The sequence below is a fragment of the Mycobacterium ulcerans subsp. shinshuense genome (assembly GCF_002355775.1).
Classification (GTDB): domain Bacteria; phylum Actinomycetota; class Actinomycetes; order Mycobacteriales; family Mycobacteriaceae; genus Mycobacterium; species Mycobacterium marinum.
Window position 1 is genome coordinate 2,939,353 of record NZ_AP017624.1, and the last position, 230,686, is coordinate 3,170,038.

The following is a 230,686-nucleotide window of genomic DNA, read 5'->3' on the forward strand; positions in this document are numbered from 1 at the left end:
GCCCGCTGTTGACCGGGTAGGTCGCTCAGGGTTTGTGCGATGAGCCGCCGGTGGGAGGGCGGATCCGGTTGCGCCGGTGTGGCTAATTACACATGCTCACGAGTTGGGCTTGCGGGCCTGGTTTGACTAGCGTGTAGCTAACTGCAGTGCGCCCGTCAGGAGATCCGTCAGGAGCAGCGTCACATGAGCCCCCAGCCAGAAACCACAGCACAAGCACGTCCGCGCCATCGTGTTGTCATCATCGGATCTGGCTTCGGCGGACTCAACGCGGCAAAGAAGCTCAAGCGTGCCGACGTCGATATCAAGCTGATTGCTCGCACCACCCACCACCTGTTCCAGCCGCTGCTCTACCAAGTGGCTACCGGAATCATCTCCGAAGGTGACATCGCGCCGCCGACACGCGTGGTCCTGCGCCGGCAACGCAACGCGCAGGTGCTGCTGGGCAACGTGACCCACATCGACCTGGCCAAGCAATCCGTCGTGTCGGACTTGCTCGGTCACACCTACGAAACCCCATACGACACCCTGATCGTCGCCGCGGGCGCGGGCCAGTCCTACTTCGGCAACGACCACTTCGCCGAGTTCGCACCTGGCATGAAGTCGGTCGATGACGCGCTGGAACTACGCGGACGGATCCTGAGCGCCTTCGAACAGGCCGAACGGTCGCGTGATGCGGAACGACGGGCCAAACTGCTGACGTTCACAGTCGTCGGGGCCGGACCCACCGGTGTCGAAATGGCCGGGCAGATAGCCGAATTGGCCGAGCACACGTTGAAGGGCGCGTTCCGCCACATCGACTCCACCCGGGCGCGGGTTATTCTGCTCGATGCCGCTCCGGCGGTGCTGCCGCCGTTTGGCGACAAGTTGGGTGAGCGGGCGGCGGCACGGCTGCAGAAGCTGGGGGTGGAAATCCAGCTCGGCGCGATGGTCACCGACGTCGACCGCAACGGCATTACCGTGAAGGATTCCGACGGCACCATCCGGCGCATCGAATCCGCGTGCAAAGTGTGGTCCGCCGGTGTCCAGGCCAGCCGGTTGGGCCGGGACCTTGCCGAGCAGTCCGAGGTTGAGCTCGATCGAGCCGGCCGGGTCCAGGTGCTGCCCGACTTGTCGGTCCCGGGACACCCCAACGTATTCGTCATCGGCGACATGGCTGCGGTCGAGGGCGTGCCCGGGGTAGCCCAGGGCGCCATCCAGGGCGCGAAGTACGTCGCCACCACGATCAAGTCCGAGCTGGCCGGTGCCAACGCTGCGGAACGCGAGCCGTTCCAGTACTTCGACAAGGGCTCCATGGCCACGGTGTCGCGTTTTTCCGCGGTGGCCAAGATCGGTCCAGTGGAGATCAGCGGCTTCATCGCTTGGCTGGCCTGGCTGGTCCTGCACCTGGTGTACCTGGTCGGGTTCAAGACCAAGGTCAGCACGCTGTTGTCGTGGACGGTGACCTTCCTGAGCACCCGGCGTGGTCAACTGACCATCACCGAACAGCAGGCTTTCGCCCGGACGCGGCTGGAGCAGCTGGCCGAGTTGGCTTCCGAGGCGCAGAGCACCGAGGCGCGACAAGCCAGCTAGGCCGGTGTGGTCGCGGCCGACTCGCAGCGTGACTATCCGACTCCGCGGCGCCCGGTGACCGCAATGGCCTCTAGCCGATCAACCGTTCCGCTTGCCGCGTACTAAGAGTTCCGCCCTCGGCGAGCTGCAGCACTGTCGAACCGGCCTCGATTGCATCAGTGAACTCCCCTGTGGGGTAGCGTAATTCGCTGACCGTCGCGCGGGGAGCGCAAATCACGTCATCGGCCAGTGATCCAGCGCCCAGTTCCATCCGGTGTCGCAGCATCGGACGACCGTCCAGGTCCGCATGCAGCGATCCCGACCAGAATCCTTCCCGCTCACCACATCTGCCGATCTGGATGCGCTCGCGCAGACGGACCCGGCTAGCGCCATCCAACTGCACCGTGACAGACGACAGATGCCGGGCGGCAGCGGCGACGATTGTCGGCTCGAGGTCCACATCCAGCTCCCCAGCAACCTCGATTTTCCAGCGGGCTCGGGAAGTCATGGTCTGTGCGCCGGGCAACACCACGGCCGCGGCCGCACTTCGCAATCGCAGCGACGCCCCCTCCTCAACGATGATCTGGAGGTCGAAGCTGTCGCCCCCTAGCGGCGTTGCCGCAGCCGACACCAGAAAAACGGTGTCGGCTGCGGTGCAACGGGCCGCAATGCCGCCTCGGCATCGGATGCGCGGCAGCCGGTTTCGCGACGCGACCAGCAGAACCTCGGAGTGCATCAGCCTGCGGCGGCCAACTGACTGCGCACCCAGTCCAGTACCTTCGTCGCGGCGGGGTCCTCGGTCAACGACTGCAACACGGTCGGACGTCCGTCGCGTACCGCTTCGGCGTCGCGAGCCATCACCTTCAGATCGGCGCCCACCAACGGGGCCAGATCGGTCTTGTTGACCACCAACAAGTCTGAAAAGGTCACACCGGGCCCGCCCTTGCGGGGAACCTTGTCGCCGCCGGCTACATCGATGACGAAGATCTGCACATCCACCAGGCCCGACGAGAAGGTGGCGGTGAGGTTGTCACCACCGGATTCGACCAAGATCAAGTCCAGCGCGTCGTGTGCGGCGATCAAGTCGTCGATCGCATCCAGGTTGGCGGTGATGTCGTCGCGGATCGCGGTGTGCGGACAGCCACCGGTTTGCACCGCGGTTATCCGGCTGTCTGGCAATACCGCATGCTTGCGCAGAAAGTCGGCGTCCTCGGTGGTGTAGATGTCATTGGTCAGCACCGCGAGCGACAGCTCGTCTCGCAACTGCCGACATATCGCCGCCACCAGTGCGGTCTTGCCGGATCCAACTGGGCCCCCGACCCCGATCCGCAACGGCTCCCCCGGCTTTCGAACCCGCCGTGGCCGGTCGTGATGGTCGTGGGTGTGATCATGGGAATGCTTGGCCATGCAATACCTTTCATGAGGCGAACAAGGGCCGCTCGCGTTCGGCGTGATGTTGCGCCAGCGTATCGAGCAGTGGGTCGGACAAATCGGCCAGTCCGATTGCCGCTTCAGCGGCGGTAGTCGTGCACAGCTCAGAGAGCTGGAACGTGAGCACGGCCACGTCGGTGGGATCCAGCGCGAGCAGCCGCTGGGCAGCGGTAGCCGAGCCGGTCATCGTGGTGTAGACAAGTTGCAGGGCAAGGTGCTCGGGGGTTAGCCCCGCCAGTGCTCCCACTCGGCCTGCAGCCACCGCCAGATGGGGTTTTGCGGCGAGGGCGTCCCAGTCCGCTTCCGGCCAGATCGCCCGAGCCAGCCGCACCAGCCCTCGTCCCTGGCTACGTGAGGCATCCCGCGCCGCGGGCGAAGGTGTGCGGGCGTCGGTTTCCCGATCTGCGCCATCGGGGGCCAGATCGCCTCGCTGCACAGCGGCAGCGATGGACGCGGTAACCAGGCCGTGGCTGCGGATGCGTCGCTTGAGAAACGCCTCCAGGCTTGACAGGTTGGTCACCAAGCCGGCGGTGATGGCCTCCTCGACGCCGCCGGAGTGCACGTGGGCACCGGTGGGTAGCCGAGAATCGGCCAGGGTCAGGAGCATCGCGAGCGTGGTCACTAGAACAAGAAATACCGTTGCGCCATAGGGAGGTCGGTGGCCGGCTGCTGCTCCCATACCTCGCCATCGATACGCACGGTGAACGTATCGGGGTCGATCTCGATGCGCGGCTGTGCGTCGTTGAGTGGCATGTCGGCCTTACCGACGGCCCGGACATCGGCCACCGGAACTAGTCGGCGGTCGACGGCGATCTGATCTGCCAGACCGGCCTCGATGGACTGTGCTGCGACGAAATGCACGGAGGTCGCCGCTGCCACGGCCGGCGACGCGCCGAACATCGGGCGCGGAAGCACCGGCTGAGGCGTGGGTATCGAGGCGTTCGCATCGCCCATCGCGGCCCAGGCGATGGCGCCACCCTTGACCACCGCGTGCGGGCGTACCCCGAAAAAGGCCGGCTCCCACAACACCAGATCGGCGAGCTTTCCCACCTCCACCGAGCCGACCTCGTGGTCGAGACCGTGCGCGACGGCCGGGCAGATGGTGTATTTGGCGACATAGCGCCGTGCTCGATTGTTATCGGCCGAATAGCGGCCCGACGGGTCGCCCTCCAAGGCGCCGCGGCGCTGCTTCATGACGTGCGCGGTCTGCCAGGTCCGCATCACCACCTCGCCGACCCGGCCCACCGCCTGGGAGTCACTGCCGATCATCGAGATCGCTCCGATGTCGTGCAGCAGGTCTTCGGCGGCGATGGTGGATGGCCGAATCCGACTCTCCGCAAATGCCAGATCTTCAGGAATCCGTGGGTTGAGGTGATGGCACACCATCAACATGTCGAGGTGCTCGTCGAGGGTGTTGACGGTGTGCGGGCGAGTCGGATTGGTGGAGCTGGGCAGCACGTTGGGATGTGCCGCAACGGTGATGATGTCGGGGGCGTGCCCGCCTCCGGCTCCCTCGGTGTGGTAGGTGTGAATGGATCGCCCGGCGATCGCGGCCAGCGTGTCCTCGACGAAGCCCATCTCGTTGAGAGTGTCGGAGTGTAACGCGACTTGAACACCGGCGGCATCGGCGACGGTCAGGCACGCATCGATCGCCGCCGGTGACGAACCCCAGTCTTCGTGAAGTTTGAAACCTGATGCCCCACCACGCAATTGCTCCCACAACGCGTCGGGATTGACGGTGTTGCCCTTGCCCAGCAGCGCGGTGTTGACCGGCCAGGAATCGAGGGCTTCCAGCATCCTGGCCAGATGCCATCCCCCGGGCGTGACGGTGGTGGACTTGCTGCCTTCCGCTGGGCCGGTGCCGCCGCCGATGATGGTGGTGATACCCGAACCGAGGGCCTCGGCGATGACCTGAGGACAGATCAAGTGCACATGGCAGTCGATGGCACCCGCGGTGACGATGCGCCCGTTTCCGCCAATGATCTCGGTGGACGGTCCGACCACTAAGTCGGGATGAATACCCGACATGATGTTGGGGTTGCCGGCCTTGCCGATTGCGACGATGCGCCCGTCACGAATGCCGATATCCGCCTTGATGATTCCCCAGTAGTCAATGATTACCGCGCCGGTGATCACGGTGTCGGGCGCGCCCTCGGCCCGCGTGACACGCCCCTGGCCCATGGACTCGCGCAGCACCTTGCCGCCGCCGAACACCGCCTCGTCCCCCGCCAGTCCGGGCCCCCCGCAACGGTCTTCGGTGATTTCGACCAGCAGATCGGTATCTGCGAGCCGGATCCTATCGCCAGTGGTCGGACCGTAGAGCTGTGCGTAGCGCTCCCTGGACAGCCGCGCCATCAGTCGTCCAATCTTCCAGGTGGATTCAGCGTCAGCCCGTACACCGCGCGTCTGCCCTCTAGCGGCACCAGGCTGACGGTGTGGGCAACGCCCGGCTCGAAGCGGACCGCGGTGGCGGCCGGAATGTCGAGACGGTAGCCGTGGGCGGCAGCGCGGTCGAACGACAGCGCCGCATTGGCCTGCGGAAAATGGACGTGACTTCCGACCTGTACCGGGCGGTCGCCGGTGTTGACGACATTCATCTCGATGCGCTGGGCAGTCGTGTTGATTTCGATATCGCCTCTGCCGTAGTGGATTTCACCGGGGATCATCGGATCGGATGATGGACGGTGACCAATTTGGTGCCGTCCGGGAAGGTCGCCTCAACCTGCACGTCCGCGATCATCTCGGGCACTCCTTCCATCACCTCGTCTCGACCCAGGACCTCACAACCGCTGGCCATCAGCTCGGCCACCGTGCGGCCGTCGCGTGCACCTTCAAGGACGTGGTCGGTGATGAGCGCTACGGCCTCGGGGTGATTGAGACGCAAGCCGCGAGCCTGTCGGCGGCGGGCCACCTCGGCGGCGTAGGACAGCAGCAATCGCTCCTGTTCGTGCGGCGTCAAGCGCATGCTTTGGGATCCTGCCACGCCGTGACGGTTCTGGCCTTTCGAGGCGAGAGTGACTGAGGTCACCCGTCGCTGGGCGGCGCCTCGAGATTCTGCAGCCGCACCTGCCCGCGAGCGATCACATGATCGGCGTCGTCGGTGATCACGACCAGCCACAGCTGCTGGCGTCGGCCGCGGTGTAGTGGCTCGGCGGTGCCGTAGACGGTCCCCGAGCTGATCGCGCGCAGAAAGTCGGTGCTGTTGTTGACGCCCACCACACCGCCGCCGCCGCGGGTGCTCAGCCAGGTGAACGCGGCCATGCTGGCCATGCTTTCGACCATCGAGCAGTAGACACCCCCGTGGACTAGGCCCATTGGCTGCAGGTGCTTGGGCTTGACCTCGAGCTGCGCACGGGCGCCATCGGCGGTGAGTTCGGTGAACTCCAGGCCCAGTTCAACATCGAAAGGTGGAGAAACTGTGGGCGGGATGGCTACGGCGGGGTCCGCCTCCGGCGACGATGGCACGTTCTTGTGTCTACACCATCGGCGTCTGACCAGCGTTGCGGATCTACCAGACGCCTGCGGACCGCTCCGGGCGCGGCTATTCCGGCCGCAAAAACGGGCGAGCCCCGTGCACTAGGCACGGGGCTCGCCGATCGAGTAGACCGGGGGTCACTGCAGCCCTCAGGACTCCGGCACGGTCATTGTTGCTCGACCAGAACTACAATAGGCAAGGCTGCCCTAATTTCGCAAGCATCGACTGCGTAACATTGTCGACGTGTCGTCCCTACGCATCCCGGGTACCTGTCCTGGGTCGGCTGTCTCCCGATTGCTCGGACCGCGGATGTCTCCGGATTTGCCTGGAACTAATCGCGGTTGGTTACGACAGCCGGTAGTAAGCCGGAGTACTCTGGATTCAAAGCTGATGGAGCCGATGGAGCTAAACGAACTATGGCCAAGCTGACGTGCCTGGGGGATCTGGAACGCGCGGTCATGGATCACCTGTGGTCCACCCCCGAACCCCAGACAGTTCGACAGGTCCACCAAGCGCTCTCGGCGCGGCGAGACCTCGCCTACACAACCGTGATGACGGTGCTGCAGCGGTTGGCTAAAAAGAACCTGGTTTCTCAGATCCGCGACGACCGGGCGCACCGGTATGCACCGGTGCACGGCCGTGACGAGCTGGTCGCCAGGCTGATGGTGGATGCGCTGGCCCAAGCCGAGGACTCGGGTGGCCGGCAGGCCGCGCTGGTGCACTTCGTCGAGCGTGTCGGAGCCGACGAGGCGGACGCGCTTCGCCGAGCGCTCGCCGAATTGGAAGCAAGTCATCGCATTCCGCCATCTGCTGGCGCTCCGGTGGACAGCTGAGGGAGACTAGCAGCGTGTCCGCGCTGGCCTTCACCATCCTCGCGGTGCTGCTGGCCGGCCCGACACCGGCCTTGCTGGCACGCGCCACGTGGCCGTTGCGCGCACCTCGCGCCGCAATGGTGCTCTGGCAAGCGATCTCCCTGGCCGCCGTACTCTCCGCCTTCAGTGCCGGAATCGCGATTGCGACCCGATTGCTCATGCCCGGTCCCGACGGGCGGCCCACGGCCGGCATCATCGACGCCGAAGGCCGGCTCGGTTGGCCGCTGTGGGCGGCCTACGTTTCCGTCTTCGCGCTCACCGTCCTCGTGGGGGTACGGCTGGTGGTCGCGGTGGTGCGTGTTGCCATCGCCACCCGGCGACGGCGGGCCCGTCACCGCATGGTCGTCGACCTGGTCGGAGTGGGGCACGAAGCGACCTTGGCCCAGCCTTGCGCGCGGACTCGCGATCTGCGCGTGTTACACGTCGCGCAACCACTCGCCTACTGCCTGCCCGGGGTACGTAGCCGGGTGGTGGTCAGCGAGGGGGCGCTCACCACGCTCAGCGACGAAGAAGTCGCGGCAATACTTACCCACGAACGGGCCCATCTACGGGCCCGCCATGACCTTGTGCTGGAGGCGTTTACCGCCTTCCACGAGGCCTTTCCGCGGCTGGTTCGCAGCGCCAACGCATTGCGCGCGGCGCAGCTACTGGTTGAACTGTTGGCCGACGACGCGGCAGTGCGCGCCGCGGGGCGAACCCCACTGGCCCGGGCCCTGGTCGCCTGCGCGTCCGGGCGGGCACCGTTGGGCGCCCTAGCCGCGGGCGGTCCCAGCACGCTGGTGCGGGTGCAGCGGTTGTCGGGGCGAGGCAACAGCCTGGCGCTGGCCGCGGCCGCCTACGCGGCCGCTGCGGTGGTGCTGGTGGTGCCCACCGTGGCGCTGGCCGTACCGTGGCTCACGGAATTGCAGCGGTTGTTCGACCTCTGACGCGCCGCGACACGCCTCGGAGTTTCTATGCCACAGTGGGCCGGACTAGCGTTCGGAAGAGCTTTGGCATGAGTTCTCTAATCTGAGTGGCCTCACCGAAAGGCAAGATATGAGTTCGTCGGAATCGAGCACCGCTACCGCGCAGATCGGTGTTACCGGCCTGGCCGTGATGGGTTCGAACATCGCCCGCAACTTTGCCCGACATGGCTACACGGTGGCCTTGCACAACCGCTCGATCGCCAAGACCGACGCGTTGCTCAAAGAGCATGGAGCTGAAGGCAAGTTCGTCCGAAGCGAGACGATCAGCGAGTTCCTCGCCGCGCTCGAGACGCCGCGCCGGGTGCTGATCATGGTCAAGGCGGGCGAGCCCACCGATGCCGTGATCAACGAACTCGCAGATGCCATGGAGCCCGGCGACATCATCATCGATGGCGGGAATGCGCTCTACACCGACACCATTCGCCGTGAGAAGGCGGTGCGTGAGCGCGGACTGCATTTCGTCGGCGCGGGGATCTCCGGCGGCGAGGAGGGCGCGCTCAACGGGCCATCGATCATGCCCGGCGGCCCCGCCGAGTCCTACACCTCGCTGGGCCCGCTGCTAGAGGAGATCTCGGCACACGTCGACGGCGTTCCGTGCTGCACTCACATCGGGCCGGACGGGTCCGGGCATTTCGTGAAGATGGTGCACAACGGCATCGAGTACTCCGACATGCAGCTCATCGGCGAGGCCTACCAGCTGCTCCGTGACGGGCTGGGGATGAGCGCCCCGCAGATCGCCGACGTGTTCAGCGAGTGGAACAAGGGCGATCTGGACAGCTATCTGGTGGAAATCACTGCCGAGGTGCTGCGCCAAACCGATGCGAAGACCGGAAAACCCCTCGTCGACGTCATTCTGGACCAGGCCGAGCAGAAGGGCACCGGTCGCTGGACCGTGAAATCCGCCCTCGACCTCGGGGTGCCGGTGACCGGCATCGCCGAAGCCGTCTTCGCGCGAGCGCTGTCGGGGTCGGTGCAGCAGCGCGCGGCCGCGGTTGGGCTGCCTTCGGGGCGGCTGGGCGACAAGCCCGCCGATCCGGACACCTTCACCGAGAACGTCCGGCGGGCCCTGCATGCCTCGAAGATCGTGGCCTACGCGCAGGGGTTCAACCAGATCCAGGCCGGCAGTGCCGAATTTGGCTGGGACATCACTCCGGACGACTTGGCCACCATTTGGCGTGGCGGTTGCATCATTCGGGCCAAGTTCCTCAACCGGATCAAAGAGGCGTTCGACGCGGAGCCGGCCCTGGCCAGCTTGCTGGTCGCGCCCTATTTCCGCAGCGCCATCGAATCGGCCGTCGACAGCTGGCGCCGCGTGGTGTCCACGGCGGCTCAATTGGGTATACCGACCCCCGGGTTCTCGTCGGCCCTCGCCTACTATGACGCGCTGCGCACCGAACGGTTACCCGCCGCACTCACCCAGGCCCAGCGCGATTTCTTCGGCGCACACACCTACGGGCGGATCGACGCGGCGGGCAAGTTTCACACGCTGTGGAGCGCAGATCGCAGCGAGGTGCCGGCCTAGCCCGGCGAGAACGGCTCAGCGAAGGGCAACCATGAGGTTCTTGGACGGGCATCGGCCCGGGTACGACCTGACGTACAACGACGTATTCATCATGCCGAATCGCTCCCTGGTGGCGTCCCGGTTCGACGTGGATCTGTCGACCGCCGACGGTTCGGGTACCACCATTCCCGTGGTGGTGGCCAACATGACCGCGGTGGCCGGGCGGCGGATGGCCGAGACCGTGGCCCGCCGCGGTGGCATCGTGGTTCTGCCGCAGGATCTGCCCATCCCGGCGGTGCACCAAACCGTGGAGTTCATCAAGAGCCGCGACCTGGTGCTAGACACGCCGGTGACGCTGGCCCCCGAGGATTCGGTATCCGATGCGATCGCGTTGATCCACAAACGTGCCCATGGGGTCGCCGTTGTGGTCTCCGAGGGCCGCCCAATCGGCTTGGTGACCGAAGCGTCCTGCGTGGGCGTGGACCGCTTCGCCCGGGTGCGCGATATCGCCGCCCTGGACTTTGTCAGCGCTCCGGTGGGCACCGAGCCGCGAAAGGTCTTCGATCTGCTCGAGCACTCGCCCATCGAGGTTGCGGTGCTGACCCGGCCCGATGGCACGCTCGCCGGCGTGCTGAGCCGGACCGGGGCGTTCCGCGCCGGGATCTACACGCCGGCCACCGACGCGGCCGGCCGGCTGCGCATCGCGGCGGCCGTCGGTATCAATGGCGACGTGGCCGCCAAAGCGGGCGCCCTGGCCGAGTCAGGGGTGGACCTGCTGGTCATCGACACCGCCCACGGGCACCAGGTCAAGACACTGGATGCGATCAGTGCGGTCGCATCGCTGGATCTGGGCCTTCCGTTGGCGGCGGGCAACGTGGTGTCTGCCGAGGGCACGCGGGACCTTCTGGGCGCCGGTGCCGACATCGTCAAGGTGGGCGTTGGTCCCGGCGCCATGTGCACGACCCGGATGATGACCGGTGTCGGGCGGCCGCAGTTTTCCGCCGTGCTCGAATGCTCCGCTGCGGCAAGGGAGCTTGGCGGGCACGTATGGGCCGACGGCGGGATCCGTCATCCTCGCGATGTCGCACTGGCGCTGGCAGCAGGCGCGTCCAACGTGATGATCGGATCCTGGTTCGCGGGCACCTATGAGTCCCCCGGCGATCTGATGCGCGACCGCGAAGACCAGTCCTACAAGGAGAGCTACGGCATGGCTTCCAAGCGTGCGGTAGTCGCTCGGACCACCACCGACAGCGCGTTCGATCGGGCCCGAAAGTCGCTGTTCGAGGAAGGCATTTCGACGTCGCGGATGGGGCTCGACCCCGATCGCGGCGGAGTGGAGGACTTGATCGACCACATCACATCCGGCGTGCGCAGCACTTGCACCTACGTCGGCGCGTCGAATCTGGCCGAACTTCATGAACAGGTGGTCATCGGCGTGCAGTCAGCGGCCGGCTTTGCCGAGGGGCATCCCCTACCCGCCGGCTGGTGAGCAGCGCCACACGGCGAGGGCTGATCTGTGCGGGATGGTTTCGTTACCATATGGACTTCAATCCTGCGATGCCCTACCGCGGGATCTAGCGAAAGGGATGACGTGCCGCAGGCACCCGCCGAGGCCGCTGGCTTCCAGGGCGGGCGGTCCCCCGCATCCGCGCCGGGCGCTGCGGCCGCGCCACTGAGCCGCACATGATGTTCACCGCCACCACCGTGAGCATCGTGGCCATCCTGGTGCTCACCCTAGGCACCGCGGTTTTCGTCGGCGCCGAATTCTCGCTGACCGCGCTGGACCGCAGCACCGTCGAAGCCAACGCCCGCGGCGGAGACAGCCGTGACCGCTTCATCCGGCGCGCCCAGCACCGGCTGTCGTTCCACCTCTCGGGTGCGCAACTGGGCATCTCCATCACCACCCTGGCCACTGGGTATCTGACCGAACCCCTGGTCGACGCGTTGCCGCATCCGGCGCTGACCGCAATCGGAATATCCGACCAAATGTCGGACGCCATCACGGTGTTCTTGGCGCTGGTGGTCGTGACGTCGGTATCGATGGTGTTTGGCGAGCTGGTCCCCAAATATCTTGCGGTGGCCCGTCCCCTGCCGACCGCTCGAGCGGTGGTCCTTCCCCAGTGGCTGTTTTCGGTGCTGCTCACCCCGGCGATCCGACTGACCAACGGCGCCGCGAACTGGATCGTGCGCCAGCTCGGCATCGAGCCGGCCGAGGAGCTGCGCTCCGCCCGTACCCCGCAGGAGCTGGTGTCGTTGGTGCGCAGCTCCGCCCGAAGCGGGTCACTCGATGATGTCACCGCGTCGCTGATGCGCAGGTCGCTGCAGTTCGGGACCCTGACCGCCGAGGAGCTGATGACGCCGCGCTCAAAAGTCGTGGCGTTGCAGACCGATGACACCATCGCCGACCTGGTCGCCGCGGTGGCTGCGTCGGGATACTCGCGATTCCCGGTTGTCCAGGGGGATCTGGACGAGACCTTCGGCATCGTCCATGTCAAGCAGGTGTTCCAGGTTCCGGCCGCCAAGCGCGCGCACACGTTGCTGAGCAGCATCGCCAAGCCGGTTCCGGTGGTGCCCTCGACGTTGGACGGCGACGCGCTGATGGCCCAGATCAGGGCCAATTCGCTGCAGACCGCCATGGTGGTGGATGAATACGGTGGCACCGCGGGCATGGTCACCGTCGAGGACCTGGTCGAAGAGATCGTGGGCGATGTCCGAGATGAACACGATGACGCGACGCCGGACGTGGTGGCGGCCGGCAACGGATGGCGGGTATCGGGGCTGCTTCGCATCGACGAGGTGGCCATCGCCATCGGCTATCAGGCCCCGGAGGGACCCTACGAAACGATCGGCGGCTTGGTGTTGCGCCAGCTCGGACATATCCCGGTGGCCGGCGAAACGGTCGAACTTCCGGCGCTGGACGAAGACCGGGTGCCCGATCAATCGGTACGCTGGCGCGCCACCGTCGTACAGATGGATGGTCGCCGGATCGACCTGCTGGAGCTCACCGAGCTGGCCGGTGCCGAGGACGGCCAGGATGATTCCGACCCGGAGCGGGGCGGCCGATGAACCCGGTGCTGGCTGTGGCCCTTGCGGTGTTGCTGATTGCGGCCAATGCGTTCTTCGTCGGCGCGGAGTTCGCCCTGATCTCGGCCCGGCGCGATCGCCTCGAAGCACTGGCCGAACAGGGCAGGACCAGTGCGGTCACCGTGATCCGGGCGGCCGAGCAACTTCCGTCGATGTTGGCGGGGGCGCAGTTTGGGGTCACGGTGTCTTCGATCCTTCTCGGACGGATCGCGGAGCCGGCAGCGGCCCAGACCCTGCAGAGATGGTTCGGCTTGGCCGGTTTGGATCCGAGGTTGCTGCACACCTTGTCGTTCGTGGTCGCGCTGGCCATCGTGGTGACGCTGCACGTGCTGCTCGGCGAGATGGTGCCGAAGAACATCGCACTTGCTGGTCCGGAACGCACCGCGATGCTGCTGGTCCCGGCATACCTGCCGTATGTGCGCGCCGCCCGCCCAATCATCTTCTTGTACAACAAGTGCGCCAACGCGATCCTGCGCATCTTTGGGGTGCAGCCCAAAGATGAACTCGACATCACCGTCTCCACGGTGGAGCTCTCCGAGATGATCGCCGAATCGGTATCGGAGGGTCTGCTCGATCCTGAGGAACACACCCGATTGACGCGGGCACTACGGATTCGTACCCGGGTGGTGGACGATGTCGCGGTCCCCTTGCCCAATATTCGAGCGGTGCCCGTTGCTGCCGCAGGGTCCGGACCCACGATCGGTGCGGTGGAGCAAGCCTTGGCCGAGACCGGGTATTCGCGCTTCCCGGTGCTCGGTCTCGACCACCATTTCATTGGGTACCTGCACATCAAGGACGTGTTGGCACTTGGTGACGACCCAGCAACGGTTATCGACCTGGCCTTGGTCCGCCCGCTGCCCCAGCTGGCGAAGTCACTGCCGCTACCCGATGCGCTATCCCGGATGCGTCGCAGCAACAGCCATCTGGCACTGGTCACCTCCGACGACGGCGCTGTGACCGGCATGGTCGCGCTAGAGGACCTAGTGGAAGACCTGGTCGGCACCCTCAGCGATGGGAAACACCGGAACTGACGGGCGGGACGCCCTATGGCTGCGGCCGCCCCTGATCACCATTTCTGAACCAGTTGGCCAAACGGCGCAAGCCGCAGTCGGATGACGATACGTTGTGGCTGCGAGGACTTTGTCGCTTTTTCGCGATTGGTGTGGCGCGCATATTGGGTCGTCCGGGAGAAGTGGGTCGTTAGCGGGGGTGTGAGGAGCACGTGATGTCGTTTGTGGTGGCGGCCCCGGACGCGGTGACCGCGGCGGTGCAGGACTTGGCCAGCATCGGCTCGGCGATCAACGTGGCCAACGCGGCGGCCGCGACGCCCACGACGGGGGCGCTGGCCGCGGCCGCTGATGAGGTGTCGGCGGCGGTTGCGGCATTGTTCGACGGACACGCCCAGGCCTATCAGCTGATCGGTGCGCAGGCGGCGGAATTTCATGAGCGGTTTGTGCGGGCCATGGCTGCGGGTGCGGCGTCCTGCGCCACCGCGGAGGCCGCGAATGCTTCGCCGCTGCAGGCCGCGCTCGACGCGGTGAATGCGCCCGCCCAGGCGCTATTGGGACGCCCCCTGATCGGCGACGGTGCCGATGGAGCCCCGGAGCAGCCCGGCGGCGCCGGCGGATTGCTCTACGGCAACGGTGGTAGCGGCGGCAACGGTGGGATCGGCCAAGCCGGCGGGGCCGGCGGGGACGCGGGTTTGATCGGTAACGGCGGTAGCGGCGGCATCGGCGGGCCCGATTCCACCGGTCTGCCCGGTGGCGCCGGTGGGGCCGGTGGATGGCTGTTGGGTGACGGTGGCAACGGCGGCATCGGCGGGGCTGGGACTGGCGTCGGCGGCGCGGGAGGCTCCGGAGGTCAGGGCGGCGCCGCCGCCGGGCTGTTCGGCAGCGGTGGCACCGGTGGGGCAGGTGGGTTTGGCAATTCCGGGACCGGCGGGCCTGGCGGCGCCGGCGGCACCGGTGGGCTGCTGATCGGCAACGGCGGAAACGGCGGCTACGACATCCAGGGCGGTGCTTTCGGCGGAGACGGGGGCAACGCTCGGCTGATCGGCAATGGCGGGGACGGCGGCGTCGAAGCCTGTGGCCCCGGAACTACCGGCGGCGATGGCGGCAATGGCGGGTGGTTGCTGGGCAATGGCGGCAACGGTGCCGCTGACGGTGGTGGCGCCGGAAGCGCTGCCGGGGCCGGAGGCAACGCCGGGCTGATTGGCAACGGCGGTCACGGCGGCTTGGAACACATTGACGGCACCGGCGGCGCCGGCGGCAATGGTGGGCTGCTGTTCGGCAGCGGCGGCAACGGCGGCTTCAACGGGTACCAGGGGGTCGGCGGTGCCGGCGGCGCAGGCGGGAAGCTGTTCGGCGACGGTGGTGACGGTGGCGACTGCGCGGAGAGCAACGGCGGCATCGGCAGTGGCGGTCGCGGCGGCAGCGCCGTCGGGCTGATCGGCAACGGTGACGCCGGCGGCGTCGGCGGGGTGGGCCGCAATGCCAATGCCGGGGGCAGCGGCGGGAGCGGCGGCAACGCCGCCTGGCTGTTCGGTGATGGTGGGGCGGGCGGTTCGGGTGGATCCAGCGATACCGCTGCCAGCGGCGCCGGAGGCAACGGCGGCACGGCCGCTCTGATCGGCAACGGCGGTGCCGGCGGGGACGCCGGCGTCAGCTTTGCCGGTATGGCGGGACCAGGTGGAAACGGCGGTGACGCCAGGTTGATCGGCGACGGCGGCGACGGCGGGCGCGGCGCCCCGGGCGGCGCCGGCGGTATGGGTGGGTCGCTATTCGGGCAGGACGGATCCAACGGGGCTTAGTCGGAAGCGCGGCCCGGCCCGTATGATCTCAGCGGCTACGGCAACACGCACGGATCGCCAATTGAGCTCAACGAGTTGCCAGAGCGCGATCGTGCAGCGCCATGCGCCGCGGTGGGCAACTTGGCTAGGCCATTGTGACCTGGTGCTGCGCGCCGCCGGATGCGGCAGTCGCGCTGTCGGCCGGTAGTCTGACCTAATTGCCAGTAAGGGAGGAAGCAATGACGGATCGCGTGTCGGCGGGGAATTTGCGCGTCGCTCGGGTGCTCTACGACTTCGTAAACAACGAGGCCCTGCCCGGCACCGACATCGACCAGGACAGCTTCTGGGCGGGCGTGGACAAGGTGGTCACCGACCTCACCCCGCAGAACCAGGATTTGCTGAAGACTCGCGATGATCTGCAGGCCCAGATCGACAAGTGGCATCGCCACCGGGTGATCGAGCCGTTGGACCCGCAGGCCTACCGCGAGTTCCTCACCGAGATCGGGTACCTGCTGCCGGCACCCGAGGACTTCACCATCACCACCTCCGGGGTTGACGACGAGATCACCACGACCGCCGGCCCGCAGCTGGTGGTGCCGATCCTCAACGCGCGGTTCGCCCTCAACGCTGCCAACGCCCGCTGGGGCTCGCTCTACGACGCCTTGTACGGCACCGACGTCATCTCCGAAAGCGACGGCGCCGAAAAGGGCCGGGGCTACAACAAGGTCCGTGGTGACAAGGTAATCGCCTACGCGCGCCAGTTCCTCGACGACAGCGTGCCGCTGGCGGGGGCCTCCTACACCGATGCCACAGGCTTCAAGGTGGAAGACGGACAGCTGGTGGTGTCGCTGGCGGACACGTCCGCAGCGCTGGCCGATCCCGGCCAGTTCGCCGGCTACACCGGCACCGCCGAGAACCCTAAGTCGATCCTGCTGGCCAATCACGGGCTGCACATCGAGATCCTGATCGACCCCGAGTCGCAGATCGGTGCCACCGACGGCGCCGGCGTCAAGGACGTGATCCTTGAGTCCGCCATCACCACGATCATGGACTTCGAGGACTCGGTGGCCGCGGTCGACGCTGACGACAAGGCGCTGGGCTATCGGAACTGGCTCGGACTGAACCGGGGCGATCTGTCCGAGGACGTCACCAAGGACGACAAGACCTTCACCCGGGTGCTCAACGCCGACCGCACCTACACCGCCCCGCACGGTGGTGAGCTGACCTTGCCCGGCCGCAGCTTGTTGTTCGTCCGCAACGTGGGCCACCTGATGACCAACGACGCCATCGTTTCGGACGCGGAAGGCGCCGAGGGCGCCCCGGTGTTCGAGGGCATCATGGATGCGCTGTTCACCGGCCTGATCGCCATCCACGGTCTGCGAAGCACCGATGCCAACGGGCTGTTGACCAACAGCCGCACGGGCTCCATCTACATCGTCAAGCCCAAGATGCACGGTCCCGCCGAGGTGGCGTTCACCTGTGAATTGTTCAGCCGCGTCGAGGACGTGCTGGGGTTGCCGCAGGGGACCATGAAGGTCGGCATCATGGACGAAGAGCGGCGTACCACGCTCAACTTGAAGGCATGCATCAAGGCGGCCGCCGACCGGGTGGTGTTTATCAACACCGGCTTCCTGGACCGCACCGGTGATGAGATCCACACCTCGATGGAAGCCGGCCCGATGATCCGCAAGGGCGCGATGAAGAACACGGCGTGGATCAAGGCCTACGAGGACGCCAACGTCGACACCGGGCTCGCCGCCGGCTTCTCCGGTAAGGCGCAGATCGGCAAGGGCATGTGGGCGATGACCGAACTGATGGCCGACATGGTGGAGCAGAAGATTGCCCAGCCGAAGGCCGGCGCGACCACCGCGTGGGTGCCATCACCCACCGCGGCCACCCTGCACGCGATGCACTATCACAAGGTGGATGTCTTTGCCGTGCAGAAGGAGCTGCAGGGCAAGACCCGCACCAGCGTTGACGAATTGCTGACCATTCCGTTGGCCAAGGAACTGGCCTGGGCGCCCGAGGAGATCCGCGAAGAGGTCGACAACAACTGCCAGTCCATCCTCGGTTACGTGGTGCGTTGGATCGACCAGGGCGTCGGCTGTTCGAAGGTTCCCGACATCCACAACGTGGCCCTCATGGAGGACCGCGCCACCCTGCGGATTTCCAGCCAGTTGCTGGCCAACTGGCTACGGCATGGCGTGATCACCAGCGAGGATGTGCGGGCTAGCCTCGAGCGCATGGCACCGCTGGTGGACAAGCAGAACGCCGGAGATCCCGAATACCACGCGATGGCACCCAATTTCGACGACAGCATCGCATTCCTGGCGGCCCAGGATCTGATCTTGTCGGGGGCACAACAGCCCAACGGATACACGGAGCCGATCCTGCACCGCCGTCGTCGTGAATTGAAGGCACGCGCTGGTGCCTGATTCTCGCTGGCCATCGGTCAATCTTCGACGGAGAGGACGCTGATACCGGTATGGGTAGGCACAGTTTGCCCGACCCCGAGGACTCCGCCGACGAACCGTCCGATGATCACGATGCGGAGAATCAGGATTGGGACGATGAGCTAACCGGGCAGCCTGGTGGGGGTGCGGATTCGGCGGCCGCTGATCCGGGGGCCTTCGCGCACCCCCAGACTGCCGATTCGGCCGGCGGCTATCCCTACCCCGGGTGGGAGCAGCCGGGTGACACCGTTGGGCATTTCGGTGATCAGGAGGCTGACGAAGACTCCGCAGACGAGGACGGCTACTGGGCCGACGAACAGGTCTTCGACGAGAGCCAGTACCTCGAACAGGATCCCTACGGCGCCGACGATCGGCATCCGGAGCTGGGGGCCGAGGAATACCCGGACTTCGGGACGCACCCGGATGGCCCGGAGCCCAGTGACCCCAAACCGGCGGCAACTCCCCCGCCGCCGCTATTTCGTGTTGCCGGCCATCGTGGATTGCGCGGCTGGCAGGGCGGCCACCGCAGCGCCGACGGGCGGCGCGGAGTCAGCGTCGGCGTGATCGTGGCCTTGGTGGCCGTCGTGGTGGTGGTCGTCGGAGTGATCGGGTGGCGCTTCTTCGGTGACGTGTTGTCCAACCGCTCGCAGACCGCCGCGGCTCGTTGTGTGGGTGGAAACGATACCGTCGCCGTCATCGCCGACCCGTCGATCGCCGATCAGGTCAACGATTTTGCCGACAGCTACAACGCATCGTCGGGACCCATTGGTGACCGGTGCGTGTCGGTGGCTGTTAATGCCGCCGACGCCGACGCCGTCATCACCGGCTTCATTGGCAAGTGGCCATCCGAGCTGGGTGCTCAGCCCGGATTGTGGATTCCCGGCAGCTCCGTCTCGGCGGCGCGGCTTGTCCAAGCCGCAGGTAAGGAAGCCATCAGCGACAGTCGGTCGTTGGTGACCTCGCCGGTGTTGTTGGCGATCCGGCCCGAGCTGCAGCAGGCGCTTGGCAACCAGAACTGGGCCGCGTTGCCCGGTCTGCAGTCGGATCCCAATTCGATGGCCGGCCTGAAATTGCCGCCTTGGGGTTCGCTGCGCCTGGCGCTGCCGGTCGGGGGTAACGGGGACGCCACCTTCCTGGCCGGTGAAGCCGTGGCGGCGGCGTCGGCCCCCGCTGATGCGCCGCCGACCGCCGGCATCGGTGCGGTGCGCACGCTGATGGCCACCCAGCCCAAGTTGGCGGACGGGTCGCTCAGCGAAGCGATGGACGCCCTGCTCAAGGCCGACGACGTGGCCGCGGCGCCGGTGCACGCGGTGATCACCACCGAGCAACAGCTGTTCTTGCGAGCACAATCGTTGTCCGACGCGAAGAAGAAGTTGAGTTCATGGTTGCCGCCCGGCCCGGTCGCGGTCGCCGACTACCCGGCGGTCCTGCTCAATGGATCATGGTTGTCGCAGGAGCAGACCACGGCGGCCAGCGCCTTTGCCCGGTACGTGCACAAGCCGGAACAACTCGCGAAGTTGGCGAAAGCGGGATTCCGGGTCGACGATGTCAAGCCGCCCAGCAGCCCTGTCACGAGTTTTCCGGCCTTGCCCGCTCCCCTTTCCGTTGGTGACGAGGGAATTCGCGCCACACTGGCCGATGCCGTGGCCGCACCGTCGATGGGAGTTGCCGCGACCATCATGCTTGACCAGTCGTTGTCCACCGACGACGGCGGCAAGACTCGCCTAACCAATATCGTTGCGGCGCTGCAGAACCGAATCAAGACGCTGCCGCCCACCTCGGCTGTTGGGTTGTGGACGTTTGACGGGCGCGAGGGCCGAACCGAGGTGCCCACCGGGCCACTCGCCGACCCGGTAAACGGGCAGCCCCGCTCGGCGGCGCTCAACGCCGCGCTGGACAAGCAATATTCGTCAAACGGTGGCGCGGTGTCGTTCACCACGCTGCGGATGATCTATGAGGACGTGCAGGCGCATTTCCGTGCCGACCAGGCCAACTCGATCTTGGTGATCACCGGGGGACCCCATACCGACCAAAGCCTCGATGGCCCTGGCCTGGAGAATTTCATCCGGACCAGCGCGGACCCGGCCAAGCCAATCGCGGTCAACATCATCGACTTTGGTGCCGATCCGGACCGCAAGACGTGGGAAGCCGTTGCTCAGCTCAGCGGTGGTAGCTACCAGAACCTGGCGACCTCGACGGGCCCGAACCTGGCCGCCGCGGTCGACACCTTCTTGAGCTGACCCGGCTACCCGCGCGGATCGATACGGGCCTAGCCGACCAGCAGATCGAGTGCGGCTTGCGTATACGCTTTGGGATCCTCCACCTGCGGGTAGTGGCCCAAACCGGGTAATTCGATGACCCCGGCGTTCGGGCGCAGTTCACGCAACCCATTGAGCACGTTCGTTGTGGCCACCGGGTCATCGAGGCCCCAGACGAACCCCAGCGGCTTGGGCCAGTCCCGTACCGCGTTGTGCCAGCGCTGCGCGTACCGCTCCCGCTCTTCGAGGTAGCTGATCAGAAGATGCGCGATGCGATGACCGTTGTTGTGGGTCAACAGTTCCCACTGCGCCTCAGCTTCTTGGGCCGACAACGGGTGCTGCGCCGAAAACAGTTTGCCGAAACCCCGCGTGAACCCGCCCCGGTTGACCAAACGAGCCGCGATCGGCCCCAGCGGACCACGCAACACCTTCTGAATGGGACGTAGGCTGGCGCGTTCGAGGATCACGCTGCCGTTGCTGAGGACCACGCGTTGCAGCTCGAATGGGAGCCGGCCCTCGAGGTCGCGGGCAAGCAACTCGGTCGTCACCGAGGTACCCATGTCATGAGCCAGCACCACCACCGGTCCGGTGACGTTCTGGGCTACTACGTTTTGCACCAAATCGGCCTGTTCCAGCAGGCTGTAGCGGTGCGGACGGGGCTTGTCCGACAGACCGAAACCAAGAAAGTCCATGGTCAGCCAGGCCTGACCCGCCAGGTACGGAATCGCCGACCGGGAGTCGAACGAACTGGATGGGAATCCGTGCAGGAGCAGGACCGTGGGTGCAATGCCCTCACCAGATCGCACGAACACCTTCCCCGCAGCCGTGTTTATCCAGCCGCCACCCGCACGCCAGTCGCTAACACTCGCTGATGTCACCCTTCGGGCATACCATCGTGAGCACCACGACAGGAGGGTAACGAGGGTAATGGGCCGGCAATTCACTCCGGATTTCACTCCGGATCCGAAGTTGTACCCATTCGCATCGCGCTGGTTCGACAGCTTCCGGGGGCGCCTGCATTACATCGACGAGAGCGACGGCCCGCCAATCCTGCTATGTCACGGCAACCCGACCTGGAGTTTCCTGTACCGCCACATCATCGTGGCGCTGCGGGATCACTTCCGTTGTATCGCTCCGGACTACCTCGGTTTCGGCCTGTCCGAGCACCCCGGCACGTTCGGGTACAAGGTCGACGAGCATGCGCAGGTGGTTGGCGAGTTCGTCGACCACCTGGGTCTGGACAACTACTTGACCATGGGCCAGGACTGGGGCGGACCGATCAGCATGGCGGTCGCGGTCGAGCGCGCCGAACGGGTGCGCGGAATCGTGTTGGGCAATACCTGGTTCTGGCCGGCCGACACGCTGACGATGAAGGCGTTCAGCACCGTGATGTCCAGCCTTCCCATGCAGTACGCGATCTTGCACCACAATTTCTTCGTGGAACGGCTGATTCCGGCCGGAACGACCCATCGCCCGAGTAGCGCGGTCATGGAGCACTACCGTGGCGTGCAACCAACCGCGTCAGCACGTGTGGGTGTCGCGGAGATGCCCAAGCAGATCCTGGCCGCGCGTCCATTGCTGGCCAGGCTTGCCAGCGAGGTGCCGGCACAGCTGGGTACCAAACCCGCCCTGCTGGTATGGGGTATGAAGGACTTCGCATTCCGGCCCGAGCCGATGCTTGCGCGGATGCGCGCGGTGTTCGCTGATCATGTCCTGGTCGAACTGCCCGAGGCCAAGCATTTCATCCAGGAGGATGCCCCCGACGAGATCGCCGCGGCAATCATCGCGCGGTTCGGCTGACCTGTGGGCCCAAACCCCGGCGGTGCGCCGGGGCTGCCCCGAGGCGTGCCTCCAATTGTTCCGGACATGATGAATTCCACCTGCAATTTTATGACTATTGTGGTGAATTAAATGCGCCAAGTGTAAATGTTCTCTAATATCGTCAATTCATCACGATGCGAATTGTTAATGTTGCGATAAGTCGAATCAGTTGCGGTGAATTGCGCGGTCTGAACAGGGTGTTTGTCCTGCTGAAATGCGACATTGTTCCGTCGAATCGATGTTTGAGAGGAAAGCATAATGTCGTTTGTGGTGGCCGCTCCCGAAATGGTGCAAGCGGCGGCGTCAGATATAGCAAGCATCGGCTCGACCAGGGCTCCGGCGTTGTTGATTAGCAGGCTTGTGAGCTGGGGAATTGTGGATTGAGGAGGTCTAGGCGGCGGTTGGCGGTCAAAGCGGTGATCCGGCAGGCTTCGGCGATGTTGTCGGCGCCGTTGAGGCGGTGCAGATTGATCGCGGTGTTGCGTAGCGTTGCTAGGACCTGTGCGCCGTTTCCGGTATGTGCCCTTTGACGGTCTTCGTCGAAGGTGACGTCGCGTATCCAGTGCAGGCTGTTCTCGATTCCCCAGTGTTGACGCATCCAGGTCATGATCGCGGTAGGGCGGGCGTGCTCGAACGGCAGGCTGCAGATGGCATAGACCACCTCCACGCTGCGCTGGTCGGTGGCGGTGATCAAGCGTTCACGAGTGATCCGGATGATTTGTTTTGCGTAGGGGAAGCCGATTCCTCGTGCAGCGGTGATGATTTGCAGGGTGCGGGTCTCGACACGGCCGTGGCCGCGGGAGTCGTCGGTAGCGACTGCGGGCACCTCGGCCCAGGGCAGCGCGGTGATACGCGCAAGTATTTTGGCTTGGTTGGACTTGACGATCATCAGGTAGTGCGACTTCAAGGTGGCGCAGATCAACTTCGCGGTGACGACCTGGGTATGCATCGCATCCACGGTGACCAGCCACCGCAAGCTACCCGGCAGCAGCGTGAGCAGGGCACGTACGCAGGGAATTTCATTGCTTTTCTCGGCGACAGCGAGTTGACCGAGCACCAATCGGGCACGGTGGGCGAACACCGACACGAGATGCGTGGCTGTCGCTTTGGCGCGTAAAGCACCACGCAGCATCTTGCCGTCCAACGCGATCGGCACCAATCCACTGGGGTCGCTGCTGGCCACGTGTGCAGTGAAGTAACTGCCCATCCTGGCGTTGAGGTCGGCGGGGTCTAGCCGAGACAAAACAGCACGGAAGGTCTTCTCACTGGGCCGCCGGAACCGGACCCCTAATTGGGCCAACACATCATCGGGAGCGGTGGCCGCCCATGTGGCAAAACCAGCATAGCCGCGCATCCCCGCGGCAGTGGCCAGAACCGCGATCGCCAACAAAGCCATCAGCGAATACCTCCGACCGCGTGGGTCCCTCGGGTCTGGCACCGAGGCCAACACATCGAGAAACTCCGATCCGATGAGCTCGCTGCGCCCACCAGGACTCCAGCGGTCGAACACCTCTGGAACCGACGACACAGGCAATACTGAAACGGTAGGCACGGGCAACTCCAGACCAACGACGAACAGTAACCAACTCGATCGTTCTCCAGATAGCCCGTGCCTACACTCCGGCCCCAATAGCGCGGCACCAAAGATCATCAACCCAGCTCACAAGCCTGCTAATCAACAACGCCGGAGCCCTGGGTGATCGGCGGCGAGCTGACGCAGGATTCGCGTGGTGGTAGCGGTGTAGGCGCGCAGGCCTATTCGGCCTGGTGCGTGGTGGTGTGGCGGCGGATCATGGAGAGAAACGCCTCCTCCAGCGACATGCATCCGGTGTCCTTCCGTAGTTGGGTCGGGGTGGTCTGCGCCACTAGGCGGCCGGCACGCATCAGCAGCAGATCGCCGCAGTGCTCGGCTTCATTCATGACATGACTGGAAATCAGCAATGTCGTTCGGGCGCGGGCTAGCTCGGCAAACTGCTGCCAAAGATCTACGCGCAAAACGGGATCCAGGCCCACCGTAGGTTCGTCGAGGACAAGCAAGGTGGGGTGGCACACCAGCGCGCACGCCAGCGACACCCGGGTTCGCTGTCCGCCGGACAGGTTGGCGCAGTAGTCGGTGCGGTGATCGGTCAGGCCCACTCGCGCGATCGCATCATCGGCGGCTTGCCTGTTGTAGCCGTAGAGGGCGGCGAAGTAACGGACGTTGTCAATGATTCGCAGGTCGTGGTAGATCGCTGGATCTTGTGGCAGATATCCGACCTGGCGGCGCAGCACGGCAGAACCGGCCGGATGACCCAGCACGGTGACGGTTCCCGACGTCACGATCTGGGTGCCGACGATGCTGCGCATCAGGGTGGTCTTACCGCACCCGGATGCCCCGAGCAGGCCGGTGATGGTGCCGCGCGCAATGTCGACCGAGAAGTCGTGCAGCGCGGAGTGTTTGCCGCGGATGACCCGTAGGTGCTTGATGCTGACAGCCGGCTGTGACCCACCTGTTAGCGATTCAACGATTGTTGAAGTCACCATGCGATGAATAGTCGACCTAGAAGTGGGGGTTTGTCAACAGGAAGGGCACAATCGCTGCGATGAGCGCTGAGCAACTGCTGGTCGACCCGGTATCTGCCGCACATCGACTGCTCGGGGCGACCATCGCCGCGCGGGGGGTGTGCGGCGTCATCGTCGAGGTCGAGGCCTACGGCGGGGTTCCCGACGGCCCGTGGCCCGACGCGGCGGCCCATTCCTATCGCGGACCCAGTGCGCGCAACCGCGTCATGTTCGGTCCACCCGGTCGGCTCTACACTTACCGCAGCCACGGAATCCACGTATGCGCCAACGTCGCGTGTGGTCCCGACGGTACGGCCGCGGCGGTGCTGCTCAGGGCGTGCGCCATTGGTCGCGGTACCGATGTCGCCCGGTCCCGCCGGGGTGGGCTGGTTGCCACCGCCGCGCTCGGGCGTGGTCCGGGAAACCTGTGTTCGGCGCTAGGGATCACCATGGATGACAACGGGATTGATTTGTTTGACCCGGCCAGTCCGGTGACGCTCCAGCTGCACGAACCGATCGCGGCGGTCTCGGGGCCGCGGGTGGGAGTCAGCCGCGCCGCCGACCGGCCCTGGCGGTTGCGGTCGGCCGACCGTCCGGAGGTGTCGGCGTATCGACGAAGTCCACGAGCACCCGCCCTCGGGGCCAGCGACTAGAGTCTTGCGCGATGTCTTCAAACTCTTCTGGGTCAGCTGGGATCCTCGACGAGCTGGGCTGGCGCGGCTTGATCGCCCAGTCCACCGACCTTGACGCGCTGGCCGCCAACGCACAGCGCCCGCCGCTGACGGTTTATGCCGGTTTCGACCCCACCGCGGCAAGCCTTCACGCCGGACACCTGGTGCCGCTATTGACGTTGCGGCGATTTCAGCGAGCGGGCCATCGTCCCATCGTGTTGGCGGGTGGGGCCACCGGGATGATCGGCGACCCTCGCGACATCGGTGAGCGCAGTCTCAACGACGCCGATACCGTGGGCAACTGGACCGAGCGGATCCGCGGCCAGCTGGAACGCTTCGTCGACTTCGACGGATCTCCCACCGGCGCGATCGTCGAGAACAACCTCGAATGGACCGCCGCCATGTCGACCGTCGAGTTTCTGCGTGACGTCGGCAAACACTTCTCGGTGAACGTGATGCTGGATCGGGACACGATCCGGCGGCGGCTGGAGGGCGAGGGGATCTCCTACACCGAGTTCAGCTACATGCTGCTGCAGGCCAACGACTACGTCGAACTGCACCGGCGCCACGGCTGCACGCTGCAGATCGGCGGATCGGATCAGTGGGGCAACATCATCGCCGGAGTCCGCCTGGTGCGCCAAAAGTCGGGTGCGGCGGTGCACGCCCTCACGGTCCCGCTGGTGACCGCCGCCGATGGCACCAAGTTCGGCAAATCGACCGGCGGCGGCAGCCTTTGGCTGGACCCCGAGATGATCAGCCCGTACGCCTGGTACCAGTACTTCGTAAACACCGCCGACGCGGATGTGATCCGCTACCTGCGGTGGTTCACGTTCCTGGTTGCCGAGGAACTGACCGAGCTGGAGCAGGCCACCGCCGAGCGGGCCCACCAGCGCGCCGCCCAACGCCGGCTGGCGGCCGAACTCACCACCCTGGTGCATGGGGAGGCGGCCACCGAGGCCGTCGAGCACGCCAGCCGAGCGCTTTTCGGCCATGGCGAGTTGAGCCGGCTCGACGAGGCGACTCTGCGCGCGGCACTGCGCGAGACGAGCATCGCCGAACTCGAGCCGGGCACCCCGGACGGCATCGTGGATTTGCTGGTGGCCACCGGGCTTTCGGCCAGCAAGGGCGCGGCGCGGCGCACCATCGGCGAAGGTGGGGTGTCGGTCAACAACATTCGGGTCGAGACCGATGAGTGGGTACCGCAGACATAGGACTTCCTGCACGGCCGCTGGCTGGTGCTGCGCCGTGGCAAGCGGAACATCGCCGGAGTGGAACGCGTCGGCTGAGCCGCTCTTTCCCGGTGAGTGAAATGCATAGTCCAGCATTTCTCAAAGCACTGGCAGGGCTCCGGCGTTGTTGATTAGCAGGCTTGTGAGCTGGGTTGATGATCTTTGGTGCCGCGCTATTGGGGCCGGAGTGTAGGCACGGGCTATCTGGAGAACGATCGAGTTGGTTACTGTTCGTCGTTGGTCTGGAGTTGCCCGTGCCTACCGTTTCAGTATTGCCTGTGTCGTCGGTTCCAGAGGTGTTCGACCGCTGGAGTCCTGGTGAGCGCAGCGAGCTCATCGGATCGGAGTTTCTCGATGTGTTGGCCTCGGTGCCAGACCCGAGGGACCCACGCGGTCGGAGGTATTCGCTGATGGCTTTGTTGGCGATCGCGGTTCTGGCCACTGCCGCGGGGATGCGCGGCTATGCTGGTTTTGCCACATGGGCGGCCACCGCTCCCGATGATGTGTTGGCCCAATTAGGGGTCGGGTTCCGGCGGCCCAGTGAGAAGACCTTCCGCGCTGTTTTGTCTCGGCTAGACCCCGCCGACCTCAACGCCAGGATGGGCAGTTACTTCACTGCACACGTGGCCAGCAGCGACCCCAGTGGATTGGTGCCGATCGCGTTGGACGGCAAGATGCTGCGTGGTGCTTTACGCGCCAAAGCGACAGCCACGCATCTCGTGTCGGTGTTCGCCCACCGTGCCCGATTGGTGCTCGGTCAACTCGCTGTCGCCGAGAAAAGCAATGAAATTCCCTGCGTACGTGCCCTGCTCACGCTGCTGCCGGGTAGCTTGCGGTGGCTGGTCACCGTGGATGCGATGCATACCCAGGTCGTCACCGCGAAGTTGATCTGCGCCACCTTGAAGTCGCACTACCTGATGATCGTCAAGTCCAACCAAGCCAAAATACTTGCGCGTATCACCGCGCTGCCCTGGGCCGAGGTGCCCGCAGTCGCTACCGACGACTCCCGCGGCCACGGCCGTGTCGAGACCCGCACCCTGCAAATCATCACCGCTGCACGAGGAATCGGCTTCCCCTACGCAAAACAAATCATCCGGATCACTCGTGAACGCTTGATCACCGCCACCGACCAGCGCAGCGTGGAGGTGGTCTATGCCATCTGCAGCCTGCCGTTCGAGCACGCCCGCCCTACCGCGATCATGACCTGGATGCGTCAACACTGGGGAATCGAGAACAGCCTGCACTGGATACGCGACGTCACCTTCGACGAAGACCGTCAAAGGGCACATACCGGAAACGGCGCACAGGTCCTAGCAACGCTACGCAACACCGCGATCAATCTGCACCGCCTCAACGGCGCCGACAACATCGCCGAAGCCTGCCGGATCACCGCTTTGACCGCCAACCGCCGCCTAGACCTCCTCAATCCACAATTCCCCAGCTCACAAGCCTGCTAATCAACAACGCCGGAGCCCTGGGCCAGGAACGCAGCACGCTTTGCCTCGGCGCCGATATCAAGGTAATTCGGTAGCTCATCGGCCACCCCGATGGCAACGACCTCCACCGCAAAATTCGCCAACAGTTACCAAAGTCAATGGCGCACATCATTTATCCCATATTCAACCCATCAGAAGGGCACGACCGAATGTCCACAGAGGCCCTTCTCGCGCCGCTATCGCAATGCGCTAAAATATCCTTTAAACGAATATCACGGCAAATGGGTTGTCGAAACCATCTTAATGTCAACGAATTGATCCGCTCATCACTTCAATCCGGGTCCGACCATTACCCGGAAGGCACCACATCACACCGGCGTCCCCCTGTTGCTGCCAGGCCGCTGCAGGAGCAAGTCATCGTGTTCACGGCGACGGCAAGCCTCGATGAAGGCAATTGCCGCCGAGCTGTCGCGCAAGAAATTGTCGTATTGGTCTCGAGTAAGCTCGTAATACTCCTCGTAGTCAACGATCCCGTTGCTGACCGGTATCGATGCGTAGTACCGGCTCGAAGTGGATTCGATGCCAATCGAGTATCTGTCTTCTCGTGAAAAATATGTGTCATCAAACTTCATTCGATCTCATTTCTCCTCGAAGACATCCGTCACAGTGTAGTCACCCTGGGGGATTCTTCCGCCGTCCACAACCGCTTCTGAGGCGCCAGTGGGCAGGCGCCCTCCCGAAATCCATTGTTCGTTGGCACCCGCTTCATTACCGGAAGGAATCCGGAGGTTAAATTGCCGAGGATCCTCGATGTCGATCCTGACGATCTGGTTTGAGTCGAGAAAGCCCTCGGGCAAGCCCAATTCTTCCTCCATAAGACGCAAGTCACCGCCCGTGCCCGCGATCATAGCGTCGGCTTCGCTTTTTGGCATTACAAATGAGGTGCCGTCGCGTTGCGCGATCCCATATTTATCGAGATTGCTTTCCGGCATAAAGCGGGTCGCGCCGTCGGCGAATCTGTCAAGATGACCCTGAATATATTCGGGTGATAAGTACTCGGATGGGTCGGGGCGACTCCCCTTTGGCATCGCGATGATTTCGTCACGCTTCTCCGCGCTCAATCCGTGACCTGACACATCGTCCCCGTGGGCATCACCTCCATCTGCAGTCCCATGAGCCGTGCCGTCGCGCGGTGGTTCAGCGTGGCGAGCGCCGTGGGACGCGTCGCCCGGTCCATGTGGACCACCGCCGTGCGGGGGCAATCCGTGCGGATGTCCCCCGGACGGACCGGCGTCGCCAAGCCCGTGTGGAACACCGCCGTGCGGCGCTGATAGCTCGGCCGGGCGACCCGCGCCGGTCATCACGTGGGCCCCGGGCGCGGCCGGTATTGCGGCCGGTGCCGAATGCGCGCCAGCAGGTACCGGCCCAGCGGCAGCGCCGACGGGAACACCCGGCGCTCGTGCCGGTTCACCCACGTGCGGGGTGACCGGCGACACCCGCTCACCCGGCGTCACCGCCGTTGCTGCTGGATGAGATACGGCCACTGGCGCCGATGCCGGGTCATGCGGGCCGAACGCAGGTTCGGACCTGCCAGGGACGACCGAACCGGGCGCCCCGGAAGGCGCCTCGAGGGCCGGCTTGCCGGGTGGCACCGATTCCACTGGACGCGGCGTCGGCTCGATCGGGGCACCTGCCGGCTTCGGGGGCGGCAGGGCCACCGGGCGACCGCCGACGGGGGGATCAGCCTTGGGTAGATCACCGCCCAGATTTGCCAGATCCTCGGTCAGACCACGACCGGTCTTGCCGATGTCGCCCAGTGTGCGGCCGGCGCCCGCGAGGTCACCAACCTCACCGGCCAGTCGACCACCCCGACCGGCTGCCGCAGCGGCATCGGCCGCCTCGCCACCAACCTCGGCTGCCCGCGCGGCTCCCGCAGCGCCCTTGGCACCCGCGCCGGCTCCCCCGGCTCCCGGAACAAATAGTGTCGCGACGTCGAACAGGTTTCCCCCGAAACCCAGTCCCGGCCGATCGCGGCGCCAATCCTCAAGGTGCAGAAGCCCTTTGACCATCTCTTTGTCCGCGGCGACTGCCTCCTCGGGGTTGAGCAAGTGGTTGATCAATCCCGTCTTGGTCATGGCTTTCCAGGTTTCCGCCGCCCCCTGCGGGTCGATCAGGAAACGTTGCGGGTTGAGCTGCTCGATGCCTTCCACCATCCCGACAGCGGCTTTGAAAACTCCTTCCTGCGTATTGGTGTAGGTGTCGAACACGGTCGCCAGTGGATTGCCGACATCTGGACCGAGGAACTGGGTGAGCTGACCGCGCACGTAGCGCTGCATTCCCACCACCAAGCCGTCGATGGCCTGCATCCCTTGCTGCATCAGCTGCTGTTGAGCGCGGGCCTGACGCCCCAGGTTGCTCAGCACGGCCCGGATGTCCTCGGCGATCTCTTTGATCTCGTCGAGCGCATCACCCTCGAAAATGGCCACCACCTGATTCCACAGCCCCGAGACGGACCCGAATCGATCCAACAGATCCCGGATCGCGTCCTGGGTGTCGGCCACCTCATCGGCGAAGTCGTCGAGTGCACCGGCCAGTTTCCGGCACTGTGCCCCCACGCCGGCCAGATCGGAGCCGATTGCCGATAGGACCTGTTGAATCTGTACGCCTTCGGGAATGTCTTGTCCGGCCACCACCGATTTCGGAGAGTTCAGTGCGCCCTGCACGCCGTTGAGGGCCGCCGCGAAGTCGCGCCAGTGCCCCGCGGCCGCGTGCAAGCCCGCGACATCCCCGTTGGGCCACAGGTCACCGACGAAGGCCTCGACCACCGACCACAACGCCGGAGCAAGTACCCCGGAACCTAGCGTCCCCGGCGCTCCGGGAGCCGTGAACTGCGCCGGTTCCGACGGCGCAGGCAAGACGCCGGCTCCCCCGCCCAGCGTCGAGGCCGCCTCGGCAGCCGAGTAGTTCGACGCGGAGAGCTGAATCTTGGCGCCGTTGTGGCGCAAAGCGTTGATCCCGGCCCCCGCCGCTTTCACCAACGACTCCGCCGCGTCCTGATAAGCCAGCCCGAACACCTCGCCGGCCGTATCCTGACCGGTGTTGGCCGAAAAGCCCGTGGTCAGCGAGCTCAATGCCGCCGCCAAGGCATCGCCCGCGGCGGCCACGGCACTGCCGGCACCCGACAGCGCCTCGGGATCAACCGACAACGGAGCCACGCCCGGATTTTTGCCCAAAGCGCCGCGTCGCGGTATTCACCCTGTTTTTGCGCGCTAAATCTAGCGACGACTGGTGGGGAGCACCAGCCACCAGTCCACAGCCCCTAGCAAGGGGTGCGCAGACAACGCGTGGCCGATGACGTCAACGCCAAGGACGCCACAATGAAGGCCCGCTGCGCCGGCGGCTAGCCGACCCATCACCGGCCGCGACGCGTCAGCTACGCGTCAACGTAATACTGTGCCGCCCAATAGGAACCGACACCGTCGTACCTACTGGCTGATCATCCAGCTTCACCTCCACCCCGGCGGGCAACGCGCCAAGCGTGATCTGTGCGGCGGTGTCGGTAGCCACCTGAATCGTCGATGACGGCAGCGAGGCCAACCCCGCACGCTTGACGTCGACGGTCAGGCTGGCCACCCCGGTGAGCCGCAGGGTGAGATACGGCAGCTCGTCCACGGGCCCTCCCACCTGCCAATCCAGCTCGGTGTAGAGCCCGGGTGTGGGATCGAAATGCGGAACGAAACCGCGATGGCGCCGAATGCTGTGCATCGGGTCAGGTCGGGCATAGGAACGGGCATCGACCTCGGCGGTGGCCCCGCGGCGCGCCGTCACCGCGGGGTCGGCGGTCAGCTCCGACAACCACCACACCTGGTGCGGCCCGATCCCCAAATCGGCCCGCACCAACTGCGGATACCACGCAAAGGTGATGTGCCCCGGATCCGCTTGGCGCAGGCCGGTTCCCATGTGCGCGATCGGATCGTTGAACTTGTCCTGCAGGATCCAGGCGATGTGGTCTTCGAACGGATAGACGGTAAATCGGTGCCGGTAGCCGAGGCGGTCCAGCTCGAGCACCTGCTCGGCCACCGACGGGAACGGCACCAGCTCGTCGAGCAGGCCATGGGCGATCACAAGCGGCAGCCAGCGCGCGTTGCCCAGTAGCTCCCAGCTATCGCCCTCCCGGGCGCAGGGCGAGTCCAGGTTGAAATCGGCCGGGATGTCGACGTTGGGCACCAGGCGCACCCCACACGTCGGCGGCCCGGCCAGCACAACTGCCTGGGCAAACACCTCGGGGTAGGTCAAGCCCAGCTTGTAAGCGCCGTAGCCGCCCATCGAATAGCCAGAAACCACCGTGCGGTTGGGATCGGTCCCCAACTGCTCGGCCACCCGCGCCCAGACCTCCCACGCGTCGAGTTCACCGGCGCCGAAGTACCAAGTAGACGGACCACGCGCCAGCGGGGTGACCACCACCGAGCCTCGGGTTTCGCAAACCTCGTGCAGCAGGCGCGGATCGATCGAAGCGAACTGGTTTTGCCCCAGCGCAAGCGAATGCAGCAGCAAGGTAAGCGGCATCGCGCGGCCGGGAGCATAGGTCGAGGGCAAGCACACCGAGTACGGCTGCATCCGGCCCAGAAACTGCGGATCGGTGTCCAGAACGTTTCCCGCAGCCACACCCTGCCCGAGCTCCACCGAGGACACATACCAGCGCGTCGAGGGGCCGGTGATCACCGGTTCGGGTGCGGTTTCTCGGCCTGCCAACTGGTCCCACGCCACGGCTACCGCGAATTCCGAAACGTCACCGCTGGTCAGCGCGGCGGCTTGGGCCTCGTCAGACCAGATGTTCAGATGCGGCTGCTCCTGATTGTGGGTGCGAAACGCCACGTTGTAGACGTTGGGCTGGCCCGGCAGGGCACCCCGTTCGGCGGGCACGTCGGCGAACCCGTCCCCCGCCGAGTTGGCCAATCCGGCGGCCAGCCGAACGGTCCAAGTCCCTGACGGCTCCACTACCGACCGCGGCACCCGCGCCAGAAACGACCGTGCCGGCAGGTCGACGCTGTGTTCGACGGGAGTCTGCACGTGCGTGACCAGATCGATCAGCCGGGCGCTGCGCCCCGAGATCAGCAGCGCCATGTCGATGCCCTCCGAGCGCACACCGGCCCCAGCCGGCCAGTCCGCTGACGCGCTACGGCTGCGATCGGTGTCGAAGGTGAACAGCGCGATTGGCACGGTGGCGTCCTGCAGCGTGTTCCAGTCGACGCGCCACCAGGTGTGCGTCTCGGTGAGCCCGATCGCCACGCGAAAGATGTCGGCGCCGTTGCCGGCCGCGGGACCATCGGGATAGACGTAAGTGCCCCGCGGCGGCGCCTGGATCTTCAGATCGCCGACCGGCAGACCCGTCGCGCCATGATCGTCGTAGATGAAGTCGGTCCAAAACAGCGCCCCGCCGGCCAGGCGAGTGGCGCCACACGTACGCGGGAATTCCTCGCCGAACGGCCATCCCGCCGGTACCGGAAGCGTCGGCTCAGGCCGTCGCGCGGCCGGTGGCACCCCCTCGGGCATCCCGTCGACCACGATGAGTTCGGCCGGGGGTGTCGGCGAACGTTGCCCCACGGGCACCACGGCCTCGGCAACGCTACGCGCGATACGAAAAGGAAGCAGCGCTAGATCCACCAATGACACCCCGCCAACCTACTTGGCGCAGCCGACATCTGGACGCTAAGACACCGGCACCACCATCAGCTCGTGCGGCCGATTGTTGACCGATAACGCACCGTTTTCGGTAACCACCACAATGTCCTCGATGCGGGCTCCCCACCGGCCCGGAAAGTAGATGCCCGGCTCGACCGAGAACGCCATGCCCGCGACCAGCGGCAACTCGTTGCCGGCGACGATATAGGGCTCCTCATGCACACACAGCCCGATACCGTGTCCGGTGCGGTGCACAAAGTACTCGGCCAATCCGGCGTCGGCCAGCACGTCACGGGCGGCAGCGTCGACCTGTGCCGCCGTAACCCCCGGACGGACCGCATCAACGGCCGCACGCTGAGCCCGCTGCAGGGCCGAATACTGTTGTGCCACATCAAGACTAGGATCGCCGATGCTGTAGGTTCGGGTCGAGTCCGAGTAGTATCCGGGCTCGTATGTCCCCCCGATATCGACCACGACGATGTCGCCGACCTGCAACTTTCGGTCCGAATATCCGTGGTGCGGATCGGCGCCATGTGGACCGGATCCGACGATGACGAATGCCACTGCCGAATGCCCCTCGGCAACAATCGCTTCGGCAATGTCGGCGGCAACCTGCGCCTCGGTGCGGCCGGGCACCAGAAACGCCGGTACCCGGGCATGCACCCGATCAATGGCGGCTCCGGCCTTGGCCAGCGCGTCCACCTCGGCCGCCTCCTTGACCATCCGCAGCTGACGCAGCACATCGGTAGCCAATACCGGCAGCACCCCCAGCGCATCGGCCAGCGGCAACAAGTGCAGGGCCGGCATCGAATCGGTAACTGCGGTAGCTGCGGGCGCACCCCCCAACGCCTCGGCCACCAGCTGGTACGGGTCATCGCCGTCGACCCAATCGCGCACGCACACTCCCAAATCCGATGCGGCCGACTCCTTGAGCGACGCGAGCTCCAAGCGCGGCAAGACGATGGTCGGCACCCCAGAAGCGGGCAGCACCAGCGCGGTGAGCCGCTCGAACGTATCGGCGCGCGAGCCGATGAGATAGCGCAGGTCATAGCCCGGAGTGATGACCAGACCGGCAAGGCCGGCCTGCTCGGTCGCGGCCGCCGCCGCGGCCAAACGTCGCGCGTACACCGCGGTGTCGAATCGCCCAGAATCCATGCCAGCCAGGCTAATGCCCGGCGACTGGCGGATGCGCGGTTGCCCGGCTCCTCCTCACCCGCTGCGCGCCCACATCGTCGCCAGGGTGACCGCCCCCGCACCGGCGCTGGCAGGATAGCCCGCATGCCTGCACCCCTGCTGTTGCTGGATGGAGCCAGCATGTGGTTCCGCTCCTACTTCGGCGTTCCTTCGTCGATCACCGCTCCGGATGGCCGGCCGATCAACGCCGTCCGCGGATTCATCGACTCGATGGCGGTGGTGATCACCCAGCATCGGCCCAGCCGGCTGGCGGTCTGCCTGGACCTGGATTGGCGCCCGCAATTCCGGGTGGACCTCATCCCGTCCTACAAGGCGCACCGGGTCGCCGAGCCCGAGCCCGCCGGACAGCCCGACGTCGAGGAAGTGCCAGACGAGCTGACTCCGCAGGTCGACATGATCATGGAACTGCTTGACGCCTTCGGAATCCCGGCCGCGGGCGCAGCGGGTTTTGAAGCCGACGATGTGCTGGGAACGCTGGCAGCCCAGGAACAGCGGGACCCGGTGGTCGTGGTCAGCGGGGACCGCGACTTACTGCAGGTCGTGGCCGACGACCCCGTCCCGGTTCGGGTGCTCTACCTGGGCCGCGGGCTGCCCAAAGCCACGCTGTTCGGGCCCTCCGAGGTCGCCGAACGGTACGGGTTGCCCGCGGAGCGGGCCGGGGCGGCCTATGCCGAGCTGGCCTTGCTGCGCGGCGACCCCTCCGATGGCCTGCCCGGGGTGCCCGGGGTCGGTGAAAAGACCGCGGCTACCTTGCTGGCCCAGCACGGCTCACTGGATCGGATCGTGGCCGCCGCGCACGACCCCAAGTCCACGATGGCCAAGGGTGTGCGGACGAAACTGCTTGCGGCCTCGGCCTATATCGATGCCGCCCGCTCGGTAGTACGGGTGGCCACCGATGCGCCGGTCACCTTCACGACGCCCACCGACGCGCTGCCGCTGGTTGCCGCCGACCCTCAGCGCACCGCCGAGCTGGCTACCGAATATGGCGTCGGATCGTCGATCGCGCGACTACAGAAGGCTCTGGACGCGTTGCCTTCGTGACGCTTCCGACCGCTATTGCGGTCGGCCAACCTCGTAGGTGCCCTTGTTGTCCTGGAAAGTCACGGTCACGTGCTTGGATGCGCCGTCGATGCTGACGGTGCAATCGAAGGTGGCACCCTTCTTGACGGTGGGGTCGGTGCCGTCGTTGCACTTGACGTCTTTGACGTTCTTGGCGCCGTAGCCATTGGTCTCATCGGTCAGAACCTGCTGCACACCGGCATTGGCCTTGCTGACGTCGAGCTTGGTAGTCACGAAGAATCCCGGCACCCAGAACCCGAGCACCAGAATGACGACCACGAAGAGCAGCGCAATTCCGCCGACCACCCCGCCGATGAGCGCCATCGAGCGCTTGGATCCCTGACCCGACTGGTCGTACGGGCTGAATTGGCCCGGGTACTGACCCGGCTGACCGTATTGCCCCGGTTGCCCTGGCTGCCCCGGCTGGCCATATTGGCCGGGCTGGCCGTATTGACCGGGCTGGCCGAACTGTGGAGGCGCCCCGAACTGGGTGGGCTGGGAACCGAAGTCGGACTGCCCATAGCCGGGTGCGGCCGGGTACTGCTGCGGATAAGCCGGCTCGACAGGTTGCTGGTACTGCTGGTAGTCAGCGGCCGGATACGACGGCGGTTGCCACGACCCTTCCTGGCCTGGCTGCTGCCAAGGCGATCCGGCAGCCATGGTCGGGTCTGAGGAATGGTCACCGCCCTGGTCGGGTGGTTGCCACGACTGTCTAGGATCTGGTCCCTGCGGTCCGCTCATCGTTTCTCCTCAGTTCGTTCGTCTGTCCTGGCCACGAACTGGCCCCAAGTGTCCTCTGGTGGTCCTGCGATCACATTTCCGGATCTAACCGTAGCTGCGGCCCAGCCTACCCGGCGTCAACTGCGACGACGCCGCGCCGGATGTCATTGATCGCGCGCTTTGCGGCGGCCCGCACTTCGGGGTTCGGGGCGGCGTTGCGCACCTGGTCAAGCAGGTCGAGCACCTGGCGGCACCAGCGCACGAAATCCCCCGCTGACAAGGGAGAACCGGGGCCCTCGATGTCCGCGGCGGCCAATGCCGCCGACAGGTCCCCGGTGCGCGCCCAGCGATAAACGACGTTAACAAAACCATCGTCGGGTTCGCGGCTTTGGCCGATCCGGTGCGCTTGTTCGTCGGCACGCAGCGCCACCGACAGCCGCGACGTCTGGATGAGCGCCTGACACAACCGCGGCGTCGGCGCCTCGACCCCGGGACGGCCACCGCCACCGTCACTGCCGCGCGTTTCGTAGAGCACGCAGGACACCACCGCCGCCAGCTCCGGCGGCTTCAACCCCGCCCACGCGCCGGTGCGCAAGCACTCGGCCACCAACAGATCACTCTCGCTGTAGATCCGCGCCAACAAGCGGCCATCATCGGTGACCCGAGGATCATCGGCTGGGCCGTGGATGTACTCACGCTCGGTGAGCAGGCCGACGATCCGGTCGAACGTGCGAGCCAACGAATTGGTGGCGGCGGCGACCTTGTTCTCCAGCTGCGCGTTGTCCCGTTCGATGCGCAGGTAGCGCTCGGCTTGACGGATCCGGCTTTCGACTCCGGGCGCGTTGTGGCAGGGATGCCGGCGCAGTTTTTCGCGGAGCGACGCCAGATCGGGATCGTGCGGCGCTCGCGTCTTCTCGCGGCGGGCCGCCGGCGCCGTCATACCCGCGGCGGCCGACCGCAGTGCCGAGGCCAGATCGCGGCGGACCCGCGGCTGGCGATGTTCGACACGCTTGGGCAGTGTCATCGATCCGACCGGCGGCGACTCGCCGGTGTAGTCGGCCGACGAAATCCGCCCAGCCCACCGGTTTTCGGTCAGCACCAACGGCCTCGGGTCGGAGCTGTCGCGGGCGGATTCCAGCACCACTGCCAGCCCGCCACGGCGTCCGTGCGTGATGGTGATGATGTCTCCCTTGCGCAGCGCGGCCAGCGCTTCGCTGGCCTCCTGCCGACGCTGCAGCCGGGATGCACGGGCCTGGGATCGCTCCATCTCGGTCACCCGCGCACGCATCCGGGCATAGTCCAGGATCGGCGCGTCGGGCCCACCGAGCTCGGCGGCCAGCTCGTCGAGCGTCTCCCTGCCCCGCTCAATGCCGCGGACCAGGCCCACCACGGATCGGTCGGCCTGGTACTGGGCGAACGATTGTTCCAACAGCCGATGCGCCTGCTCCGGGCCCATGTGCTGCACCAGGTTGATCGTCATGTTGTACGACGGGGCAAACGAACTGCGCAGCGGGAAGGTGCGGGTCGAGGCCAGCCCGGCCACCGCCGACGGATCGGCGTTTTCGTCGGTGGGATGCCAGAGCACGACGGCGTGGCCCTCGACATCGATACCGCGACGACCGGCGCGCCCGGTCAGCTGCGTGTACTCCCCCGGCGTCAGCGGGACGTGCTGCTCACCGTTGAACTTCACCAACCGTTCCAGCACCACGGTGCGCGCGGGCATATTGATGCCCAGCGCCAAGGTCTCGGTGGCGAAAACGGCTTTGACCAAGCCGGCGGTGAACAGTTCCTCAACGGTGTGCCGAAACGCCGGCAGCATCCCGGCATGGTGGGCGGCCAGGCCGCGCAGCAGCCCCTCGCGCCACTCGTAGTAGCCCAGTACCGCCAGGTCCTCGTCCTCAAGATCGCCGCACCGGTGATCGATCACCTCGGCGATTTGGGCGCGTTCCTCCTCGCTGGTCAACCGCAGCGGTGAACGCAGGCACTGCTGGACCGCCGCATCACAACCAGCCCGGGAGAATACGAAAGTGATCGCCGGCAACAAACCCGCCGAATCCAGGGTCGCGATGACGTCCGGACGTGGCGGCGGGCGGTAAAACCGCGGCCGGCCCCCTCTGCCGTATTCGCCGCGTCCAGACCGACGCGGCTCCCAGTCCGACATCCGATCCGCCTCGCGGCGATGCGCGATGTGACGCAACAGGTCCGGGTTGACGCGCGCCTGACGGCTCGAACCCGCCGGTTTGTCAGCCTGGTAGTCGAACAGGTCGAACAGGCGCTTGCCCACCAAAACGTGCTGCCACAGCGGTACCGGCCGATGCTCATCGACCACCACGGCCGTGTCGCCCCGAACGGTTTGGATCCAACCGCCGAACTCCTCGGCGTTGCTCACGGTCGCGGACAGGCTGACCACCCGCACCTCGTCGGGCAGATGCAGGATCACCTCCTCCCACACCGGGCCCCTCATCCGGTCGGCGAGAAAATGCACCTCGTCCATCACCACATAGGACAGCCCCGGTAGCGCGGGAGAATCCGCGTAAAGCATGTTGCGCAGCACCTCGGTGGTCATCACGACCACGGGCGCGTTTGCGTTGACCGCCAGATCACCGGTCAACAACCCGATCTTGTCGCGGCCGTAGCGCGCCGTCAGATCGGTGTGTTTCTGGTTGCTCAGCGCCTTGAGCGGCGTGGTGTAAAAGCACTTGCCTCCCGAAGCCAGCGCCAGGTGCACCGCGAATTCGCCGACCACCGTCTTTCCCGCGCCCGTCGGGGCGCACACCAGCACGCCGTGCCCACCTTCCAGGGCAGCACAGGCGCGCCGTTGGAAGTCATCGAGCGCGAAGGGTAAGTCGGCGGTGAACCGGGCTAGCTCGACCAGCTCTGTCACGCGGCCGCCCGAGGGCGCGAGGGTGCGCAGTTGCACGGCCAGTGCGGCGTGTCGCTGTCGCGACACGCACGCTCGCGGCGAGGTGGCCTAGGTGATGTCGTCATGGGATCCGCCGGGGGCCGACGGCGTCGGTATCGGCTCGGGCTCCTCGATTGACGATGCTTCGTCATCGGCAAGCAACACCTCGCGCTTGGCTTTGCGCTTGTCGTGCAGCCGGGCGATCTGGATGGCGAACTCGAGCAGCACCGTCAGGGCCACGCCCAGTGCCGTCATCGAGAACGGATCCGACCCGGGCGTGAACACCGCCGCGAACACGAACATGGCAAAGATCAGACCGCGCCGCCAGGACTTGAGCCGCTGGTAGGTCAACAGGCCAGCCATGTTGAGCATGACGATCAGCAGGGGGAATTCGAAGCTGACCCCGAACACCACCAGCAGATTGATCAAGAAGCCGAAATATCGGTCGCCAGACAGCGCCGTCACCTGCACGTCGCTACCGACGGTGAGCAGGAAGCTCAACGCTTTGGACAGCACCAGGTAGGCCAGCACGGCGCCGGCCACAAACAGCAGCGCCGCGGGGATGACGAACGCCACCGCGAACCGGCGTTCCTTCTGGTAGAGCCCAGGGGTGATGAACGCCCACAGCTCGTAGAACCAGATCGGGCACGCCAGCACAATCCCGGCCGCCATCCCGACCTTGAGCCGCAACATGAACTGGTCGAACGGCGCAGTGGCCAACAACCGGCACTGCCCGTCCGCGCTGATGTCCGCACGCGCCGACTGCGGCAACGAGCAGTAAGGCTGACGCAGCCACTCGCCCAGACTTTCTAGTCCGAAGACCGGATGCGAGTACCAGATGTACCCGAAAATCGTCGTGAGCAGGATCGCGGCCAACGAGATCAGCAACCGGGTACGCAGCTCGGTCAGATGATCGACCAGCGACATCGTGCCGTCAGGATTGACGCGGCTACGCCGCATCCGAGGATTGAGTCGTTTGAAGAGAGCCCCGGCGCGTGCTGAGGCCCGGAAACCGTTCACCACGGTAGGTCAGTAAAGCTCAGGCAACCCGACGGTGCTGCCGGCCTAGGCAGGCCGCGCCTCGGTCTGGTCCTGACCTGTGGCCGCTGCAGGGTCGATCCGCTGCGACTGCACCGGCGTGGGGTTTGCCGTGTTGGTCTCGATAGCAGAGGGTTCCGCTTTGGTCTCGCTCTGCATTTCCCGCATCTCCGACTTGAAGATTCGCATCGACTTGCCCAACGAGCGCGCCGCATCGGGAAGCTTCTTGGCACCGAACAGCACGATCACCACAACAGCGAGGATCGCCCAATGCCACGGACTAAGACTGCCCACTTTGATTACCTCCAGACGTCAACCCCCGATGCTACCGCAGTAGGGGCTGCTCGCCCGGCTAGGCAAACAACACTCCGTGCCGCGCGCCGCGGGTACGGGCCGCACATCGACGGCTTGAATTCGGCCTTAGGCCAGCTCGGCGGCCTGATACGCGTTTAGGGCAGTCGCCGCGGCGGCCCGCACACGCTGCGCTAGCGACTCGGGCTCCAGCACTTGCACCGTCGACCCGAAGCCCAGCATCAGACGGGTCATCCAATCCTCAGAGGCGTAGGTCATGGCAACCTCGCAGGATCCATCGGCGAGCTGGCGCAGCTCCCGGATCGAGTAGTACTCGAACATCCACGACGCCGAGGGCGCCACCCGCAGCGTCGCCGACGGCAGTGCCGGGTCGCCGTCGAACATCGACGTGTCGGGGGGCGCCTGCACCGCGGGCTCCGGCGGCATCGCGGGTTCACCGAGTTCGACGGCGTCCACGATCCGGTCGAAACGAAACAGTCTGACCCCTTCGGACTCGCGTGACCAGGCCTCCAGATAGCTGTGGCCGCCGATCAACAACACCCGGATGGGATCGACGGTCCGGGTGGTCAACGTGTCGTGCGATGCGGAGTAGTAGTCGATGGTCAACGCGCGCTTGTCGAGCACGGCGGAGCGCACCGCGGCAGCGACGGGGCTCTCCAACGGAGCGGGCTCGTCGACCGCCGACAGGGTGCTGCTATGCTCGGCCGCGCCGGCCGCCGCCGCGATCTTGGCGATCGCGCTGCGCGCGGCCTGCGGGTCGACCACGCCTGGGATGTCCGCCAGCGCCCGCAGCGCCACGAGCAGGCCGGTGGCCTCCGGTGACGTGAGTTTGAGTGGACGGTCGATGCCGGCCGAGAACGTCACCTCGATGGTGTCGCCGGAGAACTCGAAATCGATCAGATCTCCAGGGAAATAGCCGGGCAGGCCACACATCCACAGCTGGTTGAGGTCCTCCTCCAGCTGTTTGGCCGACACGCCTAGCTCGGCGGCGGCCTCAACGCGGGTGATCCGCGGGTTGGCTTGGAAGTACGGCACCATGTTGAGCAGCCGCACCAGCCGAGTGGATACGGGACTCATCAGCGCCGCTCCTTCTCATCGCTTCGCCGCGCATCGTCGTCGGCGGGGTTCACGCAAGCGCCTCTTCGACCCCGGCCAGCGCCCGCAGCCGGGCCAGCACATCCTCGCGCAGCGCGGGCGGCTCGAGCACGATGGCGTCGGCACCGTGACCGGTGATGTCGCGGGCCAGCCGATCGCTGGATCCGATTTCGAGTTCTATGACTTCGCCGTCGCGGCCGGCCAGTCGCCGTGGCCCCATCGACCGTCCGGCACGCCGCAGTGCGGTGGCACGCCCGTCGGCGACCCATACCGTGGCCTGCATGCCGGTCGGTGACTCAGCGACGGTCCGGGCGACAATCTGTCGCAGATCCACGTCCTCGGGTATCTTCGATTCCCCGGGCGCACCGACCGGTGCGACGTCGGCGCCGATCCGCGACAGCCGGAACGTGCGGGTCGCTCCCCGGTCGCGGTCGTGGCCCACGAGATACCAGCGCCCCTTCTCGGTCACTACCCCCCAAGGCTCGACGGTGCGGGTGACGTAGGGCTCGTGGCGGGACGCCCGGTGCGGGAACCGCACCGCCTGACCGGAGTCAATGGCCGCCAACAAAATTCCGAGGACGTCCTCGGAGCCGCGCAAACCCGGCACCCCGGCCGGCGAGGCAATGGCCACCGGCGCGTCGGGATCGACGTCGACCCCGGCGGCCCGCAGCTTGAGCAGCGCGCCCTGGGTGGCGGTGATCAGCTCAGGGGACTCCCACAGTTGGGTGGCCACCGCGACAGCCGCCGTTTCATCGGGAGTCAACTCGACCGGCGGCAGCGCGTACGCGTCGCGGTTGATCCGGTAGCCCTCGGTGGGATCGGTACTCGATACCCTGCCAACCTCGAGCGGGATACCCAGGTCGCGCAGCTCGTTCTTGTCGCGCTCGAACATCCGCGAAAACGCCTCAGCGGTCGGGCTGTCCGAATAGCCCGCCACGCTAGACCTGACCTTCTCAGCGGTGATGTAGCCACGAGTGGACAGCAAAGCGATGACCAGATTCACCATCCGCTCGACTTTGGAAGTCGCCATTTACACCAACCTAGATTTGCCCAGCTTCACCGATCACCCGCGCGCGGGCTCGGCTACATGCTCGCGATCAGCCGCTTGACCCGCTCGTCGACCGCCCGGAATGGATCCTTGCAGAGCACCGTGCGCTGCGCCTGGTCATTGAGCTTGAGGTGCACCCAGTCGACGGTGAAATCACGACCGGCCGCCTGTGCGGCGCTGATGAACTCACCGCGCAGCCTGGCGCGGGTGGTTTGTGGTGGGTTGTCGACGGCGTCGGCGATTTCCTCGTCGGTGGTGACGCGTGTCGCCAGGCCCTTGCGCTGTAGCAGATCGAAGACGCCGCGCCCGCGCTTGATGTCGTGGTAGGCCAGATCGAGCTGGGCGATCTTGGGGTCCGACAGCTCCATGTTGTAGCGGTCCTGGTAACGCTGGAACAGCTTGCGCTTGATCACCCAGTCGATCTCGGTGTCGACCTTCGCGAAATCCTGGCTTTCGACGGCGTCAAGCTGGCGGCCCCACAGATCAACGACCTGCTCGACCTGTGCGTTGGGCTCCCGGGTTTGCAGATGCTCGACGGCGCGGGAGTAGTACTCCCGCTGAATGTCGAGCGCACTGGCCTGACGCCCGCCGGCCAGCCGAACCGGACGCCGACCGGTGACGTCGTGGCTGACTTCACGGATCGCACGGATGGGGTTGTCCAGCGAGAAGTCGCGGAACGGCACTCCCGCTTCGATCATCTCCAGCACCAACGACGCGGTGCCCACCTTGAGCATGGTGGTCGTCTCGCACATGTTGGAGTCGCCGACGATCACGTGCAGACGCCGGTACTTCTCCGCGTCGGCGTGCGGCTCGTCGCGGGTGTTGATGATCGGACGTGAGCGGGTGGTCGCGCTCGAGACGCCCTCCCAGATATGTTCGGCGCGTTGGGACAGACAAAATGTTGCGGCCTTGGGGGTCTGCAACACTTTTCCCGCCCCACAGATCAGCTGACGAGTGACCAGGAACGGCAGGAACACGTCGGAGATCCGGGAAAACTCGCCGGCCCGCACGATCAGGTAGTTCTCGTGGCAACCGTAGGAGTTGCCGGCCGAGTCGGTGTTGTTCTTGAACAGGTAGATGTCGCCGCCGATGCCCTCGTCGGCCAACCGCTGCTCGGCGTCGACCAGCAGGTCTTCGAGCACCCATTCGCCAGCCCGGTCGTGGGTAACCAGCTGCACCAGGCTGTCGCATTCGGCGGTGGCGTATTCCGGATGGCTGCCCACGTCGAGGTAGAGACGCGCGCCATTGCGCAGGAATACGTTGGAGCTGCGCCCCCAGGACACCACCCTGCGGAACAGGTACCGGGCAACCTCGTCAGGGCTCAGCCGGCGATGACCGTGGAAGGTGCAGGTGACACCGAACTCTGTCTCGATGCCCATGATTCGTCGCTGCACGTAATCGAGCGTACTGGTTGTCGCACCGCAGCGGTGCGCAGCCGCACCGGCGGGGCGCTAATCAGACGAATCGGCGTCGGATTTTTTGCCCGTTTTCTTGCCCTCTTCGGACTCTATGGGCTCTTCTGACTCGGCAGATTCCTTGGAATCCCGCTCCTGCAGCAGTGTTTCGAGGGTCGAGCGAGTCAGCCGGCGAAACGCGCGCCGCGGTTTGTTGGCGTCCAGGATGGCGGCTTCGAGGCTGGCCACACCGAGTACGGGCTGGTCATTGCTGGAATTCTCCGCGCTACCGGCGCGTAGCGCCTCCACCGCGATATCCAGCGCGTCCGGCAAATCGGCGTTTTCGGTGTAGGTGTTCTTGAGCGCCGTCGTGATCGGCTCGGTGGTCCCGCCCATCACCACGAAATGCGGCTCATCGGCGATCGACCCGTCGTAGGTGATTCGGTAGAGCTCGGGCGCCTTCGTTTCCCCGTAGTGCGCCACCTCAGCGACGCATAGCTCGACCTCGTAGGGCTTGGCCTGCTCGGTGAAGATGGTGCCCAGCGTCTGTGCATACACGTTGGCCAACTGGCGTCCCGTGACGTCACGACGGTCGTAGGCATAACCGCGGGTGTCGGCGAACTGAATCCCGCCCCGGCGCAAGTTGTCGAATTCGTTGAACTTGCCGGCGGCCGCAAAACCCACCCGGTCGTAGAGTTCGCTGATCTTCTGCAGCGACCGCGACGGATTCTCGGCAACGAACAGCACACCGCCGGCGAAGGCCAGCGCCACCACGCTCTTGCCGCGCGCAATACCCTTTCGCGCGAGCTCGCTGCGCTCGCGCATCGCCTGTTCCGGCGAGATGAAGTAAGGGAAGCTCACTTCTCACCACCGTCAGGGCCGAAAGTGTCAGCGCGTGAACGACTTCCGATGACTTCACGAGCCAGTTCGGCGATGCGGACCTCGGGTACGTCAACCGCACCGTCGGCATTGATGGTGACCGCTGTCGGGTATATCCCGCGAACCAGATCCGGGCCGCCGGTGGCCGAATCGTCGTCGGCTGCGTCGTAGAGCGCTTCGACGGCCACCCGCAGCGCGGAATCGGCGTCGGTGACTTGCGCGTACAACTTCTTGATCGACGATTTGGCGAAGATCGATCCCGAACCCACCGCTTGGTAGCCCTCTTCCTCGATGTTCCAGCCGCCGGCAGCGTCGAACGAGACGATGCGACCAGCGGACCTCGGGTCAGACGCGTGGATGTCATAGCTTGCCAGCAGCGGCAGGGCCACTAATCCCTGCATTGCGGCCGCCAGGTTGCCACGCACCATGATGGCCAGCCGGTTGACCTTGCCGGCGAATGTCAGCGGCACGCCCTCGAGCTTTTCGTAGTGTTCGAGTTCCACGGCGTAAAGACGCGCGAACTCAACGGCGATCGCGGCGGTGCCGGCGATGCCGGTGGCGGTGTAGTCGTCGGTGATGTAGACCTTGCGCACATCGCGCCCGGCGATCATGTTGCCCTGCGTCGAACGCCGGTCCCCGGCGATCAGGACACCACCGGGATACTTCAAGGCGACGATGGTGGTGGCGTGCGGCAACTGGTCACCCACGGCACCCCCACCATGTTTGATGCTCGCAGGTAATAACTCCGGCGCCTGGCGGCGGAGGAATTCAGCGAACGATGATAGGTCTACAGCGGATCCGGAAATGGCCGAATTTATGGACAGGCGATCAGGCAACGGCCAGGTCACTGGCCGCCCTTTTGGACGTACGCGCGAACGAAGTCCTCGGCATTCTCCTCAAGGACGTCGTCGATCTCGTCAAGCAGATCGTCGGTGTCTTGAGCTAACTTCTCGCGGCGCTCCTGGCCCGCGGCGGTGGTGCCGGTGACGTCTTCGTCATCGCCGCCACCACCGCCACGTTTGGTCTGTTCCTGAGCCATCGTCGCCTCCTGCTTCGTCATGGCCGATTAGATGCCGGGGGGTCGTGACTCACGCCCCCGCCGGTCTTTCCCTAACAGTACCGGCCAGCCCCGACGTTTCCCGGCTGAAGCCCCATTTGTCGGGCTATGCCGTCACCATCTCGCCTCACGCGCCTGCCCCATCAAGGGCCCTCAACTGGTGAGTTGTTCCACCAGTTCGACCGCGCTGTCCACCGAATCCAGCAGCGCTCCGACATGGGCCTTGCTGCCGCGCAGCGGTTCGAGCGTGGGAATACGCACCAGCGAATCCCCACCCAGATCGAAGATCACTGAATCCCAGCTCGCCGCGGCGATGTCGGCGCCAAACCGGCGCAGGCATTCGCCGCGGAAGTACGCGCGGGTGTCGGTGGGCGGGTTCTCCACGGCCTCGAGCACCTGGTGTTCGCTGACCAACCGCTTCATCGATCCGCGCGCCACCAGCCGGTTGTAGAGCCCCTTGTCCAGCCGCACATCGGAATACTGCAGATCGACCAGGTGCAGGCGGGGCGTCGACCAGTTCAAGTTCTCCCGCTGCCGGAAACCTTCGAGCAATCGCAGTTTGGCCGGCCAATCCAAGACCTCGGCACAATCCATCGGGTCACGCTCGAGCCGGTCGAGCACGTCTGCCCAGGTTTCCACGACGTGTGAAGCCCGGGGATCGGGGTCACGGCCATCGACCAGTTTCGCCACCCGTTCGAGGTAAATCCGTTGTAATGCAAAACCGGTCAGTTCACGGCCGTCGAGAAGCGCCACTGCCGTCCGCAGCGAGGGATCACGACTGATGGCGTGCACCGCGTGTACCGGGCGGGCCAGCGCCAAGTCGGTCAGGTCGATGCCGTGCGCCGGACCTTCCTCGATCAGGTCGAGCACCAGCGCAGTGGTGCCGAGCTTCAGGTAGGTCGACGTCTCAGACAGGTTGGCGTCGCCGATGATGACGTGCAGCCGGCGGTACCTATCGGCGTCGGCGTGCGGTTCGTCGCGGGTGTTGATGATGCCGCGCTTGAGCGTGGTCTCCAAGCCGACCTCGACCTCGATGTAGTCGGATCGCTGGGACAGCTGGAAGCCCGGCTCATCACCGGAAGGCCCGATGCCGACACGGCCGGAGCCCGTGACCACCTGCCGAGACACCAGAAAGGGCGTCAGACCGGCAATGATGGCCGAAAACGGGGTTTGCCGGCTCATCAGGTAGTTCTCGTGCGATCCGTAGGACGCGCCCTTGCCGTCGACGTTGTTCTTGTACAGCTGCAGCTTCGCGGCACCGGGGACGCTGGCGACATGGCGGGCCGCGGCCTCCATCACCCGCTCCCCGGCTTTGTCCCAGATCACCGCGTCGAGCGGATCGGTGCATTCGGGTGCGGAGTACTCGGGGTGTGCATGGTCGACGTACAGCCGCGCCCCGTTGGTCAGGATCATGTTTGCCGCGCCGACCTCGTCAGCATCCACCACCGGCGGTGGACTCGCGGAGCGGCTCAGGTCGAAACCCCGAGCGTCGCGCAGCGGTGATTCCACCTCGTAATCCCACCGGGTCCGTTTGGCGCGCTGGATGCCGGCGGCCGCGGCATAGGCCAGTACCGCCTGCGTCGAAGTGAGGATCGGGTTGGCTGTCGGGTCCGACGGCGACGAGATGCCGTACTCGACCTCCGTTCCGATAATCCGTTGCATGCCTAGAGCCTAGGCCCGCCGACCCAGAACATCTCAGCGGCCCGTGCCGCGGGCGAGGTGGGCGTCCCCGGGCTGGCATGCCGCGCTGGGACAGCAACCTCCGCAATTCGCGATACAAGTTGCCCGCACGCCTAGTGGTGCGGACCGCGCGGGGTTGATACGGTCTCGGCTGACCGTCGCATCGAGCCCCTCGGAGAATCTACGTTGACGTTAAAAGTCTTGCAGCCGTTACTATTTCCGATGAGTTTGCCAACTTCTCCTCGCACCGCCGGCACGGCTACCCGGGGCGGCCAACGGTGAGCCCGAACCCTTTTCAGCAAGGGCAGGACGTCACCGACCTGATTCCGGCCGGGCCGCTGCTCGACGGCGGGATTGCCTTCACATTCGCGATCTATTACCTGCCCATGCCTGCCGCAGACCCCTTCGACACCCTGGATGAACTGCTGGCGAACACAACCGCCGGATTTCACCAGGTGGAGTCCATCAACGGTGACGAGACGGAGCCGACGGTATGTGCCTTCGCCAACATCGATCCGCGAAACGACTATCCCCCGCCGGATCCGGAATTTGTTGAACTCTTCAACTACGGCGTCAGCCCGCAGTTGGCCGTCGCTCTACAGTCCACCCAGGCCGCGTTCATCCTCAACTTCAGCTGCCCGATTGAGCAGGCTTGGGATCGTCTTCGTGCCGCGCAGCAGCTAACGGGTAGCCTCGCCGCCGCCACTGGCGGACTGATTTGGGATGCCGAGACTCGGCAGATATTCACGCCGGGCGCCTGGCAGGAAATCAGGGTCGATCGATGGACCAGACCAACCCCAGATGTTGACGACCATACGATCATTCACGCCTACGAGATCAATGGCCAGATGCGAGTCGTCACGCTGGGAATGGCGAAGTTTGGGCTGCCCGACGTAGTCGTGAACCAGGTGCCGCTGTCGGTATGCAGCAACGTCGGACAGCTCGTGAGCGCGTTCTGCCAGGCGATCGCTGATCGGCCCGTTGTCGATCGTTCCGGAGAATTCGATCTGGATTACCGGCGTTTGAGGCCCAACGCGACCGGGGCCGCGCCGCTCACCGTGAGAATGGGCGAGCACCACGACGGCGATCCGATGAACCGGCTACTCGAGATCACCTTCGACCGAGGACCGGGCCAGGACGCTGGGGCCCGTCGGCACGCGATTCTCTGCGCCGCGTTCGACTCCGGAGCTTCGATCGTTCCCGCTGCCCACAACGACGCATTGGCAGCCGCCAGCCGATCCGCGCGAGCCGAGCTGCCCGCGCTGCGCGCCGCGTTCAACGAAGGGCTGCCGCCCGGCGAATTTATGCAAGTCAAGGCCGCTTTTGAGGGCCCGGACGGCACCCGGGAGTACATGTGGGTGGACGTAGTTACGTGGAACGGCGACGAGATCACGGGACCGCTGGCCAACAAACCGTTCAACATCGCCGGTCTGCACCCCGGGCAGGTGGTAGTGGTCGCGCAGTCCACCGTCTTTGATTACAAGCACAAACGCAGTGACGGCACGATCGACGGGAATGAAACCGAAAGACACATCATCAGCACGTTGAACTAGCACAGCAGCAACGGTGGGCCGCCGCTAGGGTTGAGCCGGCATGAACCCTTCCCCGCACCGCGCTCCGGCACGCCGAGACCCGTCGAGTGCCGCGGCGGAAAGCTGGTTTCTGGAACGGGGCTTGCCCGCGGTGCTGACCAAGCGGGCCCGTTGGCGGCGGCTGTGGTCACGGTCTGCCCCGGTGCTGGCCGCGTACGCGACACTGCACTGTTGGACACTCCCGATTCTGCTGATCACCCACGGCGACGAGGTCGTCATCGATGGGCAACCGACACCCCGCGAATGGGTGCTGGTGACCCTGGTCGCGATCGCACCGGTCTTGATCACGTTCGTCGGCTGGCTGGTGTCGCGACTGTCCGACAGCCGGATGCGTTCGGTGGCGGCGACCGTGGCGGTCAGCCTGGTGGCAATCGTCCTGATCGTTGAGACCTCGGTGTCTCATCTGCCGGACGCGGCCCTGGCCGCGTTGATGGTGCTGTTGCTCACCGGTAGCGGTATCGGATCGGTCACCGGGTGGTCGGTCCGAATGACGCTGTCGCACCTGGCGACGATCGGCGCCCTGGCGGTTCGAGCCTTGCCAGTCGTTCTGCTGACCACGTTGGTCTTCTTCAACAGCAACATCTGGCTGATGGCCTCCACAATCAGCGCGGAGCGGCTGGCCCTGGCCATCGCATTTCTGGTCGGTATCGCGAGCGTATTCGTCATCTCCACCACCGCGGAGCGAGTCAAACCCATGCTGCAGGCACCGACCGTGCAGCCCAAGAACTGCCAGGAACTGGCCGACACCCCGTTTGCGGCTATGCCGGATCCGCCGAGCAGCCGGCCGCTAACCCGAGCCGAGCGGGCCAATGTGGTCTTCGTGCTCACCGCCCACCAGTTGGTGCAGATCATGGTGGTGGCGATGCTGACCGCCACCATCTACGTCATCCTCGGGCTGATCGTGCTCAGCCCAGCCCTGCTCCAGGAATGGAGCCACAACGTGTCCAGCAACGCGACCGTGCTCGGGCTGACCGTGCCGGTGCCGGATTCGTTGATCCATCTCTGTCTGTTCATTGGCGCGTTGACCTTCATGTACATCAGCGCCCGCGCAGTTGGTGACGCCGAATACCGTGCAACATTCGTCGACCCGCTCATCGAGAACCTGCACATCACCTTGATCGCACGCGGCCGCTACCGCGCCAACATCGATCACACCGATGTTGACGCCAGTCCCGGCGGTGATTAACTTCACGCTGGTGTCCGTACCCGAGCAGGTAGAAGACTTATCCGGGAAACGCTACGCGAGGTGCTTCTCGTCGAAATCGGTGAATCCGGTCCACAAGCCACCGTCTACAACAGCTTTCCGCTCAACGATTGCCCCGCGGAACTGTGGTCCGCCCTGGACGCGCAAGCCCTGGCCGCCGAAAACGGGGTGGCCGCAGCCCTGCTCAACGGGCCCCGCTACTGGCTGATGAACAGCATTGAGAAGGAGCCCCAGGGGCTGCCGGAGAGCAAGTCATTCGGCGGAATCGAAATGCTCAAGCAGGCAACCGTGCAGATGTCGTCGATGAGCCCCGCCCCCTACACCGTCAATCGGGTGAACCGTCACACGGTGTTTGTCTTCAACGCCGGCGCAGAGATCTACGAACTCATCGACCCGGGTGGACAACGCTGGGTGATGCAGACCTGGAGCCAGGTGGTGGACCCCAACCTTGCCCGCGCCGACCTACCCGGCCTGGCCGCACGACTGGACCTGCCGGAAGGATGGTCCTATGAGCCGCGCGTGCTGGCCGAGACGCTGCGCGTCGACACCACCGACCGCCCCGCTCACGTGACGCAGGACGACCTGTCCAACAGCTACTCGCTCGAGGTCGACTGACCCTCTTCCAGGTAGCGCCCCTTACAGGTACTGGCCGAGGTTGGACTCGGTGTCGATCGCCCGGCTGGCACTCGACGACTTGCCGGTCACCAGGGTGCGGATGTAGACGATCCGCTCGCCCTTCTTGCCCGAGATCCGTGCCCAGTCATCGGGGTTGGTGGTGTTGGGCAGGTCCTCGTTCTCGGCGAACTCGTCGACGATCGAGTCGAGCAAATGCTGAATGCGCAGGCCTGGCTGGCCGGTCTCGAGCACCGACTTGATCGCATTCTTCTTGGCTCGGTCGACAACGTTCTGGATCATCGCCCCGGAGTTGAAGTCCTTGAAGTACATGACTTCCTTGTCACCGTTGGCGTAGGTGACCTCCAGGAACCGGTTGTCGTCGATCTCGGCGTACATCCGATCGACGACCTTTTCGATCATCGCCTTGATGCACGCCGGACGTTCGCCCTCGAACTCGGCAAGGTCGTCGGCGTGAACAGGCAGCGTCTCGGTGAGGTACTTCGAGTAGATGTCCTGTGCCGCTTCGGCGTCGGGCCGCTCGATCTTGATCTTCACGTCCAGTCGCCCTGGCCGCAGAATGGCCGGATCGATCATGTCCTCGCGGTTGGAAGCACCGATGACGATGACGTTCTCGAGTCCCTCCACCCCGTCGATCTCACTGAGTAGCTGCGGAACCACCGTGGTCTCGACATCGGAGGAAACCCCGGTGCCGCGAGTACGGAAGATCGAGTCCATCTCGTCGAAGAACACGATCACCGGTGTGCCCTCGGAGGCCTTCTCCCTGGCCCGCTGGAAGATCAGCCGGATGTGACGCTCGGTTTCACCGACGAACTTGTTCAGCAGCTCGGGGCCTTTGATGTTGAGGAAGTACGACTTCGCCTCGCGAGAGTCATCACCGCGGACCTCGGCCATCTTCTTGGCCAGCGAGTTCGCCACGGCCTTGGCGATCAGTGTCTTGCCGCAACCAGGCGGGCCGTAGAGCAGCACGCCTTTCGGCGGGCGCAGCGCGTACTCCCGGTACAACTCCTTGTGCAGGAACGGCAGCTCGACCGCGTCACGAATCTGTTCGATCTGGCGCGTCAGGCCACCGATGTCCTCGTAGCTGACGTCGGGCACCTCTTCGAGCACCAGATCCTCGACCTCGGCCTTGGGGATGCGCTCAAAGGCGTAGCCCGCCTTGGTGTCGACGAGAAGTGAGTCACCCGGACGCAGCTTGCGTGGCTTCGTGTCGTCGTTGAGCGCGTCGGGAAAACCATCCGGCAGGTCCTCGGCAACCAGCGGCTCAGCCAACCAGACGATGCGTTCCTCGTCCGCGTGGCCGACGACCAGCGCCCGATGACCATCAGCGAGCACCTCTCGCAAGGTGGAGATCTCGCCGACCGATTCGAACGTGCCGGCCTCTACGACGGTCAGGGCCTCATTGAGCCGAACCGTCTGGCCCTTCCGCAGCAACGAGATTTCGATGTTGGGCGAGCAGGTCAGGCGCATCTTGCGGCCGGAGGTGAACACGTCGACCGTGTCGTCGTCGTGCGCCGACACCAGAACGCCATAACCGCTGGGCGGTTGACCCAACCGGTCGACCTCTTCGCGCAGCGCCAGCAACTGCTGCCGGGCTTCTTTAAGAGTTTCCATTAATTTGGAGTTGCGGGCGGCAAGCGAGTCGATGCGGGCTTCGAGCTGATGCACATCGCGGGCAGGCCGCGCCGTGCCTTGCGGCCCAACTGCGCTCTCGAGTTGCTCACGCAGCACCGCGGCTTCACGCCGCAGCTGTTCTAATTCGGCAGCATCATTGCTGGACAAGGGAGTGTCGTCGGGTGTCCCGAATGCTTCAGAACGCCCTGAATCAGCCATGTTGCGCTCCTTTCCCACACCAGGAATGGTGCAGCGGATACCCCAACGCTACCGGCGATCGCGGCTTCATGTGCGGAACCAAATTCCGTTGAAAAGTTACAAGTTGAAGTCCACTGGTAATCTCGGCTACCACTTGGGCCGACAGAAAGGAGCGCCGCGACGTGAAATCCCTAGCCACAGCCGCCGCGGTCCTGATGCCGATGGGCGCCGCGCCCGAGGGTGTGATTTGCACTCCATCTTCGCGAGTGTCGTCTTCGCGAACTTCCCTGAAACGCCGATAGCCGACCCCGCCGCTGGATGCACCGAAACCGCCGCTTGGCCATCACCGCCATCACCGCCATCACCGCCGTGGCGACGTTGGGGGTCGCGGGGTGTTCACCGTCACCGGACAACGCCGAGAGCTCGACGTCGGCCGTCGCACCCGCGCCACCGGCCGCACCCAGTGCCCTGCCGGTCCCACCGTCCGCTCCCCTGCCACCCCCCGAAGCCCTAGTCGATGTGCTGTCCCGGCTCGCCGATCCGAACATTCCGGGAGACAAGAAACTGGACCTGGTTGAGGGGTCAACCCCTGACACCGCTGCGGCCCTGGACCGGTTCACCACCGCCGCCCGAGATGGCGGGTACCTGCCGATGAACTTCGCTGCCAACGACCTCGCGTGGTCGGCGACCAATCCGTCCGATGTGGTGGCCACCGTCGTCGTCACCACCGCCCAACCGGAGAATCGCGAGTTCACGTTCCCGATGGAGTTCACGCCGATCCACGGCGGCTGGCAGCTATCCCAGCGAACCTCGGAGATGCTGTTGGCTCTCGGCAATTCCCGGGGATCCCAGACGGCTACGCCAGAGCCCAGTCCTGGCCCTGCCCCCAACCCAGAACCTGCCCCGGTCGAGCCGGCCCCCGAAGAAAGCCCACCAGCGACTGGGTCTGTCGCCCCGTCTTCGGGTCCTCCCGGCTGAGTCTGCGGATGTGGATCGGCTGGCTGGAGTTCGATGTGTTGCTGGGCGACGTGCGATCACTCAAACAAAAGCGGTCGGTGGTTCGCCCGGTTGTCGCCGAGCTCAGGCGCAAGTTCGCCGTGTCGGCCGCCGAGACCGGATCACTCGAGCTGCACCGACGGGCCGGAATTGGGGTGGCCGTGGTTTCCAGCGAGCGCAGCCATGCCGTTGATGTCCTCGACGCGGCCGAACGCCTGGTAGCCGCGCACCCCGAGTTCGAACTGTTGTCGGCGCACCGCGTCCTGCACCGCAGCGAGGACTGGCTCGGTTAGGCCTGTTCCCGGCTAGCCATCGCGCCCCTCGCGTTTGCGGCCCCAGTGGCGCGGGGGCTACCGCACCCCGCGCCAGCCGGCGTGCGGCGACCAGAAACGCGGTGTGTCCGCGCATGGAATGCTGCGGCCGTACGGCCAGCCCGACAACGTTCCAGCCCCGCTGCAGGGTCTCCCACGATCTCGGCTCTGTCCAGCACTGCTGGGTCCGCACGGCCTCGACAACCTTGGACAGCTGGGTCACCGTGGCCACGTAGATCATCAACACGCCACCGGCGACCACCAGCCTCGGAGACCGAGTCGAGCACCTCCCACGGCGCCAACATGTCCAGCACTACCCGGTCGATCGAGCCGTCGGGCAGCTCCGAGTCGGCGATATCGCTGATGATCAATTGCCAGTTTTCGGGCGCCTCGCCGTAGAAGTTGGTCACGTTGCGACGAGCATGCTCGGCATGATCGGCGCGCTGCTCATAGGAAATCACCTGCCCCTGCGGCCCGACCGCTTGCAGTAGTGACAGGGTGAGTGCCCCGGATCCGGCGCCCGCCTCGAGCACCCGGGCACCGGGAAAGATGTCGCCCTCATGCACGATCTGCGCGGCGTCCTTGGGGTAGATCACCTGGGGCCCGCGGGGCATCGACATCACATAGTCGACCAGCAACGGGCGCAGCACCAGAAACAGCGCGCCATTGCTGCACTTGACCACGCTGCCTTGCTCCAGGCCGATGATCACGTCGTGCGCGATGCGGCCACGATGGGTGTGGAACTCCGCGCCCGGAGTGAGGGTGATGGTGTAGTGACGCCCCTTGGCGTCGGTGAGCTGAACACGTTCGCCGACGTGAAACGGACCGGTCGCTGACACGTCGTCTAGGGTGCCAGCTGACGCGCCGTAGCCGGTGTCCGGGGTTGTCGGTGCCCAGTCATAGGCTGCGAATATGACGGACCAGCCGGGCTCCGTGGCGAGCGTGTATATCCGACCGGCGCTGTCGCCGTCACGGGCCGCCGATTTCAAACAGTGCCCACTGCTGTACCGGTTTCGGGCGATCGATCGATTGCCCGAGAAACCGTCAACGGCGCAGCTGCGAGGCTCTGTGGTACATGCCGCCCTCGAGCAGCTCTACGCTCTACCCGCGGTGCAACGCGGACCGGACACCGCCCGGTCACTGGTGGAATCCGCCTGGGAGCAGGTGATCGCCGGTGAGCTAGACCTGGCCGGAGAGCTGGCAGCCGACCAGCAAGCCCAATTGCTCGAGGATGCCCGTGCACTGTTGTCGGGCTACTACCGACTGGAAGATCCGAGGCGATTCGACCCGCAGAGCTGCGAGCAGCGCGTCGAGGTGGAGCTGGCAGACGGCACGCTGTTGCGCGGCTATATCGACCGGATCGACGTCGCCGCTACCGGTGAGTTACGGGTGGTCGACTACAAGACGGGCAAGGCCCCGCCCGCCGCCCGGGCGCTGGCGGAGTTCAAAGCCATGTTCCAGATGAAGTTCTACGGAGTAGCGCTGTTTCGGTCGCGGGGCGTGTTGCCCTCCCGATTGCGGTTGATCTATCTGGCTGACGGGCAGGTGCTGGACTATTCGCCGGATCGTGACGAGCTGCTTCGCTTTGAGAAGACCCTGATGGCCATCTGGCGTGCCATCCAATCGGCGGGACAGTCGGGCGACTTCCGCCCCAATGCATCGCGGCTATGCAATTGGTGCCCGCACCAGCAGCACTGTCCGGCTTATGGCGGGACACCACCGCCGTATCCCGGGTGGCCGGATCGGCCGCCCGCCGAAGCGGTTTCGTGCTCCGCAATCGAGCCGACGGCATGAACGGTTGCTACTACCGCCGCCTGCCCGGGGCCGACGGCGATTACCAGATGTTCGACTCGACCGACTTCACCCGCAGCAATTGGGATCCCGGCATTCAGCACGGATCTCCCCCGTTGGCGCTGCTGACCAAACTGATCGAAGAACTGTCGGCGGGATCGGGTTTGCGGATCGGCCGGCTCAGCCTGGACATCCTCGGGGCCATTCCGGTGGCTCCGGTCCGGGCCCGGGCTTGGGTGCAGCGCCCGGGGTCGCGGGTCGCCATGATGGTTGCGGAGATGGTGGCCGATCGCGTGCTGGCCCGGGTGACCGCGTGGCTACTGGCGGTCAGCGACACCACCGACGTCGCATCCGATCGGTATCCCCCGCTGGTGGAGGGACCGGCGCAACCCCGTCCGGCCGCTTTTGCCGGGGTCGGTGGCTACTTCGACGCACTCAGCTGGCGCCCGCAGGACACTGAAGGACAACCCGCCGCGGTGTCCTGGTTCAGGCCGACGGCTCACATCGTCGACACCGATCCGGCGTCACCGCTGCAACAGCTGGCCGCCGTGGTCGACTGCGCCAACGGCGTCGGCGCGATCCTGGATCCCAACCGGTTTCTCTTCATGAACACCGATACGGTCGTTCATCTGCACCGACTTCCGACCGGCACCGATTTCGCGTTGCGCGCTCGCGCCTCCGTCGGGCCAGATGGCCTGGGAGTGACGCCGGCTGAGATTTTCGATACGACCGGATTTATGGGGACGTCAGCGCAGACGCTGCTGGTGCGGCGCCGGTAGTCCGGCGGCGCAACGTCGGCTCAAGCTTCTAATAGTTTCTTGAGTTGTTCGTCGTACATGCTGAGCGATTCGGCGGTCAGCATCTCATGGTGTGTGCAGTCGACGGAGTACGTTGTAATGTCGCCGGCAATATACTTTCGCCAATTTTGCAGTTGGGACGAATCACTCATTTGTCCACTTCGCCCAGCGAGAAATATGGTCATATCTCCGTCGAACACGTCGGCCTTGTGTTCCAGAAGATACGACTGGACCGCCTTGGCATTTCGGGCTGCGAAGTCAAAGATTCCAATGGGTAGAGCGGTAAAGTCCACCACTTCTCGCAATTGGTTAATCAGCTGCTCCGCTTGCTCTCCAGGGCTCCGGCGTTGTTGATTAGCAGGCTTGTGAGCTGGGTTGATGATCTTTGGTGCCGCGCTATTGGGGCCGGAGTGTAGGCACGGGCTATCTGGAGAACGATCGAGTTGGTTACTGTTCGTCGTTGGTCTGGAGTTGCCCGTGCCTACCGTTTCAGTATTGCCTGTGTCGTCGGTTCCAGAGGTGTTCGACCGCTGGAGTCCTGGTGAGCGCAGCGAGCTCATCGGATCGGAGTTTCTCGATGTGTTGGCCTCGGTGCCAGACCCGAGGGACCCACGCGGTCGGAGGTATTCGCTGATGGCTTTGTTGGCGATCGCGGTTCTGGCCACTGCCGCGGGGATGCGCGGCTATGCTGGTTTTGCCACATGGGCGGCCACCGCTCCCGATGATGTGTTGGCCCAATTAGGGGTCCGGTTCCGGCGGCCCAGTGAGAAGACCTTCCGTGCTGTTTTGTCTCGGCTAGACCCCGCCGACCTCAACGCCAGGATGGGCAGTTACTTCACTGCACACGTGGCCAGCAGCGACCCCAGTGGATTGGTGCCGATCGCGTTGGACGGCAAGATGCTGCGTGGTGCTTTACGCGCCAAAGCGACAGCCACGCATCTCGTGTCGGTGTTCGCCCACCGTGCCCGATTGGTGCTCGGTCAACTCGCTGTCGCCGAGAAAAGCAATGAAATTCCCTGTGTACGTGCCCTGCTCACGCTGCTGCCGGGTAGCTTGCGGTGGCTGGTCACCGTGGATGCGATGCATACCCAGGTCGTCACCGCGAAGTTGATCTGCGCCACCTTGAAGTCGCACTACCTGATGATCGTCAAGTCCAACCAAGCCAAAATACTTGCGCGTATCACCGCGCTGCCCTGGGCCGAGGTGCCCGCAGCCGCTACCGACGACTCCCGCGGCCACGGCCGTGTCGAGACCCGCACCCTGCAAATCATCACCGCTGCACGAGGAATCGGCTTCCCCTACGCAAAACAAATCATCCGGATCACTCGTGAACGCTTGATCACCGCCACCGACCAGCGCAGCGTGGAGGTGGTCTATGCCATCTGCAGCCTGCCGTTCGAGCACGCCCGCCCTACCGCGATCATGACCTGGATGCGTCAACACTGGGGAATCGAGAACAGCCTGCACTGGATACGCGACGTCACCTTCGACGAAGACCGTCAAAGGGCACATACCGGAAACGGCGCACAGGTCCTAGCAACGCTACGCAACACCGCGATCAATCTGCACCGCCTCAACGGCGCCGACAACATCGCCGAAGCCTGCCGGATCACCGCTTTGACCGCCAACCGCCGCCTAGACCTCCTCAATCCACAATTCCCCAGCTCACAAGCCTGCTAATCAACAACGCCGGAGCCCTGGGCGGCCGACCGATTGGGCGCCAAACGGCTGTTCATGGGCGCGGTTGCGACGTTCACGCTCGGCTCAATGCTGTGTGCGAGCGCCCCGAACATTGGGCTACTGATCATATTTCGCGTGGTGCAGGGTATCGGTGGGGGCGTGCTGGGGCCGCTGGTCCTTGCCATCGTGACCCACCAGGCGGGCCCAAGGCGGCTCGGCCGCCTGCTCGCGGTAGGGGCCATTCCCATGCTGACTGCCCCGATGTTGGGACCGATTCTGGGTGGTTGGCTGATCGACTCGTACGGCTGGCAATGGATTTTTCTGATCAACGTGCCGGCCGGCCTGTTGGCATTCGGCCTTGCCGCGATCCTCGTCCCGGAGGATCCACCGAAACCGTCCGAACGCTTCGACTTCATCGGCATGCTACTGCTGTTGCCCGGCATCGCGATGCTCTTGTTGGGAGTATCAGCAATCCCAGGGTCGGGCACGGTAACCGATCACCGCGTGTGGGTACCGGCGATCAGCGGTGCGGTGTTGATTACCGCGTTCGCCCTGCACGCCTGGTATCGAACGGATCACCCGCTAATCGATCTGCGGTTGTTTACCGACCGAGTGGTCCGGCTGGCCAACCTGGCGCTGCTATTGTACGTCGCCGGGGCGGCGGATGCCAGCCTGTTACTGCCGAGCTACTTTCAGCAACTGCTACACCAGACTCCAATGCGGTCCGGGCTGATGATGGTCCCTATCGGATTCGGAGCCATGCTGACCATGCCGCTTACCGGCGCCTTCATGGACAGCCGCGGTCCACGCAAGGTGGTGCTGATCGGACTCACTCTGATTGCCACCGGAACGGGCACATTCGTCTTCGGAGTCGCCAACGAGGCAGATTATCTGCCCACGCTGCTGGCCGGCCTGACCGTCGCCGGTATGGGCTTGGGCTGCACCGGACTGCTGCTCGCCGCGTCGGTAATGCGAGTCCTGGCCCCGCATCAGATCGCCCGCGGATCGGCGCTGATCAGCGTCAATCAGCAGATATCCGGCTCGATAGGTGCGGCACTGATGTCGATGATCCTGACCAACCAGTTCTGCCGGAGCCACACCATCTCGACAGCAAACAACATGGCGGTGTTGCGCGAGAACGCCGAGCGCCACGTCGTGCCGATTGCCCCCTCGGCGGTACCGGCGCGAGCGGTTGGCCCCGATTTTTTGGTCGAGTTGCAGCATGACCTTTCGCATGCCTAAACGCTGACGTTCGCGGTGGCGGCCGTCCTGGGGACCCTGGCGTATTTTCCCGCGGCGCTCCTACCGGCAAAGCCAACAACGATTGCGCCAGGAGAGGTCGATGTCCCGGGGTGAAACCCGCTGTGCCCCATCCCGCTGCGCTGATGATCGCCGCTAGACCAGCGGCGCCATCTCCTGCAACATCGTGGGAACGAGTTCGCTGACCGTGGGGTGGATATGCATCGTTCGTGACAACGTGGTGTAGGGCGTTTTGGCCGACATCACGTCGAGCATCGCGTGAATGGCTTCGTCACCGCCCACGCCAAAGATCGTCGCTCCCAGGATCTCGTCGGTGTCCGCGTCGACGACCACCTTCATGAAGCCTTGCGTCTCACCCTTTTCCACGGCCCTACCGACCCTGGTCATCGGCCGCTTTCCGACCAGCAGCTTGCGCCCGGTCGCCTGGGCCTGAGCAACGCTCATCCCGGCCCGCCCCAGCGGCGGGTCGATGTAGAGGGCGTAGGTGGTGATGCGATCGCTGACCCGGCGTGGGTCGTCATCGAGCAGATTGGCCGCAACGATCTCGAAATCGTTGTACGACGTGTGAGTGAAGGCGCCCTTGCCGTTGCAGTCGCCCATCGCCCAGATGTGGTCGACGCTGGTCTTGAGCTGGTCGTCCACCACGATGTAGCCGCGGGCGTCGGTCTGCACCCCGGCGGCCTCCAGCCCCAGGTCATCGGTGTTGGGCCGACGCCCCACCGCCAGCAATAGATGGCTGCCCGCAATGGGGGCCGCGCCCGCGCAGGGAGTCAGCTCGAAGCCGCCAACGCTACTGTCGCGCTTAGTGATTCGCACGTCGTCGGCACCAACGACAACGTTGATGCCTTCGGCCTCCAGGATCTCTCGGATGGTGGCCGAGACGTCCTCGTCCTCGCGGGAAGCCAGCCTCGGTCCCCGCTCGACGACGGTGACCGGAGCACCGAAACGACGGTACATCTGGGCGAACTCCAGCGCGATATAGCTGCCGCCGACGATGACCAAATGCTCTGGCAGCGTGTCGAGTTCGAGGATGGACACGTTGGTCAGGAAATCGATGTCGGCAAGCCCCGGGATGTTCGGAGCCACCGCGCGGCCACCGACGTTGAGGAATATCCGGTCCGCACTCAACAGGTCGTCACCGACCCGCAGGGTGTGCGGATCCTCGAATCTGGCGTGCCCGCGGAACACGGTGCAGCCGTTCATGCCGACCAGCCAATCCTCGACACCCTTACGGTCGGCGAGCATGATGCCGTCTTTGCGTGCCTTGACTTTGGCCATGTCCACGCTGATGGGGCCGGTACCGACACCGTATTCGGCGCCACGGCGGGCCAATTGCGCGGCGTGCGCACTGGCGACCAGCGTCTTGGTCGGGATACACCCGGAGTTCACGCAGGTACCGCCGACATGCTTGCGCTCCACGATCGCAACGCGCTCGCCCGCGGCGGTCAGCCGACCCACTAATGGCGGGCCGGCCTGGCCGGCACCGACGACTATCGCGTCGTAATGCTGTGTCACAGGGCGGCCACTGTCGCAACGATGGCAAAACCACCCAGGACAGCGATCGAATCCTCCAGCAGTGCGATGGGCAGATCGTGGCCGCCGCGCGCGGCCACCAACTTGGTGCGCGCCTGGTAGCCACCCAGGGTGCCCAGGACGGCGCCGATGATTCCTGCCCCGAGCCCGCCCCACCGATAACCCCACGCCGTGCCGATGACTGCACCGGCGACGGCACCCAAGATGATTCGAACCGCGAACACCGGTGGCGCGGTGCGCGGTGGGGTCTTGGGGAGCTTGTCGTTGACCAGCTCGCCAACCGCGAGGACCGACAGGATGACGACCGTGATGAGGTTGCCCACCCAGGACGCCCATGTTCCATGAAGATTGATCCAGCTCAAGAACGCGGCCCAGGAGACCACGGCTGGAGCCGTCATCGACCTCAGGCCAGCGACAACGCCGATGAGCAGAGCCAGCAGCAGAACAACAAAGTGCGTCACAACGATCCCTCCTGGGACAGACGAACAGCCTGGCGACGTGAAGGGGAATGCCCATGCAACTAGCGGGCAATCGGCCCTAGCGGGACGCTAACACAGCAACGCCCCATAGCACATGCTCAGAACCGACAGAACCTGATATCGGAAGCCAGAATGGCTTTGGCCCCGATGGCGGCAAGTTCGTCCATGGTGCCGTTGACATCGCGGCGCGGCACCAATGCCCGCACTGCAACCCATTCCGGGTCGGCGAGTGGGGCGATGGTCGGCGACTCCAGGCCAGGGGTGATCAAGGTGGCCTTGTCCAGCACCGCGCGCGGGCAGTCGTAGTCCAGCATCAGGTATTGCTGGCCGAAGACCACGCCTTGCACCCTGGCGACCAGCTGATCGCGGGCCTCGACCTGGGCGGCGCCGTCGCGGCCGTTCCCCTCGATCAGCACCGCCTCCGAGTCACACAGCGGCTCACCGAATGCGACGAGATTGTGCAACCGCAGGGTGCGGCCCGAGCCCACCACATCGGCAATGGCATCGGCCACACCCAGCTGCACGGAGATTTCCACCGCCCCGTCGAGTCTGATCACCGTTGCTTCAATACCCTTGGCGGCCAGATCCTTTCTGACCAGATTCGGATACGCGGTGGCGATCCGCTTGCCAGCGAGATCGGCCATCGTCCAATCTCGCTGGGCGGGGCCGGCGTAGCGGAAACTCGACGACCCGAATCCCAGCGCCAAGCGTTCGCGCACCTGCGCATCGGAATCGTGGACCAGATCACGTCCGGTGATCCCGAAGTCGAGCTGTCCCGAGCCGACGTAGATGGCGATGTCTTTGGGCCGCAGGAAGAAGAACTCGACGTTATTCGCCGGGTCGATGACCGTCAGGTCTTTTGGATCGGTGCGCCGCCGGTAGCCGGCTTCCGCCAGAATCTCCGTGGCCGGTTCGCTCAGGGCGCCCTTGTTGGGAACCGCCACCCGCAACATGCTCACAGCTTCCGGTACACCTCGTCGAGAGACACTCCGCGCGAAATCATCAACACCTGGGTCCAGTACAGCAACTGGCTGATCTCCTCGGCCAGCGCCTCGTTGGATTCATGCTCGGCGGCCAGCCAGACTTCGCCGGCTTCCTCCAGAACCTTCTTACCCAAGGTATGCACCCCGGCATCCAGCGCCGCCACCGTGGCGCTGCCGGGCGGCCGCGTGCGGGCGCGGTCACCGAGTTCGGCGAACAGATCCTCGAAGGTCTTCACGGCCAGCGATTGTTTCATGCCTCACCAGGCAAAGTCACGGCGGTTTCACCTGGCGGCCGAGTTACCCCATCAGTGGCATGCCCACCGTCGGCCACTTTGACCACCTGGTGCTGCCGCAGCCCAGCCGCCGGCTTGCTCAGACAACACCCGGCGCGCCGCCACCACCGCCGGTACCGCCGCCGCCGCCGGTCTTGCCGGTCGGGGGATCGCCGTCGTCACCATCGCCGCCGACGCCGCCTGGGGCGCCGCCAGTGCTGGTCGAGCTCGCGCCGCCGCCACCGCCGTCAGCACCGCCGCCACCCTTACCGCCGATGCCGCCGAAGCTGTCGATGGCATCGCCACCTGCGCCGCCTTGACCACCGCCGCCGCCCATACCGCCGGTCCCGACGACTCCGTCACCGCCGCCGCCCATACCGCCCTCGCCGCCAGCGCCGCCGGCGCTGGGCTCGGCGTTTTCGGTGTCGTCCCCGCCGGTGCCGCCATTTCCGCCGGAACCGCCGGTGATGCCCTGGCCGCCGGCACCCCCTTGTCCGCCGTTGCCGCCGACGCCACCGCCACCGCCGAGCGAGTGGCCGACGGGCTCGGTATTGCCGTCACCGCCGGATCCGCCATTACCGCCGGCACCGCCGTCACCGCCGGGCCCGAGCGTGCCGATGCCACCGTCGCCTCCGGCGCCGCCGTCACCGCCATCACCCGCGTCGTTGGTCTGAGCTGCGGCACCCCCTGTCCCGCCTTTGCCGGCGGATCCACCGTTACCGCCGCCGCCACCGGTGGTGCCCTGCCCGCCCTTACCGCCGGCACCGCCGTCACCGCCGCGGCTCCCGACTGCACCATTTGCGGCGTCGCTGCTGCCGGCATTGCCGCCCATCCCGCCGTGACCGCCGGCCCCCCCGACGCCGTTTGTACCGTTGCCGCCGTCCCCACCGACACCGCCGGCTCCACCGGTCCCGCCTCCCCGCCCTGAATTGGCCACAGCATTCCCGCCCTCGCCCCCGTCGCCACCGTTGCCGGCAGCACCACCGGTGTCCCCGTCACCCCCGTCGCCCCCGCGACCACCGGCCCCGCCGCCGCCACCAGCTTTGCCGTCGCCGTAGGCGCCGTGACCGCCGTCCCCGCCGTCGCCACCCGCACCACCGACACCGTCGGATCCGGCCTGACTCCCGGCGCCACCCGCACCGCCTGCGCCACCACCCCCGCCGGCGCCGCCCTTGGAGCCCGCCTCACCATCGAGAAGGCCGTCGGCGCCCCGGGCCCCGTGACCACCGGCGCCCCCGGTGCCGCCGGCGCCGCCGGCGCCGCCGACACCATCAGAACCCACCTGGCTCCCGCCGCCACCCGCACCACCGGCACCGCCAGCCCCGCCGCTGCCGCCCAAGTAACCCGACTCACAGTCGAGCACCCCATCCGCACCCCGAATACCATCACCGCCACGACCACCGTTACCGCCACCGCCGCCGACGCCATCAGAACCCGACGAGATCCCGGTGCCGCCCACGCCACCAGCACCACCTGCACCGCCGATGCCGCCCGCGGTGCCCGACTCACCATCGCCGACCCCGTCGGCGCCACGAGCTCCGTTGCCGCCGATCCCGCCGTGGCCGCCATCGCCGCCCACCGCGAACAGTCCGCCGCGGCCACCCGATCCCCCGGTCCCACCGGCGCCGCCGTCTAGCGCGGCCGGGCTACCCACGACACCATCGCCGCCCGTCCCGCCGCTCCCACCGAAACCGCCGCGCCCGAACAGTCCCGCACTGCCGCCGCCGCCGCCCGTGCCGCCGGATCCGCCTGGCGTTCCCTCGCCGCCGTGCCCACCGTCGCCACCGCTTCCGACCAGTGACAGCGTCCCTGCGCCACCCCCCCTGGCCGCCCACTGCACCCAGTCCACCGGCCCCACTGGACCCGCCGTTGCCGAACAGCAGCCCGCCGGTCCCGCCTGCGCCTCCCGCCGCGAGTGCCCCACCGGCACCACCGATGCCACCGTTACCGACCAATCCGGCAGATCCGCCGGCACCGCCGGCAACCCCGGCGCTTGCGCTGTTGTCGTAGCCGTTGCCCCCGTTGCCGTAGAGCAATCCCCCGGCACCTCCGTTGGGGGCCGATGCGGTGCCGTCAGCGCCGTCACCGATCAGCGGGCGGCCGAGCAACGTCTGGCTGGGCAGGTTGATCAGGTCAAGCAGCTGCTCCAGCGGTGACGCGCTGGCGGCCTCGGCGAGCGAATAAGACGCACCACCGGCGGCGAGGGCTCGAACGAATTGGTCGTGATACGCCGCCACCTGGACGCTGAGCGATTGATATTGCTGGGCGTGGCTGGAAAACAGCGCCGCTATGGCGGCCGAGACCTCATCGGCAGCGGCGGGCCAAAGCGCGGTGGTCGGAACCGCGGCAGCCGCATTGACCGTGCTGACAATCGAGCCGACGCCGCGCAGTTCCGTTGCCGCCGCCGCCAACTCGTCCGGGGCCACCGATAAGTACCACATCGCTACGTCACCCACTCATCGCGCAACATTTGTCGAGCACTCGGCAAACTAACCACTCACACGGTCGTCTACGACGACCATTTCCATCGGCAACTTTTAGAGCTTTCCCTGGCGCTCATAGAACTTTCAAATATGTCTCACAAATATTTCCGCAAGCGGCAATATTCAACCGCGGTCGAATACCCGGGCAGCGCCCCCTTGGAGAGGGGACTTCAGCCAACCCGACCCGAGGCGCGCGGCGACCCCGCCCAAACCGGGCAAGCCAACTGACCCCCCCTCGACCGGGGCGCGCCAACGCTGACCACACCCCAACCCGCGCCAGCCCCCCTGGCCACATTAGGCCAACCTACGCTAGGTTAGCCTAATTTTATTCTGTGATGGAGGAGGCGGCTCATGACCTTCCCGATCTGGTTCGCGCTTCCCCCTGAGGTGCATTCGACCCTGCTCTCCACCGGCCCGGGCCCCAGCGCACTGTGGTCCGCGGCGGCAGCATGGCGGGCCCTCGCCACGCAATACACCGACATTTCGGACGAACTCACCCAGCTGCTCGCGGCCGTGCGGGCCGGTTCCTGGGACGGGCCGACGGCCGAGCGATTTGTTGCGGCGCACCAACCGTTTCTCGACTGGCTGGCCCAGGCCGCCGCGGTAGCCAACGCAGCGGCCACCGCCCACGAATCCGCGGCCGCCGGATACACCTCGGCCTTGGCGGCCATGCCCACCCTCGTCGAGCTGGCCACCAACCATGCGGTGCACGGCGCATTGGTGGCCACCAACTTCTTCGGGATCAACACCATCCCGATCGCGTTCAACGAATCCGACTACATGCGGATGTGGGTCCAGGCCGCCATCACCATGACCGGCTATCAGGCTGTCAGCCAACATAGCGTGACGGCGACGCCCCGGACTTCGCCCGCACCCCAGATCATGACGGCCGATGCCGCCCCCGCCGCGACTAGCTCCATGCCCGATCCCGTGAAAATCATCCTCCAAGCGCTTCTGGGCTTCCTGAATTTCCTGCGCAACCTGGCAGCCGAGACGCTCTCGGGGCCGTTGGAGAAATTCGTTGTCCACGTTCTGGACTCATTCATCTCCTTCGCGTCCGGGTCGGTTTTCAAGTTCGTCGCATACGCGGTGCTAGACCCGATGATCTACTTCGGCCCTTTCACCCCGGCAATCAGTCCGCTCGGGCTACCGGCCGTGACTGTAGGGCTGGCCGGGCTTGCCGGCATCAGCACCCCACCACAAACGGCGCCGCCCCTGCCCGACGTTGCACAGTCCGCACCCCCGAACCATCAGATCTCACCCGCGACCACCGGCGTCGCCGTTGCCGGCGTTAGCAGCGGCGCCACCGTTGCCGGGTCGACTCCCACTGCGCACGCGGCCGCCGCACCATCGGGCCCCTCCTCCGCTGGACCCGTTGCCGCCCAGAGCTTTTACGCCGTCCTCGGCCCCGACGGCGGCGGCCACACTCCGACGACAAACGGCAAAACGCTTGCCGGTGCCACCGCCGACGCCGTGGCACCGGCCGCCAGACTGCCCGGCGACCAGGCCCGAGCCGCCTCCCGCAGAGCCCGGACGGCACAAAACGCCTACGCCAGTACCGCTATGAATTCCTTGACGCCGACGGATACCCGACCACGGTGGACCCACCAGCAGCGGAGCCAAGCGCCGTCAGCGAACACGGCGCGAATGCGTCTGAATTTTCCCGAGAAATCTCCAAAACAATTGCTGGACAACCGGATAGGCTCACCGCGGGCAGGGAAACCAGATTCGCCGAAACCACAACGCTACCCATGCTGCCACGCACCTGGACCGACGCCGACCCCTGCTAGACATTGAAGTACTTCGCCTCATGGTGGTACAGCACAAAGGCGTCCGTCGACTGCTCGGGGTGCAACTGCAGTTCTTCGGACAAGGTCACGCCGATGCGTTCGGGCTCCAGCAGCTTCATCATCTTGGCGCGATCCTCCGGATCGGGGCAGGCGCCGTAGCCGAAGGCGAAGCGGGCACCTCGATAGCCGAGCTTGAAGTTGTCCTCGCCGTGCCTTTCTCCGAGAGGTCCCTGATCTCGTCGGCGATGTCGTAGTCGCCGAGGTTGGACAGGTTGCAGCCGAAGGTGTTGGTCTCTACCGCGTCGGCACCGGACTCGAATTAGTTCCGGTGGATGGTTTCCAGCACGTCAGGGCGGGTTTCGTTGAGGATCTCGCTGCAGCACGAGGAGATCAGTGTCGTAAGGGGGCCTGCCAGCGGCAGTCACACACAACAAACATAGTGGCGCTATGCAATTCCCTCAGCCGTTGACAGCGACCGACCGATTGCGCCCGCGATATCCGGCCGGTCAGGAGGCATGCGCTCAGCTAACCCACTCGAGGCCTTAGGCTGACCAGATGACCCCGTCCGATGCCAGCCGAGAGCTGCCTGAACTACACAAGACCGTGGTTGTGGCGGCGTTTGAGGGCTGGAACGACGCGGGCGACGCCGCCAGCGACGCGGTCGGACACCTTGCCGCCATCTGGAACGCGACTCCCATCGTGGAGATCGACGACGAGGCCTACTACGACTATCAGGTGAATCGGCCGGTCATCCGACAGATCGACGGGGTTACCCGGGAGCTGGAGTGGCCAGCGATGCGGATCTCGCACTGCCGCCCACCCGACAGTGACCGCGATGTCGTATTGATGTGCGGGTTGGAACCCAACATGCGCTGGCGCACATTTTGTGCGGAGCTGCTGGCGATCATCGAGAAACTCAACGTCGACACCGTCGTGATCCTCGGGGCCTTGCTGGCCGATACGCCGCATACCCGCCCGGCCCCGGTATCGGGCGCGGCCTACTCGGCCGAGTCGGCGCGGGTCTTCGGTCTGGAAGAAACGCGCTACGAGGGCCCCACCGGCATTGCGGGAGTGTTTCAGTACGCGTGTGTGGCGGCCGGGATCCCGGCGGTGACGTTCTGGGCGGCGGTGCCGCACTACGTATCGCACCCGCCGAACCCCAAGGCCACGGTGGCGCTGTTACGCCGCGTCGAGGACGTGCTCGACATCGAGGTACCGCTGTCGAGCCTGCCCGCCCAAGCCGAGGTGTGGGAGCAAGAGATCACCGAGATGACCTCTGATGACGACGAGCTGGCCGAGTACGTGCAGACGCTGGAGAAGCACGGTGATGAAGCGGTCGAAATGAACGACGCGCTGGGCAAGATCGACGGGGACGCACTGGCCGCCGAATTCGAGCGCTATCTGCGGCGCCGCCGGCCAGGTTTTGGACTCTAGCCCGCCGAGCTCTCGCCGGTCTGTCCCAGGCAGCGCCGCTGCGGCAAACCTAGTTGGACGCAATCGGGCTGTCGGAGTCTGACATCCCCTGGCGCAGCATGGCTATGACGGCGGTGGGCTCACCGGCCAAAGTTGTCTCAACGAATCGGTTGATCAGCGGGCGCCAGGTGAAGCGCAGCCCGGCGCGGCGAATCGAGAGCTGTGAGGACGACGGCGACAGCATCCAGCCGGAGACCGCGCGCGCTTTCCTGCTTCTCCTCGACCGTCGGACGCCAAAGCCGCTCGTAGAAGTCCAGCGCGCGCTCCACCGATGACGTTCTGCGCAGCTGCTCGGACAGCACGTATGCGCCGGCCAGCGCCAGCGAGGCACCCGGCCCGGTCAGCGGCGAGACCGCCGAGCACGCGTCGCCGACCAGGACCACACGGTTGGTGCTCCAGCGCGGCATCTCGACCTGTGCAACCTGCCCGAAGTAGATGTCCCCCGATGGCGGACATCTCTCGAGCACCTCGGGCACCAGCCAGCCCATGCCCGCAAATCGGTCCCGTAGCGCCGCACGGGCGTCGGGAGGCGGTTCGGGATCGGCAGCGCGATAGGCCGCAAAGACCGCCGTCTGGCCATTGCGCAGGGCGTAGAGACCCAGTTGCCGGTCGACGGTGTCGGTGATGACGACGTGATCGCCGGCCGTGTCGTCCATGTCAGAGGCGTCGAAGACGAAGGCCGCGAAATGAAAGCCCAGGTAGCGCAGATATTGCGCTTCGGTGCCGAACGCCAGTGCCCGCACCGTGGAGTGGATCCCGTCGGCGCCGACCAGTAGATCGACATCGAGGCGCGCACCGTCGTCCAGGGTCACCACCGCGCGATCGTCGCCGTGCGTCACCTCCGACACCGAGGTACCGAACCGCAGGTCGACATTGGTCGGAAGGTTGTCCAGGAGGACCTTGTGCAGCTCGGTTCGGGTTATCCGGCACAGCCTGTCTTCGAGTGCCTTGGCGATGCGCCCGTAGGGCAGACCGGCCCGACGTCGGCCCAGCTCATCGACCAGGCCGGTGTCACCGATGGGATAGGAGACGTCTCGAATCGCGTCCAGGATGCCAATCGCATCGGCCGCCTCGTATCCAGCTCCGAACAGGTCGATCATGGCGCCCTGATTCGGCGGACCGGGTGAGCGCTCCACGAGCACGACCTCGGCACCCAGCGCCGACATCCGCTCCGCCAGTGCCAGCCCCGCGATGCCGGCGCCGCAAACAGCCACCCTCACGGCGTCACCGACTTCCTTCTGCGCAGCCCGCGGCTACGGCTTTTCCAAGCCCTGGTTGTAGGCACTGGTGGAGCGCCCGAGCGCCGCCACCTCAGCGTCCATCTTGGGCAGTAGCTCGGCTGTGGTCTTACGGACGGGCAGTTCACCCAGCGGCGTCGAGAGCGCTGGCTTGAGCCAGCGGAACAGTCCCACCCAATCCCTCCAGTAGATACGGGTCTTGCGACCTTCGATGCCCTTGATGAAGGCGGCCGCGCACTTGTTCACCGAGGTGGTCTTGTTCAATGGCCAGGGCAGCCTGGACAGCAGCTCAGCAAACGCGGGCAGGTCGCCCTTGGTGTCACGAACCAAAGCGGTGTCGATCCACGACATGTGCGCCGACCCGACGCTGACGCCACGGTCTGCGACTTCCAGTCGAAGCGCGTTGGCGAAGATCTCGACCGCGGCCTTCGACGCGTTGTAAGGCGCCAGCCCGGGAGATGCCGCGTAGGCGGCCAGCGAAGAGACGATCAGCACGTAGCCGCGGCGTTCGATGACCGCCGGCAAGGTGGCACGCACGGTGTGAAAGACACCCATAACGTTGACGTCGAGCACCCGCTTGAACGCCTCCGGATCCACCTGCAGCACCGAACCGTAGCTGGCGATGCCGGCGTTGGCCATCACGATGTCGATGCCGCCGAATTTCTCGACGGCCTGATCGGCGGCCGCGTCCATGGCGGGCAGACCGCGTACGTCGGCAACCACGGTGAGCACTCGGTCGTCTCCACCGAGTTCGGCCGCAATCGTCGCCAGCTCGGCCTCGCTCAGATCCGTCAGCACCAGTTTGGCGCCCATGTTGTGGAGGCGACGGGCGACCTCTGCCCCAATGCCGCGAGCACCGCCCGTGATGAAGACGACCTTGTCCTGCACCGATGTCATGGCCGAAAACGTACCACCGTGGGCTACAGGACTACCCCCAGCAACGCATCAATGGTGCTGGCCACCAACCTTGGCGTTACCTCGTCATGGCCTCCGTAGTCGAGCGCATCGGTCGCCCAACCATCGAGTGCCGCAATCGCTTTGGGCGTGTTCAGATCGTCGGCCAGATACTGGCGCACCCGGGCCACAACCGCCGCCGCGTCTGGACCGGCCGGCAATGTCGTCGCGGCGCGCCAGCGCTGCAATCGACCGACCGCCTCATCGAGCACCTGCTGCGACCAGAACCGGTCGGCCCGGTAGTGCCCGGCCAGCAGCCCCAGCCGGAGCGCCGCCGGGTTGACTCCCTCGGCACGCAACCCCGATACCAGCACCAGGTTGCCGCGGCTCTTGGACATCTTGTGTCCGTCCCAGCCAATCATGCCGGCGTGTACGTAGTGCCGCGCGAATCGCCGCTCACCCGTGACGCATTCGGCGTGCGCGGCGGTGAATTCGTGGTGCGGGAAGATCAGGTCGCTGCCGCCGCCCTGAACGTCCAGACCGCTGCCCACGCGGCTGAGCGCAATGGCCGCGCATTCGATGTGCCAGCCCGGCCGGCCGGGGCCGAACGGTGACGGCCAACTGGGCTCCCCGGGTCTCGCCGCGCGCCAGAGCAGAGCGTCGAGCGCATCGTTCTTGCCTGGTCTGCCCGGGTCACCGCCAAGCTGCTCGAACAGGCCGAGCATGGTGTCGCGGTCGTAGCCGGACTCGTAGCCGAATTGCAGTGTGGCATCGGAGCGGTAGTAGACGTCGGGATGTTCGCCGTCCAGGACATAGGCGGCGCCGGAAGCGAGCAGTTTCTCAACGAGCTCGATGATTTCGGCAACCACCTCGGTAGCCCCGACGTAGTCGTGGGGCGAGAGGACCCGCAGCGCCGCCATGTCCTCGCGGAAGAGCGCTACCTCCTGGGCGGCCAGGTCACGCCAGTCGACGCCGTCACGGTCGGCTCGCTCGAACAACGGATCGTCGACGTCGGTGACGTTCTGCACGTAGCGCACCTCATGGCCGAGATCCAGCCACAGACGATGGATCAAGTCGAACGCCAGATAAGTCGCGGCGTGGCCCAGATGCGTCGCGTCATAGGGCGTGATCCCGCAGACGTACATGGTGGCCGTGTTTCCCGGCGCCACCGGACGCACTTGCCGGTCAGCGGTGTCGTAGAGCCGGAGTTCCGGCCCACGCCCCGGCACGATGGGAACCGGTGCAGACGACCAAGATTGCATGCCTCGACTCTAGGCTGGGCGACGATGCGGCCCGCGGTGCGGGCCGAGGAGGAGCCCGGCCATCGGGCTCACGCGGGCGACCCAAACCCACCCGCGGCCCGCGGTGCGGGCCGAGGAGGAGCCCGGCCATCGGGCTCACGCTGGGCGACCCGCGTTCCAGCGCGGCCCGGCGATCACGCGCAGCCGGGCAAACGCGGAGATTCTGGCCGCTGGGCATTGCCGAGGGGTTCCGCGCTTGTTCAAAATGGGCTCTGCAAACCCGGAAATTTGTGGTCTGCTGGGTACCGTACGAACAGCTCCGGTTGGCGCCGGCGGCAGGGCTCCGGCGTTGTTGATTAGCAGGCTTGTGAGCTGGGGAATTGTGGATTGAGGAGGTCTAGGCGGCGGTTGGCGGTCAAAGCGGTGATCCGGCAGGCTTCGGCGATGTTGTCGGCGCCGTTGAGGCGGTGCAGATTGATCGCGGTGTTGCGTAGCGTTGCTAGGACCTGTGCGCCGTTTCCGGTATGTGCCCTTTGACGGTCTTCGTCGAAGGTGACGTCGCGTATCCAGTGCAGGCTGTTCTCGATTCCCCAGTGTTGACGCATCCAGGTCATGATCGCGGTAGGGCGGGCGTGCTCGAACGGCAGGCTGCAGATGGCATAGACCACCTCCACGCTGCGCTGGTCGGTGGCGGTGATCAAGCGTTCACGAGTGATCCGGATGATTTGTTTTGCGTAGGGGAAGCCGATTCCTCGTGCAGCGGTGATGATTTGCAGGGTGCGGGTCTCGACACGGCCGTGGCCGCGGGAGTCGTCGGTAGCGGCTGCGGGCACCTCGGCCCAGGGCAGCGCGGTGATACGCGCAAGTATTTTGGCTTGGTTGGACTTGACGATCATCAGGTAGTGCGACTTCAAGGTGGCGCAGATCAACTTCGCGGTGACGACCTGGGTATGCATCGCATCCACGGTGACCAGCCACCGCAAGCTACCCGGCAGCAGCGTGAGCAGGGCACGTACGCAGGGAATTTCATTGCTTTTCTCGGCGACAGCGAGTTGACCGAGCACCAATCGGGCACGGTGGGCGAACACCGACACGAGATGCGTGGCTGTCGCTTTGGCGCGTAAAGCACCACGCAGCATCTTGCCGTCCAACGCAATCGGCACCAATCCACTGGGGTCGCTGCTGGCCACGTGTGCAGTGAAGTAACTGCCCATCCTGGCGTTGAGGTCGGCGGGGTCTAGCCGAGACAAAACAGCACGGAAGGTCTTCTCACTGGGCCGCCGGAACCGGACCCCTAATTGGGCCAACACATCATCGGGAGCGGTGGCCGCCCATGTGGCAAAACCAGCATAGCCGCGCATCCCCGCGGCAGTGGCCAGAACCGCGATCGCCAACAAAGCCATCAGCGAATACCTCCGACCGCGTGGGTCCCTCGGGTCTGGCACCGAGGCCAACACATCGAGAAACTCCGATCCGATGAGCTCGCTGCGCCCACCAGGACTCCAGCGGTCGAACACCTCTGGAACCGACGACACAGGCAATACTGAAACGGTAGGCACGGGCAACTCCAGACCAACGACGAACAGTAACCAACTCGATCGTTCTCCAGATAGCCCGTGCCTACACTCCGGCCCCAATAGCGCGGCACCAAAGATCATCAACCCAGCTCACAAGCCTGCTAATCAACAACGCCGGAGCCCTGGCGCCGGCGGCAAAGGCGGTGGCAGTGATGATGGATACGACAAATCAGGCAAACCCGGCCGAAGCCGACACCCGCGATGAAGTGGTGGTCAAATGTCCGGCCACCGGCGAGATCGTCGGAACCGTCCCAGTCACAACGGTCGATGGCGTTGCGGCGGCGGCGGCACGGCTACGGGCCGCACAACCCGAGTGGCAGCGATTGGGTGTGTCCGGCCGCCCGTGCTGGCTGGGCAGATGGCGCGACTGGATGCTCGACCACCGCGATGATCTGCTGACGCCGCTGCAGCTGGAAACGGGCAAGTCCTGGGGTGACGCGGGTATCGAGATCGCCACCGTGCAGGTCATCAACTACTGGATCGACAACGCCGCAGAGTTTTTGGCCGACCAGCCGGTGCGCCCATACGGCGCAGCCAACGCGGCCAAGAAGCTGACCATTGTCTACGAGCCTTATCCCCTGGTCGGCGTCATCACCCCGTGGAACGGTCCGTTGTCGGTACCGCTGCTCGACGTTCCCGCCGCCCTGTTGGCCGGATGCGCCGTGCTGTCCAAGCCCTCGGAATTCACGCCATTGGCCTGGCAGCACGCGGTGGAGGGGTGGAAGCAGATCGGTGCACCGGACGTGCTCGATGTGGTCTTCGGTTTCGGAGAAACCGGTGCGACCCTCGTCGACGTCGTTGATTACGTGATGTTCACCGGTTCGGTGGGCGCCGGGCGCCGGATCGCCGTCGCCGCGGCCGAACGGTTGATCCCGTGCGGGCTGGAACTTGGCGGCAAAGACGCGATGATCGTCTGCGCGGACGCCGACATCGACAGGGCGGTCGACGGCGCGGTTTGGGGCGGATTCGCCTACACCGGCCAAGTCTGCATTTCGGTGGAACGGATCTATGTCGAGGCCCCGGTATTTGACACGTTCGTGAGCAAATTGGTGGCCAGGACAGCGCAGCTGCGTCAGGGCATGGATGCCGGGCATGACTATTCGTGCGAAATAGGCTCGATGACTACCGCGCAACAACTCGAGATCGTGTCTCGACACGTCGACGACGCGGTCTGCAAGGGCGCGAAGGTTCTCATCGGCGGCAAAACGCGTGATCCCGGCGGGGACGGGTTGTTCTACGAACCGACGGTGCTGGTCGATGTCGACCATGACATGGACTGCATGCGTGAGGAGACATTCGGCCCGACCTTGCCGGTGATGAAGGTGCGCGACGTTGCGGAGGCGATCGAGAAAGCCAACGATTGCCGATTCGGGTTGTCCGGCAGCGTCTGGACACGCGACAAAGCAAAGGCAATTGACATTGCCCGGCGCCTGAATACCGGCACCGTGAACATCAACAATGTGATCACCGGCATCTTTCAAATTGGGGTTCCGATGGCCGGCTGGAAGGAGTCGGGGTTGGGCACCCGCTCCGGCGGCGCCGAAGGCATCCGCAAGTACTGCCACCCCAAGAGCATCGTCGCTGAGCGGGTCGCGATGAAAAAGGAGTTGCTCTGGTACCCCTATAGCCGCAAGAAGGGCAGCTTCGCGGAGAAGGTGGTCAGAATGCTGTCGGCCAGAGACTGGCGGCGTCGACTAGGTCGGTAGGACGGGGCCGATCCAACCGGTAGCGGTTTTACCGCCACACCTGCCGGATGGCATCGAGCAGCACAGGCGCCAGCTCGGGGCGACACATCACGAAATCGGGCAGGTAGGGGTCCAGCTGGTTGTACCGAAGCGGCGACCCATCCAATCGGGATGCGTGCATGCCGGCGGCCATCACCACGCCGGCCGGCGCCGCCGAATCCCATTCCCATTGGCCTCCGGCGTGCAGATAGGCATCGGCTTTGCCCTCGATGAGGGCCATCGCCTTGGCACCGGCCGAACCAATGGCGACTGGTTGGATGGCCAGCGTCCGACTGACGTGATAGAGGATTGCCGGCGGACGGGTGGTGCTGACCGCCACCCGAATGACATCCGGCACCCCGACCGGTGCGGCGTCGGCGGTCACCGTGTCGCTGCGGAAAACGATGTTGCCGCGGGCCGGCAGTGACACGGCAGCATCGGTGATCTCGGGCCTGCCGTTGGCGCGACGCTGCCACAACGCGACATGAACCGCCCAGTCGTCCCGGCCACGCGTGGAGAACTCGCGGGTGCCGTCCAGCGGATCGATGATCCACACCCGATCAGACTTCAGCCGCACCAGGTCGTCGTGAGCTTCCTCACTGAGCACCGCGTCACCAGGCCGCTCCGCCCGTAGCCGCCGTAGCAGCAGGGAGTTCGCCTGGAAGTCACCGGCGTCACCAAGCGCCCATGGATGGTCGAAACCAACCTCTTCCCGCACGGCCAGCAACAATTTCCCAGCGTCCACCGCGAGGTCGGCAGCCAGCTCCGCATCGGTCAGGTGGCGCGCGGGCGGGTGGCTCACCGCACAAGTATCGCCGAGTTGGCACGCGCGCTCATGCCGGACCAAACACGTCGCACCCACAACGGCGATCAGGAACGGTCAAACGCGCCGGATTGGCACGCGCGCTCATGCCGGACCAAACACGTCGCACCCACAACGGCGATCAGGAACGGTCAAACGCGCCGGATTGGCACGCGCGCTCATGCCGGACCAAACACGTCGCACCCACAACGGCGATCAGGAACGGTCAAACGCGCCGGATCGGACTCGCGACAACCTTCTAGAAGGCCGGCCACGGTATTGGGCGGTGGCGGTCCGGTCCAGGCATCACGGGATTGTCCAGCAACATCTCCGCCCGCCTGCCCAGAGCGACAATCTCGGCATGGGTGATCAAGCCCGCCAGCGTCTCGCCCAGCTTCCCACGCAGATCATCGATGAGCCCGGCAACCTTCTGCAGGGTCTGATCATCGATCGGCTTGCCCGCCCAGCCCCACAGCACTGTCCGTAGCTTGTCCTGGACATGCATGCTCACGCCGTGGTCGACCCCGTACACCCGGTCGTCGACGCCACAGAGGATGTGCCCGCCTTTGCGGTCGGCATTGTTGATCAGGACGTCGAACACCGCCATCCGCCGCAACCGGACATCGTCGGCGTGCATCAGGATGACCTCGTCGCCGGAGTAGTCGTACGCGCGAAGGACCGGCAGGTAACCCGGTTGCGGCTTGCCGCAGGGAAACAGGTCGACCAGGTCGGGCCCGGGCCGGGGATCGGTGCCTACCGCGTCACCGGGTTGCTGTACCCGCAGCTGCAGCATCCCGGGCCCGGCGGGTCCGTCTCGAATCACGGTGTAGGGCACGATGTTCCAGCCCAACTGGGCCGAAACGTGATATGCGCTGAGTTCGCGGCCGGCCAGGGTGCCATCGGGAAAGTCCCATAGCGGCTGTTCACCCGAAACCGGCTTGTAGACGCAGTGCACGGTGTTGTCGCCGAGGGTGGATTCGCACAGGAAAGTGGCGTTGCTGGCCGAACGAATACGTCCGAGGACCGTCAGCTCGCCGTCCCGCACTACCTCGCGTTCGTCATTCCTCGGGGTCATCGCTGGACCCGAGCAACACGTCGCGCCGATAGCCATTGGTGCGCGCACAAATATGTCCCTCGGGGTCCAGCGGCTCGTCGCAGAGCGGACACGGCGGGCGCCCCGCCGAGATGACCCGGTTGGACCGGGTGGCGAACTGCCGCGCCGACTCCGGCGTCAGGAAGACCCGCACCGCGTCGGGACCCTCGTCGGTGTCATCGAGCACCACCGAAGCGTCGAACTCCGCGTCGGTGACCGCCAACAATTCGACGACCACGGTCTGGGCTTCCGAGTCCCAGCCCAACCCCATGGTCCCGACCCGAAATTCGGCGTCCACCGGCATGATCAGCGGATTTAGATCGTCAACCTCGGCGGGTTCCGGGGGAACCGGTGTGCCGAACCTGCGGTTGACCTCGAGCAACAACGCGCCGATGCGCTCGGCGAGGACCGCGACCTGCTGCTTCTCCAAGACCACCGACACGACTCGTTTGTCGTGCACCGCCTGGATGTAGAACGTGCGATTTCCGGGCTGACCAACAGTCCCGGCCACGAATCGGTCGGGTGTACGGAATACGTGAATTGCGCGGGCCATGGCACCTCCAAAATACCGTGCAGATGGCGTTGTCGTGGGATTCGCAGGGGGTCCGCACCGCTAAACCACAGCGGTGGGGACCGCTCCCCTAGTCGGTCGAGCCGCCGACCACCGCGTCTCCGGACGGCACGCCACCGACTGACTCAGTCTGAACCTTGTCGGGCTCTTCGTCTGGCTTGTCCGGCGCCGCCTTCGGGGGAAGGCCCGCGCGCAGTCCTGCGGACAGCCGCGCACCGGTGTGGTTGACATGCAGCACGAACGGCCGCAGCTGGGTGTAGCGGATCACGCTCGCCGATGCGGGGTCGGCGGTCACCCGCTGGAAGCTATCCAGGTGCATACCGTAGGCATCGGCCACCACCGCTTTGATGACGTCGCCATGGGTACACGCCAGCCAGAGCGCATCGCCCCCATACTTCTCGGCCAGCCGTCGATCGTGTTCGCGAACGGCGGCCACCGCCCGCGCCTGCACCTGCGCCAAACCCTCGCCGCCCGGGAACACCGCGGCACTGGGGTGCGCCTGGACCACTCGCCACAGCGGCTCGTTGACCAGCTCAGCGATCTTGCGGCCGGTCCAGTCCCCGTAGTCCACCTCGGCGAGTCGCTCTTCGACCAGCGGCTCCAGACACAGCGCATCGGCCAGCGGCTCGACGGTGGTGCGGCACCTCAGTAGCGGGGAGGACACCACCGCACGGACCGGCAGATCGCCGATCCGGTCGATCAGCCCCGAGGCCTGCTGGCGCCCTTTGTCGTCAAGGTCGACCCCCTCGGAACGACCGGCCAGAATGCCTGCGGTGTTCGAAGTGGACCGGCCGTGGCGCAACAGGATGACGGTCATGTCGCCGCGACCGTACCGGTAGCCAGCAGAATCAGCACTACCACGCCAACCACCACCCGGTAGCCGACGAACCAATACATGCTGTGGCGCAGCAGAAACCGCAAGAACCATGACACCGCGGCGAGGCCGACCACAAAAGCGATGAGGGTGGCCACCAATAGCTGCGGACCGGTAGCGCTCATGCCCTCCGTCACGGGGTGGAAGGCATCGGGCAGGGAGAACAACCCGGACGCGAACACCGCCGGTATGGCGAGCAGGAAGCCGAACCGGGCGGCCAACTCACGGTCTAGCCCTAGAAACAGGCCGGCGCTGATGGTCGAGCCGGACCGAGAAACCCCAGGAACCAGCGCCAGGGTCTGGGCAACCCCGACCACCAGGCCATCGCGCCAGGTGAGCTGTTCGACGTGACGGCTCTGGCGGCCCAGGTATTCGGCAAGCGCGATTACCCCAGAGAACACCACCAGCGCCGTGGCCACCACCCACAGGTTTCGCACGCCCGACCGAATCTCGTCCTTGAACAGCAGCCCCAACACACAGATTGGGATGGTTCCGATGATGACGTACCAGCCAAGGCGGTAGTCCGCGTTGCGATGCGACTTAACCACCAGACCGTCGAACCAGGCCCGCAGGATGCGCACGATGTCGCGGGCGAAGTAGACCAGTACGGCGGCTTCGGTGCCCAGCTGGGTGACCGCAGTGAAAGAAGCACCGGCATCGTCGCTGAAGAAAACCCGCGACACCACTGCCAGGTGTCCCGATGAGGAAACCGGCAAGAATTCGGTCAGACCCTGCACGACAGCCAACGAGATGACTTGCCACCAGGACATCGCCGCAACTGCAGACACGACGACGACCGTACCTGGTGCGAGAGCCCGTTATGAGATGTGACTAGTGCGACGCAGGCAGGGCATGCGTGACAGAATCACGCACCGCCGCCGCCAGGCTGCGCTCGTCGGTGAGGTCGATATCGACCAAGCCGCGGACCGACCGTGCGACGACGTCTTCGGCCTGCGGAACCGGCCCGGTCAGACGGGGTCGGTAAATTTCGACAACGAGCGAGCGGTGTTCGATGCGGAAGGAGAAACTGTGGCCATCTCCGACTTGCCCGTACCCACTGGCGAAAATGCCCGTCAACATGTCTTCGATCGCAAACCCTTTGTCTGCGGTATGCCGGTCAGCAGCGACGGTCATGCCCAGGCAATACCTCGTCAGAAATACTTTCCGTGGGCAACATGACGAGATTGGATGCGACAACGTTCCTTAAATTTTCGAGTCCATGGCCGACATTCAGAGGGTAGACGTTGCTGCGAAATCATAGAAAACCACTTCAGCGCTATTTTTACGCACCAGTCATTTTGCTGACCCTGCTGACCCTGTTGACGGGTTGTTCTTCGGGCCCGCTGCAATCGGCGCCGCCCACGATCGAGCCCGCGCGGCCGGCCGTGTCTCCGCCGATTTCTCAGCCTCCGGCAGGTGTGGTTCGGCCGCTGGGCGGGCATCCGCAGGCGGCGGTGTATGACGTCGACTCCGGCAGGTTGGCCGTTCTGAGCCCGGGTTCGGACGCATCGGCGCCGGCCAGCATCAGCGTGTTCGCGAAGGAGCAAACCCCAGCTCGACCAATCACACTTCCCGGGCCCGCAACCGGGTTGACCGGTGACGGCCACGGCAAGGCCTACGCGTCTGCCCGTGGCGGCTACTTCGTGGTGGACCTGCCCAGTGGGGGCGTATCGCAGGTCAACGTGGCCGATTCGGCAGACACCGAATTCACCGCGATCGCACGCCGGATGGACGGGAAGCTGGTTTTGGGCACCGCCGACGGCGCCCTGTACACCCTGGCCTCACCGCAAACCCCCGCCTCCGCCGGCACCGCCCAGGTCCTCAGCCGGATCAAGATCTTCGCCCGCGTCGATGCGGTCGTTACGCAAGGAAACACAGCCGTCGTGTTGGACCGCGGACAGACTTCGGTGACGACGATCGACGCCGACGGGCGCGCCGAACAGGCACTACGCGCCGGTGAGGGGGCGACCACCATGGCCGCCGACTCGCTGGGGCGAGTGCTGGTCGCAGATACCCGTGGCGGCCAATTGCTGGTGTATGGCGTTGACCCGCTGATCCTGCGCCAGGCCTACCCGGTGCCACAGGACCCGTACGGGCTAGCGGGGTCGAATCAACTGGCCTGGGTGTCCCAGACCGCGGCGAACCTCGTTATTGGTTACGATCTCAGCACCGGAATACCCGTGGAAAAGGTGCGTTACCCAACCGTGCAGCAACCCAACTCGTTGGCCTTTGACGAAGCGTCAGGCACCTTATTCGTCGTGTCCGGGTCAGGCGCTGGGGTACACGTCATCGAGCATGCGGCAGGTGTCCCTTGACCAGCAGTTCCGTGTCGCGGCGGGGCCAGTTGCCCGCCGGCTGGGCCACCGACATGTCGGACGAGTATGAGTGGGCGCCACTGCGCCTGCCGCCGGAAGTGACCAGGCTCAGCGCATCCACCCGGCTGTCCATCGAGGCCGAGTATCGCGGCTGGGAGCTGACCCGGGTGCGCCTCTACACCGACGGCAGCAGACGTGTGTTGTTGCGTCGCAAGAAGTCTCGTCTGGATAGCCCGATGCCCGACCAGTCGGAACTGTGACGGTGGCCAACCCGCACCAGGACGGGTCTCGAATGTACTGCTTGCTGCGTAGGCTGCTGTTCCTGCTGCCGCCCGAGCGGGTGCACAAGTTGGTTTTTGCCGTGCTGCGCGGTGCCACCGCGGCCACACCGGTACGGCGGATGTTGACGCGATGGCTGGGCCCGACCGACCCGGTGCTGGCTTCTACCGTGTTTGGGGTGCGATTTCCCGGCCCGCTCGGACTGGCCGCGGGGTTCGACAAGGACGGCACCGGACTGGACACCTGGGCCGCGATGGGCTTCGGCTATGCCGAAGTCGGCACGGTCACCGCGCACCCGCAGCCCGGTAACCCGGCCCCACGGCTGTTCCGGTTGCCCGAGGACCGAGCGCTGCTCAACCGGATGGGATTCAACAACCACGGCGCGGGCGCACTCGCAATCCGGCTGGCCCGCCACCATCCCGAAGTACCCGTCGGGGTCAACATCGGCAAGACCAAGACCACCCCGGCCGACCAGGCGGTTGACGATTACCGGGCCAGCGCCAGACTGGTCGGCCCGCTGGCGTCCTACCTGGTGGTCAACGTCAGCTCCCCGAACACACCGGGATTGCGGGATTTGCAGGCGGTGGAGTCACTACGGCCCATCCTGGCCGCCGTGCTGGCCGAAACGTCGACACCGGTACTGGTGAAGATTGCGCCCGACCTCTCCGATTCCGACGTCGACGAGGTCGCCGACTTGGCCGTCGAGCTTGGCCTGGCCGGCATCGTTGCGACCAACACCACCGTGTCGCGCGATGGGTTGCTGACCCCTGGCGTCGGCCAACTCGGCGCGGGCGGCATTTCCGGGCCGCCGGTGGCAGAGCGCTCACTCGAGGTGTTGCGCCGGCTCTATCAGCGCGTCGGCGATCGACTGACCCTGATCAGTGTGGGCGGCATCGAAACCGCCGAGGATGCCTGGGACCGAATTACCGCCGGTGCATCGTTGCTGCAGGGCTATACCGGCTTCATCTACGGCGGGGGCCTGTGGTCCAAGCACATTCACGACGGCATCGCCCGCCGGCTGCACCAGGGCGGTTTCGGCTCACTGCACGAAGCGGTCGGCTCCAACGCCGCCGAGCGGGGACGCCCGCCCAGTTAGGAGCGACAGGCTTACGCCGCCCCGTGACCCTCGTCGTCATCGTCGGCGCTGTCGCGGAGCAGTTTTTCCGGGTGGTGGTAGCTGTTGGTTCTTGGCTGTCCGTGGTCGAGGTGCGGCGGTGGGAGCCATTCGGTATCGCCGTGAGCGTTCTTGCGGGTGCGCCAGCCTTGCTCGAGCAATTTGTGATCCGGGCCGCAGGCCAGGGTGAGTTGGTTGATATCGGTGCGCCCGCTGATGGCCCATGCGGCGACATGATGCACCTCGCACTGATAGCCCGCCACGTCACAGCCCGGGCGGGTGCAACCACGATCTTTGGCGTAAAGAACGATCCGCTGCCCCGGTGTGGCCAACCGTTTGGCGTGATAGAGCCCGATCGCCTCACCCCGATCAAACACCGCCAGATAGTGATGCGCGTGACGAGCCAACCGGATCACATCCGACATCGGCAGCAACGTGCCCCCACCGGTCAGCCCCCTGCCCGCGGCGGCCTCCAACTCCTTCAGCGTGGTCGACACGATGATCGACGCCGGCAACCCGTTATGCTGCCCCAGTTCTCCCGACGCCAACACCGCCCGCAACGCCGCATTGAACCCGTCATGTTGACGTTGACTCACACTGCGACTGTCACGATCAGCGGCGTCGCGCGACACCGGCCCATCCACCACCGCGGCCTCGTCCTCGGGGTTACACATCCCCGGTGCGGCCAGCTTGGCCCACACCGCCTCCAACCCAGCGCGCGCCTCCGGGGTCAGCCACCCGCTAATGCGCGACATCCCGTCCAACCCCTGCCTACCCAGGCTCAGGCCACGCCGCCGCGCCCGGTCCTCATCGCTATGGCGACCATCAGGATTGAGGCAATCCATCAACCGCCCCGCCAACCTGGCCAACTGATCAGGACGAAACTGGGTAGCCAGCTTCGCCAGATGAGCCTCGGCCCTGTCCCGGGTCCCCACGTCGACGCCAGCAGGTAGCTGCCGAAAGAAGTCACGAATCACCCGGACGTGACCCTCCCCCACGACCCCCTGCCGCAAAGCCGCGGCCGTGGCCGTCAACACCGGCCCCACCGGCTGACCGCTCAACGCGCGCCGCGGCCCCACCTCGGCAGCCTCAGCCACCCGGCGACCCGCCTCGCTGCGGGTGATCCGCAACCGACTGGCCACCACCGCCGCCAGTCGCCCACCCAACTCCGCCTCACCAGCCTGCTCATCAAGCTGGTTGAGCAACGCATACTGGGCCGCCGGCAACCGACGCGCCACCACCTCCAACCGCTCCAACACCCGCAACCGCTCCGGAGTGGTCAACGCCTCGAACGACACCTCAACCAACGCATCGACCGCACGATCGAGCCGGTCCAGCGTCGCGACCACCGACTCCCGATCCGAACATCCATTCGAATTCATGTTCGAATACTATCGGCGCACACCGGCAGAACTGCCACACCGGCATTCATGCCGATCAGGCGGCCGGATCAAGGACGGCGTAGTCTACCCGACCCGAAACCGCCGTGCCCGCGCGGGCCGTGACGGCTATGTCTGTTCGTAGGTCCCGTGGATGACCGCGCGCGCGATTGCGTGCTGGAACAGGTTGAACCCCAGGAAAGCAGGGCTGGCATCCTCGCTGAGTTCGAGCTTGTCGACGTCGACCGCATGCACCGCGACGTAGTAGCGGTGCACACCGTGCCCGGCTGGCGGCGCGGCGCCGATGTAGCGCCGCATGCCCGCGTCGTTTACCAGGGCGAGCGCACCCCCCGGTAGTTCGCGGCCGTCGCCGGCCCCGGCAGGCAATTCGGTGACGTCGGCGGGCAGGTTGGCCACCGCCCAATGCCAGAACCCGGACAGGGTGGGGGCATCGGGGTCATAGACGGTGACCGCGAAGCTGCGCGTCCCTTCGGGGAATCCCGACCAGCTCAGTTGCGGGCTGACATCCTCCCCGCCCGCTCCCATGATTCCGCTGACTTGTGGTGTGGCAAGCGGCTGCCCGTCGGTGATCGAAGCCGAGGTCAGGCTGAATGAAGGCAGTTTGGGTAGCGCGTCGTACGGGTCTGGCGATGTCATGGTCAGTCCTCTCCTGTGCTTTCCGACTAGCAGTGTGTCAGGAAGTGTGTCAGTACCTCGGTGCCGAACCTGAGCGCGTCGATGGGCACCCGCTCATCGACACCGTGGAACAGCGCGGCGAAATCCAGTTCCGGCGGCAACCGCAGCGGGCTGAAGCCAAAGCAGCGAATACCCAAGCGAGCGAAGGCTTTCGCATCGGTCCCACCGGACAGCATGTAGGGAACCGTTCGGCCGTCGGGATCGACCGACAGCACCGCGGCATTCATGGCATCGACAAGGTCCCCGTCAAAGCTGGTCTCATAGGACGCCAACTCGCTTATCCACTCCCGGCTCACATCGGGGCCGATCAGCTCGTCGACTTCGGCCTCGAATGCCGCCTGACGGCCTGGCAGGACGCGACAGTCCACCACCGCCTCCGCCGTCGCCGGGATGACGTTCGCCTTGTACCCGGCTTTGAGCATGGTCGGATTCGCGGTATCGCGCAGCACCGCCTTGAGCATGCGAGCGATCGGGCCGAGTTTGTCCAGAGTCCCTTCCAGGTCCGGTGAGTCGGGGTCGAGTTCGAGCCCGGTCTCCTCGCTCACCGCGTGGAGAAACTGGGCGACGGTGTCGGTGATCACGAGCGGAAACTGGTGACGGCCCAGCCGGGCTACCGCCTCGGCGACCGTGGTGACTGCGTTGTGGTCGTGCACCATGGAGCCGTGGCCCGCCCTCCCCTGGGCCGTCAAGCGCATCCACAGGATTCCCTTTTCGGCGGTCTCGACCAGGTACAGCCGGCGTTCACCCCCGTCCCGGCGCGGGACGGTCACGGAAAAGCCGCCAACCTCGCCGACCGCCTCGGTGACACCGTCGAATAGATCTGGGCGGTTATCGACGAGCCAGTGCGCACCGAAGTGGCCACCGTGCTCCTCGTCGGCGAGGAAGGCAAAAACCAGGTCGCGAGGTGGCACGATCCCGGCTCGGCGGAAGTGCCGGGCAACCACGATCATCATCCCGACCATGTCCTTCATGTCGACCGCGCCGCGGCCCCAGACATAACCGTCTTCGATCGCGCCGGAAAACGGGTGCACGCTCCAATCGGCGGCCTCGGCCGGCACCACGTCCAGATGGCCGTGGATCAGCAAGGCGCCCCGGGAGCTGTCCGCGCCCCGAAGGCGAGCGAACACGTTGCCCCGGCCCGGTGCGCCGGACTCCACGTATTCGGTCTGGTACCCGACCTCTGCGAGTTGTTCGGCTACCCAGCGGGCGCACTCCGCCTCGCCCTTGGTGGTCTCAGGTTCGCCGGTGTTGGTGGTGTCGAACCGAATCAATCTGCTGACAACCTCGGCAACGTCATCGCGCGAGTCGGTTGAAGTCCCGGTCTCCCCATTCTTTTGGGTCACAGTCACCTTTCCTACCACCCTCGGCCCAGCCGCTGACGCCCCCCGCACATTCAGGTTGCCGCAACCCCACCAACGGGTCGACGTCCGGCCAAGGTGGGTCCAGCCGCACCCATCCGATAGCCTTAGCTGCCGACCGATGCGGTTGGTTTGTCCGAGTGGCGGAAATGGCAGACGCGCTAGCTTGAGGTGCTAGTGCCCTACTAATGGGCGTGGGGGTTCAAGTCCCCCCTCGGACACATCCGGCGACACGACTCAAGTCGGCCGTCACCTTGACCCGTCCCAGGTAGGGGTCGTAGTCAAAGACGCAAACCTAGGCTTGCCTACGCCTGTGCGCGTTCCGCCCCGGTCGCGGCACCGAGCACGGCTGACAGCCCACCCAGTTCCTCGACTAATTCGCTGATCTGTGCGGCGGACATGACACGGGGCCGCTCCACTTGCTCAAGACGGGCCTTCAGCTCGTCACGCTCGGCGGTGCGGCGATGCAATGCGGCGGTCAAGTCCTCCACGGCCACGCCAGACTCCACGGCGGTAACCAAAGCAGCAACCTGGGCATTCGCCTCGCGAAGCTGGCGTTGCATGCCGGCGTAGCCAGTACCGGCTGCCGGGTCGACGTCCTGCCCGCGGCGAGGTCTTCCGGATTGGCCAAGGTGGCGATCCATTCATCAAGTCGCGCAGTCACCTCGTCTTCACGAACGATCAACTGACCAGCGAACACATTGGTACGAGCGTTAGCGTGAGACACAAGGACCTCCTACGGGTGCATGCAGACACATCCACCCCGTCAGGAGGCCCTCCCACTTTCAAGCAGCACGCCGTTAACAACCTCCCGGATCACGACAACTTGGAGACACGACGCTTCGGGCCTCCGCTTCCACGGCAGCGAACGGCTTTGTCCCACATCGAAGTAATCACCGATGAGGACCCCGCCATGCGGAGTGACCAGGTCGATGGCCCGCCGTTTCTGCCAGATTCGACTCGCCTCTGGGGCTTGAGCGTCCTCCGTGCTCACTCGGCCGTAGAAGGCGAACCGCCGACTCACGCCACTCCCCTCGCTGATCCAAGCATCCGGTCCCGTACAGCCAGTATGACCTGCATCAGCGCACGGTCGGCGTCCTGCGGAAGGCAATAGTTCTCGGGTACAACCATTTCAACATCTCCGTTCGACACGGCCGATGCGTCGATTCGACTGTCACAATCGGTGCTAGCACCCGCTGCTCGGGAATTGTCAGCCATCGCCGCCGTTGGGCGGATCTGTCTGTTGGCTGGGACTTTGGCGACGGGCTTCCACCAGGCCTACGCGGCGGGTATGGATGCGTTGCAGGGCAGCGGCGTAAATGAGGGTGCGGTCGCCGGGGCTGGTGGGGCCGGCATGGTCAAACTCCCACGCCACCAGCTCATCGCCATCGGCAGAGCCGAAATCGAGCACAACGTCTCTCGCGTAGCCCGCAGCCGTTCACTAGAGCGGCCGGCCGGGACATCCGTGCGCCGACCCGCTCTGGGCAAGGCGTTCGGCGGTCAACGTACCGGAGAAGCCGGTGGCGCCGTATACGACAATGCCGAACTCGCGCTCAGCTGGGTTCATCGGGACGCCGCGAAATCCTTAGTGAAGCAGTACATCCGGTACGAGAGTTCCCCGCCTTCCAGGTAGCGGGACAGCTGCCTACCTACCGCGCGGTCCGCGAAACGCAGGAAGGCTGGCAGATTGCGATCGGCCAGCACCCGTGACGTGTGTGAATTCTTCTCGATACCGCGCACCACCTCCGCATTGATTTCCCGTTGCGAGAGTTGCCGCAGCGGGCTGCCGGCCAGGTCAGCCTCCCATTCGACGATCTCATGCTAGGGCGCAGGTCGGTGTACAGGAGATATCCTCCCGGGCGCAGGACGCGCACTACCTCGGCGAGGAAACGACTAAAGTGCGGGTAGCAATGCGAGGCTTCGACATTGAGTACCACGTCGAAGGATTCGTCCTCGAAGGGCAGGTTTTCGGCGTCGCCCCGCACGAAATCCAAACCAGGGAGGTTGTGTCGTCGCTGGCACAGCTTGATGCCGGCCCGGTTCAAGTCCAGCCCCGTGTAGGAGGCCAGATGCAGGGTGCGCGTGAGGCAGGAGGCTCCGCCGCCGTGGCCGCAACTGACCTCCAAGACCCGTTTGCCGCTAAGCTCCACGTGGGTGGCCGTGCGGTGGTACATGTTGATGTGGTCTCGGTTGGGCTCGTCGGATACCTCCAACGTCAGGTCTATCGGCGGATCTTCCTCATAGGCCCAATTGAGGAATGCAATTTTGTCGGCACCGAGCCCGCGCGTCATCAACGGGTACCAGTACCGCCAAACTCTCTTGTAGATCGAGATGCTTCCCAAGCGGGCGAGGAGGCGGTGGGCGGGGCTCAGGGCTCCGGCGTTGTTGATTAGCAGGCTTGTGAGCTGGGGAATTGTGGATTGAGGAGGTCTAGGCGGCGGTTGGCGGTCAAAGCGGTGATCCGGCAGGCTTCGGCGATGTTGTCGGCGCCGTTGAGGCGGTGCAGATTGATCGCGGTGTTGCGTAGCGTTGCTAGGACCTGTGCGCCGTTTCCGGTATGTGCCCTTTGACGGTCTTCGTCGAAGGTGACGTCGCGTATCCAGTGCAGGCTGTTCTCGATTCCCCAGTGTTGACGCATCCAGGTCATGATCGCGGTAGGGCGGGCGTGCTCGAACGGCAGGCTGCAGATGGCATAGACCACCTCCACGCTGCGCTGGTCGGTGGCGGTGATCAAGCGTTCACGAGTGATCCGAATGATTTGTTTTGCGTAGGGGAAGCCGATTCCTCGTGCAGCGGTGATGATTTGCAGGGTGCGGGTCTCGACACGGCCGTGGCCGCGGGAGTCGTCGGTAGCGGCTGCGGGCACCTCGGCCCAGGGCAGCGCGGTGATACGCGCAAGTATTTTGGCTTGGTTGGACTTGACGATCATCAGGTAGTGCGACTTCAAGGTGGCGCAGATCAACTTCGCGGTGACGACCTGGGTATGCATCGCATCCACGGTGACCAGCCACCGCAAGCTACCCGGCAGCAGCGTGAGCAGGGCACGTACGCAGGGAATTTCATTGCTTTTCTCGGCGACAGCGAGTTGACCGAGCACCAATCGGGCACGGTGGGCGAACACCGACACGAGATGCGTGGCTGTCGCTTTGGCGCGTAAAGCACCACGCAGCATCTTGCCGTCCAACGCGATCGGCACCAATCCACTGGGGTCGCTGCTGGCCACGTGTGCAGTGAAGTAACTGCCCATCCTGGCGTTGAGGTCGGCGGGGTCTAGCCGAGACAAAACAGCACGGAAGGTCTTCTCACTGGGCCGCCGGAACCGGACCCCTAATTGGGCCAACACATCATCGGGAGCGGTGGCCGCCCATGTGGCAAAACCAGCATAGCCGCGCATCCCCGCGGCAGTGGCCAGAACCGCGATCGCCAACAAAGCCATCAGCGAATACCTCCGACCGCGTGGGTCCCTCGGGTCTGGCACCGAGGCCAACACATCGAGAAACTCCGATCCGATGAGCTCGCTGCGCTCACCAGGACTCCAGCGGTCGAACACCTCTGGAACCGACGACACAGGCAATACTGAAACGGTAGGCACGGGCAACTCCAGACCAACGACGAACAGTAACCAACTCGATCGTTCTCCAGATAGCCCGTGCCTACACTCCGGCCCCAATAGTGCGGCACCAAAGATCATCAACCCAGCTCACAAGCCTGCTAATCAACAACGCCGGAGCCCTGGGGGTGCGGCGCACGTATGGGCCGATTATCGAACTAGCCAGTCCGCCATATGATTCGGCCTCCATTATCGGATCAGGCTTGCGGCCGCACCGGCCGTGCCCGAGCGGGTCGGGTCCGTACATTGATCGGCCACCAGAACCACCGGCCGAGCAGCGCCGCGATGGAGGGCACCATGAACGACCGCACGATCAGCGTGTCAAACAGCAGGCCGAGCCCGATGAACGTCCCGATCTGACCGATGGTGCGCAGATCACTGACCACCATCGAAGTCATCGTAAAGGCGAATACCAGACCTGCCGCAGTCACTACACTGCCTGCTCCACCCATTGCGCGGATGATCCCCGTCTTCAGCCCGGCCGGAATCTCCTCTTTGAACCTGGCCACCATCATCAGGTTGTAGTCCGCGCCGACCGCCAACAGGATGATGACAGCCATCGACATCACCATCCACTGCAGCGGCAGACCCACGATGTACTGCCACAGTAGAACCGAGAGTCCAACGGATGCGCCCAGCGATAGCAGCACCGTGCCCACGATCACCATCGCGGCGACCAGACTCCTCGTGATCAACAGCATGATCGCGAAAATCAGGCAGACCGTGGCGATCACCGCGATTACAAGATCGTATCGAGTACCTTCCGACAGGTCGTGGTAGACCGAGGCAGTTCCGCCCAGTGACACCTTGGCATTCTCCAGCGGGGTTCCCTTGAGCGCCTCGATCGCCGCCAATTTGATCGGATCCACCCGCGATATCCCTTCTGCCGACGCCGGATCACCGCGGTGCGAGATGATCATCCGCAACGACTTGCCGTCCGGCGAGATGAACAGATCCATCGCGCGCCGGAAGTCGGGATTGTCGAAGACCTCAGACGGCAGGTAGAAGGAGTCGTCGTTGCGCGCCGCGTCGAAAGCCTTACCCATTTCGGCTGCGCCGTGGCTCAATTCGTCCATCTGGCGGTACATGCCGGACATGGTGCTGTGCATCGTCAGCATCATCTGCTGCATGCTCTCCATGGTTGCGATCATGGGGGGGAACTGCGCGATCATCTCCGGTATCAGGGCGTTCAAGTCGGTCATACCCTTGATCATCCGATCCATCTGGTCGGTCATCGCGTCGATCCCGTCGACGGAATCGGACACCGACCGCAGAGCCCAGCACACCGGGATGTCGAAGCAGTGCGGCTCCCAGTGGAAGTAGTTGCGGATCGGTCGGAAGAAATCCTCGAAATCCGCCAAACTGTCCCGCGCGTCGCGAACGGCGGTCTGCATGTCATCCATGTCGACGACGAGACCGTCGCCCACTCCGGCCATTCGGGACATCGAAGCCTGCATCCGCTTCATGATCGCCACCGTGTTGCCCAACGACTCGGCCTGAGCTTTCATATCGTCGATGCGGTCAAACATTAACTTCATGTTCTGTTGTAGACCGACGCCCTGAATACTCATCATGATGGGTATCGAGGTGTGCTGGATCGGTGCACCATCCGGCCGGGTGATCGCCTGCACCCGCGCAACACCTGGCACGCGGAAAATGGCTTTGGCGAGCTTGTCGATCACCAAGAAGTCAGCCGGGTTGCGCAGGTCGTGGTCAGCCTCAACCAGCAGAACCTCAGGATTCATCCGGGCCGCCGAGAAGTGCTGCTCGGCGGCCGCATAGCCCGCATTGGCCTCGATGTCGCCGGGGATGTATCGGCGATCGTTGTAGCTGGGTTGGTAGAACGGCAGTGCTATCAGTCCGACCAGGACCGCCGCCAGTGACGCGAGCAGAATCGGTGCGGGCCACCGCACCACCGCGGTTCCGATGCGACGCCAGAAGCGAATTCGTATGGCACGCTTGGGCTCCAGCAGGCCGAACCGACTGGCGACGGTGACCGCAGCCGGGCCCAGGGTCAACGCAACACTCAAGGCCACCAGCATGGCTACTGCGGTCGGCACGCCGAGGCTCTGCAAATACGGCATTCGGGTCAGGCACATACACAACGCGGCGCCGGCGATCGTCAGCCCCGAAGCCAACACAACGTGCGCAGTGCCGTGCCACATCTCGTAGTACGCCGATTCGCGGCCGACCCCCGCGGCGCGCGCTTCCTGGTAGCGGCCGATCAAAAAGATCGCGTAGTCGGTCCCGGTCGCGATAGCCATGGCGACCACGAGGTTGACCGCGAACGTTGACAGCTCGACGACCCCGAGATAGCCGATCACGGCGGCGACACCGGTCGCCGCCGACAGCTGAATACCGACCACACCGAGCAGCACCAGAACGGTTGGGACCGACCGGAAGAAGAACAACATCAGCACGATGATCACCGTGAACGTAGCAATCTTGATCGTTCTGACCGTGCGTTCAGCAGAGTGGATCAGGTCCGCCTGCAGTGCCGCCGGACCGGTGACATACACCTTCACACCGGGCGGCGGCGGGCGCGCATCCACAGCCGCCCACACCGCCCCGACCGACTCGTTGGCCAGTGTGTCGCCGATGTTCCCGGAGAGGTACAACTGAAGGTAGGCGGCCTTGCCGTCCGGGCTCTGAGCGCTGCCTTCGGTCAGCGGATCACCCCAGAAGTCCTGGACATTCTGGACGTGGGCGGTATCGGCCCGCAGTCGCGTCACCAGGTCGTCGTAGTACTCGTGAGCATCGGCCCCCAGCGGTTGTCGACCCTCCAGGAGGATCAGCGCGACGCTGTCGGACCTGGACTCGCCGAACACCCGGCCCATCTCCTTTATCGCCTGCAGTGACGGGGCGCCGGCGGGATTCATCGACACCGAGTTATCGGCCGCGACTTGTTGAAGCGAAGGAACCAGGATGTTGATGAGGACGATGATCGCCAGCCAACCCAACATGATCGGGATCGCCAGGCGACGGATCCAGCGCGCCAGCAATGCGGGCTCGGTGCGCACCTCTCGCGACGATGGGCGAAACACCCGGGTGGTCTCACGCGGACTTCGCAATGCAATACACGTATGCACTCACGGCGCTGGAGGTCCGTTCATCCTTGACCTCGCCGTCAGACGAGATACGGCAGCCGAGGAAATCGCTGTTTCCCTGCGCGATGATGTTGGCCACCATCGACGGTGCGTCCGTTTCGACCTCAATCGACCAGGGCAGTGCGACGTCGTTGAGCTGCTGAGCTTCGCCGGCCGGTTCCATGTAGTTGATGTCGGCGATGGTGCCTGGTGCGCCGAAGATCTCGTATCGCACGCGCTTGGGGCCCGAGCTGCTGACGCTACCCGCGGGCGTGCTATCAGCGTAGGTCGGCAGCTGCTGCGAGCCGAACATCTCGCGAACCCGCGACACCGCGAAACCACCGACGGCAAACACCACCGCCAGCACCAGCGGCAACCACGCTCGTTTCAGAACGGTGACGATCTCAGTACCCCCCCCAGGGCTCCGGCGTTGTTGATTAGCAGGCTTGTGAGCTGGGTTGATGATCTTTGGTGCCGCGCTATTGGGGCCGGAGTGTAGGCACGGGCTATCTGGAGAACGATCGAGTTGGTTACTGTTCGTCGTTGGTCTGGAGTTGCCCGTGCCTACCGTTTCAGTATTGCCTGTGTCGTCGGTTCCAGAGGTGTTCGACCGCTGGAGTCCTGGTGAGCGCAGCGAGCTCATCGGATCGGAGTTTCTCGATGTGTTGGCCTCGGTGCCAGACCCGAGGGACCCACGCGGTCGGAGGTATTCGCTGATGGCTTTGTTGGCGATCGCGGTTCTGGCCACTGCCGCGGGGATGCGCGGCTATGCTGGTTTTGCCACATGGGCGGCCACCGCTCCCGATGATGTGTTGGCCCAATTAGGGGTCCGGTTCCGGCGGCCCAGTGAGAAGACCTTCCGCGCTGTTTTGTCTCGGCTAGACCCCGCCGACCTCAACGCCAGGATGGGCAGTTACTTCACTGCACACGTGGCCAGCAGCGACCCCAGCGGATTGGTGCCGATCGCGTTGGACGGCAAGATGCTGCGTGGTGCTTTACGCGCCAAAGCGACAGCCACGCATCTCGTGTCGGTGTTCGCCCACCGTGCCCGATTGGTGCTCGGTCAACTCGCTGTCGCCGAGAAAAGCAATGAAATTCCCTGCGTACGTGCCCTGCTCACGCTGCTGCCGGGTAGCTTGCGGTGGCTGGTCACCGTGGATGCGATGCATACCCAGGTCGTCACCGCGAAGTTGATCTGCGCCACCTTGAAGTCGCACTACCTGATGATCGTCAAGTCCAACCAAGCCAAAATACTTGCGCGTATCACCGCGCTGCCCTGGGCCGAGGTGCCCGCAGCCGCTACCGACGACTCCCGCGGCCACGGCCGTGTCGAGACCCGCACCCTGCAAATCATCACCGCTGCACGAGGAATCGGCTTCCCCTACGCAAAACAAATCATCCGGATCACTCGTGAACGCTTGATCACCGCCACCGACCAGCGCAGCGTGGAGGTGGTCTATGCCATCTGCAGCCTGCCGTTCGAGCACGCCCGCCCTACCGCGATCATGACCTGGATGCGTCAACACTGGGGAATCGAGAACAGCCTGCACTGGATACGCGACGTCACCTTCGACGAAGACCGTCAAAGGGCACATACCGGAAACGGCGCACAGGTCCTAGCAACGCTACGCAACACCGCGATCAATCTGCACCGCCTCAACGGCGCCGACAACATCGCCGAAGCCTGCCGGATCACCGCTTTGACCGCCAACCGCCGCCTAGACCTCCTCAATCCACAATTCCCCAGCTCACAAGCCTGTTAATCAACAACGCCGGAGCCCTGGGCGCGGATCCGCGCCACCAACCGCGTCACCGACAGCGAATGCCCACCCAGATCGAAAAACCTGTCATCAATGCCCACCTGAGCGACGCCGAGGACCTCGGCGAACAAGCCCGCCAACACTGCTTCACGCTCATCACGCGGCCCGCGGTAGGCCGCCGTGCTGGTGAACTGCGGAGCCGGCAGCGCACGCCGATCCAATTTGCCGTTCGCCGTCAACGGCAACCCCTCCACCACCATCACCGCCGCCGGCACCATGTACTCCGGCAACCGCTCCCCCACCCACAGACGCACCTCGTTGGCCAACTCGATCGCCGAGGGGTCATTGACGTAACCGGCCAAAGAACCGATCGGCGCGCCGGGCAGATACAGATCCGACAACGCGGGCACTGGTTGAGCATCAAGCGAATCGATGAGCAACACGTCCATCAGACCGGGAGTCGAGGAGAAGGTGACCGCGACGCTGTATCCGGTTTCTTGCCCAAGCTGGTGCAAGTGATGTGGCAACACCGCATCAGATGGGGAAGGGTCTGCACCTATCTGGCTGACCAGCACGCGGTCGCCGGCCTGGGCCAGCGCGTGAGCCATCGCCACATCCGGCCACACCGCCTCGTGGGGTATCCCGCTAACCCGCAACCCCGCCGGGCGGTGCTCCTGCAAATACTCACCCAGCGCAGCCGGACCGCCAAACCGTTGCCACGGCAGCGCCGAAAGACCCGCCAACGACCGAACCCCTACCGGCCCTTTACGCAGCACCACCTCATAGCGGTAACAGCTGAGCTCGTTGACCGCCTGCATCCGCTTGAGCTGTATGTCCACCGCCGCGATATCGGGCAGATACTGCGGCAACCCGGTAAAGAACTCCGGCGCCAACAACAACTCTTGCTCGCCAAGCATCTCCCTGCGAACCCGCTCACGCATCACCGCGGCAGCATCGTTGACCCCGCCGGTTCCGGTGCACAGCACCTTGGTGGTAAACGCCCTCAACAACCCCAGATTGCGCACATCACCGATAAACAACGCCCCGCCCGGCGCCAACAACCGCATCACCACGGCCAACACATCAAGCAGATAACCCGCGCTCGGGAAGTACTGGATCACCGAGTTGAGCACCACCACATCGAAATGGCCCGCCGGCAACCCCTCGGCGCTATCGGCCGGCTGCACCCGTAACCGCACCCGATCACCCCACGGCCGCGACGCCACCGCCGCCCGCAACATCTCAATCGTCGACGCAGAAAAGTCGGTACCCCAATACTCCACACAGTCGGGGGCAAGCTGGGTCAGCAACAACCCCGTACCGACACCGATCTCCAATACCCGCCCCGGACGCAACCCCGCGATCCGCTCCACCGCGGCCGCGCGCCATTCACCCATCTGTTCCAGCGGGATCGGCGCCCCGGTATAACTGCTAACCCAGCTCCGGAAATCCTCCCCCAACACCGCCGGCACCTGCGACGTCAACCCCGAATACACCCCGCCATACACCTGTGCCCACTGCTGCACCAGCCCAGCCTCTCGCGCCGCGTCACGCGCGAGCGTCACCTCCCGATCGGGCACGATATAGCCCACCAACTGCTTCTCACTGATGCCTTCAAGACCACCCGAGGTGCTGTAGGCGGCGACCGCTGCCTGGGCCACCCGCGGATGAGCCGCCAGCACCGCCTCGACCTCACCCGGTTCAATCCGAAACCCGCGGATCTTGACCTGATCATCGGCGCGGCCCACAAACTCCAACACCCCCGAGCTGTTCCAGCGCACCAAATCCCCGCTGCGATACATCCGCGACCCAGCAGGCCCGAACGGACACGCCACAAACCGCTGCGCGGTCAACCCCACCCGACCCCGATACCCCCGCCCTACCTGCGCACCCGCAACATACAACTCACCAGCCACCCCCACCGGCACCGGACACAACCCCGCATCCAACACAAACACCCGCACATTGCCCAACGGGCCACCAATCGGGGATACGCCGCTTTCGGCGTCTTCGCCGGAGAGCTCCAGATACGTGGTATGCACCGTCGTTTCGGTGATCCCGTACATGTTGATCAGGGCCGGTGCGTGGCCACCCTGCCCCGGATACCAACCCCGGAGCCGAGACGGGTCTAGCGCCTCCCCAGCGAAAACCACCATCCGCAATGCGGAACTCTCTGCGGTAGCAGGGAGTTCGCGCTGCACACGGATCAATTCATAAAACGCCGACGGCGTCTGACTAAGCACCGTGATGCGCTCATCGACCACAAGCTGCCACAGTTCTCGCGGTGATCGCACCACATCCCACGCCACCGCCACAGCCTGGGCTCCGTGCAGCAGCGCTCCCCACAACTCCCACGCCGAGACGTCGAACGCCGGCGAATGACACCACGCCCACACATCGGTGTCGGTCAAACCGCGCCACCGGGACTGTCGCGGTAAGGGTGTAAGCGGCCTGATCGGCCCCGGTGTGTCGGGGCCGGAAAGGTCGCATGATGACCAAGACTGTCGTGGCTGTGCAGCCATCACAAAACCACGAAGATGAGGCCGGCGCCGTGGCGGCTATTGACGTTCCCAGTAGTCGCAATGTTGATGAGTTAGAAGTCGCCCGCGAGTTGGTGCGCCAGGCCCGCGAGGCCGGCGTTGGGTTAACCGGGCCTGGCGGATTGCTCAAGGCGATGACCAAAACGGTCATTGAGACCGCTTTGGATGAGGAACTGTCCGAGCACCTTGGATATGACCGCCACGATCGGGCTGGGTATGGCAGTGGCAACTCGCGCAACGGAACCTGCTCGAAAACGGTGCTCACTGATGCGTGCGGTTCCATTGAGATCGATGTCCCACGGGATCGGGCAGGCACATTCGAGCCGAAGATCGTCGAAAAACGCCAGCGTAGGTTGACCGACGTCGTTGAGGTGGTGTTGTCGCTGTATGCCCGCGGGTTGACCACCGGGGAGATCAGCGCCCATTTCGCCCACATCTACGACGCGGCGGTGTCCAAGGACACCGTTAGCCGGATCACCGACCGCGTTCTCGAGGAGATGACCGCCTGGCATACCCGCCCGCTAGAGCGCGTATACGCCGCGGTGTTCATCGACGCCCTGCACGTCAAGATCCGCGACGGCCAAGTCGGCCCCCGGCCGGTCTACGCCGCGGTCGGGGTCGATCTGGCCGGACACCGTGACGTGCTGGGCATGTGGGCCGGTGAAGGTGACGGCGAATCGGCCAAGTACTGGCTGGCAGTGCTGACGGAGTTGAAAAACCGCGGCGTGGCCGACATCTTCTTCCTGGTCTGTGACGGCCTCAAAGGACTGCCGGACTCGGTGAGCGCGGTCTTCCCCGACACCGTGGTGCAAACCTGCATCATCCACTTGATCCGCGGCACGTTCCGCTACGCCGGCCGCCAGCACCACACCGCGATCGCCCGGGCGCTCAAGCCGATCTACACCGCGGTCAACGCTGCTGCGGCCGCCGAAGCCTCAGATGCCTTCGACACCGAATGGGGACACCGCTACCCAGCGGCAATTCGATTGTGGCGCAACGCCTGGAATGAGTTCATCCCATTCCTGGACTACGACACCGAGATAAGGAAGGTGATTTGTTCGACCAATGCCATTGAATCGCTCAACGCCCGCTACCGCCGTGCGATCAGGGCGCGTGGTCATTTCCCCACCGAGCAGTCCGCCCTGAAATGCCTATACTTGGTCACCCGGTCGCTAGATCCAACCGGAACCGGACAGAAGCGATGGACGATGCGCTGGAAACCAGCATTGAACGCCTTCGCGATCACCTTCGCCGACCGCATGCCAGGAAGCGAAACCACCTAACCGAAAACGCCGCTTACACCGTTAATCAGACAGACCCGCGCCACCACCCGAAACCGGTAAACAATGCCACCACGTTGCGGTGGGTGATGGCCACGGGTTTGGGGTGTCCGGTGGATCCGGAGGTGTACATGATGTAGGCCAGGTTGTCCGGTCCTGGCCCCAGGCTGTCCTGGTGGCAGTACGCGGGGGCGGCCTCGGTCCCACGGTCGGAGACCTCGGTGGTGTCGAGGATCAGTACAGGAACACCCGTGTCGGGCAATGTTGGGGCGGTGGGGTGTCAGTGATCAGCAATTGGGGAGCGGCGTCGCTGAGAATGTAGGCGCTGCGCTCGCTGGGATAGTTCGGGTCGATCGGCAGGTAAGCAGCACCGGTTTTGGCGATCGCCAGCAACGCAACCACCAACCGAGCCGAGCGGGGCAAGGCCACCGCGACAACGGCTTCCGGCCCTGCCCCACGAGCGGCCAAACCGCGGGCCAAATCGGATGCCCGAACATCGAGTTCGCGGTAGGTCAGCGTCTCCTGATCATCCTGGACCGCCGCCGACTCGGGAACGCGAGCAACCTGCGCGCCAAACAGTTCCGGGATAGTGGTTTCGGGGATAGCGGTGGCGTTGTCATTGCACTCGACCAGAAGCCGTTGACGTTCGACAGGATCGATGATCTCGACCAGATCGACCCGTCGCTGCGGTTCGGTGCTAACTGCACGCAAAAATGAAACCAAGTGATCCGTTAAGCGGATCAGGTCCTCGTTGGCGTACAGAAGTCCATTTCCATCAATTTGGATGTAAACACTGCCGGGCTCTCCGTTGTTGAGTTCGCGCGCATCGTAATATATAGAAATTAGTAGATCGTCGCAGGCCCCAAAAGATGCGCCCCGAAAAGCCCCATGACTATCAGGAAATTCGTGTGTCTTGGCAAAAATGGCAGCACGTTGATAACCGGCCCAAATTCACTTCTTTGCATTTGAAGGCGCCCGATATCCCAAATTTCCGTTACCGGATAGCGGGAGTGCCTGAGCACTGAGCTGATCTCTCGACCAAGCACACTTGCGAAGTTTGAAAATTCGACACCGGATGGGACATTTACTCGCACCGGAACGGTATTCGACAGCAGGCATGGCGTTTTTCGTGCGATACCGAACCTATTAGCGACCGCCAGTCGAACCGAAAACTCGGACGTTGATGACAATCGGCTAAGACATCCGGCCACCGCGGCAATGAAAAAACGGGCAGCAACGTGCCGGCGCCATCAGCGGCAGCATGCAAGCGCCCCGGAACCTCTCCAGTCAGAATCGTGCTGTAGCGCAAGGGTTTCCGCGCGCGGCGCAGTTGGGCGCCGAATGGCATTCAGCGGCTCCGGCCATGCGCGCGTGTAACTAGTCCAAAATTCTTTATCGGAAGTATATTTTTCAGAGAGTTTATAACGCGAATCATATTCGGCGACCGCCTCGGGGCTACAATACGCAGATCGAGGAATGCTGCCGCCTAATTTCAACGCTGTATATATTTCGGCTACGCGCCGTACCGCAATGAGTGTTGAGAATCCATCGCAAACAATATGGTGAACTACCAAAAAGACAAAATGGCGTAGCTCATTTAGCTTGATCAGTCCAGCTCGGCCCAATAGGCCATGGCTTAGTTCGAAGGAGGTTCCTCTTATTTCTAAAATGATGCTTTGAGCAGCGGCATCCGGGTCGGGTGCATCACTGACGTCGAAGAATTCCGGTTCCCACGATTCCGGGCCGCACAATACTTGATGAAGCCCATCCTGGTCTTCAAGAAATCTAACACGCAGCGTATGCGCCTCACGACCGTGGTGGCGCAATGCTACAGCCATCATATCGTGATCTATTGGACCGGATACCTCGAAGCAGATAGACACATTATTGGGTAGATCCGGAACCAATTTCTGCGCAACCCATAAAGCTTCTTGCGCAGATGAGGCTCTAACTCTATCCACCAACATCACCACCTCATGCACCAGTCGAAAATGATTAGGAACGGCTCACAGCGCATCGGCGGCGCCGAACAGGTCCCGTCCGGAAATTGGTCCGGAAGCCGACTCGGCTAGAGCGCCGGGGACGGGCTGCGCCGGATCGGACCCCAGTCCAACAATGCTGTTGACCGCGTCGACGTGCACCACCTTCGCCGAATGGCCACAACGCTCCTCTTCGCCAACGATGAGGTACGACATGATGATGACCAGATCGCCCGGCGCAATAAGATGTGCTGCCGCGCCATTTATTCCGACAACACCGGAACCCCCAGGACCCGCGATCGCGTAGGTGACCAGTCGCGCTCCGTTGGTGATGTCGAGGACGTGGACCTGTTCGCCTTCAACAATCCCGGATGCCGCCATGAGGTCGGCGTCGAGAGTGATCGATCCAACGTAGTTCAAGTCGGCCTGTGTGACGGTGGCGCGATGAATCTTCCCTCCAAGGACCGTCCGCTGCAATCTGACTCCTCAGTGAATTGACAATCGTTTCGGGCTCACCGGTCACGAATACGTTTGTTCCACAAATGCCGCCGCGACACCAAAATGTCTGTCGGCTCAGCGGCCACTACGTCGGTTAAATCCCCCTGTCCCCCAGGGCTCCGGCGTTGTTGATTAGCAGGCTTGTGAGCTGGGGAATTGTGGATTGAGGAGGTCTAGGCGGCGGTTGGCGGTCAAAGCGGTGATCCGGCAGGCTTCGGCGATGTTGTCGGCGCCGTTGAGGCGGTGCAGATTGATCGCGGTGTTGCGTAGCGTTGCTAGGACCTGTGCGCCGTTTCCGGTATGTGCCCTTTGACGGTCTTCGTCGAAGGTGACGTCGCGTATCCAGTGCAGGCTGTTCTCGATTCCCCAGTGTTGACGCATCCAGGCCATGATCGCGGTAGGGCGGGCGTGCTCGAACGGCAGGCTGCAGATGGCATAGACCACCTCCACGCTGCGCTGGTCGGTGGCGGTGATCAAGCGTTCACGAGTGATCCGGATGATTTGTTTTGCGTAGGGGAAGCCGATTCCTCGTGCAGCGGTGATGATTTGCAGGGTGCGGGTCTCGACACGGCCGTGGCCGCGGGAGTCGTCGGTAGCGACTGCGGGCACCTCGGCCCAGGGCAGCGCGGTGATACGCGCAAGTATTTTGGCTTGGTTGGACTTGACGATCATCAGGTAGTGCGACTTCAAGGTGGCGCAGATCAACTTCGCGGTGACGACCTGGGTATGCATCGCATCCACGGTGACCAGCCACCGCAAGCTACCCGGCAGCAGCGTGAGCAGGGCACGTACGCAGGGAATTTCATTGCTTTTCTCGGCGACAGCGAGTTGACCGAGCACCAATCGGGCACGGTGGGCGAACACCGACACGAGATGCGTGGCTGTCGCTTTGGCGCGTAAAGCACCACGCAGCATCTTGCCGTCCAACGCGATCGGCACCAATCCACTGGGGTCGCTGCTGGCCACGTGTGCAGTGAAGTAACTGCCCATCCTGGCGTTGAGGTCGGCGGGGTCTAGCCGAGACAAAACAGCGCGGAAGGTCTTCTCACTGGGCCGCCGGAACCGGACCCCTAATTGGGCCAACACATCATCGGGAGCGGTGGCCGCCCATGTGGCAAAACCAGCATAGCCGCGCATCCCCGCGGCAGTGGCCAGAACCGCGATCGCCAACAAAGCCATCAGCGAATACCTCCGACCGCGTGGGTCCCTCGGGTCTGGCACCGAGGCCAACACATCGAGAAACTCCGATCCGATGAGCCCGCTGCGCTCACCAGGACTCCAGCGGTCGAACACCTCTGGAACCGACGACACAGGCAATACTGAAACGGTAGGCACGGGCAACTCCAGACCAACGACGAACAGTAACCAACTCGATCGTTCTCCAGATAGCCCGTGCCTACACTCCGGCCCCAATAGCGCGGCACCAAAGATCATCAACCCAGCTCACAAGCCTGCTAATCAACAACGCCGGAGCCCTGGGTTGACGGGGCCCCAGCTTCCGGGCCGACTTCTATGAGAGCTTTTGGTTGGTGGTTTCCCGGTGCATTTCGGAAGGCCTTGGCGGTGAGGTCGTTCAATGCGCTGTGAGGTCGGTCGGTGGTGTATTCGGTGCACCAGTCCTCGGCGAGAACCTGGGCTTCGAGCAGACTACCGAAGGTTTCGGTGGTCAGGAATTCGTCGCGAAAGCGCCCGTTGAAGGATTCGCAAATGCCCGTTTTCCCACGGTGCGCCGGATTCGATAAGAACGGTGCCTACCGCGCCGAAGCGAGCCCAATCAGCCAGGGCGTGACTGGTCAGTTCGGGTCCGTTGGCCATCCGGATGTGTGCGGGCTTGCGGCCCGTGGTCAGGATCAGCCCATCAGAATGATCGGTGGTCTGATCGGCGTTCCAGGATCGTCGTGGCCGGGTGGCCAACGCCTCGCGGGTGAACTCGTCAATGACGTTGCAGAAGCGCAGCTGAAGGCCATCGACGGTCAGGTCGTGCTGATATTCCAGCGCCCACACATGATCGGGGCGGGCCGCGGCCCTGGCGCTGTGGCCCCCGCGCCAGGGCCCAGGCGCATGCACTTGCGGGTCTTCGGCCGACGTTGCAGCCGTTCGTCTTTCCACAATCGGTGCGTGCGTTTCGGATTGACTACCAAGCCTGGTGGTTTCCAGGGACGATCGCAACACTTCTCTAGATTCTGGAGGTTGTGTTGGCATTGTCGCGTCGGGTGAAGAAGGGGCCAGGGCGTCGCCCATCGCCGCGCCACCGTGCGGAGAGCACGTCAGCATCGGCGCCGAGTGGACACGAACAGCGAGCTCGGCGCCGTGATCGGCGAGCTGCTTGCTCAGCGGTGGAGTCCGCAACAGATCAGCCGTCATCTCCGGCTGCGCTTCCCCGACGACCCCTAGATGCGGCTGTGCCACGAAAGCATCTACCAAGCTGTGCATCAACCGAATTCGCGGTTCCTGCGCCCCTCGCGTTTGGCACCGCACCGACGCTCACCGTTGCGCACCGGTCGAGATCACCGCCGAGCACACCGCCGCCAACAGCGCCGGCGCGGCCGTTTCCAACAGCCGATGCTGACCATCCACGACCGGCTGTTCCCGCCCGTCGACCGATCAGAGGCAGGGCACCGGGAGGGTGACCTCATCATCGGTGACAACCACCACTCAGCGATCGACACGCTAGTCGAGCGTCAGACCCGAATGCTACGACTGCTACACCTGCCCCGCGCCGACTCCGACTCGCTACACGGAGCCCTGGTAGCCCGCATACAGGATCTGCCGACGGCTCTCATGCGGTCTATCACCTGGGACCAGGGCACCGAGATGGCACGCCATCTGGCACCACGAAGAAGCGCGGAGCGCCGGTGTACTTCTGCGATTCCCGATCACCCTGGCAACGGGGTAGCAACGAGAACACCAACGGACTGCTGCGCGACTACTTCCCGAAGGGCGTGACGCCTATCAGTCACCCGCCAGCGCACCTGCAGGCCGTCGAGGACGACCTCAATCACCGTCCGCTTCGAGACCGTTGTCCCGCCGACCTATTCGCCGCCCTGTTAGCCTCGCAGAATCCGCCGGTGTTGCGACGTTGACTTGAAACCACCCCGTCGTCAACAGGAACTCTGCGTTCCACACGGACACATGCTTACCCTCCCGACAACACCGGCGCGTTGCCAGGCCAGGACGCCCTTGGTACCTTGCACCACCAGCGGCGGCTCAGCTGCTTTGCAGCCGTGAGTCGACGATCTGAAAGGCAGGCGATAGATGATCAATCGGGAGAGCACGGACGAGATCGGCAGCGATTCTTCGAGCCCGACCGTTCTCGACGTGCAGGGTTCCGGTGTCCAACCGCCGGTGGCCACTCGAGTCCGCCGGGCGTTCTGGCTGCTGGAGCGCTTCGCCCCCGCATTGGGGTCGCGGTGGGCGACCGAGCTGTGGTGCACCCCGCCGGTCCTGGAGTCAAGTTTGCGCATGCCGCCCGGCGTTCCGCCCGGCCAGCCACTGGAAGCGCACTGGAACGGGCATCGCATCGTCGGGGAAGCCTGGGGCGAGGGGCCACCGGTCTATCTCGTGCACGGCTGGGGCGGGCGTCGCCCGCACCTCGGCATGTTCATCAAACCTCTCGTCAAGTCCGGTCATCGCGTCATCGCGTTCGATCTGCCCAGCCATAACGAGTCCGATCCGGGCGCACTGGCACCGGGTCGCACCACCGCCATCGGGTGCGCCGAAGCGGTTGCCGCGATCATCCGAGAGCACGGGCCGGCCCGCGCTGTCGTCGCCCACTCGCTCGGGGCCAACGCGACCGTATTCGCGGCGGCATGGGGCACGACGGTCGGGCGTTTGGTGTTTCTCGCGCCAATGGGAGAGTTCCCGATCTATCTGGATCTCTTCGCCGCGCGCCACGGCTTCGGCCGACGGATACGCGCCGGCCTGCAGCGCCGTCTTGAACGCCGTATCGGCATGCCTTTAGAGGACACCAACATGGTCCGGGTGGCCGCTCGGACCGACTATCCGCCGATGCTGCTCATCCACGACCCCGATGACCCCGAGACTCCATATGCGACGAGCGAAAAGATTGTTGCGTCCTGGCCAGGCGCGCGTTTGATGACGACACGGGGACTCGGCCGGCTGGCGCATTTCCGGATCCTGAGGCACAGCCCCGCGATTCGTGCGGGCGTCGAATACATCGGTCCCGCACCGGTTTAAGCATGCCGGGGGACCCTGCCCGATCGGGGTTATCGCTGGTCGTCGGGGCGGCGTTGTCAGGCTGTGTGAATGCCGTGCTGATGCACAGTCGGCGCACACGATCCGGTAGTTGGTCGCGGTCGGCGGTTACACAGCGGCGACGTTGTGTGCAGTGCGGGCCCCCTCATCAGGATGACGATGATCGCGCACATATGGGCGACGGCGTCTTGGCCGCGGACGAATCGGCGAATCGGCCCGCTGCCACCCCACCTCCGCTCGATCGAGTTCGGGCTGGCGGTGAGGTCGTCATCACCGACCGCGGGATTCCGGTCGCGCGACTCACTGCGCTGGACAACGCAGGCATCTTGGAGCGACTCACGGCCGAAGGCGTGATCGGCAAGGCCACCGCGCAACGGCCGGTCGCTGACCAGTGCCACTCGTCTACTTCGACGCCAGCGCCTTCGTCAAACTTCTCACCACCGAGACAGGGGGTTCGCTGGCGTCCGTGCCATGGGACGGCTGCGACGCCGCATTGTCCGCCCGCCTGGCCTACCCAGAAGTCCGCGCCGCACTCGCCGCAGCAGCCCGCAATCACGACCTAACCGAATCCGAGCTCGCCGAAGCCGAGCGTGACTGGGAGGACTTCTGGACCGCCACCCGCCCCGTAGAACACACCACGACGGTTGAACACCACGCCGACCACCTCGCCCGCGCCCACGCGTTACGCGGAGCCCAGGCTGTCCATCTGGCCAGCGCGTTGGCAGTCGGCGCCCCAGGCCTGATCATCGCCGCATGGGACCGACGCCTGCACACCGGAGCCCAAGCCGCCAGGTGCCGAGTAGCCCCCGCCCAACTCGACCCCTAGCCCACCGCCCCGATATCGGAGTGAGTCAACCCCAGCACGGACGACGATCAGGTACCGATTCGCCAGGTCTCGACCCGTGTCGCAGTTCAGGTTCGCGACAACAGCATCAGCTTCTCGAGGTAGTCGGACAGGCTCAATCCGAGCCAATAAGCCGCGCTAGCCAACAAGATCGGGCTCGAGCCACGGCATGGCGCGCTATTCGGCGCTGTCGTCACGCTTAGCGTCGGCGGACACCGTCGATTCTTCCGCAGTATCGGAGCCCGCGTCTGTGCCCTCTGCGTCCTCTTGGCCCTCGGTGTCCTCGGAGCCCTCTTCGACGTCCTCGACATCTTCGGCGGCCGGTTCCGCCTCGGCATCATCGTCAGGGTATTCGACGTAGCCGGCCTCGCCGTCGGCATCGGCTGGCTGTTCGGCCTCATCCTGGTCTTTGCTGGCCGCCTCACGTTGCTGACGCTCCCTGAGGGCGTCAACGATCAGCAAAACCACACCCAGTGCACTGGCGCCGATGCACACCCACGCCACCAGCTGATTGCTGGTGACCACCGCGAACACCAGCGCAACGAGCCCAATGAGGGCTAAAACGAGGGCAATGATCAGCATCGGTCATCCTCCGGCCGGCGGGCAGCGACTGCCAAAACCTACCAGGGTTTGCGCGCCAGCCGGCCAGCCCGGCCCGTGTCCCGGCTAGTTGTTGCCCCGGTTGAATTGCTCGAACCCGCCGGCGTCCGCGCTCGAATCGACCGGCGCGGCCGATCCGCGCTGACCGAGTTCCTCGAGCTGGGACTCCAGGTAGGTCTTGAGACGGGTCCGGTATTCGCGTTCGAATGTCCGCAGTTGCTCGAGGCGGCCTTCCAGCACGGTGCGCTGCTGGTTGATGGTGCCCATGATCTCGGAGTGCTTGCGCTCGGCATCGGCCTGCAGGGCGTCCGCCTTCTCCTGGGCCTGCCGCAACTGGCTCTCCGACCGGGCCTGCGCATCCGCGAGCATCCCATCGGCGCGCTGCCGGGCTTCGGTGACCGTTGTCTCGGCCGTGTGCCGGGCCTCGCTGAGGATTTGGTCGGCGTTGGCGCGGGCGTCGGACAGCATCTTGTCCGATTCGGCCTTAGCTGTGCTGGTGAGGCGGTCGGCGGTGTCTTGCGCCAGGCTCAGCACCCGGGCCGCCTTCATGGCCTGTTCCTCGTTGGTTGCCGCCGAGGCCACAGGCGCAGCGGGCTTTGCCGGCTCGGGCTCCGGCTCGTACACGGGCATGGCTTGGGTGGGCTGAGCGGTCACAGCAGCCCCGCCGCCAGCACCCGCGGCCAGCTCCTGGTCCAGCTCAGCGATCCGTTGACGCAGATCCGAATTCTCTTCGATCAGTCGAGTGAGCTCGTTCTCCACCAGGTCAAGGAAGGCGTCGACCTCATCTTCGTTGTACCCGCGCTTGCCGATAGGCGGCTTACTGAACGCCACATTGTGGACGTCGGCAGGTGTAAGCGGCATTGTTTGTCCCCTCAAGTTCCTGGACGGTCAAACGATCTGGAAAGTGTAGAACGAACTGGCAGCAGTCGCTCAACTGCCGTCCATCCTGTCACACCAGACTCGGCGGTTGCCGATTGGACTAATAAATAAGGACCAATTTCAAACTCTCAGGCAAATAAATCACATTCCTTAGATTTGAAAATCATGCCGGCCAAACTTGTCGCCAAATCGTGGCCGAACCGTCTCTCAACTAAGTCCAAATGGCGGCAGGGGCCACTCAGGCGGCGGCACCGAATGCCAGCTGCATCCCGATGAAGGCCACCAGCAGCAGCACCATGATGGAGAGATCGAAGCGCACCGCGCCGATGGTCAGTTGCGGGATCAGCCGGCGCAGCAGCTTCACCGGAGGATCGGTGATCGACATGATGATCTCGAGGATCACCACCGTGAAACCGGTGGGGCGCCAGTCACGACTGAACGAACGAATGAACTCGACGACAACCCGAGCGATGAGCAGCAGCCAGAAGATGAACAGCGCAAACCCGAGAATCTGGAAAAACAGCACCAACGAGAGCCTGACCTTACCGATTCGGATACGAGGACGCCGCCCGTGCGGTCGGCAAGCGCAAGCCTACCGACCAGCCCAACGGCACACATCGCATAGGTTCACCGCAACCGGCCCCGACGAGCGGACAGCCCGTCAGGCCGAGCTGCGACCTGCCGGGCTGAACAGCAGCAGATTTGTCTATTGGTAAGCGTAGAAGCCGGTTTCGGCGATCCGACGACGCTCCTCCGGGGTTACGTCCACGTCTGCGGGCGAGAGCAGGAAGACCTTGGTGGCAACCTTGTCGAACGATCCGCGCAGCGCGAAGGCCAAACCGGCCGCGAAGTCGACCAGCCGCTTGGCGTCGGCGTTGTCCATCGACACCAAGTCCATGATCACCGGCGTGCCGTCGCGGAACCGCTCACCGATGGTGCGTGCCTCGCTGTAATCCTTGGGGCGCAGTGTGGTGATCTTCGACAACGGATGACCTTCCTCGAACATCATCGCCATCCGGCGCGGGTCCATCGCCAGCGAGCCGCGGGTGGGGTTGCGCAACCACGACCCGAAGCGCGGCCGGGCCATATCGGCCCGGTCGAACTCGCGCGGCTGGAATCGCGCTTCATCAGGGTATCCACCCCGATAGCCGCCCGGCGGTGGATAGTCGGCCGGCTCGCCTCGCAAATCGGCGCGCATACCGGCACGAGGATCGCGGCGCGGGTCTTCGAAATCGCGCCCTTCATAACGACCGTAATCATCCTCGAATCGAGGACGCGAATAGCCGCGGGAAGGCCCGCGGTCGTCGTAATACTCGTCGTCGTAATCCTCCATCGGAGCCATACCGAAGTAGGCCTTGACCTTGTGCAGAGTGCTCATCGCTGACCCCTTCTAGCCCTGGGATATTTGTTGTCTGTGATGAAGGTGTGACTACAGTGACTTTTCACGGTGACCGTAACCGCCGCGAACCCAATAGCGCGGTACCGACACGCACACACGTCGATCCATGTTTCACGGCGATCTCGAGGTCATCGGACATACCGGCGGAAAGTCGCACCGCCGTAGGGAACGACTCGAGCACTCGACTGTGTTCGGATTGCAGCCGCTCAAAGGCCTTTTCCTGGTCCCAATCGCGGGGCGGAACACCCATCAAACCGATCAGCTCGAGGCTCTGCGAATCGCTGACCTGGGCGCAGATCCGGTCCACCGCACCGGGGTCGGTCATGTCGACACCGCCGCGGGAGACGTCGCCGTCAAGGCTCACTTGGACATACACGCGCAACGGATTGCCGCGCCGACGATCGGCTATCGCCGTGGTTATCGCTCGGTCCAGCGCTGTCACCAGTTGGGGGGTGTCGATCGAGTGAGCGGTGTGTGCCCAGTTTGCTAGCGAACGCACCTTGTTCCGCTGAATCTGGCCCACCATGTGCCACTGAATCCCCCGCGATCCCGACCGCATGGGAGCGGAAAACATCCGGGCCAGCTCGGCGACCTTTGCCGAAGCCTCCTGGTCCCTCGACTCCCCCACGGCTCGGCAACCCAGTCGCGCCAAGATGGCAACATCGGTCGCCGGGAAGAACTTGGTAATCGGCAGCAGCTCGATTTCACTGACCTTGCGCCCCGCCGCCTCGGCGGCCGCGGCGAGTCGCGACCGCACCACCGCCAACGCGTGCGTCAGTTCTGACTGACGCTCCCTTTGCGCTGAAATGTCCACGACCATCGCGGTCATTCCATCCACACCAGCGACGCCAGCCGCCCCGTGGGCGCACCGCGTCGATGGCTGAAAAGGGTCGGGTCCGCCACCGTGCAACGGGGGTCGACATCGATGAACTTCACACCCAAGTCCCCCAGCTGGCGGGCAATTCCGGCGCGCAGGTCCAGCGCGGCCGTCCCGGCGACACTGGTGGTCCGGCTGCCCGGCAACGCCGCCTCGACCTCGTCGGCCATCGCCGCGGGAACTTCGTAGTTGCGCCCGCTGGCCGCCGGACCCAGGAATGCCGAAATGTCACCGGGCTGCGCGCCCAGCGCCTGCATGGCCTCCACCGTGCGCGCCACGATGCCGCGCTGTGCGCCCACCCGGCCGGCATGGACGGCCGCGGTGACGCCCGCCCGCGCGTCGGCCATCAACACCGGCACGCAGTCGGCGGTCAGCACCGCCAACGCCAGGCCGGGAACCTTGGTCACCAACGCGTCGGTGTCATCGAAAGCGTTGTCGCGCGGCGCGTCGACCACCTCAACCCGGTCACCGTGGACCTGGTTCATCCACATCACTCGTTCGGTGGGCATACCGATGGTGGCGGCCAGCCGGGCTCGGTTGGCCGCCACGGAGGCCGGGTCATCACCGACGTGGTCACCGAGGTTGAAGGAGTCGAAAGGCGGCTTGGACACACCGCCCTTCCGAGTGGTAGTCACCCGGCGGATTCGAACGCTCACCCCACCAGTATCCGGATTCGACTGCCGACCAGGTTGCGGCGCGGTCCGGCCGCGGCCGGTTTGTCGCGTTCTGGCAAGCAAATTGAGACCCTCAACGGCGCATGAAGGGTGGCACATCGACGTCGTCGTCATCGCCGCCAATGCTCAACGTCGCACCATTGGTATGCAGCGGCACGCTGACCGCGTCGACCGGCTCGAACAACGTCGAGCTGAGCTTGCCCGCCTTGGCCGACTCGATCCGATGCGCGCCCCCGGTCTCCCCGGGTGCGGCGCCGGTCGCGCCCGCCACGGGCTTGCGGCCCGGTCCACTGGCGTCGAAGCCCGCTGCGATCACGGTCACCCGCACCTCGTCGCCCAGCGAATCGTCGATGACGGTTCCGAAGATGATGTTGGCGTCTGGGTGGGCGGCATCCTGTACCAATGACGCCGCCTCGTTGATCTCGAACAGGCCCAGGTCGCTGCCACCGGCAATCGACATCAGCACGCCCTGGGCGCCCTCCATCGACGCTTCCAACAGCGGCGAATTGATGGCAATTTCGGCGGCTTTGAGTGATCGACCATCGCCGCGGGCTGACCCGATGCCCATCAGTGCGGTACCGGCACCAGACATGATGCCCTTGACGTCGGCGAAGTCGACGTTGATCAGGCCTGGCGTGGTGATCAGGTCGGTGATGCCCTGCACACCGTTGAGCAGCACCTCGTCGGCGCTACGGAACGCGTCCATCAGGGATACGGCGGCGTCACCCATCTGCAGCAGCCGGTCATTGGGGATCACGATGAGGGTGTCGCAGCTTTCCCGCAAAGCCGCTATACCGTTCTCCGCCTGGTTGCTGCGGCGCTTGCCCTCGAAGGAGAACGGCCGGGTCACCACGCCTACGGTCAAAGCACCAAGCTTGCGCGCGATGCTGGCCACCACGGGCGCACCGCCGGTGCCGGTGCCACCACCTTCGCCGGCGGTGACGAACACCATGTCGGCGCCGCGTAGCAGCTCCTCGATTTCATCCTTGGCGTCTTCGGCGGCTCGGCGTCCGACCTCTGGGTCGGCACCGGCGCCGAGTCCCCGGGTCGAGTCACGGCCGACGTCGAGCTTGACATCGGCATCGCTCATCAACAACGCCTGCGCGTCGGTGTTGATCGCGATGAACTCCACGCCTTTGAGGCCCTGTTCGATCATGCGGTTGACAGCGTTGACGCCGCCACCACCGATACCAACGACCTTGATGACAGCCAAGTAGTTATGCGGGGGGGTCATCATTCGTCTTCCTCCCTGACGGGCTCAGTTCTCCTGCGGTGTGTCTGCTTGCAAAACCCTCAACCTCAACCATAGAGTTAGAGTTATGTCAAGTAGTTCCGCGTAACCAGAACCGTATGGGCACGACGGGAACTAGCCGTGCAGGCGCGCCGACGCGTCATGCGCATTTTTTTGTGCCCTACCGCTGAGCGCGGCGTCAGGTCGGGCGCCGAATGCGAATCGGGTCGGGCTCTCGCGGCGGGTTGCGGACTACTTCACGGTCGGCAGATCGGGGCTGGACACGTCGTAGGTCCGCCCTGGCTGCGTCAATAACGCCGCTAGCTTCTCCGCCTTCTCCTCGGCACGATCGGTGGTCCCCCAGATCACCACTCGCCCGTCGGTGAGCGTCAGAGTGATCGATGACACAGACGGAGCAGCGATCCGGCCCACTTGGCCGGCGACCTCGGGACGCAGCGCGGTCAATACCTCCAACGCAGCCAGCGTGGCGGGATCGGTCGGCCCCGGATCATCGACGTCGAGGTAGGGCAGCGCGGGTGGCGGCGGACCGATCGCAAAATCCACCCCGTCGCGGTCGAACAGGTGCGGGCCGTCCGGGAAATCCTTCACCACCAGCGGCACCCGCTCCACAATGGTGATCCGGAGCGCCGATGGGTATTGGCGCTGCACCCGCGCACTGGCCACCCGACGGATCGTCGCTACTCGGTCGGCGACATCTTTGGTGTTGATCTGCAGTAACGGGGTCCCGGTCGGCACACTCGCCGCGCCGAGCACTTCCTCGCGGGTCACCGTGCCGACCCCCGTGACAACGACATCGCGAGCCGACATCGCCGGGGTGAAGTAGAGCACCAGCCCCAACCCCACACCCACCACCACCAACGCCACGGTGGCCAGCAGCATTTTCAAGCCGCGAACGACGCCACGAGCGACCGGCTGAGGTTCCTTGGCGACGTGGCCGCGAGCGCGCCGCTTGGCGTCGCGCCGAGCCTCCTCGATCGCGATCGCGCGAGCCTCGGCGGCACGGCGTTCGGCGCGTTCACGACGGGCGCGACGGCGTGGTCCCTCGAATTCGTCCTGATCCTCGGCTTGGTCCGCGGCCTCCTGCGGCTCCTGAGAATCGATGGCGATCGGTACGGTGGCCGGTTCGCGCTCGTCGTCCAGGTCGTCGGCGACCACGTCGGTCGATCGGCCGTCGCTAGCTTCGGTCACTGCAACACTCCTGGCCGTCCGGGTTCACTGCGATCGGCTCGCATCCGCAGCGCGGCCACGATCTCCGGTCCGAGCAGGGTGACATCTCCGGCACCCATGGTGACAACGACGTCGCCCGGTCCCGCGGCCGCGGCCACCACCTCCGCCACCGCAGAAAAGTCACGCAGATAGCGGACCGGCACGGTGACATGCTCGGCGACACTGGCTCCGCTGATCCCAGTCAGCGGTTGCTCGCGCGCGGCGTAGACGTCGAGCACGAACACCTCATCAGCGGCATCCAGAGCGCTGCCGAACTCGGCGGCGAAAGCCTTTGTCCGGGAATATAGATGTGGCTGAAATACCACCAGTAGACGCCCGCTGCCACTTTGGCGAACCACCGAGCGGACCGCCTCCAGGGTCGCCCTGACCTCGGTCGGATGGTGCGCGTAGTCGTCGAAAACCCGCACCGATTCCGCCGTCCCGACCAGTTCGAATCGCCGACGCACCCCCTCGAAACCGGCCAGGCCGTCGAGCACCTCGCCGACCGGGGCGCCGACCTCGATCGCTGCCAGCAGCGCACCCAGGGCATTGAGCGCCATGTGCCGCCCGGGCACCGAAAGCCGCATCGAGCGTGGGTCCGCCTCGCCTGCCAGCTGGATCTGCGCAACCGCTCCGGTGCCCCGCTGTTCCCACGACACCAACGTCGCGGCCAACGCGGCCCCGGCATGTCCGGCCGATCCGTAGCGCAGCACCCGAATGCCCAGCTCGGCAGAGCGTTCGGCCAGCGCCGCCGAGCCCGGGTCATCGGCACAGACCACCAGCGCTCCGCCGGGGGCGAGTCGCTCCACGAAAGCGTCGAACACCCCGACATAAGCCTCGGTGCTGCCATAGAAGTCCAGGTGATCGGCCTCGATGTTGGTCACCACGGCGACGTGGGGGGTGTATTCCAACAGCGAGCCGTCACTTTCGTCGGCTTCGGCGACAAAGTAGTCGCCGCTGCCGTGGTGGGCGTTGGTGCCGGCCTCACCGAGTTCACCGCCCACCGCGAAGGAGGGGTCGCGGCCACAATGCTGCAACGCAACGATGACCATCGAGGTCGTGGTGGTCTTGCCGTGTGTGCCGGTCACCATCACGGTGGTGCGCCCGTCCATCAGCTTGGCCAACACAACCGGTCGCAGCATTACCGGTACGCCGCGGCGGCGGGCTTCGACCAGCTCCGGATTGGTCTTGGGGATGGCGGCGTGGGTGGTGATGACCGACGTAACACCACCCGGCAGCAAGTCCAGTGCGGACGCGTCGTGCCCGATCCGGATCAGCGCGCCGCGTGCCCGCAACGCGTGCACACCCCGCGATTCCTTGGCGTCAGAGCCCGACACCAAACCACCGCGGTCGAGCAGGATGCGGGCGATGCCCGACATCCCCGCTCCCCCGATGCCGACCATGTGCACCCGTTGCAGTTCGGGCGGCAATTGCTCGGCGGTCATCGTCGCCCTCCGACAGCTCGTCGCCGTGACGGCGCCAGACGCGCGATGTCCAATGCCGCCTGAGCCACCTGCGCCGCCGCGTCGCGGTGTCCGACCTGCGCGGCGGCCGCCGTCATCGCCGCCAGTCGCGGCGGGTCGGTGAGCAGGCCGGTCACTTCGCGAGCTACCAGCGCCGGCGTGAGATCGGCATCGGCAACCACCATGCCCCCGCCGGCGTTGACCACCGGGAGCGCATTGAGCCGCTGCTCGCCGTTGCCGATCGGCAGCGGAACGTAGATCGCCGGCAGTCCGACGGCCGATACCTCGGCTACCGTCATCGCACCGGAACGACATATCACCAGGTCAGCAGCGGCGTAGGCGAGGTCCATCCGGTCCAGATAGGGCACCGCGACGTAAGGCGGGTCATCTTGGCCGGGGGTACGTGGCGCTAGGAGCTCTAGGACGTTTTTTGGCCCGTGCGCGTGCAGCACCGAAACACCCGACGCGGCCAGCTCGGCGGCAGCGGCAGAAACCGCCTTGTTGAGTGACACCGCGCCCTGCGATCCGCCGAACACCAGCAACACCCGGGCGTCGTCGGCGAAGCCGAAGTGAGCCCGCGCTTCCGCTCGCAGAGCCATGCGGTCAAGGGCGGTGATCGCTGCCCGGACCGGCACCCCGACTACCTCGGCACCCCGTAGCCCCGAATCCGGGACCGCCGAGAGCACCCGGTCCGCGGTCCGTAGACCGACCCGGTTGGCCAGCCCTGCCCTGGCGTTGGCTTCATGAATCACGACCGGGATCCGGCGCCGTAACCCGGGGATGCCGCGGGCGGCCAGGTAAGCGGGCAGCGCGACGTAGCCACCGAATCCGATGACGACGTCGGCATCGACCAAGTCGAGCACCGCCCTGGTCTCCCGGACGGCTCGCCACACCCGGGGAGGAAGCCGGGCCAGGTCGCCGCTGGGTTTGCGCGGCAGCGGCACTGGCGTAATCAGCTCGAGGTGATAACCGCGCGCGGGCACCAACCTGGTTTCCAGACCCCGCGATGTTCCCAAAGCGGTGATTCTGACATTCGGTTCCAGGACGCTGAGCGCATCGGCCACGGCCATCGCGGGCTCCACATGGCCCGCGGTGCCGCCACCGGCGAGCACAACCGACAACGCAGGACCGTGATTTACCCCGAGCCCGCCAGCCGGCTCCCTGACCGTGTCATTCACCCGTAACGCTGACCTTCCAATGCACGAGCCCGCCCACTATGACGCTGACCGGCGTAGCGCTGCCCAGCCCCCTGCTGCCCGGACCGAGCGCCCGACCGATCTGGTCTGCGGGGCAACGCTGGCCGCAGCGGCTCCTCGGCGAGCCGAGTCGCCGCCTTGGGAGCCTTCCGCGCCGCCGCCTGCTTGGCCGGTGGCCGGGCAGCTGGTGGCTGCACGCGCTTACGGTCGCGGAACACCTCGAGGCGGGTGGGCGCATACGGCTTGGGTAGCGGGAGCCGCAGCATCCGATTCACTCTATCGTCGCGGCCCGCCCGTAACACGGCAACCGCCTCCGGCTCGTGTCGTGCCGCGTTGGCGATGATGCCGATCATCGCAAGGGTGGTGGCCGTCGATGTCCCGCCGGCCGAAATCAGCGGCAGCTGCAACCCGGTGACCGGCAACAGGCCGATCACGTAGCCGATGTTGATGAACGCCTGGCCCAACACCCACAGCGTCACGGTGGCGGTCAACAACCGCAGAAACGGATCGGCCGAGCGGCGTGCTATCCGCATTCCGGTATAGGCGAACAGCCCGAACAGGCCGAGCAGTCCCAGCGCTCCGACCAGGCCCAGCTCCTCGCCGATGATCGCGAAGATGAAGTCGTTGTGGGCGTTGGGCAGGTAGTTCCATTTGGCCACGCCCTGGCCCAGACCGTCACCGAAGATGCCGCCGTGGGCCAGCGCAAACTTCGCCTGCCGCGCCTGGTAGCCCGAGTCTTGCGGATCGTTGTCGGGGTCGAGCCAGGAGCGCACTCGGTCCGACCGATAACCCGCGGTCATCGCTAGCACCCCCGCCGAGACAACAACGGCCGCAAATGAGCTCATGAAAACGCGCAACGGCAAGCCCGCGTACCAGAGCAGGCCCAGCAAGATGATGCCCATCGATACCGTCTGCCCGAGGTCGGGCTGAGCCACGATCAGGGCCAGCGCGATCACCGCTGCCGGGACCAGCGGAATCAGCATCTCGCGCAGGGATGCCCGCTCCATGCGGCGGGTCGCCAGCAGGTGCGCACCCCAGACGGCGAATGCCATCTTGGTCAGCTCAGAGGGCTGCATCGAGAAGCCGGCCACCACGAACCATCCCCGAGAGCCGTTGGCTTCCTTGCCGATTCCCGGGATCAGCACCAGCACCAACAGCACGATGGTGAAGGCAAAGCCGGAGAACGCGATGCGCCGCAAAAAGCTCACCGACATGCGCAGACCGACGTAGCAACCGACCAGGCCTACCCCCGTCCACAGGACCTGCTTGCCGAAGATCACCCATGCCGATCCGTCGTCGTCATAGGACCGCACCCCCGAGGCCGACAGCACCATGATCAGTCCGAGGGTGGTCAGCAATGCAGCAACGGCGATGATCAGGTGAAACGACGTCATAGGCCGACCCAGCCAGGCACCGAAACGGGTGCGCGGACCCCGCTCCTCGGAGTTGGTTTGCCCCTTTGCGGCCTTGTCGCTCGCGTCAGCGGCTACCGGCTGCTCGGCAGCGGAGTCAGCCGAATCCGCTACCTCCGGGCCCGTGTCGGCCTGCAGGTCGGCATTCTCGGTATCGGTCTTGCCCCGGCGTAACAGCCGGGTCAGAGCGCTGGCCACTCCCGCCTACCGGACCGCGGCGCGCACGGCCGCCGCGAAGGCGTCGCCGCGATCGCCATAGCTGGTGAACTGGTCAAATGAGGCGCCGGCCGGTGCCAGCAGCACCGTGTCGCCAGACCTGGCCATATTGCGAGCCGCCGCCACCGCGGCACGCATCACGCGAGCGCCGAGGGAACCCCCAACATCGTCAACTTTTGTAACAGAAGCACCACACGCCTCACCCATATCAGCATCCTCGCTTGTCACAACCTGGACAACGGGGACATCGGGCGCGTGTCGTGATAACGCCTCGGCAACCTCTGCGCGATCTTGGCCGATGAGCACCGCCCCGACCAGCCGCGACGCCATCCGGGCCACCTCCGCGTCCACGGATGCGCCCTTGAGCAGTCCGCCAGCCACCCACACCACCCGTGGATAGGCCAGTACCGATGCCTCGGCAGCGTGCGGGTTGGTGGCCTTAGAGTCGTCGACGTAGGTGATGCCGTCAACGACCTCCACAACTTCGCTGCGGTGCCGGCCAACCTGAAACGAGGCGACCGCGTCGGCGATCGCATCGGCCGACACCCCGACCGCGCGAGCCAATGCGGCCGCGGCCAGGGTGTCGAGGACTCCCACCGGTCCCGGCACCGGGATAGAGGAGGCCGGCAACAGTACCAGATCGTCGGAGAAGGCCCGGTCGACGAGATGCCCGTCGCGCAGGCCCAACTCTCCGACCGCCGGCGTACCGATTCGGAAGCCGACGCGTACCGGAGCCGGCGCGGTGTCGCGCAGCGCGGCCGCGCGGCTGTCGTCGAGCCCTACCACCGCCACCCGACCGGTAAGCACCCGCGCCTTGGCTTCGGTGTAGGCCGCCATCGTGCCGTGCCAGTCGAGGTGATCTTCGGCGATGTTGAGGACCACGCCGGCCTCGGGCCGCAGCGATGGCGCCCAACGCAACTGGAAGCTCGACAACTCCACGGCCAACAGGTCCGCGGGCTCCTCGAGCACGTCCAGCACCGGGCTGCCGATGTTTCCGCACAGAACGCTGCGGTGTTGGCCGGCCACCAGCATGGCGTGCAGCATCGAGGCCGTAGTGGTCTTGCCGTTTGTCCCGGTCACCACCAGCCAGCGACGCGGCGGTCCGTAGCAGCCCGCGGCATCCAATCTCCAGGCCAGTTCCACATCGCCCCAGATGGGCACGCCGGCGGCCGCCGCCGCGGCCAGCACGGGCGTGCTCGGCTGGAAACCGGGACTGGTAACTACCAGGGCATATCTTGATTCCGGGCTGGGTTCGGGCTGCGCCAGCTGCTGCACGGCGACCGACGGGTCCACGGTGGCGACCCCGCTCTCGGCGAAGGGACGCAGCATCGCCGGACCGTCATCACACATCGTTGGTATCGCACCGAAGCGGGTCAGTGCGGCCAGCACCGCGCGGCCGGTCACCCGGGCGCCGGCGACCAGCACCGGTGCGCCCGGCACCAGCGGGTCCAGCATGTCAGGCACCGATCGCGGCCAGCCATTCACCGTAGAACAGGGCCACGCCCAGACCACAGGTGATGGCGGTGAGCAGCCAGAAACGAATGATCACCGTGGTTTCGGCCCACCCGACCAGCTCGAAGTGATGGTGGAACGGCGCCATTCGGAATACTCGGCGCCCGGTGGTGCGGAAGGTCAGGATCTGCACCACCACCGATGTGATTTCTGCGACGAACAGCGCCCCCAACACCACCGCCAGGATCTCGGTGCGGCTGGTTACCGAGAGTCCGGCGATGATGCCGCCCAGCGCGAGGGATCCGGTATCGCCCATGAAGATCTTGGCGGGAGCGGCATTCCACCACAGAAAGCCGATGCAGGCACCGGCGGTCGCGGCGGCAATGAGCGCCAGGTCCAGCGGATCACGCACGTTGTAGCAGCCCAGCCCGGGTGCCGTGACACAGGCGTTGTGGTCTTGCCAGAAGGTGATCAACACGTAGGCGCCGGTGACCATCGCCATGCACCCAGCAGCCAGCCCATCGAGCCCGTCGGTGAAGTTGACCGCATTCGACCAGGCGCTGACAACGAGCACACAGAACAGCACGAACAACGCCGGCGTCAAGGTGACGGTGGCGATCTCGCGCACATAGGACAGTTCGGCGCTGGCCGGCGCCAACCCGGCCGGATTGCGGAACTGCAACACCAGCACCGCGAACAGCACGGCGGAGGTGATCTGCCCCACCGTCTTGGCCGTCTTGTTCAGCCCCAGGTTGCGCGACCTGCGGAGTTTGATCATGTCGTCGAGGAATCCGACGCCGCCCAGCGATGTCGCCAGGCCCAGCACCAGCAGACCCGATGCGGTGATTCCTTCGCCGTCAAAAGCCAGGCCGGCGAGGTGGGTGCCGAAGTAGCCCGCCCAGATGCCGGCCAGAATCGCGACTCCACCCATCGACGGTGTTCCGCGTTTGCTGTGGTGGCTCGGTGGGCCGTCCTCACGGATCTGGTGACCAAATCCCTGCTTGGTGAACAGCCGGATCAAGGCCGGTGTCAGCAGGATGGAAACCGCCACCGCGATGGCGACGGCGATCATGATCTGTCTCATGAGTGCGCACTCCCGCGGTCTTGACAGCCTGCGTCTGCGCAAGCCAGCGCGTCGGCCAGCTCACCCAGGCCGGCCGAGTTCGAGGCCTTGATCAGGACGACATCTCCGGGTTGGATCTCCGCGCGCAACACTGCCAGGGCAGCGTCGCGGTCCGGGACGCTGACCGCCTCCGTGCCCCACGAACCCTCCATGACCGCTCCGTGGTACATGGCGCTCATCGACCTCCCAGTTCCCACGACAACGAGTCGAGACACATCTAAGCGCACGGCGAGCCTGCCGATGTGATCGTGCTCGGTTATCGCGTCCGCGCCGAGCTCAGCCATCTCGCCCAGCACTGCCCAACTGCGCCGACTTTGAGGCCGGACACCAGGCTGACTCGCGGCGGTCGACTCCGCCTCACCGCGGGCGATCCACGCCAGCGCCTGCAGCCCGGCGCGCATGGAATCCGGGTTGGCGTTGTAGGCGTCATCGATCACCGTCACCCCGTCCGGCCGGGTGCTCACCTGCATCCGGTGCCGCGACACGGGCCCCGCCTCGGCGAGTGCGGCCGCCACCTGCGACACGCTCGCGCCGCATTCGAGGGCCACCGCGCCGGCGCACAACGCGTCGGAGACCTGGTGGTCCCCGTACACCCCGAGTCGTACCTGGGCCGCGGCGTCACCGGCGTGCATGGTGAACTGCGGCCGGGCCAGCCGATCCAGCGAGACCGGTCCCGCCCAGACATCACCGGGACCGGCCCAGCCGGCTCCGGTGGCGGTGGCTCTACCCACCCGAACCACCCGGGCGGCAGTCACCTCGGCCATGGCCGCCACAGCCGGGTCATCCGCGTTGAGGATGACCACCCCGGATGCCGGGACGGCTTGCGGCAGCTCAGATTTGGTTTGGGCAATGATCTCGCGTGAACCGAACTCCCCCAGGTGTGCGGTGCCGACGTTGAGCACCACCCCAATGGCCGGTGGTGCCACCCGTGCCAGCGCGGCGATATTGCCGGGATGGCGTGCCGACATCTCCAGAATCAGGTAGTCGGTGCTGCGGGTGGCACGCAGCACGGTCCAGGGATGCCCGAGTTCGTTGTTGAAGGACCCGGGTGGTGCGACGACCTCGCCCAAAGGTTTGAGCACCGCGGCCACCAGATCCTTGGTCGATGTCTTGCCCGACGACCCGGTGATCCCGATGATGGTCAGTCCGCCGGCCACCAGCTCCGCGGCCACCGCCTTGGCCAACTTGGCCAGGGCGGCCAGCACGGCCGCACCCGACCCGTCGGCGTCGTGCTCGAGCACCCCGGTCAACGCGTCGGCGGTCGAGTCCGGTTCGGGTGAAACCACGATCGCCGGGACCCCGACGGGGCGGGCGGCGAGCACGGCGACGGCACCGGCCGCGACCGCCGCCGCCGCGTGATCGTGTCCGTCGGCACGCGCGCCGGGCAGAGCCAGAAACAATCCGCCCGGACCGACCGCCCGCGAATCGAACTCCACGGTCCCGGTGACCCGCCGTTGCTCACCCTCTTGCGGCGAGATGTCGACCAGCGTCCCCCCGACAATCTCGGCGATCTCGGCGACGGTGTAGTCGATCATGTGCAGGACTCCAGCGCCTCTAAGGCTCGGGCCAGCTCCACCCGGTCGTCGAACGGACGCACTTCTGCGCCGCCACGCTGCCCGGTTTCATGCCCCTTACCCGCAATCAGCACCACGTCACCGGTGCGCGCCCAGTCGACCGCGTAGCCAATCGCCTCACCTCGGTCGGCAATCTCAACCACCTGCGCCGCCCCGCCGCTTTCGGCCGCCCCGGCCACAATCGTGCGTCGAATTGCCCCGGGATCCTCACCACGAGGATTGTCGTCGGTCACAACGACCAAATCGGCCAGCTCCGCGGCGATGCGCCCCATCGGTCCACGCTTGCCAGGGTCACGATCACCGCCTGCCCCGAAGACCACCGCCAGCCGGCGCTGCGGATTCCGCAGGGTGCTCAGCACCTCCCGCAGCGCGCCGGGTTTGTGCGCGTAGTCCACCAGCGCCAGGAAGTCCTGACCGCGGTCCACCTGTTCCAGGCGCCCAGGCACCCGGGTTTCCCGCAACCCTGGCGCAGCCTGCTCCGGCGAGACCCCGACAGCATCCAGAATCGCCAGCGCCAGTAGGCAATTGGACACGTTGTAGTGTCCGGGCAACCCAATGCGCACCCGATGCCCCACGCCGGCAGGATCGAGCGCGGTGAATTCTTGCCCTCCGGCCCCCACCGGGGCCACATCGGTTGCGCGCCAGTGCGCCGGCTGACCTGTGGCGCTGACGGTGATGGCGACACCGGCTCTATCGGCCATCGCACGACCGGCCTCGTCATCAATGCAAACGACCACGCTGTGGCCACGCAGCGCCGAGGCAGGATCGAACAGCAATGCCTTGGCTTCGAAGTAGTCAGCCATCGTGGGGTGAAAATCGAGATGATCGCGCGACAGATTGGTGAAGCCGCCGACCGCGAACCGGATGCCATCCACCCGGCCCAGGGTCAGCGCGTGACTGGACACCTCCATTACCACCGTGTCCACCCCGCGTTCGACCATCGCCGCCAGCATTGCCTGCAGGGCGGGCGCTTCGGGGGTGGTCAGGGTGCTGGGTATGTCGGCGCCATCGATGCGGATGCCGATGGTGCCGATCAGGCCGGCGACCCGCCCGGCGGCCCGTAAACCGGCCTCCACCAGATAGGTCGTGGTGGTCTTACCCGACGTTCCGGTGATACCGACAACGGTCAGCCGGTCGGACGGGTGTCCGTACACCAGCGCGGCGGCCTCACCCAGTACGCCGCGGGGCGCGGGATGGACGAGTACCGGCACGGTGCCGAGCACACAACCCAGCGCGGATATCGCCGTCACCCCGGCAGGGTCGGTGAGCACCGCGACGGCACCGCGCTCGATCGCGTCGGCGGCATGGCGTGCCCCGTGGGTGGCAGATCCTGCCAGCGCCGCGAACAGATCGCCTGGCTGCACCGCCTGAGCGCGCAGCGTCATGCCCGTGATCAGCGTGTCCGGGACGGCCGCGGCTCGATGTGGGCCATCGGCGAGCACCGCTCCGACTTGAACTGCCAGCTCAGCCAGCGGCACACCTGGGCCGGCGCTGGGGCGCAACACCGACTCCACCTCGCCCACCACCTCCGTCCGACGGCCGACACCGGGAGAAACCGGTCGGCCATGACACCCTACCCAGTCGCGCCCGGTAACGACGCGGTGCCGTACCCACCCGGCGCCGCGCCGGCTGCACAACTCTGGGTTGACCCGCAGTGACAGCCCAGCTCACAGCGGACATCTGGCCCGCCGTTCCCGACCGCCGGAGCCCGAGCCTAGGTCAAGCACCGCGACGAACAGCTCGTGATCGGCCGCAACCCGGCGGGGCGGGGCCGACAATCGCGCTCACGCCGGTTCCTGGGCGCTACCTACTGAGGCGCACGACACCCCGATAAACAGCGGCTAGGCCACATGAAAGCCGACCAGCAGCAGACGGCGGCGGCGCAATCAGCACCGGCAAGCCGCCGACAGGCACATCAGCGCACGTCAGCCCTGGGCGCCGGGCGAGCCGAATAGTCGACCGCCTCGCCCGCCGAAACCGCCGGTCGCTGGCGGTAGGCCGAACCCGCCGGTTCCGCCGGCCCCGCCGTTACCGAGCCAATCGGCGTTGCCACCGTCGCCGCCCAGCCCGCCAGCCGCGCTGCCGTCCCCACCGTCGCCGCCGGCCCCGCCATCACCCATCATCCCGGCTGCTCCGCCGCCACCACCGTTGCCGCCGGCACCGCTAGCGCCGGTCCCGCCAGCCCCTCCGGACCCGTCATTGCCGTACAACGACCCGCCATTCCCGCCGGCACCGGCATGTGCACCGAGTCCGCCGGACCCGCCGGCGCCGCCGGACCCGCCGTTACCGATCCAATCGGCGCTGGCACCGTTGCCGCCCAGGCCACCAGCGCCAGTACCGTCCCCTCCGTTGCCGCCCGCCCCGCCGGCCCCGCCATCGCCGATCAACCCGGCTGCCCCGCCGCCGCCACCTTTTCCGCCGATGCCGCCGCCGCTGTTGATGAGACTATGCCCGCCGGTTCCACCGATCCCACCGCTTCCACCACTGCCAAACAGTCTCGCCGCTCCCCCGGTTCCGCCGACACCGCCCACACCACCGACGCCGGCGTTTCCACCACCGGTTCCGCCGGCCCCACCGGCTCCACCATCGCCGATCAGCCCACTGGTACCGCCGGCCCCTCCGTTCCCGCCGATACCGCCAGCACCGCCGATGCCTCCGCCGCTGTAGATCTGGATGCCCCCGGTGCCGCCGATCCCACCGGCCCCGCCGTCGCCGGACAACAACCCGCCGTTTCCGCCGGCCCCGCCGTTTCCGCCGGTCCCGCCGTCCCCGATTACTGTTGCGGTACCGCCGAAGCCACCGTCGCCGCCGGCCCCGCCATTGCCCCACAGCCCGGCGTTTCCCCCGTACCCTCCGGCAGCGCCGTTCGGCGTGGCCTGAGCCGTAACGAATTTATTATTTGCCCCGGCGTCGCCACCGCCGCCGCCATTGCCGAAAAGCAGCCCACCATGCCCGCCGTTACCGCCGGCCCCTCGAGTGCCCCCAGTCGAGAGAAATTCTGATCGTAATCATAGGTAGCGCCGCCGTTGCCGCCGGCTCCGCCGTCACCCCACAGCCCGGCGTTGCCACCCGCACCACCAACCCCGCCCGCTGTGTAGTCCCCAGCGGCGGCCCCGCCTAGCCCGCCGGCCCCACCGTTGCCGTAGAGCCATCCACCGTTGCCCCCGGCACCCCCAGCTCCTCCGGCCCAGCCACTGCCTCCAGCCCCGCCATTGCCGATCAACCCCGCCGCGCCCCCGTTACCACCTGCCTCAGCGGTGGCGCCGCTGGTGTAGCTGTAGCCGGCCCCACCATTGCCGTACAACAACCCCCCAGCCCCACCATTAGGGCTGGCCGCGGTTCCCGCCGCCCCATCACCGATCAGTGGGCGCCCCAACAACGCTTGCGCGGGCGCATTGACCACCCCCAACACACCCTGCTCAACACCCTGCAACGGCGATAAGTTGGCCACCTCCGCGGCCGCATACGCGCCCCCCGCATTGGTCAACGCCTGCAAAAACTGGGCATGAAACGCATTCGCCTGAGCGCTGAGCGTCTGATAAGCCTGTCCATGACCGGAAAACAACGCCGCCATCGCCACCGACACCTCATCAGCACCCGCTGCCAACACCCCGGCCGTCGGGGCCGCCACCGACATATTGGCCGCCTGCAGGCTCGACCCGATCACCCCAACATCCGACGCAGCCGCGGCCAGTGCCTCCTGAGTTACCGACACGAACGACATCGCTAAATCCCCTCACGCAAGTCCGATGCCGGTTAGCGGGCGACCCGGATGGACAGGTCGACCGAGTTCTGACATCACGCAATTCCCGATTACCAGAACTTTACATTCAATGCCGAATGTAAACCGCAGTTTCAGATATTTGGCTGATTCCAGTGAGGCATGGCGGCCAGCATTCTCCCTAGCGGTCGCGACACGAGCCGGCGCACCTAGGCGTTGCACTGGTTCAGTGGTGGGTCTCGGCAGCAGGTTCCTAGGTGGCCTGCAGCAGCAGGGGCGGCCCCGGGTCCGCGGACAGCGGCACGTTCTCGCGCTGCATCAGCCACGCAGCGATGTTGTGGAACAGCGGCGCCGACGAGTGACCGGCGGTTCCATCGGAGTTGCGTTCCGGGTTGTCCAGCATCAGGCCGATGACGTAGCGAGGATTGTCGACGGTGGCCAGTCCCGCGAAGGTGATCCAGTACACGTTGTCGAAATAGCAGCCACATGCCGGGTTGATCTGCTGCGCGGTTCCGGTCTTGCCCGCCATCTGGTAGCCCGGCACCGCGGCGGCGGTTCCGGTGCCCTGCTGATAGCCCATCGGGTCGCGCTGGACGACCGCGCGCAGCATCTCGCGCACGGTTTGAGCGGTCTGCGCCGACACCACCCTGATGCCCTCGGGCCGTGGCTCTTCGGTACGCGTTCCGTCGGCGGCGATGGTCGCCTTGATGATCCGCGGCGGTATCCGCACCCCGTCGTTGGCAATCGCCTGGTACATGCCGGCCATTTGCAGCAGTGTCATCGAAAGCCCTTGGCCGATCGGCAGGTTCGCGAACGTGCTGCCCGACCACTGGTCGAGCGGCGGCACCAGGCCGGCGCTTTCGCCGGGCAATCCGACACCGGTGCGCTGGCCCAGACCGAACTTGCCGACCATGTCGTAAAAACGTTCCGGGCCGACCCGCTGCGCGAGCATCAGGGTGCCCACGTTCGAAGACTTCCCGAACACCCCGGTCGTGGTGTAGGGCATGACACCGTGGCCCCAGGCGTCGTGCACGGTAACGCCGCCCATTTGGATCGTGCCGGGCACCTGTAGCACTTCGTCGGGGGTGCTCAGCCCGTACTCGATGACCGAGGCCGCGGCGATGATCTTGTTTACCGAACCCGGCTCAAAAGGCGATGACACCACCAGATTGCCGAGTTGGCGGTCGCCCTGGCGGCCGATGTCTTGAGACGGGTCGAAGGTGTTGTCGTTGGCCATGGCAAGGACTTCGCCGGTCTGGGCGTCCAGGACCACCGCCGAGGCGTTGCGGGCTCCGGACAAGTTCTTCGCCTGCTGCACCTGTTGCTGCACGTAGAACTGGATGTCGTTGTCCAGGGTCAGCTGGACGGTGGACCCGTGCACCGCTTTGTGCCGGTTGCGATAGCTGCCGGGGATGACGACGCCGTCCGATCCCCGGTCGTAGGTCACCGACCCGTCGGTGCCGGCCAGCACCGCGTCAAGCGAGTCCTCCAGGCCGAGCAAACCATGGCCGTCCCAGTCGATGCCGCCCACGATATTGGCCGCCAACGATCCACCCGGGTATTGGCGCAGATCCTGGCGCTCCGAACCGACTTCGGGATACTTGTCGGTGATCGCGCTGGCGATAACCGGATCGACGGCGCGTGCCAGGTACACGAACGACTCGTTGCTCTGCAGCTTCTTGAGCAGGGTGGGCGCATCGGGCTTGTTGTTCAGCTTGCCCGCAACGTCCTTCGCGATGTCCTTCAGCCGCTGCTGGGGGTCGGGCGCAGCCGGAGACTTCAGCTTGGCCTCCTCCAGCTGCTTGCGAATCCGCTTCGGCTGGAATGTCAGCGCACGTGCCTCGATGGTGAAGGCGAGCCGATCGTTGTGCCGGTCGACGATGGAGCCGCGCAACGCGGCTTCGACGTCGGTGACCTTCAGCTGACCAGCCGCCTGCGCACGCAGGTCCTCGGCATTTGATACCTGCAGAACGAACAGCTGGGTCGCCGCCACCAGCATCAGCACCAAGATCACCGCGTTTCCGGCTCGGTGCCGAAACACGAATGAAGCACCGCGGCTGGCAACTTCCACCGCCTGGCGGGTGCGCCGCTCCCGTGCCGACCGGCCGGGCGGGGCGACCTCAGTGCGCGCCGCCGGACGGGTCTTCTTGGCCTGTTTGGCTTGGGGCAGTCGCTTCGGTTCACGAACCTGCTTGGGCGAGCGGTCGGCCCGCGTCTTACCGGACGACCTGGGCTGGCGCGGTTCGTGGGCGCTATGCGCCTTGCCCGAGACCCGCCGTGACCGCGAGGACTGCGACGGACGAGCCTGCCGCGATTCGCCGCGGCTCACCGTGACACCCCTGGCGCCGCAGCAGCGGCTGGACCGGGCTGTATACCGCTAGCCGGAGCCGGAAGCGCTGGCACCGGCGCCGGTACCGCCGCCTGAGGAGCCACCGGAAGCCCGGCCGTCCCCGGCACCGGCGCAGCCAGGGGGGTCTGCGGGGCCACGGGGACGACCGCGACGGGCGGCGCCGTGACCGCTGGCACCGGGACCGGCACCTCAGCGGGCACCTGAGCGGGCACTGGTGCGGGCAACACGACCGGAGCCGGGGGAACTTGGACCGCCCCGGCCGCCGGTCCTGGCAACTGGCCCGGCCCGGTGACCGGACCCGCAACGCCAGGCAACTGGCCGGGAAGCGGCACCGGCCCCGGCGCCCCGGGTACCTGCCCCGGAATCTCGATCGGGGGCTGGCCCGGTAGGTGGTTGGTGCCGGCGCCAAGGGTCGACGAACCGTCTGGAGTGCGCGGCAACAGTTGCGGTCCCGTTCTGGGTAGCAACGCCGGATCGTCGGGACCCGGCATCACCCGCACCGGAACCTCGGGCGGCAACGCGGCCGGCTTCGGAGGCGCCGGAGGACCTTCTTCGGGCAGCTTGCTGTTCAGCGGTGGCGGGGGTACACCATCAGCCGGCTTCGGGGTACCCACCACCACCCAGTTTCCGTCCGGAGCCTGAACCAGATGGGCGGTGTCCCGGGTGGGGATCATGCCCTGTTTGCGGGCCGCTTCGGCCAACGCGGGCGCGGATTCCGCCTCGCGCACATCGCGTTCCAGCGATTCCTTCTGCTGCTGCAGCATCCGGGTTCGCTCCCGAGCATGGCTGAGCTGATACGAACGCTCGGCCGCGTCGGTGGACAGCCACAAGGTGAGCCCCAGCCCCACCCCGAGCGAGCCGATCACCAACACCACAAACGGAACCCTGCTGAGCAGTGCGTGGGGACGCAGGTCCATCGAGGCCAGCCGGACCGCCATCCGCTCCGTCAGCTTGGGCCGGACGACCTTGGGCGCCTTGGCTTTCCGAGCCTTGGCCCGCGCTTTGGCTTGCCCGGTGTTCTTCGGCCGCGCCGGGCGCTCCGCGGGCCGCGGCATGGGTGTGGTCTGCGGTCCCGACATCGGGATCCGCGCCTCCCGGTTGGGCGCCTTCTTCTTTCCGGCCCGACCACGGCGCGACGCGTCAGCCGGTGTGCGCCTGGTGGTACGGGCGACCGAACCGTCGCGTCCGCCGCCACGATCGCCGCTTTGGCTTTTTCCAGGCACCCGAGCCTCGCGCTTCGCCTTCATGACTCGCCCTTCCCGGTTCCTTGTCGCGGTAGTGCCTCGAGCTCAAGCCGTTGCAACGCCCGCAATCGCACGGGCGCGCTGCGCGGGTTGTGTTCCACCTCGGCCGCATCCGCGCGTTCGGCGCCGTGGGTCAACGAGCGGAATCGCGGCCCATGGCCGGGAAGTTCAACCGGAAGGTCCACCGGTGTGCGCGAGGCGACCGCGTCGGCGAACACCCGCTTGACGATCCGGTCCTCCAGAGATTGGTAGGCCATGACGACAATCCGCCCGCCAACAGCAAGCGCGTCCATTGCGGCGGGGACGGCACTACGCAAGGAGCCCAGCTCGTCGTTGACCGCAATTCGCAGCGCCTGGAACGTGCGCTTGGCCGGATGTCCGCCGGTACGCCGCGCCGCAGCCGGAATCGCCTCGTAGAGAAGAGCAACGAGTTCCGCGGTGGTGGTGAACGGCCTGTCGGCGCGCCTGCGGATGATGCGGGCCGCGATGCGGCGCGCGAACCGCTCCTCGCCGTAGCGGTGCAGGATATCGGCCAGTGCCGCCTCGTCGTAGGTATTGATGATGTCGGCCGCCGACAGCGCTGACTGCGGATTCATTCGCATGTCCAGCGGGGCGTCCTTGGAATAGGCGAAGCCTCGTTCGGCCTGGTCGAGCTGCATCGACGAGACGCCCAGGTCGAATAGCGCGCCGTCGATCGATTGCGCTGCGCCATAACCCAGTTCGATCAACGCCGGGGCCAGACCATCGTAGCGCGTGTGCACCAGCGTGACCCGGTCGGCGAAGCGCGCCAATCGAGTCCGGACGATCTCGAGGGCACTGGGATCACGGTCGAGCCCGATCAGTCGCAAACCCGGCAGCTCCGTCAAGAACCGCTCCGCGTGTCCACCCGCGCCGATAGTGGCGTCGACCAGAACCGCCTCCGACCCGTCCGCGTGGTGGCGAGTCAGCGCGGGCCTGAGCAGTTCGACGCAGCGTTGCGCCAGCACGGGCACATGGTGGAAGTCATTGAAGCCGGGTTCCGTCGGGCCGTCAGCCACCGCGACACCTCCCCTGGTTGGGGCCGGGCAATCCTCGCCTACCAGGCGCAATGCCCCTGCGCCGAGGTCCCTGTCCGAAGGCACGAACCTGGCGTTGGGGAAGTACGCCAGGGTCGGTTCGGGCAGAGACCACGGTGCACGGACATGCACCTCAGAAAATGTCGCCGAGTGCTTCATCGCTGGCCGCGGAGAAGTTCTCTTCATGGAGTTGCTGGTACTCGTGCCAGGCCTGCGCATCCCAGATTTCGAGATAGTCAACCGCTCCGATCACCACGCAGTCCTTGGTGAGGCCCGCATAGCGGCGGTGGTCGGCCGACAACGTGATGCGGCCCTGGCTGTCGGGATGCTGTTCATCGGTGCCGGCGGCGAGGTTACGCAGGAAGGCTCGCGCTTCGGGGTTGCTGCGCGGCGCCTTGCTGGCCCGGCGAGCCAATTGCTCGAACTCCGACCGGGGGTAGACAGCAAGGCTGTGATCTTGGCTCTTGGTGACCATCAACCCCCCTGCCAATGCGTCGCGAAACTTGGCCGGCAGCGTTAGCCGCCCCTTGTCATCGAGTTTGGGCGTGTAGGTGCCGAGAAACACTAGGCCACCTCCAGCCAGAGTCACTCTGCTCACCCAAACACTTCAGCCACCATACCCCACAATCCCCCACTTCGCCCCATTGCCAGGGTTTCGCGCCCATGTTTTTCCACTGATCTGCCACTTCGGGATGAAGCCCTACCGCCACCACCCCCCATGTAGAGGGTCTAAGGAGTGACAAAGCCGCATTTCAGAGGCATCCAGGCCGAGAATGGGCGCCAAGTGGGGCCAAGTGGGGCATATGCGACACGCCGATCGGTCACAGATGGGGATCGGTACGGACTATCCGCCGTAATTGCCCAGTTCGTGGGTGCGCACGGGGAAATGGGCAAACCCGCACCGGGCAGCCCAGCGCACCGCGGCACAAAAAAGGGGCGGCCGTGGGCCGCCCCGCCTTGTTCAGATATTCGCCTACTCGTCGAAACGGTGGCGGAACCGATCCTCCATACGACTGGTGAACGAGCCGCCCGACCCCTTGCCGCGGCGCTGACGCGATGTGCCAGACGCCGGCCGGGAGTGATCCACCCGACCCGACAACCGCGGTCCAGAAATGGCGAACACCACGCCGCCAAACATGACGACGAAGCCGAACACACTCAAAATCGGGAAGCTTCCGATCATCGTGGCCTTGAACGCCACACCGGAGACCAGCATCGCCAGACCGATGACGAACAACGCCGCGCCCTGTAACCGCCGGCGCGCTGTCGGTGCACGGAAACCCCCGCCACGGACGCTCGAGGCGAATTTGGGGTCTTCGGCGTAGAGAGCGCTCTCGATCTGCTCGAGCATCCGCTGCTCATGATCGGAGAGTGGCATTCGCCCCTCCTTGCCGACAGCTGTCACGTAACTACCGATAGCAACGCGGATGCCCGTTGTGCGGGCAACTAACTCAGATGATACGAGCTGAATCCGTGCGGTACCACTGGTTCGCCGGCGATTCTATCCTGGCGTCATCAATGCGCACGAATGGGTGGGAGTACCGCTGCGATGCAACCCATCACAATTGCCCCGTCGACTCCGGGTCGATCACCATCCAACCGCTCGCTGAGCTACTGGCGCGTGGTCAGATATTGGTGCTGAAGCATCGCACCAAACAACCACGAGGAGGGCAGCCCGCGTTGACGATCTTCGTCATTGATCTGCCGCCGGACGAGATGGAGCGCCGCCTCAGGGAGGCCTTGACGGTCTACGTCGACGCGATGCGTTACCCCAGAGGCACCGAAAACCAGCGCGCTGCCATGTGGCTGGAACACGTCCGACGCAGCGGCTGGAAGGCGGTGGCCGCGGTTGACGTACCGCAAACACAGCCATCAACGCAGCTCCCCGACATCATTGGCGCCGATCCCAACCACGAGTTGCCGGCCGCAGATCTGGCCAACGCTCCGATGGTCGGGGTGGCCTACGGCTATCCCGGAGCACCCGGTCAATGGTGGCAACAGCAGGTCGTTTTGGGCCTGCAACGCCGCGGTTTTCCGATGCACGCGATCGCTCGGGTGATGAGCAGCTACTTCGAGCTAACGGAGTTGCATATCCATCCGAACGCCCAAGGCCGGGGCATCGGAGAGGCGCTCACCCGTCGGCTTCTGGCCGGCCGCGGCGAGGAGAGCGTCTTGCTCTCCACTCCGGAAAGCAATGGCGAGGACAATCGAGCGTGGCGGCTGTATCGGCGGCTGGGATTCACCGACATCCTCCGCGGCTATTACTTCGCCGGCGATCCGCGCGCATTCGCAATCCTGGGCCGCGCGCTTCCCCTGTAGGCCCCGGCGGCACCCGAACCGGCGGACAGGTTGCCGTACCAACCCACCGGGTCTGGCACGATGACCAGGTGCGTGCCAGCTCTCCCCCACTTTCAGCCCCAGCTGCCCCAGCGTTGCGCGCCCGACGACGGCGGTTGCTGGCAATCGCAATGCTATTGATGCTGGTGCCGCTTGCCACCGGGTGCCTGCGGGTCCGAGCGTCGATCACCATCTCGCCCGAGGACCTGGTGTCCGGGGAGATCATCGCGGCGGCAAAACCGAAGAACAACAAGGACGCCGGGCCCCAGCTGGACAGCGACAACGTCGCGTTCAGCCAGAAGGTCGCGGTCTCCAACTACGACAGCGACGGCTACGTGGGATCGCAGGCGGTGTTCTCCGATCTCACCTTCGCCGAACTGCCTCAGCTGGCCAACATGAATCCCGACGCCGCCGGAGTGAACCTGTCGCTGCGCCGCAACGGCAACATGGTGATTCTCGAGGGCCGCGTCGATCTGACGTCGGTGACCGATGCCGATGCCGAGGTCGAGCTGACCGTTGCGTTCCCTGGCACCGTGACGTCCACCAACGGCGATCGCATCGAGCCCGAAGTGGTGCAGTGGAAACTCAAGCCGGGTGTGGTCAGCACCATGAACGCTCAGGCGCGCTACACCGATCCCAACACCCGGTCCTTCACCGCGGCAGGCATCTGGCTCGCCATCGCGTCGTTCGCCGCCGCCGGGGTGGTGGCGGCGCTGGCTTGGGTCAGCCGGGACCGCTCCCCGCGATTCACAGCCCCCGGCGATCAGCCGCCAAGCTAAGCGCGCTCGACTCGACGCCGCCGGGGCCCGGTGCCGCCGAACGGGCTAGCCGTGTGTGTCGGGCGCCCAGTAGGCGAGCATTTCCGCGAAGGTCTGGAAAGCGGCCGGAGACACCCCGTAGGTCGCCTCGAAATGGATGCTGAGCGGGAAGCCCAGACCGACGACGCCGTCCATTATCCGCTTGTACAGGTCGACCATGAGCTGGCGCTTCTGAGCAGGTTCGCTCGCGGCCAGGCGCTTGACGAACTCCTGTTCCGCGGCCACCGCAGGGTTGCCGGGATCCTGGATCAGCCAGTTGATCAGGCCGACGCGGCTTTCGACTTTCGGGATGAAGCCAAACGAGAGCAGCAGCTCGGGCCGGTGGTCGGTGCTGTAGGCAAATTCGGTGAGGAACTTGACGATGGCGTCCGAATACAGCAGCTGGGTCATGCCGTAGGTGGCGCCCTGGTTGCACTTGAAATTGAGCCGGCCCTGTTCGCCGTCTCGGGTGGGAATCACGATCACACCGCGGTTGGGCAGCAAGTCACGATAAATCGACAACGCGTCGGTGGGTGCAACCCCGGAGCCTTCCCCGTCGTTCATGGTGCGCGGCACGCCGGCAAAGACCACGCCCTCCATACCGGCGTCAGACAAATCCACCAGCCGGCGACGCAGGGCCGCTTCGTCGGTAAACGCGGTTACTTGCGTACACAAGCCGTTGATCCCCGGCATTTCGGGTTTGATGATCTGCCAGAAGTCGAGCACGTCGAGCTTCTGCTGCATCGGCACCGGCCGATCGTCGTCTTCGGCGATCATCCCGGGGATCATCACGTGCCGCAGACGGCCGTCCAGCCCGAAGTCCGCCGAGTACTGCACCACTTTGCGCGCATCTTCCAATGCCCGTTCCTTGCCGCCATCGACATTGGGCGGCACCAGCTCAAGCGCGATCGTGCGTAGGGTCACACAGCTCCCCTTTGTTTTGACGATTATTCTCTGCCCGTTGCCAGGCGGCGCCACACCGCGCACAGGGGATCCGGGTCGCGCGGAGCCGCAAAACCCAAGTCACTTCCAACAGCATAGGCGTGGGTTAGTCAGTTAGGCGAAGCAACTTGTGGGGTCAACCCGCGCCGCAACCCTAAAAGACCAACACCCGCCGCCTGCGCTGTGGCCTAATACACTGTCGGGCCAGAGACAAGCCGAGCAGAAAGGGGCGCCGCGCTGAGCGTCGACGCATCGGCAACCGAAGAGCTGGCCGGCGCCATCACCGACCAACTGCGACTGTACTTGCGTGATCGTCGCAGCCAGGCGGCCTACATCGGCGACGACTACGGCGCCTTGACCGCATGGCTGGAAGAGTTCGTGCTCCCCGGGGGCAAGCGGCTAAGGCCGATTTTCGCTTATCGGGGCTGGCAGGCCGTGACAACCGAAGATCCCGACCCGGATCTACTGTTGTTGTTTTCTGCGCTGGAGCTGCTACATGCCTGGGCGTTGATACATGACGACGTCATCGACGCCTCGTCAACACGGCGCGGCCGGCCAACGGCCCACATACACTTCGCGGCGCTACACCGGGACCGGAACTGGCTCGGCCCAGCACAGCAATTCGGGATCTCGGCAGCGATCCTGATCGGCGATGTGGCACAGGCCTGGGCCGACGACATCATTTCGCGGGTTTCCCAGTCAAGCCTGTCACCCGCCGCGCAACGGCGGGTCCAGCGCGTCTGGTCGGATATCCGCACCGAGGTGCTGGGCGGGCAATACCTTGACATCGTGGCCGAAGCCAGCGCGGCCGATTCCATTACGTCGGCAATGACTGTCGCAACCTTCAAAACCGCCTGCTACACGGTCTCGAGGCCGTTGCAGCTGGGGGCGGCCGCGGCCGCCGACCGGCCCGATGTCCAGGAGGCGTTCCACCAGTTCGGAACCGATCTCGGAGTCGCGTTTCAGCTGCGCGACGACGTGCTGGGGGTGTTCGGCGACCCGGCAGTGACGGGAAAGCCATCCGGCGACGACCTGAGGTCGGGAAAGCGCACGGTGTTGATCGCCGAGGCGGCCGCGCTGGCGGACAGGTCGGACTCGAAGGCCGCCAACTTGTTGCGGTCCGCGGTCGGCAGTGAGCTCACCGACTCGCAGGTGGGCGAGCTGCGCGAGGTGATCGTGCGGGTCGGGGCCCTTGCGGCCGCCGAGAACCGGATCGCCGGGCTCACCCGGCGCGCACTTGCCACACTCGAGTCCATACCCATCAATGCCAGCGCCAAAGCCGGCTTGTCCGCGCTGGCCCGGACGGCCACGGACCGGTCGGCCTGAACCAATGACAAGTCCAACACCCACTCCGGAAGCCCTCTCTGTGACAAAAATGTCTGTTAGGCAACGCCTTTCGCGGATTCGAGAGTTTGCGCCCTCCCCCCAGGCCGGGCCTGCGCGGCTGGGGCTGCTGGGTGCGGTGCTGATCACCGTCGGCGGGCTGGGAGCGGGCAGCATCCGCCAGCACGATCCACTGCTGGAATCCATCCACATGTCCTGGCTGCGCTTCGGTCACGGGCTGGTGCTGTCATCGATCGTTTTGTGGCTGGGCGTTGGTCTCATGCTGATCGCCTGGCTGCGATTGGGGCGAGGGGTCCTCGCCGGCCAAGCCGGCGAGTTCACCATGCGGGCCACCACGGCGTTCTGGTTGGCGCCCCTGTTGCTTTCGGTGCCCATCTTCAGCCGGGACACCTACTCCTACCTCGCCCAGGGGGCACTGCTCCGCGACGGCCTGGACCCCTACGCCGTCAGCCCGGTTGCCAACGCGAATTCGCTGCTCAACGACGTAAGTCCGATCTGGACGATCACGACCGCACCGTACGGTCCGGCATTCATCCTGGTGGCAAAGGTCGTCACCATGATCGTCGGCAACAACGTTGTCGCAGGAACCATGCTGCTGCGTTTGTGCATGCTGCCCGGGTTGGCCCTACTGATCTGGGCGACCCCGCGCCTGGCTCACCATCTCGGGGCCGACAGCCCAACCGCAATGTGGATCTGTGTTCTCAACCCATTGGTCCTGATTCATCTGATGGGCGGGGTGCACAACGAGATGCTGATGGTGGGCCTGATGGCCGCCGGTATCGCATTAACCCTGCAACGCCACCATGTTGCGGGTATCGCGCTGATCACGGTCGCCGTCGCGGTCAAGGCGACGGCCGGGCTGGCACTGCCCTTCCTGTTCTGGGTATGGATGCGCCATCTACACGAGCGCCGGGGGTATCGGCCGGCTCATGCCTTCCTGGTGGCCGCCGCCGCCTCGCTACTGGTTTTTCTTGCCGTGTTCTCGGTGTTGTCCGCGGTGGCCCGGGTGGGGCTCGGGTGGCTCACTGCGCTGGCCGGTTCGGTCAAGATCATCAACTGGCTGACCCTGCCGACCGGGGCGGCCAACCTGATCCATGCCCTGGGCAGGAACTTCTTCACGCTCGACTTCTACACCTTGCTGCACGTCACCCGACTCATCGGAATCGCGATCATCGCCGTATCGCTCCCGCTGCTGTGGTGGCGGTTCCGGCGCGACGACCGGGCCGCATTGACCGGCATCGCGTGGTCGATGCTCATCGTGGTGCTGTTCGTACCAGCCGCCCTGCCTTGGTATTACTCCTGGCCGCTGGCCGTCGCGGCGCCGCTGGCGCAGTCCCGGCGATCGATGGCGGCCATCGCCGGGATTTCGACCTGGATCATGGTGATCTTTAAGCCCGACGGATCACACGGGATGTACTCCTGGCTGCACTTCTGGATCGCCACAGGCTGCGCACTGGCCGCGTGGTACGCGCTCTACCGCGCGCCCGACCTGCGCACCCGGCCTGGCGAGACACCGGCCGACGAGCCCGCGGCGCCCCTCGATATGGGCACCAAGGACCCTCAGTAGGGCTCAGCGAGCCTCAGACGGCCTGGATCGAGCCTTCTTAGTAGGCCATGGCCTGCGCGCGGCGGACGACTTCACGAGCCTGGTGAGCATGGAGCGCGTCGACGGGGCGCGCGTTGCTCACCGCGTCGCGTGAGCCGTCGCGTGTGACGGTCAACGACGGGTCCGGTGTAAACAACCACCGGATGATCTCGGTGTCGTGGTATCCGCCGTCATGCAGGATCGTCAACAACCCTGGCAAGCTCTTGACCACCTGACCTGAGCTGGTGAAAAAGACCTGCGGCACGACCACACCCCCCTCGCGCCGCACCGCGACAAGGTGGCCTTCGCGCAACTGCTGATGCACCTTGCTGACCGGAACGCCGAGAAGTTCGGCGACCCGAGACAGGTCATAGGTTGGTTCGTCGGGGTCCAGGACGTCGTCGCCGGCCGGAATACTGCCCACCGCGCCAGTGTAGAACCTGGCAAGCTGGCGGGTGTGCGCGTTGCGGCTACGTTGCGCCCTGCGATTCGCGGCGCAACCTAGGATGGCTCAGTGGCTCGAGCTGAATTCCCCGGCTCCTTCGCAGACCGTGTCGGCCCGCATCGGGGCCGAATTGAAGCCGGGATTGGGGACCAATTGGACGGCGCGCTGTTGGATGGCCGTTACCTGGTCGGGGCCAGGATCGCCAGCGGCGGAACCTCGACGGTCTACCGCGGCCTGGACGTTCGCCTCGATCGCCCGGTCGCGCTGAAGGTGATGGACTCCCGCTATGCGGGCGATCAGCAATTCCTCACCCGCTTTCAGCTCGAGGCCCGCACGGTCGCCCGGCTGAAGAACCCCGGCTTGGTCGCCGTCTACGACCAGGGCTTAGATGCGCGGCATCCATTTCTGGTGATGGAGCTCATCGAAGGCGGCACCCTGCGGGAGCTGCTGAGCGAACGTGGCCCGATGCCGCCCCATGCCGTCGCGGCGGTGCTGCGCCCGGTGCTTGGTGGACTGGCGACCGCGCACCGAGCCGGCTTGGTCCACCGCGACGTCAAGCCGGAGAACATCCTGATCTCCGATGACGGTGACGTGAAAATCGCGGACTTCGGGCTGGTCCGTGCCGTCGCAGCGGCTGGGATCACCTCCACCAGCGTCATTTTGGGCACCGCAGCCTATCTGTCCCCGGAGCAGGTCCGCGACGGCAACGCCGGCCCCCGTAGTGACGTCTACTCCGCCGGCATCCTCACCTACGAACTGCTCACCGGCGCTACGCCGTTCACCGGTGACACGGCGTTGTCCATCGCGTATCAACGACTCGATCATGACGTGCCGCCCGCCAGCGCTGTGATCACGGGCGTTCCAACACAGTTCGATGAATTTGTGGCGTGCGCTACCGCCCGTGACCCGAGTGAACGGTACGCCGACGCGATCGAGATGGCGGCCGATCTGGACGCAATCGTGGAGGAGCTGGCGCTGCCCGAATTCCGGGTGCCGGCACCGCGCAACTCGGCACAGCACCGGTCGGCGGCGCTGCAGCACAGCCGAGTCAACCAACACCGGCCCTTCGAGGCCTCCGAGCAAGTCTCGGCCTCTCCGCACGGCCGCCAGCCGACGCGCGAGCTCCCCCGAGAACCCGAGAATCACAACGAGCCCCCCGGCTCCGACTTCGATGACGAATCCGACGAGTATGAATACGAGCCGGTGTCAGGGCAGTTCGCCGGAATCTCCCTGAACGAATTTGCCTGGGCACGACAACATGCCCGTCGCACCGTGCTGATCTGGGTAGCGGTGGTGCTGGCAATCACCGGGATGGTTGCGGCCGCGGCGTGGACGATCGGCGGCAACTTGAGCGGACTGCTGTAGTCGCGCAACACCACTGAGCGAGTTTCCTACGCCGGCGATCCGCTGACCACCCAGCACCGCCTGATCACCTATCGCGACCGATCACCAGTTGCGCCAAGCCGATCAGATCAGCCGAGCCTAGCTGGTCAGGCAACGCGGCAAGGGCGGCATCCATGAGTTCATCGGCATGCCGCCGAGCTGCCTTGCGCCCCCCCTGCGGCTTCGATCAGTTCACTCGCCCACGCCACATCATTGGCCGTCATCGGCTCCGTAGACCGATACAGCTCAGCCAGTTTGAGCGCCGCCGAGGAGCCGGACTCCAACGCCGCAATCACCGGCAGAGTCTTCTTGCGGCGGGCCAGATCGCTGCCGAGCGGCTTGCCGGTGACAGATGGATCTCCCCAAATGCCGACGATGTCGTCGAGGATCTGAAAGGCCAGGCCCAGGTGGTAGCCTAACTACCGCATCGCCGATACCGTCAACGGATACGCACCCGCGGTCAGCGCCCCCAGCTCACAGGCACACCCCATCAATCCCGCGGTCTTCCCGGCTGCCATCCGCAAGTACCCGTCGACCCTTACCCGCTTGAGCGTCTCGAAGTCACCATCATCGACCTGGCCGACACGCCAGGGCTCCGGCGTTGTTGATTAGCAGGCTTGTGAGCTGGGGAATTGTGGATTGAGGAGGTCTAGGCGGCGGTTGGCGGTCAAAGCGGTGATCCGGCAGGCTTCGGCGATGTTGTCGGCGCCGTTGAGGCGGTGCAGATTGATCGCGGTGTTGCGTAGCGTTGCTAGGACCTGTGCGCCGTTTCCGGTATGTGCCCTTTGACGGTCTTCGTCGAAGGTGACGTCGCGTATCCAGTGCAGGCTGTTCTCGATTCCCCAGTGTTGACGCATCCAGGTCATGATCGCGGTAGGGCGGGCGTGCTCGAACGGCAGGCTGCAGATGGCATAGACCACCTCCACGCTGCGCTGGTCGGTGGCGGTGATCAAGCGTTCACGAGTGATCCGGATGATTTGTTTTGCGTAGGGGAAGCCGATTCCTCGTGCAGCGGTGATGATTTGCAGGGTGCGGGTCTCGACACGGCCGTGGCCGCGGGAGTCGTCGGTAGCGGCTGCGGGCACCTCGGCCCAGGGCAGCGCGGTGATACGCGCAAGTATTTTGGCTTGGTTGGACTTGACGATCATCAGGTAGTGCGACTTCAAGGTGGCGCAGATCAACTTCGCGGTGACGACCTGGGTATGCATCGCATCCACGGTGACCAGCCACCGCAAGCTACCCGGCAGCAGCGTGAGCAGGGCACGTACGCAGGGAATTTCATTGCTTTTCTCGGCGACAGCGAGTTGACCGAGCACCAATCGGGCACGGTGGGCGAACACCGACACGAGATGCGTGGCTGTCGCTTTGGCGCGTAAAGCACCACGCAGCATCTTGCCGTCCAACGCGATCGGCACCAATCCGCTGGGGTCGCTGCTGGCCACGTGTGCAGTGAAGTAACTGCCCATCCTGGCGTTGAGGTCGGCGGGGTCTAGCCGAGACAAAACAGCGCGGAAGGTCTTCTCACTGGGCCGCCGGAACCGGACCCCTAATTGGGCCAACACATCATCGGGAGCGGTGGCCGCCCATGTGGCAAAACCAGCATAGCCGCGCATCCCCGCGGCAGTGGCCAGAACCGCGATCGCCAACAAAGCCATCAGCGAATACCTCCGACCGCGTGGGTCCCTCGGGTCTGGCACCGAGGCCAACACATCGAGAAACTCCGATCCGATGAGCTCGCTGCGCTCACCAGGACTCCAGCGGTCGAACACCTCTGGAACCGACGACACAGGCAATACTGAAACGGTAGGCACGGGCAACTCCAGACCAACGACGAACAGTAACCAACTCGATCGTTCTCCAGATAGCCCGTGCCTACACTCCGGCCCCAATAGCGCGGCACCAAAGATCATCAACCCAGCTCACAAGCCTGCTAATCAACAACGCCGGAGCCCTGGCCGACACGCAAACCCAGAAACGACGACTCCAACGTCGCGATCGCGGTCATGGCAACCTCGGGCGCCAACATCTCGGCCAATACGCGACTACACAAGACGTGTAGCGCATCTCCGAGCATGATCGCGCTGGTTTCTCCCCAGACCGTCCATACCGTCGCCCTGCCGCGGCGAGTGACATCGCGATCCATCACGTCGTCGTGAACCAGCGAGAAATTGTGCATCAACTCCACCGCCGCCGCCACCGAAGCCGCCGCACTCGCGTCACCGCAAGCGGCGGCTGCCCCGACCACCAAAGCGGCCCGCGTCGCCCGCCCTGACCAACCACCCGCCCCGGATCCGTTGACATCCCACCAGCCCAAGTGATACCCGGCCATGGTTGCCATCGGCTCAGCCAACCAGCCCACGGCTACCCGCATTACCGGATCGCACTCGCGCCGAGCCCGCGACAGCAGTATCCGACCCGCATCCGGTGGCGCATCTGGAACATCGGCCATGCCGAGCGACATCAACCACCTCCTCACATCAGACTGCGCCGTACATCCGTTTGTGCTCGGAGATCGCTGTCAGCCGGAACCGGCGGGAGGTTTCCACCGGCAGGCTGTGGTGGTTGCCGTTGGTGGGCAGCGTGAGGTTGTGCAGTCTGCGATAGTGCTCATAGCTCAGCGGGATTCGCGTTTCCAGCGCTGCGCGGTGCTGATCGGTGCGTAGATGTTGCTGATATCCGGGAGTGACGGTTCCGGCGAATAGTTCGGCTACACAACCTGATCCGTAGCTCAGCATCGCTATCGGCTGATCTGAGAGGTCGTCCGCTTGATCCAGCAGCGCCGCGAGGGCCAGATACAACGATGCGGTGTAGCTGTTGCCGATCCGCCGGTTGTACTCGACGGTGTTGCCGACCGCCGCCTGGACCGCGGCGTCGCTGGCATCTTCACCGGCTTCTGCGGCCAGTTGTTTGTGTGCCTTGTACGCCATTTTCGTGAACGGTTGGTGGTAGCAGAAAGCCGCGAATTCGCCGAAGGGTCTACCGCCGCGTTCGGTGTAGTCTTTCCACGCGCCCGATGCCGCCTCCATATATGCGGTGACCGAGGCCTTTCCGTCGACCAACGCGGTGCTGCGATAGTTCGGTCTCCAGAAGTCCATGATGTCGGCGGTATAGATTCCGGTGGGCTCCTCCAGCCGCAGCAGCGCGGGGTCTGCCGAAACCAGCATCGCCGCGGCCGCTGCGCCCTGAGTGGGCTCGCCCGGGCTGTCGAGGTCGTAGCGGGCCACATCGGCTGCGATGACCAACACCTGCTGGGTCGGGTCGCGGTGTACGAATGCCAGCGCGAGTTGCAGAGCACCCGTCGCCCCGTAGCAAGCTTGCTTGACTTCGAGTACGCGGGCGCTCGAGGGTAGGCCCAGCAGGGAGCTCACCCAGATTCCCGCCGATTTGGACTGATCGACGCCGGTCTCGGTACCGATGACTATTGTCCGGATCTTTTGGCTGCCATGCCGTTTGATGATCGGGTCGGCGGCCGCGGCGGCCAAAGTGACGATGTCCTCATCTGGTGCGACGATGCTCATCTGCTGTTGGCCCAGACCGATGAGGTATTTGTTCACGTCCACGCCGTGGTGTTCGGCCAGGGTTGCGTGGTCGAGTACGTAATGCGCAGTGGCTATTGATAGGTCGTGAATTCCGATCGAGACCATGATGGATGTTCCTTTCCGGTGTTGCGGTTTTGGGGTTGTCTGTTGTTAGGCCGTCGATGGTTTGCGTTCGTATGTGGTGTGCGCGCGCATGAGTTCGCCTGGGTTGGTTTGGGCGGCCATGAGTGACAGTTCGCCGCACAGCACGGTGGCCGCGCAGATTACGGCGAGCCGGCGTGCGTTGGCGCCGGGGGGCCGTTGTTCGCGGCATCCCAGCTGGGCGAGGTTGTCGGTGACGAAGTCCAGGTCTTTACCGTTGCCTACGGTGCCGACGATCAGGTTGGGAATGGTGCAGGAGAAGTACAGATCGCCGTCGCGGTCCTCGGCGTGTGTTACACCTTGGGAGCCTGCGATGATGTTGGCGGCGTCTTGGCCGGTGGCGAGGTAGAAGGCCAGCAGCATGTTGGCGTAGTGCGCGTTGGCCGATCGGATGGTACCGGCTTGCAGGGTGCCGATGAGGTTCTTGCGGATGTTGAGCGCGGTGATCGCTGCCGCGCTGGTGTGCAGGTGCTGTTCGACGAGGTCGCGGGGAATCACGATCTCGGTGAGCACGTTTTTTCCGCGGCCTAGGATGCCGTTGATCGCGATCGGCTTTTTGTCGCAGCACATATTGCCCGAGATCGATCCGTATTCCATCTGCGGATAGCGGGTCAGGATATGTGCGATCAGGTGATCGGCCGCTAGTGTGGCCATGTTGTGGCCGCTGGCGTCGCCGGTGCGGAACTCGAATCGAATGAACAGTAGGTTCGCGGTGATCTGCGGGTGCATCCCGATCAACTCGGCGAAGCGGCGTGTTTGTCCGACAACCGCTGCTAGCTCTGCGAATTCGGTCTGCAGTTGGCGCGCGGTGTTGTTTGCGACGGCGGCATCGGGGGCGGTCAGCAGGATCGACCTGGTCATCTTCTCGTCGATCAGGGTTGTGACAATGCCGTTTTCGGTCAGACGGGACAGTTTGGCCCCGCGGCCAACGGACGGTCATACCGGTGATTCATAGGTGGCCAACGGTGCATGGGCGCTGAATTGCCCTTCGCTGCCCGAGATCTTGATGGGCCCCACCCAGCGTAGGGGGACATGCACCGAGAGCTGCTCCTGTTGTGTGGTCATTTGTGGTTACCTCTTTCGGGCTGTTAGAAGGATGTTGTTGTTGGAAGAGCAATATCGGCGGCGTTCACCGTTGGTGGGGCTACGTCGACGTCGAGGGGGCGGATGCCCGCGTGCAGCCAGCTACGGCCAAGCCCGGCCACATCGACGGAGCTTCCTGCCAATGCAATCCCGCAGTCGCCACCTCCAGCACCGGAGGGTTTAGCGGCCGCGCCGCTGGTTTCTGCTGCGGCGCACAGCGCGTTGAGCCGCTCGGTAAAGATGCCCATTGCAGTAGCGCGGTCCAACTCGCACAGCAGATTCCGGAACTGACGCACATGCTCGCCGAGTCCCGCGCCAGCGGGCGCAGACCCGCAGCAGGAGGCCGTCGCAGGTGTCAGCAGGCCAATGGTGGCGTCGACACATTCTTCGGAAGACTCGCGGAACCGGCGCACAATCTCGTCGCGGGTTCGGTCGCCGGATGCCAGCCTGCCGATCTGGGCCGTGGTGGCCGCGGGAGCGCCCGTCCACCCGACGAGCAGACGTTCAGGCGGCGGCGCGACCGCGGCGATGACGTGGCCGGGCCATTCGGCGTGAACCGCCGAATGCAGGTCCGCGGCGGCGAGTTCGACGATGGCTTGGCGATCCGGGGAGCGGTAGGACAGCCAGCCTCCGAACACCGCCGCAGCCACGTCAACACCGGAGCCAGAGGTCGTCAGGCGCGCGGTCGCGATCAACGCAAGCCGGAATAAGGTCGTCCGGTCTACCGGGGCGCCCCATGCGGCGGTAACCGCATCGACAACCGCCGCGGTGACAGCCCCACTGGAACCTAGGCCCAGCTTCACGCCACGCTCATGCAGCTGCGAGGTGATCGTCAGTCCGACGCCGCGGTCCGGGCAGTCCAGCCACTGGCGCGCGATGGCCACCGCGGATGCGATATGCGGCAGCTGCCGGGCCGCGACGGACCGGTCAGAATCCAAATCCACAGTGCCAGCTATCAGCTCGCTACTGACGGCGACCCCGCCACCGATGCCCAGATCCGCGGCCTGGACAATGACATAGCGGTCCATCGCAGCGACCAGCGCGCCACAGCCAGGCTCGACGACCGCGAACTCGCCCAAAATGACCAGTTTGCCCGGTGCTTTTCGGATGCTGTTCACCGCGTGGCCTTCTCTACAAGAGCCACCCCGGGCCCCGGATGGGCCACCACCACCGTCTGGACCTGACTCAGCTCCTTCAGTGAGGCCGCGATAAGTGCCGCATCATCGCGCGAGCAGAGCACCTTCACGTTGGGACCGGCGTCCATCGTCAGGTAGGCCGCGATGCCGTCGCCGCGCATCGCGACGACCCGGTCGATTACCTGTAGCGAGGCCGCACTGATGTATCGAACAGCGGGCCGGGCGGCCAGCATGGTGACGTGCATGCCCATCGCGTTGGCCTCGGCGATCGCACCGGCGCCGTGCAAGTCGCCGGCGGCAAACGCGGCCTGCATCGCGTGCAGGTCATCACCGCTGGCGTCAGCCCAGGCTCGATACAGCGGAGAAGTCTTGACGGTCTGGCTCATTGCCGCCCGGCTCGAGATCTGCTTGGCCCCGGCCTCGACCACAACGACCACCAGCGCTAGATCAAGCGCGACATCGATTGGCCCGGCATAGGATTGGGCATCACCGTCGGCTCCAATCGCGGCACCGGCGTGCCACACCGAGAACCCGCCGAACACCGAACGACTCGCCGAGCCTGAACCACGACGCGCTAGCCGGGACAGTTCCCGGACATCGGTGTCCAACCCGTAGGCCGCACACGCAGCGGCGGCCAGCGCGGCGAAGCCACTCGCCGATGAGGCCAACCCAGCTCCGGTGGGCCCCGCATTGTGGGTATCAACGATCGCCGGGGCCCGCGACTTCACCCGCACTCGGAGCAGATCCAAGAATTCGGTAACTCGGGTCGAAAAAGCCTCCGGCGCCGGCTTCCCGGCCATCATCACGATATCCGGACCAACTCCACCGCCGGTGGGCCCGACCTCGACGGTGGTCGTAGCCGGGAAGATATCCAGGGTCATCGACAGGCTAGAGGTCATCGGAAGCATGAACTCTTCGTCGCGCTTGCCCCAGTACTTGATCAGCGCGATGTTGGGATGAGCGACCGCGGTCGCCGCTGCTGTGCTCACGGCGCAACCTCGCGACCCGATGCGCTCGCGGTGAGCCGTCCGGCGAAGGAGTCGAGCGCGACAGCCCAGGTAGCCACCGCGCCGGCCTTGAGCATTGCCTCACCGATGACTTGCGCGTGGACCCAATCGCGGGCAAGTGCGAGCGCGCATCCCCCGCGACCGCTGCCAGTGAGTTTGGCGCCCATTGCGCCACTGGTGTTGGCCGCCTCGATGAGACCCTCCAGCCGCGGCGTTGACAGGTTCAGCCCGCGGAGCAGGTCGTGGTTGCGAGCCATCGCTGCCCCGAGTGCGGTGAGATCGCCTTGCTGCATGTCGATGGCCGCGCGACCGACCAGAGCATCGAGTTGCTCGACGAGCCAGTCCCGACGAGCCAAGCCGTCTCTGTCGGCAGTCAAGATTGCCGCGACCTCAGCGACGGAGTCTTTGGTCGCGCTGATCTCGCCGCTGTCAGCCACCACAAACACCCCTACCGGCGCCGGGCTCACCGGTCGGACAGCCCCCCGGTGGAACACAATGGGCTCGTCAGCGCCGGTAGCGGCCGCATCCACCCCACTGGGTGTGCCGTGCGCGGTTCGCTCCCTGGACTGAACCAGCTCATAAACCTGCGCCGCAGACGGCTCCCACTCAAACAGGTCCGCAAGCGCCAGCACCACCGCTCGCACCACCGCCGCGCTCGACCCCAACCCACGCCCGCATGGCACGACGTGCGACACCTAGACAACCACGCCCGACGCGACTGCGGCTGGCACGTCGAACCGTTCAGCGAAGTCTGAGATCAGCGACGCCATGTCCAGACCCATCGACCCCACCGTTGGCTGCCGGACCGGGGTTGGTGCCGGGCCCCGGTGTGCGGTGGCCGTCTCGACCAATATCGGGATCGGAATGGCCAGTGCGGCCGCCCCATGCACCACCAGGTGCTCGCCTAGGACGATCGCTTTCCCGGTCGCCGTTCCCACACCCGATCTCGAACGTGCCTTCATCGCGGGATGACTCACTTGTTGCCCTATCGCTAGTAGATCTCTTGCGTGAACTGGGCGAAAGCGACTCGGGCGGCGCCTAATACGGTGAGGAACCAACCGGAGAAACTATCCGCTTCGAGCAGCTGGGCCAGTTCGGCCGCGGTCACCATGCGCACTTCCGAGACCTCGTCGGGGTCCGGTTGTGGCGGACCCGAGATTCGCCCCACGTACAGGTGGTTGAACTCATGCTCGACCAGACCCGTCTGCGCATCGGCGTGGCGATACGTCACCGTCCCTGCCGGTACGAGTTCGACGTCGAGCCCGAGCTCTTCGCGCACTCGGCGCTGCGCGGCCACCCGCGGGCTCTCCCCAGGAAACGGGTGTCCGCAACACGCGTTCGACAGGACTCCTGGCCAGTGATACTTGCCCGCGGCACGGCGCTGCAGTGCCATTCGCCCGGAGTCATCAAATAGGAACACCGAGAACGCGCGATGCAGCAGCCCCGGCGCTTCATGCGCAGCGATCTTCTCCGCCACACCCTGCGTGACGCCACCGGCATCAACCAACTCCAACATGATCTCCGGCATTTCAAGCAGTCCTTTCAGCGTGGTCCGGCAAATCCCCGGAAGCAGTTCCCCATCACCGCATCGTCGCGGCCTACCAAATCGTCAACCGCTACTGAACTGTTGGCCGCTTACCCGACAACCAAGAAGTGCAGCAAGGGGGCCTCTCGGGCCGTTCTGATTTCATTTCGGCTCGGTGTAAGAAGTCACCGGTCGCGGGCAATGACCAATTGCGTCAACGCAATCAGATCTTCTGATCGCGCGGAGTCAGGTAGTGCCGCCAGCGCGGCACCGATGCATTCATCGGCCTGCCGCTCGGCGGCCTTGCGGCCCCCCGCGGTCTCCACCAAGTCGATCGCCTGCCGCACTTCATCGGCTGACATCGGCTCTTCAGCCCCATAAAGCTGCGCCAAGCTAGCCGCCGCCTCCGTACCAGAGCCCAAGGCGGCGACCACCGGAAAAGTCTTCTTGCGGCGGGCCAGATCACTACCGACCGGCTTACCGGTGACATTCGGATCTCCCCAGAGACCCATCACATCATCGACGATCTGGAACGCCAAGCCCAGTTGGAAACCGAACTGATGCATCGCCGTCACCGTGGCAGGATCCGCATTCGCGGCCAACGCCCCCAACGCACAGGCACAACCCATCAATCCCGCCGTCTTGCCGGCCGCCATTTCCAGATAGCCATCAACGCTCACCGACTCGCGTGTCTCAAAGTCACAATCTTCGAACTGGCCATCGCACAAAGTCACACACGAGGATTCCAACCTCATAACGGCGTTCGCCGCAACCTCAGGCTCCAACATCTCAACCAACACACGGCCGGCCGACGCGTGCAACGCATCTCCGAGAACAATCGCATTGGTCTCACCCCACACCGCCCATACCGTCGCCCTACCCCGGCGAGTGGCATCGCGATCCATCACGTCGTCATGAACCAACGAGAAGTTGTGCATCAACTCCACCGCCGCCGCCACAGGAGCTGCGGCACGCGCATCACCACACGCCGACGCCGCCCCAAACGCCAACGCCGCCCGAATCGACTTGCCAGACGAACCATCTACCGGCACCCCATTGACGTCCCACCAGCCGAGGTGATATCCGGCCATCTTGGCCAACGGCTCACTCAACCACCCCACTGCTGTCCGCAAGACCGGATCGCACTCTTGCCGAGCATTTTTCAGCAGCGCCCGAGCTGCGTTCGGGGTCGCATTGGCAACATTGACCATGCCCAACGACATCGACCAACTCCTCACATCAGAAGAAACCTGTCCGCGAACCACAAGCGGTGACGAGCAGTGTCCGGTACCGGCCTCAACAACTTCTCAATGAGCTGACCTGCGGCGCTCGTTGGGCCGCAGAAGCATGTCGATCCGGTAGGGATCAACCGAATATCCAAGTGCGATCTGGATTTAACGTGTACGTAATAGATGTCTGGGTGAGTCGCTTGAGACCGACGCGCGGCGCCGCTCGCCTCCCCCGGGACGCATGCCAGCCGCCCCAGATGCGGCCATCGCGGCCGCGGGGCGGAACCCGCAGGCAAGTGCGTTTTGGTACCCATATTCAGGATGCGACGCGGGCGGCGATGAGAGTGCGAGACTTCGTGAAGATGTCGCTCTTGCAGGGACTTAACTCCGCTCTGCCGCTCGCCCGGCCCCGATCACACACGCCCGACGGGCTCTCCATTCACATCACACCTTGCGACGCCGAAACATCAAGCTGCCCAGCTTGATCACACTCCTTTCGCGGCGAGACACTCCGCCACGGTTCAAGATCCGTTGAGAATCCATTGAGGACGAGCCTGTTCAATCAGCGGCGGAACTTCCCAGTAGCGCAACGGAAATGGACTCCAAGTGAACGTTATTGACTTCCCCCAGGTCGACTTGGGTACCGAGGCGACAATCAGCCCCGATATCGACAAAGCAGGGGAACACCTGAAGACATGGTCTCGTGCCACAGGCATCGTCCTCGACGGCCCCAACGGTGACGCCTTCGATGCACTCGCGCAGCATCGCCTGGCGGCATGGACCTATCCGGCGGCAACCGGTGCGGAGCTTGATCTGATGGCGGACTGGATCGGTTGGCTCTTTGCCTTCGACGACGTTTTCGATGAATCGATAGACGGCTGCGATCAGGACTTTGCCATTGCGACGGCGGCGGCCACCAACACCGTCTACACCGGGCTGCCCTCAGCACCCCCGAGCCCAGTAGTCAGGCCCTATGTGGTGGCGTTGGAGGATCTTTGGGAGCGGACTACCCAGGGCATGCCGGCGTACTGGTGCAGAGGACTGGCCAACGACATGGTCGATTACGTCAACTCCTACCGAAGCCATGCCCTGATCAACGCATCACGCATTGCGCTCGACGAACAGTCATATCGAGCCCATCGGCTGATCTCCAGCGCAGTATTCATCACGCTCGACCTCGGCGAAGCCGCCGCTAGACGTGCCCTATCGGAGTCGCTGTTGGTGCACCCATACATACGGGCCGCTCGCGAAGCCGCCAACAACATCGTGTCCTGGAGCAACGACCTCTACTCCGCGCCCAAAGAGCTCAGTCTGGGCGACCTGTGCAACTACGTCGCCGTCCTGCAGTCTCAGGATGATCTCACGACTGCGCAAGCAGCCGACCGGGTCAGCCAGTACCTGCACGAGGAGATCGCGCGCTTCGATCAAACCAAACAGCTCATCCACACCCACCTCATCCCACGCTTGCCAACCGAAGATCAACAAGGCGTGATCTCCATGCTGGATACCTGCAGCAACTGGATAACCGGCAACGTGGCGTGGTCATTGGAGACCGCACGCTACGCATCGCGCGCCATCGACATGGAGCGCGAAAAGGAAGTATTCGGGGACTTGCGAACCTAGGACTCGCATCAGCGCCCAGGGGTTGCGGCGAACATCAGCACACGACAAGGCGCGGCCGTGAGCGAAAAGAAACTGGCGACCGTTGGTTCAGCCAGGTAGTTCACGGCCGGCGTCTTGGCCGCGGTCGTCAGCAGGACAACACCAAAATCCAAGACCGCCACTTCAACTCGACCACAACTGCATCCACGGTGACCGGGCCAGCGCCATCCACACGCTGTCAACGGTCACCCATTCGACACTGATCTCGCAATAACTTCCACAACAATTTCCTGGAGGAGATCATGGAGCACCGTCCCGAATGCTGCTGTGGTTGCGCGCTCGCGCAAATGCCCTCTCCCCCAGAGGAATCTGTGCCCTTACCGCCCACAGTGGGCATACTAGGCACCGCCGCATTCGTACCGCCGCGCGTCGTCACCAACAACCAGGCAGGTGCCAGCGCCGGCATCGACGATGCCTGGATATTCGCCCGAACTGCGATCCGGACCCGACGCTGGGCCGGCCCGGAGCAGGCCACCTCGGATCTGGCCGTCCAGGCCGCCGAACAGGCCCTCGCCAACACCGCAATCAACGCCGGGCAGCTCGGAGCGATCATCGTCTCGACCTCCACACCCGACCAACCCCAGCCACCCACGGCCGCCTTTGTCCAAAATGCGCTGCACGCCAACAGCGCATACGCCTTCGACACCAATGCGGTGTGTAGCGGGTTCCTGTTCGCCATCAACACCGCACACGCGCTGGCCCAACGTGACAGCATCCACGTGCTGGTCAGCGGAGCAGACGTCTACTCACGCATCCTTGACCCCACCGACCGAAAAACGGTCTGCCTGTTCGGCGACGGCGCCGGTGCTGTGGTGGTCGGACCCACCACAGCCAGCTCGAGGCACCTGCGCATCGTCGACACCGAACTGCACACCTTCACCCAGCACATCAACCTGATCGGGGTGCCCGGCGGCGGCAGCCGCCAGCACCTGACCACGGCCACTCTCGACGCGGGACAGCACTACTTCCACATGGACGGTCGAGGCGTCCGCGACTTCGTCACCACCACGGTCCCGGAGCAAGTCCGCAAATTCTTGGCGCGACACCACCTCGCTGTGGAGGACATCGACCACGTGGTGATGCACCAAGCCAATGGACGCATGCTCGATGAGATCTACTCGCTACTGGACCTGCGTAACGCCACATGCCACCAAACCATCGACCGATTCGGCAACACCGGTTCGGCATCGATCCCCATCACCCTGCACCACGCGTACCCCGAGCTGCACGGCAATATCCTGTGCATCGGTTTCGGTGGGGGAATGGCCGCCGGTATCACGCTGCTGGCCGCGGCGTCGGGCAGCGCGGGTGATGTGGGCGCTCACAAGTAGCACGCGCTGCGCCACCACCGGACCGCCCCCGACCGGGGCGACGATCCGGGAGCGTCGCAATCCTGCCCGCGCCTGGTCACGAACAGGCGCGCGCCGGACCCGGGTAACCGACCCCAGCGCCGCGGGCTGACCGTCCGAAATTCGGACGGTCAGCAGCGGTCATCCCATCGGAAAGCCCACCGCCAACGGCGGTTAGTCGCGCAGCATTTCGGCGACCAGGAAGGCCAGTTCCAGTGATTGTTGGGTGTTCAGTCGTGGGTCGCAGGCGGTCTCGTAGCGCCCGGATAGGTCGGAGTCGGAGATGTCTTGCGCGCCGCCCAGGCATTCGGTGACGTTCTCGCCGGTGATCTCGACGTGGATACCACCCGGGTGGGTTCCCAGGCCGCGATGGACCTCGAAGAATCCCTGTACCTCATCGACGATGCGGTCAAAGTGGCGGGTTTTGTAGCCGGTGGATGACTCGTGGGTGTTGCCGTGCATCGGATCGCACTGCCAGATCACCTGGTGACCGGCGGCCTGGACCTTCTCCACGATCGGCGGCAGCAGATCACGGACCTTGTTGTTCCCCAACCGACTCACCAGCGTCAGCCGGCCCGCCTTGTTATGCGGATCCAGCCGCTCGACATACTCGACAGCCAGCTCCGGAGTCATCGTCGGGCCGATCTTGACCCCGATCGGATTGGCGATCACCTCCGCAAAAGCAACGTGGGCGCCATCGAGTTGACGGGTCCGCTCACCGATCCACACGGTATGGGCGGACAAGTCATACAACTGCGGCTCACCGTTTTCCCCCTCACCCAACCGCAACATCGCCCGCTCATAATCGAGCACCAAAGCCTCATGACTGGCGTAGATCTCAGCGGTCTGCAGATTACGGTCGGCCACCCCACAGGCACTCATAAACCGCAGGCCCCGATCGATCTCGTTGGCCAGCGCCTCATAGCGCGCCCCCGCCGGCGAGGTCCGCACAAACTCGCGGTTCCAATCATGAACCAAATGCAGCGACGCCAACCCCGACGACGTCAACGCCCGCACCAAGTTCATCGCCGCACTGGCATTGGCGTAGGCACGCACCAGCCGCGACGGATCATGCTCGCGGGCAGCAGCATCGGGCGGAAAACCATTGATCATGTCACCGCGGTAGGACTTCAACCCCAACGCATCAGTATCGGCCGAGCGCGGCTTGGCGTACTGCCCCGCAATCCGAGCAACCTTGACCACCGGCATGCTCGAGCCATAGGTCAGCACCACCGCCATCTGCAACAGCGTGCGCACATTGCCCCTGATATGCGGCTCGGTGTTATCGGTAAACGTCTCCGCGCAATCCCCACCCTGCAGCAAAAACGCCTCACCACGAGCGACCTGCGCCAGCTGCTCCTGCAACCGGATGATCTCCGAAGGCACCGTCACCGGCGGCACACTCTCGAGCACCTTACGCATCGCCGTCGCCTGATCGACCGGCCAGCTGGGCTGCTGAGCAGCCGGCTTAGCCAACGCAGCATCCAACCGCGCCCGCAACTCATCAGACAACGGCGGCAACGACGGCAGCTGGTCAATCGGAATATCGACGGTCCAGTTCATCGGTACATGGTAACTGGGCATTGTGGCGGGCTGATGGGCCGAACGTTGCTAGCGGTCGGTGATGATCAAAAACCTTCGCAATTGATCACGGGCATCGACCAGCGCGTCGTGGGCATCTCGGGACCGCGGGGGTAGCCGCGGGCTGCCGCGATCCTCCCACAGCTGCCGCAATTCCCGGGTGAAACGCGGTATCGCCTTCGGCAGGCCCGGCATCGGACCCCACAACTGACACAGCGCGACATGATCGTAGGCCCCGACCCAGGCCCATAGTTCGATCTGCTCGCCGCTGTCCACACCGAGGAACTCCTCCAGGTCCAGGCGGATCTGGCGGCGCGAACGCCACACCTGCGAGGCGGGTGACGGCAGTTTGGTCAGCACATGGGCACGAACCCAACTTCCAGCCCGTTCCGGATCGAATTCCGTGGAAACGGCGTAGTACTCACGGCCGTCCTCGGCGACCACGCCGATCGAGACCAGTTCGATGGTGCGGCCATCCTCGATGAACTCGGTGTCATAGAAGTACCGCATCGCCGCAGCCTATACGGAGGTCAATATCGGCCCGGTGCCCTCGGGTGGCGGCGCGGGGTGAACGTCGCGATCCAACTGCGCCTCGACGGCGCGCTCGTCGGGCAGCCGAGGGGTGCCGGCGATCGCACACTGCAACCAGAGCTTGGCCCGCACCACCGGGCGGCGCAAGGTGCGCTCGCGCTGCAACGCTCGCCGCATCTTGTCCGGTTTCGCGGTATAGCGCCACCGGGCCCAAGGGGCATGCGGCCGCGACAGCCGGATTGCACCGATGACCAGCAACACCACGATGAACATGCCGAGCAACCCGGTCCACACCTTGCCCTTGATCAGCACCACCGTTGCCAGCGGCAGCGTGAGCACCAATCCGCCGACCACCACCGCACGCGGGAGCACCGAATCGCTACCGGACCAGATCGTCGGGAAGAACATCAGGGGATGCAAACCCAGGGTCAGCAGACCCGCCACCGCTACCGCCGCAAAAACCGCGTCCACCGAGGTACGGCCGTCTTCCTCCCAATAGACGTCGGACAGATGCAGGATCAACGCATACTCGTCGAGCACCAGTGCCGCGCCGATCCCAAAAAAAGTTGCCGCCACGCTGAGTTCGGGCTCGCGTCCGTTGACAGCCAGCGTCACCAAGGTCAGCCCCGAGATCATCACCAGCACCACCCCGAATGTCACATGGTGGACATGCACCGACCCGAGGTCCACATTGCGGGGCTGCCACCACCTGGGCGGCGGGCCATCGTCTGGGCGCCCGCGGATGACGCGCACGAAGGTGCGGGTCACAAAAAACGTCAGGATGAAGGCAACCAGGCAGCACAAAAGCGGCAATCGGCCGCGGTCGACAATGTCATGCTGCAGCCAATAGAACACCTCAAAAAAGTTACGCCCACCGACGAATGCAGGTCGGCAGCCTCGCTGCAGCGGTGTCCGGCCGTCCGGTAACGATTAGGCTGTCGGGGAAATGAGTACATTGAGGTCGCCCGACGTGGGCAGTCGACTCGGGCGGGTCTCGGTTTGGTACCTGCTGTGGCTGGTAGCGGCCGCGGCACTGGGATACGTGGTCTGGCGGTTGTTCGGGCACATCCCATACCGCATCGACATCGACATCTATCAGATGGGCGGTCAGGCCTGGTTGGACGGGCGCCCGCTCTACAGCGGCGACGTGAAGTTCCACACACCAATCGGACTGGACCTGCCGTTCACCTACCCTCCGCTGTCGGCGGTGGTGTTCAGCCCGTTTGCCTGGTTACACATGCCGGCGGCCAGTGTGGCGATCACATTCTTGACGTTGGTGGTGTTGATTGCGTCGACGGTGGTGGTGCTTACCGCTCTGGATGTGTGGCCCAACTCGGAGCAGCTGCCCGGACCCGCGTGGCTGCGCCGGTTGTGGTTGGCGGTCATCATCGTGGCCCCGGCCTCGCTCTGGCTGGAGCCGATCAGTTCCAACTTCGCTTTTGGCCAGATCAATGCCGTGCTGATGACCTTGGTGATACTCGACTGCTTCCCGCGTCGCACACCGTGGCCCCGGGGGCTGTTGCTCGGCTTGGGGATCGCCCTGAAGCTGACTCCGGCCGTGTTCCTGCTCTACTTCCTGCTGCGCCGCGACAACCGGGCGGCGCTGACGGCGGTGGCGTCTTTCGTGGTCGCCACGCTGGCCGGTTTCGCGCTGGCCTGGCACGACTCATGGGAGTACTGGACCGACACCTTGCTGCACACCGACCGGATCGGTTCCGCGGCGCTCAACACCGACCAGAACATTGCGGGCGCACTCGCCCGCCTACCGATCGGCGAGCATGCGAGCCACTTGCTGTGGGTGTTGCTGTCTTTAGGGGTACTCGCGGTGACCGTCTGGGCGATGCGGCGGGTCCTGCGGGCCGAAGAGCCAAGCCTTGCGGTGATCTGTGTCGCCTTGTTCGGCCTGGTGGTTTCCCCAGTGTCGTGGTCGCATCATTGGGTTTGGATGTTGCCGGCGGTGGTCGTGACCGGGGTGCTGGCCTGGCGGCGGCGCAACGTCGCGCTGGCGGTGGTCACCATTGCCGGATTGGCGCTGATGCGCTGGTCACCGATCGATTTGCTGCCCAAACACCGCGAGGCCACCGCGGCCTGGTGGCGTCAGCTGGCCGGCATGTCCTACGTGTGGTGGGCGTTGGCCGTGATCGTCGTGGCCGGACTGACGGTCACCACCCGGATGACAATGCAGCGTCCGGCGGAGCCGGACCGAACCCCGGCCCCGGCCGCGCGCTGATTATCCGGCGGCGGTTTCGGGAAACCGTACCGCGTCGCCGGACCCGTCGTCATCCCCCTTGCCGCCGTTCTTGATGCTGGCGGCGTAGATGTCGACGTACTCCTGGCCCGAGAGCCCCATCAGCTCGTACATCACCTCGTCGGTGACGGCCCGCTCGATGAAGTGGTTGCCGGCCAGACCCTCGAACCGCGAGAAATCCATCGGCTTACCGAAACGAACGATGACGCGGCCGAAGCGCAACATCTTGCGTCCCGGCGGGTTGACGACATTGGTGCCGATCATCGCCACCGGGATGACCGGAACTCCGGTGTGCAGCGCCAGCCGAGCCAGGCCCGTCTTGCCTTTGTAGAGGCGACCGTCGGGCGAGCGGGTGCCTTCTGGGTACATGCCCAGCAGCTTGCCCTGGCGCAGCAGTCCTGCGGCGGTTTCGAGTGCGGCCTGTGCCGCGTCGGAATTGGTGCGGTCGATCGGCACCTGCCCGGAGACGCTGTAGAACCAGCGGTTGATCCAGCCTTTCACGCCGGTACCGGTGAAGTATTCGGCCTTCGCCAGGAAGGTGATCCGACGACGCACGACCAATGGCAGGTAGAAACTGTCGGCCACAGCGAGGTGATTACTGGCGAGAATAGCCGGCCCGGAGCTCGGGATGTGTTCCAGCCCTTCGACTTTCGGCCGCCCCAGCAGGGTGAAGAGCCAGCCCATGAAGATGTACTTGAATAGGTAGTACCACATGGCCCTCCCTCTCACCCGCATCGGAATGATGTCTGCGCCAACTGTACCCATCGGCGATAGGTACGACCACCTCCGTAGGTTGGTCGCTTACTCTTGCAGAGTAATCGGGATCGCCTGGTAGCGCGTCTTCGCATCGGCGTTCGCCGACCCGTTTTCGGGGGCGCTCTCACTGCTGAGGCCCCCGCCGGGCGGACCATCCGACGGCGGTTTCACCGATCGGTCGATGTCGTCAACTATGGCGCGAATCACGTTGAGCAACGCCACACTGTGTTCGGCGATAACCGTCGTCAACGGGTGCTGCTCACCATTGACCAGCGCAGCGAGCGCACACAGCGGGCACCACACCTGTTGGCACTTGCCGGTCGCTCCGCCCGATGCCATGGCGGCCGCGGCGCGCAGTGCAGGATCTACGCCATCGAGGATCGCCTGGGCGAGTTTGCGCAGTTCAGGACCAACTTCGGTATGGGGCCCAGTCACGTCGGCCACACCTCCGGATCTGGTCGAAATCGAACGGTCAGCTCACCGCCAGACAGGCGCGCGTCCAGCACGATGCACCTCCGCAATACGGAGGCCAACCGCACCCTGCGCCGCATGCCGCCGGCACTGATGATCAGGTCGTCATCAGCTCGGCCCAGTGTCAACGAACCGGGATCGAGCTGGGGCAACGCTAGCCGCAGACGATATACCGACCCAAGGCCGGACCCGGACTCGAGGTCAACAATCGGACGCAGCGGCCCCGGCGGCGCGCTTCCGCGGCGCCGGCGGGCGCCATCAAGCAGCCCACCGAGGGCCTTGGGTCCGATCGGCTCGCCGGCCGCATGCGCAACCAGCACCAGCGCCACATCGCCAATGGTGGCGTCGAGTTCCTCGAGAACGGCACGCTGCTCGGAGATGCGTTCGGCATACCAGTAGAAGGCGGGGTGGTCGGGCAGACTGCGGTACTCGTATGCCTCGTCCCGCACCAGAACCTGATTGACGAGTAATTCCTCGACGCGGACGCCCATCAGGGCCAACGATCCCAGCGTGCGCGTCGCCTCCGCTGCGACCACCCGCTCAGGAGTCAGCACCAGATGCGCGCCGACCAGAGAACCATCCGTCAGCAAAGTGCTGAGTCGATCGACGCTGGCACTGGTTCGCTCCAGCAGCTCCACCAGCGCGGCCGAGCGGCCATCTTCGATAGCGAGACTGAGCCGGCGATGCCGCGGCCACGCGCGCTCGACGTACAGGGAGAAGGTGGCGGGGAGGGTCAACATCCGCAGGGCGTCCGCGGTCGAGGCGCAGTCGACCACGATGCGGTCCCAACGTCCACTGGCCGCGAGCTCACCGACCGCGTGCAGACCGAGCACTTCCTGGACTCCGGGCAGCGCGGAGAGCTCCTCGGGAGCAATGCTGCCCAACTCCGAATCCGGAAATCGCCCATTGAGGGCATCGACAACGTCTCGCCAGCGGTCTTCGAGCAACGCCAGGGTGTCCAGCGCTAGGGCGTCCAAGAACCCCCCGCCGGTGTCGACCTGACCGGTCTCGAGATCAGCAAAAACACGAACCGGCTCGCCGGAGCCCGTCGGCGTAACCGCAATGCCCAGCACATCACCCAGCGAGTGCGCCTGATCGGTGGATACCACCAACACCCGCTGACCAGCAGTGGCGTCACAAACCGCGGTGGCGGCCGCCAAAGTGGATTTTCCTATCCCGCCTTTGCCTACGAAGAGACTGATCTGAGCCGAGGTGGGCGCAACAGGATCACTTAGCCCTCAACTCGTTTCTTCAGATCTTTCAGGGCTCCGTCGATCAGCCTGCGCTCAGCCTTGCGCTTGAGCATTCCGATCATCGGAATGGCCAGATCAACCGACAACTCGTAGGTAACGTCAGTACCAGAGCCTTTGGGCGCCAAGTGATACGAACCTTCAAGGGCCTTCAGCAGCGAGCTGGACTGCAGGGTCCAGCTAAGCGATTGACGGTCTGCCGGCCACTCATAGGCCATGATCAGGGTGTCCTTGAAGATGGTGGCGTCCATCAACATCCGGGCCAACATCGGATAGCCGTCGTCATCGGCCTCGAGGATTTCGACTTCCTTGTACTCGGAGATCCATTCGGGGTAGGCCTCGATGTCAGCGATCGCTTTCATCACCTCACCCGGCTCCGCATCGATGTAAATCGTCTGCGTCGTCTTGTCCGCCACCTGACCACCTTTCTCTGCCCCCGCACTCGATGTTTTTTCCCGGGGACACGGCCTTCCGGCAGAAACGGTACTCCCCGAAGCGCTACCTTGACCCGGCTAAATTACCGGAGAAACTCCGATCGGGCGTGTCTGCTCCAACGTCGTTTTCACCTCGAACGCCATCTTCTTGCCCGCCACCCGGCGCTGATGCGTCATTTTCGCCAGCTTCATCCGGGCCAACTCCCAAGCCGTCACTCCAGTGGGTTCAGCATGCAGGAAATAGTGCAGCACGACCCCGTCCAACGACGGCTCGAGCCAGATCTCCATCGTGCCGGTCAAGGCCCCGGTAACCGCCCACCTGATTCCCTTGTCGGCGCGGTCCTCGGTGACTTGCAGCCACAGATCGGGCCACCACCGGCTCCAGCTTGATCGATCCGCGACCGCGGCTCCGACCCGTGCGCCATCCGCGGCGATATACGTCTCATCCGCGATCTGGATGCTGTTCATGGCCACAGCTTCACACACCCACCTGAGGGGGCTGGCACCACCCCGCAGGTGCGGAACCCGCGCGCGGGCAATCGCAGTGAGAATCCGAACCAGGTGCCAACCAGGCGCCTCCATGCTGCGCGAATGCTGCGATTAGGCTGTGAGCAGGCAGTCCGCCCGCAAAATGGCAATCAACGCCACAACAGGTGTAGCGAGGTCGAAACGAAGTGCGTCAGTACAGTGTCCCCGCCCGTTTTTCCGTCGACGAGCGCGACAACGTCGCGGCCATGGTTTTCGAGCACGAGCGCGATGATCCCGACCACATCATCTATCAGCGCCAGATCGACGGTATCTGGACCGATATCACCTGCGCCGAGGCGGCCCGGCACATTCGTTCTGCAGCATTGGGTTTGATCGCACTCGGAGTCCAGGCCGGTGACCGGGTGTCCATTTTCTCGGCCACTTGCTACGAGTGGGCGATCCTGGATCTGGCGATCCTGGCGGTGGGCGCTGTCACCGTGCCCATCTACGAGACATCGTCTGCCGAGCAGGTGCGCTGGGTGCTGCAGAATTCAGAAGCCGTGCTGGCGTTCGCTGAGACTGACGCGCATGCCGCAATGATCGCCGAGCTGACCGGTGACCTGCCCGCCCTGCGCCGCGTCCTGGTTATCAACGGTTCGGGTCCCAAGGCGCTCGAGCAGCTCGCCGAGGAGGGCGGGTCGGTTGACCGGGCAGAGCTGACGGCGCGACTCGATGCGCTGCGCTCCTCGGATCCGGCAACCCTGATCTACACCTCGGGCACCACCGGGCGGCCGAAGGGCTGCCAACTCACCCACTCCAACCTGCTTCACGAGATTCGCGGCACGCAGGAGTGCCTATCCACGCTGCTGACCCCCGGGCAACGGCTGCTTGTCTTCTTGCCACTGGCCCACGTGCTGGCCCGGGCGCTTACCTTGTCGGCCTTCGCCAGCAAGGTGACCGTCGGATTCACCAGCGACATCAAGAATCTGCTGCCACTGTTTGCGGTGTTCAAACCCACCGTTGTGGTTTCGGTACCGCGGGTTTTCGAGAAGGTCTACAACACCGCGGAACAGAATGCCTCCAACGACGGCAAGGGGGCGATCTTCAAGCTCGCCGCGCAGACGGCGGTCGATTGGAGTCGAGCCTGGGATGACGGCCGCCCGGGGTTGCTGTTGCGCGCCAAGCATGCGCTGTTCGACCGGCTCGTGTACCACAAGCTGCGCGCGGCGCTTGGCGGCGACTGCCACGCGGCGGTCTCCGGTGGGGCACCGTTGGGCGCACGACTTGGTCACTTCTATCGCGGGGTCGGCCTAACCATCTACGAGGGCTACGGACTGACCGAGACCAGCGCGGCCGTCACGGTCAACCAGATTGACGCTCTCAAAATCGGGACGGTCGGAAAACTGGTGCCCGGCAACAGTTTGCGAATCGCCGACGACGGCGAGTTATTGGTACGCGGCGGCGTGGTGTTCAGCGGCTACTGGCGCAACGAACAGGCCACCGACGAGGCATTCACCGACGGCTGGTTCCGGACCGGCGACCTCGGCGCAATTGACGACGACGGCTTCCTGAGCATCACCGGCCGCAAGAAGGAGCTCATCGTCACCGCGGGCGGTAAGAACGTCGCCCCCGCGGTGCTAGAGGATCAGCTACGGGCGCACCCGCTGATCAGCCAGGCGATGGTCGTCGGGGACGCCAAGCCGTTCATCGGCGCACTGATCACCATCGATCCCGAGGCGTTCGGCGGTTGGAAGCAACGCAACAGCAAGGCCGACCATGCGGCGGTGCGCGACCTGGCCGAGGACCCCGACCTGGTTGCGGAGGTGGATGCGGCCGTCAAGGAGGCCAACTTGGCGGTGTCCCACGCCGAATCGATCCGCAAATTCCGAATTCTGCACGTCGATTTCACCGAGGACACCGGCGAGTTGACGCCAACGATGAAGGTCAAGCGCAACGTGGTCGCCGAAAAGTTCTCCGTCGAGATCGAGGCGATCTACACCAAGGATTAGTCCAACGCGCCGCCGGCGGCTCCGCCGGCGGCGCGCATGAGCGGATCGCCCGACTCCTCCTCCGGCCTCACCGGCCGGCATCGTCGCCGCGCAGAAGCTCGGCGAGGCGGGCCGCCAACGTGTCCCAGCGCCACTGAGACGTCACCCACTGCCGGCCGGCGTCACCCATCCGAGCCGCCCGGTCGCGATCGGCCAACACCTCGATGACCGCGCCGGCGACCTTGTCCACCGAGTTGCCGTCGACCACCAGCCCGGTCTTGTTGTGCTGCACCGTACCCGGCGCTCCACCAGATTCACCCGCAATGACCGGCACGCCGCTGGCGGACGCCTCGAGAAAGACGATGCCCAAGCCCTCAACGTCCATACCAGAGCCCCGAGTGCGGCACGGCATCGCGAACACGTCGGCCATCGCGTGATGGGTCGGCAGCTCCTCGCCCGGCACGCCGCCGGTGAACGTCACATGCTCATCCACCTCGCAGTCCCGCGCCAGCTTGCGCAACGTCTCCAGGTAGGGGCCGCCTCCGACGATTATCAGCGCCGCCCCGTCGACCCTCCGGCGGATCGCGGGTAGCGCCTTGATCAGGGTGTCCTGGCCCTTGCGCGGCACCAGCCGCGACACACACACCACGGTGGGCCGCTCCCCCAGCTGGTAGCGCTTGCGAAGTTCGGCGCGGGCGGCCGGGTCCGGCCGAAACCGGTCGGTGTCGACTCCGGGCGGCAAGTATTCCAATGAAGCCGCGGGCCCGAAGGCCGGCGCGAATCGCGAGCGCGTGTAGCGACTGACGAAGGTCACAATGTCAGTGGTGTCCCCGATTCGACGCAGTACCGACCGCGCGACGGGAAGCATCGACCAACCCACCTCGTGACCATGCGTGCTGGCCAGCACCCGGGTCGCACCAGCCTGCCTCGCACGCGGCGCCAGCAGAGCCAACGGTGCGGCCGCACCGAACCACACGGTGTCGATGTCGTGCTGGGCGATCAGCCGGCGCATCCGGCTGTCGACTGTCGGAACGGGCAGCATCAGCGTGCTGGGATGGCGTACCACCCGATAGCCCGCGGCCCGGGCCACGTCGTCATACCCCTGCGCACCCTTCCATTGCGGTGCATAGACCGTTATGTAATGCGACCCGGCCTCAACGAGGCGACCGACGAACTCGCTCAGATATGACTGGATGCCGCCGCGACGGGGCGGAAAGTCGTTAGTTACCAGCAGGACCCGACTCACCAGGGCCAATCTAGCCTGGCCACGATGTGGACTATCCAGCGGTCTTTGCCACGCGTTGGATCGTGCTCGAATCAGGACGAGACGCTCATCCATTGCTGCCAGCCGGCGAGCAGCCCGGCAGCATCCGTGCCGAGCACCTCGAGCCCGGCTCGCGGCAAGTCCGAATGCCCTGGACCGCAGGCGGCCAGGTAGAGGTCGCGCAACTTGGTGGTGCCATAGGTGTCGGCCACAAATCGGGTAAACCACCATGCTCGGTCATACGCTCGCGAGCGCCCCGGCCCGGGAATGTCGAGGTCGTCGTCTGACGGCAGAGCTGCGGGTGGGGCCTCAGCCGGCCGGGAAGTGGTCGGCCGCGCGACGAAATCGGCCACCCCCTCGGTCAACCACCGCGGCGCGTCAAGTGCCGTGTCAACGCGGGCCGCGTAGTGAAAAAGCTCGTGGGTCAGCACTATTCGCAGTGCCGTGGCGCTCATCTTGACCGCGCCTGGTGCGAACACAATTCGTTGGCCAGCCACCGCCCGGCTGCCAGGATCGAAGCGCTCGGCCCAGTCACCGCCGCGATGTCAGCCCATTGGGACGCCGTACCGCCGCCCGCCGCCGTTCGGAATTGTTCGTCTGAACCGGCGGCCACCACCGAGATTTCGCGGGCCCAGTCGGTGCCCCAGAAGGCCACCACCGCATTGACCGCGCCGCGGATGTCCGCCCCGACGCGCGACAACAGTAGGTCGGAGTTCGCGCCGCCGAGGTTGATCAGCCGCACGGTCCGATCTCCGATGACAACCGTCGGCGGGCCAGGATCCTCAGCAGACGCTAGTGACCGCTATGGCGCACTATCCGGATGACGCGTTACGGCGGCAGCCGTTACCAACTCGATGACAAATATGCACGCCAGCGCAATCGAAAACCATCGGGATCGATGCCGCAGCACCGCGGCAGAGCCGTCAGTAGCGGCGCGCGTCGTAGATCGGTCCCGAGGAATTCATCGGCACCACCCGCACCGGTACACCGTAGGTGGACGAATGGACCATCAGTCCGTCACCGATGTAGATGCCGGCATGTGACGCGTCGGAGTAGAAGGTCAGGACGTCGCCTGGCTGCAGGTCCGACAGCGATACCGGTTGACCTCCATGGGCCAGCGCCTGGCTGGAGTGAGGTAGCGCGATGCCGGCTTGCTGGAAGGCCCACATGACCAACCCGGAGCAGTCGAACCCACCTGGAGCGGCACCGCCCCACGCGTAGGGCGTCCCAACTTGGGTTAGCGCCGCCTGCACCACGGCCGCGCGGTCGCCGCCGGCACCGTCTGGCGGCGTGAACGGCATCGCGGACACTCCACCGGGCGGCGGGGCCTCACCCGGCACCGGTGCGCCCGCTGGCGGCGGTCCACCTGGCGGTGTGCCCTCCGGCGCCGGCCCGGGGGCACCTGGCAATCCGGCGGGAACCTGTCCCGGATCGGCGAGCGCGGTGCGCTGGTCCGGAGTCAATGCCAGGTACTGCGACTTGACGACCGCGATCTGGACCTGCAGCTGGCTCTGCTTGTGCTGCAGATTTGCCCGCACGGCCGCAGCTTGTTCGGCGGCGGACTTGGCATCGGCGGCCGACTTCTCGGAGGCCTGCTCAGCCTTGGCGGTCTGCTCCCTGGCGGTCCGGAAACCCGACATCCGGGTGGCCATCTGGTGCGCCATCACGCGCTGCATCGACAGGCCGTCGATCAGCAGCTGCGGGGACGGAGCCGTCAGAAACGTGTCCATACCGTTGGCGCGACCACCCATGTAAGCGGCCGCGGCGACCTTGTTGACCGCGGTCTGGAACGAGGCCAGCTGGCCCTTGGCAGCGTCCAGCGCGGCCTGGTCGTCAGTGAGCTTGTTTTCAGCGGCCTGCTGAGCCGCCAGCTTCGCGCCCAAGTCGAGCTCTGCGCTGTGCATCGCTTCGGTGGTTTGTTCCGCCTGCCGAGATAGCTCGTTTAGCTTTGCCAGCGCGTCCTCAGCCTGGTCCGCCATCGCACCCGCGGCGACGAAGCCGGACAACGCGGTGAAGCTCGCTAACGAACCGATGGCGGACCGCCGGATAACGCGCGCAGTCAATTGCCTACAGTCGAGCCTCAAGATTTTGCTTCCTTAAACTGCCATCGGCGATGTGCCGTCGAGCCGGTTTAGGTCTCAAATAGGTTACGAAATGATATCGGCGTTTGTCCAAACGGGAGAGTTAAGAAAATAGCAAGATTTCTGTAGTTTTCATGTGGGAGCGCGTCTTTGCGCGATCACCACCATACATAACTTCTACGCGACGCCAGTCGCTCGGTTACGGCGGATTGGGACCAGCCGTAACCTTGGCGCCAGCCCGGCATCCGCGAGGGCTTCCAGCGCCACGCGTTCGTCGTACATCGACTCGTCGGGGACCCCGAGCAAGACGCTGACTACACAGTCGCGGCACGCGGGCCCGCGGACCGCGCAGTCATCACAATCAATCACCACCGGATCGCCCGGTTCGGCCCCCGCACCGCTTTTGCTGTCGGTTCCGCTGGTGTGTGCCATTTGGGGTCGGTCCTCTCGGTAGTGTCTTGCGCTCACTGTCAACTGAGCCGAACGCTAACCGACGCCACCGACAGATCTGGTCCTGCCGAGATCCGGCAGCACTCCCTGACAGCCGGTGCGAGTGTCTGCGCGCGCCGCGTGGGAACCGGCGAATGTCGGTGCGAGTGCCTAACGTCACGGCCATGGGCGCGACGGGTGGAACTCAGCTGAGTCTCACCGGGCTCGATCCGGCCGCCTTTGCGGACATCGCCTTACCGGGCACCGACCTCACTGACCCGGCGGCCGCCCAGGCAGACGGCGTGTCGCTGCGCGAAACCACCTTCGTGGTCGTGGACCTGGAGACCACCGGCGGACGAGCGACGGGCACTGAAGCATCGCCGCCGGACGCCATCACCGAGATCGGGGCCGTCAAGGTACGTGGTGGCGTGATCCTGGGCGAATTCGCGACCCTGGTCGATCCGCAACGCAGCATCCCACCCCAGATCGTGCGATTGACCGGAATCACCACGGCCATGCTGTGTGATGCCCCGACGATCGACTCCGTCCTGCCGATGTTCTTCGAGTTCGTCGGCAACTCGGTCCTGGTCGCCCACAACGCCGGGTTCGATATCGGGTTCCTGCGGGCGGCCGCAGGGCGCTGCGACATCGCGTGGCCGGGATCGAAGGTGCTGTGCACGGTCCGGCTGGCTCGCCGAGTGCTCAGCCGCGAAGAAGCACCCAGCGTGCGGTTGGCTGCTTTGGCGCGCTTGTTTTCCGTCGCCACCCAACCCACACACCGCGCCCTCGACGACGCGCGCGCCACTGTCGAGGTGTTGCATGCCCTGATTGAGCGGGTGGGCAACCAGGGCGTGCATTCCTACGCCGAGCTGCGTGCATACCTACCGAGCGTGACGCCGGCACAGCGTCGCAAGCGAGTGCTCGCCGACCGGCTGCCGCACCGCCCGGGGATCTATCTGTTCCGAGGGCCATCGGGCGAAGTCCTCTATGTGGGCACCGCCGTCGACTTGCGCCGCCGGGTCAGTCAGTACTTCAACGGCGCCGATTCTCGGGGCCGGATGAAGGAGATGGTCGCCCTGGCCGACGCCGTCGACCATGTCGAGTGCGCACATGCCCTCGAGGCCGGAGTCCGTGAACTGCGGATGCTTGCCGCGCATGCACCGCCGTACAACCGTCGATCGAGGTTCCCGCACCGTTGGTGGTGGATGACGCTCACCGACGAGGCGTTTCCCCGCCTATCGGTAGTTCGTGCTCCCCGGCATGACCGCGTTGTCGGCCCGTTTCGGTCGCGCACCGACGCGACAGAAACGGCGGCCCTGCTGGCGCGCTTCACCGGTGTCAGAACCTGCACCAAGCGGCTGGCCCGCTCGGCACTGCATGGTCCGGCTTGCCCAGAGTTGGAGGTGTCGGCCTGCCCCGCCGCGCGCAACGTCACCGCCGAGGGGTACGCCGACGCGGCCAAGCGTGCGGCCGACTTGATCGAGGGAGTGGATAACACCGCACTGACCGCGGCCGTGCACCAAGTCAGCGACCTGGCCGAGCGGCACCGCTATGAGAGCGCGGCACGGCTGCGCGACCACATCGCCACAGCTGTCGAAGTGCTCTGGCGTGGCCAACGACTGCGCGCGCTGGTGGCCCTGCCCGAGCTGGTCGCGGCCGCTCCCGATGGCTGCGGCGGCTACCAGTTCGCGGTGATCCGCCACGGCCAGCTCGCAGCCGCCGGTAATTCCCGACGTGGGACACCGCCGATGCCGGTGGTCGACGCCCTCCACGCCGGAGCGCAAACGATCTTGCCGGCACCGGCGCCACTCGGCGGCGCGCTGGTAGAAGAGACCGCGCTGATTGCCCGCTGGCTGGCGACCCCGGGAGTGCGGATCGTGCGAGTCACCGGCGCTGAGCACACCGCCGACCGTGCGGAGTCCGCCGGCTGGACTTCGCCGCTGAGATCAGCCGGACCGTGGGCGGCATGGGCGGCTGCGGCGTGTTCGGCGCGGCTGGCCGCAGAGCAGGTTAGCCAAGGAAATCCGCGTGGTCGCCCGGATGGCGGCCGGCAATCAGACGTGCTGGCTGAACCGCACCCATCGCGCGAGCAATTGCTCGGCCGCACCGCTGTCGATAGCCACCGCGGCGCGTTGCAGCCCGTCCTGCCAGGCGGGCAGCCATTCAGCGCGGCTGGATAGCCCGGCATGAGCAACGATCGCACCAGCCGCATTGAGCACCACCGCGTCCCGGACAGGCCCGGCTGCACCGCCCAAGACAGCGCGCGCCTCGGCCGCGTTGGCCTGCGGGTCTCCGCCGAGTAGCTGGCTCAGTTCAGCACGCGCGAACCCGAAATCTCCCGGGTCGAAAGTCAACTTGTCGACCGTTCCCGCCTGGACACGCCAGATCGTGCTCGTCGTAGTCGTAGTCAGCTCGTCGAGCCCGTCGTCGCCGTGCACCACCAGCACACTGGACCCACGCGTGGCGAACACACCGGCCATGATCTCGGCGAGATCGGCGAAAGCACAGCCAATCAATCCGGCCCGCGGCCGCGCCGGATTAGTCAGCGGGCCAAGGAGATTGAACACGGTGGGCACCCCGATTTCACGGCGAACCACCGATGCTTGCCGATAGGACGGATGAAACTGCGGCGCGAAACAGAACCCGATCCCGATCTCGTTGAGGCTGCGCGCGACCTGATCGGGCCCCAGGTCTATGCGCACCCCAAGGGCCTCCAGGGTGTCCGCGCCGCCGGCCAACGACGAGGCGGCTCGGTTGCCATGCTTGACCACCGGCACACCCGCGGCGGCGACCACGATGGACGCCATAGTGGACAGGTTCACCGTGTTGACCCCGTCCCCACCGGTGCCGACGATGTCGACGGTGTCGTCGCGGATCAAGTCGGCCGGCATCGGACGCGCGTAGGCGAGCATCACGTCGGCCAGCTCGCCGACCTCGCCCGCGGTGGGAACCTTCATCTTCATGGCGACGGCGAAAGCGGCGACCTGGGCGGGCCGCGCGTTGCCGCTCATGATCTGCTCCATGGCCCAGCCCGCCTGACCCGGCTCCAAATGCTTGCCCTCCGTTAGCCGGCCGAGCAGCTGCGGCCACGAGGACGTCGGTATGGGTGCGGCCGCCGAGTGGTCGGCCGCGGATGAAGCTTCGGATGACAGCACCACGCGCCCGATAGTCCCATGCGTCCGACTACCTCCTATCGCCCGCCCACCGGTTGGCCGCGACCGGCGCAAACGCAGCGCCGACGCGACTCGCGGAAGCGAATTTCAGCCCCGGGTAGAGTTCGACAACTACAAAGCGTCATACTTGCGGATGTGACGAGTGCTGTAGGGACCTCGGGTACTGCCATCACGTCGCGCGTGCATTCGCTGAACCGACCCAACATGGTCAGTGTCGGCACCATAGTGTGGCTTTCCAGCGAGCTGATGTTCTTTGCTGGGTTGTTCGCTATGTACTTCACCGCGCGCTCGCAAGCCGGCGGGAAGTGGCCGCCACCGCCCACGGAGCTGAATCTCTATCAGGCCGTGCCGGTGACGTTGGTGCTAATCGCGTCGTCGTTCACCTGCCAGATGGGGGTGTTCGCGGCCGAGCGCGGCGACGTGTTTGGGCTACGCCGCTGGTATGTGATCACCTTCCTGATGGGTCTGTTCTTTGTCCTGGGCCAGGGCTACGAGTACTACCACCTGGTGACTCATGGGACGACCATCCCCGGCAGCGCCTACGGAAGCGTGTTCTATCTGGCCACTGGCTTCCACGGGCTACACGTCACGGGCGGTCTGATCGCGTTCATATTCCTGCTGGTGCGGACCGGGATGAGTAAGTTCACCCCGGCCCAGGCAACCGCCAGCATCGTCGTCTCCTACTACTGGCACTTCGTCGACATCGTGTGGATCGCGCTGTTCACCGTGATCTATTTCATTCGATAACAGCTGGCAGCCCCCAAACAGGCACGATCAGGAAACGAACAGGAGAGCTCAGTTGAAGAAACTGGGATTCACCCGATCCGGTGGCAGTGAGCCGGTTGCCCGGCGACTCGTCGGGGCGCTGCGCGGCCCGCGTAGTCACCGATCAGAACAGCGAACTATTCGCGCACGACGGCGTCTTCATCGCCGGTTATCGGGTGGGCTGCTGCTGTTGATAGCCCTGACCATCGCTGGCGGCGTGGCGGCCGTACTCACACCCGCCCCGCAGGTAGCCGTCGCCGACGAGTCTTCCGCCGCACTGCTTCGCACCGGCAAGCAGTTGTTCGACACCTCATGTGTGTCTTGCCACGGCGCCAACCTGCAAGGCGTGCCCGACCACGGCCCCAGCTTGATCGGAGTCGGCGAGGCCGCCGTCTACTTCCAGGTATCGACGGGCCGGATGCCAGCCATGCGCGGCGAAGCGCAGGCACAGCGCAAAGAGCCGATTTTCGATGAGGCACAAACCGACGCTCTTGGCGCGTTCGTGCAAGCCAACGGCGGTGGCCCCACCGTGGTGCGCAACCCCAACGGCAGCCTCGCGATGAAGTCGCTGCGCGGAGATGATCTGGGCCGCGGCGGTGATCTGTTCCGCCTCAACTGCACCTCCTGCCACAACTTCACGGGCAAGGGCGGGGCGCTGTCCTCCGGCAAGTTCGCGCCGGATCTGGGGCCCGCCAACGAGCAGCAGATCCTCACCGCGATGCTGACGGGTCCGCAGAACATGCCGAAGTTCTCCGACCGTCAGCTGTCATTCGACGCGAAGAAGGACATCATCGCCTACGTTCGCAACGCCGCCGAGGAGCGGCAGCCCGGCGGCTACGGACTCGGTGGATTCGGTCCCGCACCTGAGGGCATGGCGATATGGATCATCGGTATGGTCGCCGCCATTGGGCTGGCACTGTGGATTGGGGCGCGATCATGAGCGACGGCTCAACGGAAACCGGCGTCTCGCGCGAGCCCGACGAGGCCGCGCTGGCCGAAATGTCCCAGCAAGAACTGCTGGAGCTGGGCGGCAGCATCGACGGCGTGCGCATCGCCCACAAGGAACCTCGCTGGCCGGTAGAGGGCACCAAGGCGGAGAAGCGCGCGGAGCGCGGCGTGGCCCTCTGGCTTTTGCTGGGTGGGTTCTTCGGCCTGGCGCTGCTGCTGGTCTTCCTCTTCTGGCCGTGGGAGTACAAGCCGAGCGGAGACAAGGGCAACCTGCTCTACTCCCTTGCCACCCCGCTGTACGGGTTGACCTTCGGGATGTCCGTACTGGCGATCGCGATCGGCGCGGTGCTTTTCCAGAAACGCTTTATCCCCGAAGAGATCACCATCCAAGATCGCCATGACGGCGCCTCCCGCGAGGTAGACCGCAAGACGGTGGTGGCCAACCTCGCCGACACCTTCGAAGCCTCCACGATCGGACGGCGCAAGATGGTCGGCGCGTCGTTGGGCGTGGGTCTGGGCGCGTTCGGGCTCGGCACCTTGGTTGCGTTTGCCGGCGGCCTCATCAAGAACCCGTGGAAGCCGGTGGTCCCCACCGCTGACGGCAAGAAGGCCGTGCTGTGGACCTCGGGCTGGACCCCGCGTTTCCACGGCGAGACGATCTATCTGGCGCGAGCCACCGGACTCGGTGACGGGCCTCCGTACACCAAGATGCGCCCCGAGGACTTGGACGCCGGCGGGATGGAGACGGTGTTTCCCTGGCGGGAGTCCGACGGCGACGGCACCACCGTGGAATCCCACGAAAAGCTGCAGCGGATCTCAATGGGCGTCCGCAACCCCGTGATGCTGATTCGGATCAAGCCCACCGACATGCACCGCGTGGTGAAGCGCCAAGGCCAAGAAAGCTTCAACTTCGGAGAACTCTTCGCCTTCACCAAGGTCTGCTCTCACCTGGGCTGCCCGTCTTCGCTGTATGAGCAGCAGTCCTACCGAATTCTGTGCCCGTGTCACCAATCCCAGTTCGACGCGCTGCATTTCGCCAAGCCGATATTCGGCCCGGCCGCGCGTGCGCTGGCGCAGTTGCCTATCACAATCGACACCGAGGGATATTTGGTCGCCAACGGCGACTTCATCGAACCCGTTGGACCGGCATTCTGGGAGCGCACAACATCATGAGCCCGAAACTCAGTCCGCCGAAGATCGGTGATGTCCTAGCCCGCCAGGCCGAGGACATTGATACGCGCTACCACCCCGCTGCAGCGCTGCGCAGACAGTTCAACAAAGTCTTCCCGACGCACTGGTCGTTCCTGCTCGGCGAGGTCGCGCTGTACAGCTTCATCGTGCTGCTGATCACCGGCGTGTACCTGACGCTGTTCTTCGATCCGTCCATGATGGACGTCACCTACAACGGCGTCTACCAGCCGTTGCGCGGCGTGGAGATGTCGAAGGCCTACGCGTCGGCACTCGACATCTCCTTCGAGGTGCGTGGCGGCTTGTTCGTCCGCCAGGTACACCACTGGGCGGCACTGATGTTCGCCGCGGCGATCATGGTGCACTTGGCACGTATTTTCTTCACGGGCGCATTCCGGCGGCCACGTGAGGCCAACTGGATCATCGGTTCGTTGCTGCTGATCCTGGCCATGTTCGAGGGATACTTCGGCTACTCACTGCCTGACGACTTGCTCTCCGGCATCGGTTTGCGGGCCGCGCTCTCCTCGATCACGCTGGGGATGCCGGTGATCGGCACCTGGCTGCACTGGGCGTTGTTCGGCGGCGATTTCCCCTGCGGTGGTGTGGGCGACGACTGCACCGCGGCGGGCTACATCATCCCGCGCATGTACTCCCTGCACATCCTGTTGCTGCCGGGAATCATCCTGGCGCTGATCGGGATGCACATGGCCTTGGTGTGGTTCCAGAAGCACACCCAGTTCCCCGGCCCGGGCCGCACCGAGCACAACGTCGTCGGTGTCCGAGTGATGCCCGTGTTCGCGGTCAAGTCTGGTGCGTTCTTCGCGGCCATCACCGGTGTGCTGGGTTTGATGGGCGGTCTGCTGCAGATCAACCCGATCTGGAATCTGGGCCCCTACAAGCCGGCCCACGTCTCGGCAGGGTCGCAGCCCGACTTCTACATGATGTGGACCGAAGGCCTGGCCCGTATCTGGCCGCCATGGGAGTTCTACTTCTGGCACCACACCATTCCGGCACCGGTGTGGGTCGCTCTGATCATGGGTCTCATTTTCATGCTCCTGATCGTCTACCCCTTCCTGGAGAAGCGGTTTACCGGCGACTACGCGCACCACAACCTGCTGCAGCGGCCGCGTGACGCTCCGGTTCGTACCGCAGTCGGAGCGATGGCGATCTCGTTCTACATGCTGCTCACGCTGGCGGCGATGAACGACATCATCGCGCTGAAGTTCCACATCTCGTTGAACGCAACGACGTGGATCGGACGTATCGGCATGGTGATTCTTCCGCCGTTCGTCTACTTCATCAGCTACCGGTGGTCCATCGGACTGCAGCGCAGCGACCGTGAGGTGCTCGAGCACGGTATTGAGACCGGCATCATCAAGCGGCTGCCGCACGGTGCCTACATCGAACTGCACCAGCCGCTCGGTCCGGTCGACGAGCATGGTCATCCGCTTCCGCTGGACTACCAGGGCGCTCCATTGCCCAAGCGAATGAACAAGCTGGGCTCGGCGGGATCGCCGGGTAGCGGTAGCTTCCTGACCGCCGATCCGGCATCGGAGGACGCGGCACTGCGCGAGGCGGGTCACGCCGCCGAACACCGTGCTCTGACAGCGTTGCGCGAATACCAGGACAGCCTCAACGAGACGTCCAACGGCGAGGGCGATCACTAGCCTCGACGGGTAGCAACCACTGGCCAGGCCCGGTTCCCCAAGCGGAGTCACCTCGACCCGCTTTCGGGAGCCGGGCTATTGGCGTCTTTGGGCCCTGCTACTTGGTTCTATGGCGTCGCGCTAGGTGGCCGTTGGGGCGGCGCCAAGTGGGTTTCCCAATAAACCCACAGAACCGATTGAACCCAATGACCCCATCATGGCCACCGGCACTCGCTGGCCCGGACCGCGAGTAGGCCATCCGCCAACCATCGCTCGTCCGTGGGAAATTCGTGCCCTCAGCCGGTCCCCGACTGCGCTACACCAGCACCGGTCGAGATAGCCAACACCTCTCCCCTCCCCCACCCAGCATCCGAGGCATCTCAGGCGTCTGAACCACGACAGCCATAGGGGCGAACGCCGGGGCAGTCGCCGGCTGGTGCCTGACCGAGACCTATCCGGCCGAGATCTATTTGACCGAGACGCGACGCAACTGGCGCACGTAGAACCACTCGATCGCCGGCATTCCTGCGGTCACGATCCCAGCCAGCCCGTAGGCGACCCAGGACGCACCGTCGTGACCGACCGCCATCAGATTGGTCGCTGCGCCAACGGCAATCAAAGCAATCCCTATCGTCCCGACCAGGGCCACGGTGCCACGCAACCAAACGCGGTCCACCGCCTCGCTAGACCACTCCGTGCCCTCCGAGCGCCCATTTGCGTGATCCCGACGCGCGCTACGGTCGGCGGCTCGCATCGTGGCGTTGGCCGTCCGCAACGGCTGCCCGCCCGTTCTACGCAATGGCACCGAGGTCACCAGCGGTCCAGTCTCGGCCATCCGTCGCGCCCGCAACAGCATCGGGACCGCCCCGACGATGATCAATGCCGAGACGACGATGACCGCGTACAACACCCAACTGCTGTGCGAGTCCTTCGATATCTTCTGTACGCCCCGGCCAAGATCGGCCAACGCGACCACGGCGGCCACACCTACGCCCACCAGCGCCAGCCAGACCGCCGCACACGCCCCGATGAGAATTCGGTCGACGACTTCGGGAGCGACAACGCCTTCCGGTCCACGCCGGTACGCGGAGTATTTACCGAGCATCAGCAGCTCGTCTGCGGTGCGTCGTTGCTGTTGGACGACAGCACCGTCCCGTCACTGGTGGTGATCGAGCAGTTGAGCCTGCTCACCCGGAACAGGCTGGAGGCCTCCACAGAGCCCACATCGGACTGCGAAATCGGAGTGACGGTCATCGACCAGGGGATATACACGTTGTGCTGGGTCCTTCGCCGGCCTGAAGCGTCCACATAAGTCACCGAAATGATGTCACCGGGTGCCTTGGTACCGGTCACCGAATAGGTAACTTGCCGCGGCCCCGCAGGAGTCGTCGTGGTGGGGGGCGGCGCAGCCGCCGGTGTCGTCGGAGTAGTAGCCGCCGGTGGCGGCGCCGCAGAGGTCTCCGGAGGCGGAGGCGGCGGGGGTGGAGGTGTCACCGTCACTGTCTGCGTCTCCGTCGCTGTCGGAATCTCGGTACTAGGCGGTGGCGGCGGAGGAGCCGGAGGGGGCGGCGGCTTGGTCGTCGTGATTTCGTCCTGTACCGGCGGTACCGATGACGTGGTTGCGGGATTGGCGAGCTTCGTGGAATCGGTGCGCGTCACCAGCAGCGACACCGATGCCACCAGCGCTATGGCGGCCATTATCGCCGCCACCCCAACCACCCAGGGCCAGCGTGGCGTGCTTGGCTCATCCTCTTCGTCGAGCGAGTCGTCGTAGCCGTCATAGTCGTAAAGACTGAGATCTGCCGGCAGGTAGGCCCCGCTGATGAATTGCTCGGACTCCGGCGCCGAATAGGCCCGTGAATACGCTTCCGATTCCTGCGCGGGGTCTACCGGCTCAATCTGGCCGCTCTCGCTGACGGGTTCGAGTTCGCCGCCTGCAAGAGCGTCGTCTGGCTCATCGTCGGTGTCGCCAAAGGGTTCCAGTTCAGCGCTGGAATCGCCAGCTGGGTCGGGTTCGTCAGGTTCCCATCCCGGCGGATTCGGCCCGCTCATGTTTGCCTACCCTGTCCAAACTGACTCACCAAGGCGCGGTGCTCCGCAGCTGCATCTGTGCACGCCCGCTCGGTGCATTCTCACTGTGCATCAAAACCCTACCCAACCGGGTAGCTCACAGAAGTCTTGGCTAACTGGCCACTGATCAACTGATGCTCTGCTTGTGACCTTCCCGGCTCGAATCAGTGCTTCTCAGGACCCACGTAGTACTCGAAGACCAGACCGGCCGCCGATCCCAGGATGAACACCACGCCGGCGACGATCAGCCACGGAAGCCACAATGCGATGCCGGTCGCGGCCACCGAACCGGACAAAGCCACCATGATCGGCCACCAGCTGTGCGGGCTGAAGAAACCCAATTCCCCTGCCCCATCGCTGATTTCAGCGCCCTCGTAGTCCTCAGGCCGGGTATCGAGCCGGCGAGCCACGAAGCGGAAGAAGGTGGCCACGATCAAGGCCATACCACCGGTCAGCGCCAGCGCCGTGGTGCCGGCCCACTCGACCCCACCGGTAGCGAATATGGAGGTCACGACACCGTACAGCACCGCCGTGACGACGAAGAACGCGGCAACGAACTCAAACAGCCTGGCTTCAATGTGCATTGAGTGTCCTAACCTACGGGCATCGGGGCCTGTTGGCCGCGCCGGGTCTCGAAGGGGTGGGTGGTAATCGCCAGCGGTGGCTGGTTGATCGCCTGCAGCGCCTCGGCATTGGTCTTTCCGGCAATACGCTGCTGCAAGTAGGCCTTGAAATCGTTAGCGGCCACAACGCGGACTTCGAAATTCATCATCGAGTGGTAGGTGCCACACATTTCGGCGCAGTGCCCGACGAACGCTCCGGTCTTGGTGATCTGCTCGACCTGGAACCTGTTGACCGAATTATTGGCGGCCGGGTTGGGCATCACGTCGCGCTTGAACAGGAATTCCGGCACCCAGAAAGCGTGGATCACGTCGGCCGAGTTGAGCTGGAATTCGATCCGCTTGCCGGCGGGCAACACCAGAACCGGAATCTCGGACGTGGTTCCCAGCGTTTCGACCTTGTCGAAGTTCAGGTAGGTGCGGTCCTCGGTGTTACGTCCGGCCACCGGCCCGACCAGTTCCTCGCCGTGCTCGTCCTTGCCTTCCGGCTTGGATTCCATGGCACGCTTACGCGCCTCATCGGCACCGTCGTAGGTCAGGGTGTGGTCGTGGAAGTCGACCTTTTGGTAGCCGAACTTCCAGTTCCACTGGAACGCCGTGACGTCGACAACAACCTCGGGGTCATCGGCCAGGTGCAGCATCTTTTCCTGCACCACAACGGTGAAGTAGAACAGCACCGAGATGATGAGGAACGGCGTGACCGTGAGAACCAGCTCCAGCGGCATGTTGTAGCCGAACTGGCGCGGGAAGTCGGTGTCGGTCTTCTTCTTCCGGTGGAAGGTGGCCGACCAGAAGATCAGGCCCCACACAATGACACCGACCACCAGGGAGGCGATCACCGCGCCGATCCACAGCTCCCGGTTGACGTGTGCCTCCGGTGTGATGCCCTCAGGCCAGCCCAGGGCCAGCGCTTCAGACCAGCTGCAACCGCTCAGGGTGACGGCCAGCAAACCCAGCGCGCCGGCCAGCCCCGCTAGCCGAGCGATCCGCCGCGCAGCACCGCTGCGACCAACGGAATTGCTCTGAGAATTGCACGGCGACAAGCTTTGCGAACGACCTGGCTCGCGAGGTGTCACGTTGCGCCTCCTGTATCACAAGCTGGGCCGACCGGTGCTGGACGCCGCGTCTGGCGGAATTCGTCGGCTCACTCGGATTCGAATACTACGCAGCGTAGACCACGCCGCTCGCGCGGGCGACGATGCGGGCCAAAACTCGTCCGGCGCGCTGTGCTCCAACCGGGTCGAAACCTGTGTTTGCCACGGTGGACGCGCATGGGCGCGGCGAGTGGCCGACGCCACCGGCCCCGGCGCGCGGCACCGGTGGCCGAGCGAGGACTCCACGCGAGACCGCCCGCGTGGGTGCGCGTCGGGCACCGCGAATGGGCGGCAACCATCCGGGCCCGCCACCCGCAGATGGCGACCCGCCGGGCTCGACCCCCACAAGCTTCGCCAATTGCGGCATACTGGGGCGCCGTGTGTGGACTGCTGGCCTTCGTTGCGGCCCCGGCCGGCGCTGCCGAGACGCAAGGCGCCGATACTCAACTCGCCCAGGCCGACCAAGCCGCGCTGGCCGCGCGAGCCGACAGCGCAATCGCGGGCGCGTCGCACCTGATGCGCCACCGCGGCCCCGACGAGCCCGGCACCTGGGCAGACCCCGATGCCGACGGTTCGGTGGTCTTCGGATTCAACCGGTTGTCCATCATCGACATCGAGCATTCGCACCAACCGCTGCGATGGGGGCCACCCGAAGCTCCTGACCGCTATGTCTTGGTGTTCAACGGCGAGATCTACAACTACCTCGAACTACGCGAGCAACTGCGTGCCGAGCACGGCGCCACCTTCGCCACCGATGGTGATGGTGAGGCCATCGTCGCCGGTTACCACCACTGGGGTGCCGACGTGCTGCGGCGACTCCGCGGCATGTTCGCCTTCGCGCTGTGGGACACGGTCACCCGCGAACTGTTCTGTGCCCGCGATCCGTTCGGCATCAAACCGCTGTTCATGGCGACCGGACCGGGCGGCACCGCGCTGGCTAGTGAGAAGAAGTGTCTACTGGGCCTGGTCGACTTGGTGGGATTCGACACTGAAATCGACCACCGGGCGCTACAGCACTACACAGTCCTGCAGTACGTCCCCGAACCCGAGACACTGCATCGCGGAGTCCGACGGCTCGAATCGGGCTGCTACGCGCGCATCCGGCCCGAGTGCAACCCCGTAGTCACCCGTTACTTTGTGCCGCGGTTTGCCGCCACACCGATCACCAGCGCCACCGAGCGGGCGCGCTACGACGAGATCACCGCGGTGCTAGAGGACTCGGTGGCCAAACACATGCGCGCCGACGTCACTGTCGGTTCGTTTCTGTCAGGCGGGATCGACTCCACGGCCATCGCGGCGCTGGCCATCCGGAACAATCCGCGGCTGATCACCTTTACCACCGGCTTCGAACGCGAGGGTTTTTCCGAGCTCGACGTGGCGGTGGCCTCGGCCGAAGCCATCGGCGCCCGCCACATCGCCAAGGTGGTCAGCGCGGAGGAATTTGTGGCCGCGTTGCCCGAAATTGTCTGGTATCTCGACGAGCCGGTCGCCGACCCGGCGCTGGTACCACTGTTCTTCGTGGCCCGCGAGGCCCGCAAGCACGTCAAGGTGGTGCTCTCCGGGGAGGGCGCCGACGAGCTGTTTGGCGGATACACGATCTACCGCGAGCCGCTCTCGCTGAAACCCTTCGACTATCTACCCCGACCGCTGCGACGGTCGATGGGTAAGGTCTCCAAACCCCTGCCCGAGGGTATGCGCGGAAAAAGCCTGCTCCATCGCGGCTCGCTGGCGCTCGAGGAGCGCTACTACGGCAACGCCCGAAGCTTCTCCGACGCCCAACTGCAAGACGTGCTGCCCGGATTCCGGCCGCAGTGGACACACACCGATGTGACCGCTGCGGTCTACGCCGGGTCAGCGGGCTGGGACCCGGTAGCCAGAATGCAGCACATCGATCTGTTCACTTGGCTACGCGGCGACATTCTGGTGAAGGCCGACAAGATGACGATGGCCAATTCGCTCGAACTGCGGGTGCCATTCCTGGATCCCGAGGTGTTCGCCGTCGCCGCCCGATTGCCGCTGCAGGCCAAAATCACCCGCACCACCACCAAGTACGCGCTACGGCGCGCATTGGAGCCGATTGTCCCGGCACATGTGCTGCACCGACCCAAGCTCGGGTTCCCAGTCCCGATCCGGCACTGGTTGCGCGCCGGCGAACTGTTGGAGTGGGCCTATGCGATGGTGGCCACGTCGCAGGCGGGTCACCTGATCGACCTGGCAGCGGTCAACCGGATGCTCGACGAGCACCGCACCGGCGCCAGCGATCACAGCCGCCGGCTGTGGACCCTGCTGATCTTCATGCTGTGGCACGCGATCTTCATCGAGCGCAGCATCACACCACAGATCAGCGAGCCCCAGTATCCGGTCGAGCTCTAGTTCCTCGCGGCGCTAAGCCAGGACAGCAGTGATCTCGTTGGCGGCGTCGTCACCGTAGGCCTCGGCCAGCCGGGCGGTCGCGACCTGGCGGTCCCACTGCCATTCCTGGGTGCCGGTGGATTCCAGCACCAGAACGGCCACCAGCGAACCCAACTGCGCGGCGCGCTCCAGGTTCAAACCCGCGCTGCGGCCGGTCAAGAAGCCCGCGCGGAACGCGTCACCGACGCCGGTGGGGTCGGTCTGGCTGGTTTCGGGGACGACGCCAACGTGAATGCTGGTGCCGTCGGGCTCCACCAGATCCACGCCCTTGGGGCCCAGTGTCGTCACTCGCAAGCCGATCTGGGCCATCACGTCGGCCTCGGACCAGCCGGTCTTGGACAACAGCAGGTCCCACTCGTAGTCGTTGGTGAACAAATAGGTGGCACCGTTGATGAGCCGTTTGATCTCATCGCCCGACAGCCGTGCCAGCTGCTGCGAGGGGTCGGCGGCGAATGCCAGTCCTAGCTGGCGGCATTCCTCCGTGTGCAAGAACATCGCCTCGGGGTCGTTGGCGCCAACAATCACCAGCTCCGGGGTACCGACGGCCGATACCACGTCGGCGAGCTTGATGTTGCGCGCCTCAGACATGGCGCCCGGGTAGAAGGACGCGATCTGCGCCATGTCGACATCGGTGGTGCAGGTAAATCGGGCCGTGTGCGCGGTCTGCGAGATCAGCACATGGTCGCAGTTGACGCCGTGGGCTTTGAGCCAATCGCGATAATCGGCGAAGTCGGCGCCTGCGGCGCCGACCAGCGCCACGTCACCTCCGAGCACACCGATGGCAAAAGCCATATTTCCGGCCACCCCGCCGCGGTGCACGACAAGGTCGTCGGCGAGGAAGCTGAGTGACACCTTGTGCAGATGCTCGGGCAGCAGCTGTTCGGAAAAATGGCCTGGGAACCGCATCAGATGGTCGGTCGCAATCGAACCGGTTACCGCAATCGTCACAAAATCTCCGTCCTATTCGCGCGAGGTCGTCTAGCCTCTCACAATTATCGGCGTCGGGACCCGCCCCGTCGCGTCGAAAGCCGTCGGCAAGTATTGCGCTAGCCTGCCTAGGGAGCTCATCGGCTTTGCCGGAATCCCGCGCTGGCGGCAGCCCCGCCGGTCGTCCCGTCCACCACCGTAGGAGAACCACGATGGCCGGTCCGCACCCGTCGAACCCCGCCGTCAGCACGGAGGGGCCGATGCCATACCCGGAGAACGGGCCCAACGAGCCCCTTGAGTACCCCCATGATCTGGGCGGCGCCGAACCGGCATTCGGTGTTCCGCCAGCCGATGGCCCGCCGCGACTGCCGGTTAGCTACCCAGGCCTGCCCCCGGCGCCGGGCGGATACCGGAATCGACGTCCCAAACGGCTGCTGATCGGCACGTTGCTGGCGCTGGCGCTGGTGGGTGCGCTCACCGCGACGATTGTCTACGGGGTTCGCACCAACGGGACCAACAGCAGCGGCACGTTGTCCGAAGGCGCAGCCAAGACCGCGATTCAGGGCTACCTGAACGCCCTCGAACACCGCGACGTTGATGTCATCGTCCGTAACGCCTTGTGCGGGATCTACAACGGGGTCAAGGACAAGCGCTCCGATCAGGCGCTGGCCAAACTCAGCAGTGACGCCTTTCGCAAGCAGTTCTCCCAGGCCGACGTGACGTCGATCGACAAGATCGTCTATTGGTCGCAGTATCAGGCACAGGTGCTGTTCACGATGCAGGTGACGCCGGCCACCGGTGGCCCGCCCAAGGGCCAGGTACAAGGCATCGCACAGCTGCTCTTTCAGCGTGGCCAGATCATGGTGTGCTCGTGCGTGCTGCGCACTGCCGGGCAGTACTGACCGGGCCGCAGCGGCGGCCCGGTCAGGTGCGACTAGCTGCTCAGTTAAAGGAATCCCCGCAGGCGCAGGACCCGGTGGCGTTGGGGTTGTCGATGGTGAAGCCCTGCTTCTCGATGGTGTCCACGAAGTCGATCAACGCACCTTCGACGTAGGGCGAGCTCATCCGGTCCACCGTCAAGGTCACGCCACCGAACTCCGCGGTCAGGTCGCCGTCGAGGGCCCGATCATCGAAGAAAAGGTTGTAGCGCAAGCCCGCGCACCCGCCCGGCTGCACCGCGATCCGCAGCGACAGGTCGACACGCCCCTCCTGGTCGAGCAGGGATTTTGCCTTGGCGGCGGCAGCCTCGGTCAGGATTACGCCGTGGGTCTTTGCGTCCGACTCGTTCTGCACGGTCATTGCTTCTCCTACATGCTTCGTCGTTGGGTGGGCCCGCCCGGCTGAAATCCAACCGGGGTCTGCCACAGGGGGAAGCCCAGTCCTATTAACGGTACCCCGCAGGTCCCCGATTCCCGAGTCGTGCGGCAACCTCAGATGACAAACCCATCAGCTGGTTCGCCGCGTCAGCCAGTGCCAGGCGTACCGAACCCGCATAGTCGGCGATGGACAACGCGGACATGATCCCGGCCAGGCGGATCGTGGATTTGTCCAGGTCCACCTGTCCCGCCAGCACGATCACCGGAATGCCCAGCGGCCGCGCCGCGGCAGCAATCTCACCGACCACCTTTCCGTGCAGCGATTGTTCGTCAAACCGCCCCTCCCCGGTGACGATGAGCTCGGCGTCGGCGAGGTCGTCGGCAAGATGCGTGAGCTCAGCGATGATCGCGGCTCCGGACTCGCATCGACCCCGCAGTGCAAGTAGCCCCGCCCCGATTCCTCCGGCGGCCCCGGCCCCTGGCTCGGCACTGACCGCGCGTCCGGCCGCCGCGTCCAGCTCAACCGCCCATGCCGCCAGGCGCCCCTCCAGCACGCTGATGGTGGCCGCGTCAGCACCCTTCTGCGGCGAGAACACCCTTGCCGAACCCCACGGGCCCAACAGCGGGTACTCGGCGTCAGAGGCGGCAATCAGCTCTATTCCGGCCAGCCGATCACGGGCCGCATCCAGGCCGCCGAGCTCGGTAATCATGCCGTGGCCACCGTCGGTGCACGCGCTGCCGCCCAACCCCACCACGATGCGCCGTGCTCCCGCGGCCAGCGCCGCATCAATGAGCTGGCCCACTCCGCGGCTGTGGGCCGCCAACGCGGTTTCGGGCGACGGCGGACCACCCAGCAACGAGAGACCACAGGCTTGAGCGCATTCCAGGTAGGCGGTCGCCGAAGATCGCTCAAACACCCACTCCGCACTGACCGCGGTGTCCAGGGGCCCGGACACCTGCAGCTTCCGGACGCCACCCAGCCGGCTGCGCAGCACATCGATGAACCCCGGACCACCGTCGGATTGTGGGGCCACGATAAAGGAGTCATTGGGTCGTGAGCGGGTCCAGCCGGTGGCAATGACCGCCGCGGCTTCAACAGCCGACAGGCTTTCGCCATAGCAGTCCGGGGCCACCAGGACCCGCATCGCGGGCAGCTGGATCCGGCCGGGCCCGAGGCCATCGGCGGCAGCATCCGAGGCGAGGGAGCCGTTCATCACAAGCAAGAGTAGGGCCAACCGCTACACCGGCGCTGGGTAACACCGGCACAATTCCGGGGACTGGGCTCTCGCGAAGTAACCTGTCGGTTGTGAAGCTGCTGGGCCGCAAGAAAGACCATGACGAAGGCGCCGACATTTCGGCCGCATCCGACCACGCCGACGAGTCGGCGGCGAACTCCGGGGATACCTCATCATCGGCAACTTCTCGCGGACCGAAGACGACCGGCCCCAAGGGTCGGCCCACACCGAAACGCAACGACGCCACGCGATCCAAGAAGGGCCCGGTCGTTCCGGCGCCTATGACCAGCGCAGAGGCGCGGGCCCGGCGTAAGAAGCTGGCCCGGCCCAAACTCAGTCGCGAGGAGCGCAAGGCGGAAAAGGCGGCCGGCCGGGCCCGGATGGCCGAACGCCGGGAGCGCATGATGGCCGGCGACAAGGCATACCTGTTGCCCCGCGATCAAGGGCCGGTACGCCGGTACGTCCGCGATGTGGTGGATGCCCGGCGCAACCTGCTCGGTCTGTTCATGCCGTCTGCGCTGGCGCTGCTCTTCGCCATGTTCGCCGTCCCGCAGCTGCAGCTTTACATGTCGCCGGCAATGCTGGTGCTGATGGCGCTGATGACCATTGACGGCATCATTTTGGCCCGCAAAGTCAGCAACCTGGTCGACGTCAAGTTCCCGAACAACACCGAAGGCCGTTGGAAGCTGGGCCTGTACGCGGCCGGCCGCGCGTCTCAAATGCGCAGGATGCGGGCGCCCCGGCCCAAGGTCGAGCGCGGCGCCAGTGTCGATTAGTACTTACCGGAAAGCTGTTTGACCACATCATGCGCACACTGGTTCTCGGTGGGATCAGGTCGGGCAAGTCCCGCTGGGCAGAGGAGACCATTGCGGACTCGCTTACGCCCGAACAGCCGGTCCGTTATCTGGCCTCCGGACCGGCCACCGACTCCGACTCAGCCGCATCGCAGGACTGGGATCAGCGCGTCGCCAGGCACCGCGATCGCCGGCCCGGACACTGGTCAACGATCGAAACTGACGACATCACGACCCAATTGCGGCAAGTGCCGGACACGCCCACTCTCGTCGACGATCTCGGTACGTGGTTGACCAGCGCCATGGACAGCCACCGCGCCTGGGAGGGCGGCTCCCCACCGGCCGCCCTGCAAGACACCATCGACGACATGCTGGCCGCCGTCGGCGAATTCGGATCGACGCTGGTCCTGGTCAGCCCGGAAGTGGGGCTGACCGTGGTGCCGGCGACCGCATCCGGGCGCCGGTTCGCCGACGAGTTGGGCACCCTCAACCAGCGAATGGCGGCACTGTGTGACCGCGTGGTGCTGGTGGTGGCCGGCCAATCCGTCCCGATCAAACCGTCGCGCGCATGATCGGGTTCGCACCGATCTCAGCACCCGACGCCCTCGCCGAGGCGGCAGCGCGGGCTCGCCAGGACGCGCTGACCAAGCCGCGGGGTGCGCTGGGGCGGCTCGAGGACCTGTCTGCGTGGGTCGCCTCGTGCCAGGGCCAGTGCCCGCCGCGGCAGTTCCAGCGCGCCCGCGTGGTGGTATTCGCCGGTGACCACGGTGTCACCCGGTCCGGGGTGTCGGCCTATCCCCCAGATGTCACCGCCCAGATGGTCGCCAATATCGACGGTGGCGGAGCCGCCATCAACGCGCTTGCCGACGTCGCGGGCGCCACGGTACGGGTGGTGGATCTGGCTGTCGACGCGGAAGCGCTCTCGGAGCAGATCGGCGCCCACAAGGTGCGGCGCGGCAGTGGTGATATCGCTACCGAGGACGCATTGACCGACGACCAGACCGCCGCCGCGATCGCGGCCGGTCAGCAGATCGCCGATGCCGAGGTCGACGCTGGCGCCGACCTGCTGATCGCCGGTGACATGGGAATCGGTAACACCACCCCGGCCGCGGTCCTGGTGGCGGCGCTGACCAACACCGAGCCGGTTGCCGTGGTCGGCTTCGGAACCGGAGTCGACGATGCGACCTGGTCACGCAAGACCGCGGCGGTACGCGATGCGCTGTTTCGGTCCGCGCGAGTGTTGCCTGACCCCGTCGCGTTGCTGCGCTGCTGCGGCGGCGCGGACCTGGCCGCCATGGCGGGCTTCTGCGCGCAGGCCGCGGTCCGGCGTACCCCGCTGCTGCTCGACGGCATGGCAGTCACCGCGGCAGCGCTGGTCGCCGAACGCCTGGCCCCCGGCGCCCGGCAATGGTGGCAAGCCGGCCACCGCTCCACCGAACCCGGCCATCAGCTGGCACTGACGGCGCTGGCGCTGGACCCAGTGGTGGATCTGCGAATGCGGTTGGGCGAAGGCACCGGCGCCACCGTTGCCCTACCGGTGCTGCGCGCCGCCGTGGCAGCGCTGTCATCGATGGCGACCTTCGCCGAAGCCGGGGTGTCCACGGCGTGCGACGACGCCGGCGCCACCGAGCCACCTGAATCGTGATTCGTTCGCTGGCAACAGCTCTCTCCTTTGGCACGGTCATACCCGTCCCTGCCTCGGTCGCCGCACCGATGGGGCGCGGGGCGATGACGGCACTGCCGGTTGTCGGCGTCGTGCTGGGCGGACTTGCCGCCGGCGTCACGTGGTCCGCATCGCTGGTGTTCGGCCCGGTCAGCCCGCTGCCCGGACTGCTCGCGGTGGCGGTGCTACTGCTGGCCACCCGCGGTCTGCACATCGACGCCGTCGCCGACACGGCTGACGGGCTCGGCTGCTACGGGCCACCACAACGGGCCTTGGCCGTCATGCGCGACGGTTCGACCGGACCGTTCGGGGTGGCCGCGGTCGTGTTGGTCATTGCCGTGCAGGGGTCGGCGTTTTCGACACTGAGCGCGGCAGGCAGCCGCGGAATCGCGGGCATCGCCGTGGCGGTCTTTGCCGGCCGGGTCACCGCGGTACTGGGCTGCCGGCGGTCGGTACCGGCGGCCGCGGGCAGTAGCTTGGGCTCTCGGGTCGCCGGCACCCAGCCCATATCGGTGCTGGTGGCGTGGCTTGCTGTGCTGCTGTTCGCTTCGCTGGCCGCGGCTCCGCGGCCATGGCAGGGCCCTGCCGCGGTGGTGGCCGCGGTCTGCGCCGGCACCCTGCTGATCAGGCATTGTGTCCGACGGTTCGGCGGCATCACCGGCGACGTGCTGGGTTGCGCGATTGAGCTAGCCACCACGGTGACTGCCGTGGTGTTGGCGGCTCTGGTACGTTTGTAGAAGCTGAAAACGCTAGATTGGTGCCAAGTTGGGTTGGTCAGATTCCGACCAACCAGCATTTTTTTGAGCCGGTCCGCAGGACTAATGGAGATTCCTCCGATCGGTGGACACGGGATTGCACCGGCAATATCTGATTAATGTCCGATTAGTGGACCCTATTTTGGATCACGCGGACGTAAAGTCTCTTGACATGACCGCATCACGGCTGGTCGGCTCGAACCCCAGAACCCCGTTCGGACGACTGGTAACCCAGGGTAGCTTCTACTCGGCAGGGATGCAGATGGGCAGCGGCGCCGTGGTTCTGCCGGTCATTTGTGCGCATCAGGGACTTACTTGGGTGGCCGGGCTGTTGTTTCCGGCATTCAGCATCGGCGCGATTCTGGGCAACTCGGTCTCCCCGTTGATTTTGCAGCGCTTCGGCCAGTACCGGCACTTGCTGATGGCCGCGATATCGGCGAGTGCCGCAACCCTGATCCTGGCCAACGCCGCAGTTCCCTGGACCGGCGCGCTGGTCGCCGCGGTTTTCTTCGTGACCGCGACCGCCAGCGGTGTCGTCGCCGGGGTTTCCGGTGTCGCCTACACCGACATGATCTCCAACAAGTTGTCCGTGTTGCGCCGCGGCGAGCTACTGCTCACCCAAGGGGCCTTCGGATCGCTGTTGGCCACCGGCGTCACGTTGGTGATTGTGCCGAGACTGGCCCACGGTGACGAGATGGCGCGCTACCACGATCTGCTCTGGCTGGGTGCCGCGAGCATGATTGTCGCCGGCGTTGCGGCGCTGTTCGTCGGTCCGATGCGGTCAGCGTCCAGCGCACCCACCGTCCGGTTGCCGCTGCGCGATATCTACCGTCAGGGCTTCGAGATCGCCCGCCGCGAGCTATGGTTCCGTCGGTATGCGAGCACCTATCTGTTGTTCGCTCCCATCAGCCTGGGTACCACGTTCTTCAGCCTGCGCGCCGCCCAGTCGAGCGGCAGCCTGCACGTCCTGGTGATCCTTTCGAGCATCGCGTTGGTTATCGGTTCGCTGCTGCGGCAGCCTGCACGTCCTGGTGATCCTTTCGAGCATCGCGTTGGTTATCGGTTCGCTGCTGTGGCGAGCGGTGAACCGCCGGTTCGGCGTGCGCGGCATGCTGTTGGGTAGCTCACTGTTCAGCATCGCCGCCGCGTTGGTGTGCATCGTCGCCGAGCTGTGCGGCCAGTGGACCCAGATGTGGGCATACGGCACGGCGTTCCTCCTGGCGACCGTCGCCGCCCAAACCGTGGTCGCGGCCTCCATTTCGTGGATCAGCATGTTTGCTCCCGAACAACACCGCGCGACGCTGATCTGCTTTGGAGCGACCTTGGCCGCGGTGGTGTCCACGCTGCTGGGAGCCGTACTGGGTGAACTCGCGCAGCGGCACGCAACCATCGGCCCAGTCCTCGTCTCGCTGACCTTGGCCATCATCGCCGCCGTCGCCAGCCTGCGCGCCCCGGGACTAAGCCAAACGATCGAAGCGCAGAGTCAGCTCGTCGAGAAGGCCCCGATGCGCCGGCTGAGTCGGGCCAGGCGGGGTGCACACCGCTTGGTCACCGGCACCGCTCCGGGGCTGGGTCTGGCACTGACCCGCCACACGGCGGCAGACCGCCGCGGCCGGTACCCAAGCCTGCGCCGGGCACATCGCCGGCCCGCGCCATCCCCGATCCGGCCGGGCTGCCACGCCAGCGCGCACCGGCCCGAGCCCGGCAACCTCGCAACAGTTCTAACTTAGCCGCGACATCCAGCCGTGGGTGTCGGCAAAAGTACCCCGCTGGATCCCGGTCAACGTGTCACGCAACGCCATCGTCACCTCGCCAGGTTGACCGTCGGCGATGGTGAACTCGCCGTCGCCGTACTTCACCCGCGAGACCGGGGTGATCACGGCTGCGGTACCGCACGCGAAAACCTCGGTGATCTCGCCTGCCGCCGCCTTCTTCTGCCACTCGGCGATGTCGATCTTGCGCTCCTCCACCGCGAATCCGGCGTCAAGCGCCAACTGCAGCAACGAATCCCGGGTGATGCCGCGCAGCAGCGAGCCGGATAGCTCTGGGGTTACCAGTCTGGCCGACCCCCCCTTGCCGAGCACGAAGAAGATGTTCATCCCACCCATCTCCTCGACGTAGCGCCGTTCCACGGAATCCAGCCACACCACCTGGTCGCAACCGTTCTCGGTGGCTTCGGCCTGAGCCAGCAGCGACGCGGCGTAGTTGCCGCCGAACTTGGCGGCGCCGGTTCCTCCGGGGCAAGCACGCACGTAGTCGGTCGACACCCAGACACTAACCGGATTGATACCGCCCTTGAAGTACGCGCCGGCCGGCGAGGCGATCAACAGGTACCGGTACTGCTTGGCCGGGCGCACCCCGAGTCCCGGCTCGGTGGCGATGATGAATGGCCGCAGGTAGAGCGCCTCCTCGCCACCGGCCGGCGGCACCCAGACGTTATCGACGGCGATGAGTTGGGTCAGCGATTCGATGAACAGCTCTTCGGGCAGCTCGGGAATCGCCATCCGCCGGGCCGAGGAGCGCAAGCGCGCCGCATTGGCCCAGGCCCGAAACGACACAATCGAGCCGTCCGCCCAGCGATAGGCCTTGAGACCTTCGAAAACTTCCTGCGCGTAGTGCAACACGATCGCCGACGGGTCCAACTCGATCGGGCCGTAGCCGATGACCCGCGGATTGTGCCAGCCCACACCCTCGTCGAAATCGATCGACACCATGTGGTCGGTGTGATAGCGGCCGAAGCCGGGGTCAGCCAGAATTGATACGCGCTCAGCCTCGGTGGCCGGAGTTGTCGCGCGCGTCACGGTGAACTGTTGGGACCCCCTGGTCATGGCCACGATTGTATATCGCTGTGCCAACTGGTTTTTGCCACGTGATTGGGCGCCCTACCGCGTCTTGGCCTCGACGAAGGGCGGACGCACCACTTCGCACTCGACGGCACGGCCTCGCACGTCGACGGTGATTTGCTGGCCGTCTTCCACACCCGCGTCGGTGTCAATCAGCGCAAGCGCGATACCGATCTGCAAGGTTGGCGAGAATGTCCCCGATGTGGTGACCCCGACCGGGGTGGAGCCGTTGAGCACCGTCAGGCCCGGACGCAACACACCGCGGCCGACCATACGCAACCCCCGGAGCAAGCGGCGCGGGCCGGCCGCTTTCTCCGCCAACAACGCTTCCCGGCCAAAGAACGCGTCCTTCTTCCAGCCGATCGCCCACCCACATCGGGCCTGCAACGGCGAAATGTCGAGCGACAGTTCATGCCCGTGCAGGGGGTAGCCCATTTCGGTGCGCAGCGTGTCGCGCGCGCCCAGGCCGGCCGGCTCGCCGCCCACTTCGGCAACGGCGGCCGCCAGGGCGTCGAAGACCACGCCGGCGGACTCCCACGGCGGTAGCAGCTCATAGCCGTGCTCGCCGGTGTACCCGGTGCGGCAGACCCGAACCGATACCCCGTTGTACGACGAGTCGGCATAGCCCATGTAATCCATCTCAGTGGGCAGGCCGAGCGCGGCCAGCACCTCGGTCGAACGCGGCCCCTGCACCGCCAGCACCGCGTAGGAGCGATGCAGGTCGGTGATGGTCAAACCGCTCGGCGCCGCCGCCTGCAAGGCTGCGACCACCGCGGCGGTGTTGGCGGCGTTGGGCACCAGGAAGATTTCGTCGTCGGCAACGTAGTAGGCGATCAAGTCGTCAATCACGCCACCGGATTCGTTGCAGCACAAGGTGTATTGCGCCTTGCCCGGCCCGATGCGGCGTAGGTCGTTGGTAAGCGCGGAGTTGACGAACTCCGCCGCACCCGGCCCGCGAACCAGTGCCTTACCGAGGTGGCTGACGTCGAACAAGCCGGCGGCGTTGCGGGTGGCATTGTGCTCGCTGACCGTCCCGGCGTAGGACACCGGCATCAGCCAGCCGCCGAATTCGGCGAAGCTTGCGCCCAGCGCGCGGTGGCGGTCTTCCAACGGTCCCTGCATCAACTCTGGCGCGTCACTCACGGCGTCTCACCCTAATCGGTCCGGCTGCTGGCACACTTGGGCAGGTGTCCGGTTCTCCCGACCCCCTCGACTTCGAGGCGCTCGAAGCTGCCGGAATCGCTAACCCCCGGGAGCGGGCCGATCTGATCAAGTACCTCGATGACCTTGGCTTCACCCTCGAGGAAATGGCCGAGGCCGAACGGCGGGGACGGCTATTCGGCCTCGCCGGCGATGTCCTGCAATGGCCAGGCCCCCGATCTACACCCTGACGGCCGCCGGCGAGCAACTCGGGCTATCTGCCGACGACATCGCTCACATCTGGGCCCTGCTAGGTCTCACCGTCGCCGGTCCCGACGTACCCACCCTGAGCCAGGCCGACGTCGATGCGCTGGCAACCTGGCTCGCCGTGAAATCGGTGGTGGGTGAGGACGGCGCGTTCGGGCTGTTGCGGGTGCTCGGCGCGGCCATGGCCCGGCTGGCCGAGGCCGAATCGACGATGATCCGCGCGGGGACACCGGACATCCAAATGACGTACACCAATGACGAACTGGCCACGGCGCAGGCCTACCGCGCGGTCGCCGAGTTTGTCCCCCGCATCGGCACCCTGATCGACATCGTGCACCGCCATCACCTGACCAGCGCCCGGACTCACTTCGAAGGCGTCACTCGTGATGCATCGGCCAGCGTGGTGTGCGGCATCGGTTTTGCCGATCTGTCGAGCTTCACGGTATTGACCCAAACGCTGACGCCGACGGAGCTACAGGGCCTGCTCAACGAGTTTGGCGCGGCCGTAGCCGACGTGGTGCACGCCGACGGGGGCCGGATGGTGAAGTTCATCGGTGACGCGGTGATGTGGGTTAGTTCGACACCACAACGGCTCGCGCAGGCGGCGGTCGACCTGGTCCACCACCCCAGAGCACGCGAAGAAGGATTGCAGGTGCGGGCCGGACTTGCCTACGGCACCGCACTGGCCATCAACGGGGACTACTTCGGCACGCCGGTCAACTTGGCCGCGCGTCTGGTGGCGGCCGCGGCGCCGGGACAAGTCCTCGCCGATGCGGCGTTGCATGACCAACTGCCGGATTGGCCCACGATCCCCCAGGGCCCATTGACGCTCAAGGGATTTGACGACCCGGTGAATGCATTCGAACTGCAAGGCAGCGCCGATCGACCAGACGGTGGGCAAGCAGGCCCGCGCTGCGGTGACTAGGGTGATTGCCCGTGACCGCCGAATCGGGTGACCAAATCCCCACCGTCCATGTCGCCACCTCGTTGCCGAAGCGTGGTGTGAGTTCATCCGTGCTGATCGTGCCGGTCGTCTCGACCGGCGACGATGAGCATTCCGGCGAGCGGCCAGGCGCCGTCGTCGCCTCCGCGGAGCCATTCCTGAGCGCGGATGCGATCGCCGAGATCGAGGCGGGCCTGCGGGCCCTGGACGCTACCGGCGCCAGTGACCAGGTGCACCGGCTCGTGGTGTCGTCGCTTCCGGTGAGCAGCGTGCTGACGGTGGGCCTGGGCAAACCCCGCTATGAGTGGACACCGGACGCGGTGCGTCGTGCCGCCGGCGCTGCCGCGCGTGCGCTCGGCACTGCGAAGGCAGTGGTGACCACGTTGGCGGACTTGCCCGGCGACGGTGTCTGCGCCGCGGCCGTCGAGGGTCTGATCCTGGGCAGCTATCGGTTCAGCGCCTTCCGTAGCGCCAAGACGGCACCCAAAGATGCCGGGCTGCACAAGATCACCGTGCTGACGACGGCCAAAGACGCCCGGAAGCACTGCGCGCACGGTGCAGCCGTGGCAACCGCCGTCGCCACCGCCCGCGACCTGGTGAACACGCCGCCCAGCCACCTCTATCCCGCCGAGTTGGCGCGACGGGCCAAAGTTCTGGGCGAGTCGGTCGGACTCGAAGTCCAAGTGCTCGACGAGAAGGCACTGCAAAAAGCCGAATACGGCGGGCTGGTCGGTGTCGGTCAGGGCTCGTCCCGCCCGCCGCGGCTGGTGCGGTTGACCCACCGGGGATCGCGGCTGGCCAAGAACCCCAGACGGGCCAAGAAGGTCGCCCTGGTCGGCAAGGGAGTGACCTTTGATACCGGCGGGATCTCGATCAAGCCGGCCGCGTCGATGCATTACATGACCTCGGACATGGGTGGCGCGGCCGCGGTGATCGCGACCGTCGCGCTGGCGGCCCAGCTGGAGTTGCCGATCGACGTGATCGCCACGGTGCCGATCGCCGAAAACATGCCTTCGGCCACGGCACAGCGGCCCGGCGACGTGCTGACGCAGTACGGCGGAACCACGGTCGAGGTGCTCAACACCGACGCGGAGGGCCGGCTGATCCTGGCCGATGCCATCGTTCGGGCGTGTGAGGACAACCCGGACTATCTGATCGAGACCTCGACGTTGACCGGAGCCCAGACCGTGGCCTTGGGTGCGCGTATCCCCGGAGTCATGGGCAGCGACGAGTTCCGCGACCGGGTCGCGGCGATCTCCCAACAGGTGGGTGAGAACGGTTGGCCCATGCCGCTGCCGGACGAACTCAAGGACGACCTGAAATCCACGGTGGCCGACCTGGCCAATGTCAGTGGGCAGCGCTTTGCCGGCATGTTGGTCGCTGGGGTGTTCTTGCGGGAGTTCGTCGCCGATGCGGTGGACTGGGCACATATCGATGTGGCCGGCCCGGCGTACAACACCGGTAGCGCCTGGGGCTACACGCCCAAGGGAGCCACCGGCGTGCCGACCCGCACCATGTTCGCGGTGCTCGAGGACATCGCGGCTAACGGCTGAACCCGCAGCGCGAAGATCGCGAAACTCCTGCCACCGCAAATACCGCCGGTTTAGCCAAGGAGCACAGCGGTTAGTCCGGTCACCGACGGCGATACTGCGGCCCATGGCCGGACTGTGACTGTGCGACGGTTGATCATCGCCGTAGCCGCCGTGCTCTTGGTGGCTGGCGCGATTGGGCTGTTGGTGCCGGTGACGGCATCCAAGGGCGACGGCGGCTCCGTGTCTTGCGGCAGCGGCCTGGCGGCTGACCTGTCCGCAGCGGGGACGCAAACAACAGCAATGGCGCCAACATACCGATCCCCAACCAGGTCATCCCGCACACCGACGTCGTCGCGCAATGCCAGTCGGCGGTGTCCAGCAGGGGCATGTGGGCGATACCGCTGGCGGTCATCGGGGCCGGCGGAATAGCCGGCGCGGTGCTCGCGCGGCGGTCCGAAGGTGCAGCGGCGAGCGTCTGACGCGTCAGATGACCCGCATGCGTGCGGTGCTTCGCAGCGCCGGGGGCAGCACTCGGGAGATGCCGTAGAGCGCGTAGGCCTCCGGAGCTACCGGCCGGATCGGCTTGTTCTTCTTGACGGCGGACACAATCGCTTTGGCGACCTTGTCCGGCCCATAGCTGCGCAGCGCAAACATCTTGTCGATCTGTCCACGCCGGCCGTCCAGTTGGTCGCCGCCTTTGCCGGGCGGCGCGTCGAAGCGGGTGGTGTTGACGATATTGGTGTTGATGACGCCGGGACAGATGGTGGTCAGGCCGACATCGGCCGCATCGAGTTCGGCACGCAGACAGTCCGAGAACATGAACGTCGCCGCCTTTGAGGTGCAGTAGGCGCTCAATGACTGCAGCGGGGCGTATGCGGCCATCGACGACACATTGACGATGTGGCCTCCGGTACCGCGCTCAACCAGACGCTGACCAAAGGCTCGGCAGCCGTTGACCACACCACCCAGGTTGACGTCGAGCACCCGGTCGAACTGCTCTGCGGGAGTGTCCAAGAACCTCCCCGCCTGGCCGACGCCGGCGTTGTTGACGACGATGTCGGGCAGCCCGTGCGTGGCGCTGACCTGATCCGCGAACGCCTCGACCGCCTCGGTGTCGGATACATCGAGCACATAGGGGTGGGCAACACCACCGCGCGCGGCGATTTCGGCGGCGGTGTCCTTCACGGTGGCCTCGTCGATGTCGCTGAGCACAACTTCGGCGCCCTCGCGCGCGAACGCGAGGGCGGTTTCCCGGCCAATTCCGCTGCCCGCCCCGGTGACCGCCACCAGGGTGTCACCGAAGTACTTGCGGGGACGGCCAACCTGGGCCCGCAGCAGAGCGCGGCTCGGCGGCTTGCCGTCAACCAGGTCGGCGAAGTCGTGCACCGCTGCCGCCATCACCTGCGGATGCGACATCGGCGAAAAATGACCTGCTTTGATGTCGCGGCGCCACAACCGCGGCACCCAGCGCGCGGTTTCGTCGTACCCGTAGGGCCGCACGTAGGGGTCCTTGGTGTTGACGATGAGTTGCACCGGCACGTCGATGACCGGCACGCCGCGTGTGCGCGACTGCCGAGAAAAGGCCCGAAAGTAGTTAGCCGGATAGGTCTTCACCGAGTTGGCGGCATCGCTGGCCAAGTTGTGGGAATGGTGAATCTGGTCGAGGGGAAGGTTGTCGACCATGTTGCGCCGAACCGAGGCACGCGACAGCGTCGCCCGCAACACCAGCGGGGCCAACACCGGCACCGAGAACAGCGCCATGTAGCTCAACCGCAGCGCCTGGGTGAGTGCGCGAGCAAAGGTTTTTGGCCGCCACGGCTGGCGCAGACCGCCGAATATGTAGTTGACCAGCTGGTCCTGGCTCGGGCCGGACACCGACGTGAACGACGCGACCCGATCGGCCGCGCCGGAGCGGGTCAAGTAGTCCCAAATCGCCACCGAACCCCAGTCGTGACCCAGTACGTGTACCGGCTGGCCGGGGCTGAGCGCTTCGATGACGGCGGCGAAGTCGTCGGCCAAACACGCTGTGGTGTAGGCAGAAACGGCCTTGGGGGCCGACGACAGGCCGACACCGCGATTGTCATAGCGCAGAATCCGGAACCGTTCGGCCAAACGCGGAACGACCCCGTCCCACAACACGTGAGAGTCGGGAAAACCGTGCACGAGCACCACCGTCGGGCCGTCGGGGTTGCCCTCTTCATAGACAGCGATCCGCACGCCACCAACGCTGTCGACGAACTGCTGGGGTGCTTGTTTTGTTGCCGGCATCGGACCTCCGCCCACCTGCGACTTGTTATGCCAATCAGTCGCCACACCGTAGCAAGCGCCATACACAAGCCCCGCGGGCCAAGCGCCACGCCCTGGGTGCGAGCCGACCAAGCGACAGTGACAGGATAGGTTTCGAGATCAACTTGGGTTCCGTACCTGGTGCACGACTGTGTGGTAAGCCAGAGGTCGGCCTATGCCTACCGACGACCGATCTAGGAGTCAAAAACGATGGCCTTCTCAGTCCAGATGCCGGCACTCGGTGAGAGCGTCACCGAGGGAACCGTCACCCGGTGGCTCAAGCAGGAGGGCGACACCGTCGAGATCGACGAGCCACTGGTTGAGGTTTCTACCGACAAGGTCGACACCGAAATTCCCTCGCCGGCCGCCGGCGTGCTGACCAAGATCGTCGCCAAGGAGGACGACACGGTCGAGGTCGGCGGTGAGCTCGCCATCATCGGCGATGCGGCCGAGAGTGGCGGCGGCGATGCGCCGTCCCAACCGGAGCCCGAGGCCGAGCCCGCCGCGGCGGCTCAGCCCGAACCGGAGGCCGAGCCCGAGCCGCAACCCGAAGCCAAACCCCAATCCGGAGGCTCGTCGGCTGCTGGTGGCGACGCGACCCCGGTGCTAATGCCCGAACTGGGCGAGTCGGTGGCGGAGGGCACCGTAACTCGCTGGCTGAAGAAGGTCGGGGATTCGGTTCAGGTCGATGAAGCGCTGGTGGAGGTGTCTACCGACAAGGTGGACACCGAGATCCCGTCACCGGTGGCCGGCGTCCTGCTCAGCATCACCGCCGAGGAGGACGACGTCGTCCAGGTCGGCGGCGAGTTGGCACGGATCGGCTCCGGATCTGCGGCCGCCGCACCGCCCGAGTCCAAGCCGGCCCCCGCCCCCGAGGCGGCCCCCGAAACCAAGGCCGCTCCTGAGCCCAAGGCCGCGCCCGAGCCCAAGGCGGCTCCCGAGCCCAAGGCGGCTCCCGAGCCCAAGGCGGCTCCCGAGCCCAAGCCTGCGCCCGCGGCAACGCCGCAGCCCGCGGCCGCCCCGGCACCAAGTGCGGGCGACGGCACCCCCTACGTGACTCCCCTGGTCCGAAAACTGGCCGAGGAGAACAACATCGACCTCGACTCGGTGACCGGCACCGGTGTCGGCGGTCGCATCCGCAAGCAAGACGTATTGGCCGCTGCCGAGAAGAAGAAAGAGCGACCAGAGGCCAAGCCAGCGGCTGCTCAGGCTTCGGCTCCCGCCTCGCCTTCGAAGGCGGCAGCCCCGGCTGCGGCCGCGGCGCTGGCACACCTGCGGGGCACCAAGCAGAAGGCCAGCCGGATTCGGCAGATCACCGCGATCAAGACCCGCGAATCCCTGCAGGCAACCGCGCAGCTCACTCAGACCCATGAGGTCGACATGACCAGGATCGTGGCGCTGCGGGCCCGGGCCAAGGGGTCCTTTACCGAGCGGGAGGGTGTGAACCTGACCTTCTTGCCGTTCATCGCCCGTGCCGTGATCGACGCCCTCAAGATCCACCCGAACATCAACGCCAGCTACAACGAGGAAACCAAGGAGATCACCTACTACGACGCCGAGCACCTCGGGTTCGCCGTCGACACCGACCAGGGCCTGCTCTCCCCCGTGATCCACAACGCCGGCGATCTGTCGCTGGCCGGGCTGGCACGGGCGATCGCCGACATCGCCGCCCGCGCTCGATCGGGCAACCTCAAGCCCGACGAGTTGTCCGGCGGCACCTTTACCATCACCAACATCGGCAGCCAGGGCGCCTTGTTCGATACCCCGATTCTGGTGCCGCCGCAGGCCGCCATGTTGGGTACCGGGGCGATCGTGAAACGACCGCGAGTGGTCGTCTACGACACCGGCAACGAATCGATCGGCGTCCGCTCCGTGTGCTACCTCCCGCTGACCTACGATCACCGCCTGGTCGATGGTGCTGATGCGGGACGTTTCCTCACCACCATCAAGCACCGCCTCGAAGAGGGAGCTTTCGAGGCCGACCTGGGGCTCTGAGAGCGTGGGCAAAGCCGTTGTCGCCATAGCGGGTTCGTCTGGATTGATCGGCTCGGCGTTGGCAGCGGCACTACGCGCGGCCGATCACCGCGTGCTTCGGATCGTGCGCCGAACTCCGGCCAATTCCGAAGAGCTGCACTGGAACCCCGAAAGCGGCGAGTTCGATCCCGACGCACTCACCGATGTCGACGTCGTCATCAACCTGTGTGGCGTCGGCATCGGCCGCCGCCGCTGGTCAGGCGCCTTCAAACAGAGCCTGCGCGATAGCCGGATCACACCCACCGAAGTGCTCTCCAGCGCCGTCGCCGACGCCGGCGTGCCCACCTTGATCAACGCCAGCGCGGTGGGCTACTACGGGGACACCCGCGACCGGGTGGTCGACGAAAACGACCCAGCCGGAATGGGATTTCTCGCCCAGCTGTGCGTGGACTGGGAAGCCGCCACGCTACCCGCCCAATACGCCGGCACCCGGGTCGTATTGGCGCGCACCGGCCTGGTGCTGGCCCCGGCGGGAGGCACCCTACGCCCGTTGCGCCCGGCGTTCTCAGTGGGACTCGGCGCCCGGCTGGGCAGCGGCCGCCAGTACATGGCATGGATCAGCCTCGAAGACGAGGTGCGCGCGCTGCTGTTCGCCATCTCCAACCCGACGTTGTCAGGCCCGGTCAACATGGCTGGGCCCGCGCCGGTAACCAATGCCGAATTCACCACCGCCTTCGGACGCGCGTTAAACCGCCCAACCCCGTTGATGCTGCCCGGTTTCGCGGCGCGCGCCGCCCTCGGCGAGTTCGCCGACGAAGGCCTGCTGATAGGCCAACGCGCCATCCCCACCGCACTCGAGCAAGCCGGTTTCCAGTTTCACCACAACACAATTGGTGAAGCGTTGAGCTACGCCACAGCACGCCGCGACCAGATCTCGCACAACTCCGGACACCGCGAGCATGCTCGGCGGAACCCGCCACCAGGGCGGGCCAGGTGCCAAGTCGCCCCACCGACTACTGCGCAAACGGACCGATCGGCCCCTGCGTGTCATGCCGAAGACACACAACCAGCTCAACAGCAGGGCTAAAGGGAAGTGCGGCGGATATAGGCGCGTATGGCGATAGGAGCCAATAGTGCGGTCAGAACTATCGAATAGATCAGCGTGGACAATGCCGGATGATGCAGTGGCAATAGCGCGCTTGGCGGCGCCATTGGCTCATCGATGGTGAGCTTGCGCAATGCCAGCGCCAAGGATGAGAGCGGATTCCATTCGGCAATCACGCGCAGCGCGTGCGGCATAGGCTGTGTTGGCACAAAGCAGTTCGATATGGAAATAATTGGCAGCGTTATCAAGAACACCGCAGCACCAACTACCTCCACAGTCCTGACCATCAAGCCAACCACCATGCCCAGCCACATAAACCCGACACCGAAAACTAGTACCAGCACGAAAGCCAGCACAGCATCGGCCAGGCTGCCGTGCATCCGCCACCCAATGAGCATGCCACTAATACCGATCAGAATGTATACGATCGCCGCGTAGAGCAGCGAGACCAGGCCGCGCGCGATCAACGGCGCGGAATTAGATATTGGAAGCGAACGGAATCTGATAAAGACGTCATTTTCGACATCCGCAGAGATCGCCGCCCCCACAAGTATTATTGTCGCTACTATCGCCTGCGCCTGGATACCCGGCAACAGGTATTCACGGTAGTGCGGTGCCGCGTTTTCGCTGATCGATCGTCCAACAATAAATGTGAATAACAACATGAACGCAATGGGCTGCAATAGCAACTGCATGAGCGCCTCTGGCCTTCGCCTGACTCTGATCAGGTTACGCTCGAGCATTACCCAGACCTGCCACGCAACGCTAGAACTATGCGCCTCGGGCCGACACACAGTGTGACGATGACGTGTGGATACATCCCGGAAAACGATCATGCCGAGTCCCCCTTCCAGGGCTCCGGCGTTGTTGATTAGCAGGCTTGTGAGCTGGGTTGATGATCTTTGGTGCCGCGCTATTGGGGCCGGAGTGTAGGCACGGGCTATCTGGAGAACGATCGAGTTGGTTACTGTTCGTCGTTGGTCTGGAGTTGCCCGTGCCTACCGTTTCAGTATTGCCTGTGTCGTCGGTTCCAGAGGTGTTCGACCGCTGGAGTCCTGGTGAGCGCAGCGGGCTCATCGGATCGGAGTTTCTCGATGTGTTGGCCTCGGTGCCAGACCCGAGGGGCCCACGCGGTCGGAGGTATTCGCTGATGGCTTTGTTGGCGATCGCGGTTCTGGCCACTGCCGCGGGGATGCGCGGCTATGCTGGTTTTGCCACATGGGCGGCCACCGCTCCCGATGATGTGTTGGCCCAATTAGGGGTCCGGTTCCGGCGGCCCAGTGAGAAGACCTTCCGCGCTGTTTTGTCTCGGCTAGACCCCGCCGACCTCAACGCCAGGATGGGCAGTTACTTCACTGCACACGTGGCCAGCAGCGACCCCAGTGGATTGGTGCCGATCGCGTTGGACGGCAAGATGCTGCGTGGTGCTTTACGCGCCAAAGCGACAGCCACGCATCTCGTGTCGGTGTTCGCCCACCGTGCCCGATTGGTGCTCGGTCAACTCGCTGTCGCCGAGAAAAGCAATGAAATTCCCTGCGTACGTGCCCTGCTCACGCTGCTGCCGGGTAGCTTGCGGTGGCTGGTCACCGTGGATGCGATGCATACCCAGGTCGTCACCGCGAAGTTGATCTGCGCCACCTTGAAGTCGCACTACCTGATGATCGTCAAGTCCAACCAAGCCAAAATACTTGCGCGTATCACCGCGCTGCCCTGGGCCGAGGTGCCCGCAGTCGCTACCGACGACTCCCGCGGCCACGGCCGTGTCGAGACCCGCACCCTGCAAATCATCACCGCTGCACGAGGAATCGGCTTCCCCTACGCAAAACAAATCATCCGGATCACTCGTGAACGCTTGATCACCGCCACCGACCAGCGCAGCGTGGAGGTGGTCTATGCCATCTGCAGCCTGCCGTTCGAGCACGCCCGCCCTACCGCGATCATGGCCTGGATGCGTCAACACTGGGGAATCGAGAACAGCCTGCACTGGATACGCGACGTCACCTTCGACGAAGACCGTCAAAGGGCACATACCGGAAACGGCGCACAGGTCCTAGCAACGCTACGCAACACCGCGATCAATCTGCACCGCCTCAACGGCGCCGACAACATCGCCGAAGCCTGCCGGATCACCGCTTTGACCGCCAACCGCCGCCTAGACCTCCTCAATCCACAATTCCCCAGCTCACAAGCCTGCTAATCAACAACGCCGGAGCCCTGGCACACCCTGTGAGATTGGAATGAGCAGAATCATTTGCTCCGAGCGACTTACGCGCCAGTGACGATCACCGGCAAGCACCTGCAGGTTTCGGCGGCGCCGGGGGCACTACGCGGCGGGCGTTATTGCGTTGGCCAGGTGCCGGGACGTGTAGTTCACCAGCGTGGGCACCAGCCCCCCCGAATTGGGTGCCACCGAGCGTCAGGTTGATTGGGATGTCGACCCCAAGAATCTCCAGCGGCACCGTCGCTGTAATCGGATGCGGCGGAACCAAAAGCCCTTGGAAGGGAAGGTGAATGACGACCGGTATGTTTAGCGGCCCGAGGACTGGCACATCGAAGGTCACCGGCAACGACATGTCGACAATCGTTTCGCCATTGAGGAAGCCGTCCAAGACGACCGCCGGCGCGTCGATTAGGCCACCGACCACCATGAACGGGTTCCCGGTTGCTACGCCAGTGCCAATCGTTGTCCCGGCGGTGGCCAGTCCGTCGAGACCCGCAACCGGCGCGCCCGCGACACCGAAGAGGATCGACAACGGCAGACCGAAGTTAGCGTCGAGTACAAGTGCGGGCGGATCCAAGGTTCCGGAGATCGTCGTCGAAATGCTGGTATCGGTAAGCGCATTGAGCACGTTGGCGAGGTTGTGAGTCATCTGCGCGGGAATCGAGCCGGCAGGCAACAGGTTGCTGAAGCCCTGAACATCCTGCCCGGGGAGGGCCAGGATCGGGAACAGGTCCGCTACCGGCCCCAGCAATCTGATGTCGTTCAAGTTGCTGGTATCGAATCCGGTGATGAAGACATTGAGCAAGGCCTTCGTCGCGTCGTTGACCGCCAGGTTGTAGTTGCCGGCCGCGAACGCCTCGTAGGCTGGCTGCATGTCGGCCGGGAAGCCGGCCAGCCCGATCTGAAGGTCCTGACCCGCTTCCGAGAGCGACGTGCCGATCGTGTGGAAGTCGTTCATCGTGCCGGCGACGAACTGCTGAGCGTAGAGGCCGGGGTTGAAAGCTAGAAATCCCTGGATCCCGGTCTCGATGTTTTCCGGCAGGTGTGCCAGCTCAGTGGGTAGGTTCTGGATCGCGAGGCTGAGATCCTGCCCGAGCGTGTACGCATAGCCCTGCTGATTGGCGATCACCTGACGCAGCAACGGGAATGGGTCTTCAGACCATGCTGTGCCGAGGGCATTCAGGTTCGAGCTGGTGTTCTCAAAGAGTTGCTGCCAGGCACCGCCAGGCGCAGGTGTTGTGGTTGTGTCCCCGGAGGACGGGAACAGACCCGGTAGCAATGTCTGCAGGCCGCTCAATCCGGGCAGACTAGTGAGGGCGCCCGTGATGCCGCCGATCTGATCAGACAGCAACACGGCGCCGTCGCCGCCGATCAGAGCGGATGTGACGACGCCGATCTCCCCTCCGACACCGTTGAAGAACGGGCCCAAAGGTCCGGAGCCGACGAGCGAAGTCAGCACGCCATTGCCCCCCACCAGCGGGCCAAGGAGCCCACCAGTGCCCCCGAACAGGATCGGGTCCAACAGCCCCCCGCTACCACCGAGGATCCCGCCAACGCTTCCGCTACCTCCTGAGCTAGTGCCGAGGATCGATCCCAGAAGCCCGCTGAGAGGATCGGCGGCAGCGGCCGCACCGCCGTTCAGCGATTGGCCGAGCAATGCTTCGACGTTGACGACCTCGGCACTCAGATAGCTTGCAGCGCCACCGTTCAACAAGCGCACGAGCTCGGCATGAAACGCTGCCGCTCGGCCGTTGAGAGCCTGAAATTCCTGCCCATACGCACCGAAGAGGTGCGCGATGGCCGCCGATACCTCATCGGCGGCCGCAGTCGCCACGCCGGTTGTTGGCCCTGCGGCCGCCTCTGCGGCCGCCCCGAGCGTCGAGCGGATGCCCGCCAAATCTGCCGCCGCTGCCGTCACCATCTCCGGATCAGCGATCACGAACGACAAAGTCAGCCCCCCTCGTTGCCCAACGCGTGACGCACGGCGCAGGGCGCGGGTACCCAGAGGGTGTCAGCCCCAAACCTGTTAGGCGAAGAATTGGCCGCAGGAGATTGGAGCCACGAATCTGTTCGAGGCATGCCAAGACAACCGGATGGCCGTGGTTGCGGCTCTCAGTCAACGCGACACCGTCACCGCCGGAGCCGACCACCACGTCGCGCCTGACCGTGCATCGAGGCCCACACGGACAGGTTCGCGTCATCTACTAGCTGAGCTTGATCGCATCCGCTAGCTGCGCGGACGCGCTCTGCAGGCCAGGGATGAGGCCTCCAAACTCCGTACCATCGAGGGTTATATGTTGAGTGACCGGCGGCGTATGCGGGAGCACCCGGAACACTATGGTCGACTCCACAGGCTGCAGCGGAGTCAAAATCCACCAATCGGGATCGCTGACGTCAACGACTCTGTTCCAGAAATGGGCGACAGGTAGGTCGGCAGATCCAGCGTTATCGTCCCTTCGCCATTGAGGAACCCGTTGGCGATGACGGCAGGCGCATAAACAATGGCACCGAATGCCCCCGCGACATCGCCAGCCTGGACCGCATCAATAAAGGTCGTCGCACTTTGCAAAGCTGCTTGACCGGTGACGATCGGCGCCCCCAGCGCATCAAGAGCAAGCGTCAGAGGAAAACCAGTGGTGAACGATGGGTTCAACAAGGAGATGTTGGCCATGATCGATGTGTCGGTAACCGTCTGTAGCACGTTGGTCATGTTCTGCGAAATCTGACCGGGGATGGTGGTCATGGGCAGGAGATCACCCAAGGCGCCCTGCACGGTAACAACTGGCACATTGGTGTAATCGAAGCCGTTAAAGACCAAACCGAGGTAGCCCTTCCCCAGGATCTCGACCGCTCCACTGACATTGCCGGTCATGAGTGCTTGGAAGGCCCCCTGGTAGGCCGCCGGCAACGCCACCAATCCCGCCCCGAAGTCTTGGACCGAGTTCGACAAGGACGTAAACACCGTATTGGCGTAGGTCTGTTGGTTGGCGATGAATTGACTCAGGAAGGGCGCCGGATCGGCATTCCAGGTGGCGCCGATGGCTTGCAGGTTGGTCCACGTGTTGTCGAATAGGGTCTGGTAGGCACCCAGGGCTCCGGCGTTGTTGATTAGCAGGCTTGTGAGCTGGGGAATTGTGGATTGAGGAGGTCTAGGCGGCGGTTGGCGGTCAAAGCGGTGATCCGGCAGGCTTCGGCGATGTTGTCGGCGCCGTTGAGGCGGTGCAGATTGATCGCGGTGTTGCGTAGCGTTGCTAGGACCTGTGCGCCGTTTCCGGTATGTGCCCTTTGACGGTCTTCGTCGAAGGTGACGTCGCGTATCCAGTGCAGGCTGTTCTCGATTCCCCAGTGTTGACGCATCCAGGCCATGATCGCGGTAGGGCGGGCGTGCTCGAACGGCAGGCTGCAGATGGCATAGACCACCTCCACGCTGCGCTGGTCGGTGGCGGTGATCAAGCGTTCACGAGTGATCCGGATGATTTGTTTTGCGTAGGGGAAGCCGATTCCTCGTGCAGCGGTGATGATTTGCAGGGTGCGGGTCTCGACACGGCCGTGGCCGCGGGAGTCGTCGGTAGCGACTGCGGGCACCTCGGCCCAGGGCAGCGCGGTGATACGCGCAAGTATTTTGGCTTGGTTGGACTTGACGATCATCAGGTAGTGCGACTTCAAGGTGGCGCAGATCAACTTCGCGGTGACGACCTGGGTATGCATCGCATCCACGGTGACCAGCCACCGCAAGCTACCCGGCAGCAGCGTGAGCAGGGCACGTACGCAGGGAATTTCATTGCTTTTCTCGGCGACAGCGAGTTGACCGAGCACCAATCGGGCACGGTGGGCGAACACCGACACGAGATGCGTGGCTGTCGCTTTGGCGCGTAAAGCACCACGCAGCATCTTGCCGTCCAACGCGATCGGCACCAATCCACTGGGGTCGCTGCTGGCCACGTGTGCAGTGAAGTAACTGCCCATCCTGGCGTTGAGGTCGGCGGGGTCTAGCCGAGACAAAACAGCGCGGAAGGTCTTCTCACTGGGCCGCCGGAACCGGACCCCTAATTGGGCCAACACATCATCGGGAGCGGTGGCCGCCCATGTGGCAAAACCAGCATAGCCGCGCATCCCCGCGGCAGTGGCCAGAACCGCGATCGCCAACAAAGCCATCAGCGAATACCTCCGACCGCGTGGGTCCCTCGGGTCTGGCACCGAGGCCAACACATCGAGAAACTCCGATCCGATGAGCCCGCTGCGCTCACCAGGACTCCAGCGGTCGAACACCTCTGGAACCGACGACACAGGCAATACTGAAACGGTAGGCACGGGCAACTCCAGACCAACGACGAACAGTAACCAACTCGATCGTTCTCCAGATAGCCCGTGCCTACACTCCGGCCCCAATAGCGCGGCACCAAAGATCATCAACCCAGCTCACAAGCCTGCTAATCAACAACGCCGGAGCCCTGGGTAGGCACCGCCGACTGCAGCGGGGCTGCTCGCCGCCGCCGACAGAGCCATCGGGGCCGCTAGCGCGGTAGGCACCTCACCGCCCCAGGCGCCCGCAACTCCCGGCAGCCCACCGAATATTCCCGGCAAGCCGCCCGCGCCGCCAGTACCGGCTTCAGCAAGCAAATAGCCCCAGGCGTCATACACCGGAGCACCGCCATCGCCGCCCTTGCCACCGTCGCCCCACAGCAACCCGCCGCGGCCCCCGAGCCCGCCGGGCATAGACGGCGCTCCCTTGCCTCCGGCACCGCCGGTACCGATCAAGCCAGCGGCCCCGCCGTTACCGCCGGGCTGACCGGGGCCGCCGGGCGCCCCGTCGCCGCCCTTGCCCATCAAGATTCCACCGGGCCTGCCATCGCCGCCGGCCGCCGTCGCGTTGGCCCCGTCGGCGATCAGCGACCGTCCCAGCAGCATTTGCGTCGGCGCATTGACCACCTTGAGCAATTCCTGCATCGGCGGCCCGAAGACCGAAGAGTTCAACGCCTCGGCGCTGACATATGCCGCAGCGCCGCCACTCGGCAAACCCTCGAACTCGGCTTGAAACGCCGCCGCTTGGGCATTGAGCGCTTGAAATTCCTGCCCATAGGCACCGAACACTTGAGAAATCGCCGCCGACACCTCGTCACCGGCGGCGGCCACCACCGCGGTCGTGGGACCCGCGACTGCCGCACTGACTTCGCCTAACGCGGAGCGGATTGCCGTAAGGCTTTCCGTGGCCGCGCTAACCATCTCCGGCTGCACAAGTAGAAACGACATCCTTGGCTCCTCTCGCCCCGCCGTGGCGACCTCCCGATAATCACCAAGGCAAGTCGAGACTAATAGGGCACTGTATTAACCCGCTGGAAAACTGATGAATTTGTTCTCGCGCCCTAAGATATGACCCCTCCGCTCCGGGCCAGATCCTGTGGGAGTCCGATACCCACGAAATGGGGCGAAGTGAACCCACTCACGTCAAAGCAAACGGCGAACACCTCAACGGCTGGTCGGCGCGCCCGCGAGGACGAAGGACAGATTGGCGGCACCGCCGATGATCGGGCGTCGCGGCAAGCTCAGTCAGTGACTGGGCTTGCGCCGATCGCCTCGGCAAGCTGTTCGGGCAGCAAGGTCAGGAGCCCCGGTGCAACGCCGCCAAGCGGTGTGCCATTGACGGTGGCCGTGACGCCAAGATCCGGAATGGTCGCGGTGTAGGGGCCGGCCGGCACAAGAATTCCGTCCATCGGCAGATTCAGCGTCGTTGGGATGCCCAATGCGTCGATCGTCAACGGGAATGTGGACTGACCGTTGAGCAAGCCATTCGCAACGACAGCAGGAGCATCCAGCACTGCGGCGGTCGCCGCCAAGACGTTTCCGCTTTGCGCCGCAGTGACGAACGCTGTCGCGCTGGTACCAAACGCATCAATCGCATCGACAGGTCCGCCGAGGGCTTCAACTCCTAACGCCAACGGCAAACCCATAGTGGCGTCGATGGCCACCCCGATACCGGTGGGGCTGCTCGGATCTACGACGAGGGTCAGCGTTGAGGTAACGGCCGTGTTTGTCGCGGCGTTGACGATGTTGGTGAAGTTCTGCGATACCAGTTCCGGTACCGATCCGGCTGGCAGCAGGTTGGTGAAGTTCTGCGCCATCTGCCCAGGAATGCCCAAGATCGGCAAGAGGTCTCCAACTGTCCCCGTCGGAGTGATGCTCAGGACGGCATCCGAACCGGCAGTCACGTCAAGACCCGTGATGAACAGGTTTGCCAAACCCGATTCGAGATGGTCGGCCGCGCCACTGACGTTGCCGGCCATGAAGTCTTGGAAGGCCGCCTGATAAGCCGCCGGCAATGCCGCCGCTCCGGTACCAAAGTCATGGGCAGCGCTTTGCAGTGCCGTGCTGATCGTCTGGGCGTAGCCGAGCTGATTGGTGACCAGCGAGTGTAGGAACGCGCCCGGGTCAGCGGCCATTAGGGAGTGGGTACCGAGCTGGATATCGGCCGGCAAGTGCGCCAACGCCGCGGGCAAATTGCTGACTGAGCTTTGCAGCGCAGTCGCGGCAGTCTGCGCGTAGCCCATCTGGTTGGCGATCAGCTGATGTAGGAACGGCGCCGGATTGGCCGCCCAGGCGCCGTCGAGACTTTGCAGGTTGGTGACCGTATTGGAGATCAGCGTCTGATACGGCGCGGCGACGACGTCGCCGAATGTGTTTGGGGTGACAGGAGCCGGCGCGGATGTCCCTGGCGTGTCTGTGCCGCCCACCGCAACGCCGCTGCCGGAACCAGACCCACTCACCGCGACACCGCCATCCGAGCCGGGGTCACTCACCGCGACACCACCATCGGAGCCGGGGTCAGTTGCAGCGACGCCACCCGCGGACACAGTCGTCCCGTCGGACGACGAGGCGGTAGTGCCGGAGGTAACCGCACCATCCGTCGCACCGGCCGAGACAGTGCCAGCGGTCGCATCGGAGGCAACCGAACCGGTCGTCGCACCGGCCGAGACAGTGCCAGCGGTCGCACCGGACGAAACAGAACCGGCCGCCGAGCCGGACGCGACCGAACCGCTCGTCACGCCCGAGGTCGATGTTCCCGTGGTCGCGGACTGACTGCCGGATCCGCCGGTGCCGATTATCGGGTGCCCCAACAGCGCCTGGGCAGGCGCGTTGACCGCGTTCACCAGCCCCTGCTCGGCCATGGACAAGTCTTGTTGCGCGGTGGCCTCGACGCTGGCATAGGCAGCCGCACCAGCCCGCATCAACCTCACCAGCTGGTCGTGAAATCCCCTCAGTTGGGCGCTCACGACCTGGAATTCCTGGCCGTGGGCGCCAAATAGCTGCGAGATCGCCGTCGATACCTCGTCGCCGCCGGCAGCCAGCACGTCAGTCGTCGGCCCCGCCGCCGCCGCAGTGGCCTCACTGAGCGCCGAGCGAATGCTCGCCAAATCGCCCGCCGCGGCCGCCACCGTGTTTGGCACCACATTCACAAACGACATATCGCTTGCCTCTCGCTCCGCTGCGACGATGACCGCTGGTCACCAGGCAGGAACAAAACTAGTGCGGCAACGGCGACGTGCGCGAAAGTCGAAGCGAACTGACAGCATTCACTACGGAACCGGACAGGAGCGTGCGGAATCAGAAGGCACCGGTGCGGGGGCCGTGGCGAATCGGCACGAAAGTGCCCCCGGCTCGGGTGGATGTGGCCGGGTCACCCGACGCCTGGTCAATCGTTCAGCTGCGCAACACGGCGCCGACTCGCTGGGCAGCGCATTGCACCGCGGCGTCGCGTGCCGCGCTCGCGTCGTCTTCGGTCAGCGTGCGATCCGGTGCGCGGAACCGCAGCGCGAAGGTCAACGATTTTCGGTCGTCCCCGATTTGCGGGCCGGTAAAGACGTCGAACAGCTGCAGATCCTCCAGCAGATCTCCGGCACCGTCTCGGACGGCATCGGCAACCATCTGTGCCGAGACGTCGGCGGCCACCACCAGGCTGAGATCCTGGAACACCGCGGGAAAGGGTGAAACCCGCGGTGCTGGCAGCGTTTCGACAATGGGTATCGCGTCGAGATTTAGCTCGAGCGCGCAGGTCCCCTTCGGCAGGCCGGCCCGTTCGATCACCGCGGGATGCAGCTGGCCGGCGTGACCGACGACGGCTTCACCGACGAGCACCTCCGCGCATCGCCCCGGATGCCACGGCAGGTGTTGCGTAGCCCGCAGCATCACGTCGACGGCGCTGGCGCGCGCGATGATACGCACCGCTTCGAAGGCGTCGGCGGCCTCGACGGCGCGACCCGGGCCCCACGGTCCCCGCGGTTCACGTAGGCCAGTCAGCACCGCAGCGACGTGCTGTGGTTGGCGGGGCAGGGACGCATCCAGCGCGGCAATCTCCCCGTCGGTGGGCCGGCGGTGCACGGGAATTAGCTCGATGCCGCGAGTCTGATCAGTTGGCTGGACCACCTGCGCCACGGCGTAGAGCGCGACATCTGCCAGACCCCGGGAGACGTTGCGCCCCAGTGCCTCAAGCAGCGCGGGAAGCAATGTCGTGGCCAGCTGGGGACGGTCGGCCTCCAATGGATTGACAACATTTGTCGTCGCCCGTCGCGGATCGTCGGCGGCCAGCCCCCACAGGTCAAATACGCCGGCGGGCAGAAAAGGCGTCGGCAGGATCTCGGTGAATCCGGACAGTGCCAGCGACTTTCCGATCGCGCGGCGGCGCCGCTGGCCAGCGGTCAGCCCGCGACCCGCTGGCGCGGAGGGCAGCACCGAGGGAATAGCCTCGAGCCCCTCCAACCGCATCACTTCCTCAACGAGGTCAGCGGGCTGCTGAAGGTCCGGTCGCCAACTTGGCGGTGTCACGGTCAACGCCGCCTGGTCACCGACAAGCACCTCAGCACCGATCTGGGCCAGCCGCCGGGCTGTTGTGCCCGGGCCGTAGACCACTCCCGCAAACCGATCCGGCAGGTCAGCATCGATCCGGATCGGTGGTGGCGACCAGTCATCGCGCGGCGGGTCACCCCGCCAGTCAGTCAGCGACGGCGACACCGCTCCCCCGGCGATGTCGGCGAGCAGCGCCGCACAGCGATCCAGAGCGGCCACCGAAACTGCGGGGTCAACCGACCGTTCGTACCGGCGCGCCGCCTCACTGGGCAAGTGCAGTCGCCGCTGCGTGCGTGATACCGCGGCGGCGTCCCATATCGCCGCCTCGAGCAGCACATCGGTGGAACCGCCGCGCACCTCGGTGCTGGCCGCGCCCATGACGCCCCCGATCGCGGTGGTCGCGACCTCGTCGACGATCAGCACGTCGGTGGGATCGAGCCGGCGTTCCACATCGTCGAAAGTGACCACGGTTTCCCCGGGCCAGGCAAAGCGCACACTGAACGCCCCGCTGATCCGGTTGCGGTCGTGCGCATGCATCGGGTGACCCAGTTCCAGCATCACGTAGTTGGTCACATCCACTGCCGGCGAGGTCACGCGCATACCGCACATCAACAGCCGGCGTTGCAGCCACCATGGCGACACAGCACCCGGGTCGATGCCGGTGACGGGACGCAGCGCAAACCGGCGCACGCCGGTCTCGGGGTGCACGTTCAACGGCCATGCTTCGCCCTCGGCCGGTAACGGTGCGACATCGGCGGGATCGACAAAGTCCAGGTCGAATGCGCACGCGATCTCACGGGCCAAACCGCGGATCGACATGCAATAACCACGGTCGGGGGTGATGGCCAGATGGAAGACCACGTCATCAAAACCCAGGATGTCGGCGGCCGCTGCCCCAGGCTGGGCGGTTCCGGGCGGCAACACCAGGATCCCGGAATGCTCAGCCCCCAGACCGAGTTCGGCCGCCGAGCACATCATCCCCTTTGATTTGCGGCCATAGGTCTTGCGGACGACGATCTCGAATCCACTGGGCAAGATGGTGCCGGGCAGGGCCCCTACGACCAGGTCACCAACCGCAAAGTTGGTTGCGCCACAAACAATCTCGCGGCCCTCGCCCTCACCGAAGTCGACACTACAGGCACGGATCGGCTTCTTGAACCCGGAGAGCTCTTCAATCTCGATCACGCGGCCAACGGTCAACGGCCCGGTCACAGGTCCCACCGGAGTCACCGCTTCGACTTCGTGGCCGATGCGCACCAGCGCCTGCTCGAGCTCCTCCGGCGAGACATCCCACCCCGGCGCACCGGCCGCAACAACCTCACGCAGCCAGCTATAAGGGACACGCATCAGGCACCAACCCCGAACGGCAACGAGAACCGGACGTCGCCTTCAACCATGTCCCTCATGTCTGGAATTCCATTGCGGAACTGCAGCGTTCGCTCAAGACCCATACCGAATGCAAATCCTGAATACACTTCTGGATCAATTCCCGCGGCCCGCAACACGTTTGGATGCACCATTCCGCAGCCGCCCCATTCCACCCAGTCAGCTCCGCCCTTCTTGTTGGCAAACCATACATCGACCTCGGCGGAGGGTTCGGTGAATGGGAAAAAGTGCGGCCGAATTCGGATGCGCGCCAGTGGCCCGAATTCCGAGCGGGCAAAGGCATCCAGCGTTCCGCGTAGGTGCGCAGTGGTCAGCCCACGGTCCACGGCAAGACCCTCTACCTGATGGAACACCGGCGTGTGGGTGGCATCGAGCTCGTCGGTTCGGAATGTCCGCCCGATTGAAATGATGTAGACCGGCAACTCGCGCTCCAGCAAGGTCCGTACCTGCACCGGCGAGGTATGGGTCCGCAGCAACTGCCGAGAATCCTCCGGCGCGATGTAGAAGGTGTCTTGTTCGCTGCGCGCGGGGTGATCAGGCGGAAAGTTCAGAGCATCGAAGTTGAACTGCTCGGTCTCGACCTCCGGCCCTTCCGCCAGCTCCCATCCCATCGCGATGAAGGTGTCGGCGATGTGCTCGGCCAATATCGTGATCGGGTGCCGCGCGCCGGTCGGCTGCCGGGTCGACGGCAATGTGACGTCAATGCGCTCGGCCACCAACACGGCCGCGTCACGTTCGGCCCGCAGGACCGCCAACCGTTCGTCATAGCTGCACTGCGCGTCACCGCGAGCGAGGTTCACCGCCTTACCGGCGTCCGCGCGCTGTTCTTTGGGAAGCGTGCCCAAGGATTGGCGGGCCAGCGCCAGCGGCGAGCGGTCGCCGAGGTGCTCGGTCTTGGCGCGTGCCAATGCCTCCAGGTTGTCGACCGAAGCAAAGGCCTGATGGGCAAGTTTGACTACGTTCGCCAATCCTTGCGGCGAAAGGTCGACGGGTTGATCACCCACGCGGCGACACTCTCCTTGCTGACGAGGTTGGGTATAGCTGCCTGGCTTCCCCCCGCACGGGAGTGGTGCTTGTACCCCGCAGGGGGCCACCCACCTCAGTCCGTCCCCCGTCCAACAAGTGGGTCCTCAAAGGACCCACGTCATCGCGGGGTGGGGTCACGGCACGGGTGCGACGCAGATGCCGATCATAAGTCATGATCGGTTCGCTTCAGCGAACCCCACTGTACCCAGACATTCACTACCGGTCGGCGCTGCGCCTAAGCCGACGCGACCCGCATCGTTGTCCAGCGCGCCAAGCCGTATGCGACCAACGCACCCACCGCCCCCAGCGCCATCCCACTCGCCGATGTCCAGCGGGTATGTGCCAATAGCAGGAAACCGAACCCCGACGAGACCATCAGTAACGCGTAGCGCGCGGGAGTCCAGCGAATCGGGTGCCTGAAGCGCGCGGTCACCAGCATGCCCAGCAACAACGAAACGGCATGACCCGAGTCGGTGAAATCGCCGCCGGCGACCGCAGCCGCCAAGCCCAGGGCAACCCACCAGCCAATCCACACCGGCCGCCACCGTCGCGAAATTGCCGCGGTAAGCGCCCCCAACACCGCCAGCGTGCCGTAGCTCATACCGACGTCGCTGACGTGGGCGATCGAAACGGGCAACCAACCGAACTCGACCGCACCGGCAAGCGTCGCCGCTACTAGTAGCGTCGCCCCTAGATGGCCGACGAAAAACGCGACGGTAAGCCGCGCGGTGCGCAAGTCGAGCTCGGCAAGGGCGAGCAGACAGGCCAGGCACGGGAGCCAGAAGTAGAGCGGACCCTCGTCGATGAGGAAGGCGCTGTTCCACAGGGTTGCCAAGCGGCCATGCGCCAGATTGTGCAGGTTGGTGCTGGCATGGCGAATCACTCGCTCGTGAGCCTGCGGACCAAGCATCAGCATTGCGATGCTCACCGAGGCGAGCGCCGCTAGGTAGCTGACCGTGAAGCGGGCCCGCGCGAGCCGGCACACGATGGCGAAAATCCACTGAATCGCGTAAGTCATTGCCTTCTACTATGCCTGCAAATCTGTGTCCGCGGTGTCACCAATAGTTGCCAGGTCTTTACGAGTGGTGAGGCGATAAATCGCCAAGTCCGGCGGAATCCCGGTTAGCTTGCTGGCAAACATCGGCCTGCGTGCCCGCTTGGCGACGACGCGCATGGCATCCAACTCGCTTTGTGGGATCAAGTCCAGGGTGGGGCTCGAGATCATGACGCCGCCCTTGGTAGCGCGTTCCATCACCCGAGCTGCGATGTTGACGTCGACTCCGAGCCAGTCAGCCGCCAGCCGCTGCGGTCGGCCGGTGTGGATACCGACTCGCATTCGCGGCGTATAGCCCTCCACTTCAACAGCTTTCAGGGCATCTTGAGCAATCAGGACGGCACGCACCACGACGGTGGGGTTGCGGAACACCGCCATGATCCCGTCACCCAAGCGCTTGACGATATGTCCACCGGCATCCAATAACGGCGGCTCGACGGCCCGCGCCACCTGCCGCAGCAATTTCAGGGCCGCGTCGTCGCCGGCTTGCAGCGACCACGTCGAGAAACCCACCAAATCGGTGAAGACCAGCGTCACCTCCGCATTCGCCGGCCGGCGCGAAACCGCCTCGGTGAACGCCTGCCACACCTGAAGCACACTCAGGCTGACCTCCCGCGATGCGGCATCGCGATCCCCCAGCAGCCGGTCGGCGGCCCGCGCCGCGGCACGGGGACCGCCGTCACCGGCGGTGGATAGCGGATCACCGAACTCAGGATCGCCGGGCAATAATCGCCGCGCTCGTCGGACGAAAGCCACCACACCAGGACTGTGGTTCGTGGATCTCAGCCACTCGACCGGAGAGCGTCGACGCGGGGCAGTCGCAGCCAGCGTGATCGCCGTCTCATCGGGCACGCCGGGATCCCCGTTGTCAGCGCCGACTTCCACCTCGCAAGGGTAGGTGGTGGTGGCTGACCCAGGCAACGACAGCCAAGCGGGTGTGTCACACCCTCCGAACAAACGCCCAGATCACCGTGGATCTGAGGCGTTGGACACGTCTAGAAACCGGGCACGAAGTCATCCAAGAGGCCCGTGATCAGGCCACCAAACTTGCTTCCGTCCAAGAGAATGGCGGTCGGCGCACCACTAGTCGGTGTCAACGTGAGCGTAGCGACGCTGGTGGGAGCCAGCAGACCCCCAACCGGGACACTGACATCCACCGACGTGTATCCAGACCCGTCCGGCGCGGGAACCATCTGCGATATTGCGGTTTGGCCGAACAGGAAGCCGTTCACCGCGCTGCCGGGAGCTGTCAGCAGGGCACCGGCCGCCCCTAGCAGGTCCCCACTTTGCACCGCGCCCGAAAATGCCGTGCCGCTGGCCTGCAGCGCAGCAGCCGTGGTGATCGCCGGGCCGAGCGCGTTCACCCCGAGCCGGAGCGGGAGGGGGACGTTGAGCGATCCCGAGTCGATGACGACTTCTCCCAGTGGCGAGGCTGTCCCGTTCAGCGTCAGGGCCACCGGACCGAATGGAGTATCGAAGCTGTAGGGAGCGCTAAACGGCACGCCCAACAGTGGGTCACCGAGCAACGCGCCGACAACGCCACCGCTGGTCCCGTCGGCCGCGGCGGCGGTGTAGCCGCCTGCGGTCGGCCCAACCAATGAGTGCCCCAGTAGCGCCTGGGCTGGCCCATTGACCACACCGAGTAACGCCTGCTTGGCAGTGGCTTCGGCGCCGGCATACGCGGCTGCGGCGGTGTTCAACAGGGCGACGATCTGCTCATGAAACGCGGCTGCCTGGGCGCCCAGCTCCTGGAACTCCTCGGCGGCCGACCCAAATGCAGCGGTGACGGCTATCGAAACTCCATCGGCCGCGGGTGCGACAAGCTCGATCGTCGGTGCCGCGGCAGCAGCCTGGGCCGCAGTTAGGGCCGAGCCAATGCTTTCCACATTGTCGGCCGCTGCGGCCACCATTTCGGGCGCCACGTTCAGAAACGACATAGCTCTGTCTCCCTTGATTGACCAAAAGATTCACCAGCTAAACACCGCGAAAGTTAGTGTACAGCCGAGCAAACGTCCTGTTTATAACAATTTCTTGGGAGCTCTCCCCGAGGCCGGATTTCCGCTACCCGCGATGTCGGCCAGCCACGGTTCAGGTGCCGCCCCAACCGCCAGTCAGCGGCCCTCACGGGAGCGGCCGGGACCGAATTTCTGGACAACAAACAGGCTGATCACGCCGTTGCTACACCACTGTGGACACTCGGTAACACCATCGCCGGATATCCGCCGAAACCGTAGACAACGTGCGTTGTCACCGCCTATCGTGAGCGCAAATTGAACGCATGGAGGCCGTGATGACAGCCACCTCTCCGCCAGCGGCCAACCCGCTCGGGCCAGACTCGCTGACCTGGAAGTACTTCGGCGACCTGCGCACCGGGATGATGGGCGTGTGGATCGGCGCGATCCAAAACATGTATCCCGAGCTGGGCGCTGGCGTCACGGAACACTCGATCCTGCTCCGCGAGCCACTGCAGCGGGTGGCCCGGTCGGTCTACCCCATCATGGGTATGGTCTACGACGGCGACCGCGCCGCCCAGACCGGACAGCAGATCAAGGGTTATCACCGAACCATCAAGGGCGTGGACGCCGATGGACGTCGCTACCACGCACTCAATCCGGAAACCTTCTACTGGGCACATGCCACGTTCTTCATGCTGGTGGTCAAGGTGGCCGAATACTTCTGCGGTGGCTTGACCGAGGCCGAGAAGCGCCAGTTGTTCGACGAGCACGTGCAGTGGTACCGGATGTATGGGATGAGCATGCGCCCGGTACCCGAGACGTGGGAAGACTTTCAGGATTTCTGGGAGCGGGTGGGCCGCGACGAACTCGAGATCAATCAGGCCACCCTCGACATTTTCAATATGCGCATCCCCAAGCCGAAGTTCGTACTCATGCCCACAGGCATCTGGGACCAGCTGTTCCGACCGCTGGTGGCCGGTCAGCGCTGGATTGCCGCCGGCCTGTTCGAGCCGGCCGTCCGTGAGAAGGCGGGCATGCACTGGACCCAGGGCGACGAGGTGTTGTTGCGATTGTTCGGCAAGGCCGTCGAGCTGGCGTTTCTGGCGGTGCCCGATGAGATCCGGCTACACCCCCGGGCGCTGGCCGCCTACCGACGGGCTGAGGGACGAGTCAAACGTGACGCTCCACTGGTCGAGGCTCCCAGTTTCATGGCGCCTCCATCGGATCGCCGTGGCCTGCCCATGCATTACTTCCCGCCACGCGCCCACCCGGCCAAGGTATTGCTCGAACGGGCGGGATCGCTGGTCCACAGCACCCTCTCGATCGCCGGGCTGCGGCCCGCTCGCGGTCGGAGTCGCACCACGACCGCGGCCTAGGAATCAGCGATCGCTGCTCAATGCCCGGGCGCTCTGATACAGACAAATGGCCGCGGCCGCGGCCACGTTGAGGCTCTCCGCTCCCCCAGACATCGGAATGCGGACGCGGTGATGCGCCGCAGCAGCGACCTCGGCCGACAATCCGTGTGCTTCCGGGCCGAACAGCCACGCGGTGGGAGCTTCGAGCAGTTGGTCGATGTCGTCGAGGGACTTCTCACCGTCTAGCACGCTGGCCAGCACCTGTAGACCGGCCCCACGTAACGCACCAAGCGCTGCGCTGGTGTCAGGCGCGACGATGACGGGAATCGCAAAGATGCTGCCGGCCGATGCGCGCAAACACTTCCCGTTATAGGGATCGACACTGTTGCCGGCCAGAACCACCGCGTTGGCCCCCATGGCATCGGCAATGCGGATGAGTGTGCCCGCGTTGCCCGGCTCGCCGATCTCGACGGCCACCGCAACCAGCCGCGGCGCACCGCTGAGTACCTCCGCCAATCCGGTCGTCGGCATCTCGCAGACGGCAACGAGGCCGCTTCGGGTAACGGTGTCGGACAAAGCCTTTGCGGCACGCTCTGTCACCACATAGACCGGCGCATCCTGCCGGGCTAGCAGCGGCTCGTGCCGTTGCTCGGCGGCCTCGGTGACATACAGCTCGCGGATCAGCCCGCGCGCCGCCGCGGCCTCGACGAGGTTAGGCCCTTCGGCGAGAAAGCGGCTCGTGCGGCGACGCCCCACGTGGCGCTGCAATTTTGCCGCTGCCGAAACCCTGGCCGAGCGCTCGGTGAGAATCTGAGCGGGGCCGGTGGGCCGGCTCCGCTCAGATTCGTGCACGGCATACGCGGTCGCCGGATAGCGACGAAAGTGCCCGGCTCCTCGTCGGGCCGGGCACAGCCCGCATCGTCGCCAGGTTAAGCAGCCTCTCCGGAGGGGGCGTTGACATCCTCCGGCAACGCAGCGCGGGCAACATCGACCAGCGCGGTGAACGCCGCCGGATCGGTGATCGCGATGTCAGCCAGGTTCTTGCGGTCCACCTCGACGCCAGCGGCCTTGAGCCCCTGAATCAGCCGGTTGTAGGTGATGTCGTTGGCACGCGCGGCCGCATTGATGCGCGAGATCCACAATTTCCGGAACTCGCCCTTGCGCGCGCGACGGTCACGGTAGGCGTAGTTCAGTGAATGCAGCTGCTGCTCTTTGGCTTTGCGGTAGAGCCGCGACCGCTGGCCGCGATAGCCTTTCGAGGCTTTTAGGACTGAGCGCCGCTTCTTGTGGGCATTAACTGCCCGCTTAACGCGTGCCATGGGTTGTTCCTACTCTCATTCGGACGTGGTTGGTCAGGTGCTGGCGCCGGCCGGTCTTTGAGACGGCGGGTTAGCCATTCAGCAGCGATTTGACTCGCTTGGTGTCGTTGGCGGCCACCGTGGTGCGGCCATCCAGGCGCCGGGTTCGCTTGCTCGACTTGTGCTCGAGCAGGTGCCGACGGTTGGCCTTCTGCCGGACAATCTTTCCGGTACCGGTACGCCGGAAGCGCTTCGAGGCCCCGCTGTGGGTCTTAGCCTTGGGCATTTTTCCTCAGTTCTGGTATTCGCTAACGAGTTAGTTCGGCTGGTTGTCACCGTCGGCCGAATGGGCCGCGGGGTCGTCAGGATGCCGGGCCCTGGCACGTGTCTTTGCGCCACGGTGCGGTGCCAGCACCATCGTCATGTTGCGCCCGTCCTGCTTGGCGGAGGTTTCGACGAACCCGTACTCGGCGACATCGGCGCCCAGCCGCTGCAGCAGTCGGTAGCCCAACTCCGGCCTGGACTGCTCGCGCCCGCGGAACATGATGGTGACCTTGACCTTCGATCCCGCCTCCAGGAAGCGGATCACGTGGCCCTTTTTGGTCTCGTAATCATGGTCGTCGATCTTCGGCCGCAGCTTCTGTTCTTTGACAACGGTCTGCTGCTGGTTGCGGCGGGATTCACGCGCCTTTTGCGCCGCCTCGTACTTGTACTTGCCGTAGTCCATGATCTTGCAGACCGGTGGTCTGGCGTTCGGGGCAACTTCGACAAGGTCGAGGTCGGCATCCGCGGCGACGCGGAGTGCGTCTTCGATACGCACTATGCCTACCTGCTCCCCTCCTGGGCCGATCAATCGGACTTCAGGTACGCGAATGCGCTCGTTGACGCGGGTCTCAGTGCTGATGGGGCCTCCCTGGTTGGTCTTATTCCACGGCGGTCAGAGCCCGGACGGGCGGGAATCAGCGCGGTGGAATGCCAAGCCATCAGCAAAAAAGCCCTGCGCTAGCAGGGCCCAATGCCGACCGATCGCGGGCCCAGTAGTGACTACTGCAGCCGCCTGCGTCACACGCAGAACAGGCAATTTCGTGATGCCTGTGACCGGACCGCACAACCTTGAAAACCGAGAAAGTTCTCGTGGCTAGCGGTGGGAGTGGGACTCCACTTAACTGTCCCTGGCCTTCGCCGGGATGGTGCGACCGTCAGTCTAGCAGCCACGACGCTCTACCCGGACAATGTGCTCACCCAGCCGCCGACCCGCGCGCACCAGGGCGGTAGGACTCGGCTGCCACTTCGCCGGGATTTTCCGGTTCATAAGGAATATCCTCGCGGTCTGTGACCGTCACAAAGCCTCGCTCGGTGCAGAGTAGGCACATCTCTCGGTATGACTGGGTTCCGGCCGCCGCTGGCTGGGCCGTCGGGGTCATCGCGACCCTGTCACTGCTGGCCAGCATTTCGCCGCTGGTTCGGTGGATCATCAAGGTTCCCCGAGAATTCATCAACAGTTATCTGTTCAATTTTCCCGACACCAGCTTCGCCTGGTCTTTTGTGCTGGCACTGCTGGCGGCGGCCCTGGCCGCGCGTAAACGGATCGCCTGGCTACTGCTGCTGACCAACGTCGTCTTGGCGGCTTTCCTCAACGCCGCCGACATCGCCGCGGGCGGCAACACCGCGGCCCAGAACTTCGGCGAAAACCTCGGGTTCGCAGTACACGTGGTGGCGATCGTCGTGCTGGTGCTGGGATATCGGCAGTTCTGGGCCAAGGTCCGCAGGGGTGCACTGTTCAAGGCGGCCGCGGTGCTGGTGGCCGGTGGTGCGATCGGAATCCTGGTGTCCTGGGGCCTGGTCGAGCTGTTTCCGGGATCCCTCGCGCCGCACGACCGTTTGCCCTACGTGGCCAACCGGGTGATCGGCTTCGCCCTGGCCGATCCCGACCTGTTCACCGGCCGGCCGCACGTCTTCCTCAACGCCATGTTCGGCTTGTTCGGCGCTCTCGCCCTAATTGCGGCCACCATCGTGCTGTTTCAGTCCCAGCGTGCCGACAACGCGTTGACCGGCGAGGACGAGTCGGCCATCCGGGGGTTGCTCGAGCTGTACGGCAACAGCGACTCGCTGGGCTACTTCGCGACCCGTCGCGACAAGTCGGTGATATTCGCCTCCATCGGCCGTGCCGCCATCACCTATCGGGTCGAAATCGGTGTCTGCCTGGCCAGTGGCGATCCGGTAGGCGACCCGCGGTCGTGGCCGCAAGCGATCGACGCATGGCTACGGCTGTGCCAGACCTATGGTTGGTCGCCCGGTGTGATGGGGGCCAGTTCACAAGGGGCCAAGGCATATCGCGAGGCGGGTTTGAACGCGCTTGAACTCGGCGACGAGGCGATCTTTGTGCCCGCCGATTTCACGCTGTCCGGCCCCGACATGCGCGGCGTGCGCCAAGCCGTGACCAGGGCACGTCGCGCCGGTCTGACGGTGCGCATCCGGCGTCACCGGGATATCTCCGACGCCGAAATGGAACAGACGATCGATCGCGCCGACGGCTGGCGCGACACCGAATCCGAGCGCGGCTTCTCGATGGCGCTCGGCCGCCTCGGCGACCCGGCCGACACCGACTGCTTGTTGGTCGAGGCGCTTGACCCCGACGACCTGGTAGTGGCGATGTTGTCGCTGGTGCCTTGGGGTACCAGCGGGGTCTCCCTGGACCTGATGAGACGTTCTCCGCAATCGCCCAACGGCACCATCGAGCTGATGGTCAGCGAACTGGCGCTGCGCGCCGAAGGCCTCGGCATCAGCCGCATCTCGCTGAACTTCGCGATGTTCCGGTCGGCTTTCGAGCAAGGCGCCCAATTGGGCGCCGGGCCGGTGGCCCGCTTGTGGCGTTGGCTGCTGGTCTTCTTTTCCCGGTGGTGGCAGATCGAGACGCTGTACCGATCCAACCAGAAGTATCAGCCGCAATGGGTGCCCCGCTACGCCTGCTATGAGGACGCGCGGGTGATCCCCAAGGTGGGTGTCGCCTCCGTGATCGCCGAGGGGTTCCTGGTATTGCCATTCAGCCGGCGCGACAAGGTGCACACCGGTCACCATCCCGCGGTCCCCGAACGGCTGGCGGCCACCGGTTTGTTGCACCATGACGGATCGGCGCCCGACGTCAGCGGGCTGCGGCAATCGGCAATTGCCGACGGCGACGACCCCCAACGTCGGCTGCCCGAGCAAGTCCGGGTGCGGCTGAACAAGTTGAAGAAATTGCGCAGCAGCGGCATTGACGCCTATCCGGTGGGCGAACCGCCCACTCATACAGTCGCGCAAGCGATGGACGCCGACGACCAGGCGAGCGTGTCGGTATCCGGGCGGATCTTGCGGGTACGCAACTACGGTGGAGTGCTGTTCGCGCACTTGCGCGACTGGAGCGGCGAGATTCAGGTGCTGCTGGACAACTCGCGACTCGAGCAGGGCCGCGCCGCGGATTTCAACGCGGCCATAGACCTTGGTGACCTGGTCGAGATGACCGGGCAGATGGGTTCGAGCAAGACCGGAACGCGATCACTGATCGTGCGCCGCTGGCGTCTGATCGGTAAGTGCCTGCGCCCCTTGCCCAACAAGTGGAAGGGGTTGACCGATCCCGAAGCCCGAGTGCGGACCCGCTACGTAGACCTCGCTGTCAACGCCGAGTCACGCGCCCTCATCACGGCCCGCAGCGCGGTGCTGCGCTCCGTCCGAGAAACCCTGTCCGCCAAGGGGTTCATCGAGGTCGAGACACCCATCCTGCAACAGGTACACGGCGGCGCAACGGCCCGCCCGTTCATCACCCACATCAACACCTACTCCATGGACCTGTTCTTGCGCATCGCGCCGGAGCTGTATCTCAAGCGGCTGTGCGTCGGCGGGGTGGAACGGGTCTTCGAACTCGGCCGGGCCTTTCGGAATGAGGGCGTCGACTTCAGCCACAACCCGGAGTTCACCCTGTTGGAGGCCTATCAAGCGCACGCCGACTACCGGGTATGGATCGACAGCTGCCGCGAGCTGATCCAAAACGCCGCCCAGGCCGCCAACGGTGCACCCGTCGCGATGCGCCCGGCCGGCGGCGGCCGCCTCGAACCGGTGGACATCTCGGGGGTCTGGACGGTCAAGACCGTGCACGACGCGGTGTCAGAGGCCCTCGGTGAGCAGATCGACGCCGATACCGACTTGGCCACCCTGCGCAGGCTGGCCGACGCCGCACGCATCCCCTATCGGGCGCAGTGGGATGCCGGCGCGGTGGTGCTGGAGCTCTACGAACACCTGGTGGAGAGCCGCACCGAGCAGCCGACGTTCTACCTCGACTTCCCGACCTCGGTGTCCCCGCTGACCCGGCCGCATCGCAGCAAGCCCGGAATCGCCGAACGTTGGGACCTGGTGGCCTGGGGCGTCGAGCTTGGTACCGCCTACAGCGAGCTCACCGACCCCGTCGAACAGCGGCTCCGCTTGGAGGAACAGTCTTTGCTCGCCGCCGGCGGGGATCCCGAAGCGATGCAGCTCGACGAAGACTTCCTGCAGGCCATGGAATACGCGATGCCGCCCACCGGGGGCCTCGGCATGGGCGTCGACCGGGTCGTCATGCTGATCACCGGGCGCAGCATCCGTGAAACGCTCCCGTTCCCGCTGGCCAAGCCGCACTAATCCCAGCCAGCTCACAGCTATTCCCCGCGGTTGGGGGCCGGTGATGTTTGACAATGAGACCGTGACAACGTCGCCGCCTGCCCTGGCGCGCGTGTTGGCCAGTACTCACACCTCTTTGATGCATGGTTGGGTGCCGGACACCGTGCAGGTCGTGACCGCGATCGTGCTGCTGCTTGCCATCGGTTGGCGATCTCGGCGGCGACTACCCGCGGCCGTGATTTTTGGCGCCATAGCGGCCTGGGCAACCCGTTGGTACCTGGGCACACTGGCCAATGAGCCCGTCCCGGCGGCGTTGTGGGTGTGGGTCGGGTTGACCGCGGTGGCCGCGGCGATGCTGGTCGTGGGCTGGCGCGGGGCCCGCTGGCGACGCCGCACCGCCTCCCTGGTCGCAGTTCCACTCTGTGCGCTTTGCGCGGCGCTGGGGCTCAACATCTGGGTCGGCTACTTCCCGACCGTGCAGGCCGCGTGGAATCAGCTGAGCTCTGGCCCGTTGCCGGATCAGGCGGACCCGGCCGCGGTTGTCGCGATGGCCGGCAAGGGAGTGCGCCCAGCGCACGGCAGCATGGTTCCGGTGACGATCCCGTCCAACGCGTCGCACTTCAAACACCGGGGTGAACTCGTCTATCTGCCTCCCGCCTGGTTCGCCAGCTATCCGCCGCCGCGGCTGCCGGCGGTGATGATGATCGGCGGCCAGTTCAACACGCCCGCCGACTGGGCGCGCGCCGGTAACGCCGTGCGCACGATCGACGATTTTGCGCTCGCCCACAACGGCAATGCACCGGTGCTGGTGTTCGTGGATTCCGGGGGCGCCTTCAACAACGACACCGAATGCGTCAACGGGCGGCGCGGCAACGCAGCCGACCATCTAACTAAAGATGTTGTGCCCTATATGATCTCGGCGTTTGATGTCGGCCCCGAACCATCAAACTGGGGCATTGTGGGCTGGTCGATGGGCGGGACCTGCGCGGTAGATCTGACCGTCATGCACCCTTCCCTGTTCAGCGCCTTTGTTGATGTTGCGGGCGACTTTTACCCAAACGCGGGAAACAAGGCGGAAACCATCACCAGGCTTTTCGGCGGCAATGCTGACGCCTGGGCCGCGTTCGACCCTACAACGGTGATCAACCGACATGGGCAGTACACCGGAATTTCGGGCTGGTTCAGCATTTCGGTACCGGCGGGGCCGGGAGCCCCGCGTGACGTCGCGATCACCGACCCCGCCGTGATGCGGCTGGCCGGACGCGAAGCCGCCGCCAATCCGAGCAACCAGACCGCCGCGGCCAACTCCTTGTGCGCACTGGGTCGCGCCAACGGCATCGACTGCGCGGTGGTCCCCCAGCCGGGACGGCACGACTGGCCCTTCGCCGACCAGGACTTCGCCCGGGCGCTGCCGTGGCTGGCCGGTCAGCTGGGGACCCCGGGAGTGCCTCGTATTCCGGTGCCAGGCACGGCGTCTCCGGCGACTCAGGTGGTTCCTGCCGGCCGGTGATTTCGTTGTCCCCCTCGAACGGCTGAAGCAACACGCGGCCCAACATCGCCACAGCTGGTGCTGATGGCGTTGGTTCCGGCGTTGGTCGTGGAGCAGACGGCACTAGTTCGATCGCCGCCCGCAGTAACGTGGCGGGATGCCCGACCAACCAGAGCCTCCCGCCGAGACGCCGTCTGCACCCCCCGACCCGGGGTACGACGACGCCGGCACGCCGACCTTCGAGTCGGTCCGCGAAAAGATCGAGTCCCGCTACGCGACGGCGCTGGGCGCGGCGGAACTCGACGCGGAGACATCCGAAGGACGCACCGTCGAGGGACAGTACGAGCAACGCCAGCGGGCCGCGGCTGAGCGGTTGGCACAGATCCGCGAGTCGATGCGCGAGCATGAGTGACACTGTCCCCACCTCGCGGGTAGGCACCCAATTCGGGCCCTACCGGCTACGGCGATTGCTCGGCCGCGGCGGGATGGGCGAAGTCTACGAAGCCCACGACACCGTCAAAGACCGCACCGTGGCGCTCAAACTCATGTCCCAACAATTCAACTCAGACAGCACATTTCGCCGTCGCATGCAGCGGGAGGCCCATACCGCCGGCCGCCTGCAAGAACCGCACATCGTGCCCATTCACGACTTCGGTGAGATCGACGGCCAACTGTTCATCGACATGCGCTTCATCGAAGGCACTGACCTGGGTTCGGTGCTCAAGCGCGGCGCGCTACCCGCACCACGCGCCGTGGCCATCGTCAGCCAGGTGGCTGAAGCGCTCGATGCCGCGCACCGGGGCGGAGTCGTGCACCGCGACATCAAACCCGAAAACATCCTGATCACCGGCAACGACTTCGCCTACCTGGTCGACTTCGGGATCGCGGCGGCAGCCACCGACCAACACCTCGCCAAGACCGGAACCGCGGTGGGCAGCTGGAGCTACATGGCGCCAGAACGATTCGGCGACGACGAAGTCACCTACCGTTCGGACATCTACGCGCTGGCCTGTGTGCTCTACGAATGCCTCACTGGCACACCGCCTTACCAGACCCAGAACCTGAGCACGCTGATGGGCGCACACCTGATGCAGCCGATCCCCCGCCCCAGCCGGCACCGCCCCGACATCCCGACCGCCTTTGACGAGGTGATCGCCCGGGGCATGGCCAAAGACCCCGCTTTGCGCTAGCCCACCGCCGGTGAGCTGGCGCGTGCCGCCCGGCAGGCATTGAGCGCTGGGGGCCAAGAACGCGCGGCGACCCTGATCGCCGGTACCCACCAGCTCGCCGCGCCACCTAGGGGTCCGATGCCGTGGGCCCCGCCACCGTGGACCTCACCGGCGCGGCGCACCCGCACACCGTGGCTCCTGGCGGTCGCAGTCCTGGTTGTTGTCATCGTGGTCGTCGGCACCGGCATCTTCTTGGCCCGCAAGGAGCCCGCTAGCGGTCCCACCGGTGGCGTCAGCACGACTGCTGGGGCCCCGTCGGGCACCACTGCGACAGCCGGCCCGACCGTGGCGCCCACGCAATTGGAATCGTTTCTGCTCAGTCCCGAACAGATCAACACCATTGTCGGCACAACGGGCATCGTCATTGACCACAACGCGACCGAGATGACCGATCCCGGTCCGGAAAACTCGCTGTCAACCGAGCAATGCCTTGGCGCACTCATCGGCTACCAGACCCGGACGTACAAGAGCAGCGGGTACACCGGCATGCTTGCCCAGCTGATGCAAAAGCCGCGCAGCACACCCGGATACGTTGTGGTTCAGGGCGCCGTGATCTTCGCATCCGCAGACCAGGCCGTCGGATTTGTGGCGACTCAGGCCGATCAGTGGCGCACCTGCGCCGGGAAAGACGTGACCCAACTCAACAATGGCAAGACATCCCGATGGACCTTCCGGGACGTCAGCGGCGCCCCACCCAAGATCTCGCTGCAGCGCGATTTGGCCGACAGCGTCGTGGTCTGCCAACACGTGCTCAGCGCGGTGTCCAACATCGTCCTGGACGTCAACGTGTGCGCGCCCAATGTCACCGACCAAGCCAGCGAGATCGCCGACACCATGGCCGCCAAGGTACCGACGTGAGGACACCCGATCGGTGCGCCGCCGCCGTGCCCAACCGACGCGGCGGACTCAGGCGCTGACTTTTCGCCGCCGGTTCGTCCGGCGCGCAGTAGTCGATGGGCGCCGGGCGGCCAAGACTTCGGCCAGAAACTTCCCGGTGTAGCTATCCGGCACCGCGGCGATATCCTCCGGCGCGCCCTGAGCGACGACGGTGCCGCCGCCGGCACCCCCCTCCGGTCCCATGTCGATGATCCAATCCGAGGTCTTGATGACGTCGAGGTTGTGTTCGATCACGACCACGGTGTTGCCTTTGTCCACCAGGCCGCTGATGACGTTCAACAGCTTTCGGATGTCATCGAAATGCAAACCGGTGGTGGGCTCGTCGAGGATGTAGATCGTGCGGCCGGTCGAGCGCTTTTGCAGCTCGGATGCCAGCTTGACCCGTTGCGCCTCACCCCCGGACAGTGTCGGCGCGGGCTGGCCGAGCCGCACGTAGCCCAGGCCGACGTCGACCAGGGTGCGCAGATAGCGGTGAATGCCGGAGATGGGCTCGAAGAAGTCCGCGGCTTCCTCGATCGACATGTCCAGCACCTCGGAGATGGTTTTGCCATTGTAGTGCACTTCGAGGGTTTCCCGGTTGTAGCGCGCGCCCTGGCAGACCTCGCACGGCACGTACACGTCGGGCAGGAAGTTCATCTCGATCTTGATGGTCCCGTCGCCGGTGCAGGCCTCACACCGGCCGCCCTTGACGTTGAAGGAGAAACGTCCCGGCTGATAGCCGCGGACCTTGGCCTCGGTGGTGGCTGCGAACAAGGTGCGGATCTTGTCGAACACCCCCGTATAGGTGGCCGGGTTGGATCGCGGCGTACGGCCAATCGGCGATTGGTCCACACGCACCAGCTTGTCCAGGTGGTCAAGCCCGGTGATGCGGGTGTGCCGGCCCGGCACCTGGCGGGCGCCGTTGAGCCGATTCGCCAACACCGCGGCCAGGATGTCGTTGACCAGTGTTGACTTTCCCGAACCCGAAACTCCCGTCACCGAGGTCAGCACCCCGAGCGGAAACGCCACATCGAGACCGCGCAAGTTGTGCTCGCGGGCACCAACCACGGTGAGTTGTCGGCGGGAGTCGACGGACCGACGGCTGGTCGGAATTTCTATCCCTTCCCGCCCGGACAGGAAGGCACCGGTGATGGAACTCTGGTTACGGAGCAACTCCTGATACGGCCCGCTGTGCACGATGCTGCCGCCGTGCTCGCCGGCCCCCGGCCCGATGTCGACGACCCAGTCGGCATGCTCGATGGTGTCCTCGTCGTGCTCGACCACGATCAGCGTGTTGCCCAAATCCCGCAGGCGGGTGAGAGTTTCAATCAGCCGACGGTTGTCGCGCTGGTGTAGCCCGATCGACGGCTCGTCAAGCACATACAGGACGCCGACCAGACCAGACCCAATCTGTGTGGCCAGCCGGATGCGCTGTGCCTCGCCTCCGGACAGCGTGGCCGCCGCACGCGACAAAGACAGGTACTCCAGCCCGACATCGAGCAGGAAGCCGAGTCGCGACTGGATCTCCTTGAGCACCTGACCGGCGATCGCCTGCTCGCGCGCACCCAGGGTGAGCGCGTTCAGAAAATCTGCGCAGTCTGAGATGGACAGCTCACAGACCTCGGCGATCGACTTTGCATCCTGCGCCCCCGCGGCCAACGTGACCGACAGGATTTCCGGCTTGAGCCGGGCCCCGTCACACACCGGGCAGGGCACGTCGCGCATGAAGCCCTCGTAGCGTTCCTTCATCTGCTCGGACTCGGTCTGCGCCATCTTGCGTTGCAGAAATGCCAGAACGCCTTCGAAGTCGGCGTAGTAGGACCGGGTGCGTCCGTACCGGTTGCGATAGCGCACGTGTACCTGTTCGTCGGCACCTTCCAGAATTGCCTTGCGAGCCTTGGCGGGCAGCTTGCGCCAGGGGGTGTCGACATCGAAGCCGAGTGCGTCCCCCAGCCCGGCGAGCATGCGCGTGAAGTATTCGGCGGTGTGGCCGGTAGACCACGGCGCTACCGCGCCCTCGGCCAGTGTGCGATCCGGGTCGGGCACCACCAGGTCGGGATCGACCTCCTTGCGAATCCCCAGACCGCTGCATTCGGGGCAGGCGCCGTAAGGCGAGTTGAACGAAAACGACCGTGGTTCCAGGTCGTCGACGGCCAGCGGATGCCCGTTGGGACAGGCCAGTTTCTCGGAGAATCGCTGTTCGCGAGGATGATCGTGCTCATCGTGATCGTCGGGGAATTCCAGCACGACAATGCCATCGGCCAGATTCAACGCCGTCTCCACCGAGTCGGTCAGCCGCTGCTTGGCGGCCGCTTTGACGGTGAGCCGGTCCACCACCACTTCGATGTCGTGCTTTTCCTGCTTCTTCAGCTTCGGCGGATCCGTCAACGGGTGAACCACCCCGTCGACCCGTACCCGGCTATAGCCCTGGGCGTTGAGCTTGTCGAACAGGTCCGCAAACTCACCCTTGCGGGTGCGGACCACCGGGGCCAGCACCAGGAATCGCGTGCCCTCCGCCATGGCCAGCACCTGATCGACGATTTGCTGCGGGGTCTGACGCGCGATCCGTTCACCGCAGGTCGGACAGTGCGGAGTGCCCGCCCGTGCGTACAACAGGCGCAGGTAGTCGTACACCTCGGTGATGGTGCCAACGGTCGAACGCGGGTTGCGGTTGGTCGACTTTTGGTCAATGGACACCGCCGGGGAAAGTCCCTCGATGAAATCGACGTCCGGCTTGTCCATCTGTCCCAGGAACTGGCGGGCATAGGCCGACAGTGATTCCACATAGCGGCGCTGGCCTTCAGCGAAGATCGTGTCGAAGGCCAGCGAGGACTTGCCCGATCCGGATAAACCGGTGAACACGATCAGCGCATCACGGGGCAAGTCGAGGTCGACACCGCGGAGGTTATGCTCGCGCGCACCCTTGACGATCAGGCGGTCAGCCACGCTGTCCCTTTCACAGAAGTTCGTTTGCCGGAATACCCGTCGGGCTTCCGACTTGTGACCCCATATCAGCCAATACGAACGCGGCACGGCATGGGCCGCATTCCATGCTAGGTGGCCCCTATGACAAGGGCTGAACAAGGCGGGACGGTTGGGGTTTGGTCAGGCCGGCTCGGGCGCCGCAGTAACCTGACGCCTATGACCGTCGTCGATGACAACTACACCGGACACGTCGACCCCGGGACCGTGGCTCGGCGCACTTTGCCTGGTGCCACCATCCTCAAGGCGTCGGTCGGCCCCATGGACAACAACGCCTACCTGGTGACCTGTTCGGCGACCGGGCAGACGCTGCTGATCGATGCCGCCAATGACGCCGAGGTGCTGATCGACCTGATCCGGCGGTACGCCCCCAAGATCGCGCTGATCGTCACCAGCCATCAACACTTTGACCATTGGCAGGCGCTGCAGGCGGTGGCCGAAGCCACCGGCGCCCCAACGGCCGCACACGAGATCGACGCCGAACCCCTACCAGTCAAACCGGACAGATTGTTGGCCAACGGGGACCGAGTACAAATCGGCGAGCTCAGCTTCGACGTGATCCACCTGCGCGGACACACCCCCGGATCCATCGCGCTGGCCCTGGACGGGGCTGCCACGGGAGGAGTCACCCAACTGTTCACCGGTGACTGTCTATTCCCGGGCGGGGTCGGCAAGACCTGGCAGCCGGGTGACTTCACCCAGCTAGTGGAGGACGTCAGCAGCCGCGTGTTCAACGTCTACCCGGATTCCACGGTCGTGTACCCCGGCCATGGTGATGACACCACGCTGGGCGTCGAACGTCCTCATCTCGACGAATGGCGCGAGCGGGGTTGGTAGCCCCGATCGCGGTCGGACTCCGAGCAGCAGTCGGCCCGTCCCCCGAACCGGGATGACGGGCCGAGCCTTTCTGATGATTCAACAGTAGGAACTAAGACGGACGATCGCGGTCCACGCTGCTAGCTTGCCGCGACCTGCTTGCGCCCGTAGACGCGCTCCATCAACGCGGTATCGGTGTGCACCTGCACCCGCACCACTTTGCCGTCGCGAAGCGTGTAGACGTCAGCGTCCTGACCTCTCTCCTGGCCAACACTGACATCGGTGAGCGCGACAACCATGTCACCGTCGGCAAGGAACTTGTGGGGTGTGGCCGTCGTCGACTTCTCCGCCAGCCGAGCCAGGAACTGGCCGAATTCACCTTTGCCGTGGTAGGTGCCGCTGATTTCACTCTCACCGGGCTGGACCCACTCGATGTTGTCATCGAACAGGCTCATCATCTTCTCGATGTCACCGGCAGCAAACGCCGCGTATCCCTGCCTGATCCGCTCGATGTTTTCTTCTTGTTCCGACATCGTCGATTCCCTTCGTGCGACCCGACATTTCGGCCACGACAGGCTTGGCAAGGTCACGGGGGTCGGTCTCGGTCGGCCCTCGGATCAGTCAGACCATTCGCCGCCGGCTCAAATCTACGCCCACACACAGAGAAATCACAGATACTAAACACAGAATTTCCCAGGCTGCGACAGTCTTTCTGATATAATCCGCCGCCGCTGCGCACAATCTTCGATGGCCGCAGGCATGAAACAACGGCGCGAGCGGCCGTCATCACCTCGACAGCGGCAAGCCCAGCTACGACGAACCGTTACCAGATGGACCGGACGTCCATCACGTCAACGAATGACGTAAGCGAAGCCGGAAACCCGGCAGCAAAGTTTGACCGCTAGGTGGTGTGCACGATCAGCACGTCGACCTTGGCCCGCCGCGAGACGTTGGCCGGCACCGATCCCAGCAACCGGCCCGCGATCGTGCTGAGCCCGACATTGCCGACAACCAGCAGGTCGGCCTTCACTTCCTCGGCCAGGTTCACCAGCGCATCGACGGGAGCGCCGACCACCGGGCGCTCCTCGACGTTCTTGGCACCGGCGTTGTGCGCCCGCTCCTTGGCATCGTGCAGGATCTCGTAGATCGGGGCGGTTCCCGTGACCTTGTAGCTTTCTTCCCTGAGCACGTCAGCCGCCCGCGCGTCTTCGTGCTGAGGCAGGTACGCCGACGCGATAATCAACTTGGCATCGGCACCGGCGATCTGCGCGGCGCGGTCCACCGCACGCAACGACGAGTCCGAACCGTCGGTTCCTACCACCACGGTCCCATAGGCGCCCATTAAACCTCCCAGTGTCGGTTGCTACGCCGACCCCAGACAGTATCTCTTTGCCTGATGTAGGTGGCTCAGATTAACCACAACGGAACGGCGTGGCGCAAGCATCTATTTGCCTGACCAGCGGGGTTCATCGGACACTATTGCCAATGACAACGCCCCCAAACCTCAACGCCGGCTTTGGAATTTCAAGCAGCACAACACTTTTCGCGATTATGGGCCGCCCAGCCGGGCAGGCCCCCCAAACCTCGCGGTCAACGGCCGTCCAACCCCCGAAAGATGACGCGTGACCAGGATCATCGCTGGGCCCTTACAGTGACAAGCATCATGTCCACACCGACGCTCAAGCAGGGCGCGACGGCTACCGACAAGGCCGAGCGCGTACGCCCACGTGGCCGGCGGCTCGACCCGTGGTTGATGGCTTTGCTGGCAACGCTGATCAGCGTCGCCTGGGCCGGTAGGCCCTCTCTGTGGTTCGACGAGGGCGCAACGATTTCGGCGGCCGCGAACCGGACGTTGCCGGAGCTGTGGAAACTGCTGGGCCACATCGATGCCGTGCATGGCTTCTACTACCTGCTGATGCACGGCTGGTATGCGATCTTTCCGCCGACGG

The 230,686-nt window shown here is 65.2% G+C and carries 189 protein-coding genes, 1 tRNA gene and 20 pseudogenes (2 of these 210 running past the window's edge); 73 read left to right on the forward strand and 137 right to left on the reverse strand.

Going from position 1 to position 230,686, the window contains the following annotated elements:
- Both SHTP_RS13160 and SHTP_RS13165 read left to right on the forward strand, forming a co-directional pair.
- Window positions 1–20, forward strand: partial view of an LLM class F420-dependent oxidoreductase gene (locus SHTP_RS13160; protein ID WP_096370831.1) — the end only. It extends 904 nt beyond the left edge of the window; the window shows 20 of its 924 coding nt (coding positions 905–924); its start codon lies beyond the left edge, outside the window; the stop codon is at window positions 18–20.
- 163 nt (window positions 21–183) lie between these two features.
- Window positions 184–1,569 (forward strand): NAD(P)/FAD-dependent oxidoreductase, encoded by a 1,386-nt coding sequence (locus SHTP_RS13165; RefSeq protein ID WP_096370832.1) that lies wholly within the window; start codon window positions 184–186, stop codon window positions 1,567–1,569.
- A gap of 70 nt (window positions 1,570–1,639) precedes the next feature.
- Here SHTP_RS13165 and SHTP_RS13170 read toward each other — a convergent pair whose 3' ends face one another.
- The 7 genes from SHTP_RS13170 to SHTP_RS13200 are packed head-to-tail and all read right to left on the reverse strand — an operon-like array spanning window position 1,640 to window position 6,408.
- A complete protein-coding gene (locus SHTP_RS13170; RefSeq protein WP_096370833.1) occupies window positions 1,640–2,284 on the reverse strand; it encodes an urease accessory protein UreD in 645 nt (214 codons plus the stop codon).
- A complete protein-coding gene (gene ureG, locus SHTP_RS13175) occupies window positions 2,284–2,955 on the reverse strand; it encodes an urease accessory protein UreG (RefSeq protein WP_012394438.1) in 672 nt (223 codons plus the stop codon). The genes SHTP_RS13170 and ureG overlap by 1 nt, the downstream gene beginning before the upstream one ends.
- A gap of 10 nt (window positions 2,956–2,965) precedes the next feature.
- The gene (locus SHTP_RS13180; RefSeq protein WP_096370834.1) at window positions 2,966–3,601 is read right to left on the reverse strand and encodes an urease accessory protein UreF; all 636 of its coding nucleotides are present in this window, start codon (window positions 3,599–3,601) and stop codon (window positions 2,966–2,968) included.
- A complete protein-coding gene (locus SHTP_RS13185; RefSeq protein WP_096370835.1) occupies window positions 3,601–5,334 on the reverse strand; it encodes an urease subunit alpha in 1,734 nt (577 codons plus the stop codon). The genes SHTP_RS13180 and SHTP_RS13185 overlap by 1 nt, the downstream gene beginning before the upstream one ends.
- The gene (locus SHTP_RS13190) at window positions 5,334–5,645 is read right to left on the reverse strand and encodes an urease subunit beta (RefSeq protein ID WP_011740894.1); all 312 of its coding nucleotides are present in this window, start codon (window positions 5,643–5,645) and stop codon (window positions 5,334–5,336) included. The genes SHTP_RS13185 and SHTP_RS13190 overlap by 1 nt, the downstream gene beginning before the upstream one ends.
- Complete coding sequence (locus tag SHTP_RS13195) at window positions 5,642–5,944, reverse strand: urease subunit gamma (protein WP_096370836.1); 303 nt, start codon at window positions 5,942–5,944, stop codon at window positions 5,642–5,644. Before SHTP_RS13195 ends, SHTP_RS13190 begins: the two co-directional genes overlap by 4 nt.
- 59 nt (window positions 5,945–6,003) lie before the next feature.
- Entirely contained in the window at window positions 6,004–6,408 is a 405-nt protein-coding gene (locus SHTP_RS13200; protein ID WP_408582284.1) for a PaaI family thioesterase, read from the reverse strand.
- 462 nt (window positions 6,409–6,870) lie between these two features.
- Between SHTP_RS13200 and SHTP_RS13205 the strand changes: the two genes are divergently transcribed.
- From SHTP_RS13205 to SHTP_RS13245, 9 genes are all read left to right on the forward strand, one after another.
- Window positions 6,871–7,287, forward strand: coding sequence for a BlaI/MecI/CopY family transcriptional regulator (locus SHTP_RS13205; RefSeq protein ID WP_096370838.1), 417 nt, complete (start codon window positions 6,871–6,873; stop codon window positions 7,285–7,287).
- Between the two features lie 14 nt (window positions 7,288–7,301).
- Complete coding sequence (locus SHTP_RS13210; protein ID WP_012394432.1) at window positions 7,302–8,252, forward strand: M56 family metallopeptidase; 951 nt, start codon at window positions 7,302–7,304, stop codon at window positions 8,250–8,252.
- 109 nt (window positions 8,253–8,361) lie between these two features.
- Window positions 8,362–9,813 (forward strand): NADP-dependent phosphogluconate dehydrogenase, encoded by a 1,452-nt coding sequence (gene gndA, locus SHTP_RS13215; protein WP_011740899.1) that lies wholly within the window; start codon window positions 8,362–8,364, stop codon window positions 9,811–9,813.
- Between the two features lie 31 nt (window positions 9,814–9,844).
- The gene (locus tag SHTP_RS13220) at window positions 9,845–11,281 is read left to right on the forward strand and encodes a GuaB1 family IMP dehydrogenase-related protein (protein ID WP_096370839.1); all 1,437 of its coding nucleotides are present in this window, start codon (window positions 9,845–9,847) and stop codon (window positions 11,279–11,281) included.
- 194 nt (window positions 11,282–11,475) lie between these two features.
- Window positions 11,476–12,858 (forward strand): hemolysin family protein, encoded by a 1,383-nt coding sequence (locus SHTP_RS13225; RefSeq protein ID WP_012394429.1) that lies wholly within the window; start codon window positions 11,476–11,478, stop codon window positions 12,856–12,858.
- Window positions 12,855–13,907 (forward strand): hemolysin family protein, encoded by a 1,053-nt coding sequence (locus SHTP_RS13230; protein ID WP_096370840.1) that lies wholly within the window; start codon window positions 12,855–12,857, stop codon window positions 13,905–13,907. The genes SHTP_RS13225 and SHTP_RS13230 overlap by 4 nt, the downstream gene beginning before the upstream one ends.
- A 194-nt stretch (window positions 13,908–14,101) precedes the next feature.
- Window positions 14,102–15,685, forward strand: a complete 1,584-nt coding sequence (locus SHTP_RS13235; RefSeq protein WP_096370841.1) for a PE family protein — start codon at window positions 14,102–14,104, stop codon at window positions 15,683–15,685.
- A 218-nt stretch (window positions 15,686–15,903) separates the two neighbouring features.
- On the forward strand, window positions 15,904–18,099 hold the full coding sequence (locus tag SHTP_RS13240; RefSeq protein WP_096370842.1) for a malate synthase G: 2,196 nt from the start codon (window positions 15,904–15,906) through the stop codon (window positions 18,097–18,099).
- Between the two features lie 50 nt (window positions 18,100–18,149).
- On the forward strand, window positions 18,150–20,357 hold the full coding sequence (locus tag SHTP_RS13245) for a substrate-binding domain-containing protein (RefSeq protein ID WP_096370843.1): 2,208 nt from the start codon (window positions 18,150–18,152) through the stop codon (window positions 20,355–20,357).
- 29 nt (window positions 20,358–20,386) lie between these two features.
- Here SHTP_RS13245 and SHTP_RS13250 read toward each other — a convergent pair whose 3' ends face one another.
- Window positions 20,387–21,253 (reverse strand): alpha/beta fold hydrolase, encoded by an 867-nt coding sequence (locus tag SHTP_RS13250; protein WP_096370844.1) that lies wholly within the window; start codon window positions 21,251–21,253, stop codon window positions 20,387–20,389.
- A 49-nt stretch (window positions 21,254–21,302) separates the two neighbouring features.
- Here SHTP_RS13250 and SHTP_RS13255 point away from each other — a divergent pair, with 49 nt between their 5' ends.
- The gene (locus tag SHTP_RS13255; RefSeq protein ID WP_096370845.1) at window positions 21,303–22,175 is read left to right on the forward strand and encodes a haloalkane dehalogenase; all 873 of its coding nucleotides are present in this window, start codon (window positions 21,303–21,305) and stop codon (window positions 22,173–22,175) included.
- A gap of 370 nt (window positions 22,176–22,545) precedes the next feature.
- Here SHTP_RS13255 and SHTP_RS13265 read toward each other — a convergent pair whose 3' ends face one another.
- On the reverse strand, window positions 22,546–23,748 hold the full coding sequence (locus SHTP_RS13265) for an ISAs1-like element IS2404/ISMul1 family transposase (RefSeq protein ID WP_420873003.1): 1,203 nt from the start codon (window positions 23,746–23,748) through the stop codon (window positions 22,546–22,548).
- Between the two features lie 203 nt (window positions 23,749–23,951).
- Entirely contained in the window at window positions 23,952–24,719 is a 768-nt protein-coding gene (locus tag SHTP_RS13270; protein ID WP_096370848.1) for an ABC transporter ATP-binding protein, read from the reverse strand.
- 59 nt (window positions 24,720–24,778) lie between these two features.
- On the opposite strand from SHTP_RS13270, the gene SHTP_RS13275 reads away from it, so the two are divergent.
- From SHTP_RS13275 to SHTP_RS13285, 3 genes and pseudogenes are all read left to right on the forward strand, one after another.
- A complete protein-coding gene (locus SHTP_RS13275; protein ID WP_096370541.1) occupies window positions 24,779–25,390 on the forward strand; it encodes a DNA-3-methyladenine glycosylase in 612 nt (203 codons plus the stop codon).
- A gap of 11 nt (window positions 25,391–25,401) precedes the next feature.
- Window positions 25,402–26,694: pseudogene (gene tyrS / locus SHTP_RS13280) on the forward strand (tyrosine--tRNA ligase).
- Between the two features lie 197 nt (window positions 26,695–26,891).
- Window positions 26,892–28,094 carry an ISAs1-like element IS2404/ISMul1 family transposase gene (locus SHTP_RS13285; RefSeq protein ID WP_420873004.1) on the forward strand — a complete coding sequence of 401 codons (1,203 nt, stop codon included), beginning with the start codon at window positions 26,892–26,894 and terminating at the stop codon, window positions 28,092–28,094.
- 347 nt (window positions 28,095–28,441) lie between these two features.
- On the opposite strand, the gene SHTP_RS13290 is transcribed toward SHTP_RS13285, so the two are convergent.
- The 4 genes from SHTP_RS13290 to SHTP_RS13305 all read right to left on the reverse strand — a co-directional run bounded on the left by SHTP_RS13290 (window position 28,442) and on the right by SHTP_RS13305 (window position 34,910).
- Window positions 28,442–28,705, reverse strand: coding sequence for a hypothetical protein (locus SHTP_RS13290; RefSeq protein WP_011740305.1), 264 nt, complete (start codon window positions 28,703–28,705; stop codon window positions 28,442–28,444).
- A gap of 6 nt (window positions 28,706–28,711) precedes the next feature.
- The gene (locus tag SHTP_RS13295; RefSeq protein ID WP_096370850.1) at window positions 28,712–31,288 is read right to left on the reverse strand and encodes a WXG100-like domain-containing protein; all 2,577 of its coding nucleotides are present in this window, start codon (window positions 31,286–31,288) and stop codon (window positions 28,712–28,714) included.
- A 214-nt stretch (window positions 31,289–31,502) separates the two neighbouring features.
- Window positions 31,503–33,746: an alpha/beta hydrolase-fold protein gene (locus tag SHTP_RS13300; RefSeq protein WP_096370851.1), complete on the reverse strand. Its 2,244-nt coding sequence runs from the start codon at window positions 33,744–33,746 to the stop codon at window positions 31,503–31,505.
- A gap of 36 nt (window positions 33,747–33,782) precedes the next feature.
- Complete coding sequence (locus SHTP_RS13305; protein WP_096370852.1) at window positions 33,783–34,910, reverse strand: M24 family metallopeptidase; 1,128 nt, start codon at window positions 34,908–34,910, stop codon at window positions 33,783–33,785.
- A 123-nt stretch (window positions 34,911–35,033) separates the two neighbouring features.
- Between SHTP_RS13305 and SHTP_RS13310 the strand changes: the two genes are divergently transcribed.
- Window positions 35,034–35,990, forward strand: coding sequence for a 5'-3' exonuclease (locus SHTP_RS13310; RefSeq protein WP_011740309.1), 957 nt, complete (start codon window positions 35,034–35,036; stop codon window positions 35,988–35,990).
- Between the two features lie 12 nt (window positions 35,991–36,002).
- On the opposite strand, the gene SHTP_RS13315 is transcribed toward SHTP_RS13310, so the two are convergent.
- From SHTP_RS13315 to dop, 11 genes are all read right to left on the reverse strand, one after another.
- On the reverse strand, window positions 36,003–36,749 hold the full coding sequence (locus SHTP_RS13315; RefSeq protein ID WP_096370853.1) for a DUF4333 domain-containing protein: 747 nt from the start codon (window positions 36,747–36,749) through the stop codon (window positions 36,003–36,005).
- A gap of 106 nt (window positions 36,750–36,855) precedes the next feature.
- Window positions 36,856–39,612 (reverse strand): DEAD/DEAH box helicase, encoded by a 2,757-nt coding sequence (locus tag SHTP_RS13320; protein ID WP_096372457.1) that lies wholly within the window; start codon window positions 39,610–39,612, stop codon window positions 36,856–36,858.
- An 87-nt stretch (window positions 39,613–39,699) separates the two neighbouring features.
- On the reverse strand, window positions 39,700–40,590 hold the full coding sequence (gene tatC, locus SHTP_RS13325; protein WP_085979824.1) for a twin-arginine translocase subunit TatC: 891 nt from the start codon (window positions 40,588–40,590) through the stop codon (window positions 39,700–39,702).
- Between the two features lie 105 nt (window positions 40,591–40,695).
- Window positions 40,696–40,962 carry a Sec-independent protein translocase subunit TatA gene (gene tatA, locus SHTP_RS13330; protein WP_011740313.1) on the reverse strand — a complete coding sequence of 89 codons (267 nt, stop codon included), beginning with the start codon at window positions 40,960–40,962 and terminating at the stop codon, window positions 40,696–40,698.
- A gap of 126 nt (window positions 40,963–41,088) precedes the next feature.
- Window positions 41,089–42,057, reverse strand: coding sequence for a helix-turn-helix transcriptional regulator (locus SHTP_RS13335; protein WP_096370854.1), 969 nt, complete (start codon window positions 42,055–42,057; stop codon window positions 41,089–41,091).
- 49 nt (window positions 42,058–42,106) lie between these two features.
- Window positions 42,107–43,105, reverse strand: coding sequence for a helix-turn-helix transcriptional regulator (locus tag SHTP_RS13340; RefSeq protein ID WP_096370855.1), 999 nt, complete (start codon window positions 43,103–43,105; stop codon window positions 42,107–42,109).
- Between the two features lie 53 nt (window positions 43,106–43,158).
- Window positions 43,159–44,517 carry a Pup--protein ligase gene (gene pafA, locus SHTP_RS13345; protein WP_096370856.1) on the reverse strand — a complete coding sequence of 453 codons (1,359 nt, stop codon included), beginning with the start codon at window positions 44,515–44,517 and terminating at the stop codon, window positions 43,159–43,161.
- Between the two features lie 57 nt (window positions 44,518–44,574).
- Window positions 44,575–45,378 (reverse strand): proteasome subunit alpha, encoded by an 804-nt coding sequence (prcA, locus tag SHTP_RS13350; protein WP_011740317.1) that lies wholly within the window; start codon window positions 45,376–45,378, stop codon window positions 44,575–44,577.
- Complete coding sequence (prcB, locus tag SHTP_RS13355) at window positions 45,375–46,244, reverse strand: proteasome subunit beta (RefSeq protein ID WP_011740318.1); 870 nt, start codon at window positions 46,242–46,244, stop codon at window positions 45,375–45,377. The genes prcA and prcB overlap by 4 nt, the downstream gene beginning before the upstream one ends.
- Complete coding sequence (locus SHTP_RS13360; RefSeq protein WP_012394770.1) at window positions 46,241–46,435, reverse strand: ubiquitin-like protein Pup; 195 nt, start codon at window positions 46,433–46,435, stop codon at window positions 46,241–46,243. Before SHTP_RS13360 ends, prcB begins: the two co-directional genes overlap by 4 nt.
- A 171-nt stretch (window positions 46,436–46,606) precedes the next feature.
- A complete protein-coding gene (gene dop / locus SHTP_RS13365) occupies window positions 46,607–48,115 on the reverse strand; it encodes a pup deamidase/depupylase (RefSeq protein ID WP_096370857.1) in 1,509 nt (502 codons plus the stop codon).
- A gap of 296 nt (window positions 48,116–48,411) precedes the next feature.
- On the opposite strand from dop, the gene SHTP_RS13370 reads away from it, so the two are divergent.
- The 3 genes and pseudogenes from SHTP_RS13370 to SHTP_RS13380 all read left to right on the forward strand — a co-directional run bounded on the left by SHTP_RS13370 (window position 48,412) and on the right by SHTP_RS13380 (window position 51,544).
- Complete coding sequence (locus tag SHTP_RS13370) at window positions 48,412–49,686, forward strand: DUF2314 domain-containing protein (protein WP_096370858.1); 1,275 nt, start codon at window positions 48,412–48,414, stop codon at window positions 49,684–49,686.
- Window positions 49,687–49,726: 40 nt separating this feature from the next.
- Complete coding sequence (locus SHTP_RS13375; protein WP_197706246.1) at window positions 49,727–50,911, forward strand: SH3 domain-containing protein; 1,185 nt, start codon at window positions 49,727–49,729, stop codon at window positions 50,909–50,911.
- A 10-nt stretch (window positions 50,912–50,921) separates the two neighbouring features.
- Window positions 50,922–51,544: pseudogene (locus SHTP_RS13380) on the forward strand (hypothetical protein).
- A gap of 21 nt (window positions 51,545–51,565) precedes the next feature.
- Here the strand turns inward: SHTP_RS13380 and arc are convergent.
- Entirely contained in the window at window positions 51,566–53,395 is a 1,830-nt protein-coding gene (arc, locus tag SHTP_RS13385) for a proteasome ATPase (RefSeq protein WP_096372459.1), read from the reverse strand.
- 297 nt (window positions 53,396–53,692) lie between these two features.
- Here arc and lppK point away from each other — a divergent pair, with 297 nt between their 5' ends.
- Together lppK and SHTP_RS13395 are read left to right on the forward strand one after the other, a co-directional pair.
- Window positions 53,693–54,352, forward strand: a complete 660-nt coding sequence (gene lppK / locus SHTP_RS13390) for a lipoprotein LppK (protein WP_096370859.1) — start codon at window positions 53,693–53,695, stop codon at window positions 54,350–54,352.
- An 8-nt stretch (window positions 54,353–54,360) separates the two neighbouring features.
- Window positions 54,361–54,663, forward strand: a complete 303-nt coding sequence (locus SHTP_RS13395) for a DUF503 domain-containing protein (RefSeq protein ID WP_012394777.1) — start codon at window positions 54,361–54,363, stop codon at window positions 54,661–54,663.
- A 12-nt stretch (window positions 54,664–54,675) separates the two neighbouring features.
- Here the strand turns inward: SHTP_RS13395 and trmI are convergent.
- Window positions 54,676–55,520 (reverse strand): annotated as a pseudogene (gene trmI / locus SHTP_RS13400) (tRNA (adenine(58)-N(1))-methyltransferase TrmI).
- A 73-nt stretch (window positions 55,521–55,593) separates the two neighbouring features.
- Between trmI and SHTP_RS13405 the strand changes: the two are divergent.
- Window positions 55,594–56,475 carry a RecB family exonuclease gene (locus SHTP_RS13405; protein ID WP_036426517.1) on the forward strand — a complete coding sequence of 294 codons (882 nt, stop codon included), beginning with the start codon at window positions 55,594–55,596 and terminating at the stop codon, window positions 56,473–56,475.
- A complete protein-coding gene (locus tag SHTP_RS13410; protein ID WP_096372460.1) occupies window positions 56,472–57,251 on the forward strand; it encodes a thioesterase family protein in 780 nt (259 codons plus the stop codon). Before SHTP_RS13405 ends, SHTP_RS13410 begins: the two co-directional genes overlap by 4 nt.
- 20 nt (window positions 57,252–57,271) lie before the next feature.
- Here the strand turns inward: SHTP_RS13410 and SHTP_RS13415 are convergent, their stop codons facing one another.
- Entirely contained in the window at window positions 57,272–57,562 is a 291-nt protein-coding gene (locus tag SHTP_RS13415; protein WP_157759925.1) for a thioesterase domain-containing protein, read from the reverse strand.
- Window positions 57,563–57,746: 184 nt separating this feature from the next.
- Between SHTP_RS13415 and SHTP_RS13420 the strand changes: the two genes are divergently transcribed.
- Window positions 57,747–58,949, forward strand: a complete 1,203-nt coding sequence (locus SHTP_RS13420) for an ISAs1-like element IS2404/ISMul1 family transposase (protein WP_420811867.1) — start codon at window positions 57,747–57,749, stop codon at window positions 58,947–58,949.
- 30 nt (window positions 58,950–58,979) lie between these two features.
- A pseudogene (locus SHTP_RS13425) lies at window positions 58,980–60,191 on the forward strand (DHA2 family efflux MFS transporter permease subunit); the annotation flags it as partial.
- Between the two features lie 153 nt (window positions 60,192–60,344).
- On the opposite strand, the gene SHTP_RS13430 reads toward SHTP_RS13425, so the two are convergent.
- The 5 genes and pseudogenes from SHTP_RS13430 to SHTP_RS13450 form a co-directional block, all read right to left on the reverse strand.
- Window positions 60,345–61,724 (reverse strand): FAD-containing oxidoreductase, encoded by a 1,380-nt coding sequence (locus SHTP_RS13430; protein WP_096370862.1) that lies wholly within the window; start codon window positions 61,722–61,724, stop codon window positions 60,345–60,347.
- Window positions 61,721–62,203: a glycine zipper 2TM domain-containing protein gene (locus SHTP_RS13435; RefSeq protein ID WP_096370863.1), complete on the reverse strand. Its 483-nt coding sequence runs from the start codon at window positions 62,201–62,203 to the stop codon at window positions 61,721–61,723. The genes SHTP_RS13430 and SHTP_RS13435 overlap by 4 nt, the downstream gene beginning before the upstream one ends.
- A 116-nt stretch (window positions 62,204–62,319) precedes the next feature.
- Complete coding sequence (gene hisG, locus SHTP_RS13440) at window positions 62,320–63,174, reverse strand: ATP phosphoribosyltransferase (protein WP_015356102.1); 855 nt, start codon at window positions 63,172–63,174, stop codon at window positions 62,320–62,322.
- Window positions 63,175–63,176: 2 nt separating this feature from the next.
- Window positions 63,177–63,458 (reverse strand): phosphoribosyl-ATP diphosphatase, encoded by a 282-nt coding sequence (locus SHTP_RS13445; protein ID WP_011740335.1) that lies wholly within the window; start codon window positions 63,456–63,458, stop codon window positions 63,177–63,179.
- Window positions 63,459–63,576: 118 nt separating this feature from the next.
- A pseudogene (locus SHTP_RS13450) lies at window positions 63,577–65,917 on the reverse strand (PE family protein).
- 393 nt (window positions 65,918–66,310) lie between these two features.
- Between SHTP_RS13450 and SHTP_RS13455 the strand changes: the two are divergent.
- Window positions 66,311–67,749, forward strand: a pseudogene (locus SHTP_RS13455) (PPE family protein).
- Here SHTP_RS13455 and SHTP_RS13460 read toward each other — a convergent pair.
- A pseudogene (locus SHTP_RS13460) lies at window positions 67,746–67,955 on the reverse strand (vitamin B12 dependent-methionine synthase activation domain-containing protein); the annotation flags it as partial. The pseudogenes SHTP_RS13455 and SHTP_RS13460 overlap by 4 nt on opposite strands.
- A 349-nt stretch (window positions 67,956–68,304) precedes the next feature.
- On the opposite strand from SHTP_RS13460, the gene SHTP_RS13470 reads away from it, so the two are divergent.
- Window positions 68,305–69,183, forward strand: a complete 879-nt coding sequence (locus tag SHTP_RS13470; protein WP_096370864.1) for a PAC2 family protein — start codon at window positions 68,305–68,307, stop codon at window positions 69,181–69,183.
- Between the two features lie 137 nt (window positions 69,184–69,320).
- Here SHTP_RS13470 and SHTP_RS13475 read toward each other — a convergent pair whose 3' ends face one another.
- The 4 genes from SHTP_RS13475 to SHTP_RS13490 form a co-directional block, all read right to left on the reverse strand.
- Window positions 69,321–70,442: an FAD-dependent monooxygenase gene (locus SHTP_RS13475; protein WP_231991450.1), complete on the reverse strand. Its 1,122-nt coding sequence runs from the start codon at window positions 70,440–70,442 to the stop codon at window positions 69,321–69,323.
- A gap of 33 nt (window positions 70,443–70,475) precedes the next feature.
- Window positions 70,476–71,357, reverse strand: a complete 882-nt coding sequence (locus SHTP_RS13480; protein ID WP_096370865.1) for an SDR family oxidoreductase — start codon at window positions 71,355–71,357, stop codon at window positions 70,476–70,478.
- Between the two features lie 23 nt (window positions 71,358–71,380).
- Window positions 71,381–72,616 carry a cysteine--1-D-myo-inosityl 2-amino-2-deoxy-alpha-D-glucopyranoside ligase gene (gene mshC, locus SHTP_RS13485; protein WP_096370866.1) on the reverse strand — a complete coding sequence of 412 codons (1,236 nt, stop codon included), beginning with the start codon at window positions 72,614–72,616 and terminating at the stop codon, window positions 71,381–71,383.
- Between the two features lie 335 nt (window positions 72,617–72,951).
- Window positions 72,952–74,154 (reverse strand): ISAs1-like element IS2404/ISMul1 family transposase, encoded by a 1,203-nt coding sequence (locus SHTP_RS13490; RefSeq protein WP_420873005.1) that lies wholly within the window; start codon window positions 74,152–74,154, stop codon window positions 72,952–72,954.
- 173 nt (window positions 74,155–74,327) lie between these two features.
- Between SHTP_RS13490 and SHTP_RS13495 the strand changes: the two genes are divergently transcribed.
- Window positions 74,328–75,878 (forward strand): aldehyde dehydrogenase family protein, encoded by a 1,551-nt coding sequence (locus SHTP_RS13495; protein ID WP_231991634.1) that lies wholly within the window; start codon window positions 74,328–74,330, stop codon window positions 75,876–75,878.
- A gap of 28 nt (window positions 75,879–75,906) precedes the next feature.
- On the opposite strand, the gene SHTP_RS13500 is transcribed toward SHTP_RS13495, so the two are convergent.
- From SHTP_RS13500 to SHTP_RS13525, 6 genes are all read right to left on the reverse strand, one after another.
- Window positions 75,907–76,698, reverse strand: a complete 792-nt coding sequence (locus SHTP_RS13500; RefSeq protein ID WP_015356109.1) for a 3'(2'),5'-bisphosphate nucleotidase CysQ — start codon at window positions 76,696–76,698, stop codon at window positions 75,907–75,909.
- Window positions 76,699–76,957: 259 nt separating this feature from the next.
- On the reverse strand, window positions 76,958–77,773 hold the full coding sequence (locus tag SHTP_RS13505) for an SCO1664 family protein (RefSeq protein WP_015356110.1): 816 nt from the start codon (window positions 77,771–77,773) through the stop codon (window positions 76,958–76,960).
- Window positions 77,757–78,344, reverse strand: a complete 588-nt coding sequence (locus SHTP_RS13510) for a DUF3090 domain-containing protein (protein WP_011740344.1) — start codon at window positions 78,342–78,344, stop codon at window positions 77,757–77,759. Before SHTP_RS13510 ends, SHTP_RS13505 begins: the two co-directional genes overlap by 17 nt.
- An 88-nt stretch (window positions 78,345–78,432) precedes the next feature.
- Entirely contained in the window at window positions 78,433–79,179 is a 747-nt protein-coding gene (locus SHTP_RS13515; protein ID WP_086085733.1) for a histidine phosphatase family protein, read from the reverse strand.
- A complete protein-coding gene (locus SHTP_RS13520) occupies window positions 79,176–80,006 on the reverse strand; it encodes an undecaprenyl-diphosphate phosphatase (protein WP_011740346.1) in 831 nt (276 codons plus the stop codon). The genes SHTP_RS13515 and SHTP_RS13520 overlap by 4 nt, the downstream gene beginning before the upstream one ends.
- Window positions 80,007–80,067: 61 nt before the next feature.
- The gene (locus tag SHTP_RS13525; protein WP_015356113.1) at window positions 80,068–80,370 is read right to left on the reverse strand and encodes a hypothetical protein; all 303 of its coding nucleotides are present in this window, start codon (window positions 80,368–80,370) and stop codon (window positions 80,068–80,070) included.
- Between the two features lie 110 nt (window positions 80,371–80,480).
- Here SHTP_RS13525 and SHTP_RS13530 point away from each other — a divergent pair, with 110 nt between their 5' ends.
- The 3 genes from SHTP_RS13530 to SHTP_RS13540 are packed head-to-tail and all read left to right on the forward strand — an operon-like array spanning window position 80,481 to window position 82,926.
- Window positions 80,481–81,551: a YncE family protein gene (locus SHTP_RS13530; RefSeq protein ID WP_096370869.1), complete on the forward strand. Its 1,071-nt coding sequence runs from the start codon at window positions 80,481–80,483 to the stop codon at window positions 81,549–81,551.
- A 53-nt stretch (window positions 81,552–81,604) separates the two neighbouring features.
- Window positions 81,605–81,811 (forward strand): DUF5703 family protein, encoded by a 207-nt coding sequence (locus tag SHTP_RS13535; RefSeq protein WP_049785300.1) that lies wholly within the window; start codon window positions 81,605–81,607, stop codon window positions 81,809–81,811.
- Between the two features lie 32 nt (window positions 81,812–81,843).
- Window positions 81,844–82,926 (forward strand): quinone-dependent dihydroorotate dehydrogenase, encoded by a 1,083-nt coding sequence (locus tag SHTP_RS13540; RefSeq protein WP_096372461.1) that lies wholly within the window; start codon window positions 81,844–81,846, stop codon window positions 82,924–82,926.
- Window positions 82,927–82,937: 11 nt separating this feature from the next.
- Here the strand turns inward: SHTP_RS13540 and SHTP_RS13545 are convergent, their stop codons facing one another.
- The 3 genes from SHTP_RS13545 to SHTP_RS13555 all read right to left on the reverse strand — a co-directional run bounded on the left by SHTP_RS13545 (window position 82,938) and on the right by SHTP_RS13555 (window position 86,362).
- Window positions 82,938–84,326, reverse strand: coding sequence for an HNH endonuclease signature motif containing protein (locus SHTP_RS13545; protein WP_096370870.1), 1,389 nt, complete (start codon window positions 84,324–84,326; stop codon window positions 82,938–82,940).
- Window positions 84,327–84,452: 126 nt separating this feature from the next.
- Entirely contained in the window at window positions 84,453–84,980 is a 528-nt protein-coding gene (locus tag SHTP_RS13550; protein WP_011740352.1) for a YbhB/YbcL family Raf kinase inhibitor-like protein, read from the reverse strand.
- 26 nt (window positions 84,981–85,006) lie between these two features.
- The gene (locus SHTP_RS13555; RefSeq protein WP_096370871.1) at window positions 85,007–86,362 is read right to left on the reverse strand and encodes a M20/M25/M40 family metallo-hydrolase; all 1,356 of its coding nucleotides are present in this window, start codon (window positions 86,360–86,362) and stop codon (window positions 85,007–85,009) included.
- 149 nt (window positions 86,363–86,511) lie between these two features.
- On the opposite strand from SHTP_RS13555, the gene SHTP_RS13560 reads away from it, so the two are divergent.
- Window positions 86,512–86,598, forward strand: a tRNA-Leu gene (locus tag SHTP_RS13560).
- An 84-nt stretch (window positions 86,599–86,682) separates the two neighbouring features.
- Here the strand turns inward: SHTP_RS13560 and SHTP_RS13565 are convergent.
- From SHTP_RS13565 to SHTP_RS13595, 6 genes and pseudogenes are all read right to left on the reverse strand, one after another.
- On the reverse strand, window positions 86,683–86,940 hold the full coding sequence (locus tag SHTP_RS13565; RefSeq protein WP_231991635.1) for a Site-specific recombinase: 258 nt from the start codon (window positions 86,938–86,940) through the stop codon (window positions 86,683–86,685).
- A gap of 647 nt (window positions 86,941–87,587) precedes the next feature.
- Window positions 87,588–87,770 (reverse strand): annotated as a pseudogene (locus SHTP_RS28970) (replication initiator); the annotation flags it as partial.
- A 256-nt stretch (window positions 87,771–88,026) separates the two neighbouring features.
- Window positions 88,027–88,719 carry a phthiotriol/phenolphthiotriol dimycocerosates methyltransferase gene (locus tag SHTP_RS13580; RefSeq protein WP_338101579.1) on the reverse strand — a complete coding sequence of 231 codons (693 nt, stop codon included), beginning with the start codon at window positions 88,717–88,719 and terminating at the stop codon, window positions 88,027–88,029.
- A 47-nt stretch (window positions 88,720–88,766) separates the two neighbouring features.
- On the reverse strand, window positions 88,767–89,969 hold the full coding sequence (locus tag SHTP_RS13585; RefSeq protein ID WP_420811867.1) for an ISAs1-like element IS2404/ISMul1 family transposase: 1,203 nt from the start codon (window positions 89,967–89,969) through the stop codon (window positions 88,767–88,769).
- Window positions 89,970–90,184: 215 nt separating this feature from the next.
- Window positions 90,185–93,007 carry an MMPL/RND family transporter gene (locus tag SHTP_RS13590; RefSeq protein WP_276527373.1) on the reverse strand — a complete coding sequence of 941 codons (2,823 nt, stop codon included), beginning with the start codon at window positions 93,005–93,007 and terminating at the stop codon, window positions 90,185–90,187.
- Window positions 93,008–93,041: 34 nt separating this feature from the next.
- A complete protein-coding gene (locus SHTP_RS13595) occupies window positions 93,042–93,440 on the reverse strand; it encodes an MmpS family transport accessory protein (protein ID WP_420873006.1) in 399 nt (132 codons plus the stop codon).
- Between the two features lie 193 nt (window positions 93,441–93,633).
- Between SHTP_RS13595 and SHTP_RS13600 the strand changes: the two genes are divergently transcribed.
- Entirely contained in the window at window positions 93,634–94,836 is a 1,203-nt protein-coding gene (locus SHTP_RS13600) for an ISAs1-like element IS2404/ISMul1 family transposase (RefSeq protein WP_420811867.1), read from the forward strand.
- Here the strand turns inward: SHTP_RS13600 and SHTP_RS13605 are convergent.
- On the reverse strand, window positions 94,833–97,244 hold the full coding sequence (locus SHTP_RS13605; protein ID WP_231991454.1) for an AMP-binding protein: 2,412 nt from the start codon (window positions 97,242–97,244) through the stop codon (window positions 94,833–94,835). The genes SHTP_RS13600 and SHTP_RS13605 overlap by 4 nt on opposite strands.
- A 77-nt stretch (window positions 97,245–97,321) precedes the next feature.
- Here SHTP_RS13605 and SHTP_RS13610 point away from each other — a divergent pair, with 77 nt between their 5' ends.
- Complete coding sequence (locus SHTP_RS13610; protein ID WP_096372463.1) at window positions 97,322–98,656, forward strand: IS256 family transposase; 1,335 nt, start codon at window positions 97,322–97,324, stop codon at window positions 98,654–98,656.
- A 25-nt stretch (window positions 98,657–98,681) separates the two neighbouring features.
- Here SHTP_RS13610 and SHTP_RS29810 read toward each other — a convergent pair whose 3' ends face one another.
- From SHTP_RS29810 to SHTP_RS30430, 7 genes are all read right to left on the reverse strand, one after another.
- Window positions 98,682–98,915, reverse strand: coding sequence for an AMP-binding protein (locus SHTP_RS29810; RefSeq protein ID WP_096370875.1), 234 nt, complete (start codon window positions 98,913–98,915; stop codon window positions 98,682–98,684).
- Window positions 98,888–99,364, reverse strand: a complete 477-nt coding sequence (locus tag SHTP_RS13620) for an AMP-binding protein (RefSeq protein WP_157759928.1) — start codon at window positions 99,362–99,364, stop codon at window positions 98,888–98,890. Before SHTP_RS13620 ends, SHTP_RS29810 begins: the two co-directional genes overlap by 28 nt.
- 539 nt (window positions 99,365–99,903) lie before the next feature.
- Window positions 99,904–100,635, reverse strand: a complete 732-nt coding sequence (locus SHTP_RS30150; protein WP_096370877.1) for a condensation domain-containing protein — start codon at window positions 100,633–100,635, stop codon at window positions 99,904–99,906.
- Between the two features lie 24 nt (window positions 100,636–100,659).
- Window positions 100,660–101,109: an aspartate 1-decarboxylase gene (gene panD, locus SHTP_RS13630; RefSeq protein ID WP_096370878.1), complete on the reverse strand. Its 450-nt coding sequence runs from the start codon at window positions 101,107–101,109 to the stop codon at window positions 100,660–100,662.
- Between the two features lie 153 nt (window positions 101,110–101,262).
- A complete protein-coding gene (locus SHTP_RS13635) occupies window positions 101,263–102,465 on the reverse strand; it encodes an ISAs1-like element IS2404/ISMul1 family transposase (protein WP_420873007.1) in 1,203 nt (400 codons plus the stop codon).
- 119 nt (window positions 102,466–102,584) lie between these two features.
- Window positions 102,585–102,839 (reverse strand): integrase core domain-containing protein, encoded by a 255-nt coding sequence (locus tag SHTP_RS30425; RefSeq protein WP_096370880.1) that lies wholly within the window; start codon window positions 102,837–102,839, stop codon window positions 102,585–102,587.
- Window positions 102,778–103,494 (reverse strand): hypothetical protein, encoded by a 717-nt coding sequence (locus tag SHTP_RS30430; RefSeq protein WP_420872914.1) that lies wholly within the window; start codon window positions 103,492–103,494, stop codon window positions 102,778–102,780. The genes SHTP_RS30425 and SHTP_RS30430 overlap by 62 nt, the downstream gene beginning before the upstream one ends.
- A 30-nt stretch (window positions 103,495–103,524) precedes the next feature.
- Between SHTP_RS30430 and SHTP_RS13650 the strand changes: the two genes are divergently transcribed.
- The 4 genes and pseudogenes from SHTP_RS13650 to SHTP_RS13665 all read left to right on the forward strand — a co-directional run bounded on the left by SHTP_RS13650 (window position 103,525) and on the right by SHTP_RS13665 (window position 106,171).
- A complete protein-coding gene (locus SHTP_RS13650; RefSeq protein WP_420866664.1) occupies window positions 103,525–104,076 on the forward strand; it encodes an IS30 family transposase in 552 nt (183 codons plus the stop codon).
- Window positions 104,077–104,385: 309 nt separating this feature from the next.
- Complete coding sequence (locus SHTP_RS13655; RefSeq protein WP_096370882.1) at window positions 104,386–105,327, forward strand: alpha/beta fold hydrolase; 942 nt, start codon at window positions 104,386–104,388, stop codon at window positions 105,325–105,327.
- Window positions 105,328–105,581: 254 nt separating this feature from the next.
- Window positions 105,582–105,731, forward strand: a pseudogene (locus tag SHTP_RS13660) (type II toxin-antitoxin system Phd/YefM family antitoxin); the annotation flags it as partial.
- Window positions 105,732–105,736: 5 nt separating this feature from the next.
- The gene (locus SHTP_RS13665) at window positions 105,737–106,171 is read left to right on the forward strand and encodes a type II toxin-antitoxin system VapC family toxin (protein WP_094361959.1); all 435 of its coding nucleotides are present in this window, start codon (window positions 105,737–105,739) and stop codon (window positions 106,169–106,171) included.
- Window positions 106,172–106,366: 195 nt separating this feature from the next.
- Here SHTP_RS13665 and SHTP_RS13670 read toward each other — a convergent pair whose 3' ends face one another.
- The 21 genes and pseudogenes from SHTP_RS13670 to SHTP_RS13770 all read right to left on the reverse strand — a co-directional run bounded on the left by SHTP_RS13670 (window position 106,367) and on the right by SHTP_RS13770 (window position 131,260).
- The gene (locus SHTP_RS13670; protein WP_096370883.1) at window positions 106,367–106,771 is read right to left on the reverse strand and encodes a hypothetical protein; all 405 of its coding nucleotides are present in this window, start codon (window positions 106,769–106,771) and stop codon (window positions 106,367–106,369) included.
- Between the two features lie 84 nt (window positions 106,772–106,855).
- Entirely contained in the window at window positions 106,856–107,650 is a 795-nt protein-coding gene (gene wag31 / locus SHTP_RS13675) for a DivIVA-like cell division protein Wag31 (protein ID WP_011741254.1), read from the reverse strand.
- A 256-nt stretch (window positions 107,651–107,906) separates the two neighbouring features.
- Complete coding sequence (locus SHTP_RS13680) at window positions 107,907–108,197, reverse strand: YggT family protein (protein WP_020725593.1); 291 nt, start codon at window positions 108,195–108,197, stop codon at window positions 107,907–107,909.
- A 177-nt stretch (window positions 108,198–108,374) separates the two neighbouring features.
- A complete protein-coding gene (locus tag SHTP_RS13685) occupies window positions 108,375–109,046 on the reverse strand; it encodes a cell division protein SepF (protein WP_011741256.1) in 672 nt (223 codons plus the stop codon).
- Window positions 109,047–109,110: 64 nt separating this feature from the next.
- Entirely contained in the window at window positions 109,111–109,896 is a 786-nt protein-coding gene (locus tag SHTP_RS13690; protein WP_231991456.1) for a YggS family pyridoxal phosphate-dependent enzyme, read from the reverse strand.
- On the reverse strand, window positions 109,893–110,600 hold the full coding sequence (gene pgeF, locus SHTP_RS13695) for a peptidoglycan editing factor PgeF (protein WP_096370884.1): 708 nt from the start codon (window positions 110,598–110,600) through the stop codon (window positions 109,893–109,895). The genes SHTP_RS13690 and pgeF overlap by 4 nt, the downstream gene beginning before the upstream one ends.
- Before the next feature lie 91 nt (window positions 110,601–110,691).
- Window positions 110,692–111,852: a cell division protein FtsZ gene (gene ftsZ, locus SHTP_RS13700; RefSeq protein WP_012394856.1), complete on the reverse strand. Its 1,161-nt coding sequence runs from the start codon at window positions 111,850–111,852 to the stop codon at window positions 110,692–110,694.
- A 249-nt stretch (window positions 111,853–112,101) separates the two neighbouring features.
- On the reverse strand, window positions 112,102–113,058 hold the full coding sequence (locus SHTP_RS13705) for a cell division protein FtsQ/DivIB (protein WP_096370885.1): 957 nt from the start codon (window positions 113,056–113,058) through the stop codon (window positions 112,102–112,104).
- Entirely contained in the window at window positions 113,055–114,521 is a 1,467-nt protein-coding gene (murC, locus tag SHTP_RS13710; protein ID WP_020725597.1) for a UDP-N-acetylmuramate--L-alanine ligase, read from the reverse strand. Before murC ends, SHTP_RS13705 begins: the two co-directional genes overlap by 4 nt.
- A complete protein-coding gene (gene murG / locus SHTP_RS13715) occupies window positions 114,518–115,717 on the reverse strand; it encodes an undecaprenyldiphospho-muramoylpentapeptide beta-N-acetylglucosaminyltransferase (protein WP_015356133.1) in 1,200 nt (399 codons plus the stop codon). The genes murC and murG overlap by 4 nt, the downstream gene beginning before the upstream one ends.
- Entirely contained in the window at window positions 115,714–117,345 is a 1,632-nt protein-coding gene (ftsW, locus tag SHTP_RS13720) for a putative lipid II flippase FtsW (protein ID WP_096370886.1), read from the reverse strand. Before ftsW ends, murG begins: the two co-directional genes overlap by 4 nt.
- A 6-nt stretch (window positions 117,346–117,351) precedes the next feature.
- Entirely contained in the window at window positions 117,352–118,818 is a 1,467-nt protein-coding gene (gene murD / locus SHTP_RS13725; protein WP_096370887.1) for a UDP-N-acetylmuramoyl-L-alanine--D-glutamate ligase, read from the reverse strand.
- A 1-nt stretch (window position 118,819) separates the two neighbouring features.
- Complete coding sequence (mraY, locus tag SHTP_RS13730; protein ID WP_096370888.1) at window positions 118,820–119,899, reverse strand: phospho-N-acetylmuramoyl-pentapeptide-transferase; 1,080 nt, start codon at window positions 119,897–119,899, stop codon at window positions 118,820–118,822.
- A complete protein-coding gene (locus tag SHTP_RS13735; RefSeq protein ID WP_096370889.1) occupies window positions 119,896–121,473 on the reverse strand; it encodes a UDP-N-acetylmuramoyl-tripeptide--D-alanyl-D-alanine ligase in 1,578 nt (525 codons plus the stop codon). The genes mraY and SHTP_RS13735 overlap by 4 nt, the downstream gene beginning before the upstream one ends.
- Window positions 121,470–123,038 (reverse strand): UDP-N-acetylmuramoyl-L-alanyl-D-glutamate--2,6-diaminopimelate ligase, encoded by a 1,569-nt coding sequence (locus SHTP_RS13740; RefSeq protein WP_096370890.1) that lies wholly within the window; start codon window positions 123,036–123,038, stop codon window positions 121,470–121,472. Before SHTP_RS13740 ends, SHTP_RS13735 begins: the two co-directional genes overlap by 4 nt.
- 399 nt (window positions 123,039–123,437) lie before the next feature.
- Window positions 123,438–125,236: pseudogene (locus tag SHTP_RS29815) on the reverse strand (PE family protein).
- A 250-nt stretch (window positions 125,237–125,486) separates the two neighbouring features.
- Window positions 125,487–127,562, reverse strand: coding sequence for a peptidoglycan D,D-transpeptidase FtsI family protein (locus tag SHTP_RS13750; protein WP_020725603.1), 2,076 nt, complete (start codon window positions 127,560–127,562; stop codon window positions 125,487–125,489).
- Entirely contained in the window at window positions 127,559–128,830 is a 1,272-nt protein-coding gene (ftsL, locus tag SHTP_RS13755) for a cell division protein FtsL (protein WP_096370891.1), read from the reverse strand. The genes SHTP_RS13750 and ftsL overlap by 4 nt, the downstream gene beginning before the upstream one ends.
- Window positions 128,827–130,014, reverse strand: a complete 1,188-nt coding sequence (rsmH, locus tag SHTP_RS13760) for a 16S rRNA (cytosine(1402)-N(4))-methyltransferase RsmH (protein ID WP_096370892.1) — start codon at window positions 130,012–130,014, stop codon at window positions 128,827–128,829. Before rsmH ends, ftsL begins: the two co-directional genes overlap by 4 nt.
- A 1-nt stretch (window position 130,015) precedes the next feature.
- Window positions 130,016–130,447 (reverse strand): division/cell wall cluster transcriptional repressor MraZ, encoded by a 432-nt coding sequence (mraZ, locus tag SHTP_RS13765; RefSeq protein ID WP_011741272.1) that lies wholly within the window; start codon window positions 130,445–130,447, stop codon window positions 130,016–130,018.
- Window positions 130,448–130,855: 408 nt separating this feature from the next.
- Window positions 130,856–131,260, reverse strand: a complete 405-nt coding sequence (locus tag SHTP_RS13770; RefSeq protein ID WP_096370893.1) for an SCO2097 family morphological protein — start codon at window positions 131,258–131,260, stop codon at window positions 130,856–130,858.
- A 302-nt stretch (window positions 131,261–131,562) separates the two neighbouring features.
- On the opposite strand from SHTP_RS13770, the gene SHTP_RS13775 reads away from it, so the two are divergent.
- Together SHTP_RS13775 and lppM are read left to right on the forward strand one after the other, a co-directional pair.
- Complete coding sequence (locus SHTP_RS13775) at window positions 131,563–132,201, forward strand: GNAT family N-acetyltransferase (RefSeq protein WP_011741274.1); 639 nt, start codon at window positions 131,563–131,565, stop codon at window positions 132,199–132,201.
- Between the two features lie 149 nt (window positions 132,202–132,350).
- Window positions 132,351–132,998 (forward strand): lipoprotein LppM, encoded by a 648-nt coding sequence (gene lppM, locus SHTP_RS13780; RefSeq protein ID WP_096370894.1) that lies wholly within the window; start codon window positions 132,351–132,353, stop codon window positions 132,996–132,998.
- A gap of 45 nt (window positions 132,999–133,043) precedes the next feature.
- Here lppM and SHTP_RS13785 read toward each other — a convergent pair whose 3' ends face one another.
- Window positions 133,044–133,940, reverse strand: a complete 897-nt coding sequence (locus SHTP_RS13785) for a mycobacterial-type methylenetetrahydrofolate reductase (RefSeq protein WP_096370895.1) — start codon at window positions 133,938–133,940, stop codon at window positions 133,044–133,046.
- Between the two features lie 285 nt (window positions 133,941–134,225).
- Here SHTP_RS13785 and idsA2 point away from each other — a divergent pair, with 285 nt between their 5' ends.
- Window positions 134,226–135,284, forward strand: coding sequence for a bifunctional (2E,6E)-farnesyl/geranyl diphosphate synthase (gene idsA2, locus SHTP_RS13790; protein ID WP_172900668.1), 1,059 nt, complete (start codon window positions 134,226–134,228; stop codon window positions 135,282–135,284).
- 4 nt (window positions 135,285–135,288) lie between these two features.
- A complete protein-coding gene (locus SHTP_RS13795) occupies window positions 135,289–136,869 on the forward strand; it encodes an alpha-(1->6)-mannopyranosyltransferase A (protein ID WP_096370897.1) in 1,581 nt (526 codons plus the stop codon).
- A gap of 37 nt (window positions 136,870–136,906) precedes the next feature.
- Here the strand turns inward: SHTP_RS13795 and SHTP_RS13800 are convergent, their stop codons facing one another.
- Complete coding sequence (locus SHTP_RS13800) at window positions 136,907–137,311, reverse strand: Rv2175c family DNA-binding protein (protein WP_011741279.1); 405 nt, start codon at window positions 137,309–137,311, stop codon at window positions 136,907–136,909.
- A gap of 150 nt (window positions 137,312–137,461) precedes the next feature.
- Here SHTP_RS13800 and SHTP_RS13805 point away from each other — a divergent pair, with 150 nt between their 5' ends.
- The gene (locus SHTP_RS13805) at window positions 137,462–138,697 is read left to right on the forward strand and encodes a protein kinase domain-containing protein (protein WP_172900669.1); all 1,236 of its coding nucleotides are present in this window, start codon (window positions 137,462–137,464) and stop codon (window positions 138,695–138,697) included.
- 158 nt (window positions 138,698–138,855) lie between these two features.
- Here SHTP_RS13805 and SHTP_RS30435 read toward each other — a convergent pair whose 3' ends face one another.
- The 11 genes and pseudogenes from SHTP_RS30435 to idsB form a co-directional block, all read right to left on the reverse strand.
- Entirely contained in the window at window positions 138,856–139,122 is a 267-nt protein-coding gene (locus tag SHTP_RS30435; RefSeq protein ID WP_420866692.1) for a polyprenyl synthetase family protein, read from the reverse strand.
- A gap of 201 nt (window positions 139,123–139,323) precedes the next feature.
- Complete coding sequence (locus SHTP_RS13815; protein WP_420811867.1) at window positions 139,324–140,526, reverse strand: ISAs1-like element IS2404/ISMul1 family transposase; 1,203 nt, start codon at window positions 140,524–140,526, stop codon at window positions 139,324–139,326.
- A gap of 140 nt (window positions 140,527–140,666) precedes the next feature.
- Window positions 140,667–141,176: pseudogene (locus tag SHTP_RS13820) on the reverse strand (polyprenyl synthetase family protein); the annotation flags it as partial.
- 16 nt (window positions 141,177–141,192) lie between these two features.
- Window positions 141,193–142,359 (reverse strand): hydroxymethylglutaryl-CoA synthase, encoded by a 1,167-nt coding sequence (locus tag SHTP_RS13825; protein WP_096370899.1) that lies wholly within the window; start codon window positions 142,357–142,359, stop codon window positions 141,193–141,195.
- Between the two features lie 45 nt (window positions 142,360–142,404).
- Window positions 142,405–143,460: pseudogene (locus SHTP_RS13830) on the reverse strand (hydroxymethylglutaryl-CoA reductase).
- A gap of 23 nt (window positions 143,461–143,483) precedes the next feature.
- Window positions 143,484–144,596, reverse strand: a complete 1,113-nt coding sequence (locus SHTP_RS13835; RefSeq protein WP_096370900.1) for a phosphomevalonate kinase — start codon at window positions 144,594–144,596, stop codon at window positions 143,484–143,486.
- Window positions 144,593–145,603, reverse strand: a complete 1,011-nt coding sequence (gene mvaD, locus SHTP_RS13840; protein WP_096370901.1) for a diphosphomevalonate decarboxylase — start codon at window positions 145,601–145,603, stop codon at window positions 144,593–144,595. Before mvaD ends, SHTP_RS13835 begins: the two co-directional genes overlap by 4 nt.
- The gene (locus tag SHTP_RS13845) at window positions 145,600–146,316 is read right to left on the reverse strand and encodes a mevalonate kinase family protein (RefSeq protein WP_231991457.1); all 717 of its coding nucleotides are present in this window, start codon (window positions 146,314–146,316) and stop codon (window positions 145,600–145,602) included. The genes mvaD and SHTP_RS13845 overlap by 4 nt, the downstream gene beginning before the upstream one ends.
- The gene (locus tag SHTP_RS28995) at window positions 146,317–146,583 is read right to left on the reverse strand and encodes a hypothetical protein (RefSeq protein WP_231991458.1); all 267 of its coding nucleotides are present in this window, start codon (window positions 146,581–146,583) and stop codon (window positions 146,317–146,319) included.
- A 29-nt stretch (window positions 146,584–146,612) separates the two neighbouring features.
- On the reverse strand, window positions 146,613–147,149 hold the full coding sequence (gene idi / locus SHTP_RS13850) for an isopentenyl-diphosphate Delta-isomerase (protein ID WP_015356155.1): 537 nt from the start codon (window positions 147,147–147,149) through the stop codon (window positions 146,613–146,615).
- 182 nt (window positions 147,150–147,331) lie between these two features.
- Window positions 147,332–148,369, reverse strand: coding sequence for a geranylgeranyl diphosphate synthase IdsB (gene idsB, locus SHTP_RS13855; protein WP_096370902.1), 1,038 nt, complete (start codon window positions 148,367–148,369; stop codon window positions 147,332–147,334).
- 612 nt (window positions 148,370–148,981) lie between these two features.
- Between idsB and SHTP_RS13860 the strand changes: the two genes are divergently transcribed.
- Window positions 148,982–149,998 (forward strand): terpene synthase family protein, encoded by a 1,017-nt coding sequence (locus SHTP_RS13860; RefSeq protein ID WP_096370903.1) that lies wholly within the window; start codon window positions 148,982–148,984, stop codon window positions 149,996–149,998.
- Window positions 149,999–150,006: 8 nt separating this feature from the next.
- Here the strand turns inward: SHTP_RS13860 and SHTP_RS28025 are convergent, their stop codons facing one another.
- Complete coding sequence (locus SHTP_RS28025) at window positions 150,007–150,150, reverse strand: hypothetical protein (protein WP_172900492.1); 144 nt, start codon at window positions 150,148–150,150, stop codon at window positions 150,007–150,009.
- Between the two features lie 216 nt (window positions 150,151–150,366).
- Between SHTP_RS28025 and SHTP_RS13865 the strand changes: the two genes are divergently transcribed.
- The gene (locus SHTP_RS13865; protein WP_096370904.1) at window positions 150,367–151,368 is read left to right on the forward strand and encodes a 3-oxoacyl-ACP synthase III family protein; all 1,002 of its coding nucleotides are present in this window, start codon (window positions 150,367–150,369) and stop codon (window positions 151,366–151,368) included.
- A 192-nt stretch (window positions 151,369–151,560) separates the two neighbouring features.
- On the opposite strand, the gene SHTP_RS13870 is transcribed toward SHTP_RS13865, so the two are convergent.
- From SHTP_RS13870 to SHTP_RS13880, 3 genes are read right to left on the reverse strand one after another with little or no spacing between them, the layout of a single operon-like run.
- The gene (locus tag SHTP_RS13870) at window positions 151,561–152,949 is read right to left on the reverse strand and encodes a class II 3-deoxy-7-phosphoheptulonate synthase (RefSeq protein ID WP_012394885.1); all 1,389 of its coding nucleotides are present in this window, start codon (window positions 152,947–152,949) and stop codon (window positions 151,561–151,563) included.
- Between the two features lie 48 nt (window positions 152,950–152,997).
- The gene (locus tag SHTP_RS13875) at window positions 152,998–153,477 is read right to left on the reverse strand and encodes a polyadenylate-specific 3'-exoribonuclease AS (RefSeq protein WP_012394886.1); all 480 of its coding nucleotides are present in this window, start codon (window positions 153,475–153,477) and stop codon (window positions 152,998–153,000) included.
- 9 nt (window positions 153,478–153,486) lie between these two features.
- Complete coding sequence (locus SHTP_RS13880) at window positions 153,487–154,404, reverse strand: hypothetical protein (RefSeq protein WP_172900670.1); 918 nt, start codon at window positions 154,402–154,404, stop codon at window positions 153,487–153,489.
- A 40-nt stretch (window positions 154,405–154,444) separates the two neighbouring features.
- On the opposite strand from SHTP_RS13880, the gene SHTP_RS13885 reads away from it, so the two are divergent.
- Window positions 154,445–155,728 (forward strand): glycosyltransferase 87 family protein, encoded by a 1,284-nt coding sequence (locus SHTP_RS13885; protein ID WP_096370906.1) that lies wholly within the window; start codon window positions 154,445–154,447, stop codon window positions 155,726–155,728.
- Here SHTP_RS13885 and SHTP_RS13890 read toward each other — a convergent pair whose 3' ends face one another.
- The 5 genes from SHTP_RS13890 to SHTP_RS13910 form a co-directional block, all read right to left on the reverse strand.
- Complete coding sequence (locus SHTP_RS13890) at window positions 155,729–156,460, reverse strand: lysophospholipid acyltransferase family protein (protein WP_096370907.1); 732 nt, start codon at window positions 156,458–156,460, stop codon at window positions 155,729–155,731. It abuts the gene before it with no gap.
- Between the two features lie 87 nt (window positions 156,461–156,547).
- A complete protein-coding gene (locus SHTP_RS13895) occupies window positions 156,548–156,937 on the reverse strand; it encodes a hypothetical protein (protein WP_096372465.1) in 390 nt (129 codons plus the stop codon).
- Complete coding sequence (locus tag SHTP_RS13900) at window positions 156,934–158,175, reverse strand: ArsA family ATPase (protein WP_096370908.1); 1,242 nt, start codon at window positions 158,173–158,175, stop codon at window positions 156,934–156,936. The genes SHTP_RS13895 and SHTP_RS13900 overlap by 4 nt, the downstream gene beginning before the upstream one ends.
- Window positions 158,176–158,204: 29 nt before the next feature.
- Window positions 158,205–158,639, reverse strand: coding sequence for an SRPBCC family protein (locus SHTP_RS13905; RefSeq protein ID WP_011741295.1), 435 nt, complete (start codon window positions 158,637–158,639; stop codon window positions 158,205–158,207).
- Between the two features lie 96 nt (window positions 158,640–158,735).
- Window positions 158,736–159,125, reverse strand: a complete 390-nt coding sequence (locus tag SHTP_RS13910; RefSeq protein ID WP_011741296.1) for a hypothetical protein — start codon at window positions 159,123–159,125, stop codon at window positions 158,736–158,738.
- A 206-nt stretch (window positions 159,126–159,331) separates the two neighbouring features.
- Here SHTP_RS13910 and SHTP_RS13915 point away from each other — a divergent pair, with 206 nt between their 5' ends.
- Entirely contained in the window at window positions 159,332–161,134 is a 1,803-nt protein-coding gene (locus SHTP_RS13915) for an AMP-dependent synthetase/ligase (RefSeq protein WP_096370909.1), read from the forward strand.
- Between the two features lie 67 nt (window positions 161,135–161,201).
- Here SHTP_RS13915 and pimB read toward each other — a convergent pair whose 3' ends face one another.
- From pimB to SHTP_RS13935, 4 genes and pseudogenes are all read right to left on the reverse strand, one after another.
- Window positions 161,202–162,359, reverse strand: coding sequence for a GDP-mannose-dependent alpha-(1-6)-phosphatidylinositol monomannoside mannosyltransferase (pimB, locus tag SHTP_RS13920; protein WP_096372466.1), 1,158 nt, complete (start codon window positions 162,357–162,359; stop codon window positions 161,202–161,204).
- A 71-nt stretch (window positions 162,360–162,430) separates the two neighbouring features.
- Window positions 162,431–163,134: pseudogene (locus SHTP_RS13925) on the reverse strand (hypothetical protein).
- 166 nt (window positions 163,135–163,300) lie between these two features.
- Entirely contained in the window at window positions 163,301–164,461 is a 1,161-nt protein-coding gene (gene ripC, locus SHTP_RS13930; RefSeq protein ID WP_096370910.1) for a peptidoglycan hydrolase RipC, read from the reverse strand.
- Between the two features lie 174 nt (window positions 164,462–164,635).
- Window positions 164,636–164,890 (reverse strand): hypothetical protein, encoded by a 255-nt coding sequence (locus tag SHTP_RS13935; protein ID WP_096370911.1) that lies wholly within the window; start codon window positions 164,888–164,890, stop codon window positions 164,636–164,638.
- Between the two features lie 182 nt (window positions 164,891–165,072).
- On the opposite strand from SHTP_RS13935, the pseudogene SHTP_RS13940 reads away from it, so the two are divergent.
- Window positions 165,073–167,004 (forward strand): annotated as a pseudogene (locus tag SHTP_RS13940) (DEDD exonuclease domain-containing protein); the annotation flags it as partial.
- Here SHTP_RS13940 and trpD read toward each other — a convergent pair.
- Window positions 166,942–168,045, reverse strand: a complete 1,104-nt coding sequence (gene trpD, locus SHTP_RS13945) for an anthranilate phosphoribosyltransferase (protein ID WP_012394897.1) — start codon at window positions 168,043–168,045, stop codon at window positions 166,942–166,944. The pseudogene SHTP_RS13940 and the gene trpD sit on opposite strands and share 63 nt — an antisense overlap.
- 150 nt (window positions 168,046–168,195) lie before the next feature.
- Between trpD and ctaE the strand changes: the two genes are divergently transcribed.
- From ctaE to qcrB, 4 genes are all read left to right on the forward strand, one after another.
- Window positions 168,196–168,807 carry an aa3-type cytochrome oxidase subunit III gene (gene ctaE / locus SHTP_RS13950; protein ID WP_011741302.1) on the forward strand — a complete coding sequence of 204 codons (612 nt, stop codon included), beginning with the start codon at window positions 168,196–168,198 and terminating at the stop codon, window positions 168,805–168,807.
- Window positions 168,808–168,925: 118 nt separating this feature from the next.
- Window positions 168,926–169,765 carry a cytochrome bc1 complex diheme cytochrome c subunit gene (qcrC, locus tag SHTP_RS13955; protein ID WP_096372468.1) on the forward strand — a complete coding sequence of 280 codons (840 nt, stop codon included), beginning with the start codon at window positions 168,926–168,928 and terminating at the stop codon, window positions 169,763–169,765.
- Window positions 169,762–170,946 (forward strand): cytochrome bc1 complex Rieske iron-sulfur subunit, encoded by a 1,185-nt coding sequence (gene qcrA / locus SHTP_RS13960; protein ID WP_096372469.1) that lies wholly within the window; start codon window positions 169,762–169,764, stop codon window positions 170,944–170,946. Before qcrC ends, qcrA begins: the two co-directional genes overlap by 4 nt.
- Window positions 170,943–172,628 carry a cytochrome bc1 complex cytochrome b subunit gene (gene qcrB / locus SHTP_RS13965; RefSeq protein ID WP_096370912.1) on the forward strand — a complete coding sequence of 562 codons (1,686 nt, stop codon included), beginning with the start codon at window positions 170,943–170,945 and terminating at the stop codon, window positions 172,626–172,628. Before qcrA ends, qcrB begins: the two co-directional genes overlap by 4 nt.
- 445 nt (window positions 172,629–173,073) lie before the next feature.
- Here the strand turns inward: qcrB and SHTP_RS13970 are convergent, their stop codons facing one another.
- The 4 genes from SHTP_RS13970 to ctaC form a co-directional block, all read right to left on the reverse strand.
- On the reverse strand, window positions 173,074–173,712 hold the full coding sequence (locus SHTP_RS13970; protein ID WP_020725630.1) for a DUF2561 family protein: 639 nt from the start codon (window positions 173,710–173,712) through the stop codon (window positions 173,074–173,076).
- Window positions 173,712–174,659 (reverse strand): MmpS family transport accessory protein, encoded by a 948-nt coding sequence (locus SHTP_RS13975; protein ID WP_096370913.1) that lies wholly within the window; start codon window positions 174,657–174,659, stop codon window positions 173,712–173,714. Before SHTP_RS13975 ends, SHTP_RS13970 begins: the two co-directional genes overlap by 1 nt.
- 182 nt (window positions 174,660–174,841) lie before the next feature.
- Entirely contained in the window at window positions 174,842–175,261 is a 420-nt protein-coding gene (locus SHTP_RS13980) for a cytochrome c oxidase subunit 4 (RefSeq protein ID WP_011741308.1), read from the reverse strand.
- An 8-nt stretch (window positions 175,262–175,269) separates the two neighbouring features.
- On the reverse strand, window positions 175,270–176,373 hold the full coding sequence (gene ctaC, locus SHTP_RS13985) for an aa3-type cytochrome oxidase subunit II (protein WP_012394902.1): 1,104 nt from the start codon (window positions 176,371–176,373) through the stop codon (window positions 175,270–175,272).
- A 396-nt stretch (window positions 176,374–176,769) separates the two neighbouring features.
- On the opposite strand from ctaC, the gene asnB reads away from it, so the two are divergent.
- A complete protein-coding gene (gene asnB, locus SHTP_RS13990; protein WP_197706248.1) occupies window positions 176,770–178,764 on the forward strand; it encodes an asparagine synthase (glutamine-hydrolyzing) in 1,995 nt (664 codons plus the stop codon).
- 12 nt (window positions 178,765–178,776) lie between these two features.
- Here the strand turns inward: asnB and SHTP_RS13995 are convergent, their stop codons facing one another.
- The gene (locus SHTP_RS13995) at window positions 178,777–179,751 is read right to left on the reverse strand and encodes a carbohydrate kinase family protein (RefSeq protein ID WP_096370915.1); all 975 of its coding nucleotides are present in this window, start codon (window positions 179,749–179,751) and stop codon (window positions 178,777–178,779) included.
- Window positions 179,752–179,942: 191 nt separating this feature from the next.
- On the opposite strand from SHTP_RS13995, the gene SHTP_RS14000 reads away from it, so the two are divergent.
- Complete coding sequence (locus SHTP_RS14000) at window positions 179,943–180,632, forward strand: Rv0361 family membrane protein (protein ID WP_096370916.1); 690 nt, start codon at window positions 179,943–179,945, stop codon at window positions 180,630–180,632.
- A 40-nt stretch (window positions 180,633–180,672) separates the two neighbouring features.
- Here SHTP_RS14000 and SHTP_RS14005 read toward each other — a convergent pair whose 3' ends face one another.
- Window positions 180,673–181,029: an iron-sulfur cluster assembly accessory protein gene (locus SHTP_RS14005; RefSeq protein ID WP_096370917.1), complete on the reverse strand. Its 357-nt coding sequence runs from the start codon at window positions 181,027–181,029 to the stop codon at window positions 180,673–180,675.
- Window positions 181,030–181,114: 85 nt separating this feature from the next.
- A complete protein-coding gene (locus SHTP_RS14010; protein ID WP_085979909.1) occupies window positions 181,115–182,191 on the reverse strand; it encodes a glycerate kinase family protein in 1,077 nt (358 codons plus the stop codon).
- A 206-nt stretch (window positions 182,192–182,397) separates the two neighbouring features.
- Here SHTP_RS14010 and SHTP_RS14015 point away from each other — a divergent pair, with 206 nt between their 5' ends.
- From SHTP_RS14015 to SHTP_RS29005, 6 genes are all read left to right on the forward strand, one after another.
- On the forward strand, window positions 182,398–183,057 hold the full coding sequence (locus SHTP_RS14015) for a DUF3043 domain-containing protein (protein ID WP_420866693.1): 660 nt from the start codon (window positions 182,398–182,400) through the stop codon (window positions 183,055–183,057).
- 29 nt (window positions 183,058–183,086) lie between these two features.
- A complete protein-coding gene (locus SHTP_RS14020; RefSeq protein WP_096370919.1) occupies window positions 183,087–183,647 on the forward strand; it encodes a bifunctional adenosylcobinamide kinase/adenosylcobinamide-phosphate guanylyltransferase in 561 nt (186 codons plus the stop codon).
- The gene (gene cobT, locus SHTP_RS14025; RefSeq protein WP_012394910.1) at window positions 183,644–184,720 is read left to right on the forward strand and encodes a nicotinate-nucleotide--dimethylbenzimidazole phosphoribosyltransferase; all 1,077 of its coding nucleotides are present in this window, start codon (window positions 183,644–183,646) and stop codon (window positions 184,718–184,720) included. The genes SHTP_RS14020 and cobT overlap by 4 nt, the downstream gene beginning before the upstream one ends.
- The gene (locus SHTP_RS14030) at window positions 184,717–185,475 is read left to right on the forward strand and encodes an adenosylcobinamide-GDP ribazoletransferase (protein ID WP_011741318.1); all 759 of its coding nucleotides are present in this window, start codon (window positions 184,717–184,719) and stop codon (window positions 185,473–185,475) included. Before cobT ends, SHTP_RS14030 begins: the two co-directional genes overlap by 4 nt.
- Window positions 185,476–185,665: 190 nt before the next feature.
- Complete coding sequence (locus SHTP_RS29000; RefSeq protein WP_231991459.1) at window positions 185,666–186,616, forward strand: hypothetical protein; 951 nt, start codon at window positions 185,666–185,668, stop codon at window positions 186,614–186,616.
- The gene (locus SHTP_RS29005; RefSeq protein ID WP_231991638.1) at window positions 186,576–187,223 is read left to right on the forward strand and encodes a hypothetical protein; all 648 of its coding nucleotides are present in this window, start codon (window positions 186,576–186,578) and stop codon (window positions 187,221–187,223) included. Before SHTP_RS29000 ends, SHTP_RS29005 begins: the two co-directional genes overlap by 41 nt.
- On the opposite strand, the gene SHTP_RS14040 is transcribed toward SHTP_RS29005, so the two are convergent.
- Together SHTP_RS14040 and gcvT are read right to left on the reverse strand one after the other, a co-directional pair.
- Window positions 187,215–188,321 (reverse strand): branched-chain amino acid aminotransferase, encoded by a 1,107-nt coding sequence (locus SHTP_RS14040; protein WP_096370920.1) that lies wholly within the window; start codon window positions 188,319–188,321, stop codon window positions 187,215–187,217. The genes SHTP_RS29005 and SHTP_RS14040 overlap by 9 nt on opposite strands.
- A 54-nt stretch (window positions 188,322–188,375) precedes the next feature.
- A complete protein-coding gene (gcvT, locus tag SHTP_RS14045; protein WP_012394913.1) occupies window positions 188,376–189,479 on the reverse strand; it encodes a glycine cleavage system aminomethyltransferase GcvT in 1,104 nt (367 codons plus the stop codon).
- Between the two features lie 44 nt (window positions 189,480–189,523).
- On the opposite strand from gcvT, the pseudogene SHTP_RS14050 reads away from it, so the two are divergent.
- The 3 genes and pseudogenes from SHTP_RS14050 to SHTP_RS29010 all read left to right on the forward strand — a co-directional run bounded on the left by SHTP_RS14050 (window position 189,524) and on the right by SHTP_RS29010 (window position 192,697).
- A pseudogene (locus SHTP_RS14050) lies at window positions 189,524–190,668 on the forward strand (adenylate/guanylate cyclase domain-containing protein).
- Window positions 190,669–190,679: 11 nt separating this feature from the next.
- Entirely contained in the window at window positions 190,680–192,239 is a 1,560-nt protein-coding gene (locus tag SHTP_RS14055; protein ID WP_172900548.1) for a leucyl aminopeptidase, read from the forward strand.
- Window positions 192,240–192,353: 114 nt separating this feature from the next.
- Window positions 192,354–192,697, forward strand: a pseudogene (locus SHTP_RS29010) (aminopeptidase).
- Between the two features lie 4 nt (window positions 192,698–192,701).
- On the opposite strand, the gene SHTP_RS14065 reads toward SHTP_RS29010, so the two are convergent.
- The gene (locus tag SHTP_RS14065; RefSeq protein ID WP_096370922.1) at window positions 192,702–194,486 is read right to left on the reverse strand and encodes an SDR family oxidoreductase; all 1,785 of its coding nucleotides are present in this window, start codon (window positions 194,484–194,486) and stop codon (window positions 192,702–192,704) included.
- Window positions 194,487–194,714: 228 nt separating this feature from the next.
- On the opposite strand from SHTP_RS14065, the gene sucB reads away from it, so the two are divergent.
- Together sucB and SHTP_RS14075 are read left to right on the forward strand one after the other, a co-directional pair.
- A complete protein-coding gene (gene sucB, locus SHTP_RS14070; RefSeq protein WP_096370923.1) occupies window positions 194,715–196,499 on the forward strand; it encodes a 2-oxoglutarate dehydrogenase, E2 component, dihydrolipoamide succinyltransferase in 1,785 nt (594 codons plus the stop codon).
- Between the two features lie 4 nt (window positions 196,500–196,503).
- A pseudogene (locus tag SHTP_RS14075) lies at window positions 196,504–197,400 on the forward strand (TIGR01777 family oxidoreductase); the annotation flags it as partial.
- Window positions 197,401–197,561: 161 nt separating this feature from the next.
- On the opposite strand, the gene SHTP_RS14080 reads toward SHTP_RS14075, so the two are convergent.
- On the reverse strand, window positions 197,562–198,326 hold the full coding sequence (locus SHTP_RS14080; RefSeq protein WP_096370924.1) for an ABC transporter permease: 765 nt from the start codon (window positions 198,324–198,326) through the stop codon (window positions 197,562–197,564).
- Window positions 198,327–198,577: 251 nt separating this feature from the next.
- Here SHTP_RS14080 and SHTP_RS14085 point away from each other — a divergent pair, with 251 nt between their 5' ends.
- Window positions 198,578–199,780 carry an ISAs1-like element IS2404/ISMul1 family transposase gene (locus tag SHTP_RS14085; RefSeq protein WP_420873008.1) on the forward strand — a complete coding sequence of 401 codons (1,203 nt, stop codon included), beginning with the start codon at window positions 198,578–198,580 and terminating at the stop codon, window positions 199,778–199,780.
- Between the two features lie 126 nt (window positions 199,781–199,906).
- Here SHTP_RS14085 and SHTP_RS30035 read toward each other — a convergent pair.
- The 10 genes and pseudogenes from SHTP_RS30035 to SHTP_RS14135 form a co-directional block, all read right to left on the reverse strand.
- A pseudogene (locus SHTP_RS30035) lies at window positions 199,907–201,752 on the reverse strand (PE family protein).
- Between the two features lie 417 nt (window positions 201,753–202,169).
- Window positions 202,170–202,754, reverse strand: a complete 585-nt coding sequence (locus tag SHTP_RS14095; protein WP_231991640.1) for a hypothetical protein — start codon at window positions 202,752–202,754, stop codon at window positions 202,170–202,172.
- Window positions 202,755–202,912: 158 nt separating this feature from the next.
- The gene (locus SHTP_RS14100) at window positions 202,913–204,115 is read right to left on the reverse strand and encodes an ISAs1-like element IS2404/ISMul1 family transposase (RefSeq protein ID WP_420873007.1); all 1,203 of its coding nucleotides are present in this window, start codon (window positions 204,113–204,115) and stop codon (window positions 202,913–202,915) included.
- Window positions 204,116–204,250: 135 nt separating this feature from the next.
- Window positions 204,251–205,054 (reverse strand): annotated as a pseudogene (locus SHTP_RS14105) (PE family protein); the annotation flags it as partial.
- Between the two features lie 293 nt (window positions 205,055–205,347).
- The gene (locus tag SHTP_RS14110) at window positions 205,348–207,264 is read right to left on the reverse strand and encodes a PE family protein (protein WP_096370926.1); all 1,917 of its coding nucleotides are present in this window, start codon (window positions 207,262–207,264) and stop codon (window positions 205,348–205,350) included.
- A gap of 235 nt (window positions 207,265–207,499) precedes the next feature.
- A complete protein-coding gene (gene pheT / locus SHTP_RS14115; RefSeq protein WP_096370927.1) occupies window positions 207,500–209,989 on the reverse strand; it encodes a phenylalanine--tRNA ligase subunit beta in 2,490 nt (829 codons plus the stop codon).
- Entirely contained in the window at window positions 209,989–211,032 is a 1,044-nt protein-coding gene (gene pheS, locus SHTP_RS14120; RefSeq protein ID WP_096370928.1) for a phenylalanine--tRNA ligase subunit alpha, read from the reverse strand. The genes pheT and pheS overlap by 1 nt, the downstream gene beginning before the upstream one ends.
- Before the next feature lie 257 nt (window positions 211,033–211,289).
- Entirely contained in the window at window positions 211,290–212,072 is a 783-nt protein-coding gene (locus SHTP_RS14125; RefSeq protein WP_096370929.1) for a rhomboid-like protein, read from the reverse strand.
- 9 nt (window positions 212,073–212,081) lie between these two features.
- Window positions 212,082–212,993, reverse strand: coding sequence for an adenylate/guanylate cyclase domain-containing protein (locus SHTP_RS14130; protein ID WP_197706249.1), 912 nt, complete (start codon window positions 212,991–212,993; stop codon window positions 212,082–212,084).
- 110 nt (window positions 212,994–213,103) lie between these two features.
- Window positions 213,104–214,045, reverse strand: coding sequence for a PE family protein (locus SHTP_RS14135; protein ID WP_012394195.1), 942 nt, complete (start codon window positions 214,043–214,045; stop codon window positions 213,104–213,106).
- 353 nt (window positions 214,046–214,398) lie between these two features.
- On the opposite strand from SHTP_RS14135, the gene SHTP_RS14140 reads away from it, so the two are divergent.
- A complete protein-coding gene (locus SHTP_RS14140; RefSeq protein WP_096372470.1) occupies window positions 214,399–215,439 on the forward strand; it encodes an oxygenase MpaB family protein in 1,041 nt (346 codons plus the stop codon).
- A gap of 3 nt (window positions 215,440–215,442) precedes the next feature.
- Here SHTP_RS14140 and SHTP_RS14145 read toward each other — a convergent pair whose 3' ends face one another.
- The 4 genes from SHTP_RS14145 to infC form a co-directional block, all read right to left on the reverse strand.
- A complete protein-coding gene (locus SHTP_RS14145; RefSeq protein ID WP_096372471.1) occupies window positions 215,443–216,228 on the reverse strand; it encodes a TrmH family RNA methyltransferase in 786 nt (261 codons plus the stop codon).
- Between the two features lie 119 nt (window positions 216,229–216,347).
- Window positions 216,348–216,737, reverse strand: a complete 390-nt coding sequence (rplT, locus tag SHTP_RS14150) for a 50S ribosomal protein L20 (RefSeq protein ID WP_012394192.1) — start codon at window positions 216,735–216,737, stop codon at window positions 216,348–216,350.
- A 70-nt stretch (window positions 216,738–216,807) separates the two neighbouring features.
- Window positions 216,808–217,002, reverse strand: coding sequence for a 50S ribosomal protein L35 (gene rpmI, locus SHTP_RS14155; protein WP_011739748.1), 195 nt, complete (start codon window positions 217,000–217,002; stop codon window positions 216,808–216,810).
- Between the two features lie 30 nt (window positions 217,003–217,032).
- Window positions 217,033–217,620, reverse strand: a complete 588-nt coding sequence (infC, locus tag SHTP_RS14160; RefSeq protein ID WP_081435700.1) for a translation initiation factor IF-3 — start codon at window positions 217,618–217,620, stop codon at window positions 217,033–217,035.
- Between the two features lie 428 nt (window positions 217,621–218,048).
- On the opposite strand from infC, the gene lysX reads away from it, so the two are divergent.
- From lysX to SHTP_RS14180, 4 genes and pseudogenes are all read left to right on the forward strand, one after another.
- The gene (lysX, locus tag SHTP_RS14165) at window positions 218,049–221,366 is read left to right on the forward strand and encodes a bifunctional lysylphosphatidylglycerol synthetase/lysine--tRNA ligase LysX (protein ID WP_096370931.1); all 3,318 of its coding nucleotides are present in this window, start codon (window positions 218,049–218,051) and stop codon (window positions 221,364–221,366) included.
- Between the two features lie 43 nt (window positions 221,367–221,409).
- On the forward strand, window positions 221,410–222,855 hold the full coding sequence (locus tag SHTP_RS14170; RefSeq protein ID WP_096370932.1) for an alpha/beta hydrolase: 1,446 nt from the start codon (window positions 221,410–221,412) through the stop codon (window positions 222,853–222,855).
- A 136-nt stretch (window positions 222,856–222,991) separates the two neighbouring features.
- Window positions 222,992–223,246, forward strand: a complete 255-nt coding sequence (locus SHTP_RS14175; RefSeq protein ID WP_096370933.1) for a hypothetical protein — start codon at window positions 222,992–222,994, stop codon at window positions 223,244–223,246.
- Window positions 223,239–224,921 (forward strand): annotated as a pseudogene (locus SHTP_RS14180) (serine/threonine-protein kinase PknH/PknJ). Before SHTP_RS14175 ends, SHTP_RS14180 begins: the two are co-directional and overlap by 8 nt.
- A gap of 48 nt (window positions 224,922–224,969) precedes the next feature.
- On the opposite strand, the gene uvrA reads toward SHTP_RS14180, so the two are convergent.
- Window positions 224,970–227,885, reverse strand: a complete 2,916-nt coding sequence (gene uvrA / locus SHTP_RS14185; RefSeq protein WP_096370934.1) for an excinuclease ABC subunit UvrA — start codon at window positions 227,883–227,885, stop codon at window positions 224,970–224,972.
- Between the two features lie 195 nt (window positions 227,886–228,080).
- Between uvrA and SHTP_RS14190 the strand changes: the two genes are divergently transcribed.
- On the forward strand, window positions 228,081–228,758 hold the full coding sequence (locus SHTP_RS14190) for an MBL fold metallo-hydrolase (RefSeq protein ID WP_096370935.1): 678 nt from the start codon (window positions 228,081–228,083) through the stop codon (window positions 228,756–228,758).
- A gap of 119 nt (window positions 228,759–228,877) precedes the next feature.
- On the opposite strand, the gene SHTP_RS14195 is transcribed toward SHTP_RS14190, so the two are convergent.
- The gene (locus tag SHTP_RS14195; RefSeq protein ID WP_096370936.1) at window positions 228,878–229,270 is read right to left on the reverse strand and encodes a nuclear transport factor 2 family protein; all 393 of its coding nucleotides are present in this window, start codon (window positions 229,268–229,270) and stop codon (window positions 228,878–228,880) included.
- A 368-nt stretch (window positions 229,271–229,638) separates the two neighbouring features.
- Window positions 229,639–230,079 carry a universal stress protein gene (locus SHTP_RS14200; protein WP_012394183.1) on the reverse strand — a complete coding sequence of 147 codons (441 nt, stop codon included), beginning with the start codon at window positions 230,077–230,079 and terminating at the stop codon, window positions 229,639–229,641.
- A gap of 273 nt (window positions 230,080–230,352) precedes the next feature.
- Between SHTP_RS14200 and SHTP_RS14205 the strand changes: the two genes are divergently transcribed.
- Window positions 230,353–230,686, forward strand: partial view of a mannosyltransferase gene (locus tag SHTP_RS14205; protein ID WP_231991462.1) — the 5' portion only. Its footprint extends 1,283 nt past the window's final position; the window shows 334 of its 1,617 coding nt (coding positions 1–334); the start codon lies at window positions 230,353–230,355; the stop codon falls past the right edge of the window.

Bases quoted from the DNA above. Each gene is read 5' to 3' on its own strand.
- SHTP_RS13770 (WP_096370893.1), bottom strand. From the start codon at position 131,260: ATGCCACTCTCCGATCATGAGCAGCGGATGCTCGAGCAGATCGAGAGC.
- SHTP_RS13340 (WP_096370855.1), bottom strand. From the start codon at position 43,105: ATGGCGACTTCCAAAGTCGAGCGGATGGTGAATCTGGTCATCGCTTTG.
- dop (WP_096370857.1), bottom strand. From the start codon at position 48,115: ATGCAACGGATTATCGGAACGGAGGTCGAGTACGGCATCTCGTCGCCG.
- qcrA (WP_096372469.1), top strand. From the start codon at position 169,762: ATGAGCGACGGCTCAACGGAAACCGGCGTCTCGCGCGAGCCCGACGAG.
- SHTP_RS13935 (WP_096370911.1), bottom strand. From the start codon at position 164,890: ATGGCACACACCAGCGGAACCGACAGCAAAAGCGGTGCGGGGGCCGAA.
- SHTP_RS14190 (WP_096370935.1), top strand. From the start codon at position 228,081: ATGACCGTCGTCGATGACAACTACACCGGACACGTCGACCCCGGGACC.
- SHTP_RS14135 (WP_012394195.1), bottom strand. From the start codon at position 214,045: ATGTCGTTTCTGAACGTGGCGCCCGAAATGGTGGCCGCAGCGGCCGAC.
- SHTP_RS13825 (WP_096370899.1), bottom strand. From the start codon at position 142,359: ATGGTCTCGATCGGAATTCACGACCTATCAATAGCCACTGCGCATTAC.
- SHTP_RS13190 (WP_011740894.1), bottom strand. From the start codon at position 5,645: ATGATCCCCGGTGAAATCCACTACGGCAGAGGCGATATCGAAATCAAC.
- SHTP_RS13220 (WP_096370839.1), top strand. From the start codon at position 9,845: ATGAGGTTCTTGGACGGGCATCGGCCCGGGTACGACCTGACGTACAAC.
- SHTP_RS13240 (WP_096370842.1), top strand. From the start codon at position 15,904: ATGACGGATCGCGTGTCGGCGGGGAATTTGCGCGTCGCTCGGGTGCTC.
- SHTP_RS13315 (WP_096370853.1), bottom strand. From the start codon at position 36,749: ATGAGCGGACCGCAGGGACCAGATCCTAGACAGTCGTGGCAACCACCC.
- mshC (WP_096370866.1), bottom strand. From the start codon at position 72,616: ATGCAATCTTGGTCGTCTGCACCGGTTCCCATCGTGCCGGGGCGTGGG.
- SHTP_RS13480 (WP_096370865.1), bottom strand. From the start codon at position 71,357: ATGACATCGGTGCAGGACAAGGTCGTCTTCATCACGGGCGGTGCTCGC.
- SHTP_RS13230 (WP_096370840.1), top strand. From the start codon at position 12,855: ATGAACCCGGTGCTGGCTGTGGCCCTTGCGGTGTTGCTGATTGCGGCC.
- SHTP_RS28995 (WP_231991458.1), bottom strand. From the start codon at position 146,583: ATGAAGGCACGTTCGAGATCGGGTGTGGGAACGGCGACCGGGAAAGCG.
- SHTP_RS14110 (WP_096370926.1), bottom strand. From the start codon at position 207,264: ATGTCGTTTGTGAATGTGGTGCCAAACACGGTGGCGGCCGCGGCGGGC.
- ftsZ (WP_012394856.1), bottom strand. From the start codon at position 111,852: ATGACCCCCCCGCATAACTACTTGGCTGTCATCAAGGTCGTTGGTATC.
- SHTP_RS14140 (WP_096372470.1), top strand. From the start codon at position 214,399: ATGACAGCCACCTCTCCGCCAGCGGCCAACCCGCTCGGGCCAGACTCG.
- SHTP_RS13550 (WP_011740352.1), bottom strand. From the start codon at position 84,980: ATGACATCGCCAGACCCGTACGACGCGCTACCCAAACTGCCTTCATTC.
- SHTP_RS13185 (WP_096370835.1), bottom strand. From the start codon at position 5,334: ATGGCGCGGCTGTCCAGGGAGCGCTACGCACAGCTCTACGGTCCGACC.
- SHTP_RS13375 (WP_197706246.1), top strand. From the start codon at position 49,727: ATGAACCCTTCCCCGCACCGCGCTCCGGCACGCCGAGACCCGTCGAGT.
- SHTP_RS13685 (WP_011741256.1), bottom strand. From the start codon at position 109,046: ATGAGCACTCTGCACAAGGTCAAGGCCTACTTCGGTATGGCTCCGATG.
- SHTP_RS13275 (WP_096370541.1), top strand. From the start codon at position 24,779: ATGAGCGCTGAGCAACTGCTGGTCGACCCGGTATCTGCCGCACATCGA.
- wag31 (WP_011741254.1), bottom strand. From the start codon at position 107,650: ATGCCGCTTACACCTGCCGACGTCCACAATGTGGCGTTCAGTAAGCCG.
- SHTP_RS13445 (WP_011740335.1), bottom strand. From the start codon at position 63,458: ATGAAACAATCGCTGGCCGTGAAGACCTTCGAGGATCTGTTCGCCGAA.
- SHTP_RS13405 (WP_036426517.1), top strand. From the start codon at position 55,594: ATGACGGACCAGCCGGGCTCCGTGGCGAGCGTGTATATCCGACCGGCG.
- rplT (WP_012394192.1), bottom strand. From the start codon at position 216,737: ATGGCACGCGTTAAGCGGGCAGTTAATGCCCACAAGAAGCGGCGCTCA.
- SHTP_RS13975 (WP_096370913.1), bottom strand. From the start codon at position 174,659: ATGAGCGGGCCGAATCCGCCGGGATGGGAACCTGACGAACCCGACCCA.
- SHTP_RS13910 (WP_011741296.1), bottom strand. From the start codon at position 159,125: ATGAACAGCATCCAGATCGCGGATGAGACGTATATCGCCGCGGATGGC.
- SHTP_RS13870 (WP_012394885.1), bottom strand. From the start codon at position 152,949: ATGAACTGGACCGTCGATATTCCGATTGACCAGCTGCCGTCGTTGCCG.
- SHTP_RS13195 (WP_096370836.1), bottom strand. From the start codon at position 5,944: ATGCGCTTGACGCCGCACGAACAGGAGCGATTGCTGCTGTCCTACGCC.
- SHTP_RS14195 (WP_096370936.1), bottom strand. From the start codon at position 229,270: ATGTCGGAACAAGAAGAAAACATCGAGCGGATCAGGCAGGGATACGCG.
- SHTP_RS13170 (WP_096370833.1), bottom strand. From the start codon at position 2,284: ATGCACTCCGAGGTTCTGCTGGTCGCGTCGCGAAACCGGCTGCCGCGC.
- tatC (WP_085979824.1), bottom strand. From the start codon at position 40,590: ATGCGGCGTAGCCGCGTCAATCCTGACGGCACGATGTCGCTGGTCGAT.
- SHTP_RS13515 (WP_086085733.1), bottom strand. From the start codon at position 79,179: ATGACCGTCATCCTGTTGCGCCACGGCCGGTCCACTTCGAACACCGCA.
- SHTP_RS13470 (WP_096370864.1), top strand. From the start codon at position 68,305: ATGACCCCGTCCGATGCCAGCCGAGAGCTGCCTGAACTACACAAGACC.
- SHTP_RS13535 (WP_049785300.1), top strand. From the start codon at position 81,605: ATGTCGGACGAGTATGAGTGGGCGCCACTGCGCCTGCCGCCGGAAGTG.
- SHTP_RS13540 (WP_096372461.1), top strand. From the start codon at position 81,844: ATGTACTGCTTGCTGCGTAGGCTGCTGTTCCTGCTGCCGCCCGAGCGG.
- SHTP_RS13335 (WP_096370854.1), bottom strand. From the start codon at position 42,057: ATGAGTCCCGTATCCACTCGGCTGGTGCGGCTGCTCAACATGGTGCCG.
- SHTP_RS13890 (WP_096370907.1), bottom strand. From the start codon at position 156,460: ATGTGGTACTACCTATTCAAGTACATCTTCATGGGCTGGCTCTTCACC.
- gndA (WP_011740899.1), top strand. From the start codon at position 8,362: ATGAGTTCGTCGGAATCGAGCACCGCTACCGCGCAGATCGGTGTTACC.
- SHTP_RS13165 (WP_096370832.1), top strand. From the start codon at position 184: ATGAGCCCCCAGCCAGAAACCACAGCACAAGCACGTCCGCGCCATCGT.
- SHTP_RS13305 (WP_096370852.1), bottom strand. From the start codon at position 34,910: ATGGATTCTGGGCGATTCGACACCGCGGTGTACGCGCGACGTTTGGCC.
- SHTP_RS13270 (WP_096370848.1), bottom strand. From the start codon at position 24,719: ATGGTGACTTCAACAATCGTTGAATCGCTAACAGGTGGGTCACAGCCG.
- SHTP_RS13255 (WP_096370845.1), top strand. From the start codon at position 21,303: ATGGGCCGGCAATTCACTCCGGATTTCACTCCGGATCCGAAGTTGTAC.
- SHTP_RS14175 (WP_096370933.1), top strand. From the start codon at position 222,992: ATGCCCGACCAACCAGAGCCTCCCGCCGAGACGCCGTCTGCACCCCCC.
- SHTP_RS13525 (WP_015356113.1), bottom strand. From the start codon at position 80,370: ATGACCGTCGCTGCTGACCGGCATACCGCAGACAAAGGGTTTGCGATC.
- hisG (WP_015356102.1), bottom strand. From the start codon at position 63,174: ATGTTGCGGGTGGCGGTTCCCAACAAGGGCGCCCTGAGCGAACCGGCC.
- SHTP_RS29000 (WP_231991459.1), top strand. From the start codon at position 185,666: ATGACCGCATCACGGCTGGTCGGCTCGAACCCCAGAACCCCGTTCGGA.
- SHTP_RS14005 (WP_096370917.1), bottom strand. From the start codon at position 181,029: ATGACCGTGCAGAACGAGTCGGACGCAAAGACCCACGGCGTAATCCTG.
- idi (WP_015356155.1), bottom strand. From the start codon at position 147,149: ATGCCGGAGATCATGTTGGAGTTGGTTGATGCCGGTGGCGTCACGCAG.
- SHTP_RS14125 (WP_096370929.1), bottom strand. From the start codon at position 212,072: ATGACTTACGCGATTCAGTGGATTTTCGCCATCGTGTGCCGGCTCGCG.
- SHTP_RS13360 (WP_012394770.1), bottom strand. From the start codon at position 46,435: ATGGCTCAGGAACAGACCAAACGTGGCGGTGGTGGCGGCGATGACGAA.
- SHTP_RS13510 (WP_011740344.1), bottom strand. From the start codon at position 78,344: ATGGCCCGCGCAATTCACGTATTCCGTACACCCGACCGATTCGTGGCC.
- SHTP_RS13795 (WP_096370897.1), top strand. From the start codon at position 135,289: ATGACAAGTCCAACACCCACTCCGGAAGCCCTCTCTGTGACAAAAATG.
- SHTP_RS13245 (WP_096370843.1), top strand. From the start codon at position 18,150: ATGGGTAGGCACAGTTTGCCCGACCCCGAGGACTCCGCCGACGAACCG.
- SHTP_RS13505 (WP_015356110.1), bottom strand. From the start codon at position 77,773: ATGACCCCGAGGAATGACGAACGCGAGGTAGTGCGGGACGGCGAGCTG.
- SHTP_RS13520 (WP_011740346.1), bottom strand. From the start codon at position 80,006: ATGTCCTGGTGGCAAGTCATCTCGTTGGCTGTCGTGCAGGGTCTGACC.
- SHTP_RS14000 (WP_096370916.1), top strand. From the start codon at position 179,943: ATGGCCGGTCCGCACCCGTCGAACCCCGCCGTCAGCACGGAGGGGCCG.
- murD (WP_096370887.1), bottom strand. From the start codon at position 118,818: ATGCTGGACCCGCTGGTGCCGGGCGCACCGGTGCTGGTCGCCGGCGCC.
- lppK (WP_096370859.1), top strand. From the start codon at position 53,693: ATGCACCGAAACCGCCGCTTGGCCATCACCGCCATCACCGCCATCACC.
- SHTP_RS30430 (WP_420872914.1), bottom strand. From the start codon at position 103,494: ATGACGGCTGATCTGTTGCGGACTCCACCGCTGAGCAAGCAGCTCGCC.
- SHTP_RS13690 (WP_231991456.1), bottom strand. From the start codon at position 109,896: ATGACCGCGATGGTCGTGGACATTTCAGCGCAAAGGGAGCGTCAGTCA.
- SHTP_RS14200 (WP_012394183.1), bottom strand. From the start codon at position 230,079: ATGGGCGCCTATGGGACCGTGGTGGTAGGAACCGACGGTTCGGACTCG.
- SHTP_RS13310 (WP_011740309.1), top strand. From the start codon at position 35,034: ATGCCTGCACCCCTGCTGTTGCTGGATGGAGCCAGCATGTGGTTCCGC.
- SHTP_RS13655 (WP_096370882.1), top strand. From the start codon at position 104,386: ATGATCAATCGGGAGAGCACGGACGAGATCGGCAGCGATTCTTCGAGC.
- SHTP_RS13610 (WP_096372463.1), top strand. From the start codon at position 97,322: ATGATGACCAAGACTGTCGTGGCTGTGCAGCCATCACAAAACCACGAA.
- SHTP_RS13565 (WP_231991635.1), bottom strand. From the start codon at position 86,940: ATGCAACGCCAGCTTCGCGAGGCGAATGCCCAGGTTGCTGCTTTGGTT.
- SHTP_RS13670 (WP_096370883.1), bottom strand. From the start codon at position 106,771: ATGCTGATCATTGCCCTCGTTTTAGCCCTCATTGGGCTCGTTGCGCTG.
- arc (WP_096372459.1), bottom strand. From the start codon at position 53,395: ATGGCTGATTCAGGGCGTTCTGAAGCATTCGGGACACCCGACGACACT.
- SHTP_RS13885 (WP_096370906.1), top strand. From the start codon at position 154,445: ATGAGTACATTGAGGTCGCCCGACGTGGGCAGTCGACTCGGGCGGGTC.
- cobT (WP_012394910.1), top strand. From the start codon at position 183,644: ATGATCGGGTTCGCACCGATCTCAGCACCCGACGCCCTCGCCGAGGCG.
- SHTP_RS13290 (WP_011740305.1), bottom strand. From the start codon at position 28,705: ATGAAGTTTGATGACACATATTTTTCACGAGAAGACAGATACTCGATT.
- lppM (WP_096370894.1), top strand. From the start codon at position 132,351: ATGCTATTGATGCTGGTGCCGCTTGCCACCGGGTGCCTGCGGGTCCGA.
- sucB (WP_096370923.1), top strand. From the start codon at position 194,715: ATGGCCTTCTCAGTCCAGATGCCGGCACTCGGTGAGAGCGTCACCGAG.
- SHTP_RS14040 (WP_096370920.1), bottom strand. From the start codon at position 188,321: ATGACCAGGGGGTCCCAACAGTTCACCGTGACGCGCGCGACAACTCCG.
- SHTP_RS13205 (WP_096370838.1), top strand. From the start codon at position 6,871: ATGGCCAAGCTGACGTGCCTGGGGGATCTGGAACGCGCGGTCATGGAT.
- rpmI (WP_011739748.1), bottom strand. From the start codon at position 217,002: ATGCCCAAGGCTAAGACCCACAGCGGGGCCTCGAAGCGCTTCCGGCGT.
- SHTP_RS14170 (WP_096370932.1), top strand. From the start codon at position 221,410: ATGTTTGACAATGAGACCGTGACAACGTCGCCGCCTGCCCTGGCGCGC.
- SHTP_RS14065 (WP_096370922.1), bottom strand. From the start codon at position 194,486: ATGCCGGCAACAAAACAAGCACCCCAGCAGTTCGTCGACAGCGTTGGT.
- ftsL (WP_096370891.1), bottom strand. From the start codon at position 128,830: ATGAAGGCGAAGCGCGAGGCTCGGGTGCCTGGAAAAAGCCAAAGCGGC.
- mraY (WP_096370888.1), bottom strand. From the start codon at position 119,899: ATGAGACAGATCATGATCGCCGTCGCCATCGCGGTGGCGGTTTCCATC.
- pheT (WP_096370927.1), bottom strand. From the start codon at position 209,989: ATGCGTGTCCCTTATAGCTGGCTGCGTGAGGTTGTTGCGGCCGGTGCG.
- SHTP_RS13650 (WP_420866664.1), top strand. From the start codon at position 103,525: ATGCGGCTGTGCCACGAAAGCATCTACCAAGCTGTGCATCAACCGAAT.
- SHTP_RS13970 (WP_020725630.1), bottom strand. From the start codon at position 173,712: ATGCTCGGTAAATACTCCGCGTACCGGCGTGGACCGGAAGGCGTTGTC.
- SHTP_RS13545 (WP_096370870.1), bottom strand. From the start codon at position 84,326: ATGAATTCGAATGGATGTTCGGATCGGGAGTCGGTGGTCGCGACGCTG.
- qcrB (WP_096370912.1), top strand. From the start codon at position 170,943: ATGAGCCCGAAACTCAGTCCGCCGAAGATCGGTGATGTCCTAGCCCGC.
- SHTP_RS13980 (WP_011741308.1), bottom strand. From the start codon at position 175,261: ATGCACATTGAAGCCAGGCTGTTTGAGTTCGTTGCCGCGTTCTTCGTC.
- SHTP_RS13235 (WP_096370841.1), top strand. From the start codon at position 14,102: ATGTCGTTTGTGGTGGCGGCCCCGGACGCGGTGACCGCGGCGGTGCAG.
- SHTP_RS13875 (WP_012394886.1), bottom strand. From the start codon at position 153,477: ATGCGGTACTTCTATGACACCGAGTTCATCGAGGATGGCCGCACCATC.
- SHTP_RS13225 (WP_012394429.1), top strand. From the start codon at position 11,476: ATGATGTTCACCGCCACCACCGTGAGCATCGTGGCCATCCTGGTGCTC.
- SHTP_RS13410 (WP_096372460.1), top strand. From the start codon at position 56,472: ATGAACGGTTGCTACTACCGCCGCCTGCCCGGGGCCGACGGCGATTAC.
- SHTP_RS14020 (WP_096370919.1), top strand. From the start codon at position 183,087: ATGCGCACACTGGTTCTCGGTGGGATCAGGTCGGGCAAGTCCCGCTGG.
- SHTP_RS13735 (WP_096370889.1), bottom strand. From the start codon at position 121,473: ATGATCGACTACACCGTCGCCGAGATCGCCGAGATTGTCGGGGGGACG.
- murC (WP_020725597.1), bottom strand. From the start codon at position 114,521: ATGACCGCCGAGCAATTGCCGCCCGAACTGCAACGGGTGCACATGGTC.
- SHTP_RS13495 (WP_231991634.1), top strand. From the start codon at position 74,328: ATGGATACGACAAATCAGGCAAACCCGGCCGAAGCCGACACCCGCGAT.
- SHTP_RS13395 (WP_012394777.1), top strand. From the start codon at position 54,361: ATGTGGATCGGCTGGCTGGAGTTCGATGTGTTGCTGGGCGACGTGCGA.
- SHTP_RS14080 (WP_096370924.1), bottom strand. From the start codon at position 198,326: ATGCTCGAGCGTAACCTGATCAGAGTCAGGCGAAGGCCAGAGGCGCTC.
- idsB (WP_096370902.1), bottom strand. From the start codon at position 148,369: ATGTCGTTGGGCATGGTCAATGTTGCCAATGCGACCCCGAACGCAGCT.
- ureG (WP_012394438.1), bottom strand. From the start codon at position 2,955: ATGGCCAAGCATTCCCATGATCACACCCACGACCATCACGACCGGCCA.
- SHTP_RS14010 (WP_085979909.1), bottom strand. From the start codon at position 182,191: ATGCGGGTCCTGGTGGCCCCGGACTGCTATGGCGAAAGCCTGTCGGCT.